Origin of the sequence: Pseudomonas sp. EA_65y_Pfl2_P74 (assembly GCF_963970575.1) — a bacterium.
GTDB lineage: Bacteria > Pseudomonadota > Gammaproteobacteria > Pseudomonadales > Pseudomonadaceae > Aquipseudomonas > Aquipseudomonas baetica_A.
Genome location: NZ_CAXAOQ010000010.1, coordinates 1 through 206,568, shown reverse-complemented (window position 1 = coordinate 206,568; position 206,568 = coordinate 1). Strand labels below are relative to the sequence as shown.

Annotated in this window: 184 protein-coding genes, 1 rRNA gene and 1 pseudogene; 104 read left to right on the top strand and 82 right to left on the bottom strand. The window is 58.9% G+C overall.

Annotated elements, in window-relative coordinates; genetic code table 11:
• The coding region (locus AACY18_RS10760) for a helix-turn-helix domain-containing protein (RefSeq protein WP_339431018.1) at positions 1-199 on the bottom strand (199 nt) is incomplete at its 3' end.
• 38 nt (positions 200-237) lie between these two features.
• Between AACY18_RS10760 and AACY18_RS10755 the strand changes: the two genes are divergently transcribed.
• The 4 genes from AACY18_RS10755 (at position 238) to AACY18_RS10740 (ending at position 4,093) form a co-directional block, all read left to right on the top strand.
• Positions 238-618 (top strand): translation initiation factor 2, encoded by a 381-nt coding sequence (locus tag AACY18_RS10755; RefSeq protein ID WP_339464838.1) that lies wholly within the window; start codon positions 238-240, stop codon positions 616-618.
• A gap of 165 nt (positions 619-783) precedes the next feature.
• Positions 784-1,038 (top strand): YkgJ family cysteine cluster protein, encoded by a 255-nt coding sequence (locus tag AACY18_RS10750; RefSeq protein ID WP_339431120.1) that lies wholly within the window; start codon positions 784-786, stop codon positions 1,036-1,038.
• 41 nt (positions 1,039-1,079) lie between these two features.
• On the top strand, positions 1,080-1,685 hold the full coding sequence (locus AACY18_RS10745; protein ID WP_221729291.1) for an START domain-containing protein: 606 nt from the start codon (positions 1,080-1,082) through the stop codon (positions 1,683-1,685).
• 314 nt (positions 1,686-1,999) lie between these two features.
• Positions 2,000-4,093 carry an LTA synthase family protein gene (locus AACY18_RS10740; RefSeq protein ID WP_339431121.1) on the top strand — a complete coding sequence of 698 codons (2,094 nt, stop codon included), beginning with the start codon at positions 2,000-2,002 and terminating at the stop codon, positions 4,091-4,093.
• Between the two features lie 73 nt (positions 4,094-4,166).
• Here the strand turns inward: AACY18_RS10740 and AACY18_RS10735 are convergent, their stop codons facing one another.
• Positions 4,167-4,325, bottom strand: a complete 159-nt coding sequence (locus AACY18_RS10735) for a DUF3309 family protein (protein WP_339431268.1) — start codon at positions 4,323-4,325, stop codon at positions 4,167-4,169.
• Positions 4,326-4,624: 299 nt separating this feature from the next.
• Between AACY18_RS10735 and AACY18_RS10730 the strand changes: the two genes are divergently transcribed.
• The 3 genes from AACY18_RS10730 to csrA all read left to right on the top strand — a co-directional run bounded on the left by AACY18_RS10730 (position 4,625) and on the right by csrA (position 6,162).
• On the top strand, positions 4,625-5,440 hold the full coding sequence (locus AACY18_RS10730) for an SDR family oxidoreductase (protein WP_339431122.1): 816 nt from the start codon (positions 4,625-4,627) through the stop codon (positions 5,438-5,440).
• Positions 5,441-5,505: 65 nt separating this feature from the next.
• On the top strand, positions 5,506-5,838 hold the full coding sequence (locus AACY18_RS10725; protein ID WP_339431123.1) for a YnfA family protein: 333 nt from the start codon (positions 5,506-5,508) through the stop codon (positions 5,836-5,838).
• Positions 5,839-5,976: 138 nt separating this feature from the next.
• Positions 5,977-6,162 carry a carbon storage regulator CsrA gene (gene csrA, locus AACY18_RS10720; protein WP_221729287.1) on the top strand — a complete coding sequence of 62 codons (186 nt, stop codon included), beginning with the start codon at positions 5,977-5,979 and terminating at the stop codon, positions 6,160-6,162.
• A 5-nt stretch (positions 6,163-6,167) separates the two neighbouring features.
• Here csrA and AACY18_RS10715 read toward each other — a convergent pair whose 3' ends face one another.
• From AACY18_RS10715 to AACY18_RS10695, 5 genes are all read right to left on the bottom strand, one after another.
• The gene (locus tag AACY18_RS10715) at positions 6,168-6,395 is read right to left on the bottom strand and encodes a YheU family protein (RefSeq protein ID WP_003192759.1); all 228 of its coding nucleotides are present in this window, start codon (positions 6,393-6,395) and stop codon (positions 6,168-6,170) included.
• 148 nt (positions 6,396-6,543) lie between these two features.
• Entirely contained in the window at positions 6,544-7,734 is a 1,191-nt protein-coding gene (locus tag AACY18_RS10710; protein ID WP_339431124.1) for an osmoprotectant NAGGN system M42 family peptidase, read from the bottom strand.
• Between the two features lie 165 nt (positions 7,735-7,899).
• Positions 7,900-9,648 carry an N-acetylglutaminylglutamine synthetase gene (ngg, locus tag AACY18_RS10705; RefSeq protein WP_339464835.1) on the bottom strand — a complete coding sequence of 583 codons (1,749 nt, stop codon included), beginning with the start codon at positions 9,646-9,648 and terminating at the stop codon, positions 7,900-7,902.
• A gap of 3 nt (positions 9,649-9,651) precedes the next feature.
• Positions 9,652-11,424: an N-acetylglutaminylglutamine amidotransferase gene (locus AACY18_RS10700; RefSeq protein ID WP_339431126.1), complete on the bottom strand. Its 1,773-nt coding sequence runs from the start codon at positions 11,422-11,424 to the stop codon at positions 9,652-9,654.
• Positions 11,425-11,641: 217 nt separating this feature from the next.
• Positions 11,642-13,033 carry a dermonecrotic toxin domain-containing protein gene (locus AACY18_RS10695; protein ID WP_339431127.1) on the bottom strand — a complete coding sequence of 464 codons (1,392 nt, stop codon included), beginning with the start codon at positions 13,031-13,033 and terminating at the stop codon, positions 11,642-11,644.
• Between the two features lie 251 nt (positions 13,034-13,284).
• Here AACY18_RS10695 and AACY18_RS10690 point away from each other — a divergent pair, with 251 nt between their 5' ends.
• The gene (locus AACY18_RS10690) at positions 13,285-18,120 is read left to right on the top strand and encodes an NEL-type E3 ubiquitin ligase domain-containing protein (protein WP_339464833.1); all 4,836 of its coding nucleotides are present in this window, start codon (positions 13,285-13,287) and stop codon (positions 18,118-18,120) included.
• A gap of 3 nt (positions 18,121-18,123) precedes the next feature.
• Here AACY18_RS10690 and mnmC read toward each other — a convergent pair whose 3' ends face one another.
• A complete protein-coding gene (mnmC, locus tag AACY18_RS10685) occupies positions 18,124-20,103 on the bottom strand; it encodes a bifunctional tRNA (5-methylaminomethyl-2-thiouridine)(34)-methyltransferase MnmD/FAD-dependent 5-carboxymethylaminomethyl-2-thiouridine(34) oxidoreductase MnmC (protein ID WP_339464832.1) in 1,980 nt (659 codons plus the stop codon).
• A gap of 172 nt (positions 20,104-20,275) precedes the next feature.
• Between mnmC and pap the strand changes: the two genes are divergently transcribed.
• Both pap and AACY18_RS10675 read left to right on the top strand, forming a co-directional pair.
• On the top strand, positions 20,276-21,790 hold the full coding sequence (gene pap, locus AACY18_RS10680; protein WP_339431130.1) for a polyphosphate:AMP phosphotransferase: 1,515 nt from the start codon (positions 20,276-20,278) through the stop codon (positions 21,788-21,790).
• Between the two features lie 103 nt (positions 21,791-21,893).
• Positions 21,894-23,078 (top strand): thiolase family protein, encoded by a 1,185-nt coding sequence (locus AACY18_RS10675; RefSeq protein ID WP_339431131.1) that lies wholly within the window; start codon positions 21,894-21,896, stop codon positions 23,076-23,078.
• Between the two features lie 65 nt (positions 23,079-23,143).
• Here the strand turns inward: AACY18_RS10675 and AACY18_RS10670 are convergent, their stop codons facing one another.
• Positions 23,144-23,338: a DUF6316 family protein gene (locus AACY18_RS10670; protein ID WP_339464831.1), complete on the bottom strand. Its 195-nt coding sequence runs from the start codon at positions 23,336-23,338 to the stop codon at positions 23,144-23,146.
• 213 nt (positions 23,339-23,551) lie between these two features.
• On the opposite strand from AACY18_RS10670, the gene AACY18_RS10665 reads away from it, so the two are divergent.
• Complete coding sequence (locus AACY18_RS10665; RefSeq protein ID WP_339464829.1) at positions 23,552-24,511, top strand: DMT family transporter; 960 nt, start codon at positions 23,552-23,554, stop codon at positions 24,509-24,511.
• 104 nt (positions 24,512-24,615) lie between these two features.
• On the opposite strand, the gene AACY18_RS10660 is transcribed toward AACY18_RS10665, so the two are convergent.
• Positions 24,616-26,010 carry a class II fumarate hydratase gene (locus AACY18_RS10660; protein ID WP_339431134.1) on the bottom strand — a complete coding sequence of 465 codons (1,395 nt, stop codon included), beginning with the start codon at positions 26,008-26,010 and terminating at the stop codon, positions 24,616-24,618.
• Between the two features lie 194 nt (positions 26,011-26,204).
• Between AACY18_RS10660 and AACY18_RS10655 the strand changes: the two genes are divergently transcribed.
• The 7 genes from AACY18_RS10655 (at position 26,205) to AACY18_RS10625 (ending at position 34,105) form a co-directional block, all read left to right on the top strand.
• Positions 26,205-26,726, top strand: a complete 522-nt coding sequence (locus AACY18_RS10655; protein ID WP_339431135.1) for a DUF2059 domain-containing protein — start codon at positions 26,205-26,207, stop codon at positions 26,724-26,726.
• A gap of 12 nt (positions 26,727-26,738) precedes the next feature.
• Positions 26,739-27,032 carry a BolA family protein gene (locus AACY18_RS10650; RefSeq protein ID WP_339431136.1) on the top strand — a complete coding sequence of 98 codons (294 nt, stop codon included), beginning with the start codon at positions 26,739-26,741 and terminating at the stop codon, positions 27,030-27,032.
• Positions 27,033-27,208: 176 nt separating this feature from the next.
• Entirely contained in the window at positions 27,209-28,150 is a 942-nt protein-coding gene (gene trhO / locus AACY18_RS10645) for an oxygen-dependent tRNA uridine(34) hydroxylase TrhO (RefSeq protein ID WP_339464827.1), read from the top strand.
• A gap of 35 nt (positions 28,151-28,185) precedes the next feature.
• Positions 28,186-28,788 (top strand): DsbA family protein, encoded by a 603-nt coding sequence (locus AACY18_RS10640; protein WP_339464837.1) that lies wholly within the window; start codon positions 28,186-28,188, stop codon positions 28,786-28,788.
• A complete protein-coding gene (locus AACY18_RS10635; protein ID WP_339464825.1) occupies positions 28,781-30,598 on the top strand; it encodes an ABC transporter ATP-binding protein in 1,818 nt (605 codons plus the stop codon). Before AACY18_RS10640 ends, AACY18_RS10635 begins: the two co-directional genes overlap by 8 nt.
• Before the next feature lie 209 nt (positions 30,599-30,807).
• A complete protein-coding gene (locus AACY18_RS10630) occupies positions 30,808-33,267 on the top strand; it encodes an EAL domain-containing protein (protein ID WP_339431139.1) in 2,460 nt (819 codons plus the stop codon).
• A gap of 79 nt (positions 33,268-33,346) precedes the next feature.
• Entirely contained in the window at positions 33,347-34,105 is a 759-nt protein-coding gene (locus AACY18_RS10625) for a TenA family transcriptional regulator (RefSeq protein ID WP_260455454.1), read from the top strand.
• 116 nt (positions 34,106-34,221) lie between these two features.
• On the opposite strand, the gene AACY18_RS10620 is transcribed toward AACY18_RS10625, so the two are convergent.
• The 5 genes from AACY18_RS10620 to AACY18_RS10600 form a co-directional block, all read right to left on the bottom strand.
• On the bottom strand, positions 34,222-35,148 hold the full coding sequence (locus AACY18_RS10620; protein ID WP_339464824.1) for a GGDEF domain-containing protein: 927 nt from the start codon (positions 35,146-35,148) through the stop codon (positions 34,222-34,224).
• Between the two features lie 361 nt (positions 35,149-35,509).
• Entirely contained in the window at positions 35,510-36,250 is a 741-nt protein-coding gene (locus AACY18_RS10615; RefSeq protein WP_339431141.1) for a YciK family oxidoreductase, read from the bottom strand.
• A gap of 75 nt (positions 36,251-36,325) precedes the next feature.
• Positions 36,326-36,997 carry an N-acetylmuramic acid 6-phosphate phosphatase MupP gene (mupP, locus tag AACY18_RS10610; protein WP_339464823.1) on the bottom strand — a complete coding sequence of 224 codons (672 nt, stop codon included), beginning with the start codon at positions 36,995-36,997 and terminating at the stop codon, positions 36,326-36,328.
• A gap of 4 nt (positions 36,998-37,001) precedes the next feature.
• A complete protein-coding gene (ubiG, locus tag AACY18_RS10605; RefSeq protein ID WP_339431143.1) occupies positions 37,002-37,700 on the bottom strand; it encodes a bifunctional 2-polyprenyl-6-hydroxyphenol methylase/3-demethylubiquinol 3-O-methyltransferase UbiG in 699 nt (232 codons plus the stop codon).
• A gap of 56 nt (positions 37,701-37,756) precedes the next feature.
• A complete protein-coding gene (locus AACY18_RS10600) occupies positions 37,757-39,091 on the bottom strand; it encodes a TRZ/ATZ family hydrolase (protein ID WP_339464822.1) in 1,335 nt (444 codons plus the stop codon).
• Positions 39,092-39,199: 108 nt separating this feature from the next.
• Between AACY18_RS10600 and mtnA the strand changes: the two genes are divergently transcribed.
• From mtnA to fabF, 25 genes are all read left to right on the top strand, one after another.
• Positions 39,200-40,276, top strand: a complete 1,077-nt coding sequence (gene mtnA, locus AACY18_RS10595; RefSeq protein WP_339431145.1) for an S-methyl-5-thioribose-1-phosphate isomerase — start codon at positions 39,200-39,202, stop codon at positions 40,274-40,276.
• Positions 40,277-40,649: 373 nt separating this feature from the next.
• Positions 40,650-43,439 (top strand): DNA gyrase subunit A, encoded by a 2,790-nt coding sequence (gyrA, locus tag AACY18_RS10590; protein ID WP_221729263.1) that lies wholly within the window; start codon positions 40,650-40,652, stop codon positions 43,437-43,439.
• Between the two features lie 110 nt (positions 43,440-43,549).
• Positions 43,550-44,635 carry a 3-phosphoserine/phosphohydroxythreonine transaminase gene (gene serC / locus AACY18_RS10585; RefSeq protein ID WP_339431146.1) on the top strand — a complete coding sequence of 362 codons (1,086 nt, stop codon included), beginning with the start codon at positions 43,550-43,552 and terminating at the stop codon, positions 44,633-44,635.
• A complete protein-coding gene (gene pheA / locus AACY18_RS10580; protein WP_027620100.1) occupies positions 44,635-45,729 on the top strand; it encodes a prephenate dehydratase in 1,095 nt (364 codons plus the stop codon). The genes serC and pheA overlap by 1 nt, the downstream gene beginning before the upstream one ends.
• Before the next feature lie 12 nt (positions 45,730-45,741).
• Positions 45,742-46,854 (top strand): histidinol-phosphate transaminase, encoded by a 1,113-nt coding sequence (gene hisC, locus AACY18_RS10575; protein WP_339464821.1) that lies wholly within the window; start codon positions 45,742-45,744, stop codon positions 46,852-46,854.
• Positions 46,855-46,882: 28 nt separating this feature from the next.
• On the top strand, positions 46,883-49,090 hold the full coding sequence (locus AACY18_RS10570) for a bifunctional prephenate dehydrogenase/3-phosphoshikimate 1-carboxyvinyltransferase (RefSeq protein WP_339464836.1): 2,208 nt from the start codon (positions 46,883-46,885) through the stop codon (positions 49,088-49,090).
• Entirely contained in the window at positions 49,087-49,776 is a 690-nt protein-coding gene (cmk, locus tag AACY18_RS10565; RefSeq protein WP_339431148.1) for a (d)CMP kinase, read from the top strand. The genes AACY18_RS10570 and cmk overlap by 4 nt, the downstream gene beginning before the upstream one ends.
• Before the next feature lie 119 nt (positions 49,777-49,895).
• Complete coding sequence (gene rpsA, locus AACY18_RS10560) at positions 49,896-51,581, top strand: 30S ribosomal protein S1 (RefSeq protein ID WP_221729258.1); 1,686 nt, start codon at positions 49,896-49,898, stop codon at positions 51,579-51,581.
• Positions 51,582-51,796: 215 nt separating this feature from the next.
• A complete protein-coding gene (locus AACY18_RS10555) occupies positions 51,797-52,075 on the top strand; it encodes a hypothetical protein (protein ID WP_339431149.1) in 279 nt (92 codons plus the stop codon).
• A 153-nt stretch (positions 52,076-52,228) separates the two neighbouring features.
• A complete protein-coding gene (gene ihfB / locus AACY18_RS10550) occupies positions 52,229-52,525 on the top strand; it encodes an integration host factor subunit beta (RefSeq protein WP_003189779.1) in 297 nt (98 codons plus the stop codon).
• Between the two features lie 27 nt (positions 52,526-52,552).
• Entirely contained in the window at positions 52,553-52,792 is a 240-nt protein-coding gene (locus AACY18_RS10545) for a lipopolysaccharide assembly protein LapA domain-containing protein (protein WP_339431150.1), read from the top strand.
• A gap of 226 nt (positions 52,793-53,018) precedes the next feature.
• Positions 53,019-54,095 (top strand): dTDP-glucose 4,6-dehydratase, encoded by a 1,077-nt coding sequence (rfbB, locus tag AACY18_RS10540; protein ID WP_339431151.1) that lies wholly within the window; start codon positions 53,019-53,021, stop codon positions 54,093-54,095.
• The gene (gene rfbD, locus AACY18_RS10535; RefSeq protein ID WP_339431152.1) at positions 54,092-54,985 is read left to right on the top strand and encodes a dTDP-4-dehydrorhamnose reductase; all 894 of its coding nucleotides are present in this window, start codon (positions 54,092-54,094) and stop codon (positions 54,983-54,985) included. The genes rfbB and rfbD overlap by 4 nt, the downstream gene beginning before the upstream one ends.
• Positions 54,982-55,872 carry a glucose-1-phosphate thymidylyltransferase RfbA gene (gene rfbA, locus AACY18_RS10530; RefSeq protein WP_339431153.1) on the top strand — a complete coding sequence of 297 codons (891 nt, stop codon included), beginning with the start codon at positions 54,982-54,984 and terminating at the stop codon, positions 55,870-55,872. Before rfbD ends, rfbA begins: the two co-directional genes overlap by 4 nt.
• Positions 55,873-55,920: 48 nt before the next feature.
• Positions 55,921-56,844, top strand: a complete 924-nt coding sequence (locus AACY18_RS10525) for a glycosyltransferase (RefSeq protein ID WP_339431154.1) — start codon at positions 55,921-55,923, stop codon at positions 56,842-56,844.
• Positions 56,841-57,800 carry a UDP-glucose 4-epimerase family protein gene (locus tag AACY18_RS10520; RefSeq protein ID WP_339431155.1) on the top strand — a complete coding sequence of 320 codons (960 nt, stop codon included), beginning with the start codon at positions 56,841-56,843 and terminating at the stop codon, positions 57,798-57,800. Before AACY18_RS10525 ends, AACY18_RS10520 begins: the two co-directional genes overlap by 4 nt.
• The gene (locus tag AACY18_RS10515) at positions 57,797-58,822 is read left to right on the top strand and encodes an MraY family glycosyltransferase (protein ID WP_339431156.1); all 1,026 of its coding nucleotides are present in this window, start codon (positions 57,797-57,799) and stop codon (positions 58,820-58,822) included. Before AACY18_RS10520 ends, AACY18_RS10515 begins: the two co-directional genes overlap by 4 nt.
• Positions 58,823-59,010: 188 nt before the next feature.
• Positions 59,011-60,108, top strand: a complete 1,098-nt coding sequence (locus tag AACY18_RS10510; protein ID WP_339431157.1) for an acyltransferase family protein — start codon at positions 59,011-59,013, stop codon at positions 60,106-60,108.
• 89 nt (positions 60,109-60,197) lie between these two features.
• Positions 60,198-60,968 carry an ABC transporter permease gene (locus tag AACY18_RS10505; RefSeq protein WP_339431158.1) on the top strand — a complete coding sequence of 257 codons (771 nt, stop codon included), beginning with the start codon at positions 60,198-60,200 and terminating at the stop codon, positions 60,966-60,968.
• Positions 60,968-62,227 carry an ABC transporter ATP-binding protein gene (locus AACY18_RS10500; protein WP_339431159.1) on the top strand — a complete coding sequence of 420 codons (1,260 nt, stop codon included), beginning with the start codon at positions 60,968-60,970 and terminating at the stop codon, positions 62,225-62,227. Before AACY18_RS10505 ends, AACY18_RS10500 begins: the two co-directional genes overlap by 1 nt.
• A 3-nt stretch (positions 62,228-62,230) precedes the next feature.
• On the top strand, positions 62,231-66,091 hold the full coding sequence (locus AACY18_RS10495; protein WP_339431160.1) for a glycosyltransferase: 3,861 nt from the start codon (positions 62,231-62,233) through the stop codon (positions 66,089-66,091).
• A 285-nt stretch (positions 66,092-66,376) separates the two neighbouring features.
• Positions 66,377-68,371: a polysaccharide biosynthesis protein gene (locus AACY18_RS10490; protein WP_339431271.1), complete on the top strand. Its 1,995-nt coding sequence runs from the start codon at positions 66,377-66,379 to the stop codon at positions 68,369-68,371.
• A gap of 111 nt (positions 68,372-68,482) precedes the next feature.
• Positions 68,483-68,818, top strand: a complete 336-nt coding sequence (locus AACY18_RS10485) for a ComEA family DNA-binding protein (protein ID WP_339431161.1) — start codon at positions 68,483-68,485, stop codon at positions 68,816-68,818.
• Between the two features lie 211 nt (positions 68,819-69,029).
• Positions 69,030-69,824 carry an SDR family NAD(P)-dependent oxidoreductase gene (locus AACY18_RS10480; protein WP_339464819.1) on the top strand — a complete coding sequence of 265 codons (795 nt, stop codon included), beginning with the start codon at positions 69,030-69,032 and terminating at the stop codon, positions 69,822-69,824.
• A gap of 32 nt (positions 69,825-69,856) precedes the next feature.
• The gene (fabF, locus tag AACY18_RS10475; RefSeq protein ID WP_339431163.1) at positions 69,857-71,131 is read left to right on the top strand and encodes a beta-ketoacyl-ACP synthase II; all 1,275 of its coding nucleotides are present in this window, start codon (positions 69,857-69,859) and stop codon (positions 71,129-71,131) included.
• 115 nt (positions 71,132-71,246) lie between these two features.
• On the opposite strand, the gene AACY18_RS10470 is transcribed toward fabF, so the two are convergent.
• Positions 71,247-71,414, bottom strand: coding sequence for a DUF2897 family protein (locus tag AACY18_RS10470; protein ID WP_003226857.1), 168 nt, complete (start codon positions 71,412-71,414; stop codon positions 71,247-71,249).
• A gap of 129 nt (positions 71,415-71,543) precedes the next feature.
• Positions 71,544-72,908, bottom strand: a complete 1,365-nt coding sequence (gene eat / locus AACY18_RS10465) for an ethanolamine permease (RefSeq protein ID WP_339464818.1) — start codon at positions 72,906-72,908, stop codon at positions 71,544-71,546.
• A gap of 370 nt (positions 72,909-73,278) precedes the next feature.
• Here eat and kdpF point away from each other — a divergent pair, with 370 nt between their 5' ends.
• The 7 genes from kdpF (at position 73,279) to AACY18_RS10430 (ending at position 82,071) form a co-directional block, all read left to right on the top strand.
• Positions 73,279-73,368 carry a K(+)-transporting ATPase subunit F gene (gene kdpF, locus AACY18_RS10460; protein WP_221729235.1) on the top strand — a complete coding sequence of 30 codons (90 nt, stop codon included), beginning with the start codon at positions 73,279-73,281 and terminating at the stop codon, positions 73,366-73,368.
• Between the two features lie 8 nt (positions 73,369-73,376).
• A complete protein-coding gene (gene kdpA, locus AACY18_RS10455; RefSeq protein ID WP_339464817.1) occupies positions 73,377-75,086 on the top strand; it encodes a potassium-transporting ATPase subunit KdpA in 1,710 nt (569 codons plus the stop codon).
• 10 nt (positions 75,087-75,096) lie between these two features.
• Entirely contained in the window at positions 75,097-77,154 is a 2,058-nt protein-coding gene (kdpB, locus tag AACY18_RS10450) for a potassium-transporting ATPase subunit KdpB (protein WP_339464815.1), read from the top strand.
• 130 nt (positions 77,155-77,284) lie between these two features.
• The gene (gene kdpC, locus AACY18_RS10445; protein WP_339431167.1) at positions 77,285-77,830 is read left to right on the top strand and encodes a potassium-transporting ATPase subunit KdpC; all 546 of its coding nucleotides are present in this window, start codon (positions 77,285-77,287) and stop codon (positions 77,828-77,830) included.
• A gap of 71 nt (positions 77,831-77,901) precedes the next feature.
• On the top strand, positions 77,902-80,553 hold the full coding sequence (locus tag AACY18_RS10440) for a sensor histidine kinase KdpD (protein ID WP_339464814.1): 2,652 nt from the start codon (positions 77,902-77,904) through the stop codon (positions 80,551-80,553).
• Positions 80,554-80,601: 48 nt separating this feature from the next.
• A complete protein-coding gene (locus tag AACY18_RS10435) occupies positions 80,602-81,318 on the top strand; it encodes a response regulator (RefSeq protein ID WP_339431169.1) in 717 nt (238 codons plus the stop codon).
• Positions 81,319-81,480: 162 nt separating this feature from the next.
• Positions 81,481-82,071 carry an Ig-like domain-containing protein gene (locus AACY18_RS10430; RefSeq protein WP_339464813.1) on the top strand — a complete coding sequence of 197 codons (591 nt, stop codon included), beginning with the start codon at positions 81,481-81,483 and terminating at the stop codon, positions 82,069-82,071.
• Positions 82,072-82,154: 83 nt separating this feature from the next.
• Here AACY18_RS10430 and AACY18_RS10425 read toward each other — a convergent pair whose 3' ends face one another.
• A complete protein-coding gene (locus AACY18_RS10425; protein WP_339431171.1) occupies positions 82,155-83,192 on the bottom strand; it encodes a patatin-like phospholipase family protein in 1,038 nt (345 codons plus the stop codon).
• A gap of 216 nt (positions 83,193-83,408) precedes the next feature.
• Here AACY18_RS10425 and AACY18_RS10420 point away from each other — a divergent pair, with 216 nt between their 5' ends.
• The 3 genes from AACY18_RS10420 (at position 83,409) to AACY18_RS10410 (ending at position 85,485) form a co-directional block, all read left to right on the top strand.
• The gene (locus tag AACY18_RS10420) at positions 83,409-83,699 is read left to right on the top strand and encodes a hypothetical protein (RefSeq protein WP_339464812.1); all 291 of its coding nucleotides are present in this window, start codon (positions 83,409-83,411) and stop codon (positions 83,697-83,699) included.
• 79 nt (positions 83,700-83,778) lie between these two features.
• On the top strand, positions 83,779-84,543 hold the full coding sequence (locus AACY18_RS10415; protein ID WP_339431172.1) for a CHAD domain-containing protein: 765 nt from the start codon (positions 83,779-83,781) through the stop codon (positions 84,541-84,543).
• A 147-nt stretch (positions 84,544-84,690) separates the two neighbouring features.
• Complete coding sequence (locus tag AACY18_RS10410; protein WP_339431173.1) at positions 84,691-85,485, top strand: acyl-CoA thioesterase; 795 nt, start codon at positions 84,691-84,693, stop codon at positions 85,483-85,485.
• A gap of 19 nt (positions 85,486-85,504) precedes the next feature.
• Here AACY18_RS10410 and AACY18_RS10405 read toward each other — a convergent pair.
• The 3 genes and pseudogenes from AACY18_RS10405 to AACY18_RS10395 form a co-directional block, all read right to left on the bottom strand.
• Positions 85,505-85,735: pseudogene (locus AACY18_RS10405) on the bottom strand (terminase); the annotation flags it as partial.
• A 213-nt stretch (positions 85,736-85,948) separates the two neighbouring features.
• On the bottom strand, positions 85,949-87,430 hold the full coding sequence (locus AACY18_RS10400) for a methyl-accepting chemotaxis protein (protein WP_339431174.1): 1,482 nt from the start codon (positions 87,428-87,430) through the stop codon (positions 85,949-85,951).
• A 198-nt stretch (positions 87,431-87,628) separates the two neighbouring features.
• The gene (locus AACY18_RS10395; RefSeq protein ID WP_339431175.1) at positions 87,629-88,435 is read right to left on the bottom strand and encodes a TatD family hydrolase; all 807 of its coding nucleotides are present in this window, start codon (positions 88,433-88,435) and stop codon (positions 87,629-87,631) included.
• Positions 88,436-88,671: 236 nt separating this feature from the next.
• Between AACY18_RS10395 and AACY18_RS10390 the strand changes: the two genes are divergently transcribed.
• The 3 genes from AACY18_RS10390 (at position 88,672) to AACY18_RS10380 (ending at position 91,193) form a co-directional block, all read left to right on the top strand.
• Complete coding sequence (locus AACY18_RS10390) at positions 88,672-90,093, top strand: transglycosylase SLT domain-containing protein (RefSeq protein WP_339431176.1); 1,422 nt, start codon at positions 88,672-88,674, stop codon at positions 90,091-90,093.
• A gap of 108 nt (positions 90,094-90,201) precedes the next feature.
• Positions 90,202-90,636 carry a DoxX family protein gene (locus tag AACY18_RS10385; RefSeq protein WP_221729222.1) on the top strand — a complete coding sequence of 145 codons (435 nt, stop codon included), beginning with the start codon at positions 90,202-90,204 and terminating at the stop codon, positions 90,634-90,636.
• A 248-nt stretch (positions 90,637-90,884) separates the two neighbouring features.
• A complete protein-coding gene (locus tag AACY18_RS10380; RefSeq protein ID WP_339431177.1) occupies positions 90,885-91,193 on the top strand; it encodes a class I SAM-dependent methyltransferase in 309 nt (102 codons plus the stop codon).
• Positions 91,194-91,198: 5 nt separating this feature from the next.
• Here AACY18_RS10380 and greB read toward each other — a convergent pair whose 3' ends face one another.
• The 3 genes from greB to AACY18_RS10365 are packed head-to-tail and all read right to left on the bottom strand — an operon-like array spanning position 91,199 to position 94,918.
• The gene (gene greB / locus AACY18_RS10375) at positions 91,199-91,696 is read right to left on the bottom strand and encodes a transcription elongation factor GreB (RefSeq protein ID WP_339431178.1); all 498 of its coding nucleotides are present in this window, start codon (positions 91,694-91,696) and stop codon (positions 91,199-91,201) included.
• A 34-nt stretch (positions 91,697-91,730) separates the two neighbouring features.
• A complete protein-coding gene (locus tag AACY18_RS10370; RefSeq protein WP_339464811.1) occupies positions 91,731-94,235 on the bottom strand; it encodes an ABC transporter permease in 2,505 nt (834 codons plus the stop codon).
• The gene (locus tag AACY18_RS10365; RefSeq protein ID WP_339464810.1) at positions 94,235-94,918 is read right to left on the bottom strand and encodes an ABC transporter ATP-binding protein; all 684 of its coding nucleotides are present in this window, start codon (positions 94,916-94,918) and stop codon (positions 94,235-94,237) included. The genes AACY18_RS10370 and AACY18_RS10365 overlap by 1 nt, the downstream gene beginning before the upstream one ends.
• Positions 94,919-94,928: 10 nt before the next feature.
• Here AACY18_RS10365 and AACY18_RS10360 point away from each other — a divergent pair, with 10 nt between their 5' ends.
• The 3 genes from AACY18_RS10360 to AACY18_RS10350 all read left to right on the top strand — a co-directional run bounded on the left by AACY18_RS10360 (position 94,929) and on the right by AACY18_RS10350 (position 96,992).
• Positions 94,929-95,534 (top strand): arylesterase, encoded by a 606-nt coding sequence (locus tag AACY18_RS10360; RefSeq protein WP_339431181.1) that lies wholly within the window; start codon positions 94,929-94,931, stop codon positions 95,532-95,534.
• A gap of 57 nt (positions 95,535-95,591) precedes the next feature.
• On the top strand, positions 95,592-95,885 hold the full coding sequence (locus AACY18_RS10355; protein WP_007955656.1) for a hypothetical protein: 294 nt from the start codon (positions 95,592-95,594) through the stop codon (positions 95,883-95,885).
• 135 nt (positions 95,886-96,020) lie between these two features.
• A complete protein-coding gene (locus AACY18_RS10350) occupies positions 96,021-96,992 on the top strand; it encodes a L,D-transpeptidase family protein (RefSeq protein ID WP_339431182.1) in 972 nt (323 codons plus the stop codon).
• A gap of 124 nt (positions 96,993-97,116) precedes the next feature.
• On the opposite strand, the gene oprI is transcribed toward AACY18_RS10350, so the two are convergent.
• Positions 97,117-97,368 (bottom strand): outer membrane lipoprotei OprI, encoded by a 252-nt coding sequence (oprI, locus tag AACY18_RS10345; RefSeq protein ID WP_002553018.1) that lies wholly within the window; start codon positions 97,366-97,368, stop codon positions 97,117-97,119.
• A gap of 639 nt (positions 97,369-98,007) precedes the next feature.
• Between oprI and AACY18_RS10340 the strand changes: the two genes are divergently transcribed.
• A complete protein-coding gene (locus AACY18_RS10340; protein ID WP_003226804.1) occupies positions 98,008-98,289 on the top strand; it encodes a GNAT family N-acetyltransferase in 282 nt (93 codons plus the stop codon).
• A gap of 64 nt (positions 98,290-98,353) precedes the next feature.
• Here AACY18_RS10340 and AACY18_RS10335 read toward each other — a convergent pair whose 3' ends face one another.
• Both AACY18_RS10335 and AACY18_RS10330 read right to left on the bottom strand, forming a co-directional pair.
• Positions 98,354-99,430, bottom strand: a complete 1,077-nt coding sequence (locus tag AACY18_RS10335; protein ID WP_339431183.1) for a 3-deoxy-7-phosphoheptulonate synthase — start codon at positions 99,428-99,430, stop codon at positions 98,354-98,356.
• Positions 99,431-99,572: 142 nt separating this feature from the next.
• Entirely contained in the window at positions 99,573-100,016 is a 444-nt protein-coding gene (locus AACY18_RS10330; protein ID WP_339464809.1) for a PilZ domain-containing protein, read from the bottom strand.
• On the opposite strand from AACY18_RS10330, the gene AACY18_RS10325 reads away from it, so the two are divergent.
• The 5 genes from AACY18_RS10325 to cysB all read left to right on the top strand — a co-directional run bounded on the left by AACY18_RS10325 (position 100,015) and on the right by cysB (position 103,977).
• Positions 100,015-100,401, top strand: coding sequence for a thioredoxin family protein (locus AACY18_RS10325; protein ID WP_339431185.1), 387 nt, complete (start codon positions 100,015-100,017; stop codon positions 100,399-100,401). The two genes, AACY18_RS10330 and AACY18_RS10325, sit on opposite strands and share 2 nt — an antisense overlap.
• Complete coding sequence (locus AACY18_RS10320) at positions 100,402-101,355, top strand: putative 2-dehydropantoate 2-reductase (protein ID WP_339464807.1); 954 nt, start codon at positions 100,402-100,404, stop codon at positions 101,353-101,355. It abuts the gene before it with no gap.
• 26 nt (positions 101,356-101,381) lie between these two features.
• Positions 101,382-102,287, top strand: coding sequence for a 5'-nucleotidase (locus AACY18_RS10315; protein ID WP_339431187.1), 906 nt, complete (start codon positions 101,382-101,384; stop codon positions 102,285-102,287).
• Between the two features lie 98 nt (positions 102,288-102,385).
• Entirely contained in the window at positions 102,386-102,889 is a 504-nt protein-coding gene (locus AACY18_RS10310; RefSeq protein ID WP_221729210.1) for a universal stress protein, read from the top strand.
• Positions 102,890-103,002: 113 nt separating this feature from the next.
• The gene (gene cysB / locus AACY18_RS10305; RefSeq protein WP_221729209.1) at positions 103,003-103,977 is read left to right on the top strand and encodes an HTH-type transcriptional regulator CysB; all 975 of its coding nucleotides are present in this window, start codon (positions 103,003-103,005) and stop codon (positions 103,975-103,977) included.
• A gap of 9 nt (positions 103,978-103,986) precedes the next feature.
• Here cysB and AACY18_RS10300 read toward each other — a convergent pair whose 3' ends face one another.
• Positions 103,987-104,469 carry a GreA/GreB family elongation factor gene (locus tag AACY18_RS10300; RefSeq protein ID WP_221729208.1) on the bottom strand — a complete coding sequence of 161 codons (483 nt, stop codon included), beginning with the start codon at positions 104,467-104,469 and terminating at the stop codon, positions 103,987-103,989.
• 2 nt (positions 104,470-104,471) lie between these two features.
• Positions 104,472-104,879 carry a hypothetical protein gene (locus AACY18_RS10295; RefSeq protein ID WP_339464806.1) on the bottom strand — a complete coding sequence of 136 codons (408 nt, stop codon included), beginning with the start codon at positions 104,877-104,879 and terminating at the stop codon, positions 104,472-104,474.
• Positions 104,880-105,002: 123 nt separating this feature from the next.
• Between AACY18_RS10295 and earP the strand changes: the two genes are divergently transcribed.
• Together earP and AACY18_RS10285 are read left to right on the top strand one after the other, a co-directional pair.
• The gene (gene earP, locus AACY18_RS10290; protein WP_339464805.1) at positions 105,003-106,145 is read left to right on the top strand and encodes an elongation factor P maturation arginine rhamnosyltransferase EarP; all 1,143 of its coding nucleotides are present in this window, start codon (positions 105,003-105,005) and stop codon (positions 106,143-106,145) included.
• Between the two features lie 48 nt (positions 106,146-106,193).
• On the top strand, positions 106,194-106,763 hold the full coding sequence (locus tag AACY18_RS10285) for an elongation factor P (RefSeq protein ID WP_028619992.1): 570 nt from the start codon (positions 106,194-106,196) through the stop codon (positions 106,761-106,763).
• Between the two features lie 188 nt (positions 106,764-106,951).
• On the opposite strand, the gene AACY18_RS10280 is transcribed toward AACY18_RS10285, so the two are convergent.
• The 3 genes from AACY18_RS10280 to AACY18_RS10270 form a co-directional block, all read right to left on the bottom strand.
• The gene (locus AACY18_RS10280; RefSeq protein ID WP_339431191.1) at positions 106,952-107,371 is read right to left on the bottom strand and encodes an organic hydroperoxide resistance protein; all 420 of its coding nucleotides are present in this window, start codon (positions 107,369-107,371) and stop codon (positions 106,952-106,954) included.
• A 301-nt stretch (positions 107,372-107,672) separates the two neighbouring features.
• A complete protein-coding gene (locus tag AACY18_RS10275; protein ID WP_339431272.1) occupies positions 107,673-108,128 on the bottom strand; it encodes a MarR family winged helix-turn-helix transcriptional regulator in 456 nt (151 codons plus the stop codon).
• A 72-nt stretch (positions 108,129-108,200) separates the two neighbouring features.
• Positions 108,201-109,157, bottom strand: coding sequence for a LysR family transcriptional regulator (locus AACY18_RS10270; protein WP_339464804.1), 957 nt, complete (start codon positions 109,155-109,157; stop codon positions 108,201-108,203).
• 110 nt (positions 109,158-109,267) lie between these two features.
• On the opposite strand from AACY18_RS10270, the gene AACY18_RS10265 reads away from it, so the two are divergent.
• Positions 109,268-110,017: a sulfite exporter TauE/SafE family protein gene (locus AACY18_RS10265; protein WP_339431193.1), complete on the top strand. Its 750-nt coding sequence runs from the start codon at positions 109,268-109,270 to the stop codon at positions 110,015-110,017.
• On the opposite strand, the gene AACY18_RS10260 is transcribed toward AACY18_RS10265, so the two are convergent.
• Entirely contained in the window at positions 110,007-110,861 is an 855-nt protein-coding gene (locus AACY18_RS10260) for a LysR substrate-binding domain-containing protein (RefSeq protein ID WP_339431273.1), read from the bottom strand. The genes AACY18_RS10265 and AACY18_RS10260 overlap by 11 nt on opposite strands.
• A gap of 97 nt (positions 110,862-110,958) precedes the next feature.
• On the opposite strand from AACY18_RS10260, the gene AACY18_RS10255 reads away from it, so the two are divergent.
• Both AACY18_RS10255 and AACY18_RS10250 read left to right on the top strand, forming a co-directional pair.
• A complete protein-coding gene (locus tag AACY18_RS10255; RefSeq protein ID WP_339431194.1) occupies positions 110,959-111,174 on the top strand; it encodes a DUF1127 domain-containing protein in 216 nt (71 codons plus the stop codon).
• A 64-nt stretch (positions 111,175-111,238) separates the two neighbouring features.
• Positions 111,239-112,465: a winged helix-turn-helix domain-containing protein gene (locus tag AACY18_RS10250; RefSeq protein WP_339464803.1), complete on the top strand. Its 1,227-nt coding sequence runs from the start codon at positions 111,239-111,241 to the stop codon at positions 112,463-112,465.
• Between the two features lie 111 nt (positions 112,466-112,576).
• Here AACY18_RS10250 and AACY18_RS10245 read toward each other — a convergent pair whose 3' ends face one another.
• Positions 112,577-113,923: a class II 3-deoxy-7-phosphoheptulonate synthase gene (locus AACY18_RS10245; protein ID WP_339431196.1), complete on the bottom strand. Its 1,347-nt coding sequence runs from the start codon at positions 113,921-113,923 to the stop codon at positions 112,577-112,579.
• A 151-nt stretch (positions 113,924-114,074) separates the two neighbouring features.
• Here AACY18_RS10245 and AACY18_RS10240 point away from each other — a divergent pair, with 151 nt between their 5' ends.
• The gene (locus AACY18_RS10240) at positions 114,075-114,830 is read left to right on the top strand and encodes a spermidine synthase (protein WP_339431197.1); all 756 of its coding nucleotides are present in this window, start codon (positions 114,075-114,077) and stop codon (positions 114,828-114,830) included.
• 109 nt (positions 114,831-114,939) lie between these two features.
• On the opposite strand, the gene AACY18_RS10235 is transcribed toward AACY18_RS10240, so the two are convergent.
• On the bottom strand, positions 114,940-115,731 hold the full coding sequence (locus AACY18_RS10235; RefSeq protein WP_339431198.1) for a crotonase/enoyl-CoA hydratase family protein: 792 nt from the start codon (positions 115,729-115,731) through the stop codon (positions 114,940-114,942).
• 422 nt (positions 115,732-116,153) lie between these two features.
• On the opposite strand from AACY18_RS10235, the gene AACY18_RS10230 reads away from it, so the two are divergent.
• Positions 116,154-117,827 carry a DEAD/DEAH box helicase gene (locus AACY18_RS10230; protein WP_008088238.1) on the top strand — a complete coding sequence of 558 codons (1,674 nt, stop codon included), beginning with the start codon at positions 116,154-116,156 and terminating at the stop codon, positions 117,825-117,827.
• Positions 117,828-117,943: 116 nt separating this feature from the next.
• On the opposite strand, the gene AACY18_RS10225 is transcribed toward AACY18_RS10230, so the two are convergent.
• Entirely contained in the window at positions 117,944-118,711 is a 768-nt protein-coding gene (locus AACY18_RS10225) for a DODA-type extradiol aromatic ring-opening family dioxygenase (RefSeq protein ID WP_339464802.1), read from the bottom strand.
• A gap of 103 nt (positions 118,712-118,814) precedes the next feature.
• Between AACY18_RS10225 and AACY18_RS10220 the strand changes: the two genes are divergently transcribed.
• Entirely contained in the window at positions 118,815-119,471 is a 657-nt protein-coding gene (locus tag AACY18_RS10220) for a thiopurine S-methyltransferase (protein WP_339464801.1), read from the top strand.
• A 127-nt stretch (positions 119,472-119,598) separates the two neighbouring features.
• Here the strand turns inward: AACY18_RS10220 and htpX are convergent, their stop codons facing one another.
• Both htpX and AACY18_RS10210 read right to left on the bottom strand, forming a co-directional pair.
• The gene (gene htpX / locus AACY18_RS10215) at positions 119,599-120,486 is read right to left on the bottom strand and encodes a protease HtpX (RefSeq protein ID WP_339431201.1); all 888 of its coding nucleotides are present in this window, start codon (positions 120,484-120,486) and stop codon (positions 119,599-119,601) included.
• Between the two features lie 304 nt (positions 120,487-120,790).
• Entirely contained in the window at positions 120,791-122,002 is a 1,212-nt protein-coding gene (locus AACY18_RS10210; RefSeq protein ID WP_042560257.1) for a pyridoxal phosphate-dependent aminotransferase, read from the bottom strand.
• A 224-nt stretch (positions 122,003-122,226) separates the two neighbouring features.
• On the opposite strand from AACY18_RS10210, the gene msrB reads away from it, so the two are divergent.
• The 3 genes from msrB (at position 122,227) to AACY18_RS10195 (ending at position 123,667) form a co-directional block, all read left to right on the top strand.
• Positions 122,227-122,622: a peptide-methionine (R)-S-oxide reductase MsrB gene (gene msrB, locus AACY18_RS10205; protein WP_339431202.1), complete on the top strand. Its 396-nt coding sequence runs from the start codon at positions 122,227-122,229 to the stop codon at positions 122,620-122,622.
• A gap of 101 nt (positions 122,623-122,723) precedes the next feature.
• Positions 122,724-123,209, top strand: a complete 486-nt coding sequence (locus AACY18_RS10200) for a glutathione peroxidase (protein WP_034155230.1) — start codon at positions 122,724-122,726, stop codon at positions 123,207-123,209.
• Positions 123,206-123,667 (top strand): MarR family winged helix-turn-helix transcriptional regulator, encoded by a 462-nt coding sequence (locus tag AACY18_RS10195; protein ID WP_339431204.1) that lies wholly within the window; start codon positions 123,206-123,208, stop codon positions 123,665-123,667. The genes AACY18_RS10200 and AACY18_RS10195 overlap by 4 nt, the downstream gene beginning before the upstream one ends.
• Here the strand turns inward: AACY18_RS10195 and AACY18_RS10190 are convergent.
• Positions 123,651-125,972: a hybrid sensor histidine kinase/response regulator gene (locus tag AACY18_RS10190; RefSeq protein WP_339464800.1), complete on the bottom strand. Its 2,322-nt coding sequence runs from the start codon at positions 125,970-125,972 to the stop codon at positions 123,651-123,653. The genes AACY18_RS10195 and AACY18_RS10190 overlap by 17 nt on opposite strands.
• A 166-nt stretch (positions 125,973-126,138) precedes the next feature.
• On the opposite strand from AACY18_RS10190, the gene AACY18_RS10185 reads away from it, so the two are divergent.
• Positions 126,139-127,029 (top strand): ATP-binding protein, encoded by an 891-nt coding sequence (locus AACY18_RS10185; protein ID WP_339464799.1) that lies wholly within the window; start codon positions 126,139-126,141, stop codon positions 127,027-127,029.
• Positions 127,026-127,508, top strand: a complete 483-nt coding sequence (locus tag AACY18_RS10180; protein WP_339431207.1) for a GAF domain-containing protein — start codon at positions 127,026-127,028, stop codon at positions 127,506-127,508. The genes AACY18_RS10185 and AACY18_RS10180 overlap by 4 nt, the downstream gene beginning before the upstream one ends.
• Here AACY18_RS10180 and AACY18_RS10175 read toward each other — a convergent pair whose 3' ends face one another.
• The 8 genes from AACY18_RS10175 to AACY18_RS10140 form a co-directional block, all read right to left on the bottom strand.
• Positions 127,509-130,454, bottom strand: coding sequence for an HD domain-containing phosphohydrolase (locus tag AACY18_RS10175; protein WP_339464798.1), 2,946 nt, complete (start codon positions 130,452-130,454; stop codon positions 127,509-127,511). It lies immediately after the preceding gene.
• A gap of 47 nt (positions 130,455-130,501) precedes the next feature.
• Entirely contained in the window at positions 130,502-134,146 is a 3,645-nt protein-coding gene (locus tag AACY18_RS10170) for a transporter substrate-binding domain-containing protein (RefSeq protein WP_339464797.1), read from the bottom strand.
• Positions 134,147-134,154: 8 nt separating this feature from the next.
• Positions 134,155-134,781 (bottom strand): response regulator transcription factor, encoded by a 627-nt coding sequence (locus tag AACY18_RS10165; RefSeq protein ID WP_103304761.1) that lies wholly within the window; start codon positions 134,779-134,781, stop codon positions 134,155-134,157.
• Between the two features lie 384 nt (positions 134,782-135,165).
• Positions 135,166-136,494, bottom strand: a complete 1,329-nt coding sequence (locus AACY18_RS10160) for a deoxyguanosinetriphosphate triphosphohydrolase (protein WP_339464796.1) — start codon at positions 136,492-136,494, stop codon at positions 135,166-135,168.
• A 70-nt stretch (positions 136,495-136,564) separates the two neighbouring features.
• Positions 136,565-137,728 (bottom strand): EAL domain-containing protein, encoded by a 1,164-nt coding sequence (locus AACY18_RS10155; RefSeq protein ID WP_339464795.1) that lies wholly within the window; start codon positions 137,726-137,728, stop codon positions 136,565-136,567.
• 126 nt (positions 137,729-137,854) lie between these two features.
• Entirely contained in the window at positions 137,855-138,193 is a 339-nt protein-coding gene (locus AACY18_RS10150) for a hypothetical protein (RefSeq protein WP_339464794.1), read from the bottom strand.
• The gene (locus tag AACY18_RS10145; protein WP_221729181.1) at positions 138,190-138,576 is read right to left on the bottom strand and encodes a phage holin family protein; all 387 of its coding nucleotides are present in this window, start codon (positions 138,574-138,576) and stop codon (positions 138,190-138,192) included. Before AACY18_RS10145 ends, AACY18_RS10150 begins: the two co-directional genes overlap by 4 nt.
• Positions 138,577-138,578: 2 nt before the next feature.
• Positions 138,579-138,893, bottom strand: coding sequence for a DUF883 family protein (locus tag AACY18_RS10140; protein WP_339431214.1), 315 nt, complete (start codon positions 138,891-138,893; stop codon positions 138,579-138,581).
• 305 nt (positions 138,894-139,198) lie between these two features.
• Between AACY18_RS10140 and AACY18_RS10135 the strand changes: the two genes are divergently transcribed.
• Complete coding sequence (locus AACY18_RS10135) at positions 139,199-140,407, top strand: ammonium transporter (protein ID WP_339464793.1); 1,209 nt, start codon at positions 139,199-139,201, stop codon at positions 140,405-140,407.
• Here AACY18_RS10135 and AACY18_RS10130 read toward each other — a convergent pair.
• Positions 140,404-142,116, bottom strand: a complete 1,713-nt coding sequence (locus tag AACY18_RS10130; RefSeq protein ID WP_339464792.1) for a cation:proton antiporter — start codon at positions 142,114-142,116, stop codon at positions 140,404-140,406. The genes AACY18_RS10135 and AACY18_RS10130 overlap by 4 nt on opposite strands.
• A 207-nt stretch (positions 142,117-142,323) precedes the next feature.
• On the opposite strand from AACY18_RS10130, the gene AACY18_RS10125 reads away from it, so the two are divergent.
• The 3 genes from AACY18_RS10125 (at position 142,324) to AACY18_RS10115 (ending at position 143,952) form a co-directional block, all read left to right on the top strand.
• Positions 142,324-142,560 (top strand): glutaredoxin family protein, encoded by a 237-nt coding sequence (locus AACY18_RS10125; protein ID WP_339431217.1) that lies wholly within the window; start codon positions 142,324-142,326, stop codon positions 142,558-142,560.
• Between the two features lie 112 nt (positions 142,561-142,672).
• Complete coding sequence (locus AACY18_RS10120) at positions 142,673-142,990, top strand: transcriptional regulator (protein WP_003226726.1); 318 nt, start codon at positions 142,673-142,675, stop codon at positions 142,988-142,990.
• 71 nt (positions 142,991-143,061) lie between these two features.
• Positions 143,062-143,952, top strand: coding sequence for a pseudouridine synthase (locus AACY18_RS10115; RefSeq protein ID WP_339464791.1), 891 nt, complete (start codon positions 143,062-143,064; stop codon positions 143,950-143,952).
• Between the two features lie 81 nt (positions 143,953-144,033).
• On the opposite strand, the gene AACY18_RS10110 is transcribed toward AACY18_RS10115, so the two are convergent.
• Both AACY18_RS10110 and mobA read right to left on the bottom strand, forming a co-directional pair.
• Positions 144,034-144,255, bottom strand: coding sequence for a YgdI/YgdR family lipoprotein (locus AACY18_RS10110; protein ID WP_339431219.1), 222 nt, complete (start codon positions 144,253-144,255; stop codon positions 144,034-144,036).
• A 78-nt stretch (positions 144,256-144,333) separates the two neighbouring features.
• Positions 144,334-144,936: a molybdenum cofactor guanylyltransferase MobA gene (gene mobA, locus AACY18_RS10105; protein ID WP_339464790.1), complete on the bottom strand. Its 603-nt coding sequence runs from the start codon at positions 144,934-144,936 to the stop codon at positions 144,334-144,336.
• Between the two features lie 81 nt (positions 144,937-145,017).
• On the opposite strand from mobA, the gene moaB reads away from it, so the two are divergent.
• Together moaB and AACY18_RS10095 are read left to right on the top strand one after the other, a co-directional pair.
• Positions 145,018-145,557, top strand: coding sequence for a molybdenum cofactor biosynthesis protein B (moaB, locus tag AACY18_RS10100; RefSeq protein WP_339431221.1), 540 nt, complete (start codon positions 145,018-145,020; stop codon positions 145,555-145,557).
• Positions 145,541-146,767 carry a molybdopterin molybdotransferase MoeA gene (locus tag AACY18_RS10095; protein ID WP_339464789.1) on the top strand — a complete coding sequence of 409 codons (1,227 nt, stop codon included), beginning with the start codon at positions 145,541-145,543 and terminating at the stop codon, positions 146,765-146,767. Before moaB ends, AACY18_RS10095 begins: the two co-directional genes overlap by 17 nt.
• A gap of 61 nt (positions 146,768-146,828) precedes the next feature.
• Here the strand turns inward: AACY18_RS10095 and AACY18_RS10090 are convergent, their stop codons facing one another.
• Positions 146,829-147,137 carry a hypothetical protein gene (locus AACY18_RS10090; RefSeq protein ID WP_339431274.1) on the bottom strand — a complete coding sequence of 103 codons (309 nt, stop codon included), beginning with the start codon at positions 147,135-147,137 and terminating at the stop codon, positions 146,829-146,831.
• Positions 147,138-147,450: 313 nt separating this feature from the next.
• On the opposite strand from AACY18_RS10090, the gene yegS reads away from it, so the two are divergent.
• The gene (gene yegS, locus AACY18_RS10085; RefSeq protein WP_339431223.1) at positions 147,451-148,368 is read left to right on the top strand and encodes a lipid kinase YegS; all 918 of its coding nucleotides are present in this window, start codon (positions 147,451-147,453) and stop codon (positions 148,366-148,368) included.
• On the opposite strand, the gene AACY18_RS10080 is transcribed toward yegS, so the two are convergent.
• The 3 genes from AACY18_RS10080 to AACY18_RS10070 all read right to left on the bottom strand — a co-directional run bounded on the left by AACY18_RS10080 (position 148,352) and on the right by AACY18_RS10070 (position 150,847).
• Positions 148,352-149,011, bottom strand: coding sequence for a response regulator transcription factor (locus AACY18_RS10080; protein WP_339431224.1), 660 nt, complete (start codon positions 149,009-149,011; stop codon positions 148,352-148,354). The genes yegS and AACY18_RS10080 overlap by 17 nt on opposite strands.
• Positions 149,008-149,901, bottom strand: a complete 894-nt coding sequence (locus AACY18_RS10075; protein WP_339431275.1) for a sensor histidine kinase — start codon at positions 149,899-149,901, stop codon at positions 149,008-149,010. The genes AACY18_RS10080 and AACY18_RS10075 overlap by 4 nt, the downstream gene beginning before the upstream one ends.
• Positions 149,902-150,376: 475 nt before the next feature.
• The gene (locus tag AACY18_RS10070; protein WP_339431225.1) at positions 150,377-150,847 is read right to left on the bottom strand and encodes a hypothetical protein; all 471 of its coding nucleotides are present in this window, start codon (positions 150,845-150,847) and stop codon (positions 150,377-150,379) included.
• Between the two features lie 453 nt (positions 150,848-151,300).
• Between AACY18_RS10070 and AACY18_RS10065 the strand changes: the two genes are divergently transcribed.
• Entirely contained in the window at positions 151,301-152,236 is a 936-nt protein-coding gene (locus AACY18_RS10065; RefSeq protein ID WP_339431226.1) for a chemotaxis protein CheV, read from the top strand.
• Between the two features lie 91 nt (positions 152,237-152,327).
• The gene (locus tag AACY18_RS10060; protein WP_339464788.1) at positions 152,328-153,134 is read left to right on the top strand and encodes an MOSC domain-containing protein; all 807 of its coding nucleotides are present in this window, start codon (positions 152,328-152,330) and stop codon (positions 153,132-153,134) included.
• A gap of 72 nt (positions 153,135-153,206) precedes the next feature.
• On the opposite strand, the gene ppnP is transcribed toward AACY18_RS10060, so the two are convergent.
• The 8 genes from ppnP to AACY18_RS10020 form a co-directional block, all read right to left on the bottom strand.
• A complete protein-coding gene (gene ppnP / locus AACY18_RS10055; RefSeq protein WP_221729165.1) occupies positions 153,207-153,491 on the bottom strand; it encodes a pyrimidine/purine nucleoside phosphorylase in 285 nt (94 codons plus the stop codon).
• A gap of 71 nt (positions 153,492-153,562) precedes the next feature.
• Positions 153,563-154,105 carry an exonuclease domain-containing protein gene (locus AACY18_RS10050; protein ID WP_339431228.1) on the bottom strand — a complete coding sequence of 181 codons (543 nt, stop codon included), beginning with the start codon at positions 154,103-154,105 and terminating at the stop codon, positions 153,563-153,565.
• A 70-nt stretch (positions 154,106-154,175) separates the two neighbouring features.
• Positions 154,176-156,137: an acetyl/propionyl/methylcrotonyl-CoA carboxylase subunit alpha gene (locus AACY18_RS10045; protein WP_339464787.1), complete on the bottom strand. Its 1,962-nt coding sequence runs from the start codon at positions 156,135-156,137 to the stop codon at positions 154,176-154,178.
• A 52-nt stretch (positions 156,138-156,189) separates the two neighbouring features.
• A complete protein-coding gene (locus AACY18_RS10040) occupies positions 156,190-156,987 on the bottom strand; it encodes an enoyl-CoA hydratase/isomerase family protein (RefSeq protein WP_339464786.1) in 798 nt (265 codons plus the stop codon).
• Positions 156,984-158,141: a citronellyl-CoA dehydrogenase gene (atuD, locus tag AACY18_RS10035; protein ID WP_339464785.1), complete on the bottom strand. Its 1,158-nt coding sequence runs from the start codon at positions 158,139-158,141 to the stop codon at positions 156,984-156,986. Before atuD ends, AACY18_RS10040 begins: the two co-directional genes overlap by 4 nt.
• Before the next feature lie 30 nt (positions 158,142-158,171).
• Positions 158,172-159,788 (bottom strand): geranyl-CoA carboxylase subunit beta, encoded by a 1,617-nt coding sequence (gene atuC / locus AACY18_RS10030; protein WP_339431232.1) that lies wholly within the window; start codon positions 159,786-159,788, stop codon positions 158,172-158,174.
• Positions 159,789-159,791: 3 nt separating this feature from the next.
• Positions 159,792-160,661, bottom strand: coding sequence for an SDR family oxidoreductase (locus AACY18_RS10025; protein WP_339431233.1), 870 nt, complete (start codon positions 160,659-160,661; stop codon positions 159,792-159,794).
• Between the two features lie 12 nt (positions 160,662-160,673).
• Entirely contained in the window at positions 160,674-162,464 is a 1,791-nt protein-coding gene (locus tag AACY18_RS10020) for an acyclic terpene utilization AtuA family protein (protein WP_339464784.1), read from the bottom strand.
• A 184-nt stretch (positions 162,465-162,648) separates the two neighbouring features.
• Between AACY18_RS10020 and AACY18_RS10015 the strand changes: the two genes are divergently transcribed.
• The 3 genes from AACY18_RS10015 (at position 162,649) to AACY18_RS10005 (ending at position 165,262) form a co-directional block, all read left to right on the top strand.
• Entirely contained in the window at positions 162,649-163,272 is a 624-nt protein-coding gene (locus tag AACY18_RS10015) for a TetR/AcrR family transcriptional regulator (RefSeq protein ID WP_221729157.1), read from the top strand.
• 92 nt (positions 163,273-163,364) lie between these two features.
• Positions 163,365-164,162 (top strand): substrate-binding periplasmic protein, encoded by a 798-nt coding sequence (locus AACY18_RS10010; protein WP_339431235.1) that lies wholly within the window; start codon positions 163,365-163,367, stop codon positions 164,160-164,162.
• Positions 164,163-164,248: 86 nt separating this feature from the next.
• On the top strand, positions 164,249-165,262 hold the full coding sequence (locus AACY18_RS10005) for a GNAT family N-acetyltransferase (protein WP_339464783.1): 1,014 nt from the start codon (positions 164,249-164,251) through the stop codon (positions 165,260-165,262).
• Positions 165,263-165,399: 137 nt separating this feature from the next.
• Here AACY18_RS10005 and AACY18_RS10000 read toward each other — a convergent pair whose 3' ends face one another.
• The gene (locus tag AACY18_RS10000) at positions 165,400-165,954 is read right to left on the bottom strand and encodes an RNA polymerase factor sigma-70 (RefSeq protein WP_339431237.1); all 555 of its coding nucleotides are present in this window, start codon (positions 165,952-165,954) and stop codon (positions 165,400-165,402) included.
• A 366-nt stretch (positions 165,955-166,320) separates the two neighbouring features.
• Here AACY18_RS10000 and AACY18_RS09995 point away from each other — a divergent pair, with 366 nt between their 5' ends.
• Positions 166,321-179,319 (top strand): non-ribosomal peptide synthetase, encoded by a 12,999-nt coding sequence (locus AACY18_RS09995; RefSeq protein WP_339464781.1) that lies wholly within the window; start codon positions 166,321-166,323, stop codon positions 179,317-179,319.
• Between the two features lie 121 nt (positions 179,320-179,440).
• On the top strand, positions 179,441-180,256 hold the full coding sequence (locus tag AACY18_RS09990; RefSeq protein WP_339431239.1) for an alpha/beta fold hydrolase: 816 nt from the start codon (positions 179,441-179,443) through the stop codon (positions 180,254-180,256).
• 108 nt (positions 180,257-180,364) lie between these two features.
• Here the strand turns inward: AACY18_RS09990 and dsbG are convergent, their stop codons facing one another.
• The 5 genes from dsbG to AACY18_RS09965 all read right to left on the bottom strand — a co-directional run bounded on the left by dsbG (position 180,365) and on the right by AACY18_RS09965 (position 185,266).
• The gene (dsbG, locus tag AACY18_RS09985) at positions 180,365-181,135 is read right to left on the bottom strand and encodes a thiol:disulfide interchange protein DsbG (protein ID WP_221729151.1); all 771 of its coding nucleotides are present in this window, start codon (positions 181,133-181,135) and stop codon (positions 180,365-180,367) included.
• On the bottom strand, positions 181,111-181,980 hold the full coding sequence (locus AACY18_RS09980) for a TlpA disulfide reductase family protein (RefSeq protein ID WP_339431240.1): 870 nt from the start codon (positions 181,978-181,980) through the stop codon (positions 181,111-181,113). Before AACY18_RS09980 ends, dsbG begins: the two co-directional genes overlap by 25 nt.
• Positions 181,980-183,713, bottom strand: coding sequence for a protein-disulfide reductase DsbD (gene dsbD, locus AACY18_RS09975; RefSeq protein WP_339464779.1), 1,734 nt, complete (start codon positions 183,711-183,713; stop codon positions 181,980-181,982). The genes AACY18_RS09980 and dsbD overlap by 1 nt, the downstream gene beginning before the upstream one ends.
• Positions 183,714-183,804: 91 nt before the next feature.
• On the bottom strand, positions 183,805-184,497 hold the full coding sequence (locus tag AACY18_RS09970; protein WP_339431242.1) for a hypothetical protein: 693 nt from the start codon (positions 184,495-184,497) through the stop codon (positions 183,805-183,807).
• A 76-nt stretch (positions 184,498-184,573) separates the two neighbouring features.
• Positions 184,574-185,266 carry a hypothetical protein gene (locus AACY18_RS09965; protein WP_339464778.1) on the bottom strand — a complete coding sequence of 231 codons (693 nt, stop codon included), beginning with the start codon at positions 185,264-185,266 and terminating at the stop codon, positions 184,574-184,576.
• Positions 185,267-185,536: 270 nt separating this feature from the next.
• Between AACY18_RS09965 and AACY18_RS09960 the strand changes: the two genes are divergently transcribed.
• From AACY18_RS09960 to AACY18_RS09940, 5 genes are all read left to right on the top strand, one after another.
• Complete coding sequence (locus AACY18_RS09960) at positions 185,537-186,217, top strand: response regulator (protein WP_221729146.1); 681 nt, start codon at positions 185,537-185,539, stop codon at positions 186,215-186,217.
• Positions 186,217-187,539 (top strand): ATP-binding protein, encoded by a 1,323-nt coding sequence (locus tag AACY18_RS09955; protein WP_339431244.1) that lies wholly within the window; start codon positions 186,217-186,219, stop codon positions 187,537-187,539. The genes AACY18_RS09960 and AACY18_RS09955 overlap by 1 nt, the downstream gene beginning before the upstream one ends.
• Positions 187,540-187,668: 129 nt before the next feature.
• Entirely contained in the window at positions 187,669-188,154 is a 486-nt protein-coding gene (locus AACY18_RS09950) for a GNAT family N-acetyltransferase (RefSeq protein ID WP_339431245.1), read from the top strand.
• A 143-nt stretch (positions 188,155-188,297) separates the two neighbouring features.
• Entirely contained in the window at positions 188,298-189,710 is a 1,413-nt protein-coding gene (locus AACY18_RS09945; RefSeq protein WP_339464776.1) for an aspartate aminotransferase family protein, read from the top strand.
• 83 nt (positions 189,711-189,793) lie between these two features.
• Entirely contained in the window at positions 189,794-190,018 is a 225-nt protein-coding gene (locus tag AACY18_RS09940; RefSeq protein ID WP_221729142.1) for an MbtH family protein, read from the top strand.
• Positions 190,019-190,100: 82 nt separating this feature from the next.
• On the opposite strand, the gene AACY18_RS09935 is transcribed toward AACY18_RS09940, so the two are convergent.
• The 10 genes from AACY18_RS09935 to soxR form a co-directional block, all read right to left on the bottom strand.
• On the bottom strand, positions 190,101-191,015 hold the full coding sequence (locus tag AACY18_RS09935; RefSeq protein ID WP_339464775.1) for a metal ABC transporter substrate-binding protein: 915 nt from the start codon (positions 191,013-191,015) through the stop codon (positions 190,101-190,103).
• Entirely contained in the window at positions 191,016-191,915 is a 900-nt protein-coding gene (locus AACY18_RS09930; RefSeq protein ID WP_339431248.1) for a metal ABC transporter permease, read from the bottom strand.
• Positions 191,915-192,694, bottom strand: a complete 780-nt coding sequence (locus AACY18_RS09925) for a metal ABC transporter ATP-binding protein (RefSeq protein ID WP_339431249.1) — start codon at positions 192,692-192,694, stop codon at positions 191,915-191,917. The genes AACY18_RS09930 and AACY18_RS09925 overlap by 1 nt, the downstream gene beginning before the upstream one ends.
• A complete protein-coding gene (locus AACY18_RS09920; RefSeq protein WP_339431250.1) occupies positions 192,691-193,620 on the bottom strand; it encodes a metal ABC transporter substrate-binding protein in 930 nt (309 codons plus the stop codon). The genes AACY18_RS09925 and AACY18_RS09920 overlap by 4 nt, the downstream gene beginning before the upstream one ends.
• 35 nt (positions 193,621-193,655) lie before the next feature.
• Positions 193,656-194,231, bottom strand: a complete 576-nt coding sequence (locus AACY18_RS09915) for a DUF6162 family protein (RefSeq protein WP_339464773.1) — start codon at positions 194,229-194,231, stop codon at positions 193,656-193,658.
• On the bottom strand, positions 194,228-194,569 hold the full coding sequence (locus AACY18_RS09910; protein ID WP_339431252.1) for a hypothetical protein: 342 nt from the start codon (positions 194,567-194,569) through the stop codon (positions 194,228-194,230). The genes AACY18_RS09915 and AACY18_RS09910 overlap by 4 nt, the downstream gene beginning before the upstream one ends.
• Positions 194,566-195,108 (bottom strand): thiamine pyrophosphate-binding protein, encoded by a 543-nt coding sequence (locus AACY18_RS09905; RefSeq protein WP_339431253.1) that lies wholly within the window; start codon positions 195,106-195,108, stop codon positions 194,566-194,568. Before AACY18_RS09905 ends, AACY18_RS09910 begins: the two co-directional genes overlap by 4 nt.
• On the bottom strand, positions 195,105-196,304 hold the full coding sequence (locus AACY18_RS09900; protein ID WP_339431254.1) for a PepSY-associated TM helix domain-containing protein: 1,200 nt from the start codon (positions 196,302-196,304) through the stop codon (positions 195,105-195,107). The genes AACY18_RS09905 and AACY18_RS09900 overlap by 4 nt, the downstream gene beginning before the upstream one ends.
• A 294-nt stretch (positions 196,305-196,598) precedes the next feature.
• Positions 196,599-197,057: a VOC family protein gene (locus tag AACY18_RS09895; RefSeq protein WP_339431255.1), complete on the bottom strand. Its 459-nt coding sequence runs from the start codon at positions 197,055-197,057 to the stop codon at positions 196,599-196,601.
• A 119-nt stretch (positions 197,058-197,176) separates the two neighbouring features.
• Positions 197,177-197,623: a redox-sensitive transcriptional activator SoxR gene (gene soxR / locus AACY18_RS09890; protein WP_339431256.1), complete on the bottom strand. Its 447-nt coding sequence runs from the start codon at positions 197,621-197,623 to the stop codon at positions 197,177-197,179.
• Positions 197,624-197,716: 93 nt separating this feature from the next.
• On the opposite strand from soxR, the gene AACY18_RS09885 reads away from it, so the two are divergent.
• The 5 genes from AACY18_RS09885 (at position 197,717) to AACY18_RS09865 (ending at position 202,441) form a co-directional block, all read left to right on the top strand.
• Entirely contained in the window at positions 197,717-198,082 is a 366-nt protein-coding gene (locus tag AACY18_RS09885) for an antibiotic biosynthesis monooxygenase (RefSeq protein WP_339431257.1), read from the top strand.
• 137 nt (positions 198,083-198,219) lie between these two features.
• Positions 198,220-198,489, top strand: a complete 270-nt coding sequence (locus tag AACY18_RS09880; RefSeq protein WP_339431258.1) for a hypothetical protein — start codon at positions 198,220-198,222, stop codon at positions 198,487-198,489.
• A gap of 101 nt (positions 198,490-198,590) precedes the next feature.
• Complete coding sequence (locus AACY18_RS09875) at positions 198,591-199,205, top strand: LysE family translocator (RefSeq protein WP_339431259.1); 615 nt, start codon at positions 198,591-198,593, stop codon at positions 199,203-199,205.
• Positions 199,206-199,410: 205 nt separating this feature from the next.
• A complete protein-coding gene (locus AACY18_RS09870) occupies positions 199,411-200,577 on the top strand; it encodes an aminotransferase class V-fold PLP-dependent enzyme (RefSeq protein WP_339431260.1) in 1,167 nt (388 codons plus the stop codon).
• Positions 200,578-200,632: 55 nt separating this feature from the next.
• Entirely contained in the window at positions 200,633-202,441 is a 1,809-nt protein-coding gene (locus AACY18_RS09865) for an aminopeptidase P family protein (RefSeq protein ID WP_339464771.1), read from the top strand.
• Between the two features lie 48 nt (positions 202,442-202,489).
• On the opposite strand, the gene AACY18_RS09860 is transcribed toward AACY18_RS09865, so the two are convergent.
• The gene (locus tag AACY18_RS09860; RefSeq protein ID WP_339431276.1) at positions 202,490-203,086 is read right to left on the bottom strand and encodes a 2-hydroxychromene-2-carboxylate isomerase; all 597 of its coding nucleotides are present in this window, start codon (positions 203,084-203,086) and stop codon (positions 202,490-202,492) included.
• A 35-nt stretch (positions 203,087-203,121) separates the two neighbouring features.
• On the bottom strand, positions 203,122-203,850 hold the full coding sequence (locus AACY18_RS09855; RefSeq protein ID WP_339464770.1) for an SDR family oxidoreductase: 729 nt from the start codon (positions 203,848-203,850) through the stop codon (positions 203,122-203,124).
• Positions 203,851-203,940: 90 nt separating this feature from the next.
• Between AACY18_RS09855 and AACY18_RS09850 the strand changes: the two genes are divergently transcribed.
• Positions 203,941-204,504, top strand: coding sequence for a TetR/AcrR family transcriptional regulator (locus AACY18_RS09850; RefSeq protein WP_339431263.1), 564 nt, complete (start codon positions 203,941-203,943; stop codon positions 204,502-204,504).
• Position 204,505: 1 nt separating this feature from the next.
• On the opposite strand, the gene AACY18_RS09845 is transcribed toward AACY18_RS09850, so the two are convergent.
• Together AACY18_RS09845 and rhtA are read right to left on the bottom strand one after the other, a co-directional pair.
• Complete coding sequence (locus AACY18_RS09845; RefSeq protein WP_339431264.1) at positions 204,506-204,787, bottom strand: hypothetical protein; 282 nt, start codon at positions 204,785-204,787, stop codon at positions 204,506-204,508.
• A gap of 172 nt (positions 204,788-204,959) precedes the next feature.
• Positions 204,960-205,847, bottom strand: coding sequence for a threonine/homoserine exporter RhtA (gene rhtA, locus AACY18_RS09840; protein ID WP_339431265.1), 888 nt, complete (start codon positions 205,845-205,847; stop codon positions 204,960-204,962).
• Between the two features lie 611 nt (positions 205,848-206,458).
• On the opposite strand from rhtA, the gene AACY18_RS09835 reads away from it, so the two are divergent.
• A 16S ribosomal RNA gene (locus AACY18_RS09835) occupies positions 206,459-206,568 on the top strand; the annotation flags it as partial.

Sequence of the window (206,568 nt, the reverse complement as noted above, 5' to 3'; positions counted from 1 at the left end):
GGGTACGGATGGAGGCGCCTTGGCTCCAATCTTGTCGACCATGCTTGCGTAACCAAACCAACACCGTCGACCGGCCCTGGATCCCGTAGCGCCGTTGAGCCTCTTTATAACTCAACTCGCCTTTTTCGACTTGGTCGACAACCGACAATTTAAAAGTCAGCGTGTAATCGCGTTGACTACGTTTTGCGCCCGTATCCATTGCCCCCTCCTGATAAGAAGCCAGAAGGTGTAAACCTTATTCAGGACGAGACAAGCACAGTGAAAAAGCCGCCAGTAGTGAAAAAGGCAGTGCCTGCCGAGCACTCCCGGCAGAAAACCGTGAAAAAACGCACACCTGTGGCTTCCAGGTCGAAATCCTCCAGTGAGGTGGCTAAAACCAAGCTGCCGCCGGCAACACTGGACTTGAGCTTGCCCAAGGAGATGGTCCAGGAATTGAAGCCGAAGGGAACCGTTTCGCTGCCGAAGCACGAGGGCATCCTGCCGCAGTTTTTTGGCGAGAAAACCAGCGGCTTCCAGCTCAATGGCCGTTTGCTCAGCAACGAAATGCAGTTGCAACTGCGTAACGAAGAGCGCCGGGATATTGATGGCGCGGCGCTGGATTTCGAATTCAAGCAGTAAATACAACCCGTCTGTGACCCGCGAAGCAGACGCTTTGTCGCAGACTGGTCAGTCACATTCACTTATCCGTAAAAACCCCGGTTCAGGGAATTTGAAACAGCCGTTTTAGCGGTTACTCTGTCCGCGTCCCTTTTACACATTGCCCGTCGCGAGGACTTGTTCGTCATGAAATGCCGTGAAGGCTGTGGCGCTTGCTGCATTGCCCCCTCCATCAGTTCGGCGATTCCCGGCATGCCTGATGGCAAACCTGCCGGCGAACGTTGCGTGCAACTCTCGGTCGAAAACCTGTGCAACATTTTCGGCCGTCCAGAGCGCCCGGCGGTCTGTTCCGGTTTCGCCGCCGATATCGAAGTCTGTGGCCGCAGCCAGGAAGAAGCGATCAGGTTGATCGGTTGGTGGGAGCAAATGACGGCGGCTTGATGTGTCAAACGAACGGAACTTCAACAATAAGGAATAAGACTATGGGTTCGCTGCATCGTATCGCTGTGTTGTGTGGTTTGACTGCCGTGCTGGTGACGTCGGTCGCGCAGGCTGAAGACTGGAAGGTCGCCAAGAACGAGGATGGCATCAAGGTTTCCCTGAGCGAAGTGCCGGGTTCGGACTACAAGTCCTATCAGGGCGTTGCTCTGATGAAGACCACCGTTGCCAAACTGCGTGCATTGCAGGAGGACGTTTCCGGCGCCTGCGCCTGGATTCACGAATGCAAGACCCAGAAACTGCTCAAGCACGAAGGTGATCAGAGCTGGACTTACACCCAGTTCAACACGCCTTGGCCGGTCACCCCGCGTGATTCGGTGCTGCACATCACGACCGTTGAAGGCGCCGACGGCAGCCTGACCCGTAACATGGAAGGTGTGCCGAAGTATGTTCCGGAGGAAAAAGGTTTTGTCCGGGTGGCTCAGGTCAAAGGCTTCTGGAAGTTTGTGCCAAAAGGCGATCAGGTCGAAGTGACCTATCAAGTGCACACCGAGCCAGGCGGCAGCGTGCCGGCGATGGTTGCCAACAAGTTTGTCGTTGATGCTCCGTTCAAGACCCTGAAAGCCCTGAAAGAGCTCGCCGAGAAGTAAACGCCCCGGATTCAGCAAAACGCCCCGATTGATTCGGGGCGTTTTGTTTTATGACTTTTTGTGTTTCCAGATAGGCGTTGAACGAAATTTTCACAAAGCGTTCAAGACAATTCGCCCGCGCTGTTTCCACGCTGTCCCTGTCTGCCGCCGCTTTGAATGAAAGTGTCTGGTGGCGGGGCACTAATCAATGGCAATGGTGCCGGTGATCGTGCAACATTTGCGCACCGCGCACGCCCCGGGGTCTGGAATGACCAATAGAGGGCATGGCGCCGCTGTATTTTGCAACTTCAACTTCCAATGGGTCCTAAAACGACATGGCAATCCCGGACGCCCTGAATCAGCAGCGAGCTTCTGCTCGTCTACTGCAACCGACCGTCAAATCGCATCTGGCCTACACGCTGCTTTGTGCGCTGGTCATGATGGTGATGTTTTCCGTGCTGCGCCTCGCGCTGCTGGTCTACAACCGCGAAATGATCCTCGATACCCCGGTTTCGACGTTCCTTGAAGCTTTCGTCAATGGGTTGCGTTTCGACTTGCGCCTGGTGGTCTACGTTTGCGTTCCGCTGGTACTGGCGCTGTTCAGTGCCCGGGCCATGGCTGCGCGCGGATTTTTCCGTCTGTGGCTGACCCTCGCTTCGAGCATCGCCCTGTTCCTCGGTCTGATGGAGATGGACTTCTACCGTGAGTTTCACCAGCGCCTTAACGGTCTGGTGTTCCAATACGTGAAAGAAGACCCGAAAACCGTGATGAGCATGCTCTGGTACGGTTTTCCGGTGGTTCGCTATTTGCTGGCGTGGGGCGTCGGCACCGTGATCCTGACGCTGGCGTTCAAAGGCGCCGACCGAGCCACGCGCCCGCGCGGGCCTTTCAGTGGTGGCAGTGTCAGCACGCGTCAGGTCGCGCCGTGGTATACGCGCCTTGCGGTGTTCGTGGTCTGTCTGCTGATTTGCGTGGTGGCCGCCCGTGGCACTCTGCGTCAGGGCCCGCCGCTGCGTTGGGGTGACGTCTACACCACCAATTCGAACTTCGCCAACCAGCTCGGCCTCAACGGCACGTTGTCGCTGATCGCGGCGGCGAAGGATCGGATGGGCGAGGATCGCAACAACATCTGGAAAGCCACGCTGCCACAAGAGCAAGCGCAGAAAGTCGTGCGTGAGATGCTGGTCATGCCGGACGACAAACTGGTCGATGCCGATATCGCTGCCGTGCGCCGTGACTACATGCCGCCGGCGGACAAGACCCTGCCGATCAAAAACGTTGTCGTGATCCTGATGGAAAGCATGGCCGGTCACTCGGTCGGCGCGTTGGGCGCACCGGGCAACATCACGCCATACCTCGACAAACTGTCGAAGGAAGGTCTGCTGTTCGATCGCTTCTTCTCCAACGGCACGCACACCCATCAGGGCATGTTTGCCACCATGGCCTGCTTCCCGAACCTGCCGGGTTTCGAATACTTGATGCAGACCCCGGAAGGCAGCCACAAACTGTCCGGCCTGCCGCAGTTGCTCAGTGCACGCAAATTTGACGATGTTTACGTCTATAACGGCGACTTCGCCTGGGACAACCAGTCGGGATTCTTCAGCAACCAGGGCATGACCAACTTCGTTGGCCGTAACGACTTCGTCAACCCGGTGTTCTCCGATCCGACGTGGGGCGTGTCCGATCAGGACATGTTTGACCGTGGTCTGCAGGAGCTCAAGGCCCGCGAAAACGGCAAGCCGTTCTACGCATTGCTGCAAACCCTGTCCAACCACACGCCTTACGCCTTGCCGACACCGTTGCCGGTTGAGCGCGTCACCGATCGGGGTTCGCTGAACGAGCATTTGACCGCCATGCGTTACTCCGACTGGGCACTGGGCCAGTTCTTCGAGAAAGCGCGCAAAGAGCCGTACTTCAAGGAAACCCTGTTCGTTATCGTCGGCGACCACGGTTTCGGTAACGAGCGTCAGATTACCGAAATGGACTTGGGCCGCTTCTATGTACCGATGCTGATGATCGCCCCGGGCATCCAGGAGAAGTTTGGTACGCGTGACCACACCGTGGGTACGCAGATTGACATCGTGCCGACCATCATGGGGCGTCTGGGTGGCGAAGTGCGCCATCAGTGCTGGGGCCGTGACTTGCTCAACCTGCCGGAAGGCGACACCGGTTTTGGTGTGATCAAGCCGTCGGGCAGCGAGCAGACCACTGCCATCGTCACGGCTGACCAGGTTCTTGTGCTGCCGAAAGAGAAAGAAATGGCGCCGAAAATCTATCAGTACCATTTGGGCGCAAACCCGGGTGGGGAGATCATTGCGAATGCTCCGCGCACTGCCGAGTTGAAACTCAAACTTGAGGCGTTTCTGCAAACGGCGACCAAGAGCCTGATGGAAAACACCGCCGGTGTGGTCAGCGGCAAACCAGACTGATGCCCGCGCAATAAAACGCCACACAATAAAAAAGAGGCCCTGAAAAGGGCCTCTTTTTTTTACGCTTGAATCGTTATATCCGACCGAGTAACAACAGTACCAACAGCACGACCAGCACAACGCCGATAATGCCGGATGGACCGTAACCCCAACTTCTGGAGTGCGGGAAGACCGGCAGGCCACCGATCAGCAACAGGACCAGGATAATGATAAGAATTGTGCCCATGTCGATTTCCTTGTTGATAACGTTCGAGAAGTCTTGGTGTTCTGGTCGACTGGAGACTCAGTAATTCCAGGCGGCTTATAAATTCCGACTGGTGCGAATGAAAGAAGATTCAATGTTTTTTTAATGTATTTGGATCGCTTGCTTATTTCCTTTTCCCCTTGCGAAAGTTCAGAACTTAGTCCCTCCCAACGAATCAAACGCGCCACGGTTTTTCCCTACCATTCAGCAATCTGATGGAGCGAGGCTGGCGGCACATCCTTCGCTACACTGCGCGCATCTTCCCCGGAACAACAAGGCTGTCTGCTATGCAAAATCGCATGATGATCACTGGCGCGGGCTCAGGCTTAGGTCGCGAAATCGCGCTGCGCTGGGCGCGTGAAGGCTGGCAACTGGCCTTGTCCGATGTCAGCGAACCCGGCCTGCAAGAAACCCTGAAACAGGTGCGCGAGGCCGGCGGCGACGGTTTTATTCAGCGCTGCGATGTGCGTGATTACAGCCAGCTCACCGCGTTTGCTCAGGCGTGCGAAGAGAAACTCGGCGGCATCGACATCATCGTCAATAACGCCGGTGTGGCCTCGGGTGGGTTCTTCAGCGAATTGTCGCTGGAGGACTGGGACTGGCAGATCGCAATCAACCTGATGGGCGTGGTCAAGGGCTGCAAGGCGTTTCTGCCGTTGCTTGAGCAAAGCAAGGGCAAAATCATCAACATCGCCTCCATGGCGGCGTTGATGCAAGGCCCGGCCATGAGCAACTACAACGTGGCCAAGGCCGGCGTGGTGGCGTTGTCGGAAAGCCTGTTGATTGAACTGGCGCAACAGGAAGTCGGTGTGCATGTCGTCTGCCCGTCATTCTTCCAGACCAACTTGCTTGATTCCTTCCGTGGGCCGACCCCGGCGATGAAAGCGCAGGTTGGCAAGTTGCTGGAAAGTTCGCCGATCAGCGCAGCGGACATCGCTGACTACATCTATCAACAAGTGGCCGCAGGCGAGTTCATGATCCTGCCTCACGAACAGGGCCGGATGGCCTGGGCGATCAAGCAGAAGAACCCGCAACTGCTTTACAACGAAATGATCACCATGGCCGACAAAATGCGCGCCAAGGCCAAGCAGAACAACGGGTGAAACTTGCCTGAAGGGGGGACGCGTCGTTAGGGTGGCGGCAATGGTCATCCTGTCGAGACGCGTCAATGCTCAATTACTTGTGGTTCTTGCTCGCGGCGCTGTTTGAAATCGCCGGTTGTTTCGCCTTCTTCATGTGGCTGCGTCAAGGCAAAAGCGCTCTGTGGGTGATCCCGGCGCTGCTCAGTCTGACGCTGTTCGCCCTGTTGTTGACCCGTGTCGAAGCGGCCTATGCCGGTCGCGCCTATGCCGCTTATGGCGGGATCTACATTGTGGCTTCGATTGGCTGGCTGGCCGTGGTGGAGCGGGTTCGTCCACTGGGTTCGGACTGGATTGGTGTGGCGTTGTGTGTGATCGGTGCGAGCGTGATTCTATTCGGGCCGCGGTTTTCTGCCGCTTGAACGGATGGTTTTGTGGGAAGTATCTGACAGCCCTGCGCTTGAGGGGGTGTAGGGCAAGACTGATTTGCCGATCATGCATTGTGGGGCGCAGGCAAGCCGCGCATCTTCAGCGTTCGCTAACCCTGAAGGACGAATCTCATGCTTGTACTCAGCCGTGTCGTCGGTGAGTTGATCTCAATCGGTGACGACATTTCCCTGCGCGTTCTGTCCGTGAACGGTTCCAGTGTGCGCTTTGGCGTCGAGGCGCCGCAGAACGTCAATGTGCACCGCGCGGAGGTCTACGAACGGATCCAGCGTCAGCAGGCCAGGCAAAAGGCCCGCTGAGGGTTTCAGTCGAACAGGTGCTTGGGCACGTCGTGCTTGAGCATCAACTGGCACTGCTCGCTTTCCGGATCGAAGACGATCAGCGCCTGGCCTTTGGTCAACGCCTGACGCACACGCAGCACACGGGTTTCCAGCGGCGTGTCGTCGCCATTGTCGGTACCGTCGCGGGTTACGAAATCCTCGATCAGGCGAGTGAGGGTGTCGACTTCAAGAGCGTCGTAGGGGATGAGCATGGGCACCTCGGCTAAATCAATGTCGGGATGCTACGGCGATTGATGTTTGGCTGCCAGTTTTGTGTTGCCTGCGCCGGCCCTTCGTGAGCAAGTCCGCCCCCAGAGTGAAACGTATTCCAACGGTGGGAGCGGTCCGGGCACCATGGATTTAACTGTCCGAACGTTGCCCTACCAGACTGTCCACCGACGGCACGCGCGTATCACTCTCCATTTGCGTTTCATGCTCGATCTGATGACTGAAGCGATCAAGCGACGCATTGGCCGGCGCCGCATCGCTGGCGAACACCGGAGGACTCAGAATGTAAGCCCCCAGCAGCCGACTAAGTGCCGCCAGACTGTCGATGTGCGTGCGCTCATAACCGTGCGTCGCATCGCAGCCAAAGGCGAGCAGGGCGGTCCGGATGTCATGGCCGGCGGTCACCGCCGAATGCGCGTCGCTGAAGTAATAGCGGAACAGGTCACGGCGCACCGGCAACTCGTTTTCGCTGGCCAGACGCAGCAAATGTCGTGACAGGTGATAGTCGTAAGGCCCGCCGGAATCCTGCATCGCCACACTCACTGCGTGCTCGCTGGAGTGCTGCCCCGGCGCGACCGGCGCAATGTCGATGCCGACGAATTCGCTGACGTCCCACGGCAATGCCGCCGCTGCGCCGCTGCCGGTCTCTTCGGTAATGGTGAACAGCGGGTGACAGTCGATCATCAGTTCCTGGCCGCTGTCGACGATGGCTTTGAGTGACGCCAGCAACGCCGCAACCCCCGCTTTGTCATCCAGGTGACGAGCGCTGATATGGCCGCTTTCGGTGAATTCCGGCAGCGGATCGAACGCCACCACGTCGCCGACGCAGATGCCCAGCGATTCGCAGTCAGCCTTGGTCGCGCAATAGGCGTCCAGACGCAACTCCACATGATCCCAACTGATGGGCATCTCATCCACGGCCGTGTTGAACGCGTGCCCGGAGGCCATCAGCGGCAACACGCTGCCGCGAATCACGCCGTTGTCGGTAAACAGACTGACGCGACTGCCTTCGGCGAAACGGCTCGACCAGCAACCGACCGGGGCGAGGGTCAGGCGACCGTTGTCTTTGACGGCGCGCACAGCGGCGCCGATGGTGTCCAGGTGCGCCGAGACCGCGCGGTCAGGGCTGTTTTTCTTGCCCTTGAGCGTCGCGCGGATGGTGCCACGACGGGTCATCTCGAAGGGAATGCCGAGTTCCTCCAGACGTTCGGCGACGTACCGCACGATAGTGTCGGTGAAGCCGGTGGGGCTGGGAATGGCAAGCATTTCCAGCAGGACTTTTTGCAGGTAGTTGAGGTCTGGTTCGGGAATTTGGAGGGTCATGGAAACTCCTGATGGGTTGAGCACATCGATGGTTTCGATGAGGAGAATTTGGGCTGCCTGATCTGGCCTGATCGCTGGCAGGCCAGATCCCACAGGTTGTGAGATGACCACAAAACCTGCGGGAGCGGGCTTGCTCGCGAACGCGTCAGTCGAGGCGCCGTTTCATTACGAGTTGGCCGGCTGACTGTGCGGAAACAGCAAGTCGACAAACCGCTCGGCTGTCGGTTGCGGCTCATGGTTGGCCAATCCGGCACGCTCGTTGGCTTCGATAAACACGTACTCCGGCTGATCCGCCGCCGGCACCATCAGATCGAGGCCGACCATCGGAATGTCCAGTGCCCGCGCTGCGCGTACCGCTGCATCGACCAGCGTCGGATGCAGAATCGCCGTGACGTCTTCCAGCGTGCCACCGGTGTGCAGATTGGCCGTACGCCGCACAAACAGCGACTCGCTCGCCGCCAGGATGCTGCTGTAGTCATAACCGGCCGCGTGCAAGGTGCGCTGGGTTTCGTGGTCCAGCGGGATTTTGCTTTCGCCGCTGGTGGCCGCCTGCCGGCGCCGACTCTGGGCTTCGATCAGCGCGCCAATCGAGTGATGGCCATCACCGACCACCTCGGCCGGACGACGAATCGCCGCCGCGACGACTTCAAAACCGATCACCACAATCCGCAGATCCAACCCTTCGTGAAAGCTTTCCAGAAGCACCCGGCTATCAAACTGTTTCGCCGCTTCGATGGCCTGCTGCACCTCTTCAATGCTCTGCAAATCCACCGCCACACCTTGGCCCTGTTCACCATCAAGCGGCTTGACCACTACCCGCTGGTGCTCATCGAGAAACGCCAGGTTGTCGTCGGCGTTGCCCGCCAATTGTTGCGAAGGCAGGTTGAGCCCCGCCGCCTTCAACACTTTGTGGGTCAGGCTTTTGTCCTGGCACAGGCTCATGCTGATGGCGCTGGTCAGGTCGCTCAACGATTCGCGACAACGCACGCGGCGCCCGCCGTGACTGAGGGTGAACAGTCCGGCATCGGCGTCGTCCACCTGCACATCGATGCCGCGACGGTGCGCCTCCTCGACAATGATCCGCGCATACGGATTGAACTGCGCTTCAGGCCCAGGTCCCAGGAACAGCGGCTGATTGATGCCGTTCTTGCGCTTGATGGCGAAGGTGGAGAGATTGCGAAAACCGAGTTTGGCGTAGAGGCTTTTTGCCTGACGGTTGTCATGCAGCACCGACAGGTCCAGATAGCTCAGGCCGCGACTCATGAAGTGTTCGATCAAGTGCCGCACCAGCACTTCGCCGACGCCGGGGCGCGAGCATTGCGGATCCACCGCCAGGCACCACAGGCTGCTACCGTTTTCCGGGTCCTTGAACGCTTTGTGATGGTTCAGGCCCATGACGCTGCCGATCACGGCGCCGCTGTCTTCATCCTCGGCCAGCCAGTAAACCGGGCCGCCCTGATGATGCGGGGTTAGCCGTTGGGCATCGATCGGCAACATGCCGCGCGCCTGGTATAGCTGATTGATCGCCTGCCAGTCTGCCTCGCTTTGCGCGCGACGAATGCGGAAACCACGAAACACGCGGGTCGCTTGGCGGTAGTCGCTGAACCACAGGCGCAAGGTGTCGGAAGGGTCGAGAAACAACTGCGTCGGTTCGAGGCCGAGGATCTGTTGCGGTGCGGCAACATACAGCGCGATATCTCGCTCGCCTTGTTGCTCGTTGAGCAGCTCCTGAGCCAGCGTTGCCGAGTCAGGAAAGGTGTGGCCGATCAGCAACCGGCCCCAGCCGCAATGCACCGCAATCGGATCGGCGGCCAGTTCGCTGCCGTCCTCGGCCAGCCGCGCCTGCAAACGTTCATAGGACGGAGTCTGACCGCGCAACAGGCGCTGGCTGTAAGCCGTGGCGTGGGGTTTCATCGATCAGATTCCTTGTTCACTGAGCCACAGGTTCAGGGCCGCCAGTTGCCACAGCTTCGAACCACGCAACGGCGTCAGTTGGCCTTGTGGGTCAGTCAGCAATTTGTCGAGCATGGCCGGGTTGAACAGACCGCGATCCTGACTCGGATCAAGCAACAGTTCACGCACCCAGTTCAACGTGTCGCCTTGCAAATGCTTGAGGCCCGGCACCGGGAAGTAGCCTTTTTTGCGGTCGATCACTTCACTCGGGATGACCCGGCGTGCCGCTTCCTTGAGCACTTGTTTGCCACCGTCAGGCAGCTTGAACTGGCCGGGAACCCGCGCCGACAGTTCGACCAGTCGATAATCGAGAAACGGCGTTCGCGCCTCCAGACCCCAGGCCATGGTCATGTTGTCGACGCGTTTGACCGGGTCGTCCACCAGCATCACCGTGCTGTCCAGACGCAGGGCTTTGTCCACGGCGGCATCGGCACCGGGTTGTGCAAAATGTTCTTTCACGAAGTCACCGGCAGCGTCGTTGGCGGTCAGCCATTTCGGTTGCACGGTGGCGGCGTAGTCGTCGTAGCTGCGGTCGAAAAACGCCTCGCGATAGGCCGCGTAAGGATCGGCCGCACCGTCCACTTGCGGGTACCAGTGATAACCGGCGAACAACTCGTCGGCACCCTGGCCGCTCTGCACAACCTTGCAGTGCTTGGCCACTTCACGCGACAGCAGATAGAACGCGATGCAGTCGTGGCTGACCATCGGTTCGCTCATGGCGCGAAACGCCGCAGGCAATTGTTCGATGATCTCTTTTTCGTCGATACGCAACTGATGGTGCTGAGTGCCGTAGTGTCTGGCGATCAGATCCGAATACTGAAACTCATCCCCGCGCTCGCCACCGGCATCCTGAAAACCGATGGAGAAGGTCGACAGGTTCTCCACGCCCACTTCACGCAACAGACCGACGAGCATGCTCGAATCAACGCCGCCGGACAGCAGCACGCCGACATCCACCGCCGCACGTTGGCGGATCGCCACGGCGTCGCGGGTGCTGTCGAGTACGCGATCGGTCCAGTCTTCGAGGGTGAGGTTTTTCTCGTCCTCGTGTGGGCCGTAGGGCAAGGTCCACCAGGTTTTCTGTTCGGTGCTGCCATCGGCTTCAACGCGCATCCAGGTGGCGGGCGGCAGTTTTTCGATGCCGGCCAGCAGGGTACGTGGGGCCGGTACCACGGCGTGGAAATTCAGGTAGTGGTTGAGCGCCACCGGATCGAGAATCGGGTTGATGTCGCCGCCCTTGAGTAGCGCCGGCAAGGCCGAGGCAAAGCGCAGGCGCTGACCGGTGCGCGACAGGTACAACGGCTTTACGCCGAGACGGTCACGGGCGATGAACAAGCGCTGTGCATCGCGCTCCCAAATGGCGAAGGCAAACATGCCGTTGAGTTTGGGCAGCAGCGCTTCTCCCCAGGCGTGATAGCCCTTGAGCAGCACTTCGGTGTCGCCACCGGAATAGAAGGCATAGCCCAGCGCTTCGAGTTCGGCCCGCAGTTCGGGGAAGTTGTAGATTGCGCCGTTGAAGGCCAGAGACAGGCCTAATTGGCTGTCGATCATCGGCTGCGCCGAGCCGTCCGACAGGTCCATGATTTTCAGGCGACGATGGCCCAGGGCAATCGGCCCTTGTGCGTGGAAGCCCCACGCGTCGGGGCCACGAGGGGCCAGGTGATGGGTGATTCGCTCAATGGCTGCAAGGTCTGCAGGTTGATGATCAAAGCGTAACTCGCCAGCTAATCCGCACATAAAGTCCTTACCGGTTTTTCCGTTGGGGAGGGGTCAAGCAGTACTACTCAATAAAACAGGGTACTCGGAAACTGACCCCCCTCGTTAAGTGGAGTTTTAGAACGATAAGTTATAAGGCTGATTTTGACGCTATCGCTGCCGCGTAATAGGCGGGCGTTGATTCTTCGCCGCTTGCGGATAATTGGACGGATTTTCGACAATTTTTTTTGAATAATTGTCAGTCGGCGTCCACCGGCAAGCCGTGTTGTTCGGCATCAGGCGGGGACAATCGCTTTTTCAGATCCAGCAGCCGTGACAGGGCGTTGTACTTCTCGATGGCGGTCCAGCTTCCCAGACCGGCGAACACGGAGGCCAGCAATTCATCCGTGGCGTAAGTGCGCAAGCGCTTGCTGAAATCATGGGTTGGGCTGACGGATAGTCGTCCTTTCTCAGGCAGGGTATGCGCTTTGCGCCTATTGGCGTAGGCGGGTTCGTTGACATTGGCGAGCGGCACCGCAATGTCCCTGGCATCCGCGGACAATTTATCCAGATAGCGATCAAAGAAATGTTTGTACAGCCCTTTCTTTAGCGGGATAAACGTTATGTCGTTGACAAACGAAATGCTATTCAGGTCCATTGCCTCTATTTCATTTTTTTCGGTATTGGTTAGTTGAGAGACGAGGCGTGTCCGGAATTCTTTATTGGTCAGGAAGTTGATGGAGAATCGGTATTTTGTCTGGTCTTCGTTGTCGTCCTGGTAAAAGCCGTCACCCGGGTCGTTGGGTATGTATACGATGTTATGGTCTATTGGTGATTGATCGGTCCGACGGCAGGTGATCAGAACGGCATCTGTGGTGTACTTGCCAAATAACTGTATCGAATGCAGTTTTATTTTACCGTTATTGATGTTGTCGCCAGTGTAAATATCCCTGTTGCCTTTTGTCAGACTCAGCACGGTGAGAAGCCGGTTCAAAGGGAAGTCGGTTTTTTTAAAATATTTCTCATAGGCGCTGAGTTTCATGTTGAATTTGTGCAGGCGTGTGCCGATCAGCTCAATGTTTGAAACTTTAAACGTTCTGGCGATATGTTTCTGGTATTGGCCTCCCAGATCCAGATTGCGACTTAGAGCCGCAAACTCTTGTGCCGATACCCTGATCGCGTCAGGGTCGTCAACGGTTGACTGGCCAAGGATGTCCAAAATCTCGCTGTCATTCGAGAAGTAACCGGGAGCCGCTTCTTCGTCGGTGAAGTTCAGCATCGCCGCCTGCAGCAGGGTACAGGTATATGACTCACCGTCCGCAGAGTTTGCAGGCGTGAGTCTGATGTTGTCGTTGATGCCGAATCGTGTCCCATGGGTTTGTAGCAGTTCACTGCGAAGTTCGCGTCTGCAGAAACTTTCCGGTGTCTCCAGCTTGCCTGCCAATTCATCAATATAAGTCTGGTAGGGTAGCGCTTCATCGAGCGTTGCGCGCAAGGCGGCCAGCCTCGTGGGATCTTCTTTTGCCATACCGTGGGTAATGAAACGTTGCACGGCAGTTGCCTTGTCCTCAATCTGGACGGCATCGGAAATGTTTGCGCTGGCATCAACGTCCGATACCGTGGTGGGCGAGTTGTTTGTTGGTAAAGTCATGCGGGAAGTCCCTTTCGTAAATGAGATGTCATGTTAGGTGAGTTTGTCGTGATGAAAACAGTTTTATTATTGAATGGTTTTGGGTGTGTTTTCGGTTGGTATTTGAATGTTTGATATACATATGTATTGCACGATTTTGTGTGGTCTGTGTTTGCTGTAATGTGATTAACCTGCGTCGGAGTCTTCTGTTTTAATTCCAAGTGGATGTGGATAAGGTTAACGCTCAAGCCTGCAATAAAGGACTATTGCCGATGACCACCACACAGAATAAATCCGCACCGCGTGCGCCGACTCAGAATGAAGTGCTCAGCGTTTTGCTGGAAGCCACAGGAGACCTGGACAACGCCGAGGCGCTGCACAAGAGCCTGCCCGCAATGCTGCTTAACAGTGCGACCAGCACGCTGGTCGCGCTCGATCAAACCGCGCGAGACCTGCTCACGATCCAACTCAAGGTCGAGAAGGATCTGCTCAAGCTCAAACCTCTGAATGCCTTTTGTATTGCTGAGTTGACCCGCGCGCTGAAAGCCAAGTGGCCGGCGGTCTTCGATGTTGAAAAAGATCTGCTGAGTTTGCCGGGGGTTGAGTGTGGTTGCTCGCCAGCCTCGACCGACCCAGAGGGCATTCAAACCTTTCCACATGCCACGCAGACATTGCTGCAAGCGGCGATGCAGAATTTCACCGAAGACGAGGAAACCGACAACTACCCCGAAGGCAGTCAGGTGCGGGTGAGCAGCGTACCGTCGGGCGTGGCCGGATTGACGCCGGCGTCGTTCGCCAAATTCTGTCGCGAACTGGATCTGGGCAAGCGCTATCAGGCGCATTTTCAGCAGGTGTTCGGCCTGGTGGACGACGCCGGTAAAGTGACGGCCACCCGTCCGATGACCCGCGACATCGCTGCGATGAAGAAACTTCTGCTGCAACTGGACATGTATCTGGCCGCAATCAGCCAGCACATCACACCGGCTGGCCTGCAGATCGTGCAGAGGCTGATCGCCGCTGACGGCGTGGTCTCGGCGAAAACCCTGCACTACAGCAATCGTCCATTAATGATGCACGGCATCGAGGTGCTCGACAGTTGCATCTGGGGGGTTGTGGTGTTTGCAGTCCGGTCGATCGAGTTATACCCGAACGAATGGTGTCTGGTGTACATGGCTAACGAGCCCGAGAGGCCGCTGTATGAGTACTCGAGTTTCACTGCGTTCAAGCAATACCTCACGCAAAAGCTGAGTGACAAGCGCTACCAGGACTACTTCGCCAACAGCATTGATGAAGATGACAAGGCAGACTTCTTCAAGACCTTCGCCGACACCGCCGATTTGGGCCACATCAGGCAGTTGCCCATTGCAGTGCCGCTGTTCGAGTTCATGGTGCAAAGCCATGTCGGCAAGATGCAGATCGACGCCCGCAAACTCGCCGTACCGACGGCCGATATTGATGAGGATGTGCGACGCAAGCGCTTGCTGGGTTTTCTGGAACTGGGTGTGAGCATTGCGACGGTGGCGGGTTTCTTCGTGCCGGTTGTCGGTCAGTTGATGATGGGTGTCGCGGTTGGCCAACTTCTGGCGCAAGTGTATGAGGGGGTCGAGGACTGGCAGCGGGGCGACCAGCAGGAGGCGCTGTCGCATCTGCTCAGCGTGGCGCAAGACATTGCGCTGATGGGCGTGTTCGCGGGTGGGCAGAAGGCGGTGGGCACGCTGGGACGCAAGCTGGTTCGGGCCCATCCGGAGTTTTTCGGGCAGTTCACCGCGATTCTGGATTCGGCCGGTAAACCGCGCCTTTGGAAGCCAGATCTCACCCCGTATGAACATCGGCTGCCAGCCGGTATCACGATGGCCGATGACTCCGTCGAGTTGCATCCGCTCAAGGAAAAAACCGTCGGCCGGGTCGACTATGGGATGTTCTCCGGGTCACTCGATCCGGACACGAAGGTCTGGCATCTGGATCATCCCGAGCGCCCGAACGCCTATGCTCCCGGGCTTGAGCAACACGTCGAGGGCGGCTGGCGACTGGCGTCTGAGGATGCCGAAACGTGGAATAGCGCTCCCTACACCCTCAAGCGTATCGATCCGCGTCTGAGTGAGTTCCCGGATACGGATCTGGACATGATTCGCCGAATCAGCGAGATCTCCCACGATCAATTGCACCGGGTTTTTAACGATAATCTGGCCTTGCCTGCCCGGTTACGCGACACCGTGGAACGCCTGCGGATCGAGCGCCAGTCAAGCCAACTCACCACTGAGCTTGAGCGTGGGGAAGTTCACGCAGGTCAACCTTCGCAGGAACAACTGCACGGCTTGCCGCAGTTGCCAGGCTGGCCGACAGGCCGCTACATCGAGGTCAGCGATAGCGAAGGAGACGTCACGGCAACCTATCCCGCGACCAACACCCGCGTCCCTGCGCTCAGTGTGCAGGTCACGCAAGAGCAATTGGCCGCAGGGCAGTTGTTGCAGTCGGTGATCGATGGCCTGTCCCTGCGCGAGGTTGAAGCCATGCTGGGGGGCAAGGTCAGTGCCGGCTCGCAAAAGCCAGCGTTGGCGAAGAAACTGGGAGCCTTGTTCAGGGCTGAGCGTCGATCGGTTTTCGATCGTATGTATCAACGCTACGACCAGAGTGAGGCTGACGAGGTCAAGACATTACGCAGCGTGTTCGCCGACATTCCTGCGCGTTATGCTCAGCGCCTGATTGACCAGGCGCCGAGTGTCGAGCGTCTGCATTTGCGCTCAACCGGGCGCGTGCCTTTGCGCCTGGCGCAGAGAGTCCGCAAGGCCTCTGCCGCCGTGCGCCTTGACCGTGCCCTGAGCGGTTTGCTCGTGTCGCAGGTCGCCAATGCCGATAGTGAAAAACTGGCGATCCAGTTACTGCCCCGTTTGAGTGGCTGGGACCCGAATCTGCGCCTGACGTTGCGGGACAAGACGCTGAACGGGCCGGTACTGGAAGCCATCGGTAACGAAGCGGCGACGCCTTTGAAGACCTGCACACTGGTCAAGTCCAGTGGCGGCTACGAAGCCTTCACTGGCGACGGTAAATCCCTGGGGCGTGTGGCGTCGGAGCCAGACAACCTGTATGCCGCGATCCTCAAGGCACTGCCGTCGGCTCAGCGTACAACCGCAGGTTTTGCTGACCCGGTGATCGCCGACAGTGCCCGATTGCGCAGCCAGTTACTGAACATTGCGCTGGACGAACGTGAGGCCAGTGCCCGGGTATTGACCACCGGCAAGTTCGAGCCGCTGGTCTCCGACCCCCCCTGCATTCAGGGCGATCATGCAATGCCTGAATCACCTCATCCACGCGCGTTATTACGTAAGGTGAGAAGGCTCTATCCCGGCTTTACCGAGGCGCAGGCCAGTGAGTTCATTGATCGGTCGGGCAATGATCCGCTGACCCGCGCTACACGGGTGAAAGGTTTGCGCCGTGATCTGGAGCAACTGCGCAAGGTGCTCGAAGTCTGGACGCAGGATCAGGCAGGCATGACGTTGATGGGGGAGGATTTGCGTGAAGTGCGGCACAGCCGCAAGACGGCGGCAGAGATGATCGAGGATGGGTTTCGGCGGCTTTTTCTGGCCACCGATGAAAGCGGAAAATCGATCTGTGTATTGAATCTTGACGGGATGCGGGTGGGGACGTTGCCCACGCTCCCGCCGGGGTTGAACTTCGATCATATCCAGCAGTTGTCGCTCAAGAACATGGAGCAGGGCGACGACCTGGTTTATTTCCTCAAGTCATTCAAGCACGCCGAGTCTGTGGACCTCGACGGCAACGCACTCACGCGCCTGCCTGAGGTGTTGTCGCACATGCCTGATCTGACCCGGGTGAGTCTGGCGGGTAACCGGATCAAACTGACCGAACATACACTGGTGAAGCTTGCCAACCTGCGCACACTGCACTCCCTGAATCTGAACAGTAACCCGCTGGGGGCGACCCCGGAGGTGGGCAAGATGTTTGATTTGCGTTCCCTGTGTCTGCGCGACACCCGCGTCACCGAGTTGCCCAAAGGTCTTGAACGCCTGCCACATCTGGATTGGGTCGATCTGCGTGAAAATCAGATCAAGCAGCTACCGGATTGGTTATTCAAGACCTCGCGACGTTTCAGCGAGGCGCTGGACCTGCGCGGTAATCCCTTGTCGTTAGCCAGCAGGACTCACCTGGCGGACTATCGAAACAATGTGGGTGTCGGTATGGGCTATCTGGAGAACGATAACGCGCGTCTCGATGAACAGAAGGCGCGCTCGCTGTGGTTCGAGGGCGGCGCCGGAGGGGACTGGGCCCAGCGTGACCGGATCTGGACCTTATTCAAGGAGGATCCCCGGGCCGAGGGCCTGTTTCATTTACTGGCGGAGCTGGGCAATACCGCCGACTCCGAAAAAGTCGCCAAAGACACCTGTCGACGTGTCTGGGCGGTGCTTGAAGCCGCCGAAACCGATGCAATCCTGAGTGAGCAAGTGTTCGACCTGGCCGCCAACCCGATCAATTGCACGGACAGCGCAGCCGTCAACTTCAGCCAGCTCGAACTCGCTGTGGAAGTCAACAAGATCACCAGGCTTGCCGGTGGCCGAGTGACCTCTGTACACCCGTTGCTCAAACTTGGTCGAGGCCTGTTTCGGCTGGACAAGCTGGATCAGATTGCCCGTGAGCATGCGCTTAACGATACCAGTGCTGATCCGCTGGAGGTGAACCTGGCTTATCGCATCGGACTGGCCGAAGAGTTCGATCTGCCGGGACAGCCGCGTCATATGCGTTTTGCCATCCTGGGCGGGGTGACCGAAGCCAATCTGGAGACTGCCAGGAACAGGATCAGTGTCGCTGAGCTGTCGTCCGAATGGCTGACGTTCCTGCTGCGTCAGCCGTTCTGGTGCGAGTACTTGAAGCGCACGTATCCCAGGCAATTCGCGAGCCTGGAGGAAACCTTTCCGGCGCGGCTGGACGCGGTGTTCGAACAGGCGAGCAAACTCTCCACGGCCGATTACCTGAACCAGATGGACGTCATCAGGCTCGAACGGGAGCAGGCCGAAGAGGCTGTGCTCAAGCGCCTGACGGGAGAGGCCATTCGCTTGGGGGATCTGGGCCTCTGCGCAATGCCCGATGCTTGAGGTCTATTTGCCGCGAATCAGTTGGCGCAATACGAAACGGTTGGGGTGACAGGCCTCGGCCACGCTTCTTGGCAAGGGCAACGGTTCGTCGTTCAGCCAGGCGGCGAGCAGTTCGCCAGACAGCGGCGCGGTGATCAGACCGCGTGAACCGTGGCCGCTGTTGACGTATAGACCGTCGAGCCACGGGCAGGCGATGTCCGGTACTTGCCGGGCATCCTTGCTCAGCGCCGCGTACGCGTGAATGAACGCCGCGCGGTCGGCGAGCGGGCCGACAATCGGCAGGTAGTCGGGACTGGTGCAGCGCAAGGCGGCGCGGCCTTGAAGGGTTTCGACCGCCTGTTCGCTGATGTGCAGGCGAGAGACCAGATCGCTGGAAATCTCTTCTAGCATCGCCAGATTGCCTTGGTGTTCGGCGGTGGTCGGGGTCAGGTCGTCGCTGTTGAAATCGAAGCTGGCACCGAGGGTGTGTTCACCCCGTCGCGCGGGGGCGACGTAGCCTTCGGCACACACCACCGTCGTCAACGCCTGGCTTTGTTCCGTCTGCGCCAGGCGGGTGATCTGCCCGCGAATGCGCTTGAGTGGCAGCTCGGCGCTTTGCGCAAAACGCTTGATCTCGGCAGCACCGGCCAATACCACGACAGGCGCGCTGGCAAGCAAGCGGTCGCCGTCGAAGGCTTGCCACTGATCATCGACCTTGCGCAGTTCCAGCGCCTCACGGTGGCTGAGCAGTTCGATGTTCGGTTGTGTGGCCTGCGCCTGGCACAGCGCGGGCGGATGCACCCAGCCACCCTCGGGGTAGTACAAACCGCCGTGGTCCAGGCCGACACCGGCGCGGGCCTGCGCCTCGGGCTGATCGAGCCACTGCAACAGATCCTCCGGGAACGCCGCGGCCAGCTGCGCGTGGCGCTCGGCTTCCTTGGCATTGAACGCCAGTTGCAGCACGCCGCAATCGTCCCAATCGGTGCCCCGTTGCAGGCTTTCGAGCAGGCGTCGGGTGTAACCGAAGCCGCTGATGATCAGTTGCGATAACGCCGTGCCATGGGCCGACAGTTTCAGATACAGCACGCCTTGCGGATTGCCCGAGGCTTCTTGTGCCACGGCCTCGTGGCGCTCCAGCAAACTCACTTTCCAGCCGCGTGACGCGAGGCTCGCCGCGGTGGCACAACCGGCAAGGCCTGCGCCGATCACCAGTGCCCGACGTTCACCGGACGTGGGGGCGGGGCGCGCGAACCAGGGTTTTTCCGGGGCAGGCGGGGCCACCTCCGACGGCCAGCCGAGGAACTCGCCGCGCAGGATTTCCCATTTGTGCCCGATGCCCGGCGTGCGCTTCATTTTGAAGCCGGCGGCGTTGAGCAAACGCCGCACCCAACCGGTGCTGGTGAACGTGCTGATGGTCGAGCCTGGCGCCGCCAGCCGAGCCAGTTCAGCGAACAGTTCGGCGGTCCACATCTGCGGGTTTTTCGCCGGGGCGAATCCGTCGAGAAACCACGCATCGATCCGAGCGTCCAGTTGCGGCAATTGCTCCAGCGCATCGCCGATCAGCAGCGTCAATGTCACTCGGCCATTGGCCAGTGTGATGCGCTGGAAGCCCTGATGGATCGCCACGTAATGGGTCAGCAATTGATCAGCCAGCGGCTTGAGTTCTGGCCACAACGCCAGGGCGCGTTTCAGATCGGCCGGGCTCAACGGGTATTTTTCGACGCTGACAAAATGCAGTCGGGCACCGACAGTGGCGTGTTGCTCGAACAACTGCCAGGCGCAGAGAAAATTCAGCCCGGTGCCGAAGCCCGTTTCACCGATGGCCAGGTGTCCATGCGCTGGCAACGCAGTAAAACGTTCGGCCAGACGGTTCTGTTCGAGGAACACATAACGGGTTTCATCCAGACCTGACTGGTCGGAAAAATACACGTCATCAAACACTCGCGAACGCGGGCGTCCCTGTTCATCCCAGTCGAGTTGGGCGTGGGGCAATACGGCTTTCATGGCAGGCTCGGCAACGACAAGGTCGCCATTCTAGCCGATCGCGCGCAGGGTGCTTGATCCGTGGCAAGGCTTGGCGCCGACGACTCGATGACAATCCGCCGCCCGCGGGAATTTCTGCGCCGTCCTTGTGCCCAATCCGCTAGTCTTGCTCAATCCTGGAAGGAGCTGTCCTATGTTCGAATCCGCTGAAATCGGTCACGCCGTCGACAAAGAAACCTATGAGGCCGCCGTCCCGGCGCTGCGCGAAGCGTTGCTCGATGCCCAGTTCGAGTTGCAGCAGCAAAAGCGTTTCCCGGTGATTGTCTTGATCAACGGCATCGAAGGCGCGGGCAAGGGCGAGACGGTCAAGTTGCTCAACGAATGGATGGATCCACGGCTGATCGAGGTGCGTACGTTCGATCAGCAGACCGATGAAGAGCTGGCCCGACCTCCGGCGTGGCGTTACTGGCGGATGCTGCCGGCCAAGGGGCGGATGGGGATTTTCTTCGGTAACTGGTACAGCCAGATGTTGCAGGGACGGGTGCATGGCCTGTTCAAGAACCCGCGTCTGGATCAGGCGATCGGCGCCGCCGAGCGTCTGGAAAAAATGCTCTGCGATGAAGGCGCGCTGATCTTCAAGTTCTGGTTTCACCTGTCCAAGAAGCAGATGAAGGCGCGGCTCAAAGCCTTGGCCGACGACCCGTTGCACAGTTGGCGGATCAGCCCGTTGGACTGGCAGCAATCGCAAACCTACGACAAGTTCGTCAAATACGGCGAGCGCATATTGCGCCGTACCAGTCGCGACTACGCGCCATGGCATGTCATCGAAGGCATGGACGCCAACTATCGCAGTCTGGCGGTTGGCAATATTCTGCTTGAGGGGCTGCAAAACGCGTTGAAGCGTTCGCAGATTCATGCCCAGGAGGTCAACGCAGCGCCGCTGGGCGCCCCCGTCGATCATAAGGGTTTGCTCGACAGCCTCGATCTTACCCAGCGTCTGGAAAAGGAAGATTACGAGGAGCAACTGATCACCGAACAGGCGCGGCTGTCCGGGCTGATGCGTGACAAGCGTATGCGCCGCCATGCGCTGGTGGCCGTGTTCGAAGGCAACGATGCCGCGGGCAAGGGCGGGGCGATTCGGCGGGTCGCGGCAGCGCTTGATCCACGCCAGTACAACATCGTGCCGATTGCCGCACCGAGCGAAGAGGAGCGGGCGCAACCTTATTTGTGGCGTTTCTGGCGGCATTTGCCGGCGCGCGGCAAGTTCACCGTGTTCGACCGTTCCTGGTACGGCCGGGTGCTGGTGGAGCGCATCGAAGGTTTTTGTACCCCGGCCGACTGGCTGCGTGCTTACGGTGAAATCAATGACTTTGAAGAGCAGATCGCCGATGCCGGGGTGATCGTGGTCAAGTTCTGGCTGGCCATCGACAAGGACACGCAAATGGAGCGCTTCCAGGCGCGGGAAGCGATCCCGTTCAAGCGCTTCAAAATCACCGAAGACGACTGGCGCAACCGCGACAAGTGGGACGAGTACCGCACCGCAGTCGGTGACATGGTTGATCGCACCAGTACCGAGATCTCCCCATGGACGCTGGTCGAGGCCAACGACAAACGTTGGGCGCGGATCAAAGTATTGCGCACCATCAACCGTGCGCTGGAAGAAGCGTTCGAGAAATCCGACAAACACGCGAAAAAGCACAAGGACTGAGCCAATAGATCCGCATACGCGAGGTGAATGATTGTCGCGGTCGTTGATGCGGTGGACTTATGCTCAGGTCCACTCTCAACCGACCACAACAATGAGGTATGCCATGCGTGAAGTGGTGATCGTCGACAGCGTCCGGACTGGCCTGGCCAAATCCTTTCGCGGCAAGTTCAACCAGACCCGCCCCGATGACATGGCGGCCCATTGCGTCAACGCATTGCTGACGCGTAACGACGTCGACCCGGCCAGTGTCGAGGATTGCATCGTCGGCGCCGGCTCCAACGAAGGTGCCCAGGGTTACAACATCGGCCGCAACGTAGCGGTGCTCTCGCGTCTGGGCACTGGCACCGCCGGCATGACCCTCAATCGTTTCTGCTCCTCCGGGTTGCAGGCGATTGCAATGGCTGCCAACCAGATCGCTTCAGGTTGCAGCGACATCATCGTTGCCGGCGGCGTCGAGTCGATCAGCCTGACGATGAAAAGCGTCAACACCGATCACCTGATCAACCCGTTGCTCAAGCAACAAACGCCGGGCATCTATTACACGATGGGTCAGACCGCTGAGGTGGTGGCACGGCGGTATGGTGTCAGCCGTGAAGCGCAGGATCGCTATGCCCTGCAAAGCCAGTTGCGCACCGCGCAGGCTCAGGCGGCCGGGCTGTTCGACGATGAAATCGTACCGATGTCGGTCAAGTATCGCGTCGAAGACAAGAACAGCGGTGATGTGCAGATCCTCGATGGCATCGTGGATCGTGACGATTGCAACCGCCCCGACACCACCTATGAAAGCCTAGCGGGCCTCAAGCCTGTGTTTGCCGAAGACGGTTCGGTGACGGCGGGCAACTCGTCGCAACTGTCCGACGGTGCCTCGATGACGCTGGTGATGAGTCTGGAAAAAGCCCTGCAACTGGGGCTCAAGCCGAAAGCGTTTTTCCGTGGCTTCACCGTGGCCGGTTGCGAGCCCGACGAGATGGGCATTGGCCCGGTGTTCTCGGTGCCCAAACTGCTCAAAGCCAAGGGCTTGCAGGTGGCTGATATCGATTTGTGGGAACTCAACGAGGCGTTTGCGTCGCAATGCCTGTACAGCCGTGACCGGCTGGAAATCGACAACGAGAAATACAACGTCAATGGCGGCTCGATTTCCATTGGTCACCCGTTCGGCATGACCGGGTCGCGGCAGGTCGGCCACCTGGTGCGTGAGTTGCAGCGGCGTGACCTGCGTTACGGCATCGTCACCATGTGCGTGGGCGGCGGGATGGGCGCGACGGGGTTGTTTGAGGCGGTGCGTTAAGACAGTTAGAGGGTGTTCACCACACAACCCTGTGGCAGGCTTGCTCGCGAATGACGTGACTCGGTTTATGTGTCGCAGCTCATAAGCTGCATTCGCGCAATGTAAGCCTGTATTTCTTTGTCTATCTGTTCAGTGCTCTCGAACGGCCCCTCAAGGGTATTTTCCCGAGTGCTGAAGAACAGTTCACCGTTGACCCGACACACCCGGTCGCTGCGAAAGTGTGTGGCAGGGGCGGGGTCTTGCCTACGCATGCCTAACATGACGGGGCTCCTTGAGGGTTCTTGTCGGCCAAGTGATTCAAAAAGCTTATGCCTGAATCACTTGGGCCGCCCGCTCAGCCGATCAACGGGGGCGCGTCAATTTATTACGGCGACCTGCACAGTTTTATTCGCGCCCAGGCCCCAACTGTCCCTGTGTCGCCGTCGGTGGCGCGCCTAGAATGAGGACTCTCGTCAGCAGGCCTTGAGGTTCGCATGCACATTTCATCCGGTCGCTGGGTTTACGGTTTATGCCTGGCGCTGCTGACTGCGTTTCTATGGGGCATCCTGCCGATCAAACTCAAACAGGTGTTGCAGGTGATGGACCCGATCACCGTGACCTGGTTTCGCTTGCTGGTGTCCGGCGGGTGTCTGTTCATTTATCTGGCCTCGGTCAAGCGGCTGCCGAGCCGCAAGGTGCTGGGCCCCAAGGGTGGCTGGTTGGTGCTCATGGCGGTACTGGGGCTGGTGGGTAACTACGTGTTGTACCTGACGGGGCTGAATCTGCTCAGTCCCGGCACGGCGCAACTGGTGGTGCAGATGGGGCCGATCATGCTGCTGATCGCCAGTCTGTTTGTGTTCAAGGAGCGCTTCAGCATCGGCCAGGGGATGGGGCTGGCGGTGTTGCTGATCGGTTTTGTGTTGTTCTTCAATCAGCGATTGGCCGAACTGCTGACCTCGCTGTCGGACTACACCGCTGGCGTATTGCTGGTGTTGCTGGCGTCGACCGTCTGGACTTTTTACGCGTTGGGCCAGAAGCAATTGCTGACGGTGTGGAATTCGCTGCAGGTCATGATGGTGATTTATCTGTTCTGCGCGTTGCTGCTCACCCCTTGGGTGCATCCGCTCGAGGCGCTGCAACTGAGCCCGGTGCAGCGCTGGTTATTGCTGGCGTGCTGCATGAACACGCTGATCGCTTATGGCGCGTTCGCTGAAGCGCTGGCGCACTGGGAGGCGTCGCGGGTCAGTGCGACGTTGGCGATTACACCGCTGGTGACGTTCGGGGCGGTCGCGATAGCGGCCGGGTTATGGCCGCAGTATGTGCATGCCGAGCAGATCAATGCCCTGGGCTATGGCGGGGCGGTGCTGGTCGTGCTCGGTTCGGCGCTGGTGGCGTTGGGGCCTTCATTGATTGCCGGGTTCAAGGCACGGCGGATGAAGATGGCAGCCAGCTAAACGGCGTCATCGTTCTTCGCGAGCCAGCCGGATCCCACAAGGAAATGCATTCCAATGTGGGAGTGGGCTGGTTCGCGAAGCTTATTTTTCAAACGCTACAAGGCTTAGCCCTTGGCCCCCGCCTCGATCATGTTTTCCGGCCGCACCCACGCATCGAACTCTTCATCCGTCAGATAACCCAGCGCCAGCGCCGCTTCACGCAGGGTCAGTCCCTCGTTGTAGGCCTTCTTGGCGATTTCCGCCGACTTGTCGTAACCGATGTGCGGGTTAAGCGCGGTCACCAGCATCAGCCCCCGTTCCAGATGTCTGGCCATGACCTCGGCATCCGGCTCGAGCCCGGCAATGCAATGCTGCTGGAAGTTGCTGCAGCCATCGCCCAGCAGGCGGATCGATTGCAGCAGGTTGTGGATGATCACCGGTTTGAACACGTTCAGTTGCAAGTGGCCCTGGCTGGCGGCAATGCCGATCGTCACGTCGTTGCCCAATACCTGACAGGCGAGCATCGACAACGCCTCGCACTGGGTCGGGTTAACTTTGCCGGGCATGATCGAACTGCCCGGTTCGTTGGCAGGCAAGCGCACTTCAGCCAAACCGGCACGCGGCCCTGAGCCCAGCAGACGCAGGTCATTGGCGATTTTCATCAGCGCCACGGCGAGGGTTTTCAGCGCGCCGGAAAGGCTGGTCAGTGGTTCGTGGCCAGCAAGGGCGGCAAATTTGTTTGGCGCGGTGACGAAAGGCAGACCGGACAGCGCCGCCAGTTCTGCCGCAATCGCCTCGCCAAAACCATGGGGTGAGTTGAGCCCGGTACCCACCGCAGTGCCGCCTTGCGCCAGCTCGCACACTGCCGGCAGCGCGGCGCGGATCGCCCGTTCGGCGTAATCCAATTGCGCGATAAAACCGGACAACTCCTGGCCGAAGGTGATCGGCGTGGCATCCATCATGTGCGTGCGGCCGGTTTTCACCAATTTCATGTGCCGCGCCGACAGTTCCGCAAGGCCGCCGGACAGCTCGGCAATCGCCGGCAGCAATTGCTCCTGCACGGCCTTCACCGTGGCGATGCTCATGGCGGTGGGGAAGCAGTCGTTGGAGCTTTGCGAGCGATTGACGTGATCGTTGGGGTGCACCGGCGTTTTGCCGCCGCGCGGGTTGCCAGCCAGTTCGTTGGCGCGACCGGCGATCACCTCGTTGACGTTCATGTTGCTCTGGGTGCCGCTGCCGGTCTGCCAGACCACCAAAGGAAACTGGTCGTCATGCTGGCCGTCGAGCACTTCGTCGGCGGCTTGCTCAATCAAACGGGCGATGTCGGCGGGCAGGTCGCCGTTGCGGTCGTTGACGCGGGCGGCGGCTTTCTTGATCAGGGCCAGAGCGTGCAGCACTGGTAGCGGCATGCGTTCCTGACCGATGGCGAAGTTGATCAGCGAGCGTTGCGTTTGAGCACCCCAGTAGGCGTCGTCCGGGACTTCGATCTGGCCCAGGCTGTCGGTTTCGATACGGCTCATCATGCACACTCCTGTTGGTCTGTTTGCGCAGTTTAGGCTGGCTTCGGCCCCGGTGGTTCCCTCGAACCGATTGTTGACCGGTAAAACCCGGTCAATCCAGTGTGGCAAGGGCCTGGGGGTTGAGCCGCAGCGATTGTTAGGCGCAGAATGAGCGCCCTTGGGGTTTTACCTCGCTTAGCTGAAAAGGAAACTCGATGACTCGTCTTCGTGCCATCTGTACCGCGGTAGCACTGGTTTGCGCCAGCGGCCAGGTGCTTGCCGATACCGCCAGCCACAACGCCAGTGCCGAAGCTTTCCTGACCTTGGCGCACGCTGACAAACTGGGCACTCCGGTTTACATGCAGGTTCAGCAGATGTTCGCCCAGCGCTTTGAACAGACCAAGGCCCCGGAATCCAAGAAAGCCACGCTGGAAACCTACCAGGCCAAGGCCAACGCCGCCCTGGATCAAGCCATTGGCTGGAAAAAGCTCAAGCCGGACATGGTCAAGCTCTACACCAGCAACTTCAGCGAATCCGAGCTCAAAGACCTGGTAGCGTTCTATCAGTCGCCGCTGGGCAAGAAAGTCCTGGAAAAAATGCCGCAACTGACCCAGCAATCGGCCCAGATGACTCAGGCCAAACTGGAAAGCGCAGTGCCTGTCGTCAACAAACTGCTGGAAGACATGACCAGCGAGCTGGCACCGAAAGGCGCTGCTCCGGCCAAGAAAAAGCCGTAAGCGGAGTTCGCGATGACCATGCAACAACGCATCGAATCAACGCTGGGCCTGTTACAGCCTGAGCATCTGCAAGTACTGGATGAAAGCCACATGCACAGTCGCGGGTTGCAGACCCACTTCAAGGCTGTGGTGGTCAGTGCGCAGTTCGAAGGCCTGAACCGGGTCAAGCGCCACCAGAAAATCTACGGCACGCTCGGCGAGTTGATGGGCGAGTTCCATGCGTTGGCGCTGCACACCTATACCCCACAGGAATGGGCAGAGATTGGCGCCGCCCCGGCGTCGCCGACCTGTGCTGGAGGAGGGTAGCTATACGCTTCAAGCAGCAAGCTGCAAGTTAACGGCGCCTTGTTCATGGCTGGCCGCTTGAAGCTAGCCGCTCGAAGCTGCTTTTTTGCTAGAATCCGCAACGCGCCGCTCACCCGGCGCGTTTTTTTTCGCATCCGGTTCACCCTTTGCGAGGGTAGCCACCTGGAGAAATACCCATGACACAACCTATTGTCGTGGCGGCACTGTATAAGTTCGTCACCCTCGAAGATTACGTCAACCTGCGCGAGCCACTGCTGCAAGCGATGGTCGACAACGGCATCAAAGGCACACTGTTGATTGCCGAAGAAGGCATCAACGGCACGGTTTCCGGTACTCGCGAAGGCATCGACGGCCTGCTCGCCTGGCTCAAGAATGACCCGCGCATGATCGACATCGATCATAAAGAATCGTACTGCGACGAGCAGCCGTTCTACCGTACCAAGGTCAAGCTCAAGAAAGAGATCGTCACTCTCGGTGTCGAAGGCGTCGACCCGAACAAAAAAGTCGGTACTTACGTTGATCCGCAAGACTGGAACGCGTTGATCAGCGACCCTGAAGTGCTGTTGATCGATACGCGCAACGATTACGAAGTGTCGATCGGCACCTTCGAAGGTGCCATCGATCCGAAAACCACCAGTTTTCGCGAATTCCCCGACTACATCAAAGAACACTTCGATCCGGCCGTACACAAGAAGGTCGCGATGTTCTGCACCGGCGGTATCCGCTGCGAGAAAGCCTCGAGCTACATGCTCGGCGAAGGTTTCGAGGAGGTTTACCACCTCAAGGGCGGCATTTTGAAGTACCTCGAAGAGGTGCCGCAGGAAGAAACCAAGTGGCAGGGCGACTGCTTTGTATTCGACAACCGTGTGACCGTGCGTCACGACCTCAGCGAAGGCGACTACGATCAATGTCATGCCTGCCGCACGCCGGTCAGCGTTGAAGATCGCGCCAGCGAGCATTACGTCGCCGGCGTCAGTTGCCCGCATTGCTGGGACACGCTGAGCGAGAAAACCCGCCGCAGCGCCATCGATCGGCAGAAGCAGATCGAACTGGCCAAGGCCCGCAACCAGCCGCACCCGATCGGCTACAACTACAAGCAAGCATCCACCGAGGCTTAACCATGTCTGCGCGCCTGCTCTACGTGATGGATCCGATGTGTTCCTGGTGCTGGGGGTTTGCCCCGGTGGCCACGGCACTGGTCGAGCAGGCCCAGGCAGCCGGGGTGGAGTTGCACCTTGTCGTTGGCGGGTTGCGTACCGGCAGCGGTTCGGCGCTGGAGCCGACCACTCGACGCTACATTCTCGAGCATTGGCAGGCAGTGACCGAGGCCACCGGCCAGCCATTCAAGTTTGAAGGCGCGTTGCCCGATGGTTTTGTCTACGACACCGAGCCTGCCTGCCGTGCGATCGTCACCGCACGCAGCCTGGCGCCGGATTGTGCGTGGACATTGGTCGGACTGATCCAGCAGGCGTTTTACACCGAAGGCCGCGACGTCACCCAAGCCAGCGTGCTGGTGGAACTGGCCGAGCAGGCCGGCGTGCCACGGATCGAATTTGCCGCACTGTTTGATCGCGCCGATCAGCACGAAGCCACGGCGGCGGATTTCAATTGGGTGCAGGATCTGGGCATCGCCGGGTTCCCGACGTTGCTGGCCGAACGCAATGGCCAACTGGCGCTGCTGACCAATGGCTATCAACCGCTCAGCGAGCTGTCGCCGTTGCTCGGTCGCTGGCTGGAGCGCGCAGCCTGTGCCTGACCTGGCCGATGACACGCCAGCCGTAAAGCGTGTCGACCGGCTGAGCTGGGCAGAAGTCCGGCGCTTGGCACTGCATCATAAAAAATCCCTGTGGATCGCCAACGGCGTGGCCGTGCTGGCGACGCTGTGCAGCGTGCCGATTCCATTATTGCTGCCCTTGCTGGTGGACGAAGTGCTGCTCGGCCACGGCGACGCCGCGCTGAAAGTCATGAATCAGGTGCTGCCGTCGATGTGGCAGCAAGCGGCGGGCTACATCGGCCTGATGCTGGTGGTCACGCTGACCCTGCGCTGCAGCGCCCTGTGTTTTGGCGTGTTGCAGGCGCGACTCTTCGCGCGTCTGGCCAAAGACATCGTCTACCGCATCCGTGTGCGGCTGATCGAACGCCTCAAACGCATTTCCCTCGGCGAATACGAAAGCCTGGGCAGCGGGACCGTGACCACGCACCTGGTCACCGATCTGGACACCCTCGACAAGTTTGTGGGCGAAACCCTCAGCCGTTTTCTGGTGGCGATGCTGACTCTGGTTGGCACAGCAAGCATTCTGATGTGGATGCACTGGAAACTGGCGCTGCTGATTCTGTTGTTCAACCCGCTGGTGATCTACGCCACGGTGCAGTTGGGCAAGCGGGTCAAACACCTGAAAAAACTCGAGAACGACAGCACCGCGCGCTTCACTCAGGCGCTGAGCGAAACCCTCGATTCGATCCAGGAAGTGCGAGCGGGTAACCGTCAGGGCTATTTCCTCGGGCGGTTGGGTCTGCGGGCACAGGAAGTGCGTAACTACGCGGTCAATTCGCAGTGGAAAACCGACGCGTCCAACCGCGCCAGTGGCTTGCTGTTCCAGTTCGGCATCGACATCTTCCGCGCGGCGGCGATGCTCACCGTGTTGTTTTCCGATCTGTCGATTGGCCAGATGCTCGCGGTGTTCAGTTACCTGTGGTTCATGATTGGCCCGGTCGAACAGTTGTTGAATCTGCAATACGCCTACTACGCGGCGGGCGGTGCGCTGGCGCGGGTCAACGAATTGCTGGCGCGTGCCGATGAGCCACAATATCCGGGGGGTGTCGACCCGTTCAAAGGGCGCGAAACCGTCGGTATTGAAGTGCAGGGCCTGTGTTTCGGTTACGGCGATGAGCTGGTGCTGGATCAGATGAACCTGTCTATCGCGCCCGGCGAAAAAGTCGCGATTGTTGGCGCCAGTGGCGGTGGCAAAAGTACCTTGGTGCAATTGCTGTTGGGGTTGTACACGCCGCTCGCGGGCACCGTCCGTTTCGGTGGGTCGACCCAGCAGGAAATCGGTCTGGAGATCGTTCGGGAAAACGTTGCGGTGGTGTTGCAGCATCCGGCGCTGTTCAACGACACCGTGCGCGCCAACCTGACCATGGGGCGCACACGCAGTGACGAAGCCTGTTGGCAGGCGCTGGAAATCGCCCAGCTCGAACCCGTCATCCGTGCCTTGCCGAACGGCCTCGACAGCATCGTCGGGCGCTCCGGCGTGCGCCTGTCCGGCGGGCAGCGTCAGCGTCTGGCGATTGCGCGGATGATCCTGGCCGAGCCCAAAGTGGTGATCCTCGACGAAGCCACCTCGGCCCTCGATGCCGCCACCGAATACAACCTGCATGAAGCCATGGCGCGGTTCCTCAATGGTCGCACCACACTGATCATTGCCCACCGCTTGTCGGCGGTAAAACAGGCGGATCGGGTGGTGGTGTTCGATGGCGGACAAGTGGCCGAAGACGGCGATCATCAGCAGTTAATTGCCGATGGCGGGCTGTACGCCAAACTGTATGGCCATTTGCAGCAGATATAGTGCTCTTGAGTTTTTTGCGCGTTTGTGTGCTTAGTGTTTGAATTGCTTAAAATAAAAAACTCCGAAACGCGTTGACAGGCAGCAGGTTGCGCAATCGGCAGTGAAGACGGCCTAGCAGTCGCTTCGACATGCCGAAAATTAGCCTAGGCTGAGCTGTCAGGAGCGGTATTTCCCGGTGTATATCTGGCAGTGCTTGCGCAAGGGACCTCATGAATCAGAAGCGGACTCTCGGAACGCCACGGTTGTTGGGCATCGTCTGGCCATTCATTGCTGTCGTGTTGTTTCAGGCTTTATTGGGAGGGATGAGTCTTTACGTGCTGTCGGCCGTTCGCGGTTATGTCGCGGGTGAGAGCCTCTGGTCCAAGGGGCAGAAAGACGCCATTTACTACCTCAATCTGTACGCCGACAGTCGTGACGAAACGATTTTTCTCAAGTACAAAAAGGCGATTGCCGTGCCTCAGGGCGGCCATGAGCTGCGCCTGGCACTGGATCACCAACCGCCGGACCTGACCGCTGCACGCGAAGGCATTCTCAAGGGCGGCAACCACCCGGACGACGTCCCCAGCCTGATCTGGCTGTACCTCAACTTCCGCCATTTCAGTTATCTGGAAACCGCAATCGACCGCTGGACGGTGGGTGACGCTTATCTGGTCGAACTCAATGACGTGGCGCGCGAAATGCACCAGAGCATCTTGCAGAACACTGCCAGCAGTGCCGATATCCGGCGCTGGAAGACGCGGATTCTGGCGATCAACGATGGCGTGACCCCGGCGGCGAAAGCGTTCAGTGATGCCCTGGGTGAAGGCTCGCGGATGATCTTGCGCCTGCTCTTGTTCACCAACCTGGCCACGGCGCTGGGGCTTATCGTGCTGGCTTTATGGCGCACGCACAAACTGCTCAAACAACGCCATGCTTTTGCCCAGGCCCTTCAGTTGGAGAAGGATCGGGCGCATGTCACGCTGCAGTCGATTGGCGATGGCGTCATCACCACCGACGTTTCCGGCGCCATCGATTACATGAACCCCGCCGCCGAAGCCATGACCCACTGGAAGGCCGAGCAGGCAGCCGGTCTACCGCTGGCGGCGCTGTTCAACTTGCTTGACGACAATGCCCAGGCCGAAGGCCTGACCCTGATCGAACATATTCTTAGTGGCCATCTCAGTGGCGGCAGTGAACACTCCAAACTGATTCAGCGCCTGGATGGCAGCACGCTGTCGGTGACGTTGGTCGGTGCGCCGATTCGCAATGCCGGGAACGTCAGCGGTACCGTGCTGGTGCTGCACGACATGACCCAGGAACGGCAATACATCGCCAATCTTTCGTGGCAGGCCACCCATGATGCGCTGACCGGGCTGGCGAACCGCCGTGAGTTCGAATATCGCTTGGAGCAAGCGCTGCATAACCTTTCGCGCCAGTCCGGGCGGCATGCGCTGATGTTCCTCGATCTGGATCAGTTCAAGTTGGTCAACGACACCTGCGGCCATGCCGCGGGTGATGAACTGCTGCGGCACATTTGCACCTTGCTGCAATCGGGGCTGCGTGAGGGCGACACCCTGGCGCGGCTCGGAGGTGACGAGTTCGGCATTCTGTTGGAAAACTGCGCGCCGCAAGCGGCGGAGAAAATTGCCGAGGCGCTGCGCCAGACCGTGCAGAACCTGCATTTTGTCTGGAAAGGGCGGCCATTCCTGACCACGGTGAGTATCGGCCTGGTGCATGTCGTGCAAACCCCGGCGACGCTGGAAGCTTCGCTGCGTGCTGCTGATATGGCCTGTTACATGGCCAAGGAAAAGGGCCGCAACCGTGTGCAGGTCTACCACGCTGACGATTCCGAACTGTCGCTGCGCTTTGGTGAAATGGCCTGGGTCCAGCGTCTGCACATGGCGCTGGAAGAGAACCGTTTTTGTCTTTACGCCCAGGAAATCTCACCGCTCAAGCCGAGTGACGGCAAGGGTGGGCACATTGAAATCCTGCTGCGTCTGCATGACGAGGCCGGACGGATGATTCTGCCGGACAGTTTCATTCCCGCCGCCGAACGTTATGGCTTGATGAGCCAGTTGGATCGCTGGGTCGTGCAAAACGTATTTAAGGTAATTGCTCAATGTATTGCACAAGAGCATAAAGGCCCATTAGCGATGTGTGCGATTAATCTGTCAGGTATTACTATAGGAGATGACGCGTTTTTGCACTTTCTGCGCGAACAGTTTGTTAACTATTCGATACCGCCTGAAATGATTTGTTTTGAAATTACTGAAACCAGTGCAATTTCAAACTTGGGCAGTGCAATTAGATTTATTAATGAACTCAAAGGCTTGGGTTGTTATTTCTCGTTGGATGACTTTTGTGCCGGAATGTCTTCATTCGCTTATCTGAAACATTTGCCTGTAGACTTCCTGAAGATCGACGGGAGTTTCGTAAAAGATATGCTGGACGACCCGATTAACCGAGCAATGGTCGAAGTGATCAATCACATCGGGCATGTCATGGGTAAGCAGACAATTGCCGAGTTTGTTGAAACAACCCAGATCGAGCAGGCATTGCTTGAAATTGGAGTGGATTACGCTCAGGGTTATGTCATCGAACGACCGCAATTGTTTACCTGTGACAGTTTGCAAAGTCGGCCCGCCAGACCGCAGCCGTTGTTGTTCAAAGCGCCTGGCACGTTCCGTTGAAGTCTCTCGCCGATCCTTACAATCACAAATCAAAAGGAGCCGAACAGTGATCGACACATTCAACCGAGCCGGACCGCTCATGGAAGCTGCAAGTTATCCAGGCTGGGCACAACAGCTGATTGAGGATTGCAGCGAGAGCAAGCGCCGGGTTGTCGAACATGAGTTGTACCTGCGCATGCGTGATAACAAGCTCAGCGCCAAAACCATGCGCCAGTACCTGATCGGGGGTTGGCCGGTGGTTGAGCAATTCGCTCTTTACATGGCGCAGAACCTGACCAAGACCAAATTCGCCCGTCACCCCGGTGAAGACATGGCGCGGCGCTGGCTGATGCGCAATATCCGCGTCGAGCTGAATCACGCCGATTACTGGGTGCACTGGAGTCGTGCGCACGGTGTGAGCCTGGAAGATCTGCAGGCCCAGCATGTGCCGCCCGAGCTGCACGCCTTGAGTCATTGGTGCTGGCACACCAGTTCGGCGGACTCGCTGATCGTGGCTATCGCGGCCACCAACTATGCAATCGAGGGCGCGACCGGGGAGTGGTCGGCACTGGTTTGTTCTACTGGCGTGTATGCCGCTGCATTCCCGGAGGAAGATCGAAAGCGGGCGATGAAGTGGTTGAAGATGCACGCGCAGTATGACGATGCCCACCCTTGGGAGGCGCTGGAAATCATTTGCACCCTGGCCGGCATGAATCCGAGCAAGGCCCTGCAGGTCGAGTTGCGTCAGGCGATCTGCAAGAGCTACGACTACATGTATCTGTTTTTGGAGCGTTGCATGCAGCTCGAAACATCCGAGCGTTTGTTGGTGCGCGAACGCAGGGCAGTAGTCGAAAGCTGATGTAACTGTGGGCGCGGGCTTGCTCGCGAAAGCGGTGTCGCAGTCTAGCAACTGCTGACTGACACACCCTGTTCGCGAGCAAGCCCGCTCCCACACTGTTTGGTGGTTCGGTAGAGCTAACCCGCCATTGCCAATCGATTCCGGCCTTCACGCTTGGCCACATACAACGCACTGTCAGCGCGACGCAGCAGGCTTTCTGCCGATTCACCCGGCAGCAGGGTCGAGCAACCCAGGCTCACCGTCAGCTCGATCAACTGGTCGTCAGCGTAATATTCATTAGCCTGTGCGGCGTAGCGCAAACGCTCACCGACCAGAGCAGCCGCTTCCCGGCTGGTGTTGGACAGCAGGATCAGGAACTCTTCCCCGCCATAACGAAACACCATGTCGACGTTGCGCAATTGACCTTTGATTGAGGCGGCAACGGCTTTGAGTACGTCATCGCCAGCGCTATGCCCGTGACTGTCGTTGACCCGCTTGAAATGGTCGATATCCAGCATCAATACCGACAATGGTTGCAGATGGCGACGTGACATCTCGATTTCGCGTTGCAGGGTCTGGTCCATCGCAATACGGTTGCCGGCACCGGTGAGGGAGTCGCGCAGTGCGCTCTGGGTCGCCGCGCGGTATAACAGGGCGTTGCGCATCGGATACAGCAGCGACGACAGCAGCGATTCAAGATGCCCCTGCTCCTGATCGTTGAAGCGCTGATTACGGCGGAATACCAGTTCACCCATGTGCTCGCCTTCGTGGCTGAGGCTGTAGCTGACCGAGTGATGGCCTCGGGCGCCGAACTCCAGGCGCAGGTCACTGCCCTGATGCGTGTAGCTCAAGGCATCCAGTGGTACAAGGCGCTGAGCCTCGCGAAAGAACAGACCGAGAATGCGTTGCGGTTCAAGACTGGTTTGCAGTTGCAGGCTCAGTTGCTGGCGCAATTGCGCAAGACTGGCGGGCCGCTCCAGAAGAGGCGGCTGCTGACCGAAACCCAGGCGCTGCAATTTGGCACTGTCGAAGTCAATTGCATTGGTCTGGGAAGGTGATTTCATATGGCGTGAGCCCCTAAGCAGTAAGTCTGTCTTACAGGCTGGGTGAGAGCGGCTATGGGCTGCGTGTCGTACTGATCCATCAGTCCCGTAGGACATTTGGTGTAAGTCTAGTCTGCCTGATGACGATTAGTGAGCTATCGAATCAGGTCTTGCCCCATTGCCTTCACACGGCATGCTTTGAGGAAAATTAGAGCGAAAGTCGTGCCATTCAGTTCTGTTTTATTTAAAGCTATACGAATCAATAGCTTGGCTTTTCGGAAGACTAAGGTGTGCTGGATATTTGACTGTATTTTGACGGCCAATAACGGTTAATGCATGCCGCGACGGAAATCCGCCACGGCTACAAATGCGACGTATGGCATTACTGCGCGTTGAATGCCTGACCATTGATGCCGGTGCTGTCCGGGCCCATCAGGTACAGGTAGACCGGCATGATTTCCTCGGGCGTCGGATTGTTCAGCGGATTTTCCCCCGGATAGGCTTGCGCGCGCATGCTGGTGCGAGTGCCGCCCGGGTTGATGCTGTTGGAGCGCACTGGCGCCACGCCGTCGACTTCATCGGCCAGGGTTTGCATCAGGCCTTCGGTGGCGAATTTCGAAACGCCATAGGCCCCCCAATAAGCACGGCCCTTGCGTCCGACGCTGCTCGAAGTGAACACCACCGAAGCATCCTGCGACAGCTTGAGCAGCGGCAGCAATGTGCTGGTCAACATGAACATGGCGTTGACGTTGACCTGCATGACACGCATGAAGTTTTCGCCGGACAACTGCTCGATGGGCGTGCGCGGGCCGATGATCGAGGCGTTATGCAGCAGGCCGTCGAGGTGGCCGAATTCAGCCTCGATCATTGCGGCCAGTTCATCGTACTGATGCGGCAGGGCGGTCTCGAGATTGAACGGAATCACCGCCGGCTGGGGGTGCCCGGCGGCTTCGATTTCGTCGTAGACCTGTGTCAGATGGGCTTCAGTCTTGCCCAGCAGCAAAACGGTTGCGCCATGGGCAGCGTAGGTTTTCGCGGCAGCCGCGCCGATGCCACGACCGGCACCGGTGACCAGAATGACCCGGTCCTTGAGCAATTCGGGACGAGCTGTGTAATCAAACATAAAAAACCTCATCAAGAGTCAGATCATTCCCACGCTCCGCATGGGAAAGCAGCCAATGACGCTCTGCGTCAAGTCTCAGCAACTGCAGAGCGCGCTATCGAGCACCTTGCGCAACTCCAGAGGATGATCCACCACCACATCCGCGCCCCAATGCCGCGGGTTGTCGTCGGGATGGATGTAGCCAAACGTCACCGCGCAAGTCTTGGTGCCAGCGTCGCGCCCGGATTCGATATCGCGCAGATCATCGCCCACAAACAAAACCGTCGACGGATCCAGATCAAGCATCTTGCACGCCAGGATCAGCGGCTCCGGATCCGGCTTGCTGTTTTTGACATGATCCGGGCAGATCAGCAGCGCCGAACGCTCGGCCAGTCCCAACTGCTGCATGATCGGCTCGGCGAAGCGCAGCGGCTTGTTGGTCACCACGCCCCAGATCAAGTTGGCCTTTTCGATATCAGCCAGCAGTTCGGCCATGCCGTCGAACAGCTTGCTGTGCACCGCGCAGCCGACGAGGTAGCGCTCGAGGAATTCCAGGCGCAACTCTTCAAACCCCGGCGATTCCGGGTCCATCGAAAACGTCACCGCAACCATGGCTTTGGCGCCGCCGGAGATCTCGTCGCGAATGTGCTTGTCGTTGATTGGCGGCAAGCCACGATCCGCGCGCATCGCCTGGCAGATGGCGATGAAGTCCGGTGCGGTGTCGAGCAGGGTGCCGTCCATGTCGAAAAGGACTGCTCTGATGGCCATCGGCTTATTCCTCGCGCAGGGTCTGGATCATGTAGTTGACGTCAACGTCGTTGGCCAGCTTGTAGTGCTTGGTCAGCGGGTTGTAAGTCAGGCCGATGATGTCCTTGACGGTCAGGCCGGCCATGCGGCTCCAGGCGCCAAGCTCGGACGGGCGGATGAATTTCTTGAAGTCGTGGGTGCCACGCGGCAGCAACTTCATGATGTATTCGGCGCCGATGATGGCGAACAGGTAGGCCTTCGGGTTGCGGTTGATGGTCGAGAAGAACACCTGACCGCCGGGCTTGACCATGCGGAAGCAGGCGCGAATGACCGACGATGGATCCGGCACATGTTCGAGCATTTCCAGGCAGGTGACCACGTCGAACTGCTCGGGCATTTCTTCGGCCAGAGCTTCGGCGGTGATCTGGCGGTAATCGACGCTGACGCCGGATTCCAGTTGATGCAATTGCGCGACCGCCAGAGGCGCTTCGCCCATGTCGATGCCCATTACGGTGGCACCGCGTTGGGCCATGGCTTCGCTGAGGATGCCGCCGCCGCAACCGACGTCGAGCACTTTCTTGCCGGCCAGGTTGACCCGTTCGTCAATCCAGTTGACCCGCAGCGGGTTGATGTCGTGCAGCGGTTTGAATTCGCTTTCACGGTCCCACCAGCGATGGGCCAAGGCTTCGAATTTGGCGATTTCGGCGTGGTCGACGTTGCTCATGTTCCATTCCTCTAAAACTTGAAAAAGGTTGTAGCTGCGCAGGTTATGCGCAGTGTTTACGATTCGGTGTGGCCGCTGATGCGTTGGCCCCAGGCACGGGCGGTGGCGCCCAGTTGTGCCTCATCCAGGCGTGTCAGGCGCCGGTCGTCGAGCAGTTGCTTGCCGTCAACCCACAGGTGTTTCACGCAGTCGCGGCCGGTGGCATATATAAGCTGCGAAACCGGGTCATAGACTGGTTGCTGCGCCAGGCCCGACAGGTCGAAGGCGACGATGTCGGCGGCTTTGCCGATTTCCAGCGAGCCGACTTGCGCTTCGATCCCCAGCGCTCGGGCACCATTGAGCGTGGCCATGCGCAGGGCGCGGTGGGCGTCCAGCGCGGTGGCAGAGCCGGCGACGGCCTTGGCCAGCAGCGCGGCAGTGCGGGTTTCACCCAGCAGGTCGAGATCATTGTTGCTCGCCGCACCGTCAGTGCCGACAGCCACGTTCACACCCGCCTGCCACAATCGCTCGATCGGGCAAAAACCGCTGGCCAGTTTGAGGTTCGATTCGGGGCAGTGGATCACGCTGGTGTTGCTTTCTACCAGTAACGCCAGATCGTCATCGCTGATCTGGGTCATGTGTACGGCCTGGAAGCGCGGGCCAAGCAGGCCCAGGCGGCCGAGGCGGGCCAGTGGCCGCTCGCCGCGTTGTTCGACAGCTTGCTGCACTTCGAAGGCGGTTTCGTGGACGTGCATGTGGATCGATGCATCCAGTTCCTCGGCAATCACGCGGATCTTCTCGAGGTTCTCGTCGCTGACGGTATAGGGTGCATGGGGGCCGAAGGTGATCTTGATCCGTTCGTGGTGCTTCAGATCACCGAACAACTCGACGCCCTGACGAATGGCTTCATCAGCGTTGCTGGCGCCGGGTATCGGGAAGTCGAGGACAGGAATCGCGATCTGCGCGCGAATGCCGCTGTTGTGCACGCACTCGCTGGCAACTTTCGGGAAGAAATACATGTCCGAGAAACAGGTGATGCCGCCCTTGATCTGTTCGGCGATGGCCAGATCAGTACCGTCTCGGACAAAATCTTCATCGACCCATTTGGCTTCGGCTGGCCAGATGTGATTTTCCAGCCAGGTCATCAGCGGCAAGTCATCGGCCATACCGCGGAACAGTGTCATTGCGGCGTGGCCGTGAGCATTGATCAGACCGGGGCTGAGCAGCATGTCCGGCAATTCGCGGATTTGTGTGGCGTTACACTTCAATGCTTCGGCGCGCGGGCCGATAAACACGATGCGACCGTCGCGGATGCCCAGGCCGTGCTCCTTGAGCACAACGCCTGCAGGTTCGACGGGTACCAGCCAGGTCGGCAGCAATAGTAAGTCGAGCGCAATGGCAGGTTTCGGCATCGAGGGTCGGTTCCAGTGCTTTTGTAAAGGATGGCGAAGTATACCCGAGCGTCTTCGCGGGGGGATCGCTATAATCGGCGGCTTTTGTTCATGAGTGCGGGGTTAGGGATGCGCGATCGACTGTTGGCTGCGGAGAAAGTGAAGGCCATCGATTGGCGAGACGGCGCGCTCCACCTGCTGGATCAGCGTATTTTACCGTTCGAGGAAACCTGGATCGCCTGCACCAGCGCCGCCGGCGTGTCCGAGGCGATTCGCTCAATGGTGGTGCGTGGCGCGCCAGCCATCGGCATCAGTGCCGCCTATGGCATCGTGCTCGCGGCTCGTGCGCGGATTGTCGAGGGTGGCGATTGGCGTGCGGTGCTGGAAGAGGACTTCGCGCTGTTGGCCGGCTCTCGTCCGACCGCGGTCAACCTGTTCTGGGCGCTGGGCCGCATGCGTGATCGGCTTGAGCGCCTGAAAGACAATGCCGATCCGCTGGCGGCACTGGAAGCCGAGGCGATCTCAATTCATGAAAGTGACCGCGAAGCCAACCTGACCATGGCGCAACTGGGTGTCGACCTGATTCGTAAGCATCAGGGCAATGCTCAGGCGATTCTGACCCACTGCAACACTGGCGCGCTGGCGACGGGCGGATTCGGTACAGCGCTGGGTGTCATTCGTGCGGCGTTCCTTGAAGGTATGGTTGAGCGCGTTTACGCCGACGAAACCCGCCCGTGGCTGCAAGGCTCGCGCCTGACGGCCTGGGAGTTGGTCAATGAAGGTATCCCGGTGACCCTTAATGCCGACTCTGCCGCCGCACACATCATGAAAACCAAAGGTGTGACCTGGGTAATCGTCGGTGCTGACCGGATCACCGCCAACGGCGACGTGGCGAACAAGATCGGCACCTATCAACTGGCGGTCAATGCGATGCACCACGGCGTGCGTTTCATGGTCGTGGCGCCGAGTTCGACCATCGACATGAACCTGGCCAGTGGTGATGACATCCCGATTGAGGAACGTGACGGCGCCGAGTTGCTGGAGGTGGGCGGCAAGCGTGTCGGCGCAGATGTCGAGGCGTTCAATCCGGTGTTTGACGTGACGCCGGCGGATCTGATCGACGCGATCGTTACCGAGAAGGGCATCGTCGAGCGTCCGGATACCGCGAAAATGGCCCAGTTGATGTGTCGCAAGCGCCTGCATTAACGGGCTGTTGTGCCTCAAAGGTCCCCATCGCTGGCTTGTCAGCGATGGGGCCTTAAAAGTCAATAAACATACGTAAACAAGCCTCCGATTCTGCATTCGAAGAGGCTCTAAGCGTCTCTCGTCCCCCTTTCAGGCGATTACCGGCCAACTAACTATGCTCCATGCGCTTGTGGGGGATAGGTGCGTGGCGGCGATTGTGGTAGCATCCGGCGTTTTCCGAGGCAGTCCCACGGGGTTGTCTTCACTGCGCAAATCCAGGGTCCAACTTGTTGATTTGTCGTAAGTCGGCGCATGGCACTCAGCCTGCATCGACGAGCTTCGTGATCCCTATGGATATGACGAGGTTTCACCAGAAAAAGGAATCAGGCTTCTCATGGGCGAACTGGCCAAAGAAATCCTCCCGGTCAATATCGAAGACGAGCTGAAACAGTCCTACCTCGATTACGCGATGAGCGTGATCGTCGGCCGTGCACTGCCGGATGCGCGCGATGGCTTGAAGCCCGTGCACCGTCGCGTGCTGTTCGCGATGAGCGAGCTGGGCAACGACTTCAACAAGCCGTACAAGAAATCTGCCCGTGTTGTCGGTGACGTGATCGGTAAGTATCACCCGCACGGTGATACAGCGGTCTACGACACCATCGTCCGTATGGCGCAGCCATTCTCGCTGCGTTATCTGCTGGTCGACGGTCAGGGCAACTTCGGTTCGGTGGACGGCGACAACGCCGCGGCCATGCGATACACCGAAGTGCGCATGACCAAGCTGGCGCACGAGCTGCTGGCTGACCTGCACAAGGAAACCGTCGACTGGGTGCCGAACTACGACGGCACCGAAATGATCCCGGCGGTCATGCCGACCCGTATTCCCAACCTGCTGGTCAACGGTTCCAGCGGTATTGCCGTGGGCATGGCGACCAACATCCCGCCGCACAACCTCGGTGAAGTCATCGACGGTTGCCTGGCACTCATCGACAATCCCGAGCTGACTGTCGACGAGCTGATGCAATACATTCCCGGTCCGGACTTCCCGACCGCCGCGATCATCAACGGTCGCGCCGGTATCATCGAAGCCTACCGCACCGGTCGCGGGCGCATTTACATGCGTGCGCGTTCGATCGTTGAAGACATCGACAAGGTCGGTGGCCGTCAGCAGATCGTCATCACCGAACTCCCTTACCAGTTGAACAAGGCGCGTCTGATCGAGAAGATCGCCGAGCTGGTAAAAGAGAAGAAACTCGAAGGCATCACCGAACTGCGCGACGAGTCCGACAAGGACGGTATGCGCGTCGTGATCGAACTGCGTCGCGGCGAAGTGCCAGAGGTGATCCTCAACAACCTCTACGCCCAGACCCAACTGCAATCGGTGTTCGGCATCAACATCGTTGCGCTGATCGACGGCCGTCCGCGGATCCTCAACCTCAAGGATCTGCTGGAAGCCTTCGTTCGTCACCGTCGCGAAGTCGTCACCCGTCGCACCGTGTTCGAACTGCGTAAAGCCCGCGAGCGTGGTCACATCCTTGAAGGTCAGGCCGTTGCCCTGTCGAACATCGACCCGGTGATCGCCCTGATCAAGGCGTCGCCAACGCCGTCGGAAGCCAAGGAAGCGCTGATCAGCACGCCTTGGGAATCCTCGGCGGTGGTGGCGATGGTTGAGCGTGCCGGTGCCGATTCGTGCCGTCCGGAAAACCTTGATCCGCAATACGGTCTGCGCGAGGGCAAGTACTTCCTGTCGCCAGAACAGGCGCAAGCCATTCTGGAACTGCGTCTGCACCGCCTGACCGGCCTGGAACACGAAAAGCTGCTGGCCGAGTATCAAGAGATCCTCAACCAGATCGGCGAGCTGATCCGCATCCTCAACAGTGCCGTGCGCCTGATGGAAGTGATCCGCGAAGAGCTGGAAGTGATCCGTGCCGAATACGGCGATCAGCGTCGCACCGAGATTCTCGATGCACGCCTCGACCTGACTCTGGGCGACATGATCCCGGAAGAAGAGCGCGTTGTGACCATTTCCCACGGTGGCTACGCCAAGACCCAGCCGCTGGCTGCGTACCAGGCTCAGCGTCGTGGCGGTAAAGGCAAATCGGCGACTGGCGTCAAGGATGAGGACTACATTGCTCACCTGCTGGTTGCCAACAGTCACTCCACGCTCTTGCTGTTCTCCAGCAAAGGCAAGGTGTACTGGCTGAAGACTTACGAAATTCCTGAGGCATCGCGTGCCGCGCGGGGTCGTCCGCTGGTCAATCTGCTGCCGCTGGAAGCCGATGAAACCATCACCACGATGCTGCAGATCGACCTCGAAGCCCTGCAAAAACGCGCCGGTGCTGACGATGAAGATGATGCCGACGATGTGATCATCGAAGGCGAAGTGGTTGAAGCTGAAGAAGCTGCCGAACTGGAAGAAATCGACGGCGAAACGGCCGAACTGGTCGCTGAGCCGACTGGCGAATTCATCTTCATGGCCACGGCTTCCGGTACCGTCAAGAAGACGCCGCTGGCACGCTTCGCCCGTCCGCGCTCCAATGGCTTGATCGCCCTGAAGCTGAAGGAAGGTGACACGTTGATCGCGGCTGCCATCACCGATGGCGCGAAAGAAATCATGCTGTTCTCCGACGCTGGCAAGGTGATTCGTTTCGCTGAAGCCGCCGTGCGTGAAATGGGTCGTGGCGCTCGCGGTATCCGCGGCATGCGGATCCTCAAGGATCAGAAGCTGATCTCCATGCTGATTCCTGAGTCGGGCGCGCAGATTCTGACCGCTTCCGAGCGTGGTTTCGGCAAGCGCACCGCGCTGAGCAAATTCCCTCGCCGTGGTCGCGGTGGTCAGGGTGTGATTGCAATGGTCACCAAAGAGCGCAACGGCAAGCTCGTCGGTGCAATCCAGGTTCAGGAAGGCGAGGAAATCATGCTGATTTCCGATCAGGGCACGCTGGTGCGGACCCGCGTTGATGAAGTCTCCAGCCTGGGTCGCAACACCCAAGGGGTGACCCTGATCAAGCTGGCCACCGATGAAACGCTGGTCGGTCTGGAGCGGGTTCAGGAGCCGTCGGAAGTCGAGGGCGAAGAGCTTGAAGGTGAAGAAGGGCTGGTGTCCGGCGCGGAGGTCGTGATCGACGACGCTGTTGAAGATCAGCAACTCGACGCCGCAGCTGACGAAGAACCGCAGGAATAAGCGGACAAGCGAGGGGGCGGATGAGAATTCGCCCCCTTGTTATTTGTCCGGTATGAAAGTTTCAGAATGACCGAATTATTGTGTATCACCAAGTCAGAGCGAGATTGGATGTGAGCAAGCGAGCCTATAACTTCTGCGCCGGCCCTGCGGCGCTTCCTGAAGCTGTCCTGAAACGCGCTCAAGGTGAGCTCCTTGACTGGCACGGCAAGGGGCTGTCGGTCATGGAAATGAGCCATCGCAGCGATGAGTTCGTGTCCATTGCCAATCAGGCCGAGCAGGATCTGCGTGACCTGCTGAATATCCCTTCGAACTACAAAGTGCTGTTTCTGCAAGGTGGCGCGAGCCAGCAGTTTGCGCAGATTCCCCTGAACCTGCTGCCGGAAAATGGCTCGGCCGACTATATCGACACCGGTATCTGGTCGCAGAAAGCCATCGAAGAAGCCTCGCGCTACGGTCACGTCAACGTCGCCGCTACCGCCAAACCTTACGATTATTTCGCCATTCCGGGCCAGAACGAGTGGAACCTGTCCAAGGACGCCGCTTACGTTCACTACGCGCCGAACGAAACCATTGGCGGTCTGGAATTCCAGTGGATCCCGGAAACCGGCGACGTGCCGTTGGTGGCCGACATGTCTTCGGACATCCTTTCGCGTCCGGTCGATATTTCGCGTTTCGGCATGATCTACGCCGGTGCGCAGAAGAACATCGGTCCGAGCGGCATCGTGGTCAACATCATCCGCGAAGACTTGCTGGGCAAGGCGCGCTCGCTGTGCCCGACCATGCTCAACTACAAAGTCGCGGCCGATAACGGCTCGATGTACAACACCCCGCCGACTCTGGCCTGGTACTTGTCTGGTCTGGTATTCCAGTGGCTGAAAGAGCAGGGCGGCGTTGAAGCCATCGCCAGGCTGAACGATGTCAAGCAGCGCACGCTGTACGACTTCATCGACGCCAGCGGCCTCTACAGCAACCCGATCAACAAATCGGATCGCTCGTGGATGAACGTGCCATTCCGTCTCGCTGATGACCGTCTGGACAAGCCGTTCCTGGCTGGCGCTGATGAGCGCGGCTTGCTCAACCTCAAGGGTCACCGCTCTGTAGGCGGTATGCGCGCCTCCATCTACAACGCCGTCGACATCACCGCCGTCAATGCGCTGGTGGCCTACATGGCTGAATTCGAGAAGGAACACGGCTGATGTCCGAGCAAGAACTCAAGGCACTGCGCGTTCGCATTGACGCTCTGGACACCAAAGTCCTCGAGCTGATCAGTGAGCGTGCGCGTTGCGCCCAGGAAGTCGCGCGAGTAAAGATGGCCTCGCTGGCCGAAGGCGAAGTGCCGGTGTTCTATCGTCCTGAGCGCGAAGCTCAGGTGCTCAAGCGTGTGATGGAGCGCAATCAAGGGCCGTTGGGCAACGAAGAGATGGCGCGGTTGTTCCGCGAAATCATGTCCTCGTGCCTGGCATTGGAGCAGCCACTGAAAGTGGCCTACCTCGGCCCTGAAGGCACCTTCACCCAAGCGGCGGCCATGAAGCACTTCGGTCACGCGGTGATCAGCAAGCCGATGGCGGCGATTGACGAAGTGTTTCGCGAAGTGGCCGCCGGTGCGGTGAACTTTGGCGTGGTGCCGGTGGAAAACTCCACCGAAGGCGCGGTCAACCACACGCTGGACAGCTTCCTCGAGCACGACATGGTCATCTGTGGCGAAGTCGAGCTGCGCATTCACCATCATCTGCTGGTCGGTGAAAACACCAAGACCGACAGCATCAGCCGCATCTATTCCCACGCGCAGTCGCTGGCCCAGTGCCGCAAGTGGCTGGACGCGCACTACCCGAATGTCGAGCGCGTGGCGGTGTCCAGCAACGCCGAAGCGGCCAAACGGGTTAAAGGTGAATGGAACTCGGCGGCGATTGCCGGTGATATGGCGGCTGGGCTCTATGGTCTGACCCGTCTGGCCGAGAAAATCGAGGATCGTCCGGACAACTCCACGCGCTTCCTGATGATCGGTAACCAGGAAGTGCCGCCGACCGGTGACGACAAGACGTCGATCATAGTGTCCATGAGCAACAAGCCTGGCGCGCTGCACGAGCTGCTGGTGCCGTTCCATGACAACGGCATTGACCTGACGCGCATCGAAACCCGTCCATCGCGCAGCGGCAAATGGACCTATGTGTTCTTTATCGACTTCGTCGGCCACCACCGTGATCCGTTGGTCAAAGGTGTACTGGAAAAGATCAGTCAGGAAGCGGTAGCACTCAAGGTGCTGGGTTCCTACCCGAAAGCAGTTCTCTAAGGGCGGTAGCAAATGAGTGGCAACTTCCTCGCTCTGGCACAGCCGGGCGTGCAACAACTCTCGCCGTACGTTCCGGGCAAGCCTGTGGACGAACTGGCGCGCGAGCTGGGTCTGGATCCGGCGAAAATCGTCAAACTGGCCAGCAACGAAAACCCGCTGGGCGCCAGTCCGAAAGCCTTGGCGGCCATCCGCGAAGAGCTGGCTGAGCTGACGCGTTACCCGGACGGCAACGGTTTTGCGTTGAAGTCCCTGCTGGCCGAGCAGTGTCGTGTCGAGCTGAACCAGGTCACTCTGGGCAACGGCTCCAACGATATTCTCGAATTGGTCGCGCGCGCGTACCTGGCGCCGGGCCTTAACGCCGTGTTCAGCGAGCATGCTTTCGCGGTGTACCCGATTGCGACTCAGGCTGTTGGCGCTCAGGCCAAAGTAGTCCCGGCCAAGGATTGGGGGCATGACCTGCCGGCCATGCTCGCGGCCATTGATGCCAATACCCGCGTGGTGTTTATCGCCAACCCGAACAACCCGACCGGTACCTGGTTCGGCGCAGAGGCGCTGGACGAGTTCCTGCAGGACGTTCCGGAGCATGTGCTGGTGGTGCTCGATGAGGCTTATATCGAATACGCCGAAGGCAGTGATCTGCCGGACGGTCTGGATTTTCTCGCGGCTTACCCCAATCTGCTGGTTTCGCGTACTTTCTCCAAGGCCTATGGTCTGGCGGCGTTGCGTGTTGGCTACGGCCTGTCCACCCCGGTGGTGGCGGATGTGCTGAACCGTGTGCGCCAACCCTTCAACGTTAACAGCCTGGCCTTGGCTGCAGCCTGTGCAGCGCTGAAGGATGAGGAATATCTGGCGCAAAGCCGTCAGCTCAATGAGGCCGGCATGCAACAACTGCAAGCAGGTTTTCGTGAGTTGGGTTTGCGCTGGATCGAATCCAAAGGCAACTTCGTTTGCGTCGACCTCGGCCAAGTGGCGGCCCCGGTGTTTCAAGGCTTGCTGGCTGAGGGCGTGATCGTGCGTCCGGTGGCTAACTACGGTATGCCGAATCACCTGCGGGTGACCATCGGTCTGCCGGCGGAAAACAGCCGCTTGCTCGAAGCGCTGCGCAAGGTTCTGGCTCGTGGGTGATGTCACTGCGTTGCAATCTGCTGCACCTATGATCGGTCGCCTGGTGGTGGTCGGACTGGGGTTGATCGGTGGTTCATTTGCCAAAGGCTTGCGTGAAAGCGGTATCTGCCGCGAGGTGGTCGGGGTCGATCTCGACCCGCAATCGCGCAAGCTCGCGGTCGAGTTGGGTGTGGTTGATCGCTGCGAAGATGACTTGGTAGCGGCATGCCGTGGCGCTGACGTGATTCAATTGGCTGTGCCGATTCTGGCCATGGAGAAAGTGCTGGCTCGTCTGGCAGGCATGGATCTGGGGCAGGCGATCCTGACGGATGTCGGTAGCGCCAAGGGCAACGTGGTGCGTGCGGCGACCGAAGCATTCGGCGGCATGCCGGCGCGTTTCGTGCCGGGGCACCCGATTGCCGGCTCCGAGCAGAGCGGGGTGGAGGCTTCCAACGCTGGATTGTTCCGTCGTCACAAAGTAATTCTGACGCCGCTTGAGCAAACCGACCCGGCCGCGCTGGCTGTTGTTGATCGTCTATGGCGTGAATTGGGTGCCGACGTCGAGCACATGCAAGTCGAGCGCCACGACGAAGTATTGGCCGCAACCAGTCATTTGCCGCACTTGCTAGCCTTCGGTTTGGTCGATTCGTTGGCCAAGCGCAATGAAAACCTTGAGATCTTCCGTTACGCTGCGGGCGGTTTCCGCGATTTCACAAGAATCGCCGGAAGCGACCCGGTGATGTGGCACGACATCTTCCTCGCCAATCGCGAGGCTGTCCTGCGCACACTCGATACATTTCGCAGCGACCTCGACGCCTTGCGCGACGCGGTCGATGCAGGGGATGGGCACCAATTGTTGGGCGTTTTCACACGCGCCCGGGTTGCCCGCGAGCATTTCAGTAAAATCCTGGCCCGCAGGGCCTATGTGGACGCTATGAATTCCAACGATCTGATCTTCCTGGCTCAACCTGGTGGCCGCCTGTCCGGTCGGATTCGCGTACCGGGTGACAAATCGATTTCCCACCGTTCGATCATGCTCGGTTCGCTGGCCGAAGGCGTCACCGAAGTCGAAGGCTTCCTCGAGGGCGAAGACGCCCTGGCGACCTTGCAGGCATTCCGCGATATGGGTGTGGTCATTGAAGGCCCGCACCACGGTCGCGTGACCATTCACGGTGTCGGCCTGCACGGCCTGAAACCTGCGCCGGGCCCGATCTATCTGGGTAACTCCGGCACGTCGATGCGTCTGCTGTCCGGCCTGCTGGCCGCGCAGAACTTCGACAGCATCCTGACGGGCGATGCTTCGCTGTCCAAGCGTCCGATGAATCGCGTGGCCAATCCGCTGCGTGAAATGGGCGCTGTGATCGAAACTGCTGCCGAAGGTCGTCCACCAATGACCATTCGTGGCGGGCACAAGCTCAAAGGCCTGACCTACACCATGCCGATGGCCAGCGCTCAGGTGAAGTCCTGCCTGCTGCTGGCGGGTCTGTACGCTGAAGGCAAGACCACCGTCACCGAGCCTGCTCCGACCCGTGACCATACCGAGCGTATGTTGCGCGGTTTCGGTTACTCGGTGTCCGTGGATGGCGCTACGGCTTCGGTCGAGTCCGGCGGCAAACTCACCGCGACTCACATTGAAGTGCCGGGCGACATTTCGTCGTCGGCGTTCTTCCTGGTCGCGGCATCGATCGCTGAAGGTTCGGAGCTGGTGCTCGAACACGTCGGTATCAACCCGACCCGCACCGGCGTCATCGACATCCTGCGCCTGATGGGTGCGGACATCACCCTGGAAAACCAGCGTGAAGTCGGCGGAGAGCCAGTGGCTGACCTGCGCGTGCGAGCAGCTAAACTCAAAGGTATCGAGATTCCTGAAGAGCTGGTTCCGCTGGCCATCGACGAATTCCCGGTGCTGTTCGTGGCGGCGGCGTGTGCCGAAGGCCGTACCGTGCTGACCGGTGCCGAAGAGCTGCGCGTCAAGGAGTCGGATCGCATTCAAGTGATGGCGGACGGCTTGCTGGCACTGGGCGTCAAGTGCCAGCCAACACCGGACGGCATCATCATCGACGGTGGCCAGATTGGCGGCGGCGAAGTGCATGGTCACGGCGATCACCGTATCGCCATGGCTTTCAGTGTGGCCTCCCTGCGCGCCACTGCACCGATCCGCATCCATGATTGCGCCAACGTCGCGACGTCGTTCCCGAACTTCCTCGCGCTGTGCGGGCAGGTCGGTATTCGTGTGGCACAAGAGGCTCAGTCGTGAAAAACATTGCACCGGTCATCACCATCGATGGGCCAAGCGGCTCGGGCAAGGGCACGGTCGCCGGGATTCTGGCCAAGCGTCTGGGCTGGAACCTGCTGGATTCCGGTGCGCTGTATCGCCTGCTGGCATTCGCTGCGCACAACCATGGTGTCGACCTGACCAATGAGGAGCTGCTGAAGAAGCTCGCCGCTCATCTGGATGTGCAGTTCATCGCAGCGACCGACGGTCAGCTGCAGCGCATCATTCTGGAAGGCGATGAAGTCAGCGATGTCATCCGCACTGAAAGCGTCGGTTCCGGCGCCTCTCAGGTGGCGGCATTGCCGGCTGTGCGCGAGGCGCTGCTGCAGCGCCAGCGTGCTTTTCAGGAGGCGCCGGGGCTGGTGGCCGATGGTCGCGACATGGGCACGGTCGTTTTTCCAAGTGCGCCGCTGAAGATTTTCCTGACCGCCAGTGCCGAGGAGCGGGCGCGCCGCCGATATTTGCAGTTGAAGGGCAAAGTCGAGGGTGTTAGTCTGTCGAGTCTGCTAGATGAGATCCGTGCACGCGACGAGCGTGATACCCAGCGAGCGGTAGCCCCGCTAAAACCGGCGGCTGACGCAATACAGCTGGATTCCACGGAGTTGTCCATCGATCAGGTGCTTGAACGCATCATGAGCGAGATCGCCATTCGCGATATCGCCGGGTGACCAAGAAGGTTGCAGGGGACCAGTCATAGTCCTGCGGCGCTTCTTCTATATGAAACTAACCCACACCGTCTGGGGTGTGGAGATGGGCGTATCCTTCGCCCTCATTTACAGGAATTAAAATGAGCGAAAGCTTTGCGGAACTCTTTGAAGAAAGCCTAAAAACCCTGAACCTTCAGGCAGGCTCCATCATCACCGGTGTTATCGTTGATATCGATTACCAAGCTCGCTGGGTAACCGTTCACGCTGGCCTGAAGTCTGAAGCACTCATCCCGCTTGAGCAGTTCTACAACGACGCTGGCGATCTGACTATCAATGTCGGTGACGAAGTTCACGTTGCGCTGGACTCGGTTGAAGACGGTTTCGGTGAAACCAAGCTGTCCCGTGAAAAAGCCAAGCGCGCTGAATGCTGGATCGTTCTGGAAGCAGCCTTCGCAGCTGAGGAAGTGGTCAAGGGCGTTATCAACGGTAAGGTTAAAGGCGGCTTCACTGTCGACGTTAACGGCATCCGTGCGTTCCTGCCAGGTTCCCTGGTTGACGTCCGTCCAGTGCGCGACACCACGCACCTGGAAGGCAAAGAGCTGGAATTCAAGGTCATCAAGCTGGACCAGAAGCGCAACAACGTTGTCGTTTCCCGTCGCAGCGTCCTGGAAGCCGAGAACTCCGCCGAGCGTGAAGCTCTGCTGGAATCCCTGCAGGAAGGCCAGCAAGTCAAAGGTATCGTCAAAAACCTCACCGATTACGGCGCATTCGTCGATCTGGGTGGCGTGGACGGCCTGCTGCACATCACCGACATGGCCTGGAAGCGCATCAAGCATCCTTCCGAGATCGTCAACGTTGGTGACGAAATCGACGTTAAGGTTCTGAAATACGATCGCGAACGCAACCGTGTTTCCCTGGGCCTGAAGCAACTGGGCGAAGATCCATGGGTTGCTATCAAAGCCCGTTACCCAGAAAGCACTCGCGTTACCGCTCGTGTAACCAACCTGACCGACTACGGCTGCTTCGCTGAGCTGGAAGAAGGCGTTGAAGGTCTGGTACACGTTTCGGAAATGGACTGGACCAACAAAAACATCCACCCTTCGAAAGTCGTACAAGTCGGCGACGAAGTGGAAGTTATGGTTCTGGACATCGACGAAGAGCGTCGTCGTATCTCCCTGGGCATCAAGCAGTGCAAATCTAACCCATGGGAAGATTTCTCTGGCCAGTTCAACAAGGGCGATAAAATCTCCGGCACCATCAAGTCGATCACCGATTTCGGTATCTTCATTGGTCTGGACGGCGGCATCGACGGTCTGGTTCATCTGTCCGACATCTCCTGGAACGAAGTGGGCGAAGAAGCCGTACGTCGTTTCAAGAAGGGCGACGAACTGGACACCGTTATCCTGTCGGTTGACCCAGAGCGCGAGCGTATCTCCCTGGGTATCAAGCAACTGGAAAGCGATCCGTTCTCCGAGTACGTCTCGGTTAACGACAAAGGCGCAATCGTTACTGGCACCGTGAAAGAAGTTGACGCCAAAGGCGCCATCATCGTTCTGGCTGACGACATCGAAGCGACCCTGAAAGCCTCCGAAATCAGCCGTGACCGCGTTGAAGACGCGCGCAACGTGCTGAAAGAAGGCCAGGAAGTTGAAGCCAAGATCATCAGCGTTGACCGCAAGAGCCGCGTAATCCAGCTCTCGATCAAGTCGAAAGACGACGCTGAAGAGAAAGAAGCAATCCAGAGCCTGAAAGAGACTCCGGAAGCTGCTACCGGCGAAACCACCATGGCGGCACTGCTGCGCCAGGCAATGGCCAAACAGAACTAAGTTCTGCTTGATCATTAAAAAGGGCGACTTCGGTCGCCCTTTTTTGTGCCTGCGATTTGATGAGTCCTGGTTCGCTTCTGCGCGAATCCGTGCTGCCTGTGAAACCATTCCAGTCGCCAGATTGTCTGTTTCTTTAATGGGATCAATCGCCTATTCGCGACTAAGCTTGGTCTTAAGCGTGCAGTAGTCGGGCGTTGCCTGGCATAAGGAAGTGGATGAACAAGTTTATTGTCCTCATAGCGGTACTGGTTTTTGCGGGCTGTACTACAAATGCCAAGACCCATGCGGTGCGTGGTGTCAGCGGCATTGAAGTTGATTGCTCCGGGCTGGGCTCTGGCTGGGAGAGGTGTCAAAAGCGAGCGGCGAAGGAGTGTAAGGGGGCGGGTTACAAGGTGATCACTCGATCTGATGATGCCAAAGACGAAGATGAGTTTCCGTTTGGTTTCAATCCTGCTGGGTACGTGACCCGGACCATGCTGGTGATATGCCGTTGAGCGTGGGGTGATCCTGGCGAGTGAGTTTATGCCCTGAAAGCGGGCGTTTCAGCGCTGAAGAAGATATGTCAATCCCTGGGCTGTTCAAAATCTTCCGGGCATGCTAAAACCTTTCAAGCGCTGATCTAGCTGCTTGAAAAAGAAGGGAAAAATATGACGAAGTCGGAGTTGATCGAACGAATTGTCACCCATCAAGGGCTGCTCTCATCCAAGGATGTGGAGTTGGCCATCAAGACCATGCTTGAACAAATGTCCCAATGTCTGGCCACTGGTGATCGCATCGAGATCCGTGGGTTCGGCAGCTTCTCCCTGCACTACCGTGCGCCGCGCGTTGGTCGCAATCCAAAGACCGGCCAGTCTGTAAGTCTGGATGGAAAATTCGTTCCGCATTTCAAGCCGGGTAAAGAATTGCGTGATCGAGTGAACGAGGAAGAGGAGGAGGGGGTTTGACAGTCGCTATCTCTCAAGGAGTTACTCATGCGTAACCTCAAGCGCATACTTCTTGGCGTTTTTATTCTTTTGCTGGTGTTGGTGATTCTGGCGTTTGTTCTGGAAAATCAGCAATCGGTGTCGTTATTGTTTCTAGGCTTTTCCGGGCCTCAATTGCCGGTCTCGCTGGTAGTGGTTTTGGCATTGCTCATCGGTATGTTGATTGGCCCGATACTAGGCTGGTTTCTGGGACGTTCGTCCAAGGCGGCACGCAAGCGAATTGTCTGAAAACGACAGGTGCATGGCATCTGTCGAAATTGCGCCTCAGCCTGTCTATATCCATTAGTAAAACGTTCATTAAGCTGTAAAATGCAGCCCTTGTTCGATAGTGGCACATTCCCACATCGATTCAGACTGACTCTGACAGAAGCCACAGGTTTTGATGGCTTCTGCATTCATGGATTAGGCGGTGATCGTTGGTGTCACTGTCCGCAGCTCAAGGGTATGGTTTCGCGTGAAAATTCTAGTTACCGGCGGCGCCGGGTTCATTGGCTCGGCAGTGATTCGCCATATTATCTCCAATACCGCCGATTCTGTCGTTAACGTCGACAAACTGACTTACGCCGGTAACCTCGAGTCCTTGGCTGAAGTCAGTCAGGATTCGCGTTATGCGTTTGAGCGAGTTGATATCTGTGATCGTGATCAGGTCGACCGTGTTCTGCGTGAGCACCAACCAGATGCAATCATGCATCTGGCCGCAGAGTCCCATGTTGATCGTTCGATCTCTGGTCCGTCCGAGTTCATTCAGACCAATATCATAGGCACTTACACTCTGCTCGAAGCGGCGCGTCATTACTGGGCGGCGCTTGATGACAGCCGTAAGGCCAAATTCCGGTTTCACCACATTTCGACTGACGAAGTGTATGGCGATCTGGAAGGTCCGGAAGACCTGTTTACCGAAACCACACCGTATCAGCCAAGCTCGCCTTACTCGGCCAGTAAAGCCAGTTCCGATCATCTGGTTCGTGCCTGGGCTCGTACCTACGGTCTGCCGACGCTGGTCACCAACTGCTCGAACAACTACGGCCCTTGCCACTTCCCCGAGAAGTTGATCCCGCTGATCATCCTCAATGCTCTGGAAGGCAAGCCGCTGCCGGTCTATGGCAAAGGCAATCAGGTTCGCGACTGGCTGTTTGTCGAAGACCACGCCCGCGCACTGTATAAAGTCGTGACCGAGGGTGTTATCGGCGAGACCTACAACATCGGTGGGCACAACGAGAAACAAAACATCGAAGTGGTGAATACCCTCTGCGCACTTCTGGATGAGCTGCGTCCTGACTCCGCCCATCGTCCGCATGCAAGCCTGATCACCTATGTACAGGATCGCCCGGGCCATGATCAGCGCTACGCGATCGATGCCAGCAAGATCCAGCGCGAGTTGGGCTGGACCCCAGAGGAAACCTTCGAGACGGGTATTCGCAAGACTGTCGAGTGGTACCTCAGCAACTCTGAATGGGTTGCTCATGTGAAGAGCGGCAGTTACCAGCAGTGGATCGACCAAAACTACACCGGTCGTTCGGATAAGGCATGAAGATTCTCCTGCTGGGAAAAAACGGCCAGGTCGGCTGGGAGCTGCAGCGCTCCCTTGCACCGCTAGGGGAATTGGTTGCCCTCGATCGGCACCTAGTCGATGGTTTGAGTGGTGATCTGTCTGACCTCGATGCACTGCGCGCCACGATCCGCAAAGTAAGGCCCGACGTTATCGTCAACGCTGCGGCCTACACGGCGGTCGATAAAGCCGAGTCCGAAACCGAACTGGCTGACCGTGTAAACAGTGAGGCCAGTCGAGTCATGGCGCAGGAGGCCGCATCCCTGGATGCCTGGCTGATTCACTATTCGACCGATTACGTATTCAGCGGCGAAGGCTCGACGCCTTGGCAAGAGTCGGATGCTGTCGCTCCGGTGAACCATTACGGCGCCAGCAAGCTGGCAGGTGAGCAGGCAATTGCAGCCTCGGGCTGTAAGCATCTGATCTTTCGTACCAGTTGGGTCTATGGCGCTCGTGGCAACAACTTTGCCAAAACCATGTTACGCCTGGCCAAGGATCGTGAATCACTGGGCGTCATTGCCGATCAGGTAGGTGCCCCGACGGGTGCGGATCTCATTGCTGATGTTACTGCTCTGGCGATCCAGCAGGTCGTGCATCGCCCGGCACTTTCGGGCATCTACCATCTGGCGGCTGCCGGCGAAGTGTCATGGCACGGATACGCGAGCCTGGTGATCAGTTTTGCCAAAGCCCATGGTGAACAGCTTGCTGTCACGGCAGTCAATCCGATTGATACCACTGCCTATCCAACTCCGGCGCGCCGCCCGTTGAATTCACGTTTGAAAACACAGAAGCTGCGCGACAATTTTTCTCTACACTTGCCGGATTGGCAAAGTGGTGTAACCCGAATGCTTAGGGAAGTTCTGAATAAATGACCACGACAAATCGTAAAGGCATCATTCTCGCCGGTGGCTCGGGCACGCGCCTGCACCCGTTGACCCTTGGCGTCTCGAAGCAGATGTTGCCGATCTACGACAAGCCGATGATCTTTTATCCGCTGTCGGTTTTGATGCTGGCTGGGATGCGCGAAATTCTGATTATTTCCACCCCGGAAGATTTGCCTTGTTTCCGCAAGTTGCTGGGCGACGGCAGCGTTTATGGCATCAAGCTCAGTTACGCCGAGCAGCCGAGCCCAGATGGTCTGGCGCAAGCCTTTATCATCGGCGAAGAGTTCATTGGTAAGGATCCGTGCTGTCTGATCTTGGGTGACAACATCTTCTACGGTCAGCACTTCTCCGACAATCTGCGCGCAGCGACTGTACAGGAGCAAGGTGCCACGGTATTTGGCTACCACGTTTCCGATCCCGAACGTTTCGGCGTGGTTGAGTTCGATGCCACGGGCCGGGCGCTAAGCATTGAAGAGAAGCCGCTGAAGCCGAAGTCCAACTATGCGGTGACCGGGTTGTATTTCTATGACAACCAAGTGGTCGATATTGCCAAGAGCATCAAGCCTTCACCACGCGGCGAACTGGAAATCACTGATGTCAATCAGGCTTACCTGGCGCAGAAGTCGTTGAATGTTGAAATGCTTGGGCGTGGATTCGCCTGGCTCGATACCGGCACCCACGATTCCCTGCTGGAAGCCAGTCACTTCGTGCACACCATTGAGCAGCGTCAAGGCTTGAAAGTCGCATGCCTGGAAGAAATCGCCTTCAATAACGGCTGGATTGACGCCAAGCAGTTGGCAAAACAGGCCGAAAGCCTTAAGAAAACCGGCTATGGACAGTATTTGCAGAAACTCCTTGATTCCAGCACTCGCTGAAACCCGTTGTCTCGCTCACTTTGTCAGAACCGTGCAAGCAGGAATGGAATGCCAGTAACAACTCCTCAGGTTGCGGTTTTGCTGGCTGCCTACAACGGAATGCAGTGGATCGAAGAGCAATTGGCTTCGATCCTCGGACAATCGATGGTGCAGGTCACCGTTCATATCAGTGTTGATGCCTCCACCGATGGTACGGAAGCTTGGTGCACGGATTTTGCAGCCAGGCATTCGAATGTCTTCCTTTTGCCCTCGGGTACTCGCTTCGGCGGAGCATCGCGCAACTTTTTTCGCCTGATCCGCGATGTCGATTTGCAGGCCTATGATTACGTCTCCTTTGCCGATCAGGACGATGTCTGGCATCAGGACAAACTGCAGCGCGCGATCACTTCTATTCGCGAGCGGGGAGTCGATGCGTGTTCCAGTAACGTGACTGCGTTCTGGGAGTGCGGCAGGACTCAACTGCTGAACAAGGCGCAACCGCAGACAAGCTGGGATTTCCTGTTTGAGGCTGCTGGCCCCGGCTGTACCTACGTGCTGAGTAGGGCTTTGGTGCAAGCGATGAAACAGTCGATGTTGGCTCAATGGGGAAACCTGCAAAATGTCAGCCTGCACGATTGGTACTGTTATGCCTTCGCTCGCAGCCATGGTTTTCGTTGGTATATCGATCCGCGCCCTTCGATGGATTATCGGCAGCACGAAAGTAATCAGGTCGGGGCGAACACAGGCCTCAGCCCGATGATTGCCCGCTATAAAACCATTCACGATGGCTGGTGGTTTAACCAGGTGGCGTTAATCGCGCGTCTGACGGGGCAGGCTGGTGATCCCTTCGTCGGGTCCTGGCTTGCGTTGCGTCGCTGGCAATTGATCAAACTTTCGTTTTCCGCTTGGCGCTGTCGGCGCCGAGTCAGAGATCGTGTCTTGTTTTTCCTGATCTGCTGGGCGACTGCCTTTGTCGGGAAGTCTGCCCAATGAATGTGCCAAAAGTATGGATCACCGGGGCGAGCGGTTTTGTCGGTGAGGCGCTGGTCTTGCGTTTGCTGCTTGGGCGAAAGTTTGCACCTGTAGCTGCTGTACGGAGCGCCACTCGACTTCTGGGATTGTGTCCTGTTGCCCGTTTTGAATTGGGAACAAACTCGGCCTTGCAGTTGGCTGGCGTGCAGATTGTCGTGCACGCGGCGGCCCGGGTGCATGTCATGCGCGAGACGGCGCAGGACGCTCTGGCCGAATTTCGTCGTGTGAATGTCGACGGCACATTGCAGTTGGCTCGCTCGGCTGCACAGGTCGGGGTCAAGCGCTTCGTTTTCATCAGCTCAATTAAGGTCAATGGCGAAAGCACGCCTTTCGGGCGTCCTTTTACGGCGCATGACGTACCGGCACCACAAGATCCTTACGGGATCTCCAAGCACGAAGCGGAGCAGGCGCTGCGCTTGCTTGGCAGTGAAACAGGCATGGAAATCGTGATTATTCGCCCGCCGCTGGTTTATGGGCCGGGCGTAAAGGCCAACTTTCTTAGCCTGCTCAAATGGCTGGAAAAAGGTGTGGTGTTGCCGTTGGGCGCCATTCGCAACCAGCGCAGCATGGTCGCAATCGGCAACCTCGTCGATTTGATCGAAACCTGTCTGGAACATCCGGCAGCGGCAGGGCAAACCTTTCTGGTCAGCGACGGCGATGATCTGTCGACACCTCGCTTGCTGCGTCGTTTGGCCTCGGCGCTGGGGAAAAAAGCGCGGTTGCTGCCCGTTCCTTCGAAACTGCTGCTGATCTGTGCGGCTGTTGCCGGTAAGCGCGCGGTGGCTCAGCGAGTCTGTGAGTCGTTGCAGGTCGATATCAGCAAAAACCGCGAAGTGCTGGGTTGGGTTCCTCCGATTGATGTAGACACCGCCATGCGTCGTACCGCAGGCCATTTTCTGGATACGCAAAAATCATGATTGCTGGTGGGTTGCTTCTTACCGTTTTTCTGTTGTCCTGGGCTTTGACTTGGGGGGGGCGTCACTACGCGCTCTCCAAAAGCTTGATGGATATTCCCAATGAGCGCAGTTCGCACTCGGTGCCAACGCCTCGCGGTGGCGGTGTGGCGATCGTTATCGGTTTTTTGTTGGCCCTGCCTGTTTTGGGTTGGCTTGGGCTGATGGATCGCTCTGCACTGTTCGCGCTGTCTGGCAGCGGAATGTTGGTGGCGCTGATCGGATTTGCCGATGATCACGGGCACATCGCCGCGAGATGGCGTCTGCTGGGGCATTTCGCTGCGGCCATTTGGGCGTTGTTCTGGTTGGATGGGCTGGCCCCGATTGCCCTGTTCAATGGCACCCTTGATCTTGGCTGGCTGGGTCATGCGCTTGCGGCGGTGTATCTGGTATGGATGCTCAATCTTTATAATTTTATGGACGGCATTGACGGGTTGGCGAGCGCTGAAGCTCTCTGTGCCTGCCTGGGCATCACGCTGATTTACTTGTTGGTGCGTCAGATTGAGCCTGTCTGGGGCGTGTTGGCGCTGAGTGCTGCGGTTGGCGGTTTCCTTTGCTGGAACTATCCCCCGGCACGAATCTTCATGGGTGACGCCGGCAGCGGTTTTCTGGGTATTGCGTTGGGCATTCTGTCGCTGGACGCGGCGACCCATTCACCAAAGCTGTTGTGGAGTTGGGTCATTCTCCTTGGCGCGTTTGTGGTTGATGCAACGTGGACACTGTGCCGGCGACTGCTCAACGGTGAAAAGGTCTATCAGGCCCATCGCAGTCACGCTTATCAGTACGCATCGCGACAATTCAAAAGCCACAAGGCTGTCACGCTCGCGGTGGTCGGTTTGAATCTTTTCTGGTTATTGCCTTGGGCCGCCGTGGTTGCCTTGGGCGTTGTACCGGGAGTCGTCGGACTGATCGTCGCTTATGTTCCGTTGCTCTGGCTGGCCGCGAGGTTCAAGGCCGGTACCCGGGAAGCGCCGCCAATCCCTTGAGGCTTGGCCAAGCGTGGGAGGCGGTATCGGATAATGCTATGATTCGCGACCCCGCGCGCGCGTTACGCGTCGGGAGCGAAGTTGTCGGGCATCGTGAATGTCGATGTCTGAATCCGCATCCGGTGTCTTTCGTAGCAACCCGGTCAATTTTATTGTGATCAGTTCAATCAGCGTTGGAGCGCTATTACATGCAGCATAGGGATAACAATTTAAACCTGCTTCGGCTGATTGCTGCGCTGATGGTTCTTTACGCTCACTCGTTTGCTTTTTATGGCAATCCACCAGCCGGCTTCCTGGGATTGACCTCCTATGGAGGGCTAGGTATCGATATCTTCTTCATCATCAGCGGTTATCTGATCGTCAAGAGCTGGGATTTCACTCCCTCAGCTGCCAACTTTCTGATCAAGCGGTCCTTGAGGATTTTTCCAGCGCTGATCGTGGTTGTTCTGATCTGTATGTTTATTCTTGGGCCGATGTTTACGACTTTGACGGTAAGCGATTACTTTGCGCATCCGCAATTCTGGCCTTATCTGAAAAATATCATCTTGAGCCCGGTGTTCTATCTGCCCGGTGTGCTTGAGCATGCCAGGGTGGCCAACGCTGTCAACGGTTCGTTGTGGAGCCTGCCCGTCGAATTCTTTATGTACCTTGTGGTCATTGGGCTGGGGCTGCTCTTTCGGAGTGGGCGCTGGGTCTATGCCGCCGCGGCGGCATTTTTCGCTCTGACGGTGATTTTCTGGTGTTGGCGCGATGCTCCTGTGACGGTTGTTTATGGCACTGATGTGCGACAAATTTTCCTTACAGGCATCTACTTCATGATTGGCGCCTGCTTCGCGAAATGGCGGCTCGAACGCTGGTTCAGTCTGTCGGGTGTTTGCGTATTGATTGTCGCAACTATCCTGGTGGTTCCATACGCACCGATTTCCAAAGTAGTGTTGTGGTTCACCTTGCCTTATGTCGTTCTTGCCTACGGTCTGTCCAGTAGTCGCTTGGGGCGTTGGATCAATCGTGTCGGTGACTGTTCCTACGGTGTTTACATCTATGCCTTTCCGGTGCAGCAGTTTGTTCTGCTCAAGTTTCCGGAAATCTCGTACCCGGTATACCTGTTCGTCACGATTGCTATCACGCTGGTGCTCGGATATGCGTCCTGGCATCTGGTCGAAAAACGTGTGCTGAAGTACAAACCCAAGGATAAGTCCAAGGCTCAGGCTAGCATCGAAGAAGCCAAACCAGTGTTTGTGTCTGAAGCTAGTGAACGTCTCAAGTCGATGAGCCCGGATCGTTAAATGGAATTCATGATGTCGTGCGGTGGTTTTAAAGCGGTGGTGAATGTGGTTGTGATTTTTGGAGATATGCGATGAGTTGGCTCAGGGGAATGCTGGCGGATCGCAGGATTCTGTTGAGTCTGGTTTCAAATGATCTTCGAGCCCGTTATTTGACCAACTATCTTGGTTTTCTGTGGGTCTTTATCCAGCCTTGCGCAACCACATTGATTTTATGGTTCGTATTTCAGTTCGGCTTCAAAGCGGCGCCTCACGGGGACTTTCCCTTCGTTCTGTGGCTGGTTTGTGGGCTGGTGCCGTGGTTCTTCACGGTTGAGGCACTTAACTCAGGCTGCACGGCGGTCAAGGAAAACAGCTTTTTGGTGAAGAAGATCGTCTTCAAGGTTTCCTTGTTGCCACTGGTCAAGCTCACCTCGGCTGTACTCGTTCACGTGTTCTTTGTGTTCATTCTCCTGCTGTTGTTCGTCATCTATGGCTACGAACCGAACCTTTACTGGTTGCAGGTTGGTTATTACATCGCATGCCTGTTCATGTTGTTGCTCGCGATTGCCTGGATTACCAGTTCGGTGGTGATCTTCTTTCCCGATCTGAGTCAATTGGTGAGCATGGCCACACAGTTCGGTTTCTGGCTGACCCCGGTGTTCTGGGACATTGATGCAATCCACGGCCGTGCGGCTTCCTACCTGCGTCTGAACCCGTTTACCTACATTGTCGAGGGATTCAGGGATTCGCTGATTCGCGGAATCTGGTTCTGGGAACGCCCCACGCAAACCCTGATCTTTTGGGGAGTATTGATAGTCCTCGCGCTGGTGGGCTGGCGCACATTCAAAAAACTGAGACCCCACTTTGCGGATGTTTTGTAATGAATGCAGTGAATGAGAGCGCAATCAGCGTCCGTAATGTCAGCAAGGTGTATCGGCTTTACAACAAGCCGGTTGACAGGCTGGTCGAAGCTCTTTCGCTATTCGGCAAGCACCGGCACCATGATTTTCACGCGCTGACGGATGTTTCCTTCTCTGTTGAGAAAGGCCAGACAGTGGGGATTCTGGGCAAGAACGGTGCCGGCAAAAGCACCCTGCTGAAAATCCTCACCGGGGTACTGACGCCATCCAGTGGCGAGGTCACCGTCGTGGGTCGGGTCGCCTCATTGTTGGAGTTGGGTGCCGGCTTCAACCCGGATTACACCGGTGTGGAAAATATCTATTTCCAGGGTTCCCTGATGGGGTACTCCCATGCCGAAATGCAAACCCGTATTGCGGCCATCCTCGAGTTCGCAGACATCGGCGATTTTGTCAATCAGCCGGTTCGGATGTACAGCAGCGGGATGTTTGCGCGTCTGGCGTTTTCCGTGGCAATCAACGTCGAGCCTGACGTTCTGATCGTGGACGAAGCGTTGAGCGTGGGCGATGCCGGGTTTCAGCTCAAGTGCATGCTCAAGATGAAACACATGCAGGAGCGCGGCACCACGATCCTGTTCGTCTCTCACGATACCCAATCGGTTATTCGCTTTTGCCAAGCGGTCATCGTGATGCAGAACGGCCAGATCATCGACTACAGCACCGATGTTCTGACCGCGACCAAAAATTACGAAAAAAAGGTCCGTAACAGCAGTGCCGCGGCGGCGCCAGCAGTAGAGGAACTGCACGTCGACATGTCTTATGAGACGGAACTCGGTGACATCTCGGAAGTTCGATTCGGTTCCGGCGCAGCGAAGATCAATGCCGTGGATTTTTACAGTGCCGACGGCACGCAGACCAATCACTTCGAACCGACCGAAGACGTCAATATGCATTGCTACGTCCAGTCCGCCTCGGCGCTCAAGGAAGTGGTCATGGGGTACTCGTTACGCGACGCCAAAGGTGTCGACGTGGCAGGGGATAACACGTTACTGGCCGGGTGCAAGTTCGATCTTGATGCTGGCGCCTACAAAATCAGCTTTTCCTTCCCGCTCAATGTCGCTCCAGGCGAATATTTCCTGTTTATCGGAATGGCCAGTCTGGACGGCGAGCGCGTTGAACTGGATCAACGTTGGCCAATGCGAAAAATCAGCGTATCGGGCGGGCGTCAGATCGTGGGAGTCGCTTATTGCCCGTCTACAGTCAACGTTGTAAAGGTTGCTTGAATCATGCTTAAGATCGGTAATGCGGTTGTTGCAGACACAGTCAGATTTCACGTTGACGACACGGCTGAATGCGTCATCGAGGACGGTGTCCAGTTGCGCGACAACGTCGTCATCGAGTGCGGTGCCGGCGGCTACCTGAGCATCGCCTCGGGTACGGTCGTCAATTACGGAACGTGGATCAACGGTAGTGGCAAGGTCACCATCGGCAAAGATGTGTTGATCGCTCCCAATGTCTCCATCACCTCATCGACTCATCGTTATGACTTGCATGTGCCCATCAAGGATCAGGGATTACGCTTGGCAAACGTGAGCATTGGTGACGACGTCTGGATCGGCGCCAACGCATCGGTGTTGGCCGGCTCTGACGTCGGTCGGGGCTCAATCATTGCCGCGAACTCGGTGGTGAAATTCAGCGTGCCGGCGCAAAGCATTGCGGCGGGGGATCCGGCTGTCAAAGTGGCTTCACGCAAATACAAACACGTGGTTTTTTACACCTTGCCGTTGGTTTTGCGCGAGCGTCCTACGCTGTTCAGCAGCATTGTTGATGTGTATCTGCCGTTGGCCAACAAGTTCGCTGACGAAGGCTGGGAGTGTTTTTTTGTCGGCTCCGACGAACTGAAAAGCGAGTATCCCGACTTCAGGCATACTTGGATCAGCCCGGCTACTTACGAATGTGAATATCCGCAACCTGGCAATCCAGGCTGGTTGAACGACTGGAAGCGCTTGCTCAACGGAGAGCCCCTGGCGTTTCATGACCGGTTTGTTGCGTCCCTGATCGATAATGTTGACCCTGATCTGGTGTTCTGCTGGAACCATGATGGCAGTCTCGAGACGGCCTGTGCGTCGAAGGATATTCCGCTGATCTTCAATGAGTTGGGCATGTTGCGCGCGCCTAATCCCATGGCTTATTACTCGGACGTCCGTGGCGTGAATGTGCGCAGCGGCTTCAGCGCCGAGTTTGCCGAGTATCAGCAACAGTCAGCCGGTCTGCCGACAGAGGTCGCGAAGGCAAGACTTGCGCAAATGGAAGAGAGTTACCACTTCAAAGGTGTCAACCGAACCCCGACTGTGCTGATCCTGCTCCAGGTACAGGATGACTCCAACATCATCATGGGATCGCCTTTCGCCAGCATGTCCGAGTATGTCAAGCATGTGCTCGCTGCCGTCGAAGGCGGGTCCTTCACAGTCATCGTCAAACCTCATCCTCTGGATGAAGTGCCGGATCTTCCCGAGCACGTTCAGGTGGCAGGCAAGGAAGACAGCATTGCCGATCTGATCGCTGGCGCCGATGTGGTGTTCACCCTCAATTCCTCGGCCGGTTTCGAAGCGGCGCTGGCAGGTAAGACCGTCTATGCACTGGGCAAGGCGCCTTTCTGGGGTACAGGGCTGACCATTGATGTCGAGCAACCGCACGATCTTGACGCGTTGTGGCAAGCGCATGGTGCGGTAACGCCATGCTCGGCGGAGTTGCGCGCGCAGGTTCTGGATTTTGCACAGTCGCGCTACTTCTTGAGCGAGGCGCAGTTCAGCGAGCCTTCGGCGCACCTTGCCCGATTGGCACGCACGACGCCCGTTGATCCCCTGAGAAACGGCTTTGATCCGGATCTGGAAAGTTACCGCCAGCAGTCCTATATCGCTTGGCTGGAAGGAAAAGTTCAGGAGGCCCAGGATGAGTTGACATCAATCAATGACATCTTTTTGGCCTCGAGAAACGAGTTGTCAACTGTTAGGGAAGAGCTGCTTTTGACCAAGGATCAACTTTCGGATGTGAACGACAAATTCACAGCAGTGTTGGACGACAGGTATCTGCAAGATAATGATGAGTTGGTGCAGATTCAAAACCGCCTGCTAGTGGAGCAGGAGCAACTGAATCTCGAGATAGCCGCACTCAAGCAAGATCTGCAAAACGTCTATGCCTCGAAATCCTGGCGCATGACCCGACCTGTGCGCTGGGGAATGCGGGTGCTGTTTCGTGGCTACTGGAAGCTTCGTAGCCTCTTCACGAACCCGCGTGCCGTGCTGCGGCCGATTTATCAGAAGCTGCCATTTCTGATCGGTATGCGCATGCGCCTGCGGCATTTGGTGACTGCGGCGCGAGCCCAAGTGATGCGCGCCATCAATTCCCGGAACAACCTCAAGGCTCTACAGAGCATCGCCGATCGGCGTTTTGGTTACGCGCCGAGTGCACCGGTGTTCGACGTGCAGCCAGTCGTCGATGTTTCGATTGTGACCTACAACAGCAGTAAGTGGGCCGATGGGTTCTTTGCTTCTTTGAAAGCGCAAGATTATCCGCTGCACAAACTTAACCTGTGCTTTGTCGACAATGGCTCCAGGGATAGCACTGTTGAGGATCTGCAGCGCTGGAAAACTCAGATGGACGCCGAACTGGCAGGTTTTGAGATCATCCAGGGCGAGAACGTCGGTTTTGGTCTGGGCCATGACAGGGCGATAAAGACCGGGCATTCGGAATTCGTGTTGATCAGCAACATCGACATTGTCTTCGCACGTGACTCGATCTCCCGAGTGGTGGCAGCGGCTCATGCGGATACTTCGGGTGCTTTTGCCTCATGGGAATTGCGCCAGGCGCCGTATGAACATCCGAAATATTATGATCCGGTAACCCAGGAAACCAACTGGTCTTCCCATGCATGCATTCTGGTTCGACGTTCCGCTTACGCCAAAGTAGGTGGTTATGAACATGAAATCTTCATGTACGGCGAAGACGTCGAGTTGTCCTACCGGTTCCGTTCCTATGGTTATCAGTTGAAATACTGCCCGTCTGCGGTGGTGTATCACTACACCTATGAACACGAAAACCATGTCAAGCCGATCCAGTTTACCGGCAGCACGCTGGCGAATGCCTACCTCCGCCTGCGTTACGGGAGCTTTAGCGACAAATTAGGTGCACTCATACTGCAAACGGCCCTGTTGTTCCGGCCCGAAGTGTATGCGGGTGCTCGCCGAGACCTGATCGGCAACATGGGCAAGATACTGCGCAAGGCACCTCACTTTCTGTCGGGCAAGGGCTCCAGCATAGAGGCGGCTTATCCTTTCCGTGGTTTTGATTACGAGATGATCCGTGACGGTGCGTTCTGGAGCGTAGGCGAGCCGCTGGCTGAAGCGCCATTGGTGACGATTGTCACCCGTACCTACCGCAACCGGAACGAATTCCTGCGCCAGGCGATCATGTCTGTCCTGAATCAGACTTATCCGAATGTGGAACTGGTGGTCGTGGAGGATGGCGGCGAAACCATGAAAGATCTGGTAGCTGAGTTCCAGTCCCCGGAAGGTCGCCAGATCCGCTTTTACGGAATGGACAAGGTGGGGCGCTCGGTGACGGGCAACTATGGTCTTGAAATGGCCAAGGGCACCTATTGCATGTTCTTGGACGACGATGATCTGTTGTTCTCCGATCACGTCGAAGTGCTGGTCGCGGCATTGGCGAAAAACCGTGAATCGGTAGCGGCTTATTCGCTGGCCATGGAAGTCGGGACAAACACTAAAGAGGATGGCCGTTACACAGAGGTCACCCATGAAACGCCGTCGTACTACAAGCACGAGTATGACTACGATATTCTGCTGGATCACAATTTCATCCCGATCCAGTCACTGCTCTTTCAACGTGCTCTGTACTTGCAACGGGGCGGTTTTGAGACGGATATGAGCAATCTGGAAGACTGGAACCTGTGGCTCAGATACGGTTATGGCAATACGTTTACGTATGTGGCCAAGACCACGTCTCTGTTCCGTACTCCGGCTGATCCAAATGTCCGTCTGGGGCGGCACAAGTTGTTGCACGAGGCTTACAACATGGCCAAGGACAGGGCGGCAAAATCCTGCGAAAGTTACAGCCCGTTGAACTGAAAGCTGATCGCAAATTGATCATCGACGGAAAGAGAGCCATTTCAATATGGCTCTTTTTTTCGGGGGGCTTCATGGACGAACGGGTTTTAAGCGGTAGCCTCGATTAGCGGTTTTTTTGGGATTTACCGGGGTTAGAAGCCGGGCCGGTTCGTCGGAACATCGTATTCATTGTCGTAACCACGCCCAAGCTATACCGGTTAGGTTTAAAGTGTGGGGGACGAAGGTAAAATTCGTCCGGATCTTGTTGCCCGCTGAAGGGAGTTCTCGTAGGTGCTAGATATCAATATGGGCAGGATGAGGCTGTTTTTGCTGGGGCTGCCGCGCCGGCAAAAAAGAATGCTGCAAGTTATCACGGACATCGTCCTTGTTTGGGCTGCCTTGTGGATGGCTTTTGTGGTGCGACTGGGTGTGGACGAAATGGTCAACCCCTTCAAAGTTCATCTGTGGCTGTTTGTCTGCGCACCTTGCGTCGCCATCCCCCTGTTCGTGCGTTTTGGCATGTATCGTGCGGTCATGCGCTATTTCGGCAATGACGCCCTAGTTGCGATCATCAAGGCTGTCAGTCTTTCGTCTCTGGTATTGGCGCTGGTTGTCTATTGGTACAGCAATCACGAAGCCGTCGTACCGCGTTCGATCATTTTCAATTACTGGTGGTTGAGTCTCGTCATTATTGGCGGTTTGCGCCTTTGCATGCGTCAGTACTTCATGGGCGACTGGTTCACTGCAGCGCAACATGTTCCCTTCACCAGTCGCGACGACGGTTTGACCAAAGTAGCGATCTATGGCGCCGGCGTGGCTGGCAATCAACTGGTGGCGGCGCTGCGCATGGGACGCGTGATGCGTCCGGTTGCCTTCATCGATGACGACCCGGGGATTTCGGATCGCTCGATATCCGGCCTTCAGGTTTATAAGCCTAAACATATTCAGCAAATGATCGATGTGACAGGCGCGCAGGAAATCCTTCTCGCATTGCCATCGTCGACCCGTGCCCGGCGCCGGGAAATTCTCAATTTGCTTGAAGGGTTTCCGCTGCATGTTCGCAGTGTTCCGAACTTTACCGATCTAGCCAGCGGACGGGTCCGGGTGGAAGACATCCAGGAGGTCGATATTGCCGACTTGCTGGGGCGTGACTCGGTTCCGGCTCAACCTGACCTGCTGGCCCGGTGTATCAAGGGCCGGGTAGTGATGGTGACTGGCGCTGGCGGGTCCATCGGCTCGGAGTTGTGCCGGCAGATTTTTGCCCTGGGTCCGACCACGCTGATTCTGTTCGAACATAGCGAGTTCAATCTCTACAGCATTCTTTCGGAGCTTGAGCAGCGCGGTAATAGGGAGTCGGTATCAGTGCGGCTGTTGCCGATTCTCGGATCAATCCGCCATCAGGATAAACTCCTTGATGTGATGAAAACATGGAAAGTCGAGACTGTTTATCATGCGGCAGCTTACAAACACGTGCCGATGGTAGAGCACAACATTGCCGAGGGCGTGCTGAATAATGTAATTGGTACACTCAACACTGCTCAGGCTGCCCTGCAGTCTGGTGTTTCAAATTTTGTGCTGATTTCTACTGATAAAGCCGTTCGTCCAACAAACATCATGGGCAGTACCAAGCGTCTTGCGGAATTGACGTTGCAAGCTCTGAGTCGCGAACTTGCCCCAGTTCTGTTCGGTGACAAGGCAAATGTTTCCCGAGTCAATAAAACCCGTTTCACCATGGTTCGTTTCGGTAACGTTTTAGGTTCGTCCGGTTCGGTGATTCCGTTGTTTCACAGCCAGATCAAGTCCGGCGGGCCGCTAACGGTCACTCATCCCAAGATAACCCGCTACTTCATGACCATTCCCGAAGCGGCACAGTTGGTCATTCAGGCAGGTTCTATGGGGCAGGGCGGTGATGTGTTCGTCCTCGACATGGGCGAGCCGGTGAAGATCGTAGAACTGGCAGAGAAAATGATTCATCTCTCGGGGTTGAGTATTCGTTCGGAGCGTAATCCGCAAGGTGACATTTCCATCGAGTTCACCGGCTTGCGTCCTGGCGAAAAGCTCTACGAAGAGTTGCTGATAGGCGACAATGTTGCTGCGACTCCGCATCCGATGATCATGACGGCCAATGAGGATCACCTGGCTTGGGACGTCTTGAAGTCACGGCTGGTTGAGTTGCTCGCGGCCGTCGAAACTGATGACTACTCCCGAGTCCGCCAACTCCTCCGAGAAACCGTCAGCGGCTACACCCCCGACGGCGAGATCGTTGACTGGATCTACCAGCAACGCCGTCTCGAACCCTGATTGTTTCACATTCTGTAACGTACGCATCTTTGACATGTGTTCCTCGTGACCTACTTTTGAGGAGCAGCTTCGGAAAAGCTGCTTTCTCAAATGATGATGGAGCGTCACTTTATGCGTACCGGTTACTTCTACTCGCTGATTTTTGCCCTGCTTACCAGCGCCTCTATTTTGGCGGTTGCCGCGCCGGCTGAAAGGCCGGAAATGCCTAAGACGCCGATCGTGATGGACGCGGCGGCATCTTCCCAGAGCGCAAAAATCGATCTCAATGAAGCCGACTCGGCGACGCTGCAAAAAGAACTTGCGGGAGTCGGCGAGGCCAAGGCCAAGGCGATTGTTACATATCGCGAAACAAATGGGCCGTTCGCGTCAGTGGATGAGTTGTTGGAAGTGAAGGGGATCGGCAAGGCGATTCTGGATCGCAATCGCGAGAAGCTGGAAGTGAACTAAGCTGATTGTTCAACGCCAAGGGGCCGGTCATTGACCGGCCTTTTTGTTTTTCTGTTCGCGGGTTTGGCAGGGAAGGCGAAGGGGACGCTCGTCGGATAGCAAAAAATTACGGCTATCATATTAGTATTGGATTATGCCTATAATAATTTCCGTGCGATCTGCATCATCAAGATCCGGATGGCGATCCCTCAAGCATCTCAGGAGTACTGTCATGAATTCTGTAGCAACCCAAGGTACGGCTCTGGTCACTGGCGCTTCGTCCGGTATCGGTGCGATTTACGCTGAGCGGTTGGCAGCGCGCGGGTTCGATTTGTTGTTGGTCGCCCGTGATCTGGAGCGGCTGGAGAGTGCCGCGAGCGAATTGCGCGAGGCGCATGGCGTTCAGGTGGAGGTGATGAAGGCGGATCTGACGCAAAAGGATGATGTGCTCAAACTTGAGCAGCGCCTGCGCAGTGATTCAAGCATCACCCTTTTGGTCAACAACGCTGGTGTTGCTGCCGACGGTCTTTTGGCCAATGCCGATCTGGATAAGCTGGAGCGTTTGATCCAGCTCAATATCACCACGGTCACCCGACTGGCCTCCGCCGCTGCCGCAAGTTTTGCCAAGGCAGGTCGCGGCACGATCATCAACATCGCCTCGGTGGTGGCGTTGTTCCCGGAACGTTTCAACGCCACTTACAGCGCCAGCAAGGCTTACGTGTTGAGCCTGACCCAATCGCTGAATGCCGAACTCGACGGTACCGGGGTCAAGGTGCAAGCGGTACTGCCCGGCGTTACCCGCACGGAAATCTGGGAACGCTCGGGTATTGACGCCAGCGGCATCCCGGCAGAAATGGTGATGGAGGCCGGCGAAATGGTCGATGCCGCGCTGGCAGGTCTGGATCAGGGCGAACTCATCACCATCCCTTCGTTGCCGGATGCGGGCGAATGGCAGGCGTTTGTGGCCGCGCGTCATGTGATGGCACCGAACCTGTCGCGCAGTTCGGCAGCGAGTCGTTACAAGTAAGCTTTTCTGAATCGGTCAGAGGTACACGCGGTATGAATCAGCGTCGAGTAGTCGTCACGGGCATGGGCCTGGTTTCACCTTTGGGCAGCGGAGTCGAAGTTGTCTGGCAGCGCCTGCTGGCCGGGCGTTCGGGATTGCGCAGCTTGCCAGAAGCGGTTGTCGCTGATTTGCCGGCAAAAATCGGTGGGGCTGTGCCGTCTCTGGAGGATGACGCCGAGGCCGGGTTCGATCCGGATCGCGCCACGCCCCCCAAGGAACAGAAGAAGATGGACCGCTTCATCATGTTCGCCATGGAGGCTGCACGGCAGGCATTGGAGCAGGCCGGTTGGCATCCGGCGGAGGAAAAGGATCAGGAGCGCACCGCGACCATTATCGGTTCCGGTGTCGGCGGATTCGGTGCCATTGCCGACGCGGTACGCACAACCGACAGTCGTGGCCCGCGCCGGCTGTCGCCGTTCACCATTCCTTCCTTTCTGGTCAATCTGGCTGCGGGTCATGTATCGATCCAGCATGGTTTGAAAGGTCCATTGGGCGCTCCGGTGACAGCGTGCGCCGCCGGAGTTCAAGCGATTGGTGACGCCGCTCGATTGATCCGAGCCGGTGAGGCCGATATTGCCGTTTGCGGTGGGGCAGAGGCGGCGATTGATCGGGTCAGCCTTGCGGGTTTCGCAGCGGCGCGGGCGTTGTCCAGTGGCTATAACGACACACCTGAACGCGCCTCACGTCCATTTGATAGCGGTCGTGATGGTTTTGTCATGGGTGAGGGGGCCGGACTGCTGGTGATCGAGTCTCTGGAACACGCCTTGGCTCGCGGTGCGAAACCCTTGGCCGAACTGGTCGGTTACGGCACGACTGCCGATGCTTATCATCTGACGGCCGGGCCTGAAGATGGCAGTGGTGCGCGGAGGGCGATGGCGTTGGCAATGGCTCAGGCTGGCGTCACGCCCGATCAGATCCAGCATCTGAACGCTCACGCTACCTCCACGCCGGTCGGCGATCTAGGCGAGTTGGCAGCAATCAAAGCGCTGTTCGGTGTGCAGAATAAAATCGCCGTGACCTCGACCAAATCCGCCACGGGCCATTTGCTGGGCGCTGCGGGCGGGCTTGAAGCGATCTTCACGCTGTTGGCCATTCGTGATCAAGTGGTACCGCCAACCCTCAACTTCGACAATCCCGATCCTGCCAGCGAAGGGGTCGACATCGTCCATGGTCAGGCGCGCTCGATGCCGATCGAGTATGCATTGTCCAACGGGTTTGGCTTTGGTGGGGTGAATGCGAGCGTGCTGTTCAAACGCTGGCAGGGCTAATGTCGTCGGGAAACCAATGAAAAAGGTGGCTGGACCTCTGCGTCCATCAAACCGGCAGACAGGTTCAGTGCAGAGCTGAAAAACCAACCCCGCCGATTCAGGCGGGGTTTTTCGTTCATCGGTCCTGCGCGTCCTTGATGTCCGCTTCGGCATTGCGCTGCGCAACACGTTTACGCTCTTCATCGGTCAGTTCGACCTTGTTGGCGGTGTCGCGCAACATCATCAATCCGCCAACGATCGAGCCGATTGCAACCACCAGAATCAACCAGGCATACCAAGGCATAACGGCTCTCCTTAAGGGCAGATCGACGGGCGAGGATTTCGCCGTGCGATGCTGCATACCACATTGGAGCGAAGCGACTTCGCAGTGGTTCCATTCTAGGCCTGTTATGCCCGGTGTACCCGAAGTCCCTTAATGCCCGGTCAACATCGCATCGGCCGGTGCGTTGGCCCGCAACTGTCCGGTGAGCAGGAAGTAGCCGAAACCCACCGCCATAAAGCCGAGGAAAATCAGTCCGATCAGCGCGTTGAACCACGCCATGGCCACCAGGCACACCACCGCGAGCACCAGTGCGATCATTGGCACCAGCGGATAGCATGGCGCGCGAAAGGTGCGCTCCAGATTCGGCTCGGATTTACGCAACTTGAACAGGCTAAGCATGCTCATGATGTACATCACGATGGCGCCGAACACGGCCATGGTGATCATCGCCGCCGTGAGGGTCATGCCGCCGAGGTTGATCAGGCCATCGCTGTAGATCGCGGCGATGCCAATGATGCCGCCGACAATGATGGCGCGGTGCGGGGTCTGGAAACGCGACAGTTTGGCTAGTGAAGCAGGCAGATAACCGGCGCGGGCGAGGGCGAAGAACTGGCGCGAATAGCCAAGAATGATCCCGTGGAAACTCGCCACCAACCCGAACAGGCCAATCCACACCAGCATGTGCAGCCAGCCTGAATTGTCGCCGACCACGGCTTTCATCGCTTGCGGCAGCGGATCGTTGATATTCGCCAAAGTGCGCCAGTCACCCACGCCACCCGCGAAGAACATCACGCCCATGGCCAATAACACCAGGGTCAGAATGCCGCTGATGTAGGCCTTTGGAATCGTGCGTTTCGGATCCTTGGCTTCTTCGGCCGCCATGGCGGCACCTTCAATGGCGAGGAAGAACCAGATCGCGAACGGGATGGCAGCGAACATGCCGGCAATCGCGGGCGCACCAAAAACATCCGAGCCGGCCCAGCCATTGAGCGCGAAATTACTGAAGCTGAACGCTGGCGCGACCACGCCCATGAACACCAGCAATTCGGCCACTGCCAGTACACAAACAATCAGCTCGAACGTTGCCGCCAGTTTCACGCCGAGAATGTTCAGGCCCATAAACACAATGTACGCACCGACCGCCGCGTGTTTCGGATCAAGTCCGGGAAACTGCACATTCAAATAAGCGCCAATGGCCAGCGCAATTGCCGGCGGCGCGAAGACGAATTCGATCAGCGTCGCCAGCCCAGCGATCAATCCACCTTTTTCGCCGAAGGCACGGCGGCTATAGGCAAACGGTCCGCCCGCGTGGGGAATCGCAGTGGTCAGTTCGGTGAAGCTGAAGATGAAGCAGGTGTACATGGTGGCGACCATGAACGAGGTCACCAGAAAGCCCAGTGTCCCGGCGACGCCCCAGCCATAACTCCAGCCGAAATACTCGCCGGAAATCACCAGCCCGACGGCGATGCCCCACAGGTGCAAGGTGCCCAGCGTGGGTTTGAGTTGTGTGTTCATACGCATGCTCCCTGAACGGTTTGTAAAGCTCGGGGGAGGGTGTGTGCAGTGGGCGTGCCAGTCTTTGAGAACAGGTCGTAATGGGCTGAAAGCTGTCGTATCGGGGATGTTCGCTGCTCGATGGGCGCATTTTTGTGCGCCAGTTGGGTGCGATGGTGGCTGTGCTGCCGTCTTCGCGAGCAAGCCCGCTCCCACAGGGGGGCGCGAAGGGGCCGGCCCTGCTGGTGCAAAAACCTCCTGTAACGCCCGCATAAACCCACTCTTTACGCTTTCTTTATGCCCAGCCAACCCCCTCGCTCTCGTTCCTTTACAGCCTCCTTTCCGACAATGCCTGCACACACGGCAATACGCCGTAACACGGAGATCTTCCATGAGCGTTCTGGACGGGGTGTCACTGTTTTTGGCAGTGGGGCTGTTCACTTATCTGTTGGTTGCGCTGTTGCGCGCGGATCGAAACTAGGAGCGGCTATGCACAGTTATGACTATTGGCTGATCCTCGCGTTTTTCGCGGTGGTCTTGCTGCCGGCGCCGTTTCTCGGGCGCTTCTACTACAAAGTGATGGAAGGCCAGCGCACCTGGTTGACGCCGATTCTTGGCCCGGTCGAGCGCGGCTGTTTTCGCGTGGCCGGGGTCGATCCGCAGGATGAACAGAGCTGGCAGAAGTACGCGCTGGCGCTGCTGGCGTTCAACCTGGCCGGTTTCCTTGTGCTGTTCTCGCTCCTGTTGTTCCAGGATCATCTGCCGCTGAACCCGCAGAACCTGCCGGGCATGGAATGGACGCAAGCGTTCAACACCGCGGTCAGTTTCATGACCAATACCAACTGGCAGTCCTACAGCGGCGAAGCGTCTCTGAGCTACCTGAGTCAGATGGTTGGCCTGACCGTGCAGAACTTCGTCAGCGCCGCGACCGGCCTGGCCGTGCTGGTGGCGCTGTGCCGTGGTATCGGTCGCAAGTCGGCGAAAACCCTCGGCAACTTCTGGGTCGACATGACCCGCGCCACCCTCTACGGCCTGCTGCCGCTGTGCCTGCTGCTGGCACTGTTTCTGGTCTGGCAGGGCGTGCCGCAGACCTTCGCGCATTATGTGAATGCGGTGACGATGCAGGGCGTTGATCAAGTGATCCCGCTCGGCCCGGCCGCCAGCCAGATTGCGATCAAGCAACTGGGCACCAACGGTGGCGGTTTCTTCGGCGTCAACTCGGCGCACCCGTTCGAGAACCCGAGCGCCTGGAGCAACTTGTTCGAGGTGTCTTCGATCATTTTGATTCCGGCAGCGCTGGTCTTTACCTTCGGCCACTACGTCAAAGACCTGCGTCAGAGCCGCGCGATCATCGCCTGCATGCTCGCTCTGTTTCTGATCGGCGGCGCGACTTCGCTGTGGGCCGAGTACCAACCCAATCCTGCGCTGAACAACGTCGCCGTCGAACAGACCGCACCACTGGAAGGCAAGGAAGCGCGCTTTGGCACCACCGCCACGGTGCTGTGGTCGGTAACCACCACCGCCGCGTCCAACGGTTCGGTCAACGGTATGCATGACAGCCTCAGTCCGCTCAGCGGCATGGTTGCGCTGGTCAACATGATGGTCGGCGAAGTGATCTTCGGCGGTGTCGGTGCGGGTCTCTACGGCATGTTGCTCAACGTGCTGATCGCGGTGTTCCTCGCCGGCCTGATGATCGGGCGCACGCCGGAATACCTGGGCAAGAAACTCCAGGCGCGCGAAGTGCAGTTGTTGGTGGTCACGTTGCTGGTGATGCCGATTGGCGTGCTCGTGCTCGGTGCGATTGCCGCGAGCCTGCCAGGTCCGGTGGCCGCAGTGACGAACCCGGGGCCACACGGTTTCAGCCAGTTGCTCTACGCCTACACCTCGGCCAGCGCGAACAACGGTTCGGCGTTCGCAGGCTTCGGTGCCAACACCCCGTATCACAACCTGATGCTGGGCTTTGGCATGTTGCTCGGCCGCTTCGGTTACATCCTCCCGGTGCTGGCACTGGCTGGCAGCCTGGCGATGAAGAAGACCGCACCGATTAGCCAGAACAGCTTCCCGACTCATGGCCCGCTGTTCGTGACCCTGTTGACCGTGACCATTTTGCTGGTGGGCGGCCTGACCTTCTTGCCGACCCTCGCATTGGGCCCAATCGCCGAACATTTGAACATGGCTGCCTTTGGTATAGGGAGCTGAGGAGTCAATGATGAATATGCCCGCAATCAAACCCGTTGCCGTCAAAGCACCGGAACAAGCGAAAACCGCGATCTCGGCCCTGTGGCGCCCGGCGCTGGTGCAAGCTTTCGTCAAGCTCGACCCTCGGCAGTTGGCGCGTTCGCCGGTGATGCTGGTGGTCGAACTGACCGCCATTTTCACCACCGTGCTGTGCTTCATTCCAGACAGTCAGGTGCCGACCTTCGTTGCCGCGCAGATCGCCCTGTGGCTGTGGTTCACCGTGCTGTTCGCCAACTTCGCCGAAGCCTTGGCTGAAGGTCGCGGCAAGGCCCGCGCCGACAGCCTCAAGGCCGGCAGCGAAGGCCTCAGCGCCCGGCGCAAACAGGCCGATGGCAGCTTTCAGGTCGTCCCGGCCACCAGCCTGCGCAAAGGCGATGTGGTGCGCGTCGATGCGGGGGAGATGATCCCCGGCGACGGCGAAGTCATCGAAGGGATCGCCGCGGTCAACGAAGCGGCAATTACCGGTGAATCGGCCCCGGTGATTCGCGAGTCCGGCGGCGACCGCTCAGCCGTCACCGGCAACACTCGCCTGGTGTCCGACTGGCTGCTGGTGGAGATCACCGCCAACCCCGGTGAATCGACCCTCGACCGCATGATCGCACTGGTCGAAGGCGCCAAGCGCCAGAAGACGCCGAACGAAGTGGCGTTGGACATCCTGCTGATCGGCCTCACCCTGATCTTCCTGTTGGTGGTGGTGACCCTGCAGCCGTTCGCTCACTTCGCCCACGGCAGCCTGCCACTGGTGTTCCTGGTGGCGCTGCTGGTCACATTGATTCCGACCACCATCGGCGGTTTGCTCTCGGCCATCGGTATCGCCGGGATGGATCGTCTGGTGCGGTTGAACGTGATCGCCAAGTCTGGCCGTGCAGTCGAAGCGGCAGGCGATGTGCATGTGCTGCTGCTCGACAAGACCGGCACCATCACCTTCGGTAACCGTCGTTGCAGCGCGGTGTATGCAGCGCCAGGCGTCAGTGCTCGCGATCTGGCTGAGGGCGCTTTGTTTGCCTCGCTGGCGGACGAAACCGCCGAAGGCAAGTCCATCGTTGAGTACCTGCGTGGTCTGCATCCGCAGCCTGAGCCGGCGCCGGAAACCCTGACCGCCGTGCCGTTCAGCGCCGAAACCCGCTTGTCCGGTGTCGATTATCAGGGCCGCGTGTATCGCAAAGGTGCGGTCGATTCGCTGCTGAGTTTCCTCGGGCAACCACGCGCCGATCTGGCCCCGGCCCTGTCGCGGGAAATCGACAGGATCGCCCAGAGCGGCGGCACGCCGTTGCTGGTCTGTGTCGACGGCAAATTGCTTGGCGCGATTCATCTCAAGGACGTGGTCAAGCCAGGCATTCGCGAGCGCTTTGCCGAGTTGCGCAAACTGGGGATTCGCACGGTGATGGTCACCGGTGACAACCCGTTGACCGCTGCGGCCATCGCCGCTGAAGCGGGCGTTGATGACGTGCTCGCCGAAGCCACCCCGGAGAAGAAACTCGCACGTATCCGCCTTGAGCAGAACGACGGTCGTCTGGTCGCGATGTGCGGCGACGGCGCCAACGACGCCCCGGCGCTGGCCCAGGCTGACGTCGGCATGGCGATGAACGACGGCACGCAAGCCGCACGCGAAGCAGCCAACATGGTCGATCTCGACAGCGACCCGACCAAGCTCTTGGACGTGGTGCAGATCGGCAAGGAATTGCTGGTGACACGCGGTGCGCTGACGACCTTTTCCATCGCCAATGACGTGGCCAAGTACTTCGCGATCCTGCCGGCGCTGTTCGCCTCGATCTACCCGCAACTGGGCGTGCTGAACATCATGCACCTGACCAGTCCGCAGAGCGCGATTCTGTCGGCCATTGTGTTTAACGCCTTGATCATTGTGGTGCTGATTCCGCTGGCCTTGCGTGGCGTTCGCGTGCAGGCGGCGAGTGCGGCGGCGTTGCTGCGGCGCAATCTGTTGATCTATGGATTGGGCGGGATTGTGGTGCCGTTCGTGGCGATCAAAGCCATCGACATGCTGTTGACGGCGCTGCATCTGGTTTGACCCCTTGGCCAGCAGGCAGGCTCCCGCCTATGCGATGCATTCCCTGTGGGAGCCCGCCCGCTGGCGATGAGGTCAACGTGTTCCACCTGACTTAACGCGGTATCTGCTGTTTGAATTCGAGGAATTTGAAATGTCCACAATGATACGTCCGGCCCTGAGCCTGCTGGTGCTGATGACCCTGGTCACTGGCGTTGCCTATCCACTGGTGGTGACCGGTGTCGCGCACGTTGCCTTCCCCGATCAGGCCAACGGCAGTCTGGTGCACGATGCCGATGGCAAGGTGCGCGGCTCGTCACTGATCGCCCAGGATTTCGTCGGTGATGCCTGGTTCCATCCACGTCCTTCGGCGGGCGCGTTTGCGACCGTGTCCAGCAGCGCCAGCAACCTCGCGCCGAGCAATCCGGCGCTGGCCACGCGGGTGATCGACGACGCCAACAAACTGCAAGTTCCAGGGCAAGGCCCGGTGCCGCTGGCGCTGCTGACCACCTCCGGCAGCGGCCTCGATCCGCACTTGCCACCGGCGGCAATTGCCTATCAACTGGCGCGTGTCGCGGCAGCCCGCAACCTGCCGGTAGTGACCGTGCAGCAACTGCTCGATGCGCACATCGAACAGCCGCTGGTGGGGCCGCCGGTGGTGAACGTGCTGGAACTGAACATGGCGCTGGAAAAACTCTGAACCGGCGGCGCGGCCATTCGCGAGCAGGCCACAACTGGCAACACATAAACATCTGACTGAAGAGATCAAGCATGAGCGACTCCGGCCGCGCCGACGCGCTGTTAGCAGACCTGCCCCGCGACGGCCGTGGCCGGCTCAAGGTTTTCCTCGGCGCCGCCCCCGGCGTTGGCAAGACCTACGCCATGCTCCAGGCCGCCCACACCCAACTGCGCCAAGGCGTGAAAGTCATTGCCGGTGTCGTCGAGACCCACGGTCGCGCTGAAACCGAAGCGCTGCTCGGCGGCCTGCCGCAGCAACCGTTGGTGCGCTCGGAATACCGTGGCGTGATGCTCGAAGAAATGGACCTCGATGGCCTGCTTGCGGCCAAACCGAAACTGGTGCTGGTCGATGAACTGGCCCACAGCAACGCCCCCGGCAGCCGTCATACCAAACGCTGGCAAGACATCCAGGAACTGCTCGCCGCCGGCATCGACGTGTTCACCACGGTCAACGTCCAGCACCTGGAAAGCCTCAACGATCAAGTGCGCGGCATCACCGGCGTGCAGGTGCGTGAAACCCTGCCGGACTGGGTACTGCAAGAGGCCTACGAACTGCTGCTGATCGACTTGCCGCCGCGTGAGTTGCTCGAGCGTCTGCGCGAAGGCAAGGTCTACGTGCCGGAGCAGGCGCGGGCCGCCATCGATGCCTTTTTCACCCAGACCAACCTCACCGCGTTGCGCGAATTGGCCATGCAAACCGCGGCGGCGCAAGTCGATAACGATCTTGCCCAAGGCTATCGCCAACTCGGCCAGGCCGCCCCGGCGGTTCGCGGTCGTTTGCTGGTGGGCGTCGATGGCGATACGCAAGCCGAACGCTTGGTGCGTCATGCCAGTCGGGTTGCGCAACGTCGGCATCTGCCGTGGAGTCTGGTGCACATCGACAACGGCGGTGTGCGCGACGAGCAATCGCGCTTGCGCCTGCAAAGTGCTCAGCAATTGGCCGAACGTCTGGGCGGTGAAGTGGTGTTGCTGCGTGCCGGTGAGGTGGCGAAAACCCTGATCCAGCATGCCGCCGAACGGCGTGCGAGTCTGTTGCTGGTTGGCCAGTCCCGCCCGCGTCTGCGTCGTCGTTTATTCGGGGGAGGGCTGGCCGCACGGTTGTTGCGTCAGGCCCCTGGCCTGGAAATCAACGTCCTCGACAGCGATCAGCAACAGCATCAACCACGCTTGCGATCAGCGCCGACATGGGTCTGGTTCGACTATGCGCTGGCGCTGTTGGCGACGGTGTTGGCCAGTGCCTTGGCGTGGGCGGTGTCGAGTGTGTTGGCGCTGCCGAACATCTCGCTGGTGTTCCTCGCGGCGGTGTTGTTGGTGGCGGTGCGCAGCAGCCTTGGCCCGGCGCTGGCCTGTGCGGCGCTGTCGTTTCTGACCTATGACTTTCTATTCATACCGCCGAATTTCTCTTTCAGTATTCAGCGTGAAGAAGACGTCCTGACGTTGCTGTTCTTCTTGTTGATGGCGGCGCTCACCGGCAACCTCGCGGCGCGTCAGCGTCGACAGTTGCAGGCGTTGCGCGACACGCAGGAAGAGACCAGCGAGCTGCTCGACCTGTCGCGCAAACTGACCGCCGCCACCGATCGCCAAGCGGTGGTTAACGCCGCCGCGCAGCACCTCAATGGCTGGAGCGATTTGCAACTGTGCCTGCTCAATCGCGACGGGCAGGGCGGCTGGACAGTCGAAACCGGCGCCCCGCTCGAATTGACCGAGTCCGAACGCGCTGCCGCCGATTGGGCCTGGCAGCACGATCAACCGGCCGGCATGGGCACCGGCACCCTGCCGCTCGGGCGTTGGTGGTGGTGGCCGCTTTCCGTCGAGGACGGCCCCTTGGCGTTGCTCGGTGTCTGTGCCAAAGAAGGCCAAACGTTGAGCGGGCAGCGGCGGCGCTTGCTGACGGCGTTGAGTCAACCGCTGGCGCAAGCGTTGGCCCGGGCACAATTGGCCGACGATCTTGAAGCGGCGCGCTTGCACGGCGAAACCGAACAATTGCGCAGTGCCTTGCTGGCCTCGGTGTCCCACGACCTGCGCACGCCGCTGACGTCCATGCGCGGCAGCATCGACAGCCTGCTGGCACTGGGCGAAGCGATCCCGCTGGAGGATCGCCGCGAACTGCTCGAAGGCACCCGCGATGAAGCCGAACGCCTCGACCGCTACATCCAGAACCTGCTGGACATGACCCGCCTCGGCCACGGTGCGTTGAAGCTGGCGCGGGACTGGGTGTCGCCGGCCGACATCGTCGGCAGTTCGCTCAATCGTCTGCGCGCCGTGCTGGCGCCGTTGCAGGTCAGCACCGATGTGCCGTCCGAGTTGCCGCTGCTGTTTGTGCATGCCGCGCTGATCGAGCAGGCACTGGTCAATGTGCTGGAAAACGCCGCACGGTTCTCGCCAAGCCACGGTCGCTTGCAACTGAGTGCGGGAGCGAATGACGACGAGATTTTCTTCTCGGTCAGCGATGAAGGGCCGGGTATTCCCGAAGACGAGCGGGCGAAGATTTTCGACATGTTCTACACCGCCGCCCGCGGTGATCGGGGCGGGCAGGGCACCGGTCTGGGGTTGGCGATTTGTCAGGGCATGGTCGGCGCTCATGGCGGGCGCATCAGCGTTGCCGACGGTATCGACGGACGCGGCACCTGCATCACCTTGCACCTGCCGTTGCAGACGCAACCGGGGATGGACAGTGAAGCCTGAATCCGACTGCGCTACTCTCTTGCCAATCCTTTGTGTTGATGTGAATTCATGAGCCAGACCGCGACCATTTTGGTTATCGACGACGAACCGCAGATCCGCAAATTTCTGCGCATCAGCCTGGCTTCCCAAGGCTACAAAGTGCTGGAGGCCGGCACCGGCGCCGAGGGGTTGGCGCAGGCGGCGCTGAACAAACCCGATCTGCTGGTGCTCGACCTCGGCCTGCCGGACATGGACGGCCAGCAAGTGCTGTGCGAGTTTCGTGAGTGGGCGACGACGCCGGTGCTGGTGCTGTCGGTGCGCGCCAGTGAAGGGCAGAAAGTCCAGGCGCTGGATGGTGGCGCCAATGACTACGTGACCAAGCCGTTCGGCATTCAGGAGTTTCTCGCCCGGGTGCGTGCATTGTTGCGTCAGGCGCCAGCGGGAGAGGTGCAGCAGGCCGCGCTGAGTTTCGGCCCGCTGACGGTGGATCTGGCCTACCGGCGCGTATTGCTCGACGGCGTCGAAGTGGCGCTGACCCGCAAGGAATACGCAGTGCTGGCGCAACTGGCGCGGCATCCGGGGCGGGTGATCACCCAGCAGCAATTGCTCAAGGACATCTGGGGGCCGACGCATACCGAGGACAGTCATTATCTGCGGATTGTCGTTGGGCATTTACGCCAGAAACTGGCAGATGATCCGACGCGGCCGCGGTTTATTGTGACGGAGGCGGGGGTGGGTTATCGGTTGCTGGAGCCGGAGGGCTCAATTGCTAGTGAAGGTTGCTGAGTAAAAGCTGAGCGTATTCTCCCCTATGCCATTCATCGGGACTGTCATTTCTATCAGGTGCCAATTGTCCATTGCCGGTTGTAGGTTCTTCTTGTCGAACTCGCCACACTCAAACAGTGTGCGAATCGGTGATGAACTCAATCAGCGTAAAGCGGAGCACCTATGGACGGCCTAAAAAAATTTGAAATGGATGAATCTGATGCTTCCATAACAGGATCAGCTCATTCTTTGCAGGCTCATTCTGGTTTGATGCCTCAAGCATCTCCGGATACGATTTTTCAGCGCAAGCCTACCGGCGGCAAAGAACCGTACACCTACAAGGTTAGCGATCCACGCATTGCACATGTTGATGATCAGGGGCTTGTCACCGCACTCAGTTCGGGTCAGGTCAGAGTGACGGCTTCAGATGCGACAGGGCAGGAGAAAAGCTACGTATTGAGCATTCCTAACGGTTATCGCTATTTCTCTTTTGGCGCAGGGCGATTGAGCAACTTACAAAGCGATGCGAACCGCGAAAGAGTCAGGTTGGCAGATATTTATGAGTTGAGGATTCTTTATCAGCGCTTTGGCTATGCGTGGCCGTTGAACGATGGACAGTTCTGGTCGACGACGGGATCTGCTGATAAGCCAGAGCCTGCGCCTCCATATCCCATTGAAACGGGGAACAATGTGTACACGAAAAACATGAAAACCGGTGTCGAGCAGACAAATGACACGGGTCATGTTTTTGATTCCCTGGGCAGAAACCTGTAACGGTTTGCTTTCGGTGAGTGAACGCTGTTCAGGGAGCTGGTAACCAGGCCCCTGAACCATGCATTGCAGCTGCGTCGGTGCGCTCATCCCTGCTCGCTGTCATATCGATCCAGCGTATCCCGAGCAATTTCTCTGCCCAGTGCGATCAACTCCGGCGCTTTGTAGAACTCGAAAAACCGGCAAACCCGCTTCGGTACGTTGATCAGGATATCCGGTGGGTACCCGGCGATCTTGTACTGCGCCAGCGAGGTCTGCATCACCTCGAAGCTCTGGTTGATCAAGTCCAGCAATGATGCCGGTCCGACGTTATCGATGATGAACGAGCCAGTTGCGGATTTCGGTGCGCCTTCGCGTTCGGGCGCGGCAGCGGGTTGTTGGGCTTCGGGTTCGGCACCTTCGAGCCACGGATTGATGTCCGCCGCTTCGGCCCTCAGGGCTTCCTGTTCCAGGCGCAGTAATTGTTCGGCCTGGGTGCGACGGAACGGCATCTTCGAACCCAGCGAACTGATCAAACTGTCGAAGCGCGAGCGAAACGCCGGCGGACGCTGGATCACCGGCAGTTTGTAATGCCCCTGGTTGGTCGAGTTGAGATTGACCGCGATGATCAGATCACAGTGGCTGGACACCACCGGCACGATCGGCAGCGGATTGAGAATCCCGCCATCCACCAGCATGCGGTTGCCCTGCATCACTGGAGTGAACAGGCTGGGAATCGCCGCTGAGGCGCGCATGGCCTGGTGCAGGCAGCCTTCCTGGAACCAGATTTCCTGTTGATTGGTGAGGTCGGCGGCGACGGCGGTGTAGGGGATGCGCAGGTCTTCGATGTTGATTTCGCCGACGATCTTGCGGATCTGGCCGAAGACTTTCTCGCCACGAATCGCTCCCAGGCGAAAACTCACATCCACGAGCCGCAGCACGTCGAGGTAATCCAGCCTTTCGATCCAGTTGCGATATTCGTCGAGTTTGCCGGCGGCGTAGATACCGCCGACCACGGCCCCCATCGAACATCCAGCAATGCAGGCGATTTCGTAGCCGCGCTTTTCGATTTCTTCAATGACGCCGATATGGGCATAGCCCCGGGCACCACCGGAGCCCAGCACGAGTGCGACACGCTTTTTCATCAAACTTCCTCCCGACAAGGGGCCACAATGCACTTATCGAGCGGGCGGCTCAATCGCCAGGGTCGTTCAGGGCGCCGGGAGCGTCGTTTTTTGCGGCGGCGTGTTCCTCTGGCGCTATTCTCTTTACCCGCGCGGTTTCATATGCAGGTCAGGCACTTTTTCGCGGCCTGACCGTCTTAACTGCACGACTGTTGACCTAACCTTGAGGTGTGAGTGATGAAAGCCTGGATCTGTGTGCCGTTGATTGCATTGGCATTGGCATTGGCATTGGCCGGTTGCGCCGGTAAAACCGCTTACCGCGACAGTTGCGGCAGCCAACTCGACACCGCTTGGCATGAGCTGGACCTGGCCAAGGCTGAAGGCTTTGCCGGTACCGTCAGTTATTCCAAAGCCTTGTCGCTCCTGACAGCCGCCAAGACCCAGCAACAATTCGAGGGTTTCGAGGGTTGCAGCAAGAAAGCCGAGAAGGCGCGTTTCTATATTCGCGAATCCCGTGCCGGACGCTAAGCTGCTGACATAGCGCAGGGAGGCGGTTTTGCCATGTCGGCAGACGCTTCCCCCGAGCCATTTGAATCAGGAGCAAGTGATGTCAGCGTTGGTTGACCGGTTGGTGGCCCATGTTCTGAGCCTGGAAGTGCGACTGCTGGCCTGTCAGGCGCGGTTGACTGCCCGGACCGACCCCGAGGCGTTGCACGATTTGCGCACGACGGTGCGCCGCTTGCGCAGTCTGTTGCGGCCCTTGCGTGGCTTGCCGGGTGTGGAGCAACTTGAGGGCGCCGCTTCGGCCGTCGGTCAATTGACCACGCCGTGGCGTGACCGTGAGGTGCTGGCGGCGTACTTGCTCCAGCACGATCAACCCGAAGCCGCGCAACGGCGCATGGCAAAGATGGCCGAGGCCTATCCGACGCTGGCGGCGAGCAGCGAGGTGGCTTCGCTGTTGATGATTCTCGACGCGTTCCCGCGTTTTCTGCGTGCGTCCCAGCGGCAGGGGTTGCTCAAGGGGCTGGAAAAACGCATCGAAAAACGCCTCGGCAAGCAATGGAAAAAACTCGATGAGGCGCTGCACGATCCGGCCCACGACCGTCATCGCCTGCGCTTGCTGATCAAGCGTGTGCGTTATGGCATCGAGGCCTACCCTGAACTGGACCGTTTGCCGCAAGCGGCGCTGGCGCGCTTGAAGTCGGCGCAAGGCGCCTTGGGCGATTGGCACGATTGCTGGCAGTGGCTGGCAAAAGCCGAACAGGAAGCGGATCTGCAGCCCTGCGTCGCGACGTGGCGGGCGACCATGATCAAAGCCGAGAGCAAGGCCGATCGCGTACTCGAAAAACTCAGTTCAACCTGCTTCAAATAATCCTCAAACCTGCCTGCATCCACTGTCACTGTGTGGGCGGGCTTCATCCTGTCCGAGATGTCAGTCTATTTGACCGGAATAGACGCTGCGGCGCTCTGCCTGGCTGGTTAAGATCCCTGCATTCACTTTTCGTTTTCTGAGGTTGCCATGCGCTTTTGCGATTTGCTCGAAGCGGTCCGCCGCGAACCGGAACTGACCATCCCTGCCGAATGGGCACAGGGCCGCGCCAGTTTCGGTGGCCTGGTGGCTGCGCTGCAATACGAAGCCATGCGCGCGAAGGTGCCTGCCGATCGCCCGGTGCGTTCGCTGGCGATCACGTTTGTCGGTCCGGTCGAGCCCGAAGTCCCGGTGACTTTTCAAGTCGATGTGCTGCGTGAAGGCAAAGCCGTCAGCCAGGTGTTGGGCCGGGCCATGCAGAACGGTCAGGTGGTGACGCTGGTGCAAGGCAGCTTCGGCGCCTCGCGAGCGTCGGAAGTGGCCGTGCCAGCCCTTCCTGCCCCCGAGATGAAGCCTTTGGACGACTGCCAGGAACTGCCGTACATCAAAGGTGTGACCCCTGAGTTCATGCGCCACCTGGCGATGCGCTGGAGTGTCGGTGGCCTGCCATTCACGGGCAATACATCGCGAGACATGGGCGGTTGGGTGCGTTTGCGTGGCGATGTGAAGGACGAACCTGTCACTGAATCGCACATTCTGGCGCTGGTGGACGCATGGCCGCCGTCATTGTTACCGCACCTGAAGAAAGTGGCGGCGGGCAGTACGCTGACCTGGACCGTCGAATTCGTGCAGCCGTTGCGCGATGTAAGCACGCTGGACTGGTGCAAATATCGGGTGGAAACCGAGTACGCCGCCGACGGTTACGGGCATGCCGCCGCCAAGCTCTGGAGTGCTGGAGGGGAACTGATCGCGATGAGCCGCCAGACCGTCACGATTTTTGCCTGAAGCCCGCAACGCGGGCTTACGCCTCCAGGTTGTGGTTACGGCGCTGCAAACCCAGTGCCGCAACGACGCCAACCACGCCAATGGCCACGTTGGCCAGGCTCAAGCTGAACACCCCGGACACGATCAAAAGAAACGCAACGATAAACAAAGGTACGGCAATCAGTTGCAGCGCCTGGTGGGTCGATTGCTGCTGATTGGTCGGGTACACGCGCCATTGCCACGCGGGAAGGTTGGGATGACGTTTGCCCATGTTGACTACTCCTCGATCCATGTTGAACACATGGGTTGAAGCATAGGCCGGAGTGGGAAGGTCGGCGAATCAAGCTTGGCTATGGACGCGATAGGGACGACGCCGGGATGCGATGTTGGCCGATCTGACGCCTTCGCGAGCAAACCCGCTCCCGCAGGGAGCTGTGTCGTTCACAAGTCCAATGTGGAAGCGAGCTTGCTCGCGAAGAGGCCCTCAGAGTTTCAACTGCCCAATCGCCTTGCTCAGCTCTCCAGCCAGTTTCGCCAACTCATTACTGGTCGTCGCTGAATCCACGGTCTGCTGCACGGTGTTTTCGGTCACATCACGGATACTCACCACCGCGCGATTCATGTCCTCGGCCACTTGGCTCTGTTGCTCCGCCGCCACGGCGATCTGCGTATTGCTTTCACGCATCTGCGCCACTGCGCCGGTGATATGCGCCAGTGCTTCGCCAGCCTCCTGCGCTTGCTGCACACAGTCGTCGGCCTTGTACGAACTCTCCTGCATGAAATCCACCGCATCGCGCGTGCCGGCCTGCAAAGCGCAAACCATGGTGGTGATCTCGTCGGTCGAGGTCTGCACCCGTTTGGCGAGGTTGCGAACTTCATCGGCCACCACGGCAAAACCACGGCCCATTTCGCCGGCCCGTGCAGCCTCAATGGCGGCGTTGAGCGCCAGCAAATTGGTTTGCTCGGCGATGCTGTGAATCACGCTGACCACGCCGTTGATCTTTTGACTGTCCTCGGCCAGGCGCTGGATCATCTCGGCGGTCTGTTGTACACCGCTGGACAGGCCGGCAATCGAATGCTGCACCCGTGCAACCACTTGCTGACCGCTACCAGCCAGGCCGTCGGCGGTCTGCGACAGATCGCGAGTGGCACCCGCGTGCTGGGCGATGTGATAAACCGTGGCAGTCATCTCGTTGATCGCGGTGGCCGCCTGATCGGTTTCGCTTTGCTGGCCGAGCATGCCGTGGCGCACTTCGTTCATGCTCGACGCCAGACGCGCAGCGCCGACATCCAGTTGCTGCGCAGTGTTGGCAACGGTGGTGACGACGCGCTGATAACCGGCCTGCATCGCGTTGAACGCGTTGGCCATCTGCCCGACCTCATCCTTTCCGGCCAGCGGTACACGGGCTGAAAGATCGCCGCTTTTTTCAACGTGCAACATCACGTCTTTCAACGTGTTGAGCTGGCTGAGCAGGAAGCGGATCAACAACTGCGAAGCGCCGAGCATCGCCAGCATCAGGATGAACACCGCCACGGCATAGTTGGCGAAGCGCTCGCCGAACACTTGCGTCAGGCTTGGGCCGTAGGCGATGACTGCTACTTGCTGGCCGTCGGCACGGCTGAACACTTCGGCGCCCATCAGCGGGTTGTCGCCGAACAGTGGCAGGTGGTTGATCTCGTTCCAGCCGTTGTTGTCGGTGATCTCCAGCAGCGGTTGATCGTGGAGGCGTGGCGCCTCCCCGCGTTTGAAGGTCAGCACTTGATCGGCCTGGGGCAGCACCTGCCCGGCCGGCCAGGCCTTGAGCAAGTGCGCCTGGGCTTGCGCCGACGCTTGTAACGCGAGACTGCGGGCCTGTTGTTCGAGCTGTACGGCGTACAACACCAGCAACAGGGTGGTGACGAAGGCGACCGCGTTGACCGCCCAGAATTTGTATTTCAGCGAGATATTGCTAAGCCAGGCACCCATGGAGGTTTTCTCTGATAGCGGAAACAGCATTGGCAAGGTGCCAGCATTGTGCCGCTATGCAGCTCTGGAAATCTTGATGTGTGTCAACAGCCGATGCTGTCCGGCTGTGCTCGCAAAAGCGTTGTGTCAGTCGCTATTTATTTATCTGACTCAGCGCTCTCGCGAGCAAGCCCGCTCCCACAATGGTTGTTGTGTGTGTCAGGGGAGGGAGGGGAGGTTGAAGAATGCCCGGGCACAAGCGGTCGAGTGCGCGGCGAGGTCTTCCTCGGTTTCACCCCGGTGCAACGCCACTTCGCGCAGCACTTCGGTCAGGTACGCCGGTTCATTGCGGCCATTCTTCGGTTTCGGGCGCAGGGTGCGCGGTAACAAGTAAGGCGCATCGCTTTCCAGCATCAGCCGGCCGCGCTTGATCTCTTTGACTAATGGATGCAAGTGCGTGCCCCGGCGCTCGTCGCAAATCCAGCCCGTGATGCCAATATGCAGATCCAGATCGAGGTAGCTGTACAACGCCTTCTGCTCGCCGGTAAAGCAATGCACCACGGCCGCAGGAAGTTGATCGCGGAAGTCCTTGAGTATCTCCAGCAGGCGCACACTGGCGTCGCGCTCATGCAGGAACACCGGCAATTGCAGCTCAACGGCCATTGCCAGATGTTCTTCGAGGACTTTTTCCTGTTGGGTGCGCGGTGAGAAATCGCGGTTGAAATCCAGTCCGCATTCGCCCACGGCGACCACGTTGGCTTCTTTGAGCAGGCTGCGCAGGCGCCGGGCGCTGTCGGCATTCCAGTCACTGGCTGAGTGCGGGTGAATCCCGGCCGTTGCAAACAGCCGTTGCCCACTGTCATCCAGTTGCTGGCACAGTTCCAGTGCCTGTTCGCTCCCCTCGACACTGGTGCCGGTCAGCACCAGTTGGCTGACCCCGGCGGTGTAGGCGCGGTCGAGTACGGCCTGGTGTTTGTCGGCGAAACTTGGGTTGGTCAGGTTGACGCCGATATCGATGAGTTGCATGGTTGCTACCTCGGGCCGAAGGCCGGAAAGCATACCAGAGCTGTAGATTCATCATAAAAGCCAAGAACTACAACGGCTTATGACTGTCTGTTGAGGCCGCTAGACGGCTTGTGTTGGTATGGTGGCCACTACTGTGCCACTCTCTCGCACTTTGCCAGCGCTCCTGGCGCTCTGTTTTCGTCGGCGATTTTGACCTCTCAGCGGTGAAATCGCCCCGTATTCTTTCCGGAGAGTGGATGATTCGTCCCTCGGTTTTGCTGCTGTTGTGTGGATCGTTACTGCTGCCGATGGCGGCGGTAGCGCGCCTGCCCGGGCCGCTGCAAGCCGTGCCGGCCGCCAAGGTGCGTGACTTGTCCGAGATCCGCGGCAGTCGCGTGCTGCGGGTGCTGGTCAACCAGAGTCGGAACAGCTCCGGCGAAGTCCAGGGGCAGGCCATCGGCGTCGAATACCATCGCCTGCGCGCCTTCGAGCAATACCTCAACGGCCATGCGCGTGACGGCCAGGAAATCACCCTCAAGATCATTCCCAAAGCCAAGGATCAACTGCTCGGTGCCTTGCAGCGCGGTGAGGGTGATCTGGTGGCGCCCGGTGAATTGCTTGATTTGCAAGCCGGCCGTGCGGTCGCCAGCAGTGAGCCGATAGCCAGCGACGTGCCGCTGGTGCTGGTCGGCATCAAGGGCGAGCGGCGCTACACCAGGCTTGAGCAACTCGCCGGCAAAACCCTCGCCTTGCCCACCGGCAGTGCGGCCGGGGAAGCGGTCAGCCAACTCAATCAGAAGCTGGCGCTGCATAAGCTGGCGCCGATCAAGATTGAATGGGTCGATCCGACACTGGCGGTCGAGGATGTACTGGAAATGGTCCAGGGCGGCATCTTTCACCTGACCATCGTCGAACAACCGATTGCCGAGCGCTGGGGCAAGATCCTGCCCAAGCTGCGTGTTGAGCGGCAACTGAGGATCGGCGATCCCGGCGAGGAATACTGGTTCGTGCGCCGGGATGCATCGATGCTGCGGGCGAGCATTGATCGCTTCCTCAGCGGTTACAAGAAGCCGTCGAACGAAGATGTAGCGTTTCTGCGCATCTATCGCCGTCTGTATAAAGTCCACTATCCATTGGCCAAGGCCGACCGTCAGCGTCTGGAGAAACTGCGCCCCGTGCTGCAAAAGCATGCCACGGCGCAGAACATGGACTGGCTGAACCTGGCAGCGTTGGCATTCAAAGAGTCGCGCTTGCAGCCCAGTGCCCGCAGCGGCAGTGGCCCGACCGGGCTGATGCAGATCACCCCGTCCGCAGCGCGGCGGGTCGGTGTGAACAATATTCAGAATCTCGATGCGAATGTGCAGGCTGGGGCCAAATACCTGGCGATGATCCGCCGCAAGTTCTTCGCCAGCCCCAAGCTCAATGAGCGCGAGCGCATGGCGTTCACGCTGGCGGCTTACAACATCGGGCCGGAGCGGGTCCAGGGTATGCGTGCCGAGGCCCGGCGGCGGGGGCTAAATCCTGATCAGTGGTTCTTCCAGGTCGAGCGCATTGCCATGGAGCAGGTGGGAATGGGGCCGGTCAGCTATGTTAATAGCGTGAACAAGTATTACTTGGCCTTCGACCGGGAGCGGGAATCATTGGAGCCCGGTGGGCCGAAAGTTGTCTCACGCAAATAATCTAATAAATCGATTGTTATGGCGAAATATTTGCGCTTTTAACATAGAATTTACTGATTAATATAGCGGCCAATCCACACACACTTCTCGCAAAACAAGGAATGCCCCATGAGCTCTCTGATCAATAAGGTTCTGTTCACCCGCGCAGGCTACGGCTTGACCCTTCTGCGCATCGCTGTCGGCGTGATCTTCGCTGCCCACGGCTCGCAGAAACTCTTCGGTCTGTTCGGCGGTTACGGTCTGGCTGGCACTGCGCAGTACATGGAAAGCCTGGGTCTGACGCCTGGGTATGTGATGGCCACGCTGGCCGGCGGTACCGAGTTCTTCGCCGGTCTGGCCTTGATCATCGGCCTGCTGGTTCGTCCGGCGGCGCTGGGCCTGACGTTCCTGTCGCTGGTTGCGATCTTCACCGTGCACATCAGCAACGGTCTGTTCATGGCCAACAACGGTTACGAGTTCGCTCTGGCGTTGCTCGGTGGCAGCCTTGCCGTTCTGATCGAAGGTGCTGGCAAGCTCTCGGTGGATCGCGCCATCGCCGGTTGAGCGCTCTGACTCACGCCTAAGGCTCGCATTGTGCGAGCCTTTTTTGTTGCGGCTGATTCTTGACACTGATCGGTCACGTTCTCTAGGATGCTGCTCATGCGCCGATTTAAACAGCTACTTGCGGGGCGCCAGGTGACTACAACAGTTGCCGTCAGAAGCCGGAACAGGGCTTCGAAATACCGCTAAAGCGCTGGTTCGGTGTTGCCTCTCACCTGCCACGCAGACTTTTGAGGCAGAGACACGACACGATGAATGCACTACGCCCTCCAGCACGTCCCGCGCCGATCACGGCACATATCACCCAACGCAATCCAAAAATCCTGCTTGGCGGCAAACATCAGCCGACGCTGTTGCGTTATCTCGATGGCTGGCCACGTCGCAGCGGCGGCCCCGCCGCGTTCCTGATCCAGTTTGTCGAGGACGGCGAGTCGCTGGCACGGTTTGCCACTGACAGTTTTGATCTGGCCGTGATTCAGGCGCCGAGCCAGGAAGACGTGCCGCACATGATCACGCAACTGGTTCGCGTCGCACGGCAAGGCTTGATTACCCGTCGCTAGGGTTTTCAGGGGTAGTCGATGGCCACGATGTACACGAACTGTTCGCCAGTCGGTGTCTGTACCCGCACTTCTGCGTCGAGCGCCTTGCCGATCAGGGCGCGGGCCAGCGGCGAGTCGATGCTGATCAGGCCCAGTTTCAAATCCAGTTCATCCGGGCCGACGATGCGGTAGCGCGATGGCTTGCCGTCTTCGTCTTCGATGGTCACCCAGGCGCCGAAGTAGACCTTGTTCGGGTCGCTGGGCTTTTCGCTGACAACCTTCAACGCTTCCAGCCGTTTGGTGAGGAAGCGCACACGGCTGTCGATCTCGCGCAGCATCTTTTTGCCGTAGGTGTATTCAGCGTTCTCCGAGCGATCACCCTGAGCCGCCGCCTCGCTGACCGACTGCGTGACCTGTGGACGGCGCACATGCCACAGTTCATGGAATTCAGCGCGCATCCGCGCTTCACCTTCGGGGGTAATCAGCGCGGTGCCGGCGGTACGGGGAGGGCGATAACGGCTCATGGCAATTTCTTGTGAGTTAGACGGCTGGAGTCTATCAACCCTCGCGCAACACTGTCAGCGGACTTGCGTTGAGTGCCCGACGTGTACCGAAGACGCCCGCGCCCCCGATCAGCGCCGCGCCAATCAGCGGTAGCACCAGCAGCCACGGGTGCGGATGCCACGGCAGATCGAAGGCGTATCGATACAGCACCAGGCTCACCGCTTCCGAACCAATGGCCGCGAGCAGTCCGCTGACCGCGCCGAGCAAACCGAACTCAATGCGACGTGCCTTGATCAGCAACTGCCGCTCCGCGCCCAGTGCTCTTAGCAATGCACCTTGGCGAATACGCTCATCCAGCGTTGCCTGCAACCCGGAAAACAGCACTGCCATTCCCGCCGCCAACACAAACAACAACACGTACTCCACAGCCAGCGTGACCTGGGCGAGAATGCTGCGCAGTTGTTCGAGCAGGGCTTCGACCTGAAGAATGGTCACAGCCGGGAAGGCCCGCGACAGATCGACGATCTGCTGGTCGTGTCCAGGCGCCAGATAGAAGCTGGTCAGGTAGGTCGCCGGCAGATCCTTCAATGTGCCGGGCTGGAAGATCATGAAGAAGTTCGGCTGGAAATTGTCCCAGTTGATCTCGCGCAGGCTGGTGACCTTCGCTTCTCGATTGACCCCGCCAACGCTGAACACCATGTGATCGCCGAGTTTGAGCTTGAGGCTCTCGGCGACCTTGCCTTCCACCGACACCCCGGGAACATCGTCAGTGGGCTGTTCAGTCCACCACGACCCGGCGGTGAGCTTATTGCCGGGCGGCAAGTCGGCGGCCCAGGTCAGGCTCAAGTCGCGTTGAATGGCGCGGTCGCCAGCAGAGTCCTTGCTGACGATCTGCTGCACCGCTTCGCCATTGATGCTGATCAGGCGCCCCGGCACCACCGGATACAGCGGCGCCGCTTGCGCTGACACGTTGATCAGGTGATCGGTAAAGGCCTGTTTGTCGGCTGGCAAAATGTTCAGGGCAAAATAGTTGGGGGCATTTTTCGGCAGTTGATTTTGCCAGGTGTCGAGCAGTTCGCCGCGCAGCAGGGCGATCAAGGCCATGGACAGCAGGATCAGCCCGAATGCCAGCGATTGGCCGGCTGCTGCGAGCGGATGACGCAGCAATTGACCCAGGCCCAGACGCCACGGCAAAGAAGCACGGGCGAGCATGCGCCGCAGGCTTTTGAGCAACAACAGAAGCAAGCCACCCAACACCAATGCGGCGACCACGCCACCGCCGAGCAAGGCAAACGTCAGCAACAGATCAAGGCTCAGGCGCCACATGATCAGGCCCAGCGCGCCGAGCGCCGCGCCATAGACCATCCAGGTGCTCGACGGGATCGGGAGCATGTCGCGGCGCAAGACTCGCAACGGCGGCACTCGTCCCAACGCCGCCAGTGGCGGCAGCGCGAACCCGGCCAGTGCCACCAGCCCGGTCGCGATCCCGGCAAGGGCCGGAAACAGGCCACCTGGCGGAACATCACTCGGCAGCAGATCATGCAACAGCGCGAACAAGCCCAGTTGCGCCAGCCAACCGAGTAACGCACCACTGAGGGCGGCGAACAGCCCAAGTGCCGTCAGTTGAATACTGAACAGCAACATGGTTTCCCGTCGCGACAAGCCGAGGCAGCGCAGTAATGCACTGGCATCGAAACGGCGACTGGCAAAACGGTTTGCCGACAACGCCACCGCCACGCCAGCCAGCAGCACCGCGACCAGGCTGGCCATGTTCAGATAGCGCTCGGCCTTGCCCAGCGCGCCGCCAATCTGCCGATTGCCGTCGCGGGCATCTTGAATCCGCTGATTCGCTGCCAGCCCTGGCTTGATCAGTTGTCGATAGGTTTGCAGTGCTTGCGGTTCGCCGCGCCACAGTTCGCGATAGCTCACTCGGCTACCGGGCTGCACCACGCCGGTCGCGGCGAGATCGTCGAGGTTGATCAGCACGCGTGGCGTCAGGCTATAAAAGTTACCGGCTCTGTCCGGTTCGTAAGTCAGTACCCGTGTCAGCTTCAGGGGCTTCATGCCGACGTCGATGCTGTCGCCGATCTTCAGGTCCAGCGCGGTCAGCAGGCGTGACTCGACCCAGGCTTCGCCGGGCTGGGGTTCGCCTCCGGGCTCTTCAGTTGCGAAGGGGGCCGGGGCGCTTTTCAGTTCACCGCGTAATGGATAGGCGCGGTCTACCGCTTTGATGCTCGACAACTGAATGCCGTTGTCGGTCGCGATGACACTGGAAAATCCCACGACCTGCGCGTGATCAAGGCGTAATTCGGTGCCAATTCTGATTTGTTCCTGACGGGCCGGTGAGCTGCCTTCCAGTACCAGGTCGGCGCCGAGAAACTCGGTAGCGCGCAGCATCATGGCGCCATTGAGGCGGGCACCGAAATAGCCGATGGCGGTACTTGCCGCTACGGCGACCACCAAGGCGAAGAACAACACCCGCAGTTCTCCGGCGCGTGCATCGCGCATGAGTTGACGGATGGCGAGACTCAACAGACGCAACAGCGGCAGGCGTGCCATCAAGGCTCCAGAGGGGCGACCAACAGCCCGGCTTCAAGTCGGATCAGGCGCCGGCATCGATGGGCCAGGCGTTCGTCGTGGGTCACCAGCACCAGTGTGGTGCCGCGCTCCTTGTTCAATTCGAACAGCAAATCGCTGATGCGCTCGCCGGTGTGGCTGTCGAGGTTGCCGGTGGGTTCGTCAGCGAACAGCACGTCAGGCTCGGCGGCAAAGGCTCGGGCAATCGCCACGCGCTGTTGTTCGCCGCCCGAGAGCTGGCGCGGCGAGTGAGTCAGACGCTGGCCGAGGCCGACCCGTTGCAGCAATTCAGTGGCGCGCTCGCGGGCGTCTATACGGCCATCAAGCTCAAGCGGCAGCATGACGTTTTCCAGCGCGTTGAGACTGTCGAGCAATTGAAACGATTGAAAGACGAAACCCACATGTTCGGCACGCACCCGAGCGCGCTGGTCTTCGTCGAGATTACCCAGACTCTGGCCGGCGAGGGTGACTTCGCCGCGGCTCGGTAAATCGAGACCGGCAAGCAGGCCGAGGAGGGTGGATTTGCCGGAACCGGACGCGCCGACGATGGCCAGGCTGTCGCCCTTGTTCAGTTCCAGGCTGAGTTCGTGCAGGATAGTCAGTTCACCTTCCGCGCTGGGAACCACTTTGCTGAGGTTCTTCGCGGTGAGAATGCTTGCGCCCATGGAGAATCCGATGCGTGTGTGGTTTTTGAGTGCTGGCCTGGCCTTGATGTGCATGGCCCAGAACGCAGCGGCGGGTACTGTCCTGATCGTTGGGGATAGTATCAGCGCCGGTTTCGGGCTGGATACCCGCTTGGGATGGGTCTCGTTGCTCGAGCAACGGCTCAAACAGGAGGGTTTCGACGACAAAGTAGTGAATGCCTCCATCAGTGGTGACACCAGTGCCGGAGGCCAGGCGCGGCTGCCCGCGCTGCTTGCAGAGCATAAGCCCGACCTGGTGATCCTCGAACTGGGTGGCAACGATGGCTTGCGCGGAATGCCGCCAATTCAATTGCAACAAAATCTTGCTTCGATGATCGACAGCTCCCGCCAGAGCGGTGCCAAGGTGCTGTTGCTCGGCATGCAACTGCCGCCCAATTATGGCAAGCGTTACACCGACGCTTTTGCCCAGGTGTACGGCAAACTCGCCGACGCAAAAAAGATCCCGCTGGTACCGTTTTTCCTCGACGGCGTGGGCGGTCATCCAGACTTGATGCAGGCTGATGGTTTGCACCCGGCAGTCGGGGCTCAGGGCAAGTTGCTGGAAAATGTCTGGCCTACGCTAAAACCGTTGTTATGAGGCTTTTCTAGCGGCAGGCTTTCGGCTAATGTGGCGCCCCCTTATTCGGAGCCCCCAATGCCACGTTCTGCCTGGTCTCTTTTTGCCTACCAACTGATCGAGCCTGACGAACAGCTGGATCTGTTCGCCTGCCAGGAAGTGCGGGTGCATCTGGTGACCCGTCAACTGGAACTCGGTGGTTCTGCGGATCGGACCCTGTGTGGCAGCCTGCTACCGGCGCAGCCGCGCTGGTCGAGCGTAGATCGTCGGGTGTTTCAGGATCAGCGCCTGTGCTCGCTGTGCCGGGCGATTCTGGAGTCGCAGAAGCGCGGCACCTCACCGATCTGGCCTGAGTTGCGCTTCGAACTCTAAAATCTTGAGTCAATAGGTTGACCGCGTCTTGAGAGCCAGCCTCCTCGCCGCAGGTCTTGTGGCTCCCCGAATTCCCGAGGTGCGGTGTACAATCGCGCGCTCATACCCTTGTTGATCATGCGAAGGATGTTCCGGATGTTGCCGCGCTTTCCTGCCGTCGCCCGCTGCCTGTCTCTTGCCGCCCTGTGTGTGGCCGGTCCCGTTGCTGCATTGGAGTTTCCCCTGCCACCGCCTGGTGAAGACATCATTGGTCAGGTGCAGGTGATCAAAGCCAAGTACGAAGACACTTTCGCTGATCTGGGCACCGCCTACGATCTGGGCTATTCGGAAATGCTCGCGGCCAACCCGGGTGTCGATGCCTGGTTGCCCGGCGCCGGCACCGAGATCGTTCTGCCAACCCGTTTCATTCTGCCGCCGGGTCCGCGTGAAGGCATTGTCATCAATCTGGCCGAATACCGTCTCTACTATTACCCGAAAGGCCGGAACGTGGTGTACACGTTCCCGCTGGGGATCGGTCGTGAGGGCTGGGGTTCGCCAATCGCGCACACATCGATCATTGCCAAGACGCCGAACCCGACCTGGACGCCTCCAGCCTCGATCAAGGCTGAACACGCTGCTGATGGTGATCCGCTGCCCAACGTGGTGCCGGCCGGTCCGGACAACCCGCTGGGACCTTTCAAATTCACCCTCGGCACGCCGGGCTATCTGATCCACGGATCGAACAAGAAATTCGGCATCGGCATGCGTACCAGTCACGGCTGTTTCCGCATGTTCAACAATAACGTGCTCGAGATGGCCAGCATGGTGCCGGTCGGTACCTCGGTGCGTATCCTCAATGAGGCCTACAAGTTCGGGAGCAGTGGCGGCAAGGTTTACCTTGAGGCGCACACGCCGATCGACGACAAGGGCGATCCGTCGGTGGTCGACAAGCACACAGCGGTGATCAACGCGATGCTCAAGCGTGATGACATTACTAACAACCTGCGCGTGAACTGGGATGTGGTGCGTGATGTGGTAGCGGCCGAGGATGGTCTGCCAACCGAAATCGGTACGCCAAACACGTCGGCGCCGATTGTTTCGAACACGCCGATCGACCCGCTGCAGTAAGGTCGGATCCGAACCCGTCGAGCCTTGAGGCATCGACGGGTTTTTTATTGCCAGGACAAAAGTACCGGCAATAAAAAAGCCGACCCAAAAAATGGGTCGGCTTGATAATAATCCCGAAGGACTATTACTTGCGGCTAGCCTTGTCGAGCATGCGCAGAGCGCGCTCGTTAGCTTCGTCAGCAGTCTGTTGTGCTTTTTGAGCAGCAGCCAGAGCTTCATCAGCTTTACGGTAAGCTTCGTCTGCACGAGCCTGGGAGCGAGCAGCTGCGTCTTCAGTAGCGGTCAGACGTGCTTCGGTTTCTTTCGATACGCTGCTGCAACCGGTAGCCAGAACTGCGGCCAGAGCCAGAGCAGAGAATTTCAGAACGTTGTTCATCGTGTTCCCCTTCAAGGACTTTCAATTAAGTGGCTGTCTCCTCGGATTGAGGAAATAGCCGGCGTACATACTACCCATTACTTGTAGTAAGTAAACTGACGTAGCGCAAGAAGCAAAAAAAATTGTAGGCGCTGATTCTTTTTCGAGCAACTTTTAACTGCCCTGTATAAAAAACATCCAGCTACAGGCCCCGCGCTGAGCGAGTCAATGAGAAAAAGTTCCCGTTGTCATGTGCTGTTTTTGCAGAGTTGTCTAAAGTCTTTCTAGATGAATTCGTCCATACTCTTGTTCCGATTCTGCGTGCTGCTTCGCTTATCTTTGTTCATGTTGAGGTGACTTTATAAAAGGCGGCACGTCTTAAGTCTCAACATCCGGCAATGTTCAGGTGAGCGGCCCGGGAGATATCGTCTCCAGGCCATCCCTGCGTCCATCGGAGCAGCCCCCCCCGTCAAGCCGCTTGATGACGAGCGTACCTTGAGCATTTTTGCCAATGGTGCCTACTATTTACAGGTGCTCGATTGCGTGGGATCGGTGTGGCTCTTCTCGTTGTCCATCAGGCACGGGGTGGCGTAGATGTTCCTTCGCCGGAAAAACATCGGTAAGGTAGGGGTCAAAATTCAAGACCCGCGAGGAGTAGTGATGAGCGAGGCGTTGTCCATCCACCATGACCAGGCTGGTCATCAGTTCGAGACCAATGTGGACGGTCATCGTGCCTACCTGACCTACATGGATCTGGGTAAACAGACCCTGGATATCTATCGCACGTTTGTGCCCAACGCCCTGCGTGGCCGTGGCATTGCCGCAGCGCTGACAGAAAGCGCGTTGCAATACGCCGAGGAAATGGGCTACACGGTCATCCCCTCGTGCTCCTACGTCGAGCGCTACATGGAGCGTCATCAGCGCCGCGCTGCGAAAATCTGAACAGCACACACAAAAACGCCGGGCAATGAATGCCCGGCGTTTTTTTATGCCTGTAAAACGCGGATCAACTGCGCTCGCGTTTGGGCAACACATCCTTGAGCTTGGCGTGCATGCTGCGCAGGGTACTCTCGGTGGCGGACCAGTCGATGCAGGCATCGGTGATCGACACGCCGTATTGCAGGTCGGCGAGGTCTTTTGGAATCGCCTGGCAGCCCCAATTCAGATGACTCTCGACCATCAGACCGATAATCGACTGGTTGCCTTCGAGGATCTGGTTGGCCACGTTCTCCATCACCAGCGGTTGCAGGGCCGGATCCTTGTTGGAGTTGGCGTGGCTGCAATCGACCATGATGTTCGGCTTGATCTTGGCTTTGTTCAGCGCCTGCTCGCACAGGGCGACGCTGACCGAATCGTAGTTCGGCTTGCCGTTGCCGCCGCGCAATACCACATGACCGTAGGCGTTGCCTTTGGTGGTGACGATCGATACGCCACCTTCCTGATTGATCCCGAGGAAACGATGCGGGCTGGACACCGACTGCAGGGCGTTGATCGCTACCGTCAGGCCGCCGTCTGTGCCGTTCTTGAAGCCGACGGCCGAAGACAGGCCCGAAGCCATTTCACGGTGCGTCTGGGATTCGGTGGTGCGCGCGCCGATAGCCGACCAACTGATCAGGTCCTGCAGATATTGCGGGGAGATCGGGTCGAGGGCTTCGGTGGCAGTCGGCAGGCCTTTCTCGGCCAGATCCAGCAGCAATTGACGACCGATGTGCAGACCGTCCTGGATCTTGAACGAGTCGTCCAGATACGGATCGTTGATCAGGCCTTTCCAGCCGACGGTGGTGCGCGGTTTTTCGAAATACACGCGCATGACCAGGTACAAGGTGTCGCAGACTTCCTCGGCCAGCACCTTCAGGCGTTCGGCGTATTCGTGGGCAGCCTTGATGTCGTGGATCGAGCACGGACCGATCACTACGAACAGGCGGTGGTCGGTGCCATCAAGAATGTTGCGAATGACTTCGCGACCCTTGGTGACGGTGCGCAGGGCCGCGTCGCTCAGAGGGATATCACGCTTGAGCTGATCAGGAGTGATCAGGGTCTCGTTAGAGGCGACGTTTAGGTCGTTGATCGGTAAATCAGCCATCGTTTACTCGTCAGGTCACGGGTGCCGGCCGCCAGCGATCCCCGCGCGGCGGAACACAGCAGATTTAAGCGCGTCGGGGAGCTGAACCTTAGCGCGTTAGACGCCTGCTCGACAATGGGCACGTCACTGTTTAAAACAGAGCCTAATCCAGCAATGGCTGCGCGAAAGCCTTGCGAACGCTGTCGTGGGAGAACTCGTCGGCATGTTGCTCGATCCAGTGCAGGGCCAACGCCTGAATATCCTGCAGGGCATCGTAAGCATCGTTTATTCGGCAATAGCGTTCGATCTGACACACTTGCTCACCCATTCGCGCACTGAACAGCGCCTGTTCATCGGTGAAGGCGATGCCCACCAGATACCCCTTTTTACGCCGCAGACACCACGCCACATAGCCCGGATAACAGATATCGGCATTGAGCGTCGGCATGCGGATTTGCAGCGCCGTGCCATGGCGCCAGGCGCGGTGATAATTGCAAGCGATCCCGCCGAGGCTGATAGTGTGCAGCTGTTGTCTGGAAATACACTCAGGCTTGAGCAAGGTTAATTCAACCGGCACTTCGTCCGGATGAGGAATGAAACGTCCCATGAGCACAGACTCCCTGTGTCGGCCATTTGACATTGTTTCCCCCAGTATAGTGGTCGAATCGCAGCTGACCGATTTCGACGCTGACCAGCGGCTGTTGGCGATGAACGGCGTTTCGCTGGTGATTTTTACCAGCGTCGGTTGCGCCAGTTGCCGGTATGCCCGTGAGGTCTTGCCCGGTTTGGATCTGACGGTGGATCGCTTGTGCTGGATCGACGCCGGCGAAAACGGTGGCCTGGTGGCGCGGTATCAGGTCTTTCATTTGCCGGCGCTGTTTGTCGTGCGTGACGGCGAGTTCTTTGGGGCATTGCACACGCGCCTGACGGTCGATGCGCTCAACGAGGCATTGGCGCAGGCCTTGGTTCGAATAGCAGAGGAGTTGCCATAAATGGGGACAATCAGCAAACCGGTGGTGGGGATTATCGGCACCGGCGCAATAGGTGGTTTCTACGGTTTGATGTTGGCGCGCGCTGGGTTCGATGTGCATTTTCTGTTGCGCAGCGAGTTCTCGTCGGTCGCCGAACGGGGCTTGCACGTTAACAGTGCGGTGCATGGCCCGCTGACGTTGAGCCCTGTGCAGGCTTATTCTTCGGCCCAGGACATGCCGCCGTGTGACTGGTTGTTGGTCGGCGCCAAGACCACCAGCAATGTGGGTCTTGCCCCCTCGATCATTCAAGCCTCGAAGCCCGGCGCGAAAGTGCTGCTATTGCAGAATGGTCTGGACGTCGAGGACAGCCTGCGTGAACAGTTGCCCGATTCGCTGCACCTGCTCGGAGGTCTGTGCCTTATCTGTGTACACCGCGAAGGGCCTGGGCAAATAACCCATCAAGCTTTGGGTGCTGTGAATGTCGGTTACCACAGCGGCCCGGCCATCGATGATGCCGGACGCATGGCGATTGTCGAAGAGGGCTGCACTTTGTTCCGCGCCGCGGGTATCGACTCGCAGGCGATGCCCGATCTGCAGCAGGCACGCTGGCAGAAACTGGTCTGGAATATCCCCTACAACGGTCTTTCGGTGTTGCTCGGCGCGAGTACCACGCCGCTGATGGCCGACGCCGACAGCCGCGCGTTGATCCAGGCGTTGATGACCGAAGTGGTGCAGGGGGCCAAGGCCTGTGGGCACGACATGCCGCCCGGTTACGCCGAGTACCTGTTCACGATGACCGAGAAAATGCCGGACTACTGGCCTAGCATGCACCACGACTTTTTGCACAAGCGTGCGCTGGAACTCGAGGCGATTTATGCCCGGCCACTGTCGGCCGCGAAAGCGGTGGGCTGCGAGCTGCCACGTATCGAAGCGTTGTATCGCACGTTGGGTTTTATCGACCGCCGCAACGTTTAAGTTTTTTTGTGAAAGGGCGGGTAGGCATGGCCAAGAACATCGATGACAAACTGGTGCTGGCGATTTCATCGCGCGCCTTGTTCGACCTGAGCGAGAGCCACAAGGTCTACCTGTCGAGCGGCGTTGAAGCCTATCGGCAATATCAGATCGAGCACGAAGACGAGATTCTCGCACCCGGTGATGCCTTCCCGTTGGTGGAAAAACTCCTGAGTCTTAACAGTCGCCTCGGTCGTGCTCGGGTCGAGGTGATTCTGGTGTCACGCAACAGCGCCGATACCGGCCTGCGAGTGTTCAACTCGATTCACCATTACGGTCTGGCGATTTCCCGTGCGGCGTTTGTCGGCGGGCGCAGTCCTTATCCGTATCTGAAAGCGTTCGGCTGCGATCTGTTTCTCTCCACCCATGCCGAGGATGTGCGTGCGGCACTGGATGCCGGTTTCGCCGCCGCGACGATTCTATCCGGGGGCGCCAGCCGTGCGGCCAGCGATGAGTTGCGCATCGCCTTCGACGGTGACGCGGTGATCTTTTCCGACGAGTCTGAACGCGTCTATCAGTCCGGCGGGCTGGAGGCGTTTCAAGCCAAGGAACGTGAGTCGGCCCGTGAGCCTTTGCGCGGAGGGCCGTTCAAGGGCTTTCTCGCCGCGCTCAATTTGCTGCAGCGCGAGTTCCCTGACGACGACTGCCCGATCCGCACGGCGTTGGTGACGGCGCGTTCGGCGCCGGCGCATGAACGGGTGATTCGCACGTTGCGCGAGTGGGATATCCGCCTCGACGAATCGCTGTTCCTCGGCGGCCTGACCAAGTCGGCGTTTCTTGAGGCCTTTGCTGCCGATGTGTTCTTTGATGATCAGACCGGCCATTGCGAACTGGCCCGCGAAGTCGTCGCTACTGGCCACGTGCCTCATGGCATCAGCAACGAACCGTCGATCTAAAGCCCCGGTGCTTCAAGACGTTGCGTCACACGTCGTACTCGCCAAGGCACTGCTAAGCTGAATCAAATCTGCGCCATGTTGGCTTGCGAGGGGGTCATATGATTCGTTCGATGCTGTATGCCACTGACCTCGGTCTGTACGCACCGTTAGTGATGCAGCACGCCTTGGCTTTGGCGCGAACGTTCGATGCCGACCTGTACGTCGTGCATGCGGTGGAGCCGATGGGGTTGTTTGCCGAATCGGTGTTGCAGAGTTATCTCGACGAGCAGGCGTTGAACGAATTCCACAGCCAGGGTTTGAAAACAGTCATCGCCAATATCGAGCAGCGGGTACTGGAAAGTTTTCGCGAAGAACTGGGGGACGAGGGCGAGCTGGATCTGCAGCGCATTCGAGCGGTGCGCGTGCTGCAGGGCGATCCGTCGCAGGTGATTCTTGATCAGGTACAGAAACTCTCTGTCGATTTGCTGATCGTAGGAAGTCACAGCCACGGGGTGGGCGCGGAAACGCCGTTGGGGCGCACGGCCGCTCGAGTCCTGCAATTGGCCAAGGTGCCGGTGTATCTGGTGCCACTGGTGGAGCGTCGGCGGCGGGAGGATCGCTAAAGCAGGAATAATGGCGCTTTGATAAAAAAGTTCTAGATTTATTATTCTAACCATTAATATAGTTATATATCGTCGCTGATGCCCGTGGCGTCTACCTGCTTTGAGGGATACATATGAAGCTTCAACAATTGCGCTACATCTGGGAAGTGGCGCACCACGACCTCAACGTTTCCGCTACAGCCCAAAGCCTCTACACCTCGCAACCGGGCATCAGTAAACAAATCCGTCTGCTGGAAGACGAACTCGGCGTCGAAGTGTTTGCCCGCAGCGGCAAGCACCTGACCCGCGTGACGCCGGCCGGCGAGCGCATCATCACCACCGCTGGTGAGATTCTGCGCAAAGTCGAAAGCATCAAGCAGATCGCCCAGGAATTCTCCAACGAGAAGAAAGGCACCCTGTCGATCGCCACGACTCACACCCAGGCGCGTTATGCACTACCGCCGGTGATCAGCAATTTCATCAAGCAATACCCGGACGTGGCGCTGCACATGCACCAGGGTTCGCCGATGCAGATCGCCGAAATGGCTGCTGACGGCACCGTCGACTTCGCTATTGCCACCGAAGCGCTGGAGTTGTTCGGCGATCTGGTGATGATGCCGTGCTACCGCTGGAACCGCTGCGTGGTGGTGCCGCAGGGCCACCCGCTGACCAAGCTGCCGAAGCTGACCCTCGAAGCGCTGGCTGAATACCCGATCGTGACTTATGTGTTCGGTTTTACGGGACGTTCGAAACTCGACGAAGCCTTCAGCCATCGTGGCCTGTCGCCGAAAGTGGTATTCACCGCCGCCGACGCCGACGTGATCAAAACCTACGTGCGCCTGGGGCTGGGCGTAGGCATCGTGGCGAAGATGGCGGTCGACACCAAACTCGACAACGACTTGGTGGTGCTCGATGCCAGCGAGCTGTTCGAATCGAGCGTGACCAAGATCGGTTTCCGTCGTGGTACTTTCCTGCGCGGGTTCATGTGCGACTTCATCGAGAAGTTCGCGCCACACCTGACCCGCGAAGTGATGGCCAAAGCTATCCAGTGTCACAACAAGCAGGAACTGGAAGATCTGTTCGACGGCGTCGAACTGCCCGTTCACTAAGCGCCCGCCTCAGAGCACCTCGGTGACAGTGAACTGTTGCCGGGTGCCCGCCACCAGAATCTCGACCTCATCACCTTCCAGCTTGCCTAGCAGGCTCTTGCCCAGTGGCGAGCGAGGGGTAATGACGGTAATTGGCTGGCCCACCACATCGACTTTCAGGCCCGCCGCATCCGGGGCCAGAAACAGCCACTGCTCGCGCCCCTTTTCATCTTCCAGGCCGAGCAGGGCGCCCACTTCTATACCTCGGTTTTCGTCGTGCGCGCGCAGCGTCAGGTTCTGGCACAGCGCCAGTGACTGGCGAATTTCCTCGACCCGTTTCGCTTGCCCTGCCGCCAGATACGATGCCTCAAGCCCGAGGGTGTCGTACTTGTTTTCGGCGATGTTTTCTTCGTGGGTGGCGGTTTCGTAAGCGGTTTGCGCAGCGCGTTCGGCGATGTCGAGGTCGATGCGCAGTTTGTCGAGAATCAATTGGTGGACAGTGTGCTTGTTCATGATCAATCGCAGAATTGTAAAACGTTGGCGCGGCTTTTTTCGCTTGGCGCGGTCTGGTCCTGTTGCAGCCAGAACTGGCATTTCGGGTTTGACTGGTTGCGGCCGCTGCTGCGTGCCTGATCAAGGCGATTTTGCTGCTCGTTCTTGCGCAGGCTTTCTTCGTACTGCTCAAACAGCGGACTCTGCGGTGCAATGTCTGGTTGTGTCCGGACGGCTGGCGGGTTGGCCAATTGCTGTACAGCCTGGGCGACCGGCGCCAGTTGTTCGTTGAACAGAACGTGTGAAGCCAGCCAGCACGTCAGCGCAATGGCAAGAAAACCCAGCCATATGCCCAGGGCAATGCTGCCGGTCAAATGCAGCGCGCTCAGTTGAACCGGCAAGGGGCGACGCGGGTTAGGACGGTAGGGCATGGCTGCCTCCTGGCGGATGGGTGCGGGCAAATGGTGATTGTCGCACGAAGATTAATCGCCGTCGGCTCTTCTGCATGAGGTCATTTATGCGGACAATCGGTGTTTTGCCAACGGGAGTCTTGAATGCCGGAACCGAAAACCCGCTGGGATATTTTTTGCACCGTGGTCGATAACTACGGCGACATTGGCGTGACCTGGCGCTTGGCCCGGCAACTGGTGGCTGAGCATTCGCTGACAGTGCGGTTGTGGGTCGATGACTTGCGCGCATTCGAACGCATTTGTCCGCAAGTCGATATCAACGCCGCGCAACAATGGCAGCAAGGTGTGGAGGTTCGACACTGGCCAGGCGAATGGCCAGAGACGGACGCCGCTGATGTGGTGATCGCCGCGTTCGCCTGCCAACTGCCGAGTGATTACATGAGCGCCATGGCCGAGCGGGAACAACCGCCGTTGTGGATGAACCTCGACTATCTCAGCGCCGAAGACTGGGTCGTGGGTTGCCACGGCCTGCCATCGGTGAAGTATAAGTCGGTGCAGAAGATATTCTTCTTTCCGGGATTCCGTCCAGGAACGGGCGGATTGTTGCGTGAGCGAGGTTTACTCGAACGGCGTCGGCAGTTTCAGCAAGATCCCCAGGTGCAGCGAAAATTCCTGCACGGTCTTGGGATCGACCGCGTGCCTGAAGCCCAACTGATTTCGCTGTTTGCCTATGAGAACGCTGGTTTGGCCAGTTGGCTCGATGTGCTGGCAACCGATGCAAAGCCAACCCATCTGCTGGTGCCTGAAGGTCGGATACTCGGCGACGTCGCGCGATGGCTTGGGATGGAAAATCTCGACGTCGGGGCGATTCATGTTCGTCAATCGCTGACGGTGCAGGTGCTGCCGTTCGTCCGCCAGGATCAATACGATCATCTGCTCTGGTGCTGCGATTTCAATGCGGTGCGCGGGGAAGACTCGTTCGTGCGGGCGCAATGGGCGGGGCGGCCGATGCTCTGGCACATTTATCAGCAGGACGAAGACATCCATCTGGACAAGCTCGATGCCTTCCTCGCGCTCTACACAAAAGGCCTGTCACCGGCCGCTGCCGAGGCGATGAGCGGTCTCTGGCGAGCCTGGAGCGCCGGTCAGCCGATCGGCGAACACTGGCTCGCGGCCCGTCATCATTGGCCAGAACTGCAGAAAAATGCCGAAGCGTGGTGTCTGGAACAAGGCTTGCAGGCTGATCTTGCCGCGGCGCTGGTACAGTTTTACCTAAATTGGATATGATACGCGGCCTAGATTTTTGTAAATCCCATCCAAATTCGGATATTCGCAATGAAAACTGGTAAAGAACTGAAACCCGGTACCGTGATCCGTCTCGAAAACGATCCTTGGCTGGTTCAGAAAGCTGAATTCACCAAGTCGGGCCGTAACAGCGCGATCATGAAGACCAAGCTGAAAAACCTGCTGACCGGTTACAAGACCGAGATCGTTTACAGCGCCGACGACAAACTGGACGACGTAATCCTCGACCGCAAAGAAGCGACCCTGTCCTTCATCAGCGGCGACACCTACACGTTCATGGACACCACTGACTACACCATGTACGAGCTGAACGCTGAAGACATCGAAGCCGTTCTGCCTTTCGTTGAAGAAGGCATGACCGATGTTTGCGAAGCGATCTTCTTCGAAGAGCGTCTGGTTTCCGTAGAACTGCCGACCACCATCGTGCGCGTAGTTGACTACACCGAAGGTTCGGCTCGTGGCGACACTTCCGGCAAAGTCATGAAGCCAGCCAAGCTGAGCAACGGTACCGAGCTGCAAGTTGCCGACTTCATCGAAATCGGTGACAAGATCGAGATCGACACCCGCGAAGGCGGTTCCTACAAAGGCCGTGCCAAATAAGCACTGCTTTTTGCGGAAAGAAAAAACCCGACCATTGAGTCGGGTTTTTTTGTGCCTGCGATTTGTGCTGTTGCTCATCCTCTGTGGGAGCGGGCTTGCTCGCGAATACGTTGTTGCATCCAGTGAAGGGTTGACTGACAGGACGCCTTCGCGAACGAGCCCGCTCCCACAGGTTTTTTGCGTTTATCTCAAACGGTGGTGTGCAAACGTACATCAACATTGCCACGGGTGGCGTTGGAGTACGGGCAGACTTGGTGCGCCGCTTCGACCAGGCTTTGCGCGTCGGCCTGATCAAGGCCCGGCAGGCTGATGTGCAAATCGATGTCCAGACCGAAACCGCCTGGGATCTGGCCGATGCCGACGTGGGCGGTGATCGAAGCGTCGTCCGGGATTTTGCGTTTGGTCTGGCTTGCGACGAATTTCAGCGCGCCGATGAAGCAGGCCGAGTAACCGGCGGCGAACAGTTGCTCAGGGTTGGTCGCTGCGCCACCGGCACCGCCGAGTTCTTTCGGGGTTGCGAGTTTGACGTCGAGGATGTTGTCGCTGGAGATTGCGCGACCATCACGGCCACCGGTGGAAGTTGCGATTGCAGTGTAGAGAGTTTGCATGGTGTGAGCCTCGTTCAGTGTCGTTTTTTGCGCTAACTGTTTGCGCGCTAAGTAAGTGCGAGATGAATGTAGCTCGCAAATATTTTGTGCGCAAGATAATTTTTTCAAAAAATGTCGGCCCTGATGTGTGAACAGTCCACTAATCATTAAAAGTGCATGATCTGAAAGGAATTTTTGAGTTGGCGCAGAAACATTGTGGAAGCGGGATTGCTCGCGAAGGCGTGGTGTCTGTTAACGAACAGGAATTTGACACCCCGCTTTCGCACGCAAGCCCGCTCCCTCATGGGGGGAGGTAATGGATTCAGGTGAGGCTGTCGTGCAGATGGCTGCGAAGTGCCTGCAACTCAGCTTGCAGATTCTGCAGGCGCTCCAGGGTGAAACCGCTGGCGCCTAGAATGCATTGCGGAACTGTTCTGGCTTGTTCCTTCAGTGCCCGGCCCTGTGCGGTCAATTCGACAATCACCACGCGTTCGTCTTCACGGCTGCGGGTGCGGCTGAGCAAGCCTTCGCCTTCCAGGCGTTTGAGCAATGGCGTCAACGAACCCGGATCCGTCAGCAGTCGTGTGCTGATTTCTCCGACAGTCAGACCGTCCTTCTCCCACAGCACCATCATCGCCAGATACTGCGGATAGGTCAGGCCCAGCGCTTGCAGCATCGGTTTGTAGACCTTGGTCATCATCAGTGAGGTCGAGTGCAGGGCGAAGCACGCCTGATTGTCCAGCAGCAGGTCTTCGCAGGTGTCGCGTTCGGATGTCATGTCAAAGCCTTGATCGGTGATGGTCATGAATCTAGCGTCCGAATGTTTAATGCGCCAGATAATTCTCCAGTTCTAGTGGCGGCCCAGATCACGCTGGAGTGCCAGATCCCACGGCGGTACGGGGCTGAATCGGGTCTTGAGGTATTCCAGCAACAAATGACTGCGCGAATGGGTTTGCCGTTCCATGCGCAACGCGTAGATGCCCGCGGATTCCGGCGCAGGCAGGCCGTGCTCGCAGAACAGCGGCAGCAACTCGCCGCGCAACAGGTACTCGCTGGCGAGCCAGGTTGGCAGGTGCGCAATCCCCAGCCCGGCCAAGGCGCCACACACCAGTGCCTCGGCGTTGTTGGCGCTCATGCGAATGCGTGCGGGACGATGCAGTTGCATCTTCCCGTCTGCCTCGAAACGCCAGGCAAAGGGCGGGGCGAGACCTTCCCAGTCCAGACCGTCGTGTTCACTCAATTGCGCGGGATGGTCTGGCACGCTTCGGCGTTTGAGATAGTCAGGGCTGGCGCAGGCAATGCGCACTATGCTTGCCAGCGGAGTGGCCACCAGCCGTGTGTCGGCCAGTTGTCCGGCCCGCAGCACCAGATCCACTTTGCCCAGGTTCGAACCGCTCATATCGACGAAGCTGTCGATCAGGTGCAACTGCACATCCAGCCCGGGATACAGAACGAGGAAGTCAGCAATGACCGGTGCCAAGTGTCGCCGCCCGAACGCGGCCGGGGCGTCGATGCGAATCAAGCCTTCCGGCGCACTGCTCAGGGAAACGGCTTCGGCGCGGGCCAGTTGCAGTTCGGCGACGATCCGTCGCGCCCGTTCGGCAAAGGCCAGGCCTGCGGGGGTGGCGCGCACGGCGTGTGTGCTGCGGATGAACAACTGGCTGCCGACCGCGCTTTCAAGGCTGTCGATGCGTCGAGCGACTGCCGAAGGCGTCAGTGGATGAAGGCGTGAAGCGGCGGAAAAACTGCCGCTTTCCAGCACATCGAGAAACAGCCCGAGTTGATCGGTCAATTGATTGGGGTTCATGTCGGTTCAACGCTTTTGCGAAATCGGCATAGCCATTGTGCGTTGCTGTGCGTTTCCCTGCCAGCCGCGACTGCGTAGGATGAATCGCCTGACGTAAGAGGAATTTGGCTGTGATGGACTTCTTGTTGTACCTGCTGTTCGGCGCGGCCCTCGGCACACTCGGTGGCATCTTCGGCATCGGTGGCGGCCTGATTGCCATTCCTTTGCTGGGCGTGTGGTTCGGGCTCGACCAGCAGATTGCCCAAGGCACCGCGCTGGTGATGGTGGTGCCGAACGTGATGCTGGCGCTGTGGCGTTACCATCAGCGCAATCGCATCGAACTGCGGCATGCGTTGCCGCTGGCCGTCATGGGCTTCTGTTTTGCCTGGATCGGCTCGATCTGGGCGGTGGGCATCGATGCACAGACGATGCGCATCGGTTTTGTCGCCTTTCTGGTCGTGTTGTCCGTCTATAACCTGGTGCGCATACTAGGCGCGCGGCCAGCGACGACACCCCGAATGCGTTATTCCTGGCCATGGCTGGGTGTACTTGGTGCGGCGTCCGGAACCATGGGCGGGTTGTTTGGTGTCGGCGGAGCCGTGGTGGCGACGCCGGTGCTGACCAGCGTGTTCGGTGCCACTCAGGTGGTTGCTCAAGGCCTGTCGCTGGCGCTGGCGTTGCCGAGCACTGGCGTCACCCTGGTCACCTACGCGGTGCATCACGAAGTTGACTGGATGATCGGCCTGCCACTGGCCATCGGCGGTCTGGCGAGCATCAGTTGGGGTGTGAAAGTTGCCCACGCGATGCCGGAAAAAATTCTGCGTGGGCTGTTCTGCGGCTTCCTGGTGCTGTGTGCGGTGATGCTCGCGATTAAAGTTTGAAGCCGTCGACGATGTGTTCGGCCAGGCACTCGGTAATCGGGGAAGGTTTGTTCAGGTTGCGGATCAGCATGATGCTCGCCTCGGGCAGCAGCGGCAGGTTTTCGTCGGCGCCGAGAATACGCATATCCGGGGTGATCAGGCTTTCCAGTTGGGCGGTGATCGCCAGACCAGCGCTCACCACCGCCATCAGCGCCGACAGGCTGGTGCTGTTGTAGGCGATGCGGTAATCGCGGCCCATTGCGTCCAGCGCATTGCATGCCCACAAGCGACAGAAACAATCACTGTTGAACATCGCCAAAGGCAACGGCGTCTGTTCGTGGGCGCTGAAGTTTTGCGCCTCGGCCCAGACGAAGCGCTCCTTGCGCAGCAGTTGACCAATCTCGTTGCCCGGCTCGCGGGTCACGATCGACAGGTCCAGGTCGGTGCGCTGCAATAGCTGTCTGGTCGATTCGCAATGCACTTCGATCTGGATCAGCGGATAGAACTGCGCAAACCGCGACAGGATTCCCGGCAGAAAGCGCATCACGTAATCATCCGGCGTACCGATGCGCACGGTGCCGACCATGTGCGGCTCGCGCAAGGTGTTGAACACTTCGCTATGCAGTTTGAGGATGCGCCGCGCGTAACCGAGCAGAACCTGACCCTCTGCAGTCAGTCGCACCTGACGGCCATCACGCTCGAACAGTTGGCGCTGCAACACGTCTTCTTCCAGCCGCTTCATTTGCATGCTCACCGCTGATTGCGTGCGGTTGACCATCTCGCCAGCGCGGGTGAAACCGCCCTGATCGGCAATCGCGACAAAGGTGCGCAGGACATCGGTATCGATACTGGGGTAGGCCGACAATTGATGAATCTCCGTGATGAATGCCATCAGAAACATTCGTTGGATTGATCTTAGCGCCAGCGCGAGACTGGGGCCATCCACAACGGAGGGCAATACGATGAAAGGTCAAAAAGTCTATGTAAGCGATGAAAGAGTTCCTGTTCATCTCATCTCGGATCTGCTGCACAAGTTTAGTCGTTGGTACGAGCTTCACCGCGAACGCGAGTTGCTCGCCAGTCTGAGTGACGAAGCGCTGAAAGACATCGGCGTCAGTCGCGCCGACGTCGAACATGAGTCGGTGCGGCCATTCTGGGACGATCCGATGCACAAATGATCAGGGCATTACTACACAAACCACTTTCAGGTGAGGTAGGTTGCGAGCAGACAAGGAGATGCTCATGCCCGCGACACTGTCCTTTTCCCTTAAACAGGCTCGACGTCTGGCGCTGGCTGCCCAAGGGTTCAACGGGCGCCAGCCGCCGACCGTCAAGGCATCGCACCTTAACCGGCTGATCGAACGGCTGGGCCTTTTGCAGATCGACTCTGTCAATGCCGTGGTGCGCTCGCACTATCTGCCGCTGTTCTCCCGTCTCGGTTCCTATTCTTCTGACTTGCTCGACCAAGCGGCCTGGACTTCGGGACGGCGTCGCACGTTGTTCGAATATTGGGGGCATGAGGCATCGTTGCTGCCGCTGTCGATGTATCCGTTATTGGCGTGGCGGATGCAGCGCGCCAAACGTGGCGAAGGCATCTATCAGCAGTTGGCGAAGTTCGGTCGCGAGCAGCAGGACACGATTCGTCGGGTGTTGGCGTCTGTTGAAGCACAGGGTGCTTTGGGGGCCGGCAGTCTGTCGACCCGCGAAGACAAGGCTGGGCCTTGGTGGGACTGGAGCGCGGAGAAGCATGCGCTGGAATGGTTGTTCGCCGCTGGCGAAGTGACAGTGGCGGGGCGACGCGGATTTGAGCGTTTGTATGATTTGCCCGAGCGGGTATTGCCGGCGTCGATCCTGCAGCAGACCCTGCCTGATGAGGCCCAGGCGCAGCGCGGATTATTGCTGCATGCCGCTGAAGCACTGGGCGTCGGCACGGAAAAAGATCTGCGTGACTACTTTCGTTTGAATCCGGCGGATGCCCGTCCGCGTCTTGCCGAACTGGTTGAGGCCGGACAGTTGCTCACCTGTGAAGTGGCCGGTTGGCGGCCAATCGCCTATTGCCTGCCGGAGCCGAAAGTCCCGCGCAAGGTAGCGGCCAGCGCGCTGTTATCACCGTTCGATTCGTTGATCTGGGAGCGTAGTCGCACCGAGCGTCTGTTCGATTTCCGCTATCGACTGGAGATCTACACGCCTCAGGACAAACGGGTTTACGGGTACTACGTGTTGCCGTTTCTACACAACGAACGGATTGCTGCGCGGGTCGATCTGCGTTCCGAGCGGGCATCGGGGCGATTGGCGGTGCAGGCGGTACACGAGGAGGCGGCGGGGCTGGATGACGAGGGGATGCTGGCGCTGGCGGTGAACTTACGGCGGATGGCGCATTGGCTGGGATTGGAGAGGGTGCAGCTTAATTGTCAGCGCGAGAGTGCAGGGCGGTTGCGGGTGGCATTGGCGCAAATTGATGTTGATTGATTGGGCCTTTTCGCGAGCAAGCCCACACTGGATTGGTGTTGTTCACTAAACCAGTGTGGGAGCGGGCTTGCTCGCGAATGCGACCTGTCAGACGCTAGATGCCTGACTGATTCAACGGCGAACCTGCTTCAGCGTCTCAGCAATCAAAAACGCCAGTTCCAGCGACTGATCGGCATTCATCCGCGGGTCACAGTGCGTGTGATAACGATCCGACAAGCCATCTTCAGTGATCGGCCGCGCCCCGCCAATGCACTCGGTGACATTCTGCCCGGTCATCTCGATATGAATCCCGCCGGCATAAGTGCCTTCGGCTCCGTGTACCTGGAAGAACTGTTTCACCTCGCCGAGGATCTGCGCAAAATCACGGGTCTTGTAGCCGCTGCTGGCCTTGATCGTGTTGCCGTGCATCGGGTCGCAACTCCATAGCACCTGCTTGCCTTCGCGCTGAACCGCACGGATCAGTGCTGGCAGGTGATCGCCAACCTTGTTCGCGCCCATTCGCGCGATCAGGTTCAGGCGACCCGGATCGTTGTCCGGGTTGAGCACGTCGATCAGGCGGATCAAATCGTCGGGGTCCATGCTCGGGCCGACTTTCACCCCGATCGGGTTGTTCACGCCGCGCAGGAATTCGACGTGAGCGCCGTCGAGCTGACGGGTGCGGTCGCCGATCCACAGCATGTGCGCCGAGCAATCGTAGTAATCGTTGGTCAGGCTGTCACGACGCACGAAGGCTTCTTCGTAGTTCAGCAGCAATGCTTCATGGGCGGTGAAGAAACTGGTTTCGCGCAATTGCGGCGAGCTGTCCATGCCGCAAGCGCGCATGAAGGCCAGGGTTTCATCGATGCGGCCAGCGAGGTGGCTGTACTTCTCGGCCAGCGCCGAGTTGGCGATGAAATCGAGATTCCATTTGTGCACTTGATGCAGGTCGGCAAAACCGCCCTGGGCGAAGGCGCGCAACAGGTTCAGGGTCGCGGTGGACTGGTGATAAGACTGCAGCAGGCGTTCCGGGTCCGGCACACGGCTTTTTTCGTCAAAACCGATGCCGTTGACGATGTCGCCACGGTAGGCCGGCAGGGTCACGCCGCTGATGGTTTCGTCGTTGGCTGAGCGCGGCTTGGCAAACTGGCCGGCCATGCGCCCGACCTTGACCACCGGGCAGCCCGCGGCGAAGGTCATGACGATGGCCATTTGCAGCAACACTTTAAACGTGTCGCGAATTTTCGCCGCGGAAAATTCGGCAAAGCTTTCGGCGCAGTCACCGCCCTGCAGCAGGAACGCCCGCCCCTGAGTCACTTCGGCAAACTGACGACGCAGTTCGCGTGCTTCGCCGGCAAACACCAGTGGCGGATAGCTGGCCAGCGTCTGCTCGACCTGGCGCAAGTGCGCGGCGTCGGGGTATTGGGGTTGTTGCTGGATCGGCAGGGCACGCCAGCTTTCAGGGCTCCAGGGTTGGTTCATCACGGTCTCTAAGGTTCTACGCACGGAAGGCCATGGTATCAGCAAATTAGTGCGTGACCTGTTCCTGCCCCTTCGCCGACAATCGCCTCTTTGCCACGGCGCCAAAGCGGTGCCATCGCGTCACCGCGCCCGGTGACCATCAGGAGACGAAATGACTGAGGAGCGCGTCGAGCATCTGCTCGCCGAAGTACAGGATGAGTTCGGCGTGATTCGCGTGCTGGAAGTGGCGGATTACCGCTTTCTCGAATTCGGCGATGCAATCGAGCAGAGCTGTGTGTTCACCGCTGATCCGAGCTGGCTGGAATACGACTACACCCGGGCGATGCTGATTGGCGCGTTGTGCCATGAGCGCCCGGAGAGTGCGCTGTTCCTCGGACTGGGCGCCGGTACGCTGACTCAGGCCTGCCTCAGGTTCCTGCCTCTGGAGGATGTCGAAGCGATTGAGCTGCGTCCCGATGTGCCGCGTCTGGCCGTTGAATACCTTGGGCTGGATGATGATCCGCGTCTGTACATTCGCGTTGGCGATGCGCTCGAGTTGCTGCCAACCGCCGAGCCGGCGGATCTGATTTTTGTCGACCTCTATACCGATGTCGGGCCGGGCGTCGGGCACCTTGCCTGGCGTTTCCTGGGTGACTGTCAGAAGCGTCTGAATCCGGGCGGCTGGCTGGTGATCAATCAGTGGGCCACCGATGACGGCAAGCCGCTGGGTGCGGCGTTGTTGCGCGGGCTCTATCACCGGCATTACTGGGAGTTGCCGGTGAAGGAGGGCAATGTAATTCTGATTGTCCCGGCGGATCTCGATCAGGCACTGGACATGCAGGCGCTGACGGCCCGGGCCGAAGCACTGGCGCCGCAGTTGGGGTATTCGTTGCAGTCGTTGATCAAAGCCATTCGTCCGGCGACTTGAGTCTTCAGTGCTGACCCCTTCGCGAGCAAGCCCGCTCCCACACTTGAAATGCATTCCAAATGTGTGAGCGGGCTGGCTCGCGAAGAGGGCCTGAAGAGCACCACATTTCTCAGATCCCTTTGAAGATGCCCGGGCGCCGTTCAACCAGCGACTTGATACCTTCCTTGGCATCCTCACTACTCAGCAACTTTTTCACCAGCGTCGGCAACCCCTGCGCCGCCGCCGTCTCACCTTCATAGCGCGCCTGTCGCGCCGATTGCAACGTCGCCTGTACCCCCAACGGCGCCTGTCGGGCAATCCGCTCAGCCAGTTCAATCGCCCGTGGCAGCAGATCTTCGCTGGCCATCACTTCCTGCACCAACCCCAGCCTTAATGCGTCGTGGGCATCAAACTCATCCCCGGTCAGCAACCAGCGCATCGCATTGCCCCAGCCGGCCACCTGATGAAAACGTAAAGTCGCGCCACCAAAAGGAAAGATCCCACGCTGAACTTCCATTTGCGCGAAGCGGGTATTGCTCGCACACAGGTTGATATCCGCTGCCAGCATCAACTCGATACCAATGGTCAGGCAGTAGCCCTGCGCTGCAACAATCACCGGTTTGCTCACCCGTGGCCCGACGAAAACGCCCCAGGGATCGCAACCGCCGGTCGGAACCTGCCAGCCTTGCGCAAGGGCGGCGCTGGCATTGACCAGATCCAGACCGGCGGTAAAGTGTTCGCCATGCCCGAACACCACCGCTACCCGCGCCTCGCTATCCGCCTCGAACTCGCCGTAGGCCAGGCTCAGCTCATTGAGCAGGTCGAGGTCGAACGCATTGCGCTTGGCCGCTCGGTCGAGGCCGATCAGGTGGACATGACCACGACGTTCTCGGCTGACGCGGCCGGGGCAGGGCTGGTTCATGGCTAAATCCTCAGGCAGGAAGGGCGGGGCAGCGACGGTATGCCGCACATCGGTGAATCGTTTTAGCGTCATCACCCGTAGGGCCGGGCCTTTGAAAAATAGACCTTGGCGCGATTATCCGCAAAACCCCATTACACAGCGGTGACGCACGGATTCAGGCGATAAAAAAAGCTCCCTTTTTGGGCAAAATCCGGTATAGTGCGCGCCGGCCTTTAACCGGGCCGCGTTTAGGTAGCGCAATTTCCCGAAGTCAGCTTCGGCTGCACGTCCGCATTGCGGGCTCTTCCCGGACGATTCTTTTTCTCATTCATTCGTTTTCGCAAATCCCCGCCGACAAAGCTGCCAGGGCGACTCTTGAGTCTCAACACGGCATGCGCAGCTTTGGAGCATGGGTCTTTGCGGATGCACTTAGAGGCAGACCCATGACCCAGGAAACCGGCGGATTCGCCGCTTTTAATCTTAATCCGAATATTCTTGCAGCCGTCGCAGCGACCGGCTACGAAGAGCCTTCGGCGATTCAGCAGCAATCGATCCCGATCATCATGGCCGGCCAGGACATGATTGGCCAGGCGCAAACCGGTACCGGTAAAACCGCCGCGTTCGCACTGCCTATTCTGCACCGCATCGATCCTGCCAAGCGCGAACCGCAAGCCCTGATCCTGGCGCCAACCCGAGAGTTGGCGCTGCAAGTAGCAACCGCTTTTGAAACCTACGCCAAGCAAATGCCAGGCGTCACCGTTGTCGCCGTTTACGGCGGCGCGCCGATGGGCCCGCAACTGAAAGCAATCCGTAACGGCGCACAGATCGTTGTCGCCACTCCGGGCCGTCTGTGCGACCACCTGCGTCGCGACGAGAAAGTGCTGTCGACCGTGAACCACCTGGTTCTCGACGAAGCTGACGAAATGTTGAAACTGGGCTTCATGGATGACCTGGAAGTCATCTTCAAGGCTCTGCCAGCGACCCGTCAGACCGTTTTGTTCTCGGCTACCCTGCCGCAGTCGATCCGCGCCATTGCCGAACGCCACCTGCGCGATCCGCAACACGTCAAGATCCAGACCAAGACCCAAACCGTTACCGCGATCGAACAGGCTCACCTGTTGGTTCACGCTGACCAGAAGACTTCGGCCGTTCTCAGCTTGCTGGAAGTGGAAGATTTCGACGCTCTGATCATGTTCGTGCGCACCAAGCAAGCGACCCTGGATCTGGCCAGTGCCCTCGACGCCAAAGGCTACAAAGCCGCTGCGCTGAACGGTGACATCGCCCAGAACCAGCGTGAGCGCGTTATCGACTCGCTCAAGGATGGCCGTCTGGACATCGTTGTTGCGACCGACGTTGCTGCTCGTGGTCTGGACGTTCCGCGCATCACTCACGTTTTCAACGTGGACATGCCGTACGATCCAGAGTCCTACGTTCACCGTATCGGCCGTACGGGTCGTGCCGGTCGCGAAGGTCGCGCATTGCTGCTGGTAACTCCGCGTGAGCGCCGCATGTTGCAAGTGATCGAGCGTGTAACCGGTCAGAAAGTGGCTGAAGTACGTCTGCCGGACGCTCAGGCTGTTCTCGATGCGCGCATCAAGAAGCTGACCAACAGCCTCTCGCCGCTGGTGGCTGATGCCGAGTCGACTCACGGTGAACTGCTGGATCGTCTGACTGCCGATATCGGCTGCACGCCGCGTGCTCTGGCTGCTGCTCTGCTGCGCAAGGCCACCAATGGCCAAGCGCTGAACCTGGCTGCAATCGAGAAGGAGCGTCCACTGGTGCCGAACAATGCACCGCGTGGCGACCGTCCTGAGCGCACCGGTGATCGTCCAGATCGTGGTGACCGCGAGCGTCGCGCGCCAATGCCTTTGGGCGAAGGCCGTGCTCGTTGCCGTACCGCGCTGGGTGCGCGTGACGGTATCGCTGCGAAGAACCTGCTGGGCGCTATCCTCAATGAAGGTGGTCTGGCCCGTGAAGCGATCGGTCGCATCCAGGTGCGTGACAGCTTCAGCCTCGTCGAGCTGCCGGAAGATGGTCTGGACAAACTCCTGACCAAACTGAAGGACACTCGCGTTGCCGGTAAGCAGCTGAAACTGCGTCGCTATCGCGAAGATTGATCCGCTCCTGGCTGATTGATCGAACATAAAAAATCCCCGACTGGTTCGGGGATTTTTTTTGCCTGTTTTATGGATTCACATCAATCCATGTGGGAGCGAGCGTTCTCGCGAAAGCGTCAGCCGAAACGATATATATCCATCCCCAACGCCCCCATCGTGAACCCCTTGTGCGCCACACTGAACTCGCCTCCGGCACCTCGCGCAAAATACAGCGGCAGCAAATGCTCATCACTCGGATGGCTTCGCACCGCGTTGGGCGCCTGCTGACGGTAGTCGTGCAGCGCAGCCTCATCGTTGGCTGCAAGTCTGTCGATCATCCAGTCACGGAAGGCCTTGGCCCATGGCTCGACACTTTCCGCACCGGCATGCCAGTCCAGCTCACGCAGGTTGTGAGTGATGCTGCCAGAGCCGATCAGCAGAATCCCTTGTTCGCGCAGGCTTGCCAGCGCACGGCCGACGCGTGTTTGCAGTGCCGGACCGCCGCGACTCGGTAACGAAACTTGCACCACTGGAATATTTGCCTCGGGATACATCAGGGACAGCGGCACCCAGACGCCGTGATCGAACGGGCGCTGTGGATCGAGGCGCACGGGGAGACCGTTGATGGTCAGCAGATCGGCGACCTCGGCAGCCAGTTGCGGATTGCCCAGCGCCGGGTACTGCACTTCAAACAGGGCGCGCGGGAAACCGCCGAAGTCATGCAATGTCTCGGGTTGCGGATGGCTGCTGACCAGCAATTCGTGACTCTCCCAGTGTGCGGAGACAATCACGATGGCTTCGGGCCAGGGCAATTCGGCGGCCAGTCGTGCGAGGGCTGGGCCGCTGGCGCCGGGCTCCAGCGCGAGCATGGGCGATCCATGGGAGATAAACAGGCTGGGAAGCATGGACGGGTTCCTGAGCGGTAAGATGGGCCATCTTCAGTCAGTTCATTGATCTAAATCTAATATAAGTTTTAACGCTTTTTGATCGATTTTTTAGGAGCGACACATGCAGCCTGAGTTTTGGCACAAGAAGTGGGCATCTGACCAGATCGGCTTTCATCAGCCTGAGGTGAACCCCCATTTGCAGCGGCACTGGCCGGATCTGTCGATCCCTGTATCGGCCCGCGTACTGGTGCCACTGTGTGGGAAAAGTCTGGATTTGCTGTGGCTGGCCGGGCGTGGCCACAAGGTTTTAGGGGTTGAGCTGTCGGAAAAAGCTGTCGAGGATTTTTTCAGCGAGCAGCGGGTGTCCCCGCAAATCAGCGAGAGGGGCGTATTCAAGGTATATCGCGCTGGATCTATCGAGCTTTGGTGTGGTGATTTCTTTGCACTGAAAGCGGACGATGTCGCCGATTGCGCAGCGCTGTACGACCGGGCAGCGATGATCGCGCTCCCGTCACCGATGCGTGAGCAGTATGCGGCGCACCTTCAGCAGATCTTGCCGCAGGGCTTGCAAGGATTGTTGATTACGCTGGATTACGATCAGTCACAGATGTCCGGGCCGCCGTTCGCGGTGTTGGACGATGAGGTGCAGCGGTTGCTGGGCGGCGGTTGGCAGGTGCAAGTGCTCGAACAGCAGGATGTGCTGGGGGAGAGCTGGAAGTTCTTGCAGGCGGGCGTGACGCGGTTGGAGGAGAGGGTTTACCGTATTTCCGGTCATTAGTTGTTTTTCGGCAGTACTGACGTTATCGCTGACTTGCCAGCGATGACGTCAGCCAGAGCAGCCCATGACTCGAAGCAATAAAAAAGACCCGCATCACTGCGGGCCTTCTTTTTTTACGTGAGCTGGATCAACCGCGACGACGCAAAGCGTCGATACGCTCTTCCAGAGGCGGGTGACTCATGAACATGCGGGCGAAGCCCTGCTTGATACCACCGTTGATGCCAAACGCACTCAGGGTGTCCGGCATGTGTACCGGCAGGCCCTGTTCGGCACGCAGGCGTTGCAGTGCACCGATCATCGCGCTGGTACCGGCCAGACGTGCACCGGCTTCGTCGGCGCGGAATTCGCGTTTGCGCGAGAACCACATGACGATCGCACTGGCCAGGATGCCCAGTACCAGTTCGGCGAAGATGGTGGCCACGTAGTAGGCAATGCCCCGGCCTTCTTCGTTCTTGAAAAAGAACTTGTCGACGAAGTTGCCGATGATCCGCGCGAAGAACATCACGAAAGTGTTTACCACGCCCTGGATCAGCGCCAGGGTCACCATGTCGCCATTGGCAACGTGGCCGATTTCGTGAGCCAGCACGGCTTTCACTTCATCGGGCGAAAAACGCTCGAGCAGGCCCTGACTGACGGCGACCAGTGCGTCGTTCTTGTTCCAGCCAGTGGCGAACGCGTTTGCTTCGTAAGCGGGGAAAATACCGACTTCGGGCATCTTGATCCCGGCTTCGCGGGACAATTGCTCGACGGTTTGCAGCAGCCATTGCTCATGCCGTGTGCGTGGCTGGCTGATGATCTGGGTGCCGGTGCTCATCTTCGCCATCCACTTGGAGATGAACAGCGAGAACAGAGAGCCGGCGAAACCAAAGACTGCACAGAAAACCAGCAGCTGACTGAGGTCGAGATCAACCCCGTTGGCCGCCATGAACCCGTTGAAGCCAAAAAGGCTCAGGGTGATGCTGGCTATCAGCACGACCGCCAGGTTAGTGGCCAAAAACAGCAGGATGCGCATCATGGTTGTAGAAATCTCCTCAAGCTAAAGATGTAGCGTAGTGCGGGGTATATAAGGTGCTGCACCGGGCTATTCAACCGGGTGACTATTTCAAACTGTGTCCTACAGCGATTTCTTCGGCGCACGCCCCGTTTCCCACAACAGACACTGATACGGACGACACGCAGCCGCGACCCGTCGCCATGGCGTCAGGCGTATATGGCGGGTACGAATCGCAAGTGTAGAGGGCGTGTGGAGGAGGGGAGCGCAGAAGTGTTGCTGAATCAGACAGTGCGCAACGTTCGGGCCGTTGCGCACTGCTGGCCATTTACTGGCGGTAGGACTTGAGGAAGTTGCCGATGCGGCCGATGGCCATTTCGAGTTCGTCGACTCGTGGCAGGGTGACGACACGGAAGTGATCCGGCCACGGCCAGTTGAATGCCGTGCCCTGCACCACCAGCAACTTCTCGGAGAGCAACAGGTCAAGGACGAATTTTTCGTCGTTGTGGATCGGGCAGACCTTCGGGTCGATCCGTGGGAACGCGTAAAGCGCACCCATCGGTTTGACGCAGCTCACACCCGGGATATCGTTGAGCAGTTCCCAGGTACGGTTGCGCTGTTCCAGCAGGCGACCTTGCGGCAGTACCAGATCATTGATGCTCTGATAGCCGCCCAATGCGGTCTGGATCGCATGTTGGCTCGGCACGTTCGCACACAGACGCATGTTGGCCAGCATGTCGATGCCTTCGATGTAACTCTGGGCGTTGTGTTTCGGTCCGGAAATCGCGATCCAGCCAGAACGGAAGCCGGCCACGCGATAGGACTTCGACAGGCCGTTGAAGGTCAGGCACAGTAGATCCGGGGCCAGGGACGCGGTGCAGATGTGCACGGCGTCGTCGTACAGAATCTTGTCGTAGATTTCGTCGGAGAACACCACCAGGTTGTGCTGACGGGCCAGTTCCAGCATGCCCAGCAACACTTCCTTCGAATACACCGCGCCGGTCGGGTTGTTCGGGTTGATGATCACCATGGCCTTGGTGTTCGGGGTTATTTTGGCCTTGATGTCGGCCAGGTCCGGGAACCAGTCGGCACCTTCGTCGCACAGGTAGTGTACCGCGTTGCCGCCGGCCAGGCTCACGGCAGCGGTCCACAGCGGATAGTCTGGCGCCGGCACCAGCACTTCGTCGCCGTTGTTGAGCAGCGCCTGCAGCGACATCACGATCAACTCGGAAACGCCGTTACCCAGGTAGATGTCTTCAATGCCGACACCCTCGACCTGCTTTTGCTGGTAGTACTGCATCACGGCCTTGCGCGCACTGAACAGACCTTTGGAATCGCTGTAGCCTTGCGCGGTTGGCAGATTGCGGATCACATCCTGAAGGATTTCGTCCGGCGCTTCGAAACCGAACGGCGCCGGGTTGCCGATGTTCAGCTTGAGGATGCGCTGGCCTTCCTCTTCCAGTCGTTTGGCGTGCTTGAGCACCGGGCCGCGAATGTCGTAGCAGACGTTGGCGAGCTTGTTCGATTTGCTGAACTGCATGGCGATGTGATCCCGAAAATGAACGATCCAGACGGCGGATGGACAACCGTGCTGGGATTCCTGCGTCTTCGTACAGGCGAATGTCTTGAGGCATGGTGCCCAGAATCCGTTTGAATGCGCCCGGTCTGGCTGCCAGACTGGCGTGTGACGAGGCGCAATCATACGTGCCGCCCGATCCGTGGAAAAGGTACAGATCGGGCTTTTTCAGCCGCTGAGGTGTGATGATGGAAAAGTTGGAAAAAACCCTGGAAGAATGGAAAGCCATGCTTGATCCGCAGCAGTACGAGGTTTGCCGCCTCAGTGCGACCGAGCGACCGTTCTCCGGCAAGTACAACGCCACCAAAACTGATGGTGTTTACCACTGCGTCTGCTGTAACGAGCCATTGTTCGACTCCACGACCAAATTTGATTCCGGTTGCGGCTGGCCGAGCTTCTACGCGCCAATCGGCGAAGGTGCCATGACCGAAATCCGCGATATCAGCCACGGCATGATTCGTACCGAAGTGAAATGCGCGTGCTGTGATGCGCATTTGGGGCACGTCTTTCCGGACGGTCCGCCCCCGACTGGTTTGCGCTATTGCATCAATTCGGTGTGCTTGAATCTGGAGCCCCGGGAGTAGGAGTTTGGGCGGCCCAAGGGTCGCTCTTCGAATAATTAAATTGTATGCAATTAAATTGTTCGCTATTTTTACGGCTTCTTCCTGATTTCAGAGCGCGCCCCATGAGCGACAACCTGCTGAATATCCCTTGCACCACCATCAAGGGCGAACAAAAGACCCTGGCCGATTTCGCCGGTAAAGCGGTGTTGGTGGTCAACACTGCCAGCAAGTGCGGCTTCACCCCACAGTACAAGGGGCTGGAGGAACTGTGGCAGACCTACAAGGACCAAGGCCTGGTAGTTCTGGGCTTTCCATGCAATCAATTCGGCAAGCAGGAGCCGGGCAATGAGGGCGCGATCAGTGAGTTCTGCGAACTGAATTTCGGTGTCAGCTTCCCGCTGTTCAAAAAGATCGAAGTCAACGGCGCAGGCGCCCACCCACTGTTTGTGCAATTGAAGAAGCGCGCTCCGGGTGTACTCGGTTCTCAGGGCATCAAGTGGAACTTCACCAAGTTCCTGATTGGTAAAGATGGCCAGTTGGTCAAGCGCTTTGCGCCGGCCACCAAGCCGCAGGATCTGAGCCGCGAGATCGAAGCCTTGCTCAAATGAACAGCCTGTCCGTCGATTCGCTGAACCTCGACAGTCAGTTGTGCTTCAAGCTGTATGCGGCTTCTCGTGCGGTGATCCGCGCCTACAAGCCGATGCTCGATCAGCTTGGCCTGACCTACCCGCAATACCTGGCGATGCTGGTGTTGTGGGAATGGCAGGACAGCGCGCCAGAGCAACCGACGGTCAAGGCACTTGGCGAGCGACTGGCGCTGGATTCCGGCACCTTGACCCCATTGCTCAAGCGGCTGGAGCAATTTCAACTGGTACAGCGCCAGCGCTCTGTGCTCGATGAGCGTGAGGTGCATCTGAGCCTGACGGCGGCGGGGCAGGCGCTACGCGAGGAGGTCGGGCCACTGAAGGCCCGTCTGCTGTGCGACAGCGGTGTGGATCTGGACCGATTGAATGGCTTGCGCGACGGACTCGATCACTTGCTGGGCCAGATCAAAGCGCTGGCGTAGTCGTGATCCATTGGTCCAGCAATGCCGCCAGCTCTTCGCGGCGAAACGGCTTGGCCAGGTAGTCACTCATGCCCGCCGCCCGACAGCGTTCACGCTCCTCGGACATAGCGTTGGCGGTCAACGCGACAATCGGCAGGTTTGGCCAGCGTCCGCTCTGGCGAATCTGTCGGCTCGCTTCATAACCGTCCATCACGGGCATGTTGCAGTCCATCAGCACCAGATCGAATTCCTGATACTCCAACTGATCCAGCGCTTCGGCGCCATGGGCAGCCACCACGACATCACAGCCAAGTTTGCCGAGCATGCCTTTGGCCACCAGTTGATTGACCGGGTTGTCCTCGACCAGTAGCACACGCCCACGTCTGACGGGGGGCGAAGTTTCGAGTTGTGCATCGTTGATGGTGGCGACCTCCGGGTTCAAGGTGCGCCGCAGATTCTGATAGAGCGCGTTACGCGCCAGTGGTCGGGCCTGTTGTTGCAGCGGGGCGAGGGCTGCCGCTTCTTCGCTGGGCAGGAAACTGCCGTAGGCGGTCACCAGCAGGATCGGAGCGGTGAGTGTCGGACGCAGCCCGAACAGGCACTCGGGGCAGTCAGTGATCAGTACATCGGGCGACAGCCCCAGCAGCGAGTCGTCCATAGTGCGTTGTTCGTACGCAAGGCCCCAGACCGGCAGCAGATTTTTCAACAACTCTGCCAAGCCGCTGCTGGCGGCGGTAATGGCGAGGACTTTGCCATGCAGAAGCGCCGGAGCCAGTGCTCGGGTATGGCAGGGCAGCGGTAGCTCGGCGCAGAACTGGCTGCCGAAACCGGTCTCGGAAGTGATACTCAGGCGTCCCTGCATGGCTTCGCAGAGGTTGTAAGTCAGCGCCAATCCCAGTCCGGTGCCGCCGTACTGGCGGGTAATGCCGGCACCCGCCTGAGTGAACGGCTGGAAGATCTTCACCTGTGCTTCCTGTGCGATACCGATACCGGTGTCGCAGACTTCGATACGCACGCCATCCTTGTAGGTCGACAATCGCACATCCACCCGCCCGAAGCGGGTAAATTTCAGGGCGTTGGACAGCAGGTTGCTGACGATCTGCCGGACCCGGGTCGGATCGCCCAGCACCAGTGCGGGGAAGTGCGGATCAATCAGGCAGGTCAGCTCGACGCTCGGCGCCGCGTTCTGCGACAGCAGGTTGGCGGTGTCCTCGATCAATGAGCCGAGGTCGAACGGGATGTGCTCGAGCTCCAGTTGTCCTGCATCGAATTTAGACAGGTCGAGAACATCGTTGAGCAACTCCACCAGCACTTTGCCCGAGTCGTGGGCGATCGATAGCTGTTGTTGTTGCTCGGCATTCAGCGGTCCGTCGAGTGAAAGCGCGATCATCCCCAGCAGACCGTTGAGTGGCGTGCGGATCTCATGGCTCATGTTGGCCAGGAACGCCGACCGTGCTTCGGCCATCTCCAGCGCCGTGCTGCGGGCGACTTCGAGCTCCTGATTGGACTGGCTGAGCCGGGTATTGATCGCTTTGAGTTCGGCGGTCCGCGTCGAGACGATGTCTTCCAGTTGGCCGAGGTATTCGGTCAGACGGTTTTCGGCGTTGCGCCGCTGCTGGATCTCGGTGGCGATGTTCTCGAATTGCTGATTGGCGACTTTGACCAGTACGCCGATTTCATCGTTGGCATGCCCGGCCGGGCATTCCAGCGTGGCCGCTTCGGCGCTGCGAGGGTCACGTCCGCTGAGCTCGCGAATGACGCGAACCAGCGGTTTGGTCAGCATCACGTAAAACAGCGCCAGCAGAATGCCGGTCAGGATCAGGCTGCGCGCGAATCCATTGAGCAGTGTGACCTCGGCCCGGCGCAGGAAGCGGCTGCCGTACGTGTAGGTGTCGACTTCAAGACTCAGGATCCCCAGCGATTCGTTGGGCAGGTGATCCAGATACAGGCGATCTTCGAATTGACGCTTGGCGCCGAAGAGGAAATCGCTGATCACCCGATAGCCGTTTTGCAGCTCCGGGCGTTTGACACTGGCCAGCTCCGTATTGTTGTTGTCGATCAGTTGCGCAGAAATGATTGCCGGTGAGCGCAGCAGGCCCAAGGCGAGTTCCTGGGCCAGTTCGGCATCGATGTTGTAGGCAATGCGTGATGCCGGGTTATGGCTGATCTCCAGCAAAGACAGGATTTCACGGTTGATGGCGGCGTCTTCACTGGCATAATCGATGCCGATTTGCAGTAGGCTGAGCAGCGTGCCGAGAATGAACCCGACCAGCACAGTAAGCCGGGCTTGTTTGTATGACAGCCGGTGAGTGAATTTGATATCCATGGGGTGTTGAACCACTTCCGTTTCCCTTCGCTGCTCAAGCATAGTCGATCATGTACGGATACCGAGGTTCCCGAATCGCCTTGTAACAAGGCTCGGCGCGGGAGTTTTGATCTGAGTGTCGTCGCTGGATCGCCATCATCACTGTGAAAGGGCCCGAGGAGAAGACGTGGATTCCCGATTGAATGCTTTTCTTGAACGTGCCGAGTCTGTTCTGGCGCGGATCGAACCGTTGTTGCCGGTGCCTCGTCCTCTCATCGACTGGGGGACTTGCCTGGCTGCGCGCTGGCAGCGTGACGGACGCAGCGGTTTTCTGCTGCCGCTGGAGGTCAGCCTCGACATGCGGCTGTCCGACCTGATCGGTGTTGACCGTCAGCTTGAGCAACTGGGGCGCAACACCCGGCAATTCCTCGACGGCATGCCGGCCAACCACGCTTTGCTCTGGGGCTCGCGCGGCACCGGCAAATCCTCGCTGGTCCGGGCGTTGCTCGCCGAGCACGCCAAGGCCGGCCTGCGCCTGATCGAGATCGAGCGCGACCATCTGGCCGACTTGCCGCGCGTGGTCGAGCAGATTGCCAAACTGCCGCAACGTTTTGTGCTGTTCTGCGATGACTTGTCGTTCGAATCCGGTGAAGGTGATTACCGCATTCTCAAAAGCGTGCTTGACGGCTCGCTGGAGCAGGCGCCGGACAACGTCTTGCTGTACGCCACGTCCAATCGCCGTCACCTGGTGCCGGAGAAGGAAAGCGACAACGAAAACTGGACACGCGTCGACGGCGAACTGCACCCCAGTGAGGCGGTGGAGGACAAGATCGCGCTGTCGGATCGTTTCGGTCTGTGGCTGTCGTTTTATCCGTTTACCCAAGAACACTTCCTGAATGTTGTCGAACACTGGATCGGCCAGTTGGCCGCCAAGGCTGGCCTGAGCTGGCAGCGCGACGAAGCACTGGACATCCTTGCCGTGCGTTGGGCCACCGGCCGCGGCAATCGCAACGGACGTTGCGCGTACCAATTCGCCCGTTATTGGGTGGGACTGAAATTGTTGGAGCACAAGGCATGATTGATTTGCAACAAAGCGGCCAGGGCCTCGAAGGCTATGGCATGTTGGCCGCGCAACTGGAGTCGCTGCTGGCCGATGAGCGCGATTTTATCGCCAACGCTGCGCAGTTTTCCGCGTTCCTGTTCAACCAGCTCGAGGATCTGAACTGGGCGGGTTTCTACCTCAATCGCCACGAAGAGTTGGTGCTCGGCCCGTTTCAGGGCCAGATCGCATGCGTGCGTATTGCGTTCGGGCGCGGTGTCTGCGGTGCAGCGGCGGCAACCTTGCAGACCCAGCGGGTTGAAGACGTTCACGCGTTTCCCGGTCATATCGCCTGCGACAGCGCCTCGAACAGTGAACTGGTCGTGCCGCTGGTCAAGGAGGGGCGCCTGATCGGTGTTCTTGACCTCGACAGCCCGAAGCTTGCGCGATTTGGCGCCACCGATCAGACGGGTATCGAGCAACTGGCGGCGATCTTCCTGCGCCTGACCGACTGCTGATCACGCGCCAAGGCCGGCCTTTTGCAACAGGCTGGCCGTATCCACTGAATCAATCTGGTGGGTGTCGAGAAAACGTTCGGCGTACTGCATGTACACGCCGTCGTTGATGAACAATCCAAACAACTGCGCATCGATGTGCGCCTCGCGGCACATGGTAGCCATGATCCCCAGAGCCTCGCTCAAGGACTTGGCTTTCTTGTAGGGACGATCGGCCGCAGTGAGTGCCTCGAAAATATCGGCGATCGCCATCATTCTTGCTGGCAGGCTCATCTCTTCGCGCTTAAGGCGTTTCGGGTAACCGGTGCCGTCCATTTTTTCATGATGGCCACCCGCGATTTCGGCAATGCTGTCGAGGTGGCCGGGGAAGGGCAGGTGACTGAGCATCATGATCGTCTGCACCATGTGGTGATTGATGATGTAGCGCTCTTCGCGGGTCAGGGTTCCGCGCACGATGCTCAGGTTGTACAGCTCGCCGCGATTGTATTTGTAGCGCGGTACATCCAGCTTGAAGCCCCACGGATTGTCGTCCGCAATCAACTCGTTTGCGTCGCGTTCAAGTAAATGTTCGGGTTTGTCCGCCAGCAACTTTTCGTGTGCTGGCAAACTCTGCACTGGTGTTTTCGCCTGACGCTTGTTTTCTTCCCATGACACGCCTAAACGGTCATCCAGCGTCCGCACCCATGTGCGTTGGGACAGATCATGCAGGCGCTGCAGATCCGCTTCGGCCATCGCTTCACTGCCCAGGTTGCAGCGGGCCACAAAGGCAAAGTCTTCGTCCAGTGCGTACAGGGTTGCATCGCGTCGTTCGGCCAGTGAGGTTTCGTCTCCACCCAGGGCCAGGGCCTGCCAGTAAATGATCCAGGCATCGCGCTTGAGCACTTCGAAACGGGTGCGGATTTCGTGGATGCGGTCGTTGAGGGTTTCCAGTTTGGTGGCCTTGTCGACCACGTATTCCGGCGTCGTGACCTTGCCGCAGTCGTGCAGCCACGCGGCAATGTGCAAGGCTTCCCATTCATCCTCGGTGGGTTGATAGGCCTTGAAGGCGGGCGCCTGGCTCGCCGCAGCGGCCTGGGCGAGCATCAGGGTCAGCTCTGGCACTCGTTGACAATGCCCGCCGGTATAGGGGCTCTTGGCGTCAATGGCCCCGGCGAGTAACTGAATGAATGCATCGAGCAGTTGTTTCTGTCTGGCTTGCAGGCGTTGGCTCTCGATACTCACAGCCGCTGCACCGGAGACTGCCTGCAGGAAGGCAATGCGGTCGGGCCGCAGTTTTTCGAGGTCGGCCGGGGTGCCGCTGTCGTTGATCAGCAGGATCAGCAGCCCGATGGTTTCGTTATGGCGGTTGTGCAGGCGGATGCCGATCAGATGGATGCGCGGCGAGGCCATTGCCAGCAAGACTTTCTGCAGATCCCCGGCCTGATCGACACCCATGTTGCTCACCACATTGTCGGTGCTGACCAATTGTTCAAACCATGCAGGGCCTTGGCTCTCGTGCAGGTCGTGCCCCTGAATATCGAACGCCTCCAACGCTTGAGGTGTGCCATTGATCACCAGCCCGTAAGGCTCCATGCGGCTGTCATCGTTTTCACGCAGATAGATCAGCCCTGCCTGAGCCTGGGCGATCTGCACCGTTTCGAACAGTACCCGTTGCAGCAGCGGTGCGAACCGGGTTTCGGCCCCCAGGGTGTCGGTTATCCGGAAGAAACTTGCCAGGGTATCTTTCATTCGGGCCATCGACACGCTCAATTGGTCGACTTCAAGTACCGGAGAGCGCCGGGCCAGTGGAAAGTTGAAATCGAAACTGCGGATCGCGTCCGCTTCCTTTACCAGCGCATGCAGCGGTTTGACCAGAATACGCGAGATCACCCAACCCAATGGCAGGCACAACAACAAGGTGCCCAGGGTGATCAACGCACCTTGCCAGCGCATGCGATAGGCATCGACCAACAGTTCGTCTTCCGGCACGAGCAACGCCAATTGCAAACCTTTCGGGCCGCCTTCCTGAATGCTGCTGCGCGCGACGATCCATTGCCGGCCGTTCGCTTCCAGTCGATTGCCCGTGTGTGCACCAGACAGCAGCGCATGGAGGCTGGGGCTCAAGTCGGCCGCCCTGGCCAGATGCGCGGTGCGGTCATCGACGATCAGGCGGCTGCTATCGGGATAAGCCACGGCATTGCCGTTGGCATCGAACAGGACAATTTCGGTGGAAGGCGTGACGACATGCTTGCTCAAGGTGGCAGACAGGGCGGCCAATGTCAGGTCGGCGCCAATCACCGCATTCTCGCCACTGCGTCGGGCCAGCGTGGTGCCGACATTGAGGGTGGAGAAAAACACATAGGGTTGGGTGGTGATCTGCTCGGTTTGCTGGCGGGCGTCGACGAACCAGGCGCGGCTGCGCGGATCGTAGGCGTCTTCGGTATTGTCCTGGCGGCTGATTGGCGTCAGGGCGAGGTCGAAGAACAGCGATTGCGAATGCATCTTGCCCTGCGGGTCATGCTCGATGCTCCAGACCTGATACGCCGCCGCTTCCGGTGCCTTGAGCAATGTCTTCAAGGCAGCGGTGCGTAGCGGGCGGACCATGAAAAAGTCGCCATTGGCATAACCCAGATAGAGCGAGGCCAGGTTCGGGTTGTCCGTGAGCGACTGGCTGAACGGTCTGAGCAGCGGCAAGCGTTGATCAAGACGCATGGCCTGTGTGGCGGGATTGTCCGCCAGCAGGCTCAACAGGTGCCGGATTGGCTGATAGGTCGCGGACATGTCCAGGCGCACGTCCTGCTCGATCCTGTTGAACAGTTTTTCACTGCTCGACAGGATGATCTGTGTCGTCTGGCGATAATTGAACAGTCCCAGCACCACGCCCGTGAGCAACAGCAGAAACGTGAACATGACACTGATGTGCACGTGCAGCGGGAACCGGCGTTGTTGCGGGCGCAGTGGGCTGGGCATTTCCGGTTCTCCTTGATGGTTAACTCACTGCTCAGCGCCAAGCATAGTTAAGGCACGCTCATTGTGCCTTGATCGGACAATGCTAATTGTTGTTGCAAGGCTTGCTCCAGTTCGAGTATTGCCCGGTTGCTCGCCTCGCAACGGCGGGCGATCTCGTCCGTTGCCAATGCCTGTGCGCAGGCCTGTTCAAGGGCATCGCAGCATTCGATTACGCGTGTTGCCTGAGCGATGCGCGCGGCGCCTTTGATCTTGTGAGCGACCACGGCCAAGGCTCCGGGATTGTCTTGCGGCGACAACGCGAGCAGTTCCTGTCGGTCGAGACGGCTGCTTTTGAGCAGTTCAACCAGCAGCCGCCGAGCCTGTGCAGGATTGCCGCCGGTCAACATGTTCAGACTTTGCAGGTTGAATGCTGGCGAGGGTGAAACCGGGACGATGCCATCGAGCCACTGGCTGAGCAGACTCAGGCTCAGGGGTTTGAACAGGCAATCGTTCATGCCGGCCTGTTTGCAACGTTGTATCTCCTCGGGTTGTGCATTGGCGGTGAAGCCCAGCACCGTGCAGGGTGGGCAGCGGCTCTGCAGCTCTTGCTGGCGAATGGCGCGGGTCAGTTCATAGCCATTCATCAGGGGCATGTTGCAGTCGACAATCACCAGGTCGAACCCGCCATCCTTCCACAGTTCAAGTCCGCAGCGACCGTTCTCGGCGATGCTGAAGTGATGACCGAGGAACTCCAGTTGCTGACACATCAACAAGCGGTTGGCAGGGTGATCGTCCACCACAAGTACGCGCAGGGGCGCCAGCGAAGTTTTGACAGGGGGTTCACTTCGGGCCGTACTCACCTGGGCCGGCAAGGTTTCCAGCGGCAAGGAAATGCATACCTGAGTGCCGATACCGGGCTGGCTGCTCAATTGCAGTTGTCCGCCCATCATTTCGCACAGATTGCGACTGATGACCAGGCCCAGACCTGCGCCGCTTCTGGCCTGCTGATGGCTGTTCTGCGCCTGGGCAAAGGGTGCGAACAAACGCTGCTGATCCTCGGCACTGATACCGACGCCGCTGTCCTGTACGGTCAGTTGCATCAGCGCACGAGCCGGCACCTCCGTGCTCATGAGGTCAAGAGTGATCCTGATATGTCCGCGCTCGGTGAACTTGATGGCGTTGCTGATCAGGTTGGACAGCACTTGCTTGAAGCGCAGTGGGTCCAGCTGCACGTCGACCGCCAGATCCGGCGGATTGAAGATGATTTGCAGGGCCAGATTTTTCTGCCGGGCGAGGCCGTCGAAAATTCTGGCGACAGACGCCACCGTGTCGACCAGATTGACCCGTTCCGGACAAAGGCTCAGGCGTCCGGATTCGATCCGTGCGATGTCGAGAATGTCGCCGATCAAGCCCAACAGATCCTTGGCTGAATGGTAGGCAGTGTCGATCGATGAACGGTCCGGATGCTGTTGATCCATGCGTTTGAGCGTCAGTTCGAGCATACCGATCACAGCATTCATCGGTGTGCGGATCTCGTGACTCATGGTGGCAAGAAAAGTGCTCTTGGCACGGTTCGCCTCATCTGCCTGCTCTTTGGCGGTGCGCAACTCGTCGAACAGTTGGCGACGCTCGCTGATGTCGATCCAGCCACCGATGATGCCTTTCACTTCGCCGCTGGAGTCGCGATACGGGATGATCCAGTGATAGATCGTCAGCCGGCGGTTACCGATGTGCAGGGGACGATCCAGTAACTGGGGAATGCCTTCGTTCACTACACGCTGATAATCGGCTTGAAACGCCTGCGCTTCGAAGGCGTTGCTCAGAGTGCCTTGCATGACGCTTTTGCCGATAACATCCTCGCGTCTGGCATTGAATACTTCGAGGTAGCTGTCGTTGCAGCTTTGCAACAGACCTTTGCGGTCGCGAACGTAGATCGGGTGTGGTGTGCCGTTGACCAGTGAGCTCATGAACTCGAACTGGTCGCTCAAGGCTCGCTCGGCTGCCTGGCGCTGTTTGATCTGGTGTCGCATGTAGGCGTTCCAGGCCAGCAGGAGCAGCAGGACCAGGCAGGCTCCTGTGATCACTTGATAGAACAGGCGCTGATAGTTGCGCCAGATGTTCTGCGAGGCGCTGGAGTAACCGCGCCACCGGCCGTTGATCACGCCGAGTTCTTCGGGGGCAATGCTCAGCAACGCTTTGTTGATGATCGAACCCAGTTCCTTGTTATCACGGGCAGTTGCCAGGGAGAACGCTGCCTGACCGGTGCCGATGGTGGTGGTGATTTGCAACGCGCGCTCGAAGATCCGCGAAGAAATGAAGTAGTTGGCGATCACCAATGAATTCACCGCGCCGTCAACGTGACCTTCGGCCAGTAGCGAGACGGCGCTGAATGTATCTTCTGTTTCGATCAACTGGATACGTGGGAACTCGCGTCGCAAATACTCGACCATCGGATTGCCTTGGGCAATCGCCAGTCGCTTGTCTTTGAGCTGACCCAGATTGGTCGGGCTGTCAGCGCTTTTGCGAGTCAGCAAGACGTAAGAGTTTTCCAGATAGGGCCGACTGAAGTTCAGGGTTTTTTCCCTCTCGGCAGTTGGCAGCAGTGCAGCTATGAGATCGGCCTTATGGCTGTCGATCTGTTTGATCATCTGTGCGTCGTTACGGCTGCGATGGATCTCGAAGCGCAAGCCGGTGCGCAGGCGGATCAGTTCGAGAAGGTCTGCGCTGATTCCTCGAAAATTGCCGTCGCCGTCGAAGAAGGTCAGCGGCGCGTATGCTTCATTCACCACCACACTCACCACGGGATGCTGTTTGAGCCATGTTTCTTCGCGTCTGGTCAATTGCAGCTTCTGATCGGTGAGGAGCAGGTCGCTGCCGGCGCTCCAGCGTTTGGCGATGTTGTCCCGTTCGCTGCGTGGAACCGCTTTGAGCACGGCGTCGATGATGCCCAGCAATTGCGGATTGTTACGCCGTACGGCGAAGCTGAATCCGAGGGCTTCCTGCTTGCCGAAATTAGCCATGCGGACGTTGTTCAGGTGGCCCTTGTTGATCATGTAATGGGTGGAAAGCGTGTCACCGATAAATACATCGGCCTGATCGAATGCGACGGCGTTGATCGCGTTTTGATAGGAGGGATAACAGGTAATGAGCGCTTTGGGATAAAGCATCTTGACGTCAGGGGGCGGCAGGTAGTGATACACCATGCTCAGTCGCAGGCCTGCCAGGCCTTCGGTCAGGGAGCGGTTTTCGTCTTCGCGGGTAACGAGCACTGGCTGATCAATTGCGTACGGTTCGGATAGCGCGATGTCGGCATTACTGGCTTCGAACCCGTTCGCCGTACCCAGCAGGTCAACCTGGCCGTCGATGAGCGCGTGAATCGCGGCCTCTCGGGAGGGAAAGCGTTTGACCCGGATCGGCAAACCGATGGTTTGACTGAGAAGCCCTGCATAGTCGGCGGTCAGCCCCTCGTAATCGCGACCGCTGGCGGTCATGTCGAAGGGGGGGTAATCGGGGGCAGAGGTGCCCAGTATCAGCTCGCTACGGGTTTGCAGCCACTGTCGTTGAGACTGTTCGAGTGCCACTGGCACCGATTCGCTCGCCGAGCGGCTGAGCAAGTTATAGTCCGGTGAATCAAAAGGCATGGCGAACACATTGCTGCTCAAGAACAGACCGGCACTCAACGCAATTAAATAGTCTTTTAAACGACTGGGCATGCTGGCTCTCACACGAGTGCGTTACGTTTGGCCATCTCGATAAGCTCTACAAGGGATTTGGCTTTGAGTTTCTGCATAAGGCGTTTTTTGTAGGTGCTGACGGTTTTATTGCTGAGAAACATGCCTTTGGCTATTTCCTTGTTGGTGCGCCCTTGGGCAAACAGTTGCAATACCATCAACTCGCGATCGTTGACGGACTTGAAGAGTTCCAGTTCTGTATAACGAATATCGTCGCTGCGAACCGGGTTCAACGCTTGGCTGGGGAAATAGTTGTAACCGGAAAGTACCGCCTTTATAGCACTCACCAACTCGCTCAGGTCTTCCTGTTTACATACATAGCCCGACGCACCGGATTGCATGCAGCGAATTCCGAATAAAGTCGGGCATTGCGCGGTCAGTACCAGGGTTTTCAACGGAGAACTCATGGCGTTGAATCGCGCCAGTACCTCCAGGCCGTCGAGTTTTGGGATGCTGATGTCGAGAATGATCAGGTCGGGCATGCACTCTCGCACCATCTGCATGGCATCGACCCCATTATCGGTCTCTCCGACAACCTTATAACCTTCATGTTCCAGCAGCATGCGAACGGCGAGACGGATGACCGGGTGATCGTCGACAATAAAAACGGAGTTCATAATCAAATCCCATACAAGCACCAATAAAGCGCGCACCTTAGCCCAGATAGATGAAGGCTCGCATGAACTGACTTGGCTTCAGTCGCGATATCGGATTATTCCTACAATTAATGAGGAAAGGTACTACGGTCGAACTAGGTTTGGCGTAAGGATGTACAGGGAATGCAGTGGCTTATAGTTCGGCTTGAATGTTTTACAAGTGTTGGTTGTTAATGGTTTTTTATAGGTGTTTAAGTGTGCTGGTTCGTCGCTTGTTTGTTTTTGTTTGTTTTGCCGTTACGTCGCGCCATAAAACTGCTGAGTGTGCCCGTGTCATAAGGGATTGAGCAGAGAAAGTGATTGCCCGACATTCGGTCGGCTAAATGCCGACCGAATGAGGCTGAATCAGCGACTGGAGCGACCGGTCATTTCCAGCGCCATGTCGCTGGCGTAGCTGTCGGTCATGCCGGCAATGAAATCGATCATGCGTAAAAATGACGTGTGCAACGAACCTTGCGGATCCGGTGCGTTATTGCCCAGCAAATCGAGAATACGTCGACTCTTGAACGACGGTGTGCGCCCGTTGTGTTGTTCCAGTGCGGCGCCGCAGAACGAGTTGAGCAGAATCTCCAGCGTCGTGTAGGCGCCGATTTCGTGCAGGGTTTTGCGTTTGTCCTGAAAGATCTTCTTGCGGGCAATGTCCTTGGCGTTCAATACACAGCGCTTGGTCGGGCCGTGCATGTGCTCGACCAGATCGCCGTGCAACGTGCCGGCGAGCAGTGCGTCCTGTTGCTCGACAAAGGCCCGCGCCGCCGCGTTGGTCAAATGCTCGATGGCCTTGCCACGCAGGATTGCCAGTTTGCGTCGACGCGAATCCTGCGGGCCAAGCTGACGATAGGTTTCCGGCAGATCATCACCCACCAGTCCGAGCAGCAGCGATTCGACTTCGGCGTATTCCAGCAACTCCATCTCAAGACCGTCCTCGAGGTCGATCAGGGCATAGCAGATGTCGTCGGCGGCTTCCATCAGGTACACCAACGGATGGCGCGCCCAGCGCTGGTCTTCCAGTTGCGGCAGTCCGAGCTTTTGAGCGATCTGTTCGAGCAGCGGCAACTCGCTCTGATAGCAACCGAATTTGTGTTTTTTGTATCCCAGGGAGTCAGCGTGACGGGCTGTCCACGGGTATTTCAGATACGTGCCAAGCGTGGCGTAGGTCAGGCGGGTGCCGCCGTCGAACTGATGGTACTCAAGCTGCGTGAGCACCCGGAAACCCTGGGCATTGCCTTCGAAATTGAGGAAATCGGCGCGTTCGGCTTCACTCATGCCATCAAGCCAGCCACGCCCGGCCGCCTGTTGAAACCAGTGGCGAATGGCATCTTCACCTGAATGGCCGAATGGCGGGTTGCCGATGTCGTGAGCCAGACAAGCCGATTGCACGACCATCCCCAGGTCGGCGGGATCACACCAATCGGGAAGGGCATTGCGCAGGGTTTCTCCGACGCGCATGCCCAACGAGCGGCCGACGCAACTGACTTCCAGTGAATGGGTCAGGCGCGTGTGGATGTGATCGTTGCTCGACACCGGATGCACTTGGGTCTTGCGACCCAGGCGGCGGAAGGCGCCGGAGAAAATGATGCGGTCATGGTCTTTATGGAAAGGGCTGCGGCCGAGCTCTTGCGGGCTGTGCAGGGGCTTTCCGAGGCGTTCGCGGTTGAGCAGGGTGTGCCAATCCAAGGCTGATTCTCTCCGTCTGGTGACTGAATTGCCCTAGCTTCCCGGTTCACGGCGGCACCTGCAAGCGGAACTACAGCCCCGCCGCATCGATGTCGATCAACAGTAACCGTTCGCCGTTGTCGAAAAACTGTCCGGCCGTCAGGCAATACTGGTTGCTGGTAGCGTCGCGGTAGGTGTTGGAGAGGGTCAGGCGCCGCTCCTCCCAGCCTTCGGCGAGTAAATGGTAGAAGTACGGGCGCCATGACCAGTTGTGCCCCAGATACCGGTTATCAGCGACCCAGCCGTTGTTGCGCCATTCCAGATTGGGGGTCAGTTGCGTGCCATGACGGTCGCATTGATAAAACCGCAGCAGCCATGGGAAGGCTTCCAGTTGTGGCAATGCACTGAGTGGCGCGTGAGCCTGAGCCCAGTGTTGCAGGATTGCCATCAATTCACTGAGTTGCTTGCGCATCTGCATCAACCGTGCGCGTTCGGCGAGTTTCTGATGAACGTACCGCTGGCGTAGCTCGGCAAAACGCTGCACAAAAGCGTCTGTCGGATAGAAGGCTTCCTGGGCCCGGGCGAACAGAAAACCCTGCACGTAACGGGAACCGCACTCAAGGGCGAAATTCAGTTGGGCTTCGGTCTCGACACCTTCGGCGATGATCCAGCAGCCGGTTTTCTCGGCCATTTGTGCAAGCGCTTTCACCACATCACTGCTCGGGCCGCCTAGGGCGGCGGCCTGAAATAAACGCATGTCGAGTTTGAGGATATCCGGTTGCAACGCCAGTACTCGATCAAGTTGCGAATAACCGGCGCCAAAGTCATCGATGGCAATTCGCGCACCGGCCTGGCGATAACGCGCGACCACTTCGGCAAGGCGCTCACCATTGCCCCCCAATTCGGTGATTTCGAACACGATACGTTGCGGATCAACATCATGTCGTGCCAGTTGTTTAAGGCTGGGTAGCGCTTGATCGGAGCGCAGTCGACTGATCCAGCGCGGCGACATGTTCAGGCTGAGAAACCAGTCAGCCGGAGCTTCATGCAAGCGACTCAGGGCGTTGTCACGAATCTGCCGATCAAGGCGGCGCAGTGCGATGGCAGGCGTGCGGCTGTCGGCGAACAATGGCCCGACCGAGGTCAGTTGACCGTCAGCCTGACGCAGGCGTCCTAACGCTTCGACGCCTGCTATGCGTCCGGTGGCCGTGTCGATGAAAGGCTGAAAGCAGGCGAGCGGTTGCCCGTCGATCACGGGGCCTCCTTAGTCGTTCTTGTTCTGGCTGGACCCCGTCGACCGGGTAGGCGCGAGAGGATTGAACCTCCGGATACAGGAGGTTCATCTCGCGGCTATTGCAAGAATGTAGCCAGATGCGTCCGTTCAGCGTTTGCCAGAACCCTGCATGACCAGTTTGATCAGCGGCCCAAGGCAGGTGCCCAGACGAATCAATCGGGTCAGCCCCCCGACGCCGCCGCTTTTCGCGCCTTTGCCGGTAATAAAGCCCAGCAGTGTGACAGCCGCCACGCCCCACAGCGGCGCGTGCTTGATGCCCAAGCCACCCTGCAGGTTTTGTGTCATGCCGCGCATCCGCTGCAGGGGCTGCATCACCTGACCCGCTTCATGGCGGATTTCCTGCCGGTGCATTTCCATGCGAAGGCGGATAAGCGCTTTGCGCATTTCCCGGCGTGAGCTGTTCTGTGGAAGTTCATGCAGGCTCATGGCAGCAGGCGCTCCCGGTCATTGGCCAGCTCTTCGAGCGTGCCGTGGAAGGGCGAGGATTCATCGAAGATCGCAGCCTTGAGGCGCAACCCACAGAAGATCGCCGCCAGGGTGTAGAACACGCACAGGCCGATGATCGCCGGGAGACGGTAGGTGTCCCAGAACACAATCAACACCAATGTCGATAAACCGACCAGCAACAGCAGGGCAAACACCAACGCTAGGCCTGCAAAGAGCAACAGGCTGACGGTGCGTGCTTTCTGCTCTTGCAATTCGATGCCGAACAGCTCGACATGACTGTGCAACAAGCCAAGGACGGCAGCGCCCAAACGCCGCGTGGAGGAGGCGGTGCCCGCAGTCGGGCCGGATTCACCGATCGACATGATCAGCGCCGAGTGGCCAGCAGGCCGATCAGGAAGCCGACGCCTGCCGCGATACCAACGGACTGCCAAGGGTTGGCCGACACGTAATCTTCGGTGGCAGTGACAGCGGCCTGACCACGATCACGCAGAGTGTCTTCGGTCAGTTTCAGGGTTTCCCTTGCACGCAGCAGACTGTCGTGGATCTGATCACGCAGTTCATCGGCCTGATCGCCTGCCAGACTGGCGGTGTGCTCGAGCAAACGTTCGGTGTCGGCGACTAATGTCTGGAAGTCGTTGATCAGGATTTCTTGAGCAGTCTTTGCCTTGATGCTAGCCATGGTGGATCTCCGTAGGTGGCGTCTGAATCGTTCGAGTATGAGCCTTGCGCGAAGGTTCAGTACAAATGACTGGTACAACTTTTGCTGTGTCGTGGTGCGTCGCCCGGCTGTCGTGCGCGGTTGCTGGGCACGCAATCAGGAAAACCTTAACTCAAACAATCCATGTTCGTGTCAGGACATCGACCTCGTGCGCCAAAGTGGTTCATCGGCCCCTGGGGTACATGACAGTTTGGTCGCAACTTGGTGCATGAAATGCCCGCACGAACTGCTTTGGTGCCTTTTTAAGCCCTCAGGTCTGCCTCTTTATGGAAAATCTGCAAAGCGCTGTGGACACGCTGGTTCACAGCTCCAATACGTTGTTCATTCTGATCGGTGCGGTGATGGTGCTGGCAATGCACGCCGGTTTCGCTTTTCTGGAGGTCGGTACGGTCCGCCAGAAAAACCAGGTCAACGCATTGTCGAAAATTCTCAGCGATTTCGCCGTCTCGACCCTGGCCTATTTCTTTATAGGTTATTGGATTTCCTACGGCGTGACCTTCATGCAACCGGCGGCGGTGTTGAGCGCCGATCATGGTTATGGGCTGGTGAAGTTTTTCTTCCTGCTGACTTTTGCGGCGGCGATCCCGGCAATCATTTCCGGCGGCATTGCCGAGCGAGCACGCTTTGTTCCGCAATTGTGCGCTACGGCGCTGATCGTGGCGTTCATCTATCCGTTTTTCGAGGGCATGGTCTGGAACGGCAACTATGGCCTGCAAGCCTGGCTGACGGCGCGGTTCGGTGCGGCGTTCCATGACTTTGCCGGTTCTGTGGTGGTACATGCCATGGGCGGCTGGCTGGCAATGGCGGCGGTGTTGCTGCTCGGCCCGCGTAATGGGCGTTATCGCGAAGGACGTCTGGTGGCCTTCGCGCCATCGAGCATCCCGTTTCTGGCCTTGGGCTCGTGGATCCTGATTGTTGGCTGGTTCGGCTTTAACGTGATGAGCGCGCAAACGCTGCAAGGGGTCAGTGGTCTGGTGGCTGTCAATTCGTTGATGGCGATGGTCGGTGGCACCATGACGGCATTGATCGTCGGACGCAATGACCCGGGTTTTCTGCATAACGGCCCGTTGGCCGGGTTGGTGGCGATCTGCGCAGGCTCTGATCTGATGCATCCGGTCGGTGCGCTGATAACCGGGGCCATTGCCGGTGCACTGTTTGTCTGGTGCTTTACCGCTGCGCAGGTCAAATGGCGCATCGACGATGTGTTGGGAGTGTGGCCATTGCACGGTTTGTGCGGCGTCTGGGGTGGGATTGCCTGCGGGATTTTCGGCCAGACAGCGCTCGGCGGTCTCGGTGGCGTGAGTCTGATCAGCCAATTGATTGGCTCGGCGCTCGGCGTTGCGGTGGCGCTGATCGGTGGTTTCGCCGTGTACGGTGTGATCAAGGCGTTGCATGGGCTGCGCCTGAGTCAGGAACAAGAGTATTACGGCGCCGACCTGTCATTGCACAAGATCGGCGCGGTGAGTCAGGACTAAGTTTCCTCATGATCGGCACCGGGGTAAAAACCGTGCAGCAGGCGATAGCGATCAATGCGTACCAGATCGACTTTTTCCTGTACCTGATGCGCCGGCAAACCGAGCATGATCAAGGCGTGCGAGGCCAGCATCAGGCTCGATTCCAACAGTTCCGGCACCACTTCGGTGGCGCCGGCGGCTTTCAATTCGGCCCATTGACTGTCGTCGCGGGTGCGCACCAGAATCGGTACATGTGCGTTGAGCCGGCGGGCTTCCTTGAGGATGCGCAGGGCGACATCGCTCTGATCCACCGCAATCACCAGCAGCCTTGCGCGAAGCAGGCCGACGGCAGTCAGGAGATCTGCGCGTGAGCAATCGCCATAATGCACGTCACTTTCTCCGGATGCAGCTTCCTGTACCCGCACCGGGTCGTTATCCAGAGCAATGTAGGGTTGCTTCGCATTGCACATGAAGCGGCCGATCGATTGGCCGACGCGGCCGTATCCACAAATAACCACATGCTTGTCGAGTTCGGCGTTGAGCGCGCTGATCTCCTCGATCTGTGCTTCCTGGTTGGGTTTGCGATGCAGGGTCGCAGCGATGCGTGGAGCTGCCCGCAGCAACAATGGTGTCAGTAGCATCGAGCAGAAGGTTGCCGCGAGCAGCAGCGCCCCCAATTCGTCGGGCATCATGCTGTTTTGTTGCATCTGCGCCATCAGCGCGAAACAGAATTCGCCGCCCTGTGCCAGGGCCAGACCGCTGCGCCAGGCGGTTTCACTGTCACTGCCGCGCCACTTCACCAGAAGCGCCACAACGATGCCCTTGATGACCATCAATCCGAGTGTGAGGCCGAGAATCAACAGGCTGTGGCTGACGAACAATTGCAGATCGATCAGCATGCCGATGCTGACGAAAAATACCCCGAGCAGAATGTCGCGAAAGGGCCGGATATCAGCCTCGATCTGATGCCGGTAGTGGCTTTCACCCAGCAGCATGCCGGCGAGGAAGGCGCCAAGTGCAGGGGACAGACCCAGCAGGTGAGTCAGCCATGCAGTCAGTAGCACAATTACCAGCGCCAACAGCACAAACAACTCTGCCGAGCGTGAAGCAGCCACTTCATGGAACAGCCGAGGCAACAACCAGCGACTGGCGAACAGCAGGCCGACAAACAGCACCCCGGTTTTCGCCAGGGTCAGCGGCAATGCCCAATACCATGCTTGATCGCTGCTGCCGGCGAACACCGGCACCAGCGTCAGCAGCAAAACGGCGACAACATCCTGAAACAGTAAAACGCCAATGGCATTCTGGCCATGACTGCTGAATACCTCGCCGAGGCTGCCCAGCTCTTTGGTCACGATCGCCGTGGACGACAATGACAGTCCGGCGCCGAGCAACAGCGCTGGAGTCATCGGCATGCCCAGCAGCATCAGCAGCAGCCCCAGCAGCGCTGCGCTGATAAGCACCTGCTGGCTGCCCAGGCGAAACACCACCTGGCGCAACGCGATCATCTTCGACAGGGAAAACTCCAGGCCCAGCGAAAACAGCAGAAACACGACGCCCAGTTCGGCCACGTCTGGCAGGTGTTCACTCTCGTTGACCCAGTCGAATGCGCTCGGCCCGACCAGCAGCCCCACGCACAGGTAACCCAGCACCGGCGGTAGCCGCAGACGACGGAACAGGGCAATCACCACGAGGGACGAGGCGAGGATGATCAGCAGGTTGGCAAACACTAGGCACTCCGATGTCAGGCTCTGGCTTCTCAAGCGTAGAGGCAAAAAGAGCGGAAGCATCGCGTAATTGGTTATTGCGTGAACTGATATGAGTCAGGGTTTTGCGAGGGAAACGCCAAAGAGGCGCTGAAGCCTTTGGGCGGTGGTGGCTCGACGGGTTTCCAGGGGAGGCCTAGAATAAATTCATTAAATTTTGGTTGAGCAACCATGCCTCCTGAATGTCAGTTGTTCGGCACCCTGGGGTGTCATTTGTGTGAAGTCGCTGAAGCCCAATTGATGCCTTTTGTCGAGCACGGCCTGCTTGTCGAACTGGTGGATATCGCTGAGGACGAGCGCTGGTTTGAGGCCTATAGCCTGCGGATTCCGGTGCTGCGCCGAGTCGACACCGGTGCGGAACTGGGCTGGCCGTTCAGTGCCGATGAGGTCGCGGCGTTCCTTGGTTGAGGAGCTTTACCGGATTATCCCGCTGGTCGCCGATGCGAATCCATCCCTTGGCACTTCACGGTTTATTCGGTTACTGTATGGGCATACAGTAATTGGGTCAGAGGGACGAACCGTGGTCAATGTCGAACAGTTGAAGAACAGCGTGAACCGGATGTCGGTTGACGTGGTGCGCGAGGCCGTTCTCGAATTGCGCCTTGACGGACTGGTCACGGAAGGCAAGACGCCATTCAACAAATTGCATTTCAACACGTGTTTTGCCGAGATCGAAGCCCTGTTTCAGCGCGCCGGTTACCACAAGCAATTGGATGTGGTTGGCTATCAGGGTTTGCTCTATGCCTTGTATGACCCGGGTCGCTGGGAGGCTGTCGATGTGTTGCGCTGGCTCAAGGAGTTCACCGAGGCGGCGGCACTCAAGTCGATTCCCGCCTGAGGATTCTGCGCTAGGTTCGCTTCTCTCATTGCGGGATAATGCCAGCCTGCATTGAGGGTCCGAATTTTCGTATGTCCACATCAACATTCTCTGCTGCGCAAAATCAGGCCAGCACGCTTTATCTGCCACCCGGTAAGTGGCCGACCGTACTCGATTGTCTGTGCGAGCACTTCAGTGCCATTGGTCGCGAGCAATGGCTGGACCGAATCGCCCGGGGGCGGGTACTCGATGGTCAGGGGCAGCCAATAGCGGTGGACCTGCCCTACAAGGAAGGCTTGCGGATTCACTACTTTCGCGAGGTGCCGGACGAAAAGCCGATCCCGGTGGTCGAGTCGATTCTCTATGCCGATGAGCACTTGGTGGTGGCTGACAAACCTCACTTCCTGCCTGTCACGCCGGCCGGCGAGTATGTCGAGCAGACCTTGCTGCGCCGGCTGATCCGGCGTCTGGATAATCCCCATCTGGTGCCATTGCACCGTATCGACCGGCATACGGCGGGGCTGGTGATTTTTTCTGCCAATCCACAAACCCGCTCGGCGTATCAGTCGCTATTTCCGACGCGGCAGATCGACAAACGCTACGAAGCCATTGCCCCTGCCTTGCCCGAACTGAGCTTCCCGTTGGTGCATAAGAGCCGCCTGATCGAGGGGGAACCGTTTTTCCGCATGCAGGAGGGGCCGGGAGTCAGTAACACTGAAACGGCTGTCGAGGTTCGGGAGAAGAATGGCAATCTCTGGCGCTACGGCCTGTATCCAGTGACCGGCAAGAAGCATCAACTGCGTGTCCACATGACCGCGCTGGGGGCAAGTATCTGCAACGATCCGTTTTACCCGGATGCGCTGAAAGACGTTGAGGACGACTATGCCAATCCGCTGAAACTCTTGGCGCAAGGACTTCGTTTTATCGACCCGGTAACAGGTGAGGAGCGCGAGTTCGAGAGTCATATCACCCTGCAATGGTGACGCCGTGCGCACTTTTTGAGTGTCCATGAAAAAGCCCGCATGAAAATGCGGGCTTTTCTGTATCCGTTGTCGACGTAGAGCTTAAAGCTCTTTAACGGTACGAACCTGATCCTTGTTGATGCGAGTTTCTTTACCGTCCAGCTGTTTGAACTCGTAGAAACCTGAATCTTCGTCGTATTGCGGGGTGTCGACGGCCTGGATTTCGCGACCGTCATTCAAGGTGATCACTGTAGGCGAGGAGCAACCGGCGAGGGTAGCGAGGCCCAGTGCGAGCATGAAAGTGGCGAGGGTCCGTTGAGTCATTAGTGTGTCTCCGAATGGGAATTCTTTTGGTTACTGAGCTTGAGACGTACGCAAGACGTCAGAGTTCCTTCGATAATGTCAGTCTGACACGGTGTTGTGTGAATTTAACAGGTCGGGGGTGTTCAGGTTAGCCAGTCGCGGGTCGTTGTCGGGGCATTGCAGGGCATTGGCGCCCAAGCTGCGCATCACTCGGCCGGGGCTGCGTTCACCGGCGTTCCAGGCGTCTTCGAAGGCCGGTAAAAGGGCGGCCGGAATCACGCAGAGCAAAGGTTCCCAGTGCTTGCCGTGGCGCAACATTAAAGGTTTGTCAGGATGCCGGTTGGCGGTTTCGCGCATGTCGTGCAGCAGCGCTGCGTCGATACTCGGAACATCACATGGCAATACCAGCAGGTGAGGATGGCGCGCGGATTTCAGGCCCGCACGAATGCCCGCCAATGGTCCTGGAAAGTCGCTCTCGTCATCGATCACCAATTGATCGGCGAACAGCGCATAACGCTCGCGATTGCGATTGCAGGAGATGATCAGGTCGTCAGTCAGTGGGCGAGTCTTGCGCTGCAAATGTGCGATCAGCGGGTCGCCCCTCCACTCCACCAGACCTTTGTCCTGACCGCCCATGCGCTGGCCGCGTCCGCCTGCCAGAAGGAGAATGGAGCAGGGCGGCAGTTGCGTCTTCAAGGTCATGGCTGCTCTCCAGAGGGGCGGCAAAAAAAGGGGGCGCTGTGATATAACACCGGGCTGTTTCCCCTACAACTGGACGAGCCTATGAAAGCCAAGGCTGATGTACCTTTCGTGCCGCTCAATATTGCGGTTCTGACTGTCAGCGATACCCGAACCCTGGAAACCGACACCTCCGGTCAGGTCTTCGTGGACCGCTTGACTGCAGCTGGCCACGTTCTGGCCGAGCGTGTCTTGCTTAAAGATGACCTCTACAAAATTCGAGCGCAAGTCGCCCACTGGATCGCCGATGATGTCGTGCAGGTTGTGCTGATCACCGGTGGCACCGGTTTCACGGGGCGTGACAGCACGCCAGAAGCCGTGGCGTGCTTGCTCGACAAGCAAGTGGATGGGTTTGGCGAGTTGTTCCGGCAGATATCGGTGGCCGATATCGGCACCTCTACCGTGCAGTCCCGTGCGCTGGCCGGCCTGGCGAATGGCACACTGGTTTGCTGCTTGCCGGGTTCGACCAACGCCGTGCGCACGGGCTGGGATGGCATTCTTGGCGAGCAATTGGACGCTCGCCACCGCCCGTGCAATTTCGTGCCTCATCTGAAAAAGGCGATGCCTTGTGAGTCCCGTGGGTAAGCCGGGCAAGACGGGCTCGCTGATGCCGGTCGAGGAAGCGCTGGCGCGTTTGCTGGATATGGCCGAAGCCTCGCCAATCGTCGAGCATGAGTATTTGCCACTGGCGCTGGTCGAAGGTCGGGTGCTGGCCGAAGATTTGATTTCGCTCCTCGATCTGCCACCTTGGCCCAATAGCGCCATGGATGGATATGCCCTGAACCTGGCCGACTGGACCGGCGAACCTCTGCCAGTCAGTCAAAAGGTGTTTGCCGGGCAGTCTCCCGAAGCTCTGAAACCCGGTACCTGTGCGCGCATCTTTACGGGAGCGCCGGTACCGTCTGGGGCTGATTGCGTAGAAATGCAGGAAAACGCTGACGTTCAGACTGATGGAACCGTACGCTTCATCGAACCGATGAAGATCGGCCAGAACATTCGCCCACAAGGCCAGGAAACAACGGTCGGTGAGTTGATCCTGTCGGCCGGAACCCGGCTTGGCCCGATTGAGCAAGGTTTGGCTGCTTCGCTGGGCTGCGCCGGTCTGACGGTTGTGCGCAAGGTTCGGGTGGCGGTGATTTCCACTGGCGACGAATTGGTCGAGCCGGGTCAACCGCTGGGGCCAGGGCAGATCTACAACAGTAATCGGGTGCTGCTGTGCAGTTGGTTACAGCGTCTGGGCTGTGAAGTGATCGACGCAGGCATTCTTCCGGATGATCTGGCTGCCACCCGCGCTCGCTTGGGTGAGTTGCAGGATGTTGATCTGATTCTTTCCACCGGAGGCGTTTCGGTGGGAGAGGCTGATTTTCTGGGTGTCGCTTTGCGAGAAGAGGGCGAACTGGGCCTTTGGAAGCTGGCAATCAAGCCCGGAAAGCCGCTGACATTTGGCCATTTCCGCAATGTGCCCGTTATCGGGTTGCCCGGTAACCCGGCTTCGACGTTGGTGACTTTCGCGCTGCTGGCTCGGCCTTACCTGATGAGGCGCCAAGGCGTGCGGGATGTCGGCCCCCTGAAGTTCAAGGTGCCAGCAGGCTTTGTCTGGCCTGTTGCCGGCAATCGGCGTGAATACTTGCGGGGGCGTCTTGAACAGGGGAGGGCGACTATCTACAGTAACCAGAGCTCAGGTGTGTTGCGCAGCGCCGCGTGGGCAGACGGATTGGTTGAAGTATTGGAGGGGGGCACTCTGCTCGAAGGAGACGAGGTCGTCTTCATTCCGCTGAGTGATCTCCTGGGCTGAACCCTGCTTCGCAAATGCAGGCGTCGACTGATCCTGTCGACGCCTGCAATGTTTCGTTCGGTCAATGGCTGATCAGTGCAACAAGCTGGTCGAATCGGCTATTGGCCACCCAACCCAACAGACTCAGCACTACGGCTGTTGCGCCCGCCGAGTAGGCGAGACGGTGTTTGATCGTTCTGACGTCACTTCGGACTTCGTCCATGTCCCGTCGAATGTATTTGAGGTGGGTTTCCAACTCGGTCACACGAGGTTCCATATCTGTTTCTCCAGTGGTCTTGGTGCTGCTTTTGAAATCGGACTTGTGACTCGCGCGACATTCGGCGAGAGGGGCAACCGGACTCACTGGCATTCTGGCTTCATGGCTTGACATGGACATATCCACTTGCTGTTTCAAATGTACGCCAGCGACCTTTTTCATCTTTCGAGCTATTAAAAAACCTTGGGGAGTTTCCACTCATTACATGCACATCCTTGTGTTGTCGGATTGATGATTGATACCGCCGGCACACGGTGACCCAACTGTTCTGTGTGGTCAATTGAGCCGATTCCGCATGTTTCGTAAGAAAAAGTACCGCTGTGTAGGACGCTTCGGCCGGCAATTGAATTAATTGTCATTGCTGTGGCTTTTTTGCGCGACACGGCGGTCAACATGTTTCAATCGATTCAATTCAGGGAGTGACGCTATGAGTGAACGCCGGGCGCTGTTGGTTCTGCATGGCAAGCAGGCACTCAACGAGGCCGTTCGCACCGCGGTAGAGAACAAGCGCAAGCAAGGCTGGGAGTTGGCGGTACGCCTGACCTGGGAAGCGGGGGATGCCCAGCGATGGGTCGAGCAAGCGTTGGCGGACGGGTACACGAAAATTATTGCTGGCGGCGGAGACGGCACGTTGCGCGATATCGCCGAAACCCTTGCGGCGCATCCAGGCAAAGCCAGTCTGGTGCTATTGCCTTTGGGAACTGCCAACGACTTTTCCCGCGCAGCAGGGATCCCGCTGGAGCCGGCCAATGCGCTTGAACTTCTTGATGTACCGCCGTGTGACATTGATCTGGGGGAAGTGGGCGGGCAGGTCTTCCTGAATATGGCTACCGGCGGTTTCGGCAGTCAGGTTACGGCCAATACTTCAGAAGAGCTGAAAAAAGTATTGGGTGGTGCAGCCTATCTGTTCACCGGTTTGTCGCGGTTCAGTGAGCTGCATGCTGCTTATGGTGAGCTGCAAGGGCCGGATTTTCACTGGAGCGGCGAGTTGCTGGCATTGGGGATCGGCAACGGGCGTCAGGCGGGTGGCGGGCATGTATTGTGTCCGCAGGCGCTTGCCGATGACGGTTTGCTTGATATCAGCATCTTGCCCGCACCACAGGAGTTGGCCGGCACCTTGAAGTCGCTGCTCAGCGATGGTTTCGGTATCGACAACATGTTTGTCAGAACCCGATTGCCTTGGGTCGAAATCAAGGTCGCTGAAGGGCTGTACATCAATCTTGATGGTGAGCCGCTGGAAGGCAGCAGCATGCGGTTCGAGGCGCGGCCAGCGGCGTTGCAGGTTCACCTGCCGAGGAGTTCGCCGCTATTGACCATCAAGCCATCAGTCAGTCGTCCAGACTGATGATCTGTTCGCGCACGGCGAACAGTACAAGGCCCGCCACATCGTAGATTTGCAGGCGTTTCATGATCTGCGAACGGTGGGTCTCTACAGTCTTGATGCTCAAACCCAGGCCATTGGCGATTTCCCGGGTGGATTTGCCGCGTACGATCAAACGCAGGATTTCCAGCTGTCGGGCAGTCAGGTTGTGCGAGTCGGCGGTTTCCGGTTGCTGCTTCTGATTGCGGGTCAGCGCCTGGTTGATCACGGTGTGGGCGATGGCCGGACTCAAGTAACGCTCGTTGTTGCGCAAGGCTTCCAGGGCGTGCTCGAGTTCGGTGGCTGTGGTGTCCTTGAGCAGGTAGCCGTGGGCACCGGACTCCAGTGCCTGCATGATCAGCGCAGGGTCGGTGTGCATCGACAGGATCAGCACTTTGCTCTGCGCACGCACGCGCTTTAACCGTTGCAAAGCTTCCAGCCCGCCGGTTTCTTTCATGGAAATATCCAGCAGCACGATATCGGGACTCAGTTGCTCGACCATTTCGAGCAATTGCGAGCCGTCATTGGCCTCGCCAATCACCGCGTAACCGGGAATATCCAGCACCAGAGCGCGCACGCCGGCCCTGATCAGCGAGTGGTCATCCACCAGAAGTAAGTTGCAAGTCAACGCATAACCTTATTCGTACTGGCCCGTTCGAGTGCACGGGGGGCCCAGGGGAAAAGTGCTTCGATTCGAGTGCCTTTGCCGGGCTCACTGATAACGTTCAGGGTGCCACCCAATTGCTCGATCCGTTCGGCCATCCCGGCCATGCCTCGCTGTCCTTCACGACCTGGATTGGCGGCAGGGGCAAATCCCCGTCCGTCATCGCTGATCAGCAACGTCAGGCCCTTTGGCAGGCGTTGCACGCGTATCACCAGATTTTTCGCCTGCGCGTGACGCAGGATATTGGTCACCGCCTCCTGGGTGATGCGAAAGGCGGCGACCGCCATTTCTTCCGGGATGCCGTTAAGGCGCTGCTGGCAATCGAGGCTCCAGTGCACGCTTGTATGAGTCAATGTCTTGAGCAGATGTGCTCTCAGGCTGGCTTCAAGGCCAAGGCTGGTCAATTGGCGAGGATTGAGAATGGCCGAAACATCGCGCACCTTGTTGAGCGTTTCCTCAAGGGTTTCGCACAGTGCGGTGCATTGGTCCTGCAAGTCTTCCGGCATCCGCCGTTTGAGCCAGTCGCTCTGCAGCTTGGCGGCGGTCAGCAATTGGCCGATATCATCGTGCAGCTCGCGGCTAAGGCGGTGGCGCTCGTTTTCCTGGACTTCGAGCAGGCGGTCGGCGAGCTCCTGCGGCTGGAATTTGATTGATTTGCGTGACAGCCGATATTGCACCCAGACACAGGTGGTAGCCGCGACCTCAAGCAACAACAGTCCGAGGCCAATGTGTGCGGAAAAGCCATAGGTCAACAGGCTGCCAAGTGTGGCCGCGACACAAAGGATGAGTGTGAACCGGCGGGCGTTTTCCCGAGAGGGTGGCCATGTGGTGATTGACTTGAGACTGGCGTACATAACGGATGGAGCCAATGGATGTTCGCTGCGGGTAGACCGGCCGGTGGCTGGCGGGTCTCTGTCTGAAAATGCTGTCAATTATGTTATTGATTTCAACGCGGTTCAGTGATCGTGTTTGGCTGCCAACTTCGCTGGAGTGCCTATAGGTGGAGTCACTGTGCCATTAACTTGAGAGCAACTAATGGGCGGCATAATACCACTTAAGATACCGTTGGTCGCGCTTGCTATATATGTCCGAGAAGTCAGGAATATGTGTGGTGTCGGGCACAATTGCCATAATGGGAAAAGTCAATCTATTGTGTTCAATAGATATCTGCGTGCCTGAAGTTGAGTTTCAACACACAGGTAAACCCTGAGCCCAGCCGGAAATATCCATGGCTGTCAGGTGTGATGATTTAATTCGATTTGTCGCTGACAGGCATGAACTATTCAATCACGACATTTGGCGGCCTCTTCAGTCATGGCGTGCGCCGGATCAGGCCTGTCGCTCCGAAAAGGCCAGGAGGGGCAAACGTTTGGCGGTGGGGGCTGGCTGAAACCGAGTTTGACCGACTTGAAAGGCGAAGGCATCGATCAGCGAGGCCTGTTCACTTTTATCGAGGCTCAGTTGTCCGGTGCTCTGATCGACCAGTTCAAGTTGCCAGGCCATCAGCGTGAAGCAATCTTTCAAGGCAACCAGGGCCTGTTCGTGCAGGTCGACGTGGTCCTGCACCGGGTTGAGCAAGTCGTAAATGTGCCGTGAGAACTCGGAAATAGCCTCAAGCGCCAGGGCCTCAGCCCTGCTTGCAAGCTTGAGCAGCGTGCTGAGCATGCAGTCGATGGCGTCCTTGTCGTTGCTGATCAGTTGTAGATGGCTGAGGCATTCTTCGGACTTGGCCAGGAGTGTTTCGGCCTCGACCAGAAATTCGGGGAAGCGTTGCGCCCACTCTTTACGGTCGATCGGCATGCTTATCTCCACAACGTCATGTCTGGTGAGGGAGTGCCGTGTGTGACGACGATCATGAATCGTCGGGAGATCGCGCCCAGACGTGCAGGTGCACAGACTGAGAGGTTCCAGAGGGGTTGTTGCCACTGAACTGCGATCGCACACAATAGCCTGACTCCGTTCATGCAATGAGAATGGCGTCACATTAATGGCTATTGGATATTGCGAATATCAGGTTGATCCTGATTGTTACTAGGGGAATCCCTTAGGCGCGGGAACCTACAGTGCAAACCGAGGTCGCGCCGCAAAGAATGTAGCAGATGAAAATCACGGCGCCAGTAAAGCATGATGTTAATGTGACATCAATGGTGCGTTGTGGCATTTTGATGGTGAATTTTGCGGGAATCAAGATTCGTCATAGACCGCCGATAACCCCTTTTAGTGAATTCATCAGAACAAGCCCAGGAGTCATTGATGGCCGGCATTCTCGACACGGTAGACCAACGCACGCAACTGGTGGGTGAGAATCGCCTGGAAATTCTCATGTTCCGGCTGGCCGGGCGCCAATTGTTCGCGATCAACGTGTTCAAGGTTCAGGAAGTGCTGCAACTGCCAAAGCTGACCCTGATGCCTCAGCGTCACCCGTTCGTCTGCGGCGTGGTCAACCTGCGTGGGCAGACGTTGCCGGTGATCGACCTGTCGCAAGCAATCGGTATGCGTCCACTGGTACCTGGTCCGAACAGCACCATCATCGTTACCGAGTACAACCGTTCGGTGCAGGCATTCCTCGTTGGTGGTGTGGATCGCATCGTCAACATGAACTGGGAAGCCATTCTGCCGCCGCCGACCAGTGCTGGCCGTCAACACTATCTGACGGCGATCAGCAAAGTCGACGATCAACTGGTGGAAATCATCGATGTCGAGAAAGTGCTTGCCGAGATCGTCCCGTACAACGCCAAGGTCTCGCGTGACAAACTCGACGATCCGGTGCTGGAACGCGCCCGTGATCGCGAAGTCCTGTTGGTGGACGACTCCAACGTGGCGCTCTCGCAATTGCGTGACACCCTCGGCCAGCTCGGCGTGAAAATGCACATTGCCAGCGATGGTCTGAAGGCACTGAACATGCTCAAGGCTTGGGCGGATACCGGCGTGAACATGACGGACAAACTGCTGATGGTATTCACCGATGCGGAAATGCCGGAGATGGACGGCTATCGCCTGACCACCGAAATTCGTAACGATCCACGTCTGCGTGGTCTGTATGTGGTGTTGCACACCTCGTTGTCCGGCAGTTTCAACGAATCGATGGTGAAGAAGGTTGGCTGCGACAATTTCCTCTCCAAGTTCCAGCCGGACAAGCTGGTCGACGTGGTACGCCAGCGTCTGATGCTCGACGAAGTGCCAGCGTGATGGATCTGTTCGAAGGCTGACCTCTCGTCAGCCTTTGATTCGCGGGTGAAGCTCGTATAGGGTGGCGTTTTTGCCCACAAGGGAGTTGGCCATGCTGCGTCTGAGCGCGCTTTATCGTTACCCGTTGAAATCCGGCAAGGCCGAGGTTCTGCAAGGGATCAGCCTGGACAAGCTGGGACTGGAGGGCGATCGACGCTGGATGTTGGTCGACGAAGCCAGCGGCCGTTTCCTGACCCAACGCGCCGAAGCGAAAATGAGCCAGCTGTCCGCGCTTTGGAATGCTCAGGGTGGTCTCACCTTGAGCGCGCCTGAGCATGCTTCAATCGACATCACCTTGCCTGCCAGCGATGCGCAGTTACGTGGCGTGACCATCTGGCGCGACACGTTGCGTGTGCCGGATGCCGGTGACGAAGCGGCAAATTGGGTCAGCGAATTCATCGGTAAACCGACCCGTCTGGTGCAAGTACCGCTGGACCGGGCACGCACGACTCAGGCCGGTTTTGGCAAGGACGACGACCAAATCGCCTTCGCCGATGGTTTTCCACTGTTGCTGATCGGTGAAGCCTCGTTGCAACACCTGTCGAAACAGGTCGGGCGGCCGTTGGAAATGCTGCGTTTCCGGCCGAATCTGGTGATCGAAGGCAGCGAGGCGTACGCCGAAGACAGCTGGAAGCGTATCCGTATCGGCGATGTCGAATTGCGCGTGGTCAAGTCATGCTCGCGTTGCATTCTGACCACGATTGATCCGCAGACCGGCGAGCGCAGCGCTGATCGTGAACCGCTGGCGACCCTGCAGAAAACCCGTGCCCAGGCCGACGGTGCGATGTTCGGTCAGAATCTGGTCAACGACGGCAATGGTCGTCTGGAAGTCGGGATGGCGGTAGAAATTCTCGAGTAATCGATGCCAGAACGAAAAATGCCCGTGTCCTTGGACACGGGCATTTTTTTATCGCGCAGGAACCCGCTGGGTTTAGCCGCGGTATTCGCACAGGTAAGCGGTGTCGACCGCGACTTTCAGCTGGAATTTGCTGTTGGCCGGCACGTTGAACTGGCTTCCGGCGGCGAAGGTTTCCCAGTTGTTGCTGTCCGGCAGTTTGACGGTCAGTGCGCCAGACACTACGTGCATGATTTCACGCTGGCTGGTGCCGAATTCGTATTCGCCCGGGGCCATGACGCCGATGGTCGCCGGACCTTCAGCGGTGCCAAAGGCGATCGACTTGACGGTGCCGTCGAAGTACTCGTTGACTTTAAACATGGGCGATTCCTCGAAAAGGGCTAAAAAGTGAGGCGGCCAGTATGCACAAGGCTTTTAACGCCGTCACGCCCCTAAAGCGGCAGAACCAGCGGCAGCAGGCGCGCGGTGTTGCGTGCATCCTCCAGCGCTCGGTGTTGCTGACCACTGAACTGCATCCCGGCCAGTTGCAGCGCACCATTGAGGCCCAGCGGCCGCTCCAGGCGCCGGGCCTTGGCGAAGCGTTGCTTGAGGTTCATGTGCGGCACCCGGCTTAAGGCGCTGTCGAATTGCAGCCGCTGCCATTCCTGAAGTAGTTGTTTGCGGTCGTAATCGCCCCAGCTCACCCAGCCTTCGAGGCGCGTCTGATGCTGACCGAGCCAGCGTTCGAAGGCCGGCCAAACCTCGGTCAACGGCAGCGCCGCGTCGATATTGGCTTGAGTGATGTGTGTGAGTTCGCGACAGAACGGCGTCAGCAAGGGCCGTCGTGTCGGTTTGACGAAGCGCTGGAAGTGATCCTGCTCGCGTCCGGTACGATCAACCAGCGTGGCGCCGATCTCGATAATTTCCATTTCGGTGACCGGCCAGCCACCCTCGTCGGTGGTGGCTTCCAGATCTATGACCAGCCAGTGAGGCATCGCAGGGTTCCTGATTTCCGCGTCCTGATTCATCAGAGCGTAGTCAAACCCTGCGTTTGCGCCTGGCGACTCACTCCACTTGCAACAGGATCTGACGATTTTTTACCTGATCGCCGACCTTGACCTGCACCCGCTTGAGCACGCCGTCAATGCCGGCCTTGAGCGGGTGCTCCATTTTCATTGCCTCCAGCACCACCAGCAACTGACCTTTGCTGACCGCGCTGCCTTCGCTGACCAGTACGTCGACGATGGCGCCGTCCATCGGTGCTTTTAGCGTGCCGGAGCTGACGCTGGTCTGACTGCCGATGACCGCGTGAGTTCGATTCTCAAGGTGCAGGTTGCCGGGATGGGTGAACAGCCAGAGTCGCTCAGCATTGAGCCGATAGGCGTGTCGCTGGCGCAAACCGTCGATCTCCAGCGTCAACGCCAGCGGCGTGTGGTCGATGATTTTGAGTTCCAGGGTCTGTTGCGCCACTAGCACCTGGAAGGTGTTTTGCCCGCGCGGGAGTAGTTGCAGCATCCAGTCCTGCGAATCGAGCCCGAGGCGATAGTGCAGCGGCACATTGGCATTGTTGCGCCAACCCGCCAATGCCGTGCGGTGGAGGCGGGCGCTTGAGTGGTAGAACAGCACCGCGGCGATTGCCAGTTGTTCGGTACTGGGCACGTAGCTGTGCAGGCTTTCGTGATCCGAAAAGTGCTGGGCAATGAACGCCGTGCTGAACGCACCCCTGACAAATTGCGCCTGTTGCAGCAGGCTGACCAGCAAACGCTGATTGCTTTGCACACCCAGCAACACCGTGTCCTGCACGGCACGCAACAGTTTGCGCCGCGCCTCTTCGCGGGTGGCACCGTGGGCAATCAGTTTGCCGAGCATCGGGTCGTAGAACGGGCTGATCGTTTGACCTTCGAGCAGGCCATGATCGATGCGTGCGCCGTGCAAAAGCGCTGGCTCCCAGGCTTCAATGCGCCCGGTTTGCGGCACAAAGTCCTGTGCCGGGTCTTCGGCATAGAGCCGCACTTCCATGGCATGGCCATTGAGTTGCACCTGATCCTGAGTCAACGGCAGTGGCTGTCCTTCGGCGACCAACAGTTGCCAGGCGACCAGGTCCAGCCCGGTAACCAACTCAGTCACCGGGTGCTCCACTTGCAGGCGCGTGTTCATTTCCAGGAAGTAGAATTGCCCGCGGGCATCGAGCAGAAACTCCACGGTACCGGCGCCGACGTAGTTCACTGCACGTCCGGCCTTGAGCGCGGCCTCACCCATGGCCTGGCGCAGTTCGGCGGTCATCACCGGGCAGGGTGCTTCTTCGATGACTTTCTGATGACGACGCTGGATCGAGCAGTCGCGTTCGCCAAGGTAGATAAGGTTGCCGTGCTGATCGCCGAACAGTTGCACTTCAACGTGGCGCGGTTCGATCAGCGCTTGTTCGAGGATCAATTCGTCACTGCCGAATCCGTTCAACGCTTCCGAACGTGCGGTACGCAATTGCGCCGGCAATTGCGACGCGTTGTGCACCAGACGCATGCCGCGTCCGCCTCCGCCTGCGCTGGCTTTGATCATCAATGGATAGCCGATGCGTTCGGCTTCGCGCAGCAATGTGCTGTCGTCCTGTTCTGCACCTTGGTAGCCGGCGATGCACGGCACGCCGGCTTCGAGCATGGCGATTTTCGACAGACGTTTGCTGCCCATCAGTTCGATGGCGTCGGCACTTGGTCCGATGAAGGTCAAACCAGCCTGTTCGCAGGCGCGGGCGAATGCGGCGTTTTCCGAAAGAAAACCATAGCCGGGGTGGACGGCATCGGCGCCGCTGCGGCGGGCGGCATCGAGAATGGCCGGGATGTTCAGGTAGGACTGCTGCACTGGCGCCGCACCGATGGGCACGGCTTGATCAGCCATTTTTACGTGCAGCGCATCGGCGTCGGCTTCACTGAACACCGCGACGGTGCGATAGCCCAGGGCCTGTGCGGTGCGCTGGATACGGCAGGCGATTTCACCGCGGTTGGCGATCAGGATTTTCTGAATGGCGGGCATGGGCTGTTCCCTCGAAAGTTGCGGTGTATGTGCTGGCCTGCTCGCGAAGCTTTTAGGTGGCCCACCCGGGTTTGCGTTTTTGCATGAACGCCATGGTGCCCTCGATGCCTTCAGCACTCGTCACCGCTTCGCTGAACCACTGCGCCGCTTCATCGAGTAATTCACTTGACGGTTGCCCGGCACTGGCCAGCAGCAATTTCTTCGTCGCAGCATTCGCCTCCGGCGCGCAACACAGGACATGCTGCAGCACCTCGTCCAGGCGCTCGGCCAGTGCCTGCGCATCCTGCTCGACAAAATGCACCAGCCCCAAACGGCGTGCCTGATGGCCGTCGAAACGTGCTGCTGTCAGCGCCAGTCGACGGGTTTCAGTCAGGCCGATGCGTTGCAATACAAACGGTGCGATCTGCGCGGGGATCAGGCCCAGGCTGGTTTCCGGCAAACCGAATTGCGCCTGGTGATCGGCAATCGCGATATCGCTGACACACGCCAGTCCGAAACCGCCGCCCATCACGGCGCCTTGCAGCACGCAAATCAGCACTTGCGGCGCGTGTTGTGCTTCTTCCAGCAATGCCCCGAACGCACGGTTCAAGTGGCGGTAGGCATCTGCACCCTGAGTGCGGGCGTTGGCCATGTCCTTGATGTCGCCGCCTGCACAAAAATGTCCACCGGCCCCACTGAGCACCAAGGCTCGAATGGCACGCTCATCGCGAACCGCCGCCAGCATCGCGCGCAGTTCGGCGACCATCTGCAGGCTCATTGCATTGCGGCTTTGCGGGCGATTGAGGGTGACGTGCAGTACGCCGCCGTGCCGCTCCAATAGCAGTGTCTGGCAATCGGGCAGGGGGCTCATTTTTTTTTCCCCGGCAGGATGCCCATCAGTTTGCAGATGATCCCCAGCATGATTTCGTCGGCACCGCCGCCAATCGACACCAGCCGCACATCGCGGTAAGCGCGGGCCACAGGGTTATCCCACATGAAACCCATACCGCCCCAATATTGCAGGCAACTGTCGCTGACTTCGCGACCCAGACGCCCGGCCTTGAGCTTGGCCATCGAGGCCAGGCGCGTGACGTCCTGGCCTTTGATGTATTGCTCGGTGGCCTGGTAGACCAGTGCCCGCAGGCATTCGATTTCGGTCTGCAATTCGGCGAGGCGAAAGTGGATGACCTGATTGTCGATCAGGGCATTGCCGAAGGTCTTGCGCTCCTTGCAGTACTCGATGGTGCTGTCGACGCAGTATTCCAGGCCCTTGAGCATGTTCGCCGCGCCGAACAGACGTTCTTCCTGAAACTGCAGCATCTGCATCATGAAGCCGGCGCCTTCATGGCCGATGCGGTTGCGCTGCGGGATGCGCACGTTGTCGAAAAACACCTGAGCGGTTTCCGAGCTGCGCATGCCGAGTTTGTCCAGATGCGAACTGAGACTGATCCCGGGTGTGTTCATCGGCACCATGATCAGCGACTTGTTGATGTGCGGCTTGTCGTCGGAGGTATTGGCTAGCAGACAGATGAAATCAGCGCTTGGTGAGTTGGTGATCCACATTTTGCTGCCGTTGATCACGTAGTCGTCGCCGTCCTTGCGTGCGGTGGTTTTCAGCCCGGCGACGTCGGAGCCAGCGCCCACTTCCGAGACACCGATACAGCCGACCTGCTCGCCGCTGATGGCCGGGCGCAGGAATGCTTCACGCAGTTCATCGGAGCCGAAGCGGGCCAGCGCCGGGGTGCACATGTCGGTCTGCACGCCGATCGACATCGGAATGCCACCGCAGTGAATGGTGCCGAACTCTTCGGCGGCGACAATCGAATAGCTGTAATCAAGGCCCATGCCGCCGAATTTTTCCGGTTTGGAAATCCCCAGCAAGCCCAGATCGCCTGCCTTGCGGAAAATGTCGTGGATCGGAAAGCGTCCGGCCTTTTCCCATTCGTCGACATGTGGATTGATCTCGTGCTCGACGAATTGGCGGACGGTGCGGCGCAGTGCTTCGTGTTCCGGGGTGAAGATCATTTTTATTGTTCTCCGTAAGATCCGTGGCGATCAGAACCGGCTGACGCCGAAGCTGTTGGGTTGCAGGGCGCGGAGGTCGGCTTCGTGGCAAATATCCAGCAAGTAGCCCAGCAGGGTGCGCGTATCGCGGGGGTCGATCAGCCCGTCGTCCCACAGGTTGGCGCTGCCGTAGAGGGCGGTGGATTGGCTGTCGAGTTTCTGTGCGGTGGCCTGTTCGAGCATGTCGAGCATTTTCGGATCAGGCGTCAGGCCGTCCTTGAGCTGCTTGGCTTGGGTGACGATGCGCAGGACTTTACCCGCCTGAGCCCCACCCATCACGGCCGTGCGGCTGTTGGGCCAGGCGAAAATGAAGCGCGGATCGAGACCGCGCCCGCACATCGCGTAGTTGCCGGCGCCGTAGGAACCGCCCACGACAATCGTCAGTTTAGGCACCCTGGCATTGGCCACGGCTTGAATGAGTTTCGAGCCGTGTTTGATCACGCCTTGCTGCTCCGACTCGGTGCCGACCATGAAGCCTGTGGTGTTGTGGAAGAACAGCAGCGGTGTCTGGCTCTGATCGCACAGTTGAATGAATTGCGCCGCTTTGCTCGCGCCGTTGGGGGTGATCGGGCCGTTGTTGCCGATGAACCCGCAGGCGCGCCCCTGAATTTTCAATTGGCCGCAAAGGGTTTGCTGATCGAATTCGCCTTTGAATTCGAGGAAGCAGGATTCGTCAGCGATGCGCGCGATGATTTCGCGCACGTCGTAGGGCTTTTTCGGGTCGTCCGGTATCAGCCCCAGCAACTCGTCGATGGGGTAGAGCGGCTCTTTATATTGCGGTTCCGGCAACCACGGCAGTTGCTCGTTCCACGGCAGCATGCGCAGGATTTCGCGCACCTGGCGTACCCCGTCGGCATCGTTTTCGGCCAGGTATTCGGCAGTCCCGGCAACTTGCGCGTGCATCTCGGCGCCGCCCAATTCTTCATCCGTGGCCACCTCGCCTGTGGCGGCTTTAAGCAAAGGGGGGCCGGCAAGAAACAGCTTGGCCTTGCCGCGCACCACCACCACGTAATCCGACAACCCCGGTTGGTACGCGCCGCCAGCCGTCGCCGAGCCGTGTACGACGGTAATCTGCGGTAAACCCATGGCCGACATCCGCGCCTGATTGGCAAAACTGCGTGCGCCTTCGACGAAAATCTCCGCGGCATAATTGAGGTTGGCGCCACCGCTTTCGGCGAGGGTGATGACCGGCAGTTTGTTCTCCTGAGCGATCTGTTGCAGGCGCAGGGATTTTTTCAGACCGCTGGGTGAGATCGTGCCGCCCTTGATCGCACTGTTGTTCGCCACCACCAGCGCACGAATGCCAGACACGTAACCGATGCCGGCAATCAAGCCGCCACCGGCCGCGCTGCCATCCTTGTCGTCGTGCAGTTTGTAACCGGCGAGGCTGGCCAGTTCGAGAAACGGCGCGCCGGGGTCGAGCAGCAGGTTCAGGCGTTCTCGGGGCAGCAGTTGGCCGCGCTTGTCGAATTTCGGCTTGGCTTCGGCGGCCTTGTTCAACAGGTTCTGTTCCAGTTGCTGGACGTGTTCGATGGCGGCGAGCATTGCTGCGCGGTTGCGGGCGAATGCCTCGCTGTGCGGGTCGAGTTGGGACTGGATCTGCGCCATGGCTTACTCCTTGTCCTGCAAAACGTCGGGAAGGTAAGCGCGGTGGAAACCGTTGAATGAGTCACTGTGGGTCGCCTTGTGCAACGGCCATGCACGGCAGCCGATGCTGGCGGCACCATCGATTTTCAGCGTGCTGCCACTGATGAATGCCGCTGCCGGGCTTAGCAGAAACACAATCGCCGCGCTGACTTCCGATTCGGTGCCGATGCGCTTGAGCGGCACATGTTCACGCAGGGTCGGGATCACCGCTTTGAACGCCCCTTCGTAGGTGTCCATGCCACTGGAGGCGATCCAGCCCGGCGCGACCGCGTTGACTCGCACCCCGGCGTATCCCCACTCGAAGGCGGCAGTTTTGGTGAAGTTGTCCATGCCTGAACGCGCGGCGCCCGAGTGGCCCATACCGGGCATGCCGCCCCACATGTCGGCGAGCATGTTGACGATGTTGCCACCGTGTTTGCTCATCGACTGGTTGAACACTTCCCGGGCCATCAGGAAACCGCCGACCAGATTGGTGCGTAGCACGGTTTCGAAACCTTTCTGATTGATCGACGCCAGCGGTGACGGGTACTGACCGCCGGCATTGTTGACCAAACCGTGGATCGGCCCGTGCTCGGCGATCAGCACCTTGACCAATTCCTTCACCGCCTCTTCATCGCGAATATCGCAAGCCTTGCAGTGTGCACGGCCACCGTCCTCGGCGATTTCGGCGGCCACCTTCTGCAGCTTTTCAGGTTTGCGTCCGACCAGCAGCACCTTGGCACCGAGCGCCGCCAGTTCATGGGCGGTGCAGCGACCGATGCCGCTGCCGCCGCCAGTGACGATGATGGTTTGGCCGCTGAACAGATCGGCTCTGAAAATCGACGCGTAAGCCATGCAAACAATCCTCTAGTCGAGCTGTTCGGCGATGCTCTGCGGCACCGGGATCTGGATTTCCAGCAGTTGCTGGGCGAAGGCTTTGCCTTGCGGATCGATACGCAGACTGGCCACGCCACCGCCGCCGAGAGCGTTTTCCAGGAGAAAATTCAAACTGTGGGTGCCCGGCAGGTACCAGCGTTCGACCCGACCGTGGAGCGGGTCGAGGACGTGGCTCATCCAGTCGACGATGACCGCTGGGGTCAGCGCTTCAGCGATCCATGGCAGGTATTCAGGCTTGCGCGGCATCACACCGATGTTGCTGTGGTTGCCCTTGTCGCCAGAGCGCGCCACGGCGAGTTTCACCAACGCGACGCTGGCGTCGGCGCGGCCCTCAGGTTTTGGTGGTTGATCGGCGATGGGCAGGTTCTGGCTGTCGAGAGCAATCAATGCGGGCAGGGCGCAGGGGTGTCGCTCACCGGCCTGGTCGATTTGCAGGGTGCAGGCACTTTTATCGATCAGGAACGAGAACAGACGAATGACCGGGTACACCGTCGGCCGGCCACCGACGATGCCGGTGAGCCCCGGCGCCATGCCCGTGGCAGCCTGGGCGATCTCCCGGGAGAACAGGATCAGCGCTTGCTTGTTCGGATGGCGTACAGCCAGTTTGATCACCACCTCTCGCGTGTCGCGACGCTGGCCATGGGGGCCATAAGTGGCTTCACTGCCGAGCAGTTCGAGGCTGGTTTCGCTGTAGGGCATCCAGCCACGCTGGCTGAACATCTGCGCAGTCTTGTCGATAATGGCCTGACCGACGCGGCGTGCCTTTGCCACCGCGTCAATGCCGGCGATCAGGCAACTGGCGGTGCAGCGAAAACCGTCCGGGTACGTGGCACTGACTTTGTATTTGTCACTGGGCGGCAGGCCTTTGGCACCCTGTACATGCACCCCGTTTTTGCCCTGCTGCTGTAGTTTGACCTGACTGAAATTGCAGACCACATCGGGCAACAGATACGCCTGTGGATCGCCGATTTCATAGAGCAACTGTTCGCCGACGGTCAGCGGCGTGACCAGTCCGCCGGAGCCCTCGGGCTTGCTGACGATGAATTGGCTGTCGGCGCTGACCTCTACGATCGGGAAGCCGATGTGCTCGTAATCCGGAACATCGCGCCAATCGGTGAAATTACCGCCGGTACATTGCGCACCGCATTCGATGATATGCCCGGCCAGCGCGGCTTGGGCGAGTTTGTCGTAGTCATGCCACGACCAGCCGAACTCGTGCACCAGCGCTGCACTGACCACGGCACTGTCGACCACCCGCCCGGTGATGACGATGTCGGCGCCCAGGCGCAGTGCCTCGACAATGCCCGGTGCGCCGAGGTAGGCGTTGGTCGACACGCACATTGGTGGCAGCGGGGCGCCGGTGAACATCTCGGTGATGCCTTGGCCGGTGAGTGACTTGAGTTGCGGTTGCAGGTCATCGCCCAGCAGCACGGCGATTTTCAGCGCAGTGCCAGCCTTGTCACAGGCGGCTTGCAGGGCGGCGGCGCAAGCCAGCGGGTTGACCCCGCCGGCATTACTGATGACACGGATTTTCTGCTCGGCCAGTTGCGGCAGTAGCGGCGTCAGCACGTCGATGAAGTCGCTGGCGAATCCGGTCTGTGGGTCTTTCATGCGTGCGCCAGCCATGATCGACAGGGTGATCTCGGCCAGGTAATCGAACACCAGATAATCCAGGCGTCCTCCTGCCACAAGCTGAGCGGCGGCGGTCGACGTGTCACCCCAGAAGGCACTGGCGCATCCGATGCGGACGGTGGTTGGCATTTTTATCTCCGACTCAGGAACCTGCGACAGAAGTGTCTGGAGGCTACCAAGCAAGCGCTTGGTTTGTAAACACTTGAAACTATCTTCTGCCCGAGCGCTTGCTTGGTCGTCGCCAGCGGCTTAAATTGCGCGCAACCCTGCGGTTTCAGGGGGCAACAGACTGATCGACTGTAGGAGAGAACGGGTGGACGAGCAAAAAGCCCTCAGGGTCATGCGCGAATTGGTCGATGCAGGCCAGTTGACCGACCCGGACAGCGCTCGCGGCAAACTGCTGCAGGTGGCGGCTCATCTGTTCCGCAATAAAGGCTATGAACGCACCACGGTGCGCGATCTGGCCGGCGCGGTGGGGATTCAGTCGGGCAGCATTTTTCATCACTTCAAAAGCAAAGATGAAATTCTCCGTGCCGTGATGGAAGAAACCATTCGTTACAACACCGCGTTGATGCGCGCAGCGCTCGCCGAAGCGACCAGCGTGCGTGAGCGGGTGTTGGCGCTGATCCGTTGCGAGTTGCAGTCGATCATGGGCGGCAGCGGCGAAGCGATGGCGGTGCTGGTCTATGAATGGCGCTCTTTGTCCGAGGAAGGTCAGGCCAAGGTTCTCGCGTTGCGCGATGTCTATGAAGACATCTGGCTGCAAGTGCTCGGTGAGGCCAAGGACGCCGGGTTTATCCGCGGCGATGTTTTTATTACCCGACGTTTCCTCACTGGCGCACTGTCCTGGACGACCACTTGGTTTCGCGCGGGTGGCAGTTTGAGCCTTGATCAGTTGGCGGATGAAGCCCTGATTCTGGTCCTCGAAGAGCGTTGAGGCGCTTTCTATCCGTCCGGGAAACTGGCTAACTGGGCAAAACCGCCTAGCTTGAATGCATTGATCGATATTTTTTCGGGGAGTGGGGTGTTTTGAAGTTTTCGCCAATTCGGACAGTCGCGGGGTTAGCGCTCGCAGTGCTGGCTGCACTATGGGTATTGCCCGCTCAGGCAGCGCAATTGGTTCGGGTCGGCGCGGCGCATTTTCCGCCTTACACCGTTCGCCCGGAAAACGGTGCCGATACCGGTCTGTTACCCCAGTTGGTTGAGGCGCTTAATCGCCTGCAAAGCGACTATCAGTTCGTGCTTGTGCCGACGTCGATTCCCCGACGTTTCGGCGATTTCAAGCAAGGCCGGATCGACATGGCAATCTTCGAGAACCCTGATTGGGGCTGGAAGGAGATTCCCCACACCGACGTCGACATGGGCCTTGAAGATGCCGAGATCTTCGTCGCGCAGCGCGAGGAGGGTCGCCAGCAGAACTACTTTGCCGACCTCACCGGCAAACGCCTGGCGTTGTTCAGTGGTTATCACTACGAATTTGCCAACTTCAACGCCGACCAAAAATTCCTCACGCAGCATTTCAACGCCACGCTCACCTATTCCCACGACAGCAACCTGCTGATGGTGCTGCGCGGGCGGGCGGATATCGCGCTGGTGACCCGCTCCTATTTGAGTGATTACCTGCTGCGTAACGAAAAGGTGCGCGATGAGTTGTTGGTGTCGCAACGCATTGATCAGGTCTATCACCACTACGCCATTCTTCGCCCGACCGCGCCGATCAGTGGCGAAGCGTTCGGCAAGCTGCTACAAGGTTTGCGCGACAACGGCGAGATGCTGAAGATTTTCCAGCCGTACCAGATTGCCGTGGTGCCAGTGCCTCATCGCTGAGGCACTGATTGACCTCCAAACCTAAATTTCCCCTCTTGGCTCACGTTCCATCGTTTAACTGTCAACGATTACCGTGAGCCCGACCCATGTCCAATCTGAATGACCTGACTGCCCTGGCCTTGCCATCGGGCAGCCAATTGGTAGCCGATGCAACCGAAAGCCGTCTGAGCCTGAGTCTGGACGGGCAACCGTTGATTCGCCTGCGTCTGGATCGCGAGGCCAAGGGGCCGATCCAGATCGATGAGCGTTTTGCCCTGCCGCCAGGCCAGGCGCTGTGGGCTGCCTGTTACTGGCTGTTCGCGCGGGACCCGCAGTGCCAGCAATTGACTTGGCAACTGGATCAGCCACCGACGCAGGCCTTGCTCAGCGGTTTGCTGGTGAGCACCGACGTGGCGGGTGAATACCGCTGCGAACGCACGCTGTTCTGGCAACTGCCGCAACCGTGGCTCGGCGCTTCGCTGACTGGCAGCTATCCGCAGCAAATGGTTGTCAGCGCTGGCAAGCGCCATCCGTTGCGACCGGTGAAGCCGCGCGGCGAGGTTTATCGGCGTTTTGATGCGCGTCTGGGCGCTTGGATTTCCCTGCGTACCGTCGAAATCGAAGCAGACCTGCCGCGCTTCAATCGCTGGCAGAACAGTCCGCGGGTGGCCAGTTTCTGGCAGGAAGAGGGCAGCCTTGAACAGCATCGCGACTACCTGACCAAGCTTGACACCGACCCGCACACCCTGACCCTGATCGGTTGTTTCGATGATCAGCCGTTTGCCTATTTCGAAGCCTATTGGGCCAAGGAGGATCGCATTGCACCGTTCTGCGACGCGGACAATTACGATCGCGGCATTCACATGCTGGTAGGGGAGGAAGATCACCGTGGCCCGCACAAAGTGGCGAGTTGGTTATCGGCGCTGGTGCATTACCTGTTTCTCGATGATCCGCGCACTCAACGGGTGGTCGCTGAACCCCGTGCAGACAACGCGAAGATGATCGGCCATATGCAGAACCAGTGCTTTCATTGCGAGAAAGAGTTCGACTTCCCGCACAAACGCGCAGCGCTGATGATTCTGGGGCGTGAGCGGTTTTTTGATCGGTGCACATTGGCTTGATGATCGGGCCTCAGGATCTGAGTGATCCAGAGGCCGCCTTCGTGAGCAGGCTCGCGTCCACATGGGTTTGATGAACAAGACAAATCCAGTGTGGAAGCTAGCCTGCTCGCGATTGGGAGCGCTGAAAACTCTGCGGGTTAGCGACGACCCACCGCCACGGCATCCCGACGACTGCCCGAGACCTTGCGGCAGTGCACCAGCGCATCACGAATCATGAAGTTGACCAGGGTCGGCGAAACGCCGAGTTCCTTGGCGATGTCCTTTTGCGGCACACCGTGCAAGCGGTACATCTCGAACGCATAGCGAGTGCGGCTGGGCAGCTCGGTCAGGGCGTCGGCGATGTGTTCCAGGGTCGAGAAGTTGATGTGCGAGATTTCTGGCGAAGCACCCTGAATGACTACGTTCAGCCCTTCCTCTTCAGGGCCGGAATACTTCTGCTCCAACGCCTGTTTGCGGTAGTGATCGATGGCCAGGTTGCGCACGATCTGGAACAGGTAGCTCAGTTGAGCCTTGATCGACGAGGTGATCTGTGGCGCCGATTGCAGTCGGAAAAACGCATCCTGCACCACGTCTTCGGCCCGCGATCGGCAGCCGGTAATGCGCGCTGCAATTTTGACCAGAATCAGTCGGTTGTCGACAAAGGCCTGAAGTAGCGGTGAATCGCACCTGCCTGTGGATACTTGTTCCGTCATGGAAATCACCTTGCTGCCAATAGGTTAGTGGGGCGCCTGGGGGAGGGGCGTCCTACACATCGAGCGACAAATTATGCTGAATGATAATGATTGTCAATTGAGAAAGAGAATTAATGATCCGTGAGGGTGCGGTCTGGGAGGTGCGACACGCCGCCGCACCCCGGCGCCATTGGCTAGCCCGCTTGGCGACTAATTATTTCAAGACGTCGTCCGTTCTCATTGGTGAATGGTTGCGGGGTCACCACCCCGGCCAGACAGTATTCCCATGCCTTGCGTGGTCGGCGTAGACCGCGCCCTGCATGCCCTCGAAGGGCGTGACGCAGCAACCCGATTCCACTAGCAAGCCGAATTCAGGCAGGACACCCAATGACCGACGCGTTCGAACTCCCCAGCACCCTGGTCCACGCCCTCCAGCGCCGCGCGGCCCTGACGCCGGATCGACTGGCCTTGCGTTTTCTCGCCGAAAACGAAGAGCAGGCTGTGGTGCTCAGTTATCGCGAACTCGATCAGCGTGCACGCAGCATTGCTGCCGCGTTGCAGGCCGAAGCCGGGTTCGGTGATCGTGCGGTACTGTTGTTTCCCAGCGGCCCGGATTACGTCGCGGCGTTCTTTGGTTGTCTGTACGCGGGGGTGATCGCGGTACCGGCCTATCCACCGGAGTCTGCCCGTCGTCACCATCAGGCGCGATTGCTGTCGATCATCGCCGACGCCGAACCGCGTCTGTTGCTGACCAGCGCAGATCTGCGTGACGCCTTGCAGCAGATCGAAGGGGCGCCGCCGTTGCTGTGCGTCGACACCCTCGACAACGCTCTGGCCGAGCGTTGGGTTGAACCGACCCTGTCGCCGGATCACATCGCCTTCCTGCAATACACCTCCGGCTCCACCGCGTTGCCCAAAGGCGTGCAAGTCAGTCACGGCAATCTGGTGGCCAACGAATTGCTGATCCGACACGGTTTTGGCATCGACGTGAACCCCGACGACGTGATCGTCAGTTGGCTGCCGCTGTACCACGACATGGGGCTGATTGGCGGTTTGCTCCAGCCGATTTTCAGCGGTGTGCCGTGCATCCTGATGTCGCCGGCGTACTTCCTCGGCCGGCCGTTGCGCTGGCTCGAAGCGATCAGCCAATACGGCGGCACCATCAGCGGCGGGCCGGATTTCGCTTACCGCTTGTGCAGCGAACGGGTCAGCGAATCGGCGCTTGAGCGTCTCGACCTGAGCCGCTGGCGTGTGGCGTATTCCGGCTCCGAGCCGATCCGCCTCGACACCCTGCAACGTTTCGCCGAAAAGTTCACCGTGTGCGGTTTCAGTGAAGACAGTTTCATGGCCTCGTACGGCCTGGCCGAAGCCACACTGTTTGTCGCCGGCACACCGCGCGGCACGGGCATTGCTGCGCTGCGCGTGGACGATCAGGCGCTGGCACAAAACCGCGCCGAGCCGGGTGACGGCAGCCCGATCATGAGTTGTGGCATCAGTCAGCCGGAACATGCGGTGCTGATCGTCGACCCCGCCCGTCTTGAAGCACTTGCCGATAACGCCGTCGGTGAAGTCTGGGCGGCCGGCCCGAGCATTGCTCAGGGCTATTGGCGCAACCCCGAGGCCAGTGCCAAGACCTTCGTTCAGCACGCCGGTCGCACCTGGCTGCGCACGGGTGACCTGGGTTTCATCCGCGACGGTGAGCTGTTCATCACCGGTCGTTTGAAAGACATGCTGATCGTGCGCGGTCACAACCTGTATCCGCAGGACATTGAGCAAATCGTCGAGCGCGAAGTGGAAGTGGTGCGCAAGGGGCGCGTGGCCGCGTTTGCGGTCAGCCAGGATGGCGAAGAGGGCATCGGCATTGCCGCAGAAATCAGCCGCAGCGTGCAGAAAGTCCTGGCGCCCGAAGCGCTGATCAACGCGATTCGCCAAGCGGTGGCCGAGGCTTGTCAGCAAGCACCGAGCGTGGTGGTGCTGCTCAATCCGGGCGCGTTGCCGAAGACGTCCAGCGGCAAACTTCAGCGCTCGGCCTGCCGCCTTCGTCTGGCCGATGGCAGCCTCGACAGCTACGCGGTGTTCCCTTCGGCTGCAGCCTCAAGCACCGAACCGGCCGTGCCAACCACTGACCTGCAAGCCCTGATCGGCCACATCTGGGCCGAGCAATTGAACGTCAAACAGGTCAACAACGACGATCACTTCTTCCTGCTCGGCGGTAACTCCATCGCCGCCACCCAAGTGATCGCCCGTGTTCGCGAAGCACTCGGCCTGGAACTGAACCTGCGCCTGCTGTTTGAAGCGCCGACCCTGTCTGCTTTTGCCGCCGCCGTGGCGCAACAGCAAGAAGATGGCGGCCACGCTCAGGGCGCAATCGCCGTTGTGCCGCGCACTGAGCCGATGGCGCAATCGCTGGCACAAAATCGTTTGTGGATCACCTGGCAACTGGACCCGCAAAGCAGCGCTTACACCATTCCCGGTGCCTTGCGTTTGCGCGGTGAGCTGGACGAAGACGCCTTGCGCCGCAGCTTTGAGCAACTGATCGAACGCCACGAATCCCTGCGCACGCGCTTCTTCGAACGTGACGGCGTGGCCCTGCAGCAAGTCGATGTGACGGCTCAATTCAACCTGCAACGGATCGACATCAGCGATCTGCCATTGCATGCGCGTGAAACCCGTGCGCAACAAATCCGCGAGGACGAAGCGCGCACTCCCTTTGATCTGCAAAAAGGTCCGTTGCTGTGGGTGAAGCTGATTCGTCTCGATGACGAAGACCACCAACTGCTGGTGACGATGCATCACATCATCGCTGATGGCTGGTCGCTGAACGTGCTGATCGATGAGTTCTCGCGCCTGTATGCCGCCGCCTCCCAAGGTGCTACCGCCCGTCTCGCGTCGTTGCCTACTCAGTACGCCGACTACGGCAGTTGGCAGCGTCAATGGCTGGCGCAAGGCGAGGGCGAGCGGCAACTGGCGTACTGGAAAGCGCAGTTGGGCGATGAGCATCCGACCCTGGCACTGGCCACCGATCATCCGCGCTCGGCTCAGCAACTTCATAGCGCCGCACGACACACGGTGCGTCTGAGCGTCAGCCTCAGCGAAGCGATCCGCAACACCGCGCAGGCGCACGAAGCGACGCCGTTCATGCTGCTGCTCTCGGCCTTCCAGAGTCTGTTGCACCGCTACAGCGGCCAGCGTGATATTCGCATCGGCGTGCCCAATGCCAACCGTCCGCGCCTGGAAACCCAGGGCCTGATTGGCTTCTTCATCAACACCCAAGTGCTGCGCGCGGAAGTCGATTCGCGCTCGTCGTTTGTCCAATTGCTGGCCCAGACCCGCCACGCCGTACTCGGTGCCCAGGCCCATCAGGATCTGCCGTTCGAACAACTGCTCGAAGCCTTCCCGCAGGCCCGTGAGCAAGGCCTGTTCCAGGTCATGTTCAACCACCAGCAACGCGATCTGAGTGCGCTCAAACGTCTGCCGGGTCTGCTCGCCGAGGAACTGCCGTGGCACAGCCGCGAAGCCAAGTTCGACCTGCAACTGCACAGCGAAGAAGACCGCAACGGGCGCCTGACCCTGTCCTTCGACTACGCCAATGAGCTGTTTGACGCCGCGACCATCGAGCGTCTGGCCGAGCATTTCAGCAACGTGTTGCGTGAGGTCTGTGAACGTCCGCAACAAGCCATCGGCGACCTGCAACTGTTGGCTGCCGCCGAGCACGATCAACAGCAACAGTGGAGCATTGCGCCGTGTACTGCGGCGCAACAATGGCTGCCGGAACTGCTCAATGAACAGGCACGCCAGACCCCCGAGCGCAGCGCACTGATCTGGGACGGTGGCAGCCTCGACTTTGCCCAGTTGCACACACAAGCCAACCGCCTTGCGCATTACCTGCGCGATAAAGGCGTTGGCCCGGATGTCTGCGTGGCCATCGCCGCCGAGCGTTCGCCGCAACTGTTGATCGGCCTGCTGGCGATCATCAAGGCAGGCGGCGCCTACGTGCCGCTGGACCCGGATTATCCGGCCGATCGCTTGGCCTACATGCTCAGCGACAGCGGCGTTGAACTGCTGCTGACCCAGACCGCACTGCTCGACCGCTTGCCGGCCAGCGAGGGTGTCAGCGTCATCGCCATGGACGCGCTGCATTTGGAGAACTGGCCAAGCCAGGCACCGGGTCTGTGCCTGCACGGCGACAACCTTGCCTACGTGATTTACACCTCCGGTTCCACCGGCCAACCCAAAGGCGTCGGCAACACCCACGCGGCGCTCGCTGAACGTTTGCAGTGGATGCAGAACAGCTATCGCCTCAACGAAACCGACGTGCTGATGCACAAAGCGCCGATCAGTTTCGACGTGTCGGTGTGGGAGTGCTTCTGGCCGCTGATCACCGGTGCCCGTTTGCTGATCGCCGGCCCCGGCGAGCACCGCGATCCGCATCGCATCGCCCAACTGGTCCAGCAGTACGGCGTGACCACGCTGCACTTCGTGCCGCCGCTGCTGGCGTTGTTTATCGACGAGCCACTCAGCGCCGAGTGCACCAGCCTGCGCCGGGTCTTCTCTGGCGGTGAAGCCTTGCCGGCGGAGCTGCGCAACCGCGTGCTCGCGCAATGGCCGGCGGTGCAACTGCACAACCGTTATGGCCCGACCGAAACCGCGATCAACGTCACCCATTGGCATTGCACCCGCGCCGATGGCGAGCGCTCGCCGATTGGCCGACCGCTGGGCAATGTGGTCTGCCGTGTGCTCGACGCCGATCTCAATCCAGTACCGGCCGGTGTACCCGGTGAACTGTGCATCAGCGGTAGCGGTCTGGCCCGTGGTTATCTCGCCCGCCCGGCACTGACCGCCGAACGTTTCGTGGCCGATCCATTGGGCGAGCAGGGCGCGCGGCTGTACCGCACTGGCGACCGCGCTCGCTGGACGTCGGATGGAGTGATCGAATACCTCGGCCGTCTCGATCAGCAGGTCAAACTGCGCGGTTTTCGCGTAGAACCGGAAGAAATCGAAGCGCGTCTGCTCGCTCAGGACGGCGTTGCCCAAGCCGTGGTGCAGGTGCGCGAGACCGCCGCCGGTGCGCAACTGATTGGCTATTTCACGGCCCTTGATGGCCGCGAAAATCAGGACGCGCAGATCATTCGCCTGAAAACCGCATTGGCCGCCGAACTGCCGCAATACATGGTTCCGGCGCAACTGATGCGTCTGGACGAAATGCCCCTGAGCCCAAGCGGCAAACTCGATCGCCGCGCCTTGCCAGCGCCGCAATGGCAAGTGCGCGAACACGTCGAACCGGTCTCTGCGCTTGAGCAACAGATCGCCGGCATTTGGCGCGAAGTGCTCTGTCTGGCGAAAATCGGTCTGCGCGACGATTTCTTCGCCCTCGGCGGCCACTCGTTGCTGGCCACGCAAATCATCTCGCGTACTCGTCAGGCCTGCGACGTCGAACTGCCGTTGCGCGCCTTGTTCGAACACAGCGAACTCGGCGATTTCGCCGAGCAGATTCGCCTGATCCAGGTCAGTGGCCGCACCAACCGACAACCGCCGATTGCTGAAGTTGATCGCCGTCAGTCGGTGCCGCTGTCCTACTCACAGCAACGCATGTGGTTCCTCTGGCAAATGGAACCGGACAGCCCGGCGTACAACGTCGGCGGCATGGCGCGCCTGCGGGGCGTGTTGCATGTCGAGCATTTCGAGGCGGCATTGCAGGCGCTGATCCTGCGCCACGAAACCCTGCGCACCACGTTCCCCAGCGTCGACGGCGTGGCCCGTCAGCAAGTGCATGCCCAAACCGGTGTACGCATGGGCTGGAAGGATTTCTCCCAACTCGCCGCTGAGGTGCGTGAGCAAAACGTCCAGCAACTGGCCGACGCAGAGGCGCACCTGCCGTTCGACCTGGAAAACGGCCCGCTGCTGCGCGCCTGCCTGGTCAAGACTGCCGATCAGGAACATTACTTCGTCCTGACCCTGCACCACATTGTCACCGAAGGCTGGGCGATGGACATCTTTGCCCGCGAACTCAGCGCGTTGTACGAGGCGTTCGTCGATGACCGCGATTCGCCGCTCGAACCGCTGGCGGTGCAATACCTCGACTACAGCGTCTGGCAGCGCGACTGGCTGGAGTCCGGCGAGCGTCAGCGCCAACTCGACTACTGGACGGCGCAATTGGGCCGCGAACATCCGCTGCTGGAATTGCCGGGCGACCGTCCGCGCCCGCCAGTGCAAAGCCATCAGGGTGAACTGTTTCGCTTCGATCTGAGCGACGGTCTCGCCGCACGGGTTCGGGCGTTCAATGCGCAAAACGGTCTGACCCTGTTCATGACCATGACCGCCGCCCTCGCCACGCTGCTCTACCGCTACAGCGGCCAGACCGATCTGCGCATCGGCGCGCCGGTTGCCAACCGTATTCGTCCGGAAAGCGAAGGGCTGATCGGTGCGTTCCTCAACACGCAGGTGCTGCGGTGCCAGCTCGACGGGCAGATGTCGGTCGGCGAGTTGTTCGACCAGGTTCGCCATACGGTGATCGAAGGCCAGTCGCATCAGGACCTGCCGTTCGATCATCTGGTCGAGGCCTTGCAGCCACCGCGCAGCGCCGCGTACAACCCGCTGTTCCAGGTGATGTGCAACGTGCAGCGCTGGGAGTTCCAACAGAGCCGCACGCTCGCCGGCATGACTGTCGAGTACCTGGCCAACGATGCACGGGCGACCAAGTTCGACCTCAATCTGGAAGTCACCGACCTGGACCATCGCCTCGGTTGCTGCCTGACCTACAGCACGGATTTGTTCGATGAGCCGACCATCGCACGCATGGCCAGACATTGGTGCAACCTGCTCGAAGCACTGATCGCCGATCCGCAACAACGCCTCAGCGAACTGCCGCTACTCGATCAACCTGAACGCCAGCAATTGCTCGACAGCCTCGGCGTGGAGCCGGGCGAGCATCGCCTTGATCAGTGCATCCATCACCTGTTCGCCGAAAAGGCTTTGGCGCGAAAAGATGCACCGGCCCTGACTTTCGCCGGACAGACCCTGAGCTACAGCGAACTCGATGCCCGCGCCAATCGTCTGGCCTGGGCGCTGCGTGAGCGCGGCGTCGGGCCGCAAGTGCGGGTTGGTCTGGCGCTGGAGCGTTCGCTGGAAATGGTCATCGGCCTGCTGGCGATCCTCAAGGCCGGCGGCGCTTATGTGCCGCTGGACCCGGAATACCCGCTCGATCGTCTGCATTACATGATCGAAGACAGCCGCATCGGGCTGCTGCTCAGTGACCGCGCCCTGTTCAAAGCCCTGGGCTCATTGCCGTCGAGCGTGGCGCGCTGGTGCCTGGAGGATGATCGCGCCGCACTGGCCGATTACCCGGCCACCGAGCTGCCCTTCATTAGCCTGCCGCAACATCAGGCGTACCTGATTTACACCTCGGGCTCGACCGGCAAACCGAAAGGCGTAGTGGTCAGTCACGGTGAAATTGTCATGCACTGCCTCGCGGTAATCGAGCGTTTTGGCATGCGTGCGGATGACTGCGAGCTGCACTTCTATTCGATCAACTTCGACGCCGCCACCGAGCGTCTGCTGGTGCCGTTGCTCAGCGGTGCGCACGTTGTGCTGCGGGCGCAAGGGCAGTGGGATGCGCAAGAAATCTGCGGGCTGATTCGCCGTCATCGCATCAACGTTCTTGGCTTTACCCCCAGCTATGGCAGCCAGTTGGCGCAATGGCTGGCGACGCAAAACGACATCCTCCCGGTGCGCATGATCATCACCGGTGGCGAAGCGTTGACCGGCGAACACCTGCAGCGCATTCGTGCAGCGTTCAAACCGAGCCTGTTCTTCAACGCTTATGGCCCGACCGAAACCGTGGTCATGCCGCTGGCGAGTCTCGCTCCCCAGGTGCTGGAAGAAGGCGCCGGCAGCGTGCCGATCGGCAGCGTGATCGGCGCGCGCGTCGCTTACATTCTCGACGCCGGTCTGGCGCTGGTGCCGCAAGGCGCGACGGGTGAATTGTTCGTTGGCGGCGCGGGACTGGCTCAGGCCTATCACGACCGTGCGGGCATCACCGCCGAACGGTTTGTCGCTGATCCGTTTGCGACCGATGGCGCACGCATGTACCGCACCGGCGACCTGGTGCGCCAGCGCGCCGACGGTCTGGTGGAGTACTTGGGGCGCATCGACCATCAGGTGAAAATCCGTGGTTTCCGTATCGAGTTGGGCGAAATCGAAACGCGCTTGCTCGATCACGACGCGATCCGTGAAGCGGTGGTGCTGGCACTGGACACACCGAGCGGTCAGCAATTGGTGGCCTATCTGGTGACGGCGCTTGCCGATCAAGTCGAAGCCAGACAGGCCGAACTGCGTGAAGCCCTCAAGTCGCATCTGAAGGCAAAACTGCCGGATTACATGGTGCCGACGCACCTGATTCTGCTGGCAAGCATGCCGCTGACGGCCAATGGCAAACTCGACCGCCGCGCCTTGCCGGCGCCGGATCCGGAGCTCAATCGTCAGGACTACGTCGCCCCCGGCAGTGAACTGGAGCAGACCCTGGCGCAGATCTGGTGCGACGTGCTCAACGTCGAACGGGTCGGTCTCAACGACAACTTCTTCGAACTCGGCGGCGACTCGATCCTGTCGATTCAAGTGGTCAGTCGTGCGCGACAGCAGGGTATTCATTTCAGCCCGCGTGATCTGTTCCAGCACCAGACCGTGCAGACACTGGCCGCTGTGGCCAGTCGCACGCAGCAGGTGACGGCCGAACAAGGTCGGGTTGTTGGCGAGTCGCCAATGACGCCAATCCAGCACTGGTTTTTCGACACGGACATCCCTGAGCGTCAGCACTGGAACCAGGCGTTGTTGCTGGAACCGACCGTGAGGCTGGAACCTCATCGTCTGGAGCAGGCACTGTGGGCAGTGATTGAACAGCACGATGCCTTGCGCCTGCGTTTCAGCCAAGTCGCAGGCCAGTGGCAAGCGACGCATCAGCCCGTGTCTGAAGCGGTCGTGTTGTGGCAGGTGCGTGTCACGTCGATGGACAAGTGTGAAGCACTGTTCGCCGATGCCCAGCGCCGTCTCGATCTGCAAAACGGCCCGTTGCTGCGCGCTTTGCTGGTCGACGGCCCGCAAGGGCAGCAACGTCTGTTTATTGCTATCCATCACCTGGTGGTTGACGGTGTGTCGTGGCGGGTATTGCTCGACGATCTGCAAACCGTGTATCGCCAACTCGACAACGGGCAGTCGCTGAAACTGCCGGCGAAAACCAGCGCCTTCAAGGACTGGGCGGCACGCTTGCAGGCTTACGCGGGCAGCGAGTCCCTGCGTGAAGAATTGAGTTGGTGGCAGTCGCAACTGACCGGCCCGAACGCTGACCTGCCGTGCGAAAACCCGCAGGGCGACCAACACCATCGTCACGCGCAAACCGTCAGCGTGCGACTCGATGCCGAGCGCACTCAACAACTGCTGCAAGCGGCGCCGCGTGCCTATCGCACTCAGGTCAACGACCTGCTGCTGACGGCGTTGGCCCGCGTCTTGTGCCGCTGGAGCGGTCAGCCGTCGGCGCTGATTCAACTCGAAGGCCACGGCCGCGAAACCCTGTTCGACGAGATCGACCTGACCCGCACCGTCGGCTGGTTCACCAGCGCCTATCCATTACGCCTGACCCCGCACAATATCGAAGAGGCTGCCGGGCAGGGCGCTTCGATCAAGGCGATCAAGGAACAACTGCGCGCCGTGCCGCACAAAGGTCTGGGCTATGGTGTGCTGCGTTATCTGGCCGATGACGTCTGCCAGCGCAGCATGGCGGCGTTACCGAATGCGCCGGTCACCTTCAATTACCTCGGTCAGTTCGACCAGAGTTTCGGCAGTCATGCGCTGTTCCGTCCGCTGGACGAGCCGGTCGGTGCCGCCCATGATCCACAGGCGCCGCTGCCGAACGAGTTGAGCATCGACAGTCAGGTCTATGGCGGTGAACTGCTGCTGCGCTGGACCTTCAGCGCCGAGCGTTACAACGCGCAGACCATCAATGAGCTGGCCGCTGCCTACCTCGGCGAACTGCAAAGCCTGATCGCTCACTGCGTGCAAAGCGAGGCCGGCGGCCTGACGCCGTCGGACTTCCCGCTGGCCAAACTGACCCAGGCACAACTCGATGCCTTGCCGGTGCCGGCCGCGCACATCGAAGACGTCTATCCGCTGACCCCAATGCAGGAAGGCATGCTCCTGCACACCTTGCTCGAACCGGGCACCGGTCTGTACTACATGCAGGATCGTTATCGCATCAACAGCGAACTCGACCCCGAGCGTTTCGCTCAGGCCTGGCAAGCGGTGGTCGCCCGTCACGAAGCGTTGCGTGCGTCGTTCTGCTGGAACGTCGGCGAAGACATGCTGCAAGTGATCCACACCCCGGGGCGCACGCCGATCGAATATCTGGACTGGAGCGCCATCGCCGACACCGAGCAGGAACCCAAGCTGCAAGCGCTGCTCAAAAGCGAGCGCGAGGCCGGCTTCGATCTGCTCGATCAGGCACCGTTCCACCTGCGTCTGATCAAGGTTGGCGCGGCGCGTTACTGGTTCATGATGAGCAACCACCACATCCTTATCGATGCCTGGTGCCGTTCGTTGTTGATGAACGACTTCTTCGAGATCTACACCGCCCTCGGCGAGGGCCGCGAAGCACAGTTGTCGGTGCCGCCGCGCTATCGCGATTACATCGCTTGGTTGCAACGCCAGAGCCTGGCCGAGGCGCGGCAGTGGTGGCAGCAGAATCTGCAAGGGTTCGAACGCACCACGCCGATCCCCAGCGACCGGCCGTTCCTGCGTGAACACGCCGGTGACAGCGGCGGCATGATCGTCGGCGACCGCTACACCCGTCTCAATGTCGAGGACGGTGCACGTCTGCGTGAGCTGGCGCAGGCCCACCAACTGACCATCAACACCTTCGCCCAAGCGGCGTGGGCACTGGTGCTGCGACGCCTGAGCGGTGATCGTGACGTGCTGTTTGGTGTCACCGTGGCCGGGCGTCCGGTGGACATGCCGCAGATGCAACGCACCGTTGGCCTGTTCATTAACAGTGTCGCGCTGCGGGTGCAGATGCCGGCGGACGATCAGCGCTGTGGCGTGCGCCAGTGGCTCAGTGGTCTGCTCGACAGCAACATGCAACTGCGCGAGTACGAATACCTGCCGCTGGTGAACATTCAGGAACAGAGCGAATTGCCCAAAGGCCAGCCGCTGTTCGACAGCCTGTTCGTGTTTGAAAACGCCCCGGTGGAAGTCTCGGTGCTGGACCGGGCGCAGAGCCTGAATGCAACCTCGGATTCGGGCCGCACCCACACCAACTTCCCGCTGACGGCGGTGTGCTACCCGGGCGATGACCTCGGTCTGCACCTGTCTTATGACCAGCGTTATTTCGACGAATCGACGGTCGAGCGCATGCTCGGCGAGTTCAAGCGACTGCTGCTGGCGCTGATCGACGGCTTCCATGGTGACATGGCCGATTTGCCGCTGCTGGGTCGCGAAGAACAAGATTTTCTGCTGCACGGCTGCAACCAGAGCGCTCACGACTATCCGTTGGAGCACAGCTACGTGTCGCTGTTCGAAGCGCAGGTTGCGCAACATCCGCAACGCATCGCCGCCCGTTATCTCGATCAGCAATTGAGCTACGAGGCGCTGAACCACAACGCCAACCGCCTTGGTCATGCACTGGTTGCGGCCGGCGTGCAGATGGATCAACCGGTGGCGTTGCTGGCCGAACGTAACCTCGATCTGCTGGGCATGATCATCGGCGGCTTCAAGGCCGGTGCCGGTTACCTGCCGCTGGACCCGGGCCTGCCGAGTCAGCGTCTGCAACGGATCATCGAACTGAGCCGCACGCCGGTGCTGGTGTGCAGCGAGGCGTGCCGTGAACAGGCGCAGGTCTTGCTGGACGAATTCAGTTGCGCCAACCGCCCACGGTTGTTGGTCTGGGAAGAGGTTCAGGCCCTGGCGACGTCGATGGAAAACCCGGGCATTCACAGTGGCCCGGACAACCTCGCTTATGTGATCTACACCTCGGGCTCCACCGGTTTGCCGAAGGGTGTGATGGTCGAACAGCGCGGCATGCTCAACAACCAGTTGAGCAAGCGCCCGTACCTCGATTTGAGCGAGGCCGACGTGATCGCGCAGACCGCTTCGCAAAGCTTCGACATTTCCGTCTGGCAGTTCCTCGCCGCGCCGCTGTTCGGGGCGCGAGTGGACATCGTGCCGAACACCATCGCCCACGATCCGCAAGGTTTGCTGGCGCATGTGCAGGTGCAGGGCATCACTGTGCTGGAGAGCGTGCCGTCACTGATTCAGGGCATGCTGGCCTCGGATCACCTGAGCCTCGACGGTCTGCGCTGGATGCTACCGACCGGCGAGGCGATGCCGCCGGAGCTGGCGCACCAATGGCTGCAGCGTTACCCGCAGATCGGTCTGGTCAACGCTTACGGCCCGGCGGAATGTTCCGATGACGTGGCGTTCTACCGTGTGGACATGGCCTCGACTCGCGGCAGCTATCTGCCGATCGGCACACCCACCGACAACAACGTGCTGTATCTGCTTGATGGCGCGCTGGAACTGGTGCCGTTGGGTGCGGTGGGGGAATTGTGCGTGGCCGGCACCGGGGTCGGGCGCGGTTATGTCAGCGATCCGCTGCGCACTGCGCCGGTGTTTGTACCGAATCCGTTCGGTGCGCCGGGCGAGCGTCTGTATCGCACCGGTGACCTGGCGCGGCGGCGTAGCGATGGCGTGCTGGAATACGTCGGCCGCGTCGATCATCAGGTGAAGATTCGCGGTTACCGGATCGAATTGGGTGAGATCGAAGCGCGTCTGCACGAACAACCGCAATTGCGCGATGCGGCGGTCGGGGTGCAGGAGGGCGTCAACGGCAAGCACTTGGTCGGCTATCTGGTTGCGGCGGATTGCGCGCTCAACCCCGACGAACGTCTGGAGCGCATCAAACAACGCCTGCGCAGCGAATTGCCGGAGTACATGGTGCCGCTGCACTGGTTGTGGCTTGCGCAGTTGCCGCTCAACAGCAACGGCAAACTGGATCGCAAAGCGTTGCCGGCGCTGGAGATCGGTCAGTTGCAGAGCCGCGATTATCGGGCGCCACGCAATGAGCTTGAGCAGACCCTGGCGGGTATTTGGGCTGAGGTGTTGAAGGTCGAGAAGGTCGGCGTGCGCGACAACTTCTTCGAGCTGGGCGGGCATTCTTTGCTGGCCACGCAGATTGCTTCGCGGGTGCAGAAAACCCTGCAACGCGACGTGCCGCTGCGGGCGATGTTCGAGTGCAGCACGGTCGAGGCGCTGGCCGAATACATTGAGGGGCTGGCGGCCAGCGATATCACCGAGGAGAAGGTGGATCGCTTGAATGATCTGATGGCGCAGCTGGAGGGTTTGTAGTCTCCGGCATCATTGAACTCAACACACTTCAACCGCCACATTCGAGTACATTTTCAAGGTTGACGACCCCGAACCGGCAGCTCAGTCTGCCGGTTCACTTTTTTACCGCGCAGGTGAATCGATGCCCTTTTTCACGGTGGACGGACAAGCACTTCATTACATTGATCAAGGCACAGGCCCCGCCGTGTTGCTGGCCGGCAGCTATTTGTGGGACCAGGCCATGTGGGCGCCGCAGATCGCCGCGTTATCGCCGCACTATCGAGTGATTGCGCTGGATCTGTGGGGCCATGGCGAATCCGGGCGGCTGCCCGATGGCACTCAGTCGCTGGATGACATTGCCCGTCAGGCGCAGGCGTTGCTCGATCATCTGGGCATCGACAAGGTCACGCTGGTCGGGCTGTCGGTGGGTGGCATGTGGGGCGTGCGTCTGGCGCTGTCGGCACCGCAGCGGCTCAAGGGGCTGGTGCTGATGGACACTTACGTTGGCGTCGAACCCGAACCCACCCGTCAGTACTACTTCTCGCTGTTTAAACAGATCGAGGAAACCGGGGAAATCTCTGAACAGTTGCTCGACATCGTCGTGCCGATCTTCTTCCGGCCGGGCATTGATCCGCAGTCGGCGTTGTATCAGGGTTTTCGCGCAAAACTCGCGGCTTACACCGCTGACCGGCTACGCGAAAGCATCGTGCCGATGGGGCGCATCACCTTTGGTCGTGATGACCTGTTGCCGCGTTTGGGTGAGCTGAATGCAGCGACCACACTGGTGCTGTGCGGCGATCAGGACAAACCACGGCCACCGTCGGAAGCGCAGGAAATGGCAGAGCTGATTGGTTGCCCGTGGGTACTGGTGCCAGAGGCTGGGCATATCTCCAATCTGGAGAATCCGGCGTTTGTGACTCAAGTGCTGTTCAACTTCCTGAGTGAGCGCAACGGTTAGACCGCGTCATCGTTCTTCGCGAGCGAGCCCGCGCCCACAGAAGGATGGCATTCCACTGTGGGAGCGGGCTCGTTTGCGAAGGGGCAGTAGCCTCAACAATGTCCAGTGTTATTTAGGCCCAAGAATCTTCGCCAACTTGTCCGGCGTCGGCGCGCCTTGTTGCTGTTGCAGTTCGCCCTTGTCGTCCATATAGAAAATCGCTGGCGTGGCTTGCAGGTCCAGGTCTTCCATCAACTGCATGTTTGCCGCCAGTTTGGTCTGCACCGCCGCCGGGATGTCTTTCAACGCCTTGAGCGAACTGCCCTTGCCTGCCTTTTCGTGGTCTTGCAGGGCCTTTGCCGGATCCTTGGCGGCCAGCAGCGCAGCAGATTTACCCGGGCTGTCTTCGCGAATGATCCCGACCATGATGTGCCGTAATTGCACCTTGCCGGAGTTGACCCACGGCCGTGCCTGTTCCCAGAACATGTTGCAATACGGGCAGTTCGGGTCGCTGAACAGGTACACCGTGCGGGGTGCATCCTTGTTGCCGTCCTGAATCCAGTTGCTCGCTTCAAACTTGGCCCAGACTTCCTTGGCCATCGGCGCGTAGACCAGTTTTTGCAGCGGTTCGCTGCTCAGGTCCTTGCCGTCGGCGTCGTACAGGTTGCCCAGCAAAACGTGTTGACCGTCCGGGGTCAGGTACAGCGCCATGCCACGGTTCTGGTATTGCGCGGCATAACCACGCAAGCCGTCCGGGGCGTCGAACTGGCCGACGATTTTTGCGCCTTTGGCTTCGATCTTTTTGATCGCGGCCGGTAACTCTTCAGCGGCCTGAACGGACGGCAGGTGGAGCAGGGCTGTGCCCAGGGTCAGCGTCAGCAGGTGGCGGAGGCGGTGCATGGCAGTTTCCTTGCAGAGGTGGCCGGGCCTGTGGCTCGGTTCGGGGCGTCGAAGTTTTCCAGGGCGCGGGCCAGACTGGCGTTGGACAGTTCGCCCAGATGACTGGCCAACAGCCGGCCGTCAGGGCTATAGAACAGGGTAGTGGGTAATGCCATGGAACCCACGGCCTGACCCAGGCGGCCGCCACGGTCGAACAACACGTTGCTCAGGCTCAGACCCTGGGTTTCGAGAAACGTCGCCACGCTCTGCATGCTTTCGGCCTGATTGACGAACAGGAAGGTCAAATCGGGGCGTTGCTGTTGGGCACTTTCCAGTACCGGCATCTCCCGCCGGCAGGGCGGGCACCAGGTCGCCCACAGGTTGATCACCAGTGGCCCGCCCTGATAGTCGCTGAGTTTGATGGTCTCCCCGGCCGCGTTGCGCAGAGAGATGTCCGGCAAGCGGGTACCTTGTTCGTAGATATTCAACGACAAGGTCGCCAGCAGCCAGAAGGCCACGCCGCTGGCGACGCCGAACCCCAGCGGTCGACGCGCCCCCGGGCGACGCCAGCCACGATACAGCGCCGCCAACAGCAATACGATCACCCCCGGCCAGGCAAGAAAACCACCATCGCGCAGGTCGATGATCTGCCACGGATCATTGCGATAGTGGCTCCAGTACATGGCGACAAATGCGATGCGGGCCGCGAGTATGCCGAGCAGAAACAGGCAGAACAACGCTGACTCGGGGTTATCGCCACCACGCTTGGCCACCCGCCAGCCAACAAAGGTTGCCAGTGCCAATGCACTGATCAGCAGCAGGTGATTAAGCGCGATGGCAAACGTGCCGAGGGTGAAGGTCAGCATCAGTTGGCGTCCCGGGTGGCGGTCCAGCGTTGCAGGAACGTATCGGCATCGACTTCACCGGTAATGCGCTGGCTACGGCGTTCCTCGCCGTCGGCGCCGATCCACACGAAGCTGGGTGGTCCCGGTACTTTGTAGCGACCGAGCAGTTCACGGCTGGCGGCGTTGTCGGCGGTGACATCCAGTCGCAGCAGGCGCACATCGCTCAGTGCCTGCATCACCTTGTCCTTGCCGAACACCTGCTTTTCCATGACTTTGCACGACACGCACCAGTCGGCGTAGTAATCGAGCAGCACCCACTGGCCCTGGGCCTTGGCGGTATCCAGTTCGCGTTGCAGTGCCGCCGGATCCTTGAGAGTGGTGAACGCGTCATGGCCACTCGTTGCGGCGTTGGTGACACGGCCGGCGCTGTAGACCTGCAACGGCTGGTACGGATCGTCGCTGCCGCCAGCGGCGCCGATCACCAGCAAACTGCCCCACAACCCGAGCAGCAAGGACGTGGCACCGAACATCTGGGCAACCCGGCCATAACCGTCGGATTGTTTCCAGGCGCTATAAGCGGCGATCAACAACAGGGCACCGCACAAACCCTGCCACAAAGACGGATCCAGCACCGGGCGCAACATCAACAATGCGGTGGCGAGGAACAGGAAGCCGAACACGCCTTTGAGCAGGTTCATCCAGTCACCGGGTTTTGGCAGGAAGCGATTGCCGACCGTCACCAGCAGCAACAGCGGTACGCCAATGCCGATCCCCAGCGCGAACAGAATCAGACCGCCATGCAGGGCGTTACCGCTCTGTGCGATGTACAGCAGCGCACCGGCCAGTGGCGCGGTCATGCAGGGGCCCACCAGCAAACCGGACAGCGCGCCGAGTACACCCGCGCCAATCAGGCTGCCACCGGTGCGGCTGCGCGAAGCGTGTTCCAGTCGGTCCCGCAGCGCGACCGGCAATTGCAGTTCAAAGAAACCGAACATCGGCAATGCCAGCACCACGAACACGGCGGCGAAGGCACCCAGCAGCCAAGGATTTTGCAACCAGGCCTGCAGGTTCGCCCCCAGCAGTGCGGCGATCACGCCCATCGCGGCATACACCAGTGCCATGCAGATCACATAACTGCTGGCCAGCGCGAAACCGCGACGTGGCGTCGCGCCACTGCCGACAATCATCCCGGCCAGGATGGGCAGCATCGGCAATGTGCAAGGGGTGAACGCCAATAGCAGGCCAAGGCCGAAAAACACCAGCAGGCTCCAGCCCAGCGCCCGTTGTTGCAGGCTGCTGGCCAGGGCTTGATCCGGTGCCTCGGCGCTCGCATTGGTTTGCGCTTCGCCCCCGAGGTCGATGACCCGGGTTTGCGGCGGATAACACAAGCCCGCATCGGCACAGCCCTGGTAGCTGACTTTGATTTGACCGGTGGCCGCCGCAGGAATTTTTACCTCCAGCCCTTGGCGATACACCGGTTGTTCACCGAAAAACTCGTCGCTGTGGGATTCGCCCTCGGGCAGTGCCGGCTGCTGTTCGGCCGTCAGCCCGTCGAATTTCAGGCGTTTCTGGTACAGGTAGTAGCCGTCTGTAATTTGCCAGAATAGCTGGGTTTCACCGGATTCCAGGCGTTCGGACGTGAGCGCGAACGCCTGGTCGACCGGTAGAAACTCGGGTTTTGTTTCAAATGGATTGTTTCCTGCCTGGGCCAGACTCGAAATCAGAAGCGCAAACAGTAGAAAGAAATGACGCATGTAGGAGCCTTGTCCCTGTGCAAGTGAAGCGCAGAATGGGCGGTGGCGATTAACCGATGATTAACCGCGCCCTGTGAAGCCTCTTGGCGAGTCAGTCACGCAACAGTCCTGGCCAGGTACCGTCATTGACCGACATTGGGCCGTACGTTAGTGAATTGTCCATGTCGTATCTCAGGTACTCGTGGTTGGTCAGGAAAATGTAAAGCACTGAGCTGTCCGATGTACGATCATTTTGTGCAACGGAAATCATTCGATGTTTATAGCGCGACAAGCCCGGCCAATTATTCTCGTTGATCGTTCTGTGACTGATCGTGTCGCGTGCCAGGTTTAAGCTGAGGGTAGTGCCATCGCTTAACAGAAACCGGAAATATTTGTCTTTTGCGAGAATCGGCCACCAGGTACCTCCGATAATTCGCTCAAAGTACGGTTTCAGGCGGTGCCACATTGAATGTTCGAGGAGCTGGTGGCCCATGACTTTGTCGGTATCCTGGTTGTACCACGTCACCACCGGAGTTTTATCCTGATAAGAGAACAACCACAGAATATCGCGGTCATCGAAGAATACTTTCTCCCGAGGGATTCCGGTTGTAGTGAAGCCGAAACGCAGGTTTTTTACGTCATTGAGAGTGTCCCAGCGACCCTTGACAGGTGTGGGGTAACCCTCCGGTACTTCATTGTCACCAATGTTGAAGCGTGAGTAGGTGTTGGTGTCTTTGAAGAAAAAATAAATCCGGTCTTCTCCTGCGCGCCAGTCCACAGCGACAAAATTTTTTAATTCAGGCATGTCTGATTCCATTCATATAAAAGCGGTAAGTTTGCTGCTTTAAGGTTTGTTTGTACGGCGGCTGTCACACAATGGCTCAGTCGCGCAGCAGCCCCGGCCAATTGGTTTCATTGATGTTGTGCGGGCCGGATACGAGCCGGTCTGTCAGTATGTTGTAAACAAGGTATTGGTTGCCGGTCAGGAAGATATACCAATAGCTGTCTGCGAAAGTCCGATCATTTTGTGCGCCGGTGATGATCCGGTTTTTATAAGGAACAAGGGCGCCCAGCCTATGCTGGCCCAACGTATTGCGGGTCAGTGTTTTTGCTCTGAAGTCGAACGTCAGGTAATGCCCGTCATTGAGGATGAATCTGAACAGGAAAGAATGGCCCGTAATCTCTGCCCATGTACCGGTAATGATCTTGTCAAAGTAAGGAAGTATCGGCTTCCAGAGCGTGTCGGCCAATTTGTAAATGCCCGATACTTTGTCTTCGTCCTGGTTGTACTTGCAGACTGTCGGCGTGTCGCCGTTGTAGAAGAACAGCCAGGCGATATCTTCGTCGCTGCCGGCGTTAAACCCCAGTGACGTGGTGGTGAAGCCGAAGCGCAAGTGTTTGGTGTACGGGTCGAACTTGTCCCAGCTGCCTTTAGTGGGGCCGGGATAGCCGTCCGGCACTTGTCGGTCGCCGATATCGAATCGAGAATAGGTGTCGGTGTCTTTGAAAAAGAAGTAAATGCGATCGGGGCCAGAGCGCCAGTCGACGGCGACGAAGTTTTTTAATTGACGCATGTTTTAAGTCCATTTAATCAGGGTTGTTTTTGTGAGGCGTGTTCAAACTATCTGGAAAAGTTATTTGTATGTAGTGAAAAGGTGTGGTTTTTTATTTCTGGAAGCGCTGGATGGACATGATCTAGCGCAACATCCGACTATTGGAGTGGGCGATCACAGGGCGCTGGCCCGCTCGATTGTTCGCTGTGCTTTGCGTCACACTCGGGGATCGCCATAATTGCCGCTTAATCCTCACTTGCTTCACTCACGTCTTTTGCTCAGGGAGCTGCCATGCACGTACTGGTTTGTGAAGACGATGAGTTGATCGCCAGCGGTATCGTCGCCGGTCTCACTGCCCAGGGCTTGACTGTGGAGCACGTCAACACCGCGTCCAAGGCGCGGGCGATACTCAAGGTCGCCGAGTTTGACGTGATGGTGCTTGATCTCGGCCTGCCCGACGAAGATGGCCTCAAACTGTTGCAGCAGCTACGCCAACAAGGCCTGGAGATTCCCGTGCTGATTCTGACTGCACGCGATTCGGTCACCGACCGCGTCAACGGCTTGCAGGCCGGCGCTGACGATTACTTGCTCAAACCGTTTGATCTGCGTGAGCTTTTTGCGCGTCTGCAAACCCTGCTGCGTCGAGTGGCCGGGCGCAGCGTCAACCTGATTGAACACGGTGCGCTGACCTACGACCCGAGCAGCCGTGAAACCACCCTGGCCGGGCAGCCGGTGGATTTGTCGCGACGCGAACAATCGCTGCTGCAAGCCCTCCTGCACAACCGGGGCCGAGTGCTTTCCACCGAACAATTGAAAGACAGCGTCTACGGTTTCAATGATGAGCTGGAAAGCAACGCGCTGAACGTGCATATCCATCACCTGCGCAGCAAACTGGGCAAAGGCATTGTCGAGACTGTGCGAGGGCTGGGCTATCGCCTCGGGCCGGCCGATGGTGGAGATCAGAACAAGTGATGAGTCTGCGATTGCGCCTGAGCCTGACCCTCGGCGCTGCGTTTGCGCTGATCTGGGCGCTGGCAGCGGCGTGGATGCTCAGCGATCTGCGCAATCAGATGATGTTTTCCCTCGATCAGCGTCTGGTGGCTTCAGCACGCATGGTTGCCGGGCTGCTGGAGCAACTGCCGGCCTTGCCGAGCAAAGGTGAGGGCACTCATTTCAGTGCCGAGCAACTGAACATTCCCGGCGGCATGGCCTGTCAGGTCAGTTCGCTGCGCGGGGAGATTCTCGCCCGCAGTCACAACCATCCTGAACAAGCGCTGGAGGCCGAGAAAATGGGCTTCCACGACCAGATGATCGACGGCGCGCCGTGGCGCAGTTTCACCCTCGCCCGGGGCGATGTGCGGATCACCACGGCGGACCGGCAGATTGAACGCGAAGCCCTGAACATGTCGATCCTGCTGGCGGCGTCGGTGCCGGTGGGGGTGGCGTTACTCGGATGTCTGTGCCTGCTGTGGCTGGGGATCGGCCAAGGGCTGGCGCCGCTCAACCGTCTGCGCGAAGCTTTGATGCGGCGTAATGCCGATTCGCTTGAGCCGTTGCAGTTGCAGTCGTTTCCCAGCGAACTGAAGCCTTTGCTCGACACCCAGAATCAGTTGTTCCAGCGCATCGGCAAGACCATCGAACGTGAACGTCGCCTGACCGGTGACGCCGCCCACGAACTGCGCAGCCCGCTGACGGCGATCAAGACGCACCTGCAAGTGGCACGCATGACCGACGGCAGTGCCCGCGATCAGTCGCTGGCACGGGCCGAGGAGGGCGCCGACCGTCTGCATCGCACGCTTGAGCAGTTGCTGTTGCTGGCGCGGGTTGAGGGCAGTCTCTCGTTTGATGACGGTTCGCAATGCAGCGCCGAACAAGTGGCCAGACTCGCCATTCAGGACGCCACGGGTGGTGAACGTCAGCGGATCGAATTGCAGGTGCCGGCCAATCTCTCGGCAGCGCCATTGCAAATGCCAGCGGTGCTGTCGATTGCCGCGCTGCGCAATTTGCTCGACAACGCCCTGCGCCACACGCCCGAGGACTGTGCGGTCGAGGTGAGCCTGGAAACCATCGGCAACCGCGTACGCTTTGTCGTGCGTGACCACGGCCCCGGCATTGCGCAGGACGATCTGCAGCATCTGACCCAGCGCTTCTGGCGCAATGGCCAGAGCACGGGCTGCGGCCTGGGCCTGGCGATTGTTCAGGCAATCGTCCAGCGTTGCGACTGCGCGCTGCATTTCGACAGCCGCCCGGACGGGTTGCGGGTTGAACTGACCATGCCGTTGCAACCGGCCTGAATCCAGCATGAATCCCACAAAGGATCAGTGTTTTGGCTCATCAAATGTAACTTCTCGGCGTTCGCTATCCGGCTGGCTTGGGGTTAAGGTCACCCAAGCTTTGACTCAATGGATTGAGGGAACTGCGCCATGGAAGCACCCATCTGCATTCGTCCGGCCATTCTGGCCGACGTCGGAATCATCAGCCGTATCATCGAACATTCGATCCGTTTCGGTTGTGCGCTCGATCATCGCAATGACCCGCTGCTCGTCAGTGGCTGGACCCGACAGCATAGCGCTGACGCCATCAGTGCCCGGCTCGCCGATCCGCACTTCTACTTGAGTATCGCTTTGCAGGCGGACAAGCCGGTCGGTGTCGGCATGGCCCGGGTCAGCGGCGACATTGTGTTCTGCTATGTACAGCCGCAATCCTTTCGCCGTGGCGTGGGGCGGGCGCTGATGAATGATCTTGAAGGCTGGTTGCGGGTTCGGGGGGCGCTTCACGCCCACCTCAACAGCACTTGCACCGGTGAAGCCTTTTATCGTCATCTGGGGTATCACGAATCCGAACCATCCCTGGCACACCAAGGCTTGCAGGTCCTGCCCATGTACAAGCCGTTGCCGTTGACCGGATGACGAGTCGATCAAGGGCCTAAATCCTCACCTCGCTTAAGCGTTTCCAGAACAGGAAAACCTGCAAGTACGCGCCGTGACTGGAATGCGTAATTGTCGGGTGTGCTGTTTTGGTCGCTATCCATAGCCAATTGAGGGGTCGAGAGATGTCAGTCGCCACCAGCCTTATCGAAGCGTCGTCGGCCCGGGTCATCTCGGCGCCAGCGGAAACCCTGTATCAGTTCAATGAATCGCCATTGCTGGCCCGTCAGGCCCGGCAGGAATCCAATGCCCGCAGCTATCCACGCCGCATTCCGCTGGCACTCAAGCGCGCCAGGGGCTTGTATGTCGAAGACGTCGAGGGGCGTACTTTCATCGACTGCCTGGCCGGTGCCGGCACGTTGGCGCTGGGGCATAACCATCCGGTGGTGATCGAGGCGATCCAGCAGGTGCTGGCCGATGAATTGCCGCTGCATACGCTGGACCTGACCACCCCGGTCAAGGATCAGTTTGTCCAGGATCTGTTCGGCCTGCTGCCCTCGGCGCTGGCGGCGCAAGCGAAAATCCAGTTCTGCGGCCCGACCGGCACTGATGCAGTGGAAGCGGCGTTGAAACTGGTGCGCACCGCCACCGGGCGCAGTACGGTGCTGTCGTTCTCCGGCGGTTATCACGGCATGAGCCAGGGGGCATTGAGCCTGATGGGCAGCCTGGGGCCGAAAAAACCGCTGGGGGCTTTGCTCAGCAGCGGCGTGCAGTTCATGCCATTCCCGTATGACTACCGTTGCCCGTTTGGCCTCGGTGGCGCGGCGGGGGTGAAGGCAAACCTGAGCTATCTGGAAAACCTGCTGAACGATCCTGAAGCGGGCGTGCAATTGCCTGCGGCGGTGATCGTCGAGGCGGTGCAGGGCGAGGGCGGTGTGATCCCCGCCGATATCGAATGGCTGCGCGGTTTGCGCAGGATCACCGAGAAGGCTGGTGTGGCGCTGATTGTCGATGAGATCCAGAGCGGTTTCGCCCGTACCGGCAAGATGTTCGCCTTTGAACACGCCGGCATCACCCCGGACGTGGTGGTGCTGTCCAAAGCCATCGGCGGCAGTCTGCCGCTGGCGGTGGTGGTCTATCGCGACTGGCTCGACACCTGGCAACCGGGCGCCCACGCCGGTACCTTCCGGGGCAATCAGATGGCGATGGCTGCAGGCTCTGCGGTCATGCGGTATCTGGTCGAACACAAGGTGTGCGAACACGCCGCCGCCATGGGCGCGCGCTTGAGTGAGCACCTGCGCATCCTGCAACGGGATTTCCCGCAACTGGGCGATGTTCGTGGTCGCGGTTTGATGCTTGGTGTCGAGTTGGTCGATCCGAATGGCGCCCCGGATGCGCTCGGCCATCCACCGTCGTTTGCGCGACTGGCGCCACTGGTGCAGCGCGAATGCCTCAAGCGTGGCTTGATTCTGGAACTGGGTGGCCGTCATGGCGCGGTGGTGCGTTTCCTGCCGCCGTTGGTGATCACCGCTGCCGAGATCGACCGTGTTGCCGAGATTTTCGGTCGCGCCCTGGGCGCGGCCATCGCGGCACTCTAAATTTCTCACCACGCCGAACGTTCTTTCTACATACCCGGCTGCACCCTTCGAGCAGCCCACCCTCACAACGATGGAGAATCAGCATGACGTCAGTATTCGACCGCGAGGACATCCTCTTTCAGGTCGTGGTCAACCACGAAGAGCAGTACTCGATCTGGCCGGATTACAAAGCCGTGCCAGAGGGTTGGCGCACCGTGGGCAAGAGCGGCTTGAAGAAGGAATGCCTGGCCTACATCGAGGAAGTCTGGACTGACATGCGTCCGCTGAGCCTGCGCCAGAAGATGGAAGGTCTGACAGCCGCTCAATAAGCGGCCAGGCAAAAAAAGAAACCCGCTGGACTGGATGCAGTCAGCGGGTTTTGTCATTTCCGGGATTTGATCATGCAGAGCGTTAATGCGCTGTAACTGCACTCAACCCCTTGAGCAACTCGTCGACATTGCCTTCCAGTTCAACCACCGGGTCCGCCGCATCTGTACTCAACACCAACAGCCGACTACCCGATTCAGCAATCGCCGCTTTTACCGCCTCCGACGGCTGTCGATGGTGCAACACCAGCGCCACCTCATTGTCTTTTAGCGTCGCCGTCAGTTGCTTCAGATCTTCAGGTGCCCAGTCAGCATCAGGGCGTGGGTCCTGACCGATCAGCTCCAGGTTCAGGCTGCCGATCAGATACCCGAAGTGATCGCTCAAGCTCATCACACTCAGATTATCGGTACTGGCCAGACGCGCTTCGCTGTCGGCGCTGAGCTTGAGCAAGCGCTGTTTCAACGCCGCCAGATTCGCCTCGATCCTCGGCTTGGCGGTCGGTGCCAAACGCACCAGATCGGCGGCCATCACGTCGGCCATGCGTCCCATGTTGTTACTCGCCAGCCATGGCTGACTGTTCAAACCATCGACCTTCAACCCCGGTTGCACAGCGATGCCGGGCAGGGCGCCGTCGACCGGACGGGCAGCATCGACTTCAACGATACGGATGTTGCTGCGGCGGGCGATCGGGTACAGCGGATCATCGGCCCACAGCGAGCGCACACCGATCACCGCATCGGCGCCGGTTGCCAGTTTGCTCAACGCCGGCGCGCCGCGCCCGGTGAAGTAGGCGGTCTGGCGACTGCCCGGCAGGTTGGCCGGTGCCGCACGTTCCAGGCTGACGTCGGTGCCTTTGAGCAGCACCTCGCCCAGGCCATAGGTGATTGGCAGCGAGGCGAGCACTCGCAGGGTTTTGGCGCTTTCGGCGGCCATCAAAGGCGTTGCGACCACGCCGCACAGGGCCATGGCCAACGTCAGGTTGCGCAATGAAAAAGCCATTTATCCAAGGTTCCCTTTCAGACTGGGGATGACACCGCGCGCGATGGCGGCGAGGGCGAAGGCGATGCCGGCGACCAGAATGATCGCGGCGCCGGACGGAATCGGCAGATCAAACACGATCGGCGCGAGAATTCCGCACAGGGTGCTGACGGTGGCAATCAATACCGAACACCCGAAAAAGCCCTTGAGCGACTGGCTGAGCAAACGCGCCGCCGCCGCCGGAATCACCAGCAGGGCGCCCACCAGAATTGCGCCGATGACTTTCACGGCCGCGACGGTGATCAGTGTCACCAGAATCACGAACAGGTAATCCAGAGTCTTTACGGCCACGCCGCGCACGGCGGCCAGTTGCGGGTTGAAACTGGCGAGCATGATGCGGTTGTACAGCGGCAGGGCCAGCGCCATGACCAGCGAACCGACGATGGCCAGCACTGCAAGATCGTTGCCGTTGACGGTCAGCACCGAACCGAACAGCACGTTCTCCAGAATGTGCACGTTGATCTTGCCCGCCAGAATCAGCAGCAGACTCGCGCCCAATGCCAGCGATACTGACAGGAACACGCCGATCAGGGTGTCGGGTGCCAGGCCGGTGCGGTTGCGCAGGTAATTGAGCAGGATGCCGAACAGCAGGCAGTAACCGAACAGGCTGCCGTAAGGTCCGGTGTAGGGTTCGCCGAGCAGGATGCCGATGGCCACGCCGGTCAGCGCCGCATGGCCCACCGCCTCCGAGAAAAACGCGAAGCGCTTGACCACCACCAGCGTGCCGAGGCCACCGAGTACCGGGCCGATCAACAGACCGGCAAGCAATGCATTGACCACAAAACCATAGGCCAGCGCTTCGGGCAGGTAACCGGAGGAGGCCCAGCCCTGGACCATCAGACGAAAGGCTTCATAACTCATCAGGCAACGCTCCGTGGATGGGTCGAAAACAAACTCAGCAGGCGTTCCGGAGTCAATGCCTGTTGCGGTGTGGCGTCGAACAGCACGCGACGGTTGAGACCGGTGACGCGATCGGCCAGACGCCCGACCGCGTCCAGATCATGTTCGATCCACAGCACGGTGATGCCCGCTGCGCGCCAGTCGCCGAGCAGGCGTTCGAATACCTGGATCCCGGCTTCGTCCAGAGCCGACATGGGTTCGTCGAGCACCAGCAGTTGCGGCGCCGGGATCAGCCCTTGCGCGAGGAGCACTCGCTGACGTTCACCGCCGGACAGCGCGCCCATGCGGCGTTTGCGTTTGTCCTGCATGCCGACGCGCTCCAGTGCCGCACCGATGGCGCCGGCGTAGCGCTTGCTCAATCCGAGAAACGCCGGCCGGCGCTGGCACATGGCGGCCATGAAATCGTCGACTGTCATCGGCAAACCGCGATCGAATTCCAGCGCCTGCGGGACGTAGCCGATGGTGCCGGGCATGCCGGGCCATTGCAGGCTCAACTGCCCCTGATGCGGCATTTGCCCCAGCAACGTCTTGATCAGCGAGCTCTTGCCACCCCCGTTGGGGCCGACCAGTGCATGCACGCTGCCGGGCTGTACCTCAAAGGTTACGTTGTCGAGAATCGTGGTGCGCCCCAGCGTCAGACTGACTTCGGCAAAATCCAGCGTCGGCCCCGAAACCTGCGCGAGCAAGCTCGCTCTCACAGCGGATCTGGATGCGTCAGAAAGGGTTTGTTTTACCGTCATGCGCCGGACTCCTGAATCGCCCGAACCACGGTGTTGAGGTTGCCGGTCATTTCCTTTTCGTACTTGTCTGCCGCGTATTCACCGTAAGAAATGTGCGACAGCGGGTACAGCTTCACGCCTGACTCACGCTCAATGGTGTCGACATACGTGGATGGGAAGTCCATTTCCGAAAAAATCACTTTTACGTCCAGTTCGCGCAACTGGTCGATGGTCTTTTTCAACTGGCTCGGGCTCGGTTCAATACCGTGGGCCGGTTCAACCACCGCGGTCACTTCCAGGCCGAATTCGCGCAGCAGGTAGTCATAAGCGGCGTGAACCGTGGCGACGCGCAATTGGGCGTTGGGTGCCTGGGTCAGTTTGGCGAGCGCATCGGCACGCATCTGCCGCAGGCGTTTGCCGTAGGCGCGGGCATTTTGGGTGTAGGTCTTGGCGTTGTCCGGATCGAGTTTGCCCAGCTCGCGAGCGATGTTGTTGACCTGCGCGATAGAGGCGCTGATCGACAGGAACGTATGCGGATTCACGACTTTGCCGGCACCGCGTGCGGCGACCCCGGTGGCGGCCAGCAGCGGCACGTTTTCGTTGGCTTCGATGGTGTTGACGTTTGGCGTTTCGCTGGCCGCGATCATGCGGTCGGCGAAATCATCATGGCCGACACCGTTGAGCACGATCACATCCAGACCGCTGATGCGTTTGATGTCCTCGGCCCGGGGTTCGTAGGCGTGCGGATTGAAACCCGCAGGAATCAGCGGCACGACCTCAGCCTTGTCGCCGACGATGTTCGCCACATAGCTGTAATAAGGATGCAAGGTGATGCCGATACGCAGGCGTTTGGCCGGATCGGCGCTCGCTAGCGGGCTCAGCAGGCAGGCGCAAAGGCCCGCTAGAAACAAACGTAACAACGGACGGCGAGGCGATGAAATAGACATGGGCAAGCGGTCTTCTCTCGAATAAGGGCGAGGAATCAATGACGATGTTCGCGGGTAACCCCGGCATCGTATTGCGCGACGATCTGTTTCCACCCGGCGGCGGACAGGGCGGTGTCGGTCAGTTTCGGTGGCGCTTGCAGACCCGCATCACGATTGAGCCAGATATCCGGTGCAGCCTTGTCATCGGCGGTTACGCGCATCAGAAACGAACCGGCGACGGCGGGTGTCTGGCTATGGCCGAAGTAGGCGCTGTCCGCGAGTATTTGCCAGGCATGGCCGCCACGGCTGATCGCGCTGACGTCCTGAGCAAACGGGGCGAAACCTTCATCGGCCAGGCCTTGTGGGGACGGCAGGGTTTTCTGTTCTTCGCGCAGCAACTGGATTTCGTCCAGCGTCACGCGCAGATCGGCATAAATGCCCTGCTCGGCGGCGCTGAGGTCGCGCCGGGCATCGAACTGATGGCTGGCAACGGGCTCCGGTTCGTGGGAAACCCTGCGCCATGCCACCACGGAACCTGCTATCGCGAGGATCAGCAGGCACAGCAGCAAGACGTTGAGGGTTTCATGGCCGGCTCCAGCCGGGCGCACAACTTGGGTGGTTGGCGTACTCATGGTGCCTCGATGTCCGCTTGGTCGATTTCCACGACGTGCCCCGGACCGGCATCGAACAGTACGTAGAACTCGGTGCCGGGTTTCTTGAAGGTCAGGGTCGAGTCGCTACCGAGTTTGCCCGGCACCAGAATCGTCTCGTCGTAGCCGATCACGTCGAGGGTTACCCCCGGCGCGCCGCTGCCGTCGGAGAAACCGCCGGTGCATTTGATCTGCTCGGCATCAATGGCTTTGCACTCGCACATCGGGTTGTGCGCCAGGGCGCCGGCGCTGAAGCCGGCGCACAGTACCAGCAGCGCGGCCCTCAGTCGCAGACGGGAAGGGCGTTGAGCGGGGCTCATGGGTTGGCTCCTTGTTTGTTCAGCCAGGCAATGGTGGCGGGGGAGGCCTGGCTCAGGGGAATCGAGGCCTGATGCATGCTGCCGTCCCAGCCCTCCAGGGTGATCCACAGTTCGGCGTCAGCTTTGGTTTTTTCCGGGATCGGCAGTTGTGTGCCCATTCGGTAAGGCGTACCGAAGAAGATCACGCCGGCTGCACGCAGGCTGCGCGGCTTGCCGATGCGCAGATAGGTGGCCTTGACCTGTTCGATACAGGTCTCGCAGAGGGCCGCGCTAAAACTCTTCATATAGCCGGCCGGCCCCGTGAGGATGGGGGCTTCATTGCGAAGTTCGGCCAATCGCAGGCTCCAGGGCCCGACCTGGATATCACCGATCTCGTGCTGACCCAGGCCACTGTCGCCGCGAAACAATGAGGCATCGGCGAAGTATTTGGGCATGAAGCCCAGGGGGATCAACAACAGCAGAACATTGATGTGAAACCGCCACTTGTGCCAGAAGCGAGACAGTCGGGATGGCCGCTTGATCAAGGTTGACTTGCTCACAGGCTGGCCTGCGAAGGTTCACGGCTCATGGCCGCTTGCGCCTTGATGCGGGTTTTCTTGTCCTCGCGCTTCAGCGCGTTGGCGGTCGCCAGCGCGGTACGCTTGGTCCAGATCAGCAGGCCACTGAGCACCATCATGCTCAGCAGCAGGCCGAAGAAAAACCAGATCAGCTTGATCCAGATTCCGCCGAAGTCACCGGTGTGCAGCGGGCGCATGGATTCGGTTACGAACTCCAGCGAGGAGCGATCGGACAGTAACCGTAAAGCGGCCAGGTCACCGTTGTACGGGTTGAGCGTCGCGGTCTGGAACATCAATGGATACCAGCCGCGACCGCCGACGCTCATGTGGCTGTAGGCGTTACCCGGCAGGCTGACAAAACTGGCTTGCAGCCCCGGAATCTTCTGTTGAGCGATCTCGATGGCGTGATCCAGGCTGATATGTGGCGGCGGCGTGCCTGTTGCTGAAACGGGTACGCTTTCTCGGGACATGGCCGGGATGATCGGTTCGCTGGAGATGGAAATCTGGTTATCAAACAGAATCGCCCGGATCAGGAACCAGATGCCGGTAATGGAAATGACCGCAATGAACCAGATCGACCAGATGCCGCACAGTCGATGGAAGTCGCCCCAGAAGATGCGTGCTCCGTGGCGCACACGCAGGGTCGGACGCAGAAAACCTTTCCAGAAGCGCTTGTAGACCACCAGTCCGGTCATCAACGAGACCAGCATGGGCACGCCCAGAAACGACACCAGATACCACCCCCAACTGAAACCGTTGGTGAATGGCACCAGCCACCAGCCATGCAGGGCGCGGGTGAAAGCCTTGAAGTCGAAGGCGGGCGCAGTGCCCTGAATGACGCCGGTGTACGGGTTGACGTAGACCGTCAGTGAGCGCCCGTCGGGGTAGCTGACTTCGACATCAAGGGCAAAGTGTGATTCGTCCGGACGGCTGATGCTTTGCACCAGTGTCTGGGGCTCGGCCTTTTTGATCGCAGCCAGAATCTGGTCGTAGCTGAGCAGCGGGGCATCGTCTGAGGGCTGGCTGGCGCGCATTTGCGGGTTGGCCAGCCAGACAATCTCCTGGCTGACGACCGCCAGCGTGCCGGTGACGCAGACGATCAGGACAAAAAACCAGATGGGCAATGCAAGCCAGCTATGTGCCAGGAACCACAGTTTGGAGCGGGATTTCTTCGACATGATTACGCGTCTTGATTCGGTGAAAGGCCGCGTGACTACGGGCTTCGTAGTTGGCGTCCCTGAAAGGCGCAGTCGTGGCTTTTGCCTACGCGAAAGGCCTGTATCCCTATAAGACGGATGAGCGAAGCAAATCCCGATAAACGATATGAAAGTAAATGTTTCGCAATTCTCCGGATGATCCAGAACTGCTCTTGGGGATCTCGGTAAGTAGCGCTGGCAGGTGAAGCAACCGCGCCAAACAACCCTGTGAGAGCGGGCTTACTCGTGAGGAGGCCAGACCTGCCACGCAAAAATCTAACCCTGACTGAACATCTCCATTGCCCGCTGCCTGATTTGCTCCTCTGTCAGATCCTCCTTGCGTGTGGCCAGAAACCACAAATGCCCATAGGGATCCTTCAACGTGCCGCTGCGATCACCGTAAAACTGGTCCTTGACCTCGGACACCGTCGTCGCCCCGGCGTCCAGCGCCCGTTGAAATGATTTGTCGACATCAGTCACATACAGATGCAAACCGACCGATACCGCTTTGTCGGGGCTGCTCAGTGGCCCTTGATCACACGGCGAGCCGAGCATGATTGCGCTGTCGCCGATACGCAGTTCCGCGTGGCCGATGCCGCCATCGGGCATGGCCAGGCGCATGACTTCGGTGGCACCGAAGGCTTTCTTATAGAAATCGATGGCCTCGGCGGCCTTTTGGATGCCCAGGTATGGGGTAATGCTGTGATACCCCTCCGGGATGGGTTTGACGCTCATGACGTTCTCCCTGATTTTTATTCGAAGAGATGTGGCTCCACCCCACAGGTGGAAAATTCACTATAGAACTGTCCTTGCGGCGAGGATTTTTGCCCGACGAGCAGCACCCCATATCCGTATTAGAGAAAGTGCGGCCCGGGTCCTTGTTCTCCCAGCACATCGCCCTGATTGCGCAGCGGACAAGCCTCCATCGACAGGCAGCCACAACCAATGCAGCCATTGAGTCGGTCGCGCAGCAGCGTCAGTTGGTTGATCCGCTCATCCAGTTCGCGCTGCCACTGCTGCGACAGGATCTTCCAGTCCGCCGCGGTCGGGGCACGATCATCCGGCAGGATTTTCAATGCCTCGCCAATCTCCGCCAGCGTAATGCCCAGGCGCTGTGCAACCTTGATCAGCGCTACCCGCCGTAGCACTGCGCGTGGATAACGCCGCTGATTTCCGCCATTGCGCTGGCTTTTGATCAACCCCTTGGCTTCATAAAAGTGCAGGGCGGTGACTGCAACGCCGCTGCGGGCCGCGACTTCACCCACGCTTAACGGCTTGTGTAGGTTTTCTTTGGTGATCATCTGAAACAGCTCTTGACCTTGACTTAACTAGAGGTTTTACCCTGCGATCCTTCGAGTCGCAAGATTCGTCATACAGATACGAGGGGGCTTTTCATGCAAGCATCAGCGAAAAATCGTAGCTTCACCCAGTTGATCGAATTCGAGATCGAACCTCGGCAGCAAACGGCACTGGTCTTGGCGTTGTCGGTGCAAACCGAGCGTCTGGCCCTGCGCTACGAGGGGTTTGTCAGCGCCAGCGTGCAGGCCAGCGACGATGGCCGGCGGGTGTTGAGTTTTCTGCAATGGCAGAGCCGCGAGGCCGGGGAGGCGGCATTCAGCAGTTTCGAGAATGGTGAGCAGGATTTTTGGCAGTTGATCCGCGCCCATCAAGCGAAAACCGTCACGTTCAATTCGTTCCAGGTGCTGAGCAGCATCGCCCGCAGTCATGACGATGCACTGCACTGCCATCTGGTCGGGTAGATCGAAAACCGGATCAGCCATTTGCGGGGAAATGGTCAAATTCTGATAGCCACTATCGAGAGCGTTGATTTTTGCTCGAGCGCGGCCGGGCGTAGCCTTTGTCCATCGACTCCACACTGCTTGCCAGGACGCTCCCCATGAATCGTTTACTGACCCTTTCGCTGTTGCTCGTGGTTTCCGTGCTTGCCGGATGTGCCACCCATGTCTCCCCGGAACAACGTCCCTACACCCCCGAAGAAACCCGTGAGTTGGCGATGGAGGCCCTCAATCGCAGTGGTTTGTCCTTTGACGAATATCACGCGAAAAAAGCCTTGTTGCTTGGCCAGTCACCCAAAGCATTTGGTTTCGATAAACAAGGCGAAATGAGCGCCGAGCGTGCCGTACAGCTGCATGGCCGCTCAAGCTGAAAGGCAACTGTACTGCTTGAAGTTTTACCTAACTGTCCGTGGGTTTACTGGGCTGCGTGGGATAGGGTCAACATCTGAATGACCTTGATGGATTGCCCACCATGACCCTCTCGCTTGATCTTCTGCTGGGCTTTGCCCTGTTTGCCCTTGTCACCTCGATTACGCCGGGGCCGAACAACACCATGTTGCTGGCATCGGGGGTAAATTTCGGTTTCAACCGTACTATCCCGCACATGCTCGGCATCACCTGCGGCTTCTTTGTTCTGGTGGTGGCGGTGGGTTTTGGTTTGGGCGCGGTATTTCAGAACTATCCGATTCTTTATACGGTGCTGCGCTACGTCGGTGCCGTATATCTGCTGTATCTGGCGTGGAAAATCGCGCGCTCCGGGCCTGTCGGTGACAGCGCGCAAGGCGAAGGCAAGCCGATCAGCTATCTGGGTGCTGCAGCGTTCCAGTGGGTCAATCCCAAGGCGTGGATCATGGCCATCGGTGCCATCAGTACCTACACGCCGATGCAGGGTTATTTCACCAATGTGCTGGTGATCGCCGCCGTGTTCGCCATCATCAATCTACCGAGCGTCGGCGTCTGGGCCGCGTGCGGTACGCTATTGCGCAATGTGCTGAAGGATCCGCGCTGGTTGCGTGTTTTCAACTGGGGAATGGCCACGTTGCTGTTGATTTCGCTGTACCCGTTACTTCTCGAAAGCTTTAGCTGACGCATTGCTTCAATCGCCGGCCCGATGCCTGTTAAGCTCGGCTTCAGGAGCGTTCCTACGCACTTTTAAATGAAGTTGTTCTTCTTTAACGGCATCCGATCAGGTATTGATGACGCTCTCCAACCGACGCGCAGCTCACGAGGCTGCGCTGTGCCGTTTGCAGACACGAGCCTCCTGATCCCGGAACACGCTCTGCGAGTCTTTTATGAACACACGTCCGTTGTATTTCGATTACGCCGCCACCACACCGGTGGACGAGCGTGTCATCCAGGTGATGATCGAATGTCTGGGGTTTCACGGTAACTTCGGCAACCCGGCTTCCAGCTCCCACGCGTTCGGCCAGCAGGCCCGGAAAACGGTCGAGCAGGCTCGCCGGCAAGTCGCCGAACTGGTGGGTGCGCAAGCCGGACAGATCGTCTGGACCTCCGGTGCCACCGAGTCCAATAACCTCGCCCTCAAAGGCGTGGCCCAAGCGCGCGGTGTGCCGGGCGGCCACATCATTACCAGCCAGATCGAACACAAAGCCGTCCTCGATACCGCCCGCCAATTGCAGGACGCCGGCATCGCCGTGACCTATCTTGTGCCGGACACCGACGGCCTGATCACGCCGCAGGCTGTCAGCGAAGCGATGCGCGATGACACCTTTCTGGTGTCACTGATGCTGGTCAACAACGAACTCGGCACGGTCAACGACATCCCCGCCATCGGCGAGGTCGTGCGTGGCCGCCAAGCACTGTTCCATGTCGATGCGGCTCAAGGTGCCGGAAAAGTGGCAATCGATCTGGCGCAGTGGCCGGTCGATCTGATGTCGTTTTCGGCGCACAAGCTATACGGTCCCAAAGGCATCGGCGCCCTGTATGTCGGCCCGCGGGCGCAGCAACGTTTGCAGGCGCAGATCCATGGCGGCGGCCACGAGGGAGGGCTTCGTTCCGGGACTCTGGCGACCCACCAGATTGCCGGTATGGGCGCGGCGTTTGCCTTGGCTGCAGCCTCCTTTGATGAAGAGAAGACGTCCATCGTCGCGCTGCGCGAGCGTCTGCTCGAACCACTGCTGAGCTTGCCGGGCGTCAATCTCAACGGCAGCGCGAGCCACCGTATCCCGCACACCTTGAGCCTGACCTTCGGCGAAGGCGAGTTCAACAGCGCGGCGCTGAGCCATTCGATGGCGTTTTCCGCAACCTCGGCCTGCAACTCGGCAAGCAACGCGCCGTCCCATGTGCTGTTGGCGTTGGGGCATGACGCACGTCTAGCCGAACGCACTATTCGCTTGAGCCTTGGCCGTTTTACAACGGCCGAGGATATCGACAAGGCCGTAGAATTGATCAAAACCGCCTGCGCCAGTGCTCCGGCATTCTGGGCGACAGGTCTTTAACCAGCCGACCTAACGGCTACGAATAATAACGATGAAGTGATTGGCAGGAGACATGATGAGTAACCAGACCTCGACCGAAGGATCGGTGCCCCAGCGCCTTGCGCAGACCCGCGAACTGATGCGCCGCGAAGGCATTCATGCGTTGTTGGTGCCGTCGGCCGACCCGCATTTGTCGGAATATCTGCCGGGTTACTGGCAAGGCCGGCAATGGCTTTCTGGCTTCCACGGCTCGGTCGGGACTTTGATTGTCACCGCAGATTTCGCCGGCGTCTGGGCTGACAGTCGTTACTGGGAGCAGGCGACCAAGGAACTCAAGGGTAGCGGTATCGAACTGGTCAAGTTGCAACCGGGTCAGCCGAGTCCGTTGGACTGGCTGGCCGAGCAGACGCCGCAAGGTAGTGTGGTTGCCGTCGATGGTGCAGTAATGGCTGTGGCTTCGGCGCGCACCTTGAGCTGTAAACTTGAAGCACGCGGCGCTCGACTGCGTACCGATATCGATTTGCTGAAGGAAGTCTGGAGCGATCGGCCGAGTCTGCCGAATGCCCCGATCTATCAGCATCTGCCGCCACAGGCGACTGTCAGCCGTGTCGACAAGCTGGGCAAACTTCGCGAAACCATGCAGGAGCGCGGAGCAGACTGGCATTTCATCGCCACCCTCGACGACATTGCATGGTTGTTTAACCTGCGTGGCGGCGATGTTTCGTTCAACCCGGTGTTTGTTTCCTTCGCGTTGATCAATCAACAGCAAGCCACGCTGTTCGTGGCCTTGAGCAAGGTTGATGCAGATTTGCGCGCAGTGCTCGAAAAAGATGGCGTGACGCTGCGCGATTACAGCGAAGTGGCTGACGCCTTGCGCGCTGTGCCGAATGGCGCCAGCCTGCTGGTGGATCCGGCGCGAGTCACCAGCGGTCTGCTGGATAACCTCGACAGCGGCGTGAAACTGGTCGAAGGCTTGAACCCGACCACGCTGGCCAAATCGCAAAAAAGCGAAGCCGATGCTCAGCACATTCGCAAAGCAATGGAGCAGGATGGCGCAGCGTTGTGCGAATTTTTCGCCTGGCTGGAGTCGGCCTGGGGCCGAGAACGCATCACCGAATTGACCATCGACGAGAAACTCACCGCTGCCCGTGAACGTCGTCCTGATTATGTTTCGCTGAGTTTCAACACCATTGCTGCGTTCAATGCCAATGGCGCGATGCCGCATTATCACGCCACCGAAGAAGAACACGCGGTGATCGAGGGCGATGGTCTGCTGCTGATCGACTCCGGTGGTCAGTACCTGGGCGGCACGACCGATATCACAAGGATGGTGCCGGTCGGTACGCCGACTGAAGAACAGAAACGCGATTGCACGCGCGTTTTGAAAGGCGTGATTGCACTGTCGCGAGCGCAGTTTCCGAAAGGCATTCTGTCGCCGCTGCTTGATGCCATCGCTCGTGCGCCAATCTGGGCTGAGAGCGTGGATTACGGTCATGGTACCGGTCACGGCGTAGGCTATTTCCTAAACGTTCACGAGGGCCCGCAAGTCATTGCCTATCAAGCGGCGCCGGCACCGCAGACGGCGATGCAGCCAGGGATGATCACGTCCATCGAGCCTGGCACTTATCGTCCGGGTCGTTGGGGCGTGCGTATCGAGAACCTGGCGATGAACCGTGAGGCGGGCAGCAGTGAATTCGGCGAATTCCTCAAGTTTGAAACCTTGACGCTGTGCCCGATCGACACTCGGTGCCTGGAGCCTGCGTTGCTGACGCAGGAAGAGAAACAGTGGTTCAACACCTATCATGCCCAAGTGCGTGAGCGTCTGAGCCCGTTGCTCGATGGTGCGGCGCTGGAATGGCTGAACACTCGCACTATCGCTATCTGATCGACCGCAACTCAGGCGCTGATACCAGCGCCTGAGTCACAGCTTCCTCTAGGGTTGGCGCAGCACTTCTTCGACAAAGTCGAGGCGATCCTGGCCAAAGAACATCTGATTGCCAATAAACATGCTCGGCGCGCCGAAAACTCCGCGCTTAACCGCTGTTTCCGTATTTTCCTTAAGAACGGCTTTGACGGTTTCGTCGTTGGTCAGCGCCAGTACTTCTTGTGGATCGAAACCGTGTTCGCTCAACACCGCTGCGACAGTTGCTGGTTCATCCAGGCTGCGGCCTTCTACCCAAAGTGCGCAAAACAGGCAATCAATTAAGGCCTGGAAACGATTTGGCTGACGCAGTTGAACACCTGTCACGGCGCGCATCAGTGTCAGCGTATTGATGGGGAAGTGTGGGTTGAACCTCAGGGCGACACCATAGCGTTTGGCATAGCGATCCAGATCCTGAAACATATAGCGACCTTTTGCCGGAATCATTGCCGGGGAGGCGTTACCGGTGGCTTTGAATACGCCGCCCAGCAGCATAGGGGTGTAGATCAGCTCACTGTTGGTCGCGGCGCATATCTTCGGCAACTGGGTATAGGCGAGGTAAGTGGCAGGGCTGCCGAGGTCAAAATAGAACTCCACGGTTTTGCTCATCATCGCTGAACGCTCTTTATTGTTATGGAGGGGGATTACCAGCGCTCGTTCCAAGGGCGCAGGTCCAGCTCAAACGTCCACGCATCCCGTGGCTGACTGTGCAGATACCAATAGTTTTCGGCAATGTGTTCGGGGTTGAGAATACCGTCCTGATCCTTGGAGGCGTACTTCTCGGGAAAGCTGTTGCGGATGAAATCGGTATCGATGGCGCCATCGACCACTACATGCGCGACGTGAATGTTCATCGGCCCCAATTCACGCGCCATGCTCTGTGCCAGAGCGCGGATACCGTGTTTGGCACCCGCGAACGCGGCGAAACCCGACGCCCCGCGAAGTCCGGCGGTCGCGCCCGTGAAGAGAATGCTGCCACGTTGACGGGTAACCATGCGTTTGGCCACTTCGCGAGCATTGAGGAAACCTGAAAAACAGGCCATTTCCCAGATCTTGAAGTACTTGCGAGCGGTTTCCTCGAGGATGCTGCACGGCACGTTCGCGCCGATGTTGAATACGAAGGCTTCAATCGGACCGACGCGAGTTTCGATGTCTTCGATCAGTGCAATGACGTCTTCCTCCTTGCGCGCGTCGCAGGCGAAGCCGTGGGCTTCGCCACCCTCGGCCCGAATGGCCTCCACCAACGGCTGCAATTTATCGGCGTTGCGCCGCGTGACGCAGGCGATGAGTCCTTCCCTGGCAAAGCGCTTTGCAATCGCGCCGCCCGTCGCATCGCCAGCGCCGACAACCAATACGACCTTCTTGTTATTCATGGGTAGCCCCTTTATTAAACGATCGTTAAGTGAACGAACGTTATGCTAGGATCCAGGCAACGTCAAGGCAGCCAGTTCGAGAGCAAACATATGCGTTACTCCGCCAGTCACAAACTGCAAACCCGGGAAAAACTATTGCAGAGCAGTGCGCTGTCAGCCAAGCGATCCGGGTTTTCCACGGTTGGCGTCGATGGCTTGATGAAAGCCATTGGCTTGAGTGGTGCGGCGTTTTACAGCCACTTCTCGTCCAAGGATGCGTTGTTCTCTGCCATCGTCGAGCGAGAGTTGGGTCAGAGCCTTGAGCGACTGGGCGGGCAGGGCACGCAGGATCGTGAGCGACTGGAACGCTGTCTCAAGCACTATTTGAGTATGGCCCACGTTGAACAGCCAGAATCCGGCTGTGCCTTGCCTGCGTTAGGGGCGGAAATCGCACGTTCGGATATTCAGGTGCGTGAACAGGCAGAGTTGTGGATATGTCAGCTTCAAGAGCGTTGGGCGCAGATACTTGAGAGCGACAGTCTGGCATGGTCGGTCCTGTCGCAGTGTGTGGGGGCGCTGGTGGTGGCGCGTATGCTGGCCACGCCGGACATTCAGCGAGCGGTGCTGAAGTCCAGTCACAACGAGATTGGACGCCAGATCGCTACACGGCCGTGATCTATTTACAGATGACGATCATGCTGCGACTTGTGTAGCCAGCGGGGTTGAGGCCAAACGGATAGTCGCCTGGCTCTTCCACGGCATCCCCCGATTTGGCGATAACCCTGTAGCCTTTCGGAGCGCAGGAAGTAGCTGCGCTGGTATAGCAACGATCCCAAGAGGACGAGAGTCCCGAACAGTTGATGTGCAGTCCTTTCTTGCCGTGCTTTACCGAAGTTTTCGACGTTGCCGCGCAGCCAGTGACTGCGAGTACGGCTACCAGTATCAAAATTCGCTTCATTACTGTCCTTATAGCTAGCAGCCACGAGTCTCTCGCTCGGGTCTGCCTGTATTCGCTCGCACTCTAAGCGTTTCGATATCCCTATCCGAAAAAATCCATATCTGGCACTGAGTTAAGGGGTTAAACATGGCCTAAATGAACGCCAATTGCCAGACCTTCGTCAAATCCTGTTTCAATCTGCCGCAATGACAGGCTTGGCCGCGCTACCCATAGTCATGGTTGCGCCGACGGAAGCCAGGATAATGCACAGGATCGCCAGCCATTGTGACAGTGTGAGGTATTCCTGCAGGAACAGCAGTCCCGACAACGCTCCGAACGCGGGTTCGATGCTCATTAATGTACCGAAGGTGCGTGCAGGCATACGCGTGAGTGCGACCATTTCCAGCGTGTAGGGAAGGGCGGTGGACAGGATGGCAACGCCAATGGCAATCGGGATCAGCGATGGCGTCAGTAGAGCTGCTCCGGCATGCACGATACCTATGGGGGCCACAAACAGGGCTGCGATCATCACGCCTAACGCAGCGGTTGTAACACCGTTGTCGGCACCGGCCTTCTGACCGAACAGGATGTAAAGCGCCCAGCAGACGCCGGCACCTAAAGCATACCCGGCGCCGACCCCATCGATGCCTGCGGTTGTTGCCCCTGTAGGTATCAACAGCAGCAGTCCGGTTGCTGCCAGGCCGATCCATAGAAAATCGATGGCGCGACGGGATGCATATATGGCTACAGCCAGCGGACCGGTGAATTCGAGAGCAACGGCGATTCCCAGCGGAACTGTGCGCAAAGACATATAGAAGAGGAAGTTCATGCCGCCCAATGCCATGCCGTAGACGATCACTGTGCGCAACGACTTGGTGGTTAGCTTCGCTCGCCATGGGCGTAGCAATAACAACATGATCACGCTCGCGAAGAGCAAGCGCAGGGTGGTTGTTCCTTGGGCGCCAACCACCGGAAACATGCTTTTGGCCAGAGAGGCCCCGGACTGGATCGATGCCATGGCTATCAAAAGCAGGCCAACCGGGAACAGCATGGAGGCAAGAGAGCGGGGTTGGTCGTTCATCGTGCGGCATCGTCCAAAGTGAGAGCGGGGGTATTGTTTTAGGTGTTGGGCAATATACTGCGCATTCACTGTCGCTTCGTCTATATATAAGCGGCTCTTTCCGTCAATCTATAGAAAAGCGAAATTAATGGTTGACGGCGAATTCCAGACGTCTATAATTCGCCCCACTTCCGGCGCAGTCGAAACGGAAAACTCCTTGAAATTCAATGAGTTATGAAGTTTTCGGCAGCAAGTTGCTTCAGTTCATCGAAGCCAGAAAGAAGTTGAAAAAGAGGTGTTGACAGCAGCGTGTAACGCTGTAGAATTCGCCTCCCGCTGACGAGAGATCGAAGGCGCAAGTGGTTGAAGTTGTTGAAGAATTCTTCGAAAACTTCTGAAAATAACCACTTGACAGCAAATGAGGCTGCTGTAGAATGCGCGCCTCGGTTGAGATGAAAGATCTTAACCAACCGCTCTTTAACAACTGAATCAAGCAATTCGTGTGGGTGCTTGTGGGGTCAGACTGATAGTCAACAAGATTATCAGCATCACAAGTTACTCCGCGAGAAATCAAAGATGTAACCAACGATTGCTGAGCAAAGTTTAGGGTTTCTTAAAACCCAAAGATGTTTGAACTGAAGAGTTTGATCATGGCTCAGATTGAACGCTGGCGGCAGGCCTAACACATGCAAGTCGAGCGGATGAAAGGAGCTTGCTCCTGGATTCAGCGGCGGACGGGTGA

Bases quoted from the DNA above. Each gene is read 5' to 3' on its own strand.
- AACY18_RS09845 (WP_339431264.1), bottom strand. From the start codon at position 204,787: ATGAAGCGAATTTTGATACTGGTAGCCGTACTCGCAGTCACTGGCTGC.
- AACY18_RS10065 (WP_339431226.1), top strand. From the start codon at position 151,301: ATGGCCGGCATTCTCGACACGGTAGACCAACGCACGCAACTGGTGGGT.
- AACY18_RS09925 (WP_339431249.1), bottom strand. From the start codon at position 192,694: ATGACGGTAAAACAAACCCTTTCTGACGCATCCAGATCCGCTGTGAGA.
- AACY18_RS10355 (WP_007955656.1), top strand. From the start codon at position 95,592: ATGCCACGTTCTGCCTGGTCTCTTTTTGCCTACCAACTGATCGAGCCT.
- AACY18_RS10700 (WP_339431126.1), bottom strand. From the start codon at position 11,424: ATGTGCGGATTAGCTGGCGAGTTACGCTTTGATCATCAACCTGCAGAC.
- AACY18_RS10480 (WP_339464819.1), top strand. From the start codon at position 69,030: ATGAATTCTGTAGCAACCCAAGGTACGGCTCTGGTCACTGGCGCTTCG.
- mupP (WP_339464823.1), bottom strand. From the start codon at position 36,997: ATGGCCATCAGAGCAGTCCTTTTCGACATGGACGGCACCCTGCTCGAC.
- AACY18_RS10180 (WP_339431207.1), top strand. From the start codon at position 127,026: ATGATTGATTTGCAACAAAGCGGCCAGGGCCTCGAAGGCTATGGCATG.
- AACY18_RS10250 (WP_339464803.1), top strand. From the start codon at position 111,239: ATGCCCGCGACACTGTCCTTTTCCCTTAAACAGGCTCGACGTCTGGCG.
- pap (WP_339431130.1), top strand. From the start codon at position 20,276: ATGTTCGAATCCGCTGAAATCGGTCACGCCGTCGACAAAGAAACCTAT.
- AACY18_RS10655 (WP_339431135.1), top strand. From the start codon at position 26,205: ATGACTCGTCTTCGTGCCATCTGTACCGCGGTAGCACTGGTTTGCGCC.
- AACY18_RS10640 (WP_339464837.1), top strand. From the start codon at position 28,186: ATGTGTTCCTGGTGCTGGGGGTTTGCCCCGGTGGCCACGGCACTGGTC.
- AACY18_RS09850 (WP_339431263.1), top strand. From the start codon at position 203,941: ATGCGTTACTCCGCCAGTCACAAACTGCAAACCCGGGAAAAACTATTG.
- csrA (WP_221729287.1), top strand. From the start codon at position 5,977: ATGCTTGTACTCAGCCGTGTCGTCGGTGAGTTGATCTCAATCGGTGAC.
- AACY18_RS10135 (WP_339464793.1), top strand. From the start codon at position 139,199: ATGGAAAATCTGCAAAGCGCTGTGGACACGCTGGTTCACAGCTCCAAT.
- AACY18_RS10725 (WP_339431123.1), top strand. From the start codon at position 5,506: ATGCTCAATTACTTGTGGTTCTTGCTCGCGGCGCTGTTTGAAATCGCC.
- AACY18_RS10255 (WP_339431194.1), top strand. From the start codon at position 110,959: ATGAAAGGTCAAAAAGTCTATGTAAGCGATGAAAGAGTTCCTGTTCAT.
- yegS (WP_339431223.1), top strand. From the start codon at position 147,451: ATGAGTGAACGCCGGGCGCTGTTGGTTCTGCATGGCAAGCAGGCACTC.
- AACY18_RS10425 (WP_339431171.1), bottom strand. From the start codon at position 83,192: ATGAAAAAGCGTGTCGCACTCGTGCTGGGCTCCGGTGGTGCCCGGGGC.
- AACY18_RS10070 (WP_339431225.1), bottom strand. From the start codon at position 150,847: ATGCCGATCGACCGTAAAGAGTGGGCGCAACGCTTCCCCGAATTTCTG.
- AACY18_RS10675 (WP_339431131.1), top strand. From the start codon at position 21,894: ATGCGTGAAGTGGTGATCGTCGACAGCGTCCGGACTGGCCTGGCCAAA.
- AACY18_RS10140 (WP_339431214.1), bottom strand. From the start codon at position 138,893: ATGGCTAGCATCAAGGCAAAGACTGCTCAAGAAATCCTGATCAACGAC.
- AACY18_RS09915 (WP_339464773.1), bottom strand. From the start codon at position 194,231: ATGAGTACGCCAACCACCCAAGTTGTGCGCCCGGCTGGAGCCGGCCAT.
- AACY18_RS10150 (WP_339464794.1), bottom strand. From the start codon at position 138,193: ATGAGCCTGCATGAACTTCCACAGAACAGCTCACGCCGGGAAATGCGC.
- AACY18_RS10505 (WP_339431158.1), top strand. From the start codon at position 60,198: ATGCTGGCGGATCGCAGGATTCTGTTGAGTCTGGTTTCAAATGATCTT.
- gyrA (WP_221729263.1), top strand. From the start codon at position 40,650: ATGGGCGAACTGGCCAAAGAAATCCTCCCGGTCAATATCGAAGACGAG.
- pheA (WP_027620100.1), top strand. From the start codon at position 44,635: ATGTCCGAGCAAGAACTCAAGGCACTGCGCGTTCGCATTGACGCTCTG.
- AACY18_RS10495 (WP_339431160.1), top strand. From the start codon at position 62,231: ATGCTTAAGATCGGTAATGCGGTTGTTGCAGACACAGTCAGATTTCAC.
- AACY18_RS10050 (WP_339431228.1), bottom strand. From the start codon at position 154,105: ATGCCTCACTGGCTGGTCATAGATCTGGAAGCCACCACCGACGAGGGT.
- AACY18_RS10200 (WP_034155230.1), top strand. From the start codon at position 122,724: ATGAGCGACAACCTGCTGAATATCCCTTGCACCACCATCAAGGGCGAA.
- AACY18_RS09995 (WP_339464781.1), top strand. From the start codon at position 166,321: ATGACCGACGCGTTCGAACTCCCCAGCACCCTGGTCCACGCCCTCCAG.
- AACY18_RS10195 (WP_339431204.1), top strand. From the start codon at position 123,206: ATGAACAGCCTGTCCGTCGATTCGCTGAACCTCGACAGTCAGTTGTGC.
- AACY18_RS09895 (WP_339431255.1), bottom strand. From the start codon at position 197,057: ATGAGCGTCAAACCCATCCCGGAGGGGTATCACAGCATTACCCCATAC.
- AACY18_RS10190 (WP_339464800.1), bottom strand. From the start codon at position 125,972: ATGGATATCAAATTCACTCACCGGCTGTCATACAAACAAGCCCGGCTT.
- AACY18_RS10220 (WP_339464801.1), top strand. From the start codon at position 118,815: ATGCAGCCTGAGTTTTGGCACAAGAAGTGGGCATCTGACCAGATCGGC.
- AACY18_RS10615 (WP_339431141.1), bottom strand. From the start codon at position 36,250: ATGTTTGATTACACAGCTCGTCCCGAATTGCTCAAGGACCGGGTCATT.
- AACY18_RS10490 (WP_339431271.1), top strand. From the start codon at position 66,377: ATGGGCAGGATGAGGCTGTTTTTGCTGGGGCTGCCGCGCCGGCAAAAA.
- AACY18_RS09880 (WP_339431258.1), top strand. From the start codon at position 198,220: ATGAATCGTTTACTGACCCTTTCGCTGTTGCTCGTGGTTTCCGTGCTT.
- AACY18_RS10730 (WP_339431122.1), top strand. From the start codon at position 4,625: ATGCAAAATCGCATGATGATCACTGGCGCGGGCTCAGGCTTAGGTCGC.
- kdpF (WP_221729235.1), top strand. From the start codon at position 73,279: ATGAGCGTTCTGGACGGGGTGTCACTGTTTTTGGCAGTGGGGCTGTTC.
- AACY18_RS10435 (WP_339431169.1), top strand. From the start codon at position 80,602: ATGAGCCAGACCGCGACCATTTTGGTTATCGACGACGAACCGCAGATC.
- AACY18_RS10660 (WP_339431134.1), bottom strand. From the start codon at position 26,010: ATGAGCCGTATCGAAACCGACAGCCTGGGCCAGATCGAAGTCCCGGAC.
- AACY18_RS09875 (WP_339431259.1), top strand. From the start codon at position 198,591: ATGACCCTCTCGCTTGATCTTCTGCTGGGCTTTGCCCTGTTTGCCCTT.
- AACY18_RS09855 (WP_339464770.1), bottom strand. From the start codon at position 203,850: ATGAATAACAAGAAGGTCGTATTGGTTGTCGGCGCTGGCGATGCGACG.
- AACY18_RS09955 (WP_339431244.1), top strand. From the start codon at position 186,217: ATGAGTCTGCGATTGCGCCTGAGCCTGACCCTCGGCGCTGCGTTTGCG.
- AACY18_RS10340 (WP_003226804.1), top strand. From the start codon at position 98,008: ATGAGCGAGGCGTTGTCCATCCACCATGACCAGGCTGGTCATCAGTTC.
- AACY18_RS10360 (WP_339431181.1), top strand. From the start codon at position 94,929: ATGCGTGTGTGGTTTTTGAGTGCTGGCCTGGCCTTGATGTGCATGGCC.
- AACY18_RS10625 (WP_260455454.1), top strand. From the start codon at position 33,347: ATGGAAGCTGCAAGTTATCCAGGCTGGGCACAACAGCTGATTGAGGAT.
- AACY18_RS10335 (WP_339431183.1), bottom strand. From the start codon at position 99,430: ATGGCTGATTTACCGATCAACGACCTAAACGTCGCCTCTAACGAGACC.
- AACY18_RS10060 (WP_339464788.1), top strand. From the start codon at position 152,328: ATGCTGCGTCTGAGCGCGCTTTATCGTTACCCGTTGAAATCCGGCAAG.
- AACY18_RS10005 (WP_339464783.1), top strand. From the start codon at position 164,249: ATGTCCAATCTGAATGACCTGACTGCCCTGGCCTTGCCATCGGGCAGC.
- AACY18_RS10665 (WP_339464829.1), top strand. From the start codon at position 23,552: ATGCACATTTCATCCGGTCGCTGGGTTTACGGTTTATGCCTGGCGCTG.
- AACY18_RS10125 (WP_339431217.1), top strand. From the start codon at position 142,324: ATGCCTCCTGAATGTCAGTTGTTCGGCACCCTGGGGTGTCATTTGTGT.
- atuC (WP_339431232.1), bottom strand. From the start codon at position 159,788: ATGGCGCAGATCCAGTCCCAACTCGACCCGCACAGCGAGGCATTCGCC.
- msrB (WP_339431202.1), top strand. From the start codon at position 122,227: ATGGAAAAGTTGGAAAAAACCCTGGAAGAATGGAAAGCCATGCTTGAT.
- kdpC (WP_339431167.1), top strand. From the start codon at position 77,285: ATGTCCACAATGATACGTCCGGCCCTGAGCCTGCTGGTGCTGATGACC.
- AACY18_RS10350 (WP_339431182.1), top strand. From the start codon at position 96,021: ATGTTGCCGCGCTTTCCTGCCGTCGCCCGCTGCCTGTCTCTTGCCGCC.
- AACY18_RS10235 (WP_339431198.1), bottom strand. From the start codon at position 115,731: ATGAACCAGCCCTGCCCCGGCCGCGTCAGCCGAGAACGTCGTGGTCAT.
- AACY18_RS10630 (WP_339431139.1), top strand. From the start codon at position 30,808: ATGAATCAGAAGCGGACTCTCGGAACGCCACGGTTGTTGGGCATCGTC.
- AACY18_RS09900 (WP_339431254.1), bottom strand. From the start codon at position 196,304: ATGTCGAAGAAATCCCGCTCCAAACTGTGGTTCCTGGCACATAGCTGG.
- soxR (WP_339431256.1), bottom strand. From the start codon at position 197,623: ATGATCACCAAAGAAAACCTACACAAGCCGTTAAGCGTGGGTGAAGTC.
- ppnP (WP_221729165.1), bottom strand. From the start codon at position 153,491: ATGTTTAAAGTCAACGAGTACTTCGACGGCACCGTCAAGTCGATCGCC.
- mnmC (WP_339464832.1), bottom strand. From the start codon at position 20,103: ATGAAAGCCGTATTGCCCCACGCCCAACTCGACTGGGATGAACAGGGA.
- mtnA (WP_339431145.1), top strand. From the start codon at position 39,200: ATGCGCGATCGACTGTTGGCTGCGGAGAAAGTGAAGGCCATCGATTGG.
- AACY18_RS10570 (WP_339464836.1), top strand. From the start codon at position 46,883: ATGATCGGTCGCCTGGTGGTGGTCGGACTGGGGTTGATCGGTGGTTCA.
- AACY18_RS10415 (WP_339431172.1), top strand. From the start codon at position 83,779: ATGTCAGCGTTGGTTGACCGGTTGGTGGCCCATGTTCTGAGCCTGGAA.
- AACY18_RS10520 (WP_339431155.1), top strand. From the start codon at position 56,841: ATGAATGTGCCAAAAGTATGGATCACCGGGGCGAGCGGTTTTGTCGGT.
- AACY18_RS10315 (WP_339431187.1), top strand. From the start codon at position 101,382: ATGGCCAAGAACATCGATGACAAACTGGTGCTGGCGATTTCATCGCGC.
- fabF (WP_339431163.1), top strand. From the start codon at position 69,857: ATGAATCAGCGTCGAGTAGTCGTCACGGGCATGGGCCTGGTTTCACCT.
- kdpB (WP_339464815.1), top strand. From the start codon at position 75,097: ATGAATATGCCCGCAATCAAACCCGTTGCCGTCAAAGCACCGGAACAA.
- oprI (WP_002553018.1), bottom strand. From the start codon at position 97,368: ATGAACAACGTTCTGAAATTCTCTGCTCTGGCTCTGGCCGCAGTTCTG.
- AACY18_RS10500 (WP_339431159.1), top strand. From the start codon at position 60,968: ATGAATGCAGTGAATGAGAGCGCAATCAGCGTCCGTAATGTCAGCAAG.
- AACY18_RS09945 (WP_339464776.1), top strand. From the start codon at position 188,298: ATGTCAGTCGCCACCAGCCTTATCGAAGCGTCGTCGGCCCGGGTCATC.
- rfbD (WP_339431152.1), top strand. From the start codon at position 54,092: ATGAAGATTCTCCTGCTGGGAAAAAACGGCCAGGTCGGCTGGGAGCTG.
- AACY18_RS10225 (WP_339464802.1), bottom strand. From the start codon at position 118,711: ATGCTTCCCAGCCTGTTTATCTCCCATGGATCGCCCATGCTCGCGCTG.
- AACY18_RS09935 (WP_339464775.1), bottom strand. From the start codon at position 191,015: ATGGCTTTTTCATTGCGCAACCTGACGTTGGCCATGGCCCTGTGCGGC.
- AACY18_RS09860 (WP_339431276.1), bottom strand. From the start codon at position 203,086: ATGAGCAAAACCGTGGAGTTCTATTTTGACCTCGGCAGCCCTGCCACT.
- AACY18_RS10470 (WP_003226857.1), bottom strand. From the start codon at position 71,414: ATGCCTTGGTATGCCTGGTTGATTCTGGTGGTTGCAATCGGCTCGATC.
- AACY18_RS10510 (WP_339431157.1), top strand. From the start codon at position 59,011: ATGCAGCATAGGGATAACAATTTAAACCTGCTTCGGCTGATTGCTGCG.
- moaB (WP_339431221.1), top strand. From the start codon at position 145,018: ATGAAAGCCAAGGCTGATGTACCTTTCGTGCCGCTCAATATTGCGGTT.
- AACY18_RS10285 (WP_028619992.1), top strand. From the start codon at position 106,194: ATGAAAACTGGTAAAGAACTGAAACCCGGTACCGTGATCCGTCTCGAA.
- hisC (WP_339464821.1), top strand. From the start codon at position 45,742: ATGAGTGGCAACTTCCTCGCTCTGGCACAGCCGGGCGTGCAACAACTC.
- ubiG (WP_339431143.1), bottom strand. From the start codon at position 37,700: ATGAGCAACGTCGACCACGCCGAAATCGCCAAATTCGAAGCCTTGGCC.
- dsbG (WP_221729151.1), bottom strand. From the start codon at position 181,135: ATGCACCGCCTCCGCCACCTGCTGACGCTGACCCTGGGCACAGCCCTG.
- AACY18_RS10525 (WP_339431154.1), top strand. From the start codon at position 55,921: ATGCCAGTAACAACTCCTCAGGTTGCGGTTTTGCTGGCTGCCTACAAC.
- AACY18_RS10600 (WP_339464822.1), bottom strand. From the start codon at position 39,091: ATGCCGAAACCTGCCATTGCGCTCGACTTACTATTGCTGCCGACCTGG.
- AACY18_RS10440 (WP_339464814.1), top strand. From the start codon at position 77,902: ATGAGCGACTCCGGCCGCGCCGACGCGCTGTTAGCAGACCTGCCCCGC.
- AACY18_RS10370 (WP_339464811.1), bottom strand. From the start codon at position 94,235: ATGGCACGCCTGCCGCTGTTGCGTCTGTTGAGTCTCGCCATCCGTCAA.
- cysB (WP_221729209.1), top strand. From the start codon at position 103,003: ATGAAGCTTCAACAATTGCGCTACATCTGGGAAGTGGCGCACCACGAC.
- AACY18_RS10715 (WP_003192759.1), bottom strand. From the start codon at position 6,395: ATGCTCATCCCCTACGACGCTCTTGAAGTCGACACCCTCACTCGCCTG.
- AACY18_RS10410 (WP_339431173.1), top strand. From the start codon at position 84,691: ATGCGCTTTTGCGATTTGCTCGAAGCGGTCCGCCGCGAACCGGAACTG.
- eat (WP_339464818.1), bottom strand. From the start codon at position 72,908: ATGAACACACAACTCAAACCCACGCTGGGCACCTTGCACCTGTGGGGC.
- AACY18_RS10620 (WP_339464824.1), bottom strand. From the start codon at position 35,148: ATGAAATCACCTTCCCAGACCAATGCAATTGACTTCGACAGTGCCAAA.
- AACY18_RS10395 (WP_339431175.1), bottom strand. From the start codon at position 88,435: ATGCAACTCATCGATATCGGCGTCAACCTGACCAACCCAAGTTTCGCC.
- AACY18_RS10145 (WP_221729181.1), bottom strand. From the start codon at position 138,576: ATGTCGATCGGTGAATCCGGCCCGACTGCGGGCACCGCCTCCTCCACG.
- AACY18_RS10650 (WP_339431136.1), top strand. From the start codon at position 26,739: ATGACCATGCAACAACGCATCGAATCAACGCTGGGCCTGTTACAGCCT.
- AACY18_RS09870 (WP_339431260.1), top strand. From the start codon at position 199,411: ATGAACACACGTCCGTTGTATTTCGATTACGCCGCCACCACACCGGTG.
- AACY18_RS10320 (WP_339464807.1), top strand. From the start codon at position 100,402: ATGGGGACAATCAGCAAACCGGTGGTGGGGATTATCGGCACCGGCGCA.
- AACY18_RS09885 (WP_339431257.1), top strand. From the start codon at position 197,717: ATGCAAGCATCAGCGAAAAATCGTAGCTTCACCCAGTTGATCGAATTC.
- rfbA (WP_339431153.1), top strand. From the start codon at position 54,982: ATGACCACGACAAATCGTAAAGGCATCATTCTCGCCGGTGGCTCGGGC.
- AACY18_RS09910 (WP_339431252.1), bottom strand. From the start codon at position 194,569: ATGAGCCCCGCTCAACGCCCTTCCCGTCTGCGACTGAGGGCCGCGCTG.
- AACY18_RS10750 (WP_339431120.1), top strand. From the start codon at position 784: ATGAAATGCCGTGAAGGCTGTGGCGCTTGCTGCATTGCCCCCTCCATC.
- AACY18_RS10280 (WP_339431191.1), bottom strand. From the start codon at position 107,371: ATGCAAACTCTCTACACTGCAATCGCAACTTCCACCGGTGGCCGTGAT.
- rpsA (WP_221729258.1), top strand. From the start codon at position 49,896: ATGAGCGAAAGCTTTGCGGAACTCTTTGAAGAAAGCCTAAAAACCCTG.
- AACY18_RS09990 (WP_339431239.1), top strand. From the start codon at position 179,441: ATGCCCTTTTTCACGGTGGACGGACAAGCACTTCATTACATTGATCAA.
- AACY18_RS10275 (WP_339431272.1), bottom strand. From the start codon at position 108,128: ATGACATCCGAACGCGACACCTGCGAAGACCTGCTGCTGGACAATCAG.
- AACY18_RS10690 (WP_339464833.1), top strand. From the start codon at position 13,285: ATGACCACCACACAGAATAAATCCGCACCGCGTGCGCCGACTCAGAAT.
- trhO (WP_339464827.1), top strand. From the start codon at position 27,209: ATGACACAACCTATTGTCGTGGCGGCACTGTATAAGTTCGTCACCCTC.
- AACY18_RS10385 (WP_221729222.1), top strand. From the start codon at position 90,202: ATGAGCTCTCTGATCAATAAGGTTCTGTTCACCCGCGCAGGCTACGGC.
- AACY18_RS10710 (WP_339431124.1), bottom strand. From the start codon at position 7,734: ATGACCCTCCAAATTCCCGAACCAGACCTCAACTACCTGCAAAAAGTC.
- AACY18_RS10295 (WP_339464806.1), bottom strand. From the start codon at position 104,879: ATGCCCTACCGTCCTAACCCGCGTCGCCCCTTGCCGGTTCAACTGAGC.
- AACY18_RS10210 (WP_042560257.1), bottom strand. From the start codon at position 122,002: ATGCAGTTCAGCAAATCGAACAAGCTCGCCAACGTCTGCTACGACATT.
- AACY18_RS10745 (WP_221729291.1), top strand. From the start codon at position 1,080: ATGGGTTCGCTGCATCGTATCGCTGTGTTGTGTGGTTTGACTGCCGTG.
- AACY18_RS10300 (WP_221729208.1), bottom strand. From the start codon at position 104,469: ATGAACAAGCACACTGTCCACCAATTGATTCTCGACAAACTGCGCATC.
- AACY18_RS10365 (WP_339464810.1), bottom strand. From the start codon at position 94,918: ATGGGCGCAAGCATTCTCACCGCGAAGAACCTCAGCAAAGTGGTTCCC.
- AACY18_RS10420 (WP_339464812.1), top strand. From the start codon at position 83,409: ATGAAAGCCTGGATCTGTGTGCCGTTGATTGCATTGGCATTGGCATTG.
- AACY18_RS09960 (WP_221729146.1), top strand. From the start codon at position 185,537: ATGCACGTACTGGTTTGTGAAGACGATGAGTTGATCGCCAGCGGTATC.
- AACY18_RS09950 (WP_339431245.1), top strand. From the start codon at position 187,669: ATGGAAGCACCCATCTGCATTCGTCCGGCCATTCTGGCCGACGTCGGA.
- AACY18_RS10740 (WP_339431121.1), top strand. From the start codon at position 2,000: ATGGCAATCCCGGACGCCCTGAATCAGCAGCGAGCTTCTGCTCGTCTA.
- AACY18_RS09980 (WP_339431240.1), bottom strand. From the start codon at position 181,980: ATGCTGACCTTCACCCTCGGCACGTTTGCCATCGCGCTTAATCACCTG.
- ngg (WP_339464835.1), bottom strand. From the start codon at position 9,648: ATGAAACCCCACGCCACGGCTTACAGCCAGCGCCTGTTGCGCGGTCAG.
- AACY18_RS10695 (WP_339431127.1), bottom strand. From the start codon at position 13,033: ATGACTTTACCAACAAACAACTCGCCCACCACGGTATCGGACGTTGAT.
- AACY18_RS09940 (WP_221729142.1), top strand. From the start codon at position 189,794: ATGACGTCAGTATTCGACCGCGAGGACATCCTCTTTCAGGTCGTGGTC.
- earP (WP_339464805.1), top strand. From the start codon at position 105,003: ATGCCGGAACCGAAAACCCGCTGGGATATTTTTTGCACCGTGGTCGAT.
- AACY18_RS10020 (WP_339464784.1), bottom strand. From the start codon at position 162,464: ATGCCAACCACCGTCCGCATCGGATGCGCCAGTGCCTTCTGGGGTGAC.
- AACY18_RS10025 (WP_339431233.1), bottom strand. From the start codon at position 160,661: ATGGCTTACGCGTCGATTTTCAGAGCCGATCTGTTCAGCGGCCAAACC.
- AACY18_RS10310 (WP_221729210.1), top strand. From the start codon at position 102,386: ATGATTCGTTCGATGCTGTATGCCACTGACCTCGGTCTGTACGCACCG.
- AACY18_RS10670 (WP_339464831.1), bottom strand. From the start codon at position 23,338: ATGTTAGGCATGCGTAGGCAAGACCCCGCCCCTGCCACACACTTTCGC.
- AACY18_RS09965 (WP_339464778.1), bottom strand. From the start codon at position 185,266: ATGCGTCAATTAAAAAACTTCGTCGCCGTCGACTGGCGCTCTGGCCCC.
- AACY18_RS10430 (WP_339464813.1), top strand. From the start codon at position 81,481: ATGGACGGCCTAAAAAAATTTGAAATGGATGAATCTGATGCTTCCATA.
- ihfB (WP_003189779.1), top strand. From the start codon at position 52,229: ATGACGAAGTCGGAGTTGATCGAACGAATTGTCACCCATCAAGGGCTG.
- AACY18_RS09970 (WP_339431242.1), bottom strand. From the start codon at position 184,497: ATGCCTGAATTAAAAAATTTTGTCGCTGTGGACTGGCGCGCAGGAGAA.
- mobA (WP_339464790.1), bottom strand. From the start codon at position 144,936: ATGACCTTGAAGACGCAACTGCCGCCCTGCTCCATTCTCCTTCTGGCA.
- AACY18_RS10270 (WP_339464804.1), bottom strand. From the start codon at position 109,157: ATGAACCCCAATCAATTGACCGATCAACTCGGGCTGTTTCTCGATGTG.
- AACY18_RS10115 (WP_339464791.1), top strand. From the start codon at position 143,062: ATGTCCACATCAACATTCTCTGCTGCGCAAAATCAGGCCAGCACGCTT.
- kdpA (WP_339464817.1), top strand. From the start codon at position 73,377: ATGCACAGTTATGACTATTGGCTGATCCTCGCGTTTTTCGCGGTGGTC.
- AACY18_RS10110 (WP_339431219.1), bottom strand. From the start codon at position 144,255: ATGACTCAACGGACCCTCGCCACTTTCATGCTCGCACTGGGCCTCGCT.
- AACY18_RS10545 (WP_339431150.1), top strand. From the start codon at position 52,553: ATGCGTAACCTCAAGCGCATACTTCTTGGCGTTTTTATTCTTTTGCTG.
- AACY18_RS09920 (WP_339431250.1), bottom strand. From the start codon at position 193,620: ATGTCTATTTCATCGCCTCGCCGTCCGTTGTTACGTTTGTTTCTAGCG.
- AACY18_RS10325 (WP_339431185.1), top strand. From the start codon at position 100,015: ATGAGCACAGACTCCCTGTGTCGGCCATTTGACATTGTTTCCCCCAGT.
- rhtA (WP_339431265.1), bottom strand. From the start codon at position 205,847: ATGAACGACCAACCCCGCTCTCTTGCCTCCATGCTGTTCCCGGTTGGC.
- AACY18_RS10175 (WP_339464798.1), bottom strand. From the start codon at position 130,454: ATGCCCAGCCCACTGCGCCCGCAACAACGCCGGTTCCCGCTGCACGTG.
- atuD (WP_339464785.1), bottom strand. From the start codon at position 158,141: ATGATCTTCACCCCGGAACACGAAGCACTGCGCCGCACCGTCCGCCAA.
- AACY18_RS10170 (WP_339464797.1), bottom strand. From the start codon at position 134,146: ATGCCCAGTCGTTTAAAAGACTATTTAATTGCGTTGAGTGCCGGTCTG.
- greB (WP_339431178.1), bottom strand. From the start codon at position 91,696: ATGAGCCGTTATCGCCCTCCCCGTACCGCCGGCACCGCGCTGATTACC.
- AACY18_RS10380 (WP_339431177.1), top strand. From the start codon at position 90,885: ATGAATGCACTACGCCCTCCAGCACGTCCCGCGCCGATCACGGCACAT.
- AACY18_RS10090 (WP_339431274.1), bottom strand. From the start codon at position 147,137: ATGTCAAGCCATGAAGCCAGAATGCCAGTGAGTCCGGTTGCCCCTCTC.
- AACY18_RS10165 (WP_103304761.1), bottom strand. From the start codon at position 134,781: ATGAACTCCGTTTTTATTGTCGACGATCACCCGGTCATCCGTCTCGCC.
- AACY18_RS09865 (WP_339464771.1), top strand. From the start codon at position 200,633: ATGAGTAACCAGACCTCGACCGAAGGATCGGTGCCCCAGCGCCTTGCG.
- AACY18_RS10075 (WP_339431275.1), bottom strand. From the start codon at position 149,901: ATGTACGCCAGTCTCAAGTCAATCACCACATGGCCACCCTCTCGGGAA.
- AACY18_RS10485 (WP_339431161.1), top strand. From the start codon at position 68,483: ATGCGTACCGGTTACTTCTACTCGCTGATTTTTGCCCTGCTTACCAGC.
- AACY18_RS10240 (WP_339431197.1), top strand. From the start codon at position 114,075: ATGACTGAGGAGCGCGTCGAGCATCTGCTCGCCGAAGTACAGGATGAG.
- dsbD (WP_339464779.1), bottom strand. From the start codon at position 183,713: ATGCGTCATTTCTTTCTACTGTTTGCGCTTCTGATTTCGAGTCTGGCC.
- AACY18_RS10045 (WP_339464787.1), bottom strand. From the start codon at position 156,137: ATGCCCGCCATTCAGAAAATCCTGATCGCCAACCGCGGTGAAATCGCC.
- AACY18_RS09930 (WP_339431248.1), bottom strand. From the start codon at position 191,915: ATGAGTTATGAAGCCTTTCGTCTGATGGTCCAGGGCTGGGCCTCCTCC.
- AACY18_RS10390 (WP_339431176.1), top strand. From the start codon at position 88,672: ATGATTCGTCCCTCGGTTTTGCTGCTGTTGTGTGGATCGTTACTGCTG.
- AACY18_RS10400 (WP_339431174.1), bottom strand. From the start codon at position 87,430: ATGGGTGCCTGGCTTAGCAATATCTCGCTGAAATACAAATTCTGGGCG.
- AACY18_RS10000 (WP_339431237.1), bottom strand. From the start codon at position 165,954: ATGACGGAACAAGTATCCACAGGCAGGTGCGATTCACCGCTACTTCAG.
- AACY18_RS10245 (WP_339431196.1), bottom strand. From the start codon at position 113,923: ATGAACCAACCCTGGAGCCCTGAAAGCTGGCGTGCCCTGCCGATCCAG.
- AACY18_RS10230 (WP_008088238.1), top strand. From the start codon at position 116,154: ATGACCCAGGAAACCGGCGGATTCGCCGCTTTTAATCTTAATCCGAAT.
- AACY18_RS10040 (WP_339464786.1), bottom strand. From the start codon at position 156,987: ATGAGCCCCCTGCCCGATTGCCAGACACTGCTATTGGAGCGGCACGGC.
- htpX (WP_339431201.1), bottom strand. From the start codon at position 120,486: ATGATGCGCATCCTGCTGTTTTTGGCCACTAACCTGGCGGTCGTGCTG.
- AACY18_RS10515 (WP_339431156.1), top strand. From the start codon at position 57,797: ATGATTGCTGGTGGGTTGCTTCTTACCGTTTTTCTGTTGTCCTGGGCT.
- AACY18_RS10555 (WP_339431149.1), top strand. From the start codon at position 51,797: ATGAACAAGTTTATTGTCCTCATAGCGGTACTGGTTTTTGCGGGCTGT.
- AACY18_RS10330 (WP_339464809.1), bottom strand. From the start codon at position 100,016: ATGGGACGTTTCATTCCTCATCCGGACGAAGTGCCGGTTGAATTAACC.